Here is a 224,700-nt window from a genome sequence, read left to right on the forward strand (position 1 = left end):
GGGAACGACTGACCCATGACAAAAACCGTACGCCCCCTCGACGGCATCACCGTCGTCTCGCTGGAACACGCGGTGGCCGCGCCGTTCTGCACGCGCCAGCTGGCCGACCTGGGCGCGCGCGTCATCAAGGTGGAGCGCCCCGGCAGCGGCGACTTCGCGCGCGGCTACGACCAGCGCGTGAAGGGCCAGTCGTCGCACTTCACCTGGATCAACCGCAGCAAGGAGAGCCTGGCGCTCGATGTGAAGCAGCCCCAGGCCAAGGCCGCGCTGCTGCAGCTGCTCAAGACCGCCGACGTGCTGGTGCAGAACCTCGCGCCCGGCGCCGCCGCACGCATGGGCCTGTCGTATGAAGCGCTCAAGGCGCACAACCCCAAGCTCATCGTGTGCGACATCAGCGGCTACGGCGCGGATGGCCCGTACCGCGACAAGAAGGCCTACGACCTGCTGATCCAGAGCGAGGCGGGGTTCCTGTCCGTCACGGGCACGCCCGAGACGCCATCCAAGTCCGGCATCTCGGTGGCCGACATTGCCGCGGGCATGTATGCCTACACCAACATCCTGTCGGCCCTGCTGCTGCGCGGCAAGACAGGCGAGGGCAGCCACATCGACGTGTCCATGCTCGAAGCCATGGGCGAGTGGATGGGCTATCCGATGTACTACGCCTTTGGCGGCGCGCCGCCGCCGCCGCGCACCGGCGCATCGCACGCCAGCATCTACCCCTATGGCCCGTTCGTGGCGGGCGATGGCAAGACGGTGATGCTGGGCCTGCAGAACGAGCGCGAATGGAAGGCCTTTTGCGACACGGTGCTGCAGCGCCCCGAAGTGGCCACGGACGCGCGCTTCTGTTCCAACGCCCAGCGCAACGCCCACCGCGACGCGCTGCAGGCGCTGATCCTGCAAGAGTTCTCCACGCTCAGCGCCGCCCAGGTCGTCGAGCGGCTGGACCAGGCGGGCATCGCCAACGCCCGCGTGAACGACATGGCCGACCTGTGGGCGCACCCGCAGCTGGCCGCACGCCAGCGCTGGATCGAAGTGGATTCCCCCGTGGGCCGCATCCCGGCGCTGCTGCCGCCCGGCGTGAACAGCGCGTTCGATTACCGCATGGACGCCGTGCCCGCCGTGGGCCAGCACAACGCCGCCATCCTGGCCGAGCTGGGCTGGAGCGCCGAGCAGATCGACGCCCTGCAGGCCCCGCAACCTCTTTGACGCAAAAACCATAGCTGCTAGCGCTTGATACGCCTGCCCGGGAGCCCGAAATGAAGCAAGAAACCCAAGTCACCATCCATCCCCTGGCCCAGTTTGCCGCCACGCTGCAGTGGAGCGACGTGCCCGCCCCCGTGCAGCGCCGCACCGAAGACCTGTGGGTGGACTGGTTCGGCTCCGTGCTGGCCGGCTGCCGCGCGCGGCCCGTGGCCAGCATCACGCGCTTTGCCCTGTCGCAAGGCCCTGCCAGCGGCCCGGCCGAGGTGATCGGCCACGGCGCCACCAGCAGCCCCATGATGGCCGCGCTGGCCAATGCCGCGGCCAGCCATGTGGCCGAGCAGGACGATGTGCACAACGGCTCGGTGTTCCACCCGGCGGCCGTGGTCTTTCCGCCCGCGCTGGCCGTGGCGCAAAGCATCGGCGCCAGCGGCGCGCAGCTCATGGCGGCCTGCGTGGCGGGCTATGAGGTCGGCATCCGCGTGGGCGAATTCTTGGGCCGCAGCCATTACAAGGTGTTCCACACCACGGCCACGGCCGGCACGCTGGCGGCGGCCGCTGCCGTGGGGCGCCTGCTGGATCTCACGCCCGCGCAGATGCAGCACGCCTTTGGCTCGGCCGGCACGCAGTCGGCGGGGCTGTGGGAATTTTTGCGCACCGCGGCCGACAGCAAGCAGCTGCACACGGCCCACGCCGCCGCGGCCGGCCTGATGTCCGCCTACCTGGCCCAGGACGGCTTCACCGGCGCGCAGGACATCTTCACCGGGCCGCAGGGCCTGGCCGCGGGCATGTCCAGCGACGCCAATCCGGCCAAGCTCACCGAGGGCCTGGGCACCCGTTGGGCCACGGCCGAGACCAGCTTCAAATGGCATGCTTCGTGCCGCCACACGCACCCTGCCGCCGACGCACTGCAGCAGGTGATGCGCGAGCACGGCCTGGCGCCCGCCGACATCGCCCAGGTGACCTGCCATGTGCACCAGGGTGCCATCGACGTGCTGGGGCCTGTGGTCTCGCCCACCACGGTGCACCAGAGCAAGTTCTCCATGGGCACGGTGCTGGCGCTGGCCGCGCGCTTTGGCCATGCGGGTTTGACCGAATTCGACGAGCAGTTCCTGGCCCCGGACACTGTGACCTTGCGCGAGAAGGTGCGCATGGTGCTGGACCCCGAGGTGGACGCCGCTTACCCGCAGCGCTGGATCGGCAAAGTCACCGTGCAGACGACCGACGGCCGCACGCTGGCCGGGCGTGTGGAAGAGCCCAAGGGCGACCCCGGCAACACCCTCTCGCGCGAGGAACTCACGGCCAAGGCCCTGCGCCTGGCCGCCTACGGCGGCGCGGTGTCCGACGCGCAGGCCCAGGCGGCCGTGCAGCGCCTGTGGCAAGTGCAGGAGTGGCCGCGCACGCAGCATCTGCTGGGCTGACCGGCGGTCCCGCCTGCGCCGCGGCCCATGATCCCCCCAGGGGCGCAGAAGACGCCCTCTTCACCACCACCGACAAGGAGACATACGCATGACCGCACGCTTCATCCCGATTTCCAGGCGCACCACCTTCGGCGCCATCGCCGCGGCCTGCGCGGCGCTGGCCTTGGGCGGCCCTGCCGCCGCCAACACCTGGCCTGAAAAGAGCGTCACCCTGGTCGTACCCTACAGCGCCGGCGGCCCCACCGACGTGGTGGCGCGCCTGCTGGCCGTGCCCATGGGTCAGTCGCTGGGCCAGACGGTGGTGGTGGAGAACACCGTGGGCGCGGGCGGCACGCTGGCTCCCGCGCGCATCGTGCGCTCCAAGCCCGACGGCTACACCATCCTGATCCATCACATGGGCATGGCCACGGCCCCGGCGCTGTACAAGAAGCTGCCCTATGACCCCCTCAAGGACTTCGAGTACATCGGCCAGGTGCTGGACGTGCCCATGACGCTGCTGTCGCGCAAGGACTTCCCGGCCAACACCTTCCCCGAGCTGCTGGACTACGTGAAGAAGAACCAGGACAAGGTGTCGCTGGCCAACGCGGGCGTGGGTGCCGTGTCGCAGCTGTGCGGCATGCTGTTCATGCACCAGGTGGGCGTGAAGCTGACCACCGTGCCCTACAAGGGCGCCGGCCCGGCCATGAACGACCTGATGGGCGGCCAGGTGGACCTGCTGTGCGACCAGACCACGCAGACCGCCCCGGTGATCCAGGATGGCAAGCGCGCCAAGGTGTTCGGCGTGACCACGCCGCAGCGCCTGGCATCCATGCCCAACATTCCCACGCTGGACGAGCAGGGGCTCAAGGGCTTCGACGTGAAGGTGTGGCACGGCATGTACGCCCCCAAGGGCACGCCCAAGGACGTGATCGAGAAGCTCAACAAGGCGTTGAACGTGGCGATCAAGGACGAGAACGTGAAAAAGCGCATTGCCGAGCTGAGCTCTGACCTGGTCTCGCCCGACAAGGCCACGCCCGAAGGCCTGCGCAAGCACCTGGAAGCCGAGGTGGCGCGCTGGGACAAGGTCATCAAGGCCGCCGGCGTGAGCGCGGAGTAATCTCGCCCGTTTGCCCCGGCTGGCACGCTGCCGGCCGGGGCGCATGCACCACAAGGCACCCCATGATCGACCGGCTGGACCACCTCGTGCTCACCACCGCCCATGAAGCGCGGTGCGTGCACTTCTACTGCACCGTGCTGGGCATGGCGCTGCAGACCTTTGGTGAAGGCCGCAAGGCCTTTGTGTTCAACGGGCAGAAGATCAACCTGCACATCCAGGGCCGCGAGTTCGAGCCCAAGGCCCTGCACCCGATGCCGGGCGCGCTGGACTTGTGCTTCATTGCGTCCATCCCGCTGGCGCAGGTGCAGCAGCGCCTGGCCGAGCACGGCATTGCCATCGAATGCGGCCCGGTGCAGCGCACCGGCGCGCGTGGCCCCATCCGCTCGGTCTACGTGCGCGACCCGGACCACAACCTGATCGAAATCGCCGAATACGCCTGACCCGCGCTGTTCTCGCCTGCCTGCTTCCCATGACCGACTCCGTGCGCCACGCCTGCTCCTTCCTCTTCGTTCCCGCCACCCAGCCCGAGCGGCTGCCCAAGGCCCTGGCCAGCGGCGCCGACCTGGTGATTGCCGACTGGGAGGACGCCGTGGCCCCCGCCGACAAGGAACGCGCCCGCACCGCCCTGGCCGACGCGCTGGCCACCCTGCCGGCCCCGCAGCGCGCGCGGCTGCTGGTGCGCATCAACAGCGAGGCAACCCCCTGGTTTGCGGCCGATCTGCAGGCGTTGGCACAACTCACCGCCCAGGGCTTGGCCGGCGCCGTGGTGCCCAAGGCCGAGCGCGCGCAGACCCTGCAGGCCGTGGCCCAGGCCGCCGGGCCGCAGGCTGCGCTGGTGCCGCTGGTGGAAAGCGTGGCGGGCCTGGCCGCCGCCGACGCGCTGGCTGCCGCGCCGCAGGTGGCGCGGCTGGCCTTCGGGCACATCGACTTCCAGGTGGACGCGGGCATGGCCTGCGGCGAAACCGAAGAAGAACTGCTGCCCGTGCGCATGGCCCTGGTGCTCGCCTCGCGCCGCGCGGGGCTGGCCGCGCCCATCGACGGCGTGACGGTGGACACGCGCAATCCCGAGCGCATGGGCCGCGATGCCGAGCGCGCGCGGCGCATGGGCTTTGGCGGCAAGCTGTGCATCCACCCGGCGCAGGTGCCAGTGCTGCATGCCGCGTTCGACCCCGATGAGGCCGCCGTGACCCATGCGCAGCGCGTGCGGCAGGCGCTGGAGCAGGCGGGCGGCGGCGTGTGCGTGCTGGACGGCCGCATGGTCGATGCACCAGTGCTGGCGCAGGCCGAGCAGACCTTGCTGCGCCACGCACGGGCGCTGCAGCGCCTGGCGAGGGTCTGAAGGCGCGCTCCGGTTTCGTGACTGCAGCTCTGCCGCGCGCCGGCACAATCACCGGCGTGCCCCTACCGTCATTCTTCCCTCGATGAGACTCTTCCGTACACAACCGCTGTGGGTCATGCTGCTCACGCTGCTGTCGGGCTTTGCGCTGAGCCAGGCTTACCGCACCACCACCGCCATCGTGGCCCAGGGCCTGCAGGCAGATTTCGGCCTGCAGGCTTCCTCGTTGGGGGCTTTTGCCGGACTGTTTGGTTTGTCGTTCGGCATTGCGCAACTGCTGATGGGCATCGCACTGGACCGCTACGGCCTGCGCCGCACAGTGCTGGTGGCTGCGCCCCTGGGCATCGCTGGTGCGGCCCTGTCTGCGCTGGCGCCCAGCTATGGCTGGCTGATGGTCGGTCAGGTGCTGATCGGGGTGGGCTATTCACCCGCCTTCGTGGCCTGCACGCTGTTCATTGCGCGCTATTTCGCGGCCGACCGGTTTGCCTTTTTCTCGGGCCTGAGCATGGGCCTGGGCGGGCTGGGGTTGCTGTTCACCGGCACACCGCTGGCCTGGGTGGTGCAGCACTGGGGCTGGCGTGCCGGCTTTGGCCTGCTGGCAGGCCTGAGCCTGCTGTCATGGCTGTTGATTTATGCGCTGGTGCATGAACCGGTACGTGCCGATACCGCACACCGTCCAGCCAGCAGCTGGGGGGAGGCGCTGACGGGCATGGGACGGCTCTTTACCGTGCCACACACCTGGGGCATCGTGATCCTCGGCATGTCGTGCTACGCGGCCTTTTTGTCGCTGCGCGGCCTGTGGCTGGGGCCTCTGCTGATCGACCGCTACGGTTTTTCGCTGGTGGACAGTGGCAACGTGGCGCTGGTGTTGTCGCTGATTGCGCTGTTCACCCCCGCCGCTTTCGGCCGCATGGACCCGGGCCCCGCCCGGCGCCGCACCTGGGTGGGCCGCGCTTCGCTGTCGATGGCCGGCCTGTTCGCCATCATGGCCTGGGTCAACAACGCCCAGGCCACGGTGGCGCTGATGATCGCGATGGGGCTGCTGTCAGGCTACAGCATCTTGCAGTATGCCGACGTGCGCTCGTCCTACCCCAACGAACAGACGGGGCGCGCCCTGTCGCTCTACACCATGGCCATGTTTCTGGGGGTGGCGCTGATGCAATCGCTGACCGGCGCCGTGGCCGCCTGGGCCACCAGCGCCGGGCTGGAGCCCTACCGCGCGGTGTTGCTGTGCATCGCCGCCTGGCTGGCGCTGGCGTCACTGGCCTTCAGGCTGCTGCCAGCGTCCGCGCTGCTCCAGCAACGGTAACCAGGGCCGCGCGGGAGACTGCCCCGCGCAACGCGCTCAGCGCTGGCGCCACACGGCCCGCGCGCCGGACTGGCCCAGTCCTTCCATGACCGACTGCGTATGCGCGCCGGGCGCACAGGCCTCGCCCGGCTCGTAGGCGGCACCATCAAAGCGGGGCGCGGGTGCCGCCTGTAGCACCCCCTGGCGTTCGGCATACACACCCCGCGCACGCATGTGCGGGTGCTGCGCCGCCTCGACGGGGCTGAGCACGGCGCCAAAACAGGCGTCGGTGGGCTCCAGCAGCGCCTGCCAGTGCGCACGCGGCTGCGCCAGGAACAGCGCGGCCAGCCGCGCGCGGCGCACCGGCCAGGCGGCCTTGTCCCATTGCGACCCGGTGAAATCGGGGTCCTCGGCCAGCCCCAGCACCTGCAGCAGCAGGGTGTAGAACTGCGGCTCGATAGCGCCCACGGTGACGTAATGGCCATCGGCGCAGACATAGGTGTCGTAGAAGGGCGCGCTGTCGTGGATGCTCTGGCCGCGCACATCGGCCACCAGGCCGCTCTGGCGCGCACTCAGCATCAGGTTCAGCATATGGGCCGAGCCGTCCACGATGGCTGCGTCCACCACCGTGCCGCGGCCCGTGGCGCGCGCCTGCACGATGCCCGACAGCAGCCCCGTCATCAGGTACATGGCACCGCCGCCGATGTCGCCAAGCACGGCGAAAGGCGAGACGGGCCGCGCGTCCGCCGGACTGCAGCCCCACAGCGCGCCGCTGACGGCGGCATAGTTCGTGTCGTGCCCCGCACGCGGTGCCAACGGTCCGCTCTGGCCCCAGCCCGTCATGCGCCCGTACACCAGGCGCGGGTTGACCGCCAGGCACTCCTCGGGGCCCAGACCCAGGCGCTCCATCACGCCAGGGCGCATGCCCTCGATGAGCGCATCGGCCTCGGCCACCAGGGCCAGCACCAACTGGCGGCCCTCCTCGGTCTTGAGATCGGCAAACACCGAGCGCTTGCCGCGATTGAGCAAGGCGCCGGTGGTCTCGCGGCCCTTCGTCTCGCGCACCACGGAAATGACGTCCGCACCCAGGTCGGCCAGGTGCATCGCACAAAACGGCCCCGGCCCCAGGCCGCCAATCTCCAGTACGCGCACGCTGTCCAGAACCTTCACGATGTCTCCTTGGTAGATGTTGTATGGGTGGCGGGCGCGGGTATCAGGTGAGGCCGGAGGCCCCGAGCACGCTCTCCACCGAGCGCACCAGCGTGCGCAGGCGCGGGCCCAGGTCTGTCTCCAGCCGGGCGTACATGGGGCTGAACACCGGCACCGAGACGGCGAACACCCAGAGTTCCCCGTCCTGCGGCTGCGACATGGGCACGGCGATGGATTCGATCTCGCGGTGCAGGTCGCCGTGGCTGCGGCAGAAGCCGTGGCGCGCAAAGTCGTCGCGCGCGTCCGTCAGGCGCTGCTCCAGCCACGCGGCGCGCTGCGGGTCGTTGCGCTGCAGGTCCTGCAGGTAGGCCTTGCGCTCATCCTCGGCCATGCCCAGCAGATAGGCGCGGCCCGTGGCCGTGCGCGACAGCGAGATGGGCACGCCGATTTCCTGGCGGAACACGGTGTTGCCCATGCCGTTGGCCAGCTCCACCATGCACAACCGGCGCTTGTGGCCCACGGCCAGCTGCACCTGCCCCTCGGTCAGGTCGGCCAGCGCCTGCATGTGCGGCCGGGCGAACTGGCGCAGGGCCATGCGCGTGAGCACGGGCGAGGACAACTGCAGCAGGCCCAGGCCGGGCACGTACTTGGACAGCCGCTCCGAATAGCGCAGCAGGCCCAGCTCGCACAGCGTGTCCGTCAGGCGAAACAGCGTGGGCTTGGGCAGGCCGGTCAGGTCCATCAGCTCCTTGGCGCTGAGTTCCTGGCACTTGCTGGAGAAGCACCGCAATATGGAAACGCCACGCACCAGGGCGCTGACCAGTTTGCCGTCCGGATCTGCGTTCACGTTCACATTGACCTCAAAAAGCTTGAGATTTTCACCTGTTCAAAGTCAGGTCTGCGGCCACTGGAAGGGCATCGGCCTTTTCTCCAGGAAGCAGCGCACGGCCTCGCGGTGCTCGGGCGTGCCCATGGCCAGGGCCTGGGCGTTGGCCTCCTGCTCCAGCAACGACGGCAGGTCGCTCGCGGCCAGCGCGAGCGAGCGCTTGATCAGGCTCAGCGCCACGGGCGATGCGCCCACGAAGCTGCGCGCAATCGCCTGGGCGCGCGCCTGCAGCGCATCGGGCTCTACCAGCTCGGCGGCAATGCCCAGGCGCAGCGCCTCTTCGGCTTGCACCTCGCGGCCCGACAGCATGAGTTCGCGCGCACGCTGCACGCCTACCACGCGCGGCAGGGTGTAGAACGCCGCGCAGTCCGGCACCACGCCCACGCGGATGAACGACATGGCAAAGCGCGCGCGGGTGCTGGCGATGATGAAGTCCGCCGCCAGCGCCAGGCTGAAGCCCGCGCCATAGGCCGCGCCATCGACGGCAGCAATCACCGGCTTGTCCAGCAGCACCAGGTCCTTGAGCCAGTCGTGCAGGCTGGTCAGGCGCTGGCGCCAGCCGCCGTTGTCCAGCCCGCTGGCGGCGATGTTGGAGAGGTCGCCGCCCGAGCAGAAATGCGCGCCCGCGCCCGTCAGCACCAGCGCGCGGATGGCCGGGTCGGCCTGCACCTGGCGCACCACCGCGGCCATCTCCCCGCGCATGGCGGGGTCGAAGGCGTTGCGCTTGGCGGGGTTGCTCAGGGTCAGCGTGGCCACGCCGTCCTGCACCTCGAAAACGATGCGCTCGTAGACCTGGCTCATGCCGCGCTCCGCGGCACGTACGACGCGCGCATGTCGCGCCCGCCGCGTAGCGACGATCCGCCGTCCACCGGGATGACGGCGCCCGTCACGTAGCCCGCCTGCGGCGACGAGAGGAACAGCGCCATGTTCGCAATGTCATCGAGCGTGCCCATGCGCTGCAGCGGCACGGTGGCCACGGCATTCGCCAGCGCCTCGGGCGTGGGCGCCAGGCGCCGCATGCCCTCGGTGTCGCCGATCGGGCCGGGCGCGATGGCGTTCATGCGCACGCCCACCTCGCCCCATTCCATGGCCAGCACGCGCGTCATCATGTCGATGCCGGCCTTGGCGGCGCAGGCATGCACCTGGTACATGGTGGGGTTCACGCCCTGCGGCGCCGAGATGTTGATGACGCTGGCGCCCGGTTTCTTGAGCATCGGGTACGCCAGGCGCAGCACGTGGAAGCTGCCGTTCAGGTCGATGTCGATCACGGTCTTGAAGCCGTTGGGCGACAGGTCGGCCGCGGGCGCGATGAAGTTGCCCGCTGCGCCGGAGATCAGCACGTCGATGTCACCGAACTGCGCATGCGCCTGGCGCAGCGCGGCGTCCACCGCAGCGGGGTCGCGCACGTCGGCACTGATGCCCAGCGCCTGCGCCCCCAGCGCGCGCAGGCCTTCGGCCGCCTGCTGCACCTTGTCGGGCGAGCGGCTCATGACCACCACGTGGGCGCCCGCGCGGGCAAACGCCTGGGCGATGCCGAGGTTGATGCCGCTGGTGCCGCCGGCCACGAAGACGTGGTGGCCTGCGAAGGAGGAGGACTCAGCCATGGCGCCCTCCTTTCAGTCCAGCTGCAGCTTCTGGCTGCGGATCAGCGCGCCCCAGTCCTGCCGGTCGCGCTCCACCATCTGCGAGAACTGCTCGGGCGGCATGCCGCCGGGGCGGCCGCCCAGCTCGCGGTAGCGTTGGACCACGGCCGGGTCCTGCAGCACGGCGATGAGGTTGTCGGTGAGCTTCTTCACGACGGCCGGCGGCGTCTTGGCGGGCACGAAGAAGCCCATCCAGCCCACCTTGTCGAAGTCCTTCATGCCCAGCTCGGTCATGGTAGGCACGTCGGGCAGCTCGGGCTCGCGCGTGGCGCCGGTCACGGCCAGCGCACGCAGCTTGCCATTCTTCACATGGCCCAGCGACCCCGTGAGGTTGTCGAACATGAACTGGGTCTCGCCGGCCACGATGGCCATGGTGGCAGGCGCCGAGCCCTTGTAGGGCACATGCACCACGTCCACCCCCGCACTCTGGCGCAGCAGCTCGCCCATGAGGTGCGTGGTCTGGCCCACGCCCGCGGACGAGAAGGCCAGCTTGCCCGGCTCGCGCTTGGCCGTGGTGACAAGCTCCTTCAGGCTCTTGATGGGCGACTTCACCGGCACGACCAGCACGTTGGCGAACGAGATCATGTCGGTCAGCGCCACGAAGTCCTCGGCCTTGTAGGGGAGCTTCTGGTAGGCGGTGTAGTTGATGGCGTTGGAGCCGGTGTTGCCCACCAGCACGGTGTAGCCGTCCGGCTGCGCGCGCGCCACAAGGCTGCTGCCCAGCGAGCCGCCCGCGCCGGGCTTGTTGTCCACCACGATGGGCTGGCCCAGCCGCTCGCTGAGCTTTTGCGCCATGAAGCGCACGGGCGTGTCGGTGGTGCCGCCAGCCGCGCCGGGCACGACGAAGGTGATGGGGCGTGTGGGCCAGGCGGCGTCGGCCCGTGCGGGGTGCGACGCCGTCAGGGCGGCCAGGCCCAGCAGGGCGGTGGCGCCTGCGAGGCGCAGCGCGTGGCGGCGGTGAGGGAATGGCATGGTGGTGTCTCCTGGGGTCCTTGCGGCACTGCGGCCGCTTTTGCTATGAATTAAATAGCTATCAGCGCTTGATGGAAGGGCGTCAACGCCTCTTTTCCCTCAAGCGCCCTTCCAGACCGGCGCGCGCTTCTCGGCAAAGGCCGCAGCGCCCTCGCGTGCGTCCTGCGAGGCGAATACCGGCGCGGTGATGGCGGCCTGGCGCTCGAACATCTCGGCCTGCGACCAGTCGGCCGATTCCTGTGCCACGCGCTTGCTGGCGATCAGCGCCAGCGGCCCGTTGGCGGCCACGGCCTGGGCCAGCTCCAGGGCGGCGTCCAGCGCTTGGCCGGGCTCGACCAGGCGGTTGACCAGTCCATGGGCCTGCGCGCGCTCGGCGCTGAACATCTCGCCCGTGAGGATGGCTTCCATCGCCACGTGGTAAGGCAGGCGCCTGGGCAGGCGCAGCAGCCCGCCGGCCGCGGCGGCCAGGCCGCGCTTGACCTCGGGAAGGCCGAATTGGGCCGTCTTGGCGGCGACGATCAGGTCGCAGGCCAGCACGGTTTCAAAGCCGCCGGCCAGGGCATAGCCCTCCACGGCCGCAATCAGCGGCTTGCGCGGGGGCTGCTGCGTGAGTCCCAAAAACCCCCGCCCCGGCAGGCTGGGGCGCTTGCCCTGCAGAAAGCCCTTCAGGTCCATGCCGGCGCAGAACGTGCCGCCCGCGCCGGTGATGACGCCCACCTGCAGCGCGGGGTTGCGGTCCAGCTCGTCCAGCGCCGCCGCCATGGCCTCGGCCATCTCCAGCGTGGCGGCGTTGCGCGCCTCGGGGTTGCTCAGCGTCATGACCAGCACGTTGCCGCGCACTTCGACCCATACCGTGGATGCCATCACAAATTCCTTTCAGTTGTTCGCCGGGTTACATGGCCCGTGTCGCATGCAACCGGCACCTCGGTCAATTACTCCGAAGGCCGCGGAGCAGGCCACGCCAGCAGACGCCGCGGAGCCGGCTTTGCCGGGCCACTGGCGTCGTCCCCCTTCCCGGAGCGCGAAGCGCGCAGAGAGAAGGGGCTGAGGGGCGCGGCTCCAAGCCTGCCTGCGCAGGCTTGGACGTCCCCGAAGCGCTGTCGCCTCTGGCGGCTGCACGGAGGGGCGCTCCTCAGGGGGTTGTTATCTAGGCGCCATGCGGATGGCCCCATCCAGGCGGATGGTTTCGCCGTTGAGCATGGGGTTCTCGAGGATGTGCAGCGCCGTCATCGCGTACTCGCTGGGGTGGCCCAAGCGCGCGGGGTTGGGCACCGACGCGCCCAGCGACTGGCGCACGGCCTCGGGCAGCTTGGCCAGGATGGGCGTATCGAACAGGCCCGGTGCGATGGTGCACACGCGGATGAACTTGGACGCCAGGTCGCGCGCCGCCACGATGGTCATGCCGATCACGCCGGCCTTGGACGAGGCATAGGGAATCTGGCCGATCTGCCCCTCGTAACCCGCCACCGAGGCGGTGAGCACGCACACGCCGCGCTCGCCGTCGATGGGTTCGTTCTTGGCCATGGCAACGGCCGCCAGGCGCAGCGTGTTGAAGGTGCCGATCTGGTTCACGCGGATGATGTTGATGTACTTCTCCAGCGAGCCGGGGCTGCCGTCCTTTTCGATCAGGCGCACCGGGCCGCCGATGCCCGCGCAGTGCACCAGCGCGCGGAAGTTGCCGAAGGCCTCGGCCGCGGCGATGGCCTGCTGCATCTGGCCTTCGTCGGACACATCGGCCTTCACATAGCGCAGGCGGCCGGCGTATTGCTGTTCCATGGCCTGGCCGCGCTCGTCGTTCAGGTCCACGGCCACCACGTTCAAACCACGCTCCAGCAGCGCGATGGCCGAGGCCTCGCCCAGGCCCGAGACCCCGCCCGTGACGAGGGCGGTCATTCCTTGTTGCAGCTTCATGCTTCTTTCCTCATTTTGGCTTCCAGCACCCGTCCATCAAGCGCCGGCAGCTATCAACTCAATAGTTACAGACGTTCGATGATGGTGGCGTTGGCCATGCCGCCGGCCTCGCACATGGACTGCAGGCCGTAGCGCTGGCCGCTGTCTTCCAGCGCGTGCAGCATGGTGGTCATCAGGCGCAAGCCCGAGGCGCCCAGCGGGTGCCCCAGGGCGATGGCACCGCCGCGCGGGTTCAGGCGCTCGCCGTCGGCCTTCAGCTCCTTCTGCCACGCCAGGGGCACGGAGGCGAAGGCCTCGTTGATCTCGTAGTGGTGGATGTCGTCCAGCTTCATCTTGGCCTTGGCCAGCACGCGCTGCGTGGCCGGGATGGGCGCGGTGAGCATGTACAGCGGGTCGTCGCCCACCACGTCGAAGGCCACGAAACGCGCACGGGGACGCAGGCCCAGCTGCTGGGCACGCTGCTCGCTCATGATGAGCATGGCGCTGGCGCCGTCGGTCATCTGCGAGGCGTTGCCGGCCGTGGTGGCCCACTGGATCTGCGGGAACCGCGCGGACAGCTCCGCGTTCTCGAACACGGCCTTCAGGCCGGCGAGCTTGTCCACCGTGGTGCCGGCGCGGATGGTCTCGTCTGCCGTCACGCGGCCGGCAGGGGTGTCGATGCCCACGATCTCGCGCGCAAAGCCTCCGCTGGACTGCGCCGCGTGGGCACGCTGGTGCGAGCGCGCGGCATAGGTGTCCAGCGCGGTGCGGTCCAGGCCCCATTGGGCGGCCACCAGGTCGGCCGAGACACCCTGCCCCACCAGGCCGGGGGCGTAGCGGGCGTCAAAGCGCGTACCGGTGGTGTTCTTGCCCATGCGCGAGCTGCCCATGGGCACGCGGCTCATGGACTCCACGCCGCAGGCGATCACGATGTCCTGCGTGCCCGCCATGATGGCCTGCGCCGCGAAGTGCACGGCCTGCTGGCTGGAGCCGCACTTGCGGTCGATGGTGGTGGAGGGCACGTGCGCAGGCAGGCCCGCGGCCAGCCAGGCCAGGCGCCCGGGCGTGCCCGCCTGCTCGCCGGCTTGGCTCACGCAGCCGCAGATCACGTCGTCCACCGTGCCGGGATCCAACTGGTTACGGGCGACCAGTTGCTCCAGCACCTGCGAGAGCAGGTCCACAGGATGCACCTCGGCCAGTGCGCCATCGGGCTTGGCCCGGGCCATGGGGCTGCGGATGGCATCGACGATGACGGGAATATTCATGCTGACTCCATGTGTTTGTGAGACAAATGATCCATTAAAAATGATTTTCAGCCGGTTTGAATGTGCTGAAGACCGTGTTTACCCGATGTGTTTTGGTCTTTGCGCCTGAAAAAATCGTCTCACACAACATTTTTGTGAGACATGCATTTCGCATTTTTGGGTGACTCCAGTCCCCATGGCGGCGCACCGAGGAGCAACGGGTGACAGGTATGCAGGACTTCTTTGGCCGCGCGGCGGCAGCTCCCGACCGGGTGGTACTGGTCATGGCCGAGACAGGCGCGCGCTTCACCGCCGGCGAAGTGGCGCAACGTGCCCTGGCGATGGCGCAGTGGCTCCACACCCAGGGCCTGCAGGCGGGCGAGCGCTTCGCGGTGGTGCTGGAAAACCGCGTCGAGATCCTGGCGCTGGCGCTGGCGGCCCGGCAGGCCGGCCTGTATGCCGCCGTGCTCAGCACGCACCTGACACCGGCCGAGGTGGCCTACATCGTGCAGGACTGTGGCGCGCGGCTGGTGGTGGCGTCCGCCAAGACCCTGCCCCAGCTGGCCGAGTTGCAGGCCCACCATCCCCTGCCCTGCTGGACGGTGGACGAGGCCCCTGCGCAAGCCGCGTCAGTGCAGGCCCCATCGCTACAGGCCGCGCTCGACGCCCTGCAGGGGCCGCCTGCGGACTTCGCCGACCGCCCGCTGGGCCGCGACCTGCTGTATTCGTCGGGCACCACGGGCCGGCCCAAGGGCGTGCTCAAGCCCCTGTGGCCCGCCCACCTGCGCGGCCAGACCGACCCCGAGGCGCTGGGCACGGCGCGCATCATGGGCATGGGCGAAGACACCGTGTACCTCTCGCCCGCGCCGCTGTACCACGCCGCGCCGCTGCGCTACACGCTGCGCGTGCTGGAGCTGGGCGGGCAGGCCGTGATCATGGAGCGCTTCGACGCCGAGACCGCCCTGGCCCTCATCGAGCGCTACCGCGTCACCCACAGCCAGTGGGTGCCCACCATGTTCGGCCGCATGCTCAAGCTGCCCGAGGCCGTGCGCCAGCGCTACGACCTGTCCAGCCACCGCGTGGCCATCCATGCCGCCGCGCCCTGCCCGGTGGATGTGAAGCGCGCCATGCTGGACTGGTGGGGCGACATCCTGATGGAGTACTACGCGGGCTCCGAGGGCTGCGGCACGACGATGATCAACTCGGCCGAGTGGCGCCAGCGCCCCGGCTCGGTGGGCCGCCCCACCACGGGCCAGCTGCACATCGTGGGCGACGACGGGCAGGAGCTGCCCGCGGGCGAGATCGGCCAGGTGTACTTCTCGGGCGGCGGGCAGTTCAGCTACCTCAACGATCCCGAGAAAACCCGCCAGGCCATCGATGAGCGCGGCTGGATCACCTATGGCGACATCGGCCACGTGGATGCCGAGGGCTACCTTTACTTAAGCGACCGGCGCGCGGACCTGATCCTCTCGGGCGGCGTCAACCTCTACCCGCAGGAGATCGAGAACGCCCTGCTGCGCCACCCCGACGTGTACGAGGTGGCGGTGGTGGGCGTGCCCCACCCCGACTTCGGCGAACAGCCCCTGGCGGCCGTGGTGCTGCGCCACGGCGCGCAGGCCTCGCTGGACACGGCACGCGCCATTGCCGCCCAGGCGGCCGAGGTGCTGGCGCGCATGAAGCTGCCCCAGCGCGTGGTGTTCGTCGAGGCGCTGCCGCGCCTGGAGACCGGCAAGCTGCTGCGCCGCAAGCTCAAAGAACGCTTTCGCGAGGAGCCGCAGGCGGGCTTTGCCCTGCGCGACTCCTGAAACCATAGCTGACAGCGCCCTCCGAACAAGCGCTGCAGGCCCATTTGATCATTAATTTTGAGACACCCACCATGCAAGACCTGATCCAGCGCACCGTCTACCGCGAAGACCACGAACAGTTCCGTGACGCCGTGCGCCACTTCTTCGACAAGGAAATCGTGCCCCACCTGGCCGAATGGGAGCGCAACGGCATCGTGCCCAAGGAGGTGTGGCGCAAGGCCGGCCGCGAGGGGCTGCTCAACACCATGCTGCCCGAGCCCTACGGCAGCGGCGGCGACTTCGGCCACGCGGCCGTGCTGATCGAGGAAGTGGGCCGCACCAACGCCACGGCGCTGGGCTTTCCGCTGCACTCGGACATCGTGGCGCCCTACATCTACGCCTACGGCAACCAGGAGCAGCACGACCGCTGGCTGCCCAAGATGGCCGCTGGCGACATGATTGGCGCCATCGCCATGACCGAGCCCGGCGCGGGCAGCGACCTGAAGTCCGTGCGCACCACGGCCAAGCGCGAGGGCGACCACTACGTCATCAACGGTGCCAAGACCTTCATCACCAACGGCATCAATTCCGAGATCGTGATCGTGGTCTGCAAGACCGCGCCCGATCTGGGCGCCAAGGGCGTGTCGCTGATCGTGGTGGAAGACGGCACCCCGGGTTTCAGCAAGGGCCGCAAGCTGGAGAAGATCGGCCTGATGGGGCAGGACACCTCCGAACTGTTCTTCGACAACGTGAAGGTGCCCGTGGGCAACCTGCTGGGCGAAGAGAACATGGGCTTCAAGTACCTGATGCAGGAGCTGGCCCAGGAGCGCCTGGTGGTGGCGGTGCGCGCGGCCCGCAGCATCGAGTCCTTCCTGCAAAAGACCATCGACTACACGCGTGAGCGCAAGGCCTTCGGCCAGACCGTATTCGAGTTCCAGAACACGCGCTTCAAGCTGGCCGAGGCCAAGGCCCAAGCCACCATGCTGCGCACCTTCGTGGACGAATGCATGAAGCTGCACATGGAACGCAAGCTGACCCCCGAGCGCGCCGCCATGGTCAAGCTCAACGCCACGGCGCTGCAGAACAAGCTGCTCGACGAGTTCCTGCAACTGCACGGCGGCTACGGCTACATGACCGAATACCAGGTGGGCCGCGCCTGGACCGATGCCCGCATCGGCCGCATCTACGGCGGCAGCGACGAGATCATGAAGGAAATCATCGCCCGCACGCTGTAGCACGAGCCATTCCCTTTCTACATAAAACCCAAGGAGACAACACCATGGCATTCACCCGGCGCAAGACCCTGGGCCAATGGCTGCCCCTGATCGCCCTGGCCGCCACGTGCGGCGTGGGCGCCGCACAGGCGCAGGACCATTACCCGAGCAAACCCATCCGCGTCATCGTGCCCTATCCGGCCGGCGGCGGCACGGACATCATTGCCCGCCTGATCGGCACGCAGCTGTCCCAGCGCCTGGGCCAGGCCGTGGTGGTGGAAAACAAGCCCGGGGCCAGTGGCATCCTGGGCAACGACACCGTGGCCAAGGCGCCCGGCGACGGCTACACGGTGCTCATGGGCATCACCACCGTGGTGCAGATCCCGGCGCTGTACAAGAAGGTGCCCTACAAGCTCAGCGACCTGGCCCCGGTGTCGCAGGTGGCCAAGTCGGCCGACCTGCTGATGGTGCCGCGCAGCTCGGGCGTGACCACGCTGCAGCAGTTCGTGGACAAGGCCAAGGCAGCCCCCGGCACGCTCAACTTCGGCAGCTACGGCAACGCCACCTCGTCGCACATGAACGGCGAGCGCTTCAAGCAAAAGGCCGGCATCGACATCACGCACATTCCCTACCAGGGCTCGGGCCCCGAGATGGCGGCCATGCTGGGCGGGCAACTGTCGCTGGCCTTCGTGGACGCCACGGCCGCCTACCCGCACATCAAGTCGGACAAGATCAACATCCTGGCCATCACCGGCGCACAGCGCCACCCGGCCCTGCCCCAGGTGCCCACCATGACCGAAGCCGGCTACCCCGGCCTGGAGGCCAACGGCTGGTTCGGCATGTTCGTGCCCGCCACCACGCCCAAGGCCATCGTGGACAAGCTGGGCAGCGAGGTGAGTTCCATCGTCAAGTCGCCCGAGCTGAACAAGCGCCTGACCGAGATGGGCCTGATCCCCGTGGGGTCCCTGCCCGACGACTTCAAGGCCCAGATCGACAAGGACGCTGCCCACTGGAAGGCCGTGGCCGAGGCCGCCAAGATCTCGATGGACTGAGATGAAACGACGCCCCCGAGTCGCTTCGCGCCTGCCCCCTACCCGCTCTCGCATTGCTGCCATGCGGGCAGGGGGACGCAGCCCTCGCTACGGGGCGGCGCGGCCGGCCTAGGCCAGCATAGGCCGGCATAGGCCCTTGCTTGGTGGTGGCCTGGCTTGGGGTGCGCCGGTTGCATGGGCTGCGGCCGGTGCGTAGCGCTATGGATAACTGAGAGGCCATACAGGCAAAGGAGACGCGCGATGAATCACGAAGCCCACCCCCTTGGATGGAACCGGCGCCACCTGCTGGCCCTGGCCGCCGCAACCGCGGCGGCAGGCCCGCTGGGCGCACGGGCGCAGACCGCGCCCACCGGCTTCGCCACCCGTCCCGTGCGGGTGGTGGTGCCCTTTGCCGCTGGCGGCGCCACCGACGTGATCGCCCGCATACTGGGCGAGCGCATGGCGCAGCGCTTTGGCCAGTCGGTGGTGGTGGACAACAAGCCCGGCGCGGCCGGCCTGATCGCCGGAGAGATGGTCGCCAAGGCGCCGCCCGACGGCATGACGGCGCTGCTGGGCACCACCTCGTCGATGCTGACCAACAAGTACCTGTACAAGAAAACGCCCTACGACCCGCTGACCGAGCTGACCCCGCTGGTGCGCGTGTGCCTGGCGCCGATCGCCCTGGTGGTCACCGCCGACACGCCGGCGCAGAACCTGCAGGACTTCATGGCCTGGATCCGCTCCCAGAAGGGCAAGCTGACCTATGGCTCCTACGGCATCGGATCGCACGGCCAACTGGCCTGCACCACGCTCAGCGAGGTGGCCGGCGCCGACATGACGCATGTGGCCTACAAAGGTGAGGCGCCGATGGTGCAGGACCTGCTGGGCGGACAGATCAAGATCGGCATGGGCAGCCTGCTGTCGCTCAAGGCGCACGTCGACGCGGGCAAGCTGCGCGCGCTGGCCGTGACCGGCCCGCGTCGCGTGCCGCTGCTGCCCGAGGTGCCCACCTTCACCGAGGCCGGCTACCCACAGGATGCGCTGTCGATTGTGGGTTGGTTGGCGATTGCCGGCCCCAAAGCCATGCCGGCCGACGTGGCGCGGCAATGGGCCCAGGCCGCCAACCACGCCGTGGCCAGCCGCGAGGGCCTGGCGCGCATCATCGCCGCCGGCTTCGTACCGGTGGACGACGACACGCCCGAGAAGTTCGCCCGCCTGTGGGCCCAGGAAGCCCCCGTCTGGGGCCGTCTGCTGCAAGCTGCAGGCGTCCAACCCAGCTGAGCAGCCCCGCTGGCCCCCCGCTGGCGCCTAGGCGCTGGCGGATGCAGTGGAGCGGGCGATCAGCTTGAAGCTGCCCGTCGCCATGGCCACCAGCGTGCCGTCCTCGGCGCGCACTTCGCCGCGCACGAAGCTGATGGAGCGGCCGCGCCGCTCGCAGCGCGCGGTGGCAATCAGATCGCCCGTGCCCGCGGCGACGTAATGCAGCGTCAGGTCGATGGTGGCCACGCCATAGGCAGCCGGGTCGTGCGCGCGCGCCGCCGCAGCCAGCGTGCAGTCCAGCAGCGTAGCGATCGATCCGCCGTGGACCTCGCCACGGCTGTTGGCCTGGTCCGCCTGGAAGCCCATGCGCACCTGGGCCATGTCGTGGCCGATGCGCTCACCGCGCAGCGCCATGGCGCGGGCCATGGCCATGGGCAGGCCAAAGAACATGTCGGGGGCTTCGCCGGCGAAGGGGCTCAGGGGAATGTCGGCGGTGATGGAAGACGGTTGTTGCATGAAGGGGATTGTCAGTGGTTCATGGTGCACCCGCACGGCAGGGCCCAGGCACGGGCGGCCGCGCAAGGGCCTATGCCGGCCTATGCCGGCCGCGCCGCCGCGCTGGCTGCGTCCTGCCCGGCGCAGCCGCGAGGGGGGAAGCGGCGCAGCGGCTCAGGGGGTGTCAATCCACTCTTGCCCCCGTGGACTTGACCACGGCGGCCCAGCGCGTGATCTCGCGCTCGATGTGCGCCTGCAGCGCCTCGGGGGTGGAGCCCACGGGCTCGTAGCCGCCGGCGGCCAGTTGGGATTGCAGCTGGGGCTGGCGCAGCGCGGCGGCGATCTCGCGGCTCAGGCGCTGGGTGATCTCGGGTGGCGTGCCGGCTGGCGCGATCAGCGCATACCACCCGGTCACGTCAAAGCCGGCAATGCCCTGCTCCTGCACCGTCGGCACCTCGGGCGCCAGGGCCGAGCGCTGCGGGCTGGTGACGGCCAACGCATGCATGCGCCCGCCGCGGATGTGCGGCATGGAGGTGGAGATGCTGTCGAACGTGAGGTCGATGTCACCCGCCAGCATGGCGTTGACCACACCGGCGCTGCCTTTGTAGGGCACGTGCGTCATCTTGACCCCGGCGATACTGCTGAAGTATTCCGCCGCGAGGTGCCCGGTGTTGCCGTTGCCGGCCGAGCCAAAGGTGAGCTTGCCCGGCGCCGCCTTGGCGGCCTGGATCAGCTCATGGATGTTTTTTGCAGGCAGCTTGCCGCTGGCCGCCACCACCATGGGCAGGTTGGCCACCAGCGACACGGGGGCGAAGTCCTTGCGCGTGTCGTAGGGCAGCTTGGGATAAAGGCTGGCGTTGATGGCATGCGCTGCCAGCACCATGAACACGGTGTAGCCATCGGGATTGGCCCGCGCCACATACTGCGAGGCCAGTGTGCCGCCCGCCCCGGGTTTGTACTCCAGCACCACGGGCTGGCCCAACTGCTGCTGCAACTGCATCGCCAAGGGGCGCCCCAGCAGGTCGGCGCTGCCACCAGGCGGGTAGGGAATCACGAGCTGGATCGGCTTGGCGGGCCAGGCGTCCGCGGCGTAGGCAACGGGCGCCAGCAGGGCGCTGGCGGTCAGGGCCATGCTGGCGAGCAAGGCGCGGCGCAGCCGCGAGGGACGAGGCAGTGACATGGCAGTCTCCGGGTGGTGAGAGGAAAGTCAGCCGGCGATGGGCGCCGCTTGCAGGTACTGCTCGCGCAGCGTGCGCTTGAGCACCTTGCCGATCTCGCTGCGCGGCAGGCGCTCGACCAGCCGCAGGTCGGCCACGCGCTGTGTCTTGCCCACGCGGGTGTTGAGCCATTCGCGCAATTCTTCTGCGGTGGGCTGTGAACCCGAGCGCCCCACCACATAGGCCACGGGTGTCTCGCCCCACTGCTCGGAGGGCACGCCGACCACGGCGCACTCGGCCACCTGCGGGTGCTGGCACAGCACAGCCTCGATGTCGCTCGGGTAGACGTTGAAGCCGCCCGTGATGATCATGTCCTTCTTGCGGTCGCCCAGCACGATGAAGCCGTCCGCGTCCAGCCGGCCCACGTCGCCGCTGCGGATGTAGCGCCGGCCTTCCGCATCGAACCACTCGGCCTCGCGCGTCTTGTCCGGCAGGCGGTAGTAGCCGCTCATCATCCCGGCCGAGCGGCCGACGATCTCGCCCTGTTCGCCCGCAGGCAGTTCGCGCCCCTGCTCGTCGATGAACCGGATGTCGGCGCCCTCACCCGGGCGGCCCACGGTGTGCAGCTTGTGCGGAAAGTCATGGCAGTGCAGTTCGCAGCGCACGCCGCCTTCGGTCATGCCGTAGTACTCGATGAGCCGGCCCGGCCAGCGCCGCAGCACCTCGGCCTTGAGCGCGGCACTGAAGGGCGCGCTGGTACAGAACTTGTGTTGCAGCCGGCTCAAGTCCGTGCGGTCGAAATCCGGGCAGGCCATCAGTCGCTGGTACTGCACGGGCACCAGCATGGTGTGGGTGGCGCCGTGCTGCTGGGCCAGCGCCAGATAGCGCGTGGCATCGAACTTGCGCATCAGCACCAGCGTGCCGCCCAGCGCCAGCGTGGGCAGCGCCGCCACCAGCGTGGTGTTGGAATACAGCGGCGTGGCGCACAGCGAGACGGCATCGGGCCCGTAGCCGTTGGTGACTGCGCGCCGCACATGCGCCCAACGCATGGCCCAGGACTGCACGATGCCCTTGGGCACGCCCGTGGTGCCCGAGGAATAGATCACGTTGAACGGCCAGTCGGGCGCGGGCGTGATCGGTGCCGGTGCGCCGTCGCCCTGGACCAGCCATTGCGACCAGGGCTCGCCCGCTTCGGGCGCATCGTCCAGGGCCACGCAACGCAGCGCAGCGCCCGCATGCAGCGGCCATTGCGCGGCCACCTCGCGGTCGCGCAGCACCAGGCGCGCGCCGCAGTTGTCCAGCATGGCGCTCAGGTGCTCGGCCGTGGCCGAGGGCGCCAGCGGCGCCACGGCCACGCCGGCGCGCAGAGCGCCCAGGTAGGCCAGCACATATTCGACCGAGGTGCCTGCGCAGATGGCCACCACATCGCCGGGTTGCATGCCGTCACGCTGCAGGCTGCGCGCCACGCGGTCCATGCCGGCGTGCAGCGCGGCGTAGTCCAGCCGCTGGCCCTCCAGGACCAGGGCGGTGTGGCCAGGGCGGTGCGCGGCCTGGCGTTCAATCAGTTCGGGCAGCGAGCCGAAGGGCTGGGCCAGCAGGTGTTCGATGTCTGGATGCATGGAATCGGGAGAGCAGTGAAAAGAGGGGGCGCGCGCCCCGCCCAGGTTATTCGAGGGACAGGCCCGCCGCCTTGACGATCTGTGCCCAGCTCTTGCGTTCCTGGGCGATGAAGGCGTCGTACTCGGCCGGCGTCTCGCCACCGGGCACGCCGCCCAGTTCGGCAAAGCGCTGGCGCACCTCGGGCGTTTGCATGGCCTTGCGCGCCGATTGCTGCAGGCGCTCGACCACCGCATCGGGCGTGCCGGTCGGCGCCAGCAGGCCGAACCAGGCAGTGACCTGCATGGGCACGCCGGCCTCGGCCATGGTCGGCACATCAGGCAGTTGCGCCGAGCGCTCGGCGCTGGTGATGGCCAGCGCGCGGAACTTGCCGGCCTTGATGTGCGGCATGGAGCTGGGCAGGTTGTCGATCATGAAATCCACCTGCTGCCCCAGCAGCGCCGTGACGGCAGGCGCCGCGCCGGGATAAGGCACCAGGGTCACTTCGATGCCTGACTTCTGGCGGAACATCTCCGAGGACATATGGGGCGACTGCCCCACGCCCGATGTGGACACATTGAGGCGGCGCGTCTTCGCCAGGCTGACCAATTCCTGCGCACTGCGCACGGGGGAGTCGGTATGGACCACGAGGATGTTGGGTACGGAGATCACGTTGGTGATGCCGCGCAGGTCGCTTTCCTTGTAGCTGAGCTGCTTGTAGAGGCTGAAGTTGATCGCCACCGGGCCGATGTTGCCCATGAGCAGCGTGTAGCCGTCGGGCTTGGCGCGCGCCACCTGCGCGGTGCCGATGCTGCCGCCGCCGCCACCCTTGTTCTCCACGACGATGGAAGTGCCCAGGTCCTTGGCCATCTTCTCGGCCAGCACGCGCGCCGCGATGTCGGTGGTGCCGCCCGCAGCGGCTGGCACGACGATGGTGATGGGACGCTCGGGCCAGGCAGCCCAGGTGGCCAGCGGAAGGGCGGTCAGGCAGAGGGCAAGCAGATGGCGGCGCAGGGGCATGTCGTGTCCTTGTCGTGTGCGATGGGGTTCACCACACGATAAGGGCAGGCTGACGGCGACGGCTCAGGGTTTCATGGGAGACACGCTTCGTGATTCAGCAACCCATGCTTAGGCAGGTTGAAAGGACGGCGGGGACGCGTGTACACATGGTGACTGCGGCCGCCGGCCGCACACGCCTGTCAAGCCGTGGCACGCTGCACGAATCGCGCAAGACGCTCCACGCCCTCACGCAGTCTGGCCCCGTCGGACACCGCGTGGCACCAGCGCAGCCAGCCTTCACCCTCGGGGCCGAAGGCCGCGCCCGGCGCCAGGCCCAAGCCGACCTCGCTCACCAGATGTTTGGCAAGCGCCAGGGAGTCGTCAAAGCCCGCCAGGCGGAAGAACACGTACATCGCCCCGCCGGCATCGGGCACTTCCACACCCGGCACGGCACGCAGCGCTTGCACCAGCAGCCGGCGGCTTTCCACGAGGCCCGCGCGCAGCTGCGCCACATGCGCCTCGCCCTGCTGCAAAGCCACCGTTGCGGCGCGCTGCACGGGCTCGAAGATGCAGGAGAAGTTGTATTCAATGACCTTGCCCAGGTCGGCCTCCAGCGCCTCGGGCACCACCATCCAACCCGCGCGCCAACCCGTCATGCACCACGCCTTGGAACAACTGTTGACCGAGATGATGCGGTCGCCCGGTGCGTAGTGGCGCAGGAAAGAAGGTGCGCTGGCCAGTTGCGGGTCGTATACCAGACGCTCGTACACGTCGTCGCTCAGAATCCAAATGCCATGGCGGCGGCAGTGCGCGAGGATCGCCACCAGGCTTTCCTCATCGATGGTCCAGCCTGTGGGGTTGTTGGGTGAATTGAGGATGAGCATGCGCGTGCCCGGCGTGAGCGCATCCAGCAGCCGATCCAGCGCAAGCGTCCAGCGCCCGCCTCGCACCGCCAGCGGCACGCGTTCAACCTGCGCGCCCAGGATGCGCGGCATCTCCAGCAGGTTGGGCCACAGCGGCGTGACGGCCACCACGCGGTCGCCCGGCGACAGCAGCATCTGGCAGGTAAGCATCAGCCCGGCATCGCCCGAGGCCACAGCGCCGATGCGCTGGGCGGACACCTCGCGTCCGTGCAGGCCCGAGAGATATTGCGCGATGGCCTCGCGCAGGTAGGGCCGGCCCAGATTCTGCGAATAGAAGGTCTCGCCCGAACCGAGCGACTGCGCCGCCGCATCCCGGATGAACTGCGGCGTGGGCCGATCGGACTCGCCAAACCAGAAGGGCAGCACGTCCGCGCGGCCCATGCCGGTGTTGGCGACTTCGCGGATCAGCGATCCGCCCAGGCTCTGGATGGCGGGCCGCGCCAGGGCGGGCAGGAGGGTATCGGTGGGCGAAGCGGGGTTGTGCATGCGGGCCAGGGATGGAAAGCGAAAAGGTGTGGGAAACAGGGCGCTACGGGTCGTAGCGCGTCAGCACTCCACGATGTTCACCGCGAGGCCGCCGCGCGAAGTCTCCTTGTACTTGGTCATCATGTCCGCGCCGGTCTCGCGCATGGTCTTGATGACCTGGTCCAGGCTCACATGGTGCGTTCCGTCGCCATGCAGCGCCATGCGCGCGGCGTTGATGGCCTTCACCGAAGCCAGGGCGTTGCGCTCGATGCACGGGATCTGCACCAGCCCGCCCACCGGGTCGCAGGTCAGGCCCAGGTGGTGCTCCATGCCGATTTCGGCGGCGTTCTCCACCTGCGCGGGCGTGCCGCCCAGCACGGCGCACAGGCCCGCCGCGGCCATGGAGCAGGCCACGCCCACCTCGCCCTGGCAGCCCACCTCGGCGCCCGAGATGGAGGCGTTCTCCTTGTACAGGATGCCGATGGCGCCAGCCGTGAGCAGGAAGTCGACCACGCCAGCCTCGGTAGCGCCGGGAATGAAGCGCCAGTAGTAATGCAGCACCGCCGGCACGATGCCCGCCGCGCCATTGGTGGGGGCCGTGACCACGCGCCCGCCGGCGGCGTTCTCCTCGTTCACGGCCAGGGCGAACAGGTTGACCCAGTCGATCACCTGCAGCGGGTCCTGCTGGGTGTCGGGCGCGTTCTGCAGCGCCTGGTGCAGCGCGGGCGCACGCCGGCGCACCTGGAAGCCGCCGGGCAGCACCCCTCCCACGCTGCAGCCGCGCGCCACGCAGTCCTGCATGGCGCGCCAGATGGCGAGCAGGCCGGCGTCGATCTCGGCGTCGGTGCGCCAGTGGCGTTCGTTCAGGCGCATCACCTGCGCGATCGAGCCGCCCTGCGCCGCGGCCTGCGCCAGCAGCTGTTCGCCACTGTGAAAGGGCAGCGGCAGCACCTCGGTGTCGGGCGCGATAGCGGCCTGGCGCTGTGCGTCGGCGGCCGCCTCCTCGCTCACGATGAAGCCGCCGCCCACCGAGTAGTACACCTGTGCGGCCAGCGTGCCGCCCGCCGCATCGAAAGCCTCGAAACGCATGCCGTTGGCGTGCAGTGGCAGCGTGACGTCGGGCACCAGCAGCAGGTCCGCCGCCTCATCGAATGCCACTTCGGGGCCGTCGGCCAGCGGCAGGCGGCGCCGGCTGCGGATGCGGGCGATGAGCGGCTCGATGGCGTCCACCTCCACGGTGTCCGGCGCATGGCCGGCCAGGCCCAGCAGCACGGCGCGGTCGCTCGCGTGCCCGCGCCCCGTGGCGCCCAGCGAGCCGTAGAGCGTGCTGCGCACGCGCGCCACCTGCGCCAGCACCCCCTCGCGCGCCAGCCGCTGCGCGAACAGCCGCGCAGCGCGCATGGGCCCCACGGTGTGCGAACTGGACGGCCCGATGCCGATCTTGAACAAGTCGAAAACGCTGACGGCCATGGGCAAGACTCCAGAGGGCAAGGGTTACGGTCGTGCGCCATGCTGGCGCGGTCGCGATGGCAAGGGAATCGGGTGTTTCGCCCTAGCCAGGCCCCGTCGGTGCCGCAAGCGGCGCCGGCTGCACGCGCAGCGCCAGGCAGAAGGGCTGCACGCAGGGTGCGCGGCCTTCGTAGGGGCAGCCGGGCGCGCTGCAGGGGGGCTCGGCCGCACGGTCGTGTTCTTGCACACGCGACTGGCCGCTGGCCTGCAGCGCGGCCAGGGCCAGCCAGGGGTCGGTGCGCGCCTGCAGCGGGTCGCGCCCGTACACCACGGCGGCCGCACCGGGTGCCGGCGCCAGGTCCAGCGACAGCCACCCGCTGGTGCGCTGGCCCGCGGCGCCCGGGCCTTGCAGCACCAGCGCGAACAGTCCGGGCGCCAGCGCCTGTGGCGGTCCGGCAAAGCCCACCGACAGGGCCGCTGGCGCGGTGGGCGCAGACGGCAGCGCAGGCATTGCGGCAGCAGGCAGGCGCAGCGTGAGCGTGAAGCCGCGCGCACCGTCGGGCGTGTACACCATGCCTTGCGCCACGCGCGCAATCTGCAAAGCCGGCAGTCCGGTGCCGCCGGCCGCCGGGTCGGTGCCGGCGGGCCACGGCTGGGCCGCCAGCACACGCGGCGCCGCGCCGCCTGCCGGGCCGATTTGCTGCACCAGCGTATTCAACAGCCGCAGCAGCGGCGCCCCCACACCCTGGGCAGGCCACGGCGCAGGGATGGCCGCGGCGCGCGCAGAAGCGCCCTCGTCCGCCACGGCATCGGCGGAAAGAGCCGCCGGCCCGTGGGATGCGGCCGCTGCCCTGGACGGTGCAACCGCGCCGCCAGCCATCGCCTGCAGGCCCTGGCGTGCCTGATCGGAAAGGCTTACCCGCTCACGGCCTGCCGGCACGGCAGGCATGGGGGGCAGCGCCGTCGGCAGCAGGTTTGGCGAGAACGGCACAGGGGGAGCGTCGGTCGGCGCGGAGCCTGCTGGCGCGGCCCCCGCCGGGGTGGGCGCTGCCGGCGCGGCCAGCAGCCAGTTCTGCCGCTGCAGCGCAGCCTCGGCCAGCACGCGCACGGCGGGTGCCAGCGGCGGACGGGGCGGGTCGATGGAGGAGGCCATGGCGCCCCAGTGTCGCAGAGCGCCAGCCCCGCGCCAACGGTGGCGGCCTCCCGAGGGGAGGCTTTTTGCTACTCAATTAATAGCTTCTACCGCTTACTGGATAAGCGCTAGTGGCAATTTTGTTTCAAAACCCTGCGCGGAGCCTCATCCCTTGAGGCCCAGCCGCCGCGCGAGCTTGTGCAGGTTGCTGGGGTCCACGTCCAGCGTGCGCGCGGCCTGCGCCCAGTTGCCGCCGTGCGCCACCAGAGCGGCATTCAGGACCTGGCGCTGGCAGGCATCCACCGCGTCGCGCAGCGTGCCCGTGGGCGCGGCCAACGACAATGCGCCGCCTGCCGCGGGTGCCATGGGGGCATCGCTGCGGGGCGTGGCCACGGGTTCGTCCAGCGCGTCCAGGTCCAGCAGGCCGGCCTCCAGGGTGACGATCTCGTTGCGGTCCACGCCGCGGCTCAAGGCCTTGAGCGCGGCGCGGCTGATCACGTGTTCCAACTCGCGCACGTTGCCCGGCCAGCGGTAGCGGCGCAGCGCGGCCTGCGCGTCAGGCGACAGGCGCAGGCTGCGCAGCCCCAGGCGGGCGCGGTTGAGCTCCAAAAAGCGCCCGGCCAGCACCAGCACGTCGTTGCCCCGCTCGCGCAGCGGGGGAATGGGCACGGGGTAGACCGAGAGGCGGTGGTACAGGTCGGCGCGGAAGGCCCCGCTGGCCACCTGCTCGCGCAGGTTGCGGTTGGTCGCCGCAATCACGCGCACGTGCACGCTGCGCGGGCGGTCGGCGCCCAGGCGCTGGATCTCGCCGTTTTGCAGCGTGCGCAACAGCTTGGCCTGCACGGACAGGGGCAGCTCCCCCACCTCGTCCAGGAACAGCGTGCCGCCCTCGGCGGCCTCGAAGCGGCCCGCGCGGTCACTCACCGCACCCGAGAACGCGCCGCGCACGTGGCCGAACAGCTCGCTCTCGGCCAGCGACTCGGGCAGCGCCGCGCAGTTCACATGCACCAGCGGGCGGGCGCGCCGCGGCGACTGGTGGTGCAGCAGCCGCGCGAACAGCTCCTTGCCCACGCCGGTCTCGCCCAGCAGCAGCACGGGCAGCTCAGACGCGGCCACCACGCTCAGCTCATGCAGCAGCCGCTTGAGGGCCGGGCTCTCGCCCACGATCTCCAGCTCGCCGGCGCCGCCGCGCTCGGGCGTCGCCAGCGCCAGGTCGCCTTCGGCCGGGCCGGTCGCGGCCATGCGCAGGGTGCGCAGTTCCTGCTCCAACCGCGCCACGCGCACCACGGCCTCCACCAGCGGCACCCACTGGCCCAGCCGCTGGCGCGCGGCGGGTCCGAAAGTGCCGGTGGCCAGGGCATCCAGCGTGAGCACGCCCCAGGGCCGCCCCTCCACGTGCAGGGCCACGCCCATGCAGTCGTGCACGGGCAGCGGCTCGCCCACCAGGGTGTCGAGCAGGCCGTCGTAGGGGTCGGGCAACTGGCTGTCGTGCTCGAAGCAGGTCACCTCGCGCCGCGTGAGGATGGCCGCCAGCCGTGGGTGCTGGCCTACGGCAAAACGCCGGCCCAGGGCGTCGCTCACCAGCCCGGTGACGGCCACGGGGCGCAGGCGCTCCTCCTCCAGCCGCAGCAGGGCCACGGCCCCGCAGCCGAACTGCGTGCGCAGCAGGTCCACCAGGCGCTGCAGGCGCACGGCCTGGGGCAGTTCGGCGCCCAGGTCGGCGCACAGCAGCAGGGCGGAGGTGGCGGCCGCAGGCGATGCCTCAACAATGGTCATAAAAACCCTTTAAAGGTGTTTTTTACCCAAATTGACATGGGTCTATTTTACCCACGATGGTGTAAACCCTTGATTTTTCATGGCAGAGCCGCTGGCCCAGGGATTGCGAGAGGGGAGGCATCTCTTACCGCGACTGTTCGACCATGCATCGTTACTCCCCCTCCCCCACGGTGTGCCGGGCCCGGCCCGCGCACCCTTGCGAGGGCGCAAGGAAAGTCCCCCCACCCTTCGCCCCGCTGCACCGCTTGATAAACACAATGACGGAGGCCCAACATGGGTAAGTACGCCAAGTATTGGTACACGCTGATAGGCGTGTTGATTGTCACCTTCAGCCTGCTGGGCTTCTACGGCGCAGAGGTCTACCGCACCGCGCCGCCGATCCCGGGGCAGGTGCTGGTGCAGGGCAGCGACAAGCCGCTCTACACCAAGGACGGCATCCTCGACGGCCAGACCGCTTGGCAGTCGGTGGGCGGCATGCAGCTCGGCTCGATCCTGGGCCACGGTGCCTACCAGGCGCCCGACTGGACGGCCGACTGGCTGCACCGCGAGCTGACAGCCTGGCTCGAACTGGCCGCGCAGAAGGACCATGGCAAGGCGTTTGCCGATCTGGACGTGGGCCAGCAGGCAGTGCTGCGTGACCGGCTCAAGACCGAGTACCGCACCAACACCTACGACAAGGCCAAGGACACGATGGTGATCTCGCCGCTGCGCGCCGAGGCCATCGCCATGACCGCCCAGTACTACGACAAGCTGTTCAGCAACGACCCCTCGTTGCAGAAGACGCGCGAGAGCTACGCCATGAAGGAGAACACCCTGCCCAGCGCCGAGCGCCGCGCGCAGATGGCCGGCTTCTTCTTCTGGACCTCCTGGGCCGCCTCCACCGAGCGTCCCGCCGACAACGGCGGCACCGGCGCCACCTACACCAACAACTGGCCCCATGAGCCCCTGGTCGGCAACCAGCCCACCGGTGAGAACCTGGTCTGGTCGGTGATGAGCGTGGTGGTCATGATGGCCGGCGTGGGCTTCCTCGTGTGGGGCTGGGCCTTCCTGCGCAAGCACGACGAGCAGGACCCCACCCCTCCCCAGCACGACCCGCTGTCCCGCGTGGCCCTGACGCCTTCGCAGCGCGCCCTGGGCAAGTACCTGTTCCTGGTGGTGGCGCTGTTCACCGCACAGGTGCTGCTGGGTGGCTTCACCGCGCACTACACGGTGGAAGGCCAGACGTTCTACGGCGTGGAAATCTCCCAGTACCTGCCCTACTCGCTGGTGCGTACGTGGCACTTGCAGGCCGCACTGTTCTGGATCGCCACCGGCTTCCTCGCCGCAGGCCTGTTCCTTGCGCCCGTGATCAACGGCGGCAAGGATCCCAAGTACCAGAAGCTCGGCGTGGACGTACTGTTCTGGGCACTGGTCGTGGTCTGCGTGGGCTCGTTCATCGGCAACTACTTCGCCATCGCGCAGATCATGCCGGCCGAGTGGAACTTCTGGCTGGGCCACCAGGGCTATGAGTACGTGGACCTGGGCCGCCTCTGGCAGATCGGCAAGTTCGCCGGCATCGCCTTCTGGCTGGTGCTGATGGCCCGCGCCATCTTCCCCGCCCTGCTGGCTCCCAACGGCCAGGACAAGAACCTGCTGGCACTGCTGACCTCCTCGGTGGTGTGTATCGGCCTGTTCTACGGTACCGGCCTGTTCTACGGCGAGCGCACCCACATCTCGGTGATGGAGTACTGGCGCTGGTGGGTGGTGCACCTGTGGGTGGAAGGCTTCTTTGAAGTGTTCGCCACCACGGCACTGGCCTTCATCTTCTCGACCCTGGGCCTGGTGTCCTACCGCATGGCCACGGCTGCCAGCCTGGCATCTGCCTCGCTGTTCATGCTGGGCGGCGTGCCCGGTACCTTCCACCACCTGTACTTCTCGGGCACCACCACTCCGGTGATGGCCGTGGGTGCCTCCTTCAGCGCGCTGGAAGTGGTGCCGCTGGTGGTGCTGGGCCATGAAGCCTGGGAGCACTGGAGCCTGCAGCACAAGGCCACCTGGATGAAGAACCTGAAGTGGCCGCTGATGTGCTTCGTCGCCGTGGCCTTCTGGAACATGCTGGGCGCCGGTGTGTTCGGCTTCATGATCAACCCGCCGATCTCGCTGTACTACATCCAGGGTCTGAACACCACGCCGGTGCACGCCCACGCCGCACTGTTCGGGGTGTATGGCTTCCTGGCCCTGGGCTTCACGCTGCTGGTGCTGCGCTACGTGCGTCCCCAGATGGTGTTCAACGAGCGCCTGATGAAGACCGGCTTCTGGTGGCTCAACGCCGGCCTGGTGCTGATGATCGCGACCAGCCTGCTGCCGATCGGCCTGTTCCAGTTCCACGCCAGCGTGGCCCACGGTACGTGGTACGCCCGCAGCGAGGAGTTCCTGCAGCAGCCGTTCCTGGAGACCCTGCGCTGGGTGCGTACCTTCGGTGACCTGGTGTTCATCACCGGCGCCCTGTGCGTGACCTGGCAGGTGGTGAGCGGCGTGCTGTTCGCCCCCCGCGCCCCGGCCGCCCCGAGCACCGGAGCCCTGGCAGGCGCCAACCGCTGACGCACCGCGGATACCGGGTGCGCCGCCCCGCGCGGCGCGCCCGGTCCCGCCCTCGGACCTTTTGAAGAACCGCCATGAACATCGACCGCTTCAAGCACGAGCACCGGGACATCCTGGGCCAGATCGCCACCCTGCGCCAGCTGGCACACAGCGGCGTGGAGCACAACGCGACGGCGATTGCACAGGGCATCGTGGCCATGAGTTCCACCATCAAGCTGCACCTGGCCGTCGAGGACCGCCTGCTGTACCCCGCGCTGCGCCAAGGCGCCGACGCGGAACTGGCACGCCTGGGCGAACAGTTCCAGCGCGAGATGGGGGCGATTGCCGCGGCGTACATGGACTTCGCACGGCGCTGGAACACGCCGGAGCGCGTGCGCACCGACGCCGAGGGTTTCCGTGCAGATGCCAACACCGTGCTGCGCCATGTGTACGAACGCATGCAGCGCGAAAACCGCGACTTCTACCCGCGCATCGAGGCCGAGGAGGCCCTGGCGCATTAAGGTTCGCTCTATTTTTCATAGCTGTAAGCGCTTACCTGCAGAGCGCTGCAGCTCGAAAACGTTTCCATCGGCAAGGCCTTAGGGGCACCTTGCTTTTCAGCCGGCCTTGTGCCGGCTTTTTTTTCGCCGCGCGGGCCCCTCCGCGGCTGCCGGCGGGCTTGTCGTTTTTGTGAGGCGATCGCCCGCACAATCACTGCCGTGATGTAACGTCTGCCTACATTTGCAGGGGTCCGCGTCCACGCGCCCCTGGCATCGACCCACCACCACGCCGCACATGATGCACCCCGCCCACCGCCAGGAGTTCCGCCAGTCCCTCATCTGGTTCGCCGTGCTGCTGGTCAGCCTGTGGCTGTTGGAGACCTTGCCCGCGCCAGACGCCGCGCGCGGCATGGCGGGCTACCTGCCGCTGCACACCGCGATGGAGGTCGTGTCCATCGGCGTGGCGGCAATGGTGTTCAGCATCAGTTGGGCCACGCAAAAGTACCGGCCCAATGGGCGGGTGCTGGTCCTCGGCCTGGGGCTGCTGGGCGTGGCGGTGCTGGACCTGACCCACAGCCTGTCCTACGCCGGCATGCCGGACTTCGTGACCCCCAGCGACCCGGAAAAGGCCATCAACTTCTGGCTGGCCGCGCGCGCGCTGGCGGCGCTGGCCCTGCTGTGGGCCGCGTTATGGCCCCACCGCTGGAATGAATGGCTGGGCCGCCGCTCGCGCTACGCGGGGCTGTTGTGGGTGGCGCTGCTGGTGGGCGCGGTGCACTACGTGCTGCTGGGGCATCCGCAGTGGCTGCCCCGCACCTTCACGCCCGAGGCAGGGCTCACGCCCTTCAAGGTCCATTTCGAATACGCGCTGGCAACCGCGTACGTGCTGGCGGGCGTGGGCTTTCTCACGCAACTGCGCCATGCGCGCGAGTTCGGCCTGTCGCACCTGGCGCTGGCATCGTTCACCATGGCCATGAGCGAGATCTTCTTCACGCTCTACGCCAACGTGACCGATGTGTACAACGTCGCCGGCCACTTCTACAAAATCCTGGCCTATGGCTTCCTTTACCGCGGCCTGTTCGTGGAAACGGTGCAGATCCCGTACCTGGACCTGCGCGCCGCCGAGGCCCGGCAGCGGGCCACGCTGAACACGCTGCCCGACCTGCTGTTCGAGGTGGACCGCAAGGGGGCGTACCTCGCGGTGCACGCCAACGAGACCAGCAAGCTCCTGACCCCGCTGCCCCAGTTGCTGGGAAAAACGCTGGACGAGGCGCTGCCACCGGCGGCGGCCGCGCAGTGTTTCGAGGCACTGGCGGAGGCTGAACGCACGGGCATGAGCCGCGGCCAGCGCATCACGTTGCCGCTGCCCCTGGGCGAGCGGCATTTCGAGCTGTCCGTCTCCCGCAAATCCGCGGTCGCGGGCCAGCCCGACACCTTCCTGATGCTGTCGCGCGACATCACGCCCACCGTGGAGAACGAGGAGCGCATTCGCTCCGAGGCCGGCCTGAACGCCGCCCTGCTGGACCTGCAGCAGCACGACATCCACCAGCCCGAGGCAGACCTGCTGCGCCGCGGCCTGGCGCATGCCCAGACCCTGACCGGCAGCGCGCTGGCAGTGCTGTACTTCGTGCACGACGACGCACGCGGCACCTCGCTGGCCGCCTGCTCACACGAGAACGCCCCGCCCGACATGCCGCCGTGGGAAACCGCCCTGCGCGAACGCCGCGCCGTGGTGACGAACGCGCCGCACGATGCGGCGGCTGGGCGCGCACCGGGCGGCGCGACGGCCCGCTGGGCTTGCGTGCCCGTGGTGGAAGGCGGCAGGCCGCGCCTGCTGCTGGGCGTGGCCGGCAAGGCGCGGGACTATCACCCACGCGACGCACAGGCGCTGCAGACCGTGGCCGACGCCCTCTGGAAGCACGTGGCCCAGCGCCGCCAGGAGGCCGTCATCCACCGCCTGTCGGAGGCGCTGGACCAGAGCCCCAGTCCGGTGGTCATCACCGACATCGACGCCAGCATCGTCTACGTCAACAAGGCCTTCAGCGAAGTCAGCGGCTACGGCGCACAAGAGGTGCTGGGCCGCAACCCGCGCGTGCTGCAGTCGGGACTGACGCCGCGGACCACCTATGCCGATATGTGGACCAAGCTGCCGCGCGGCCTGCCCTGGCAGGGCGAACTCATCAACCGCCGCAAGAACGGACAGGTCTATACGGAAAACGCTTCGCTTTACCCCGTTCGCGACGTGTTCGGCGACGTGACGCATTACGTCGCGCACATGGAGGACATCACGCAGCGGCGCGAGGCGGAGGAGCGCATCCGCGCCCTCTCCAACTACGACACGCTGACCGGCCTGCTCAACAAGAAAGCCTTCGACGAACAGTTGACGCAAGCCATCGACCGCGCCGACGCAAGCCACGAACGGGTGTCGGTGCTGTGGTTCGACCTGGACAACTTCAAGCTGGTGAACGAAACCCTGGGCCACGCGGCCGGTGACGAACTGCTGTTGGAGATGGGCAACCGGCTGCGCGCCTGCCTCGCGCCGCACATTCCCGTGGCGCGCTATTCGGGCGACGCGTTCACGGCCATCGTGCCCCTGGCGGACCAGGCGGCTGTGGCGCTGCTGGCGCAGGATGCGCTGGCGCAGCTGCAGACCACACTGCAGATCCACGGCCATGCCGTGTCGGTCAGCGCGTCGGCCGGCATCGCCGTCTACCCCGACGACGCGCGCACCGCCAGCACCTTGGCGTCCGCCGCGGAAGTGGCGATGTACCGCGTCAAGCAGGACGGGCGCAACGGGCTGCGCTTCTTCGCACCCGAGATGCAGGCGCACACGCAGCGTTCGCTGGAGCTGGCCGCCGGCCTCAAGGACGCGGCGCACCGCGGCGAGCTGTTCCTGGTGTTCCAACCCCAGCGCACGCTGGGCAGCGGCGCGCTGGCGGGCGCCGAGGCGCTGCTGCGCTGGCGGCATCCGCGCTGGGGGCTGGTGTCTCCGGCCGAGTTCATCCCGATCGCCGAGCAAAGCGGCTCCATCGTGGCCATCGATTTCTGGGTGGTGGAGCAGGTGGCGCAGCAGTTGCGCGCCTGGGATGCCGCGGGCCTGCCGCCGCTGGTGGTGGCGGTGAACGTATCGGCTGCGCAGTTCGCGCGGCCGCACTTCGTCGAGGAGCTGGTGCGCATCCTGCAGCGCATGGACGTTTCACCCCAGCGCATCGAGGTGGAGCTGACCGAGGCCGTCGCGCTGAAAACCCGGAACAGGCCGAGACCACCATCCGCCGCCTGCATGAGGTGGGCTTTCGCGTGGCGCTGGACGACTTCGGCACAGGCTATTCCTCCATGAGCTACCTCAAGCGCTACGCCATCGACAAACTCAAGATCGACCAGTCCTTCGTGCGCGAACTCGCCCACCAGGCCAGCGACCAGGCCATCGTGACGGCCATCATCAAGATGGCCCACAGCCTGCGCATGGCCACCATTGCCGAAGGCGTGGAGACGGCCGAGCAGGCCGCGTTGCTGCAGGCCTGCGGGTGCGACGAAATGCAAGGCTACTGGTACAGCCGGCCGCTGGAGCCCGCCGCGTTCGAGGCCTTTGTGCGCAATGCGCAGGCTGGCGTCGAGTTGACCTGACACGCGTCGCGCCGCACGCAACCCGGTTGCTACTGTTTTAATAGCTTCCAGCGCTTACCCTTCAAGCGCCAGAAGGCCAAACGGCGTCAAACCCTCCACGGCGCCCCGATCCCCCGCCCAGCCTCTCGGGCGCGGGCCTGCTGCGGCTCCACCCCGTGGCGCGCGGGCCACAAGCCGCGCACCGCACCCCCCTCTGCACAGGCCCTTTTCTGCCCTGCGGTTTGTGCCTGATCAAACTACCTATAGTGTTTGATAGGTATGGTGAACACTATATGTAGTGTTTTAAGGGTTGCCATGACACCACCATCTCCGATCGTCGCCAGCCTGCCGCGCGACGTCATCCAACGCAACGGCGAGCGCACGCCTTTCGATGCTGTGCGCATCCAGTCGGCCATCGCACGGGCCGGCCAGGCTACGGGCGAGTTCGGCGAGGACGAGGCCCGTCTGCTCACGGCGCAGGCCACCAAGGTGCTGATCCACCGCTTCCATGGCGAGGCACCGACCATCGAGCAGATCCAGGACGTGGTGGAGCAGACGCTGATCGCCGCCAACCATCTGCAGACCGCGCGCGCCTACATGGCCTACCGCCAGCGCCACGCCACCCTGCGCGCCGACCGGCAGACGCTGGTGCATGTGGAAAGCTCCATCAACGAGTACCTCACGCGCGCCGATTGGCGTGTGAACGCCAACGCCAACCAGGGCTACTCGCTGGGCGGGCTGATCCTGAACGTGGCAGGCAAGGTGACGGCGAACTACTGGCTCTCGCACGTCTACGCACCCGAGATCGGCGAGGCGCACCGCAATGGCGACATCCACATCCACGACCTCGACATGCTCAGCGGCTACTGCGCGGGCTGGTCGCTGCGCACGCTGCTGCACGAGGGGCTGAACGGCGTGCCGGGCAAGGTGGAGGCGGGGCCCCCGAAGCACATGAGCTCCGCCGTGGGGCAGATCGTCAACTTCCTCGGCACGCTGCAGAACGAGTGGGCGGGTGCGCAGGCGTTTTCGTCGTTCGACACCTACATGGCGCCCTTCGTGCGCAAGGACGGCATGGACTATGCCGCCGTGCGCCAGTGCATCCAGGAGCTGGTCTACAACCTCAACGTGCCCTCGCGCTGGGGCACGCAGACGCCGTTCACCAACCTCACCTTCGACTGGACCTGCCCCGAGGATCTGCGCGAGCAGGTGCCGGTGATCGGCGGCGTGGAGATGCCGTTTTGCTACGGCGAGCTGCAGGCCGAGATGGACGTCATCAACCGCGCCTACATCGACGTGATGACCACGGGCGATGCCAAGGGCCGCGTGTTCACCTTCCCCATCCCCACCTACAACATCACGCCCGACTTCCCGTGGGAGAGCGAGAACGCCGTCGCCCTGTTCGACATGACGGCCAAGTACGGCCTGCCGTACTTCCAGAACTTCATCAACTCCGAGCTGTCGCCCAACATGGTGCGCTCCATGTGCTGCCGGCTGCAGCTGGACCTGCGCGAGCTGCTCAAGCGCGGCAACGGCCTGTTCGGCAGCGCCGAGCAGACCGGCAGCCTGGGCGTGGTCACCGTCAACTGCGCACGCCTGGGCTATCTGCACGCGGGCGACGAGGCGGCCCTGCTGGCGGCGCTGGACCGCCTGCTGGAACTGGGCAAGCAGAGCCTGGAGGTCAAGCGCAAGCTCATCCAGCGCCTGATGGACCAGGGCCTGTTCCCGTACACCAAGCGCTACCTGGGCACGCTGCGCAACCACTTCAGCACGCTGGGCGTGAACGGCATCAACGAGATGGTGCGCAACTTCACCGGCGGCGCGCACGACATCACCAGCGACTGGGGTCACCAGTTCGCCCTGCGCCTGCTGGACCATGTGCGAGCGCGCATCGTGCAGTTCCAGGAAGAGACCGGCCACCTCTACAACCTGGAGGCCACGCCCGCCGAAGGCACCACCTACCGCTTTGCCAAAGAAGACAAGAAGCGCTGGCCCGCCATACTGCAAGCCGGCACCGAGGCCCAGCCGTACTACACCAACTCGTCGCAGCTGCCCGTGGGCTTCACCGACGACCCGTTCGAGGCGCTGCAGCGGCAAGAGGCGCTGCAGGGCAAGTACACCGGCGGCACGGTGCTGCACCTGTACATGGGCGAGCGCATCTCCAGCGGCGCGGCCTGCCGCGAGCTGGTGAAACGGGCGCTCACCCACTTCCGTCTGCCCTACATCACCGTCACGCCCACCTTCTCCATCTGCCCCACGCACGGCTACCTCGCGGGCGAACACCCGTTCTGCCCGCGCTGCGACGAGGAGCGCCTGGCCGCCAAGCGCGCGCGGCTGGCGGCGTGATTTGAATGAAATTTGCCTCTAGCGCTTATGTAGCAAGCGTCAACAGCTATTGTTTTTGAAGTTCTTCCACCACCAACCCAGGAGTTTGTCATGACCCACTTTTCCGCCACCGAGAACACCGCCCTGGCCACCGCCGTGCAGCTGACCGACGCCGAGCGCCAGCCCTGCGAGGTCTGGACGCGCGTCATGGGCTACCACCGCCCCGTGGCCAGCTTCAACACCGGCAAGCAGGGCGAACACAACGAACGCCAGTTCTTCGCCGAGCCGGGCCGTGCCTGCTAGGACCAGCCACACCGCCGCCGAGGCGCTGCGCGTCGGCGGCATCACGCCGCTGACCACCATCGACTTTCCCGGCAGGCTGGCCGCCGTGGTGTTCTGCCAGGGCTGCCCCTGGCGCTGCGGCTATTGCCACAACGCCGGGCTGCTGGACGCGGCCGCGCCCGCGCCGCACCGCTGGAGCGAAGTGGAGCAACTGCTGCACACGCGCCGCGGCCTGCTGGACGGCGTGGTGTTCTCGGGCGGCGAGCCCACGCTGCAGGCCGCCCTGCCCGACGCCCTCGCGCGCGTACGCGCCCTGGGCTTTGCCACCGGCCTGCACACGGCCGGCATGTACCCCGAGCGGCTGCAGGCCCTGCTGCCGCTGCTGGACTGGGTGGGCCTGGACATCAAGGGGCCCTTGGCACATTACGACGCCATCACCCGCACGCCGGGCAGTGGCGACCGCGCCTGGGAGTCGCTGCGCTGCGTGCAGGCCAGCGGTGTGGATTACGAGTGCCGCACCACCTGGCACGCGGGACTGTTCGACACGGCGGCCCTGCAGGCGCTGGCCGAAGACCTCGCCGCACAAGGCGTGCGCCAATGGGTGCTGCAGGAATGCAGCACGCCCGCCAGCGTGCCCTGGGCCCGGACGGCGCCGCCCACGCAGTGGCCGCTGCCCACCAGCCTGCGGTGCGCCTGATCAGCCGGCCGCGGCCCCGGCGCCGCACACCCGCAGCACTTCGGCGCCGTACGCCTCCAGCTTTTTCGCACCCATGCCGCTGATGCCCTGCAGATCCTCCAGCGTGGCCGGGTTGCGCTCGGCAATGGCGGCCAGCGTGGCGTCGTGGAAGATCACGTAGGCCGGCAGGTTGTGCTCGCGCGCCACCTCGGCGCGCCAGGCCTTGAGGTTGATGAAGCGCACCTGGGCGTCCTGTCCCAGGTTGGCCGCTGCCACCGGCGGGGCGCTGGCGCGGCGCGGCTTCTTGGGGCCGGCCGCGGCCGTGGCCTCGCGCAGCAGCACGCTCTGCTCGCCGCGCAGCACGGGGCGCGATCCCTCGGTCAGCGCCAGCGTGTCAAAGCTGTGGCCGCCCTCGGTCGTGACCTTGTGCAGCCCCACGGCGCCGGCGGCCAGCAACTGGCGCAGCACGCCGCGCAGCTGCGCCTCGGAATACTGTGCGCCCAGGCCGAAGGTGGAGAGTTTTTCATGGCCGAACTGCTGGACCTTGTCCGTGGCCTTGCCGCGCAGGATGTCCATGATGTGGCCGGTGCCGAAGGTCAGTCCGCTGGCCTCGTGCACGCGGTAGATGGTGGACAGGAGCTTGCGCGCGGCATCCGTGCCGTCCCACACGGCCGGCGGATTCAGGCAGTTGTCGCAATTGCCGCAGGGTTCGGACGCCTCTCCGAAGTAGCCCAGCAGCCGCACGCGCCGGCAGTCCGTGGCCTCGGCCAGGGCCAGCAGCGCATCCAGCTTGCCGCGCATCACGGCCTTGAACTCCTCGCCCGCGGGGCTCTCGTCGATCATGCGGCGCTGGTTCACCACGTCCTGCAGGCCGTAGGCCATCCACGCGTCGGCGGGCAGACCGTCGCGGCCCGCGCGGCCCGTCTCCTGGTAGTAGCCCTCAATGTTCTTGGGCATGTCCACATGGGCCACAAAGCGCACGTCGGGCTTGTCGATGCCCATGCCGAAGGCGATGGTGGCCACCATCACGATGCCGTCCTCGCGCAGGAAGCGGTCCTGGTTCTGCTGGCGCACCTCGGCGGGCAGGCCCGCGTGGTAGGGCAGCGCCGTCAGGCCCGCATCGCACAGCGCCTGGGCGAGTTCCTCCACGCGCTTGCGGGACTGGCAATAGACCACGCCGGCCTCGCCCAGGTGCTCGCGGTCGATGAAACGCATGAGCTGCGTGAGCGGCTCCTTCTTTTCCTCGATGCGGTAGCGGATGTTGGGCCGGTCGAAGCTGCTGACGAACTGCCGCGCCTGCTGCAGCCGCAGGCCCTGCACGATGTCCTCGCGCGTGAGCGCGTCGGCCGTGGCCGTGAGGGCGATACGCGGCACGCCCGCATAGCGCTCGTGCAGCACCGCGAGCTGGCGGTATTCAGGCCGGAAGTCGTGGCCCCACTGGCTCACGCAATGCGCCTCGTCGATGGCGAACAGCCCCAGCTGCCCGCGCGCATGCAGACCGTCCAGCAGCGTGAGAAAGCGGTCGGTGGTCACGCGCTCGGGCGCGGCGTACAGCAGCGTGATCTCGCCGCGCGCCAGGCGCCGCTCCACGTCCTGCGTCTGCTGCCAGTCCAGCGTGGAGTTGAGGAAGGCCGCCTCCACCCCCGCCTCGTGCAGCGCGCCCACCTGGTCGTGCATCAGCGCGATCAGCGGCGAAACCACCACCGTCACGCCCAGCCCCGCATCGCGCCGCACGATGGCCGGCACCTGGTAGCACAGGCTCTTGCCGCCGCCCGTGGGCATCAGCACCAGCGCGTCGCCGCCGGCGATCACATGGTCAATGATGGCCTGCTGCGGGCCACGGAACTGCTCGTAGCCAAAGACGTCGTGCAGGACGAAATGCGCGGGGGACAAACCGGTGGACTCTCTTTTTGATAGCTGTCAGCGCTTATTGGATAAGCGCCAAAGGCGCTTTTGGCCTATAAAACGCGGCCATGCGGAGGGCCCCACCATGGCGCAAAGCCCGTTATTGTGCGCCCGCCACCGCGGGCGGCGCCGGCTTCCTACAATCGGCCCCATGACCCTGCCCCACTACACCCGCGCGCAAGCGCTGCCCGCCATCCTGGAACAACGCATCGCCATCCTCGACGGCGCCATGGGCACGATGATCCAGCGCTTCAAGCTGACCGAGGCGCAGTACCGGGGCGAGCGCTTCAAGGACTTTGCGCGCGACGTGAAGGGCAACAACGAGCTGCTGAGCCTCACGCGCCCCGACGTGATCCGCGACATCCATGAAGGGTATCTCGCGGCCGGCGCCGACCTGATCGAGACCAACACCTTCGGCGCGACCTCGATCGCGCAGGACGACTATGGGCTAGCCGAGCTGGCCTACGAGATGAACCTGGAGAGCGCCAAGCTCGCGCGCGCGGCCTGCGACAAATTCAGCACGCCCGACAAGCCGCGCTTCGTCGCCGGCGCCCTCGGCCCCACGCCCAAGACGGCCAGCATCAGCCCCGACGTGAACGACCCCGGCGCGCGCAACATCACCTTCGAGCAGTTGCGCGCAGCCTACCTGGAGCAGACCCTGGCGCTCATCGAGGGCGGTGCCGACGTGATCCTGGTCGAGACCATCTTCGACACCCTCAACGCCAAGGCCGCGCTGTTCGCCGTGGACGAGGCCTTCGAGCAGACCGGCCAGGTGCTGCCGATCATGATCAGCGGCACCGTCACCGACGCCTCGGGCCGCATCCTGAGCGGGCAGACCGTGACCGCCTTCTGGCACAGCGTGCGCCATGCGCACCCGCTGTCGGTGGGCCTGAACTGCGCACTGGGCGCCACGCTGATGCGCCCTTACATCCAGGAACTGGCCAAGGCCGCGCCGGACACCTTCATCAGCTGCTACCCCAACGCAGGCCTGCCCAACCCGATGAGCGACACGGGCTTCGACGAGACACCCGAGGTCACCAGCCGCCTGGTGCACGAATTCGCCGCCGAGGGCCTGGTCAACATCGTGGGCGGCTGCTGCGGCACCACACCGGACCACATCGGCGCCATTGCGCGCGCCGTGGCGCCGGTGGGCACGCGCCGGCTGTTCCAGACCGAAGCCGCCTAGAGCGCACGCCGCATGCGCCCAGCCACCGACTGAGAGGACCCGGCGACATGCAACGCACCCCTCGCACTTCTTTTCCCGCACGCCCCAGCCGGGCCACCGCCACGCTGGCCCTGTGCGTGGCCGCATGCCTTGCCGTCACCGGCTGCGCCACGCCACCCCCGCCCCCGGTGGCGCCCGACCCCGCCCTCGATGCGCGCGCCCGTTACGACGCCGACCTGCAGGACTGCCGCGACCGCGCGCAGCAGGTGGGCGTGCTCAGCGAGACGCTGGACGCCGTGGTCCAGGGCGCGCTGGTGGCGGCGTTTCTCGCCTGGGGACTCGGGCGCAGCGACACCGGCGTGCGCGACTGGGCTCTCACGGGCGGCGCACTTGCGGGCGGCTCGCAGGGACTGCAGGCGATGGAGCGGCGGCGCCAGCTGGTCGCGCACTGCATGGCCGTGCGGGGCCACCGCATCAGCCCGCTGGCAGTCGCCGGGCCGCAGCCGGGCGCCGCGCCGTCCGTGCCCGTGGCACCGGCGGCGCCGCCGCGCCCCTCGGGCGCCGATGCCTACAGCGCCGAGCGCCTGGCACGCGAGCAAGCCTGCCATGCCCAGCCCGTGGCCGCGCTCGCCGCCAAGGGGCCGGGCTTTGAGACCTATAGCGTGCCGTGCAGCAACGGCGACGCGCTGGCGATCCGCTGCGAGTTCGGCAACTGCCGCGTGCTGCGCTGAGAGAACTCCTGTTTTCATAGCTGTTCGCGCTTGCCAGTTGGGCGCTATGGGCCTATTTGGCTTTGAACGTCGCCCTCTTCCGCGCTCACCCTCTTACCCGGACGGCGCAAGGCTCCTAGACTGGTCCCACGACAACACGGAGGCCACGCACCATGGACTGGACCACCCACCAGGTCTTCAACCAATACCCCGAGCTGAACGACTACCACCCGCTGGCCACCGACGCGGCGCTGTGCGAGGCGCTGGAGCGTGCGGGCGCCGACTGGGCGCGCCCGGCGCTCGACGCCTACGCCGCACGGCTGGGCATGGCCGAGACCTACGCCCTGGCCGAGCAGGCCAACCGCCACACGCCGCAGTTGCAGCGCTTTGACACGCGCGGGCAGCGCATCGACGCGCTGGAGTTCCACCCCGCGTGGCACCAGCTCCTGGCGCTGTACCGCGGCGAGGGGCTGATCTCCCGGCCCTTCCAGGACGAGCGACCGGGCCGCTGGGCCGCATGGGCGGCGGGCTTTTACCTGCACGGCCAGGTGGAACAGGGCACGCTGTGCCCCGCCACGATGACGCAGGCCGCCATCCCGCTGCTGTGCAAGGAGCCCGCGCTGTGGCAGTCGCTGCAGTCCCGGCTCTACAGCACCGCCTACGACCCGCGCGACCTGCCCGTGGCGGACAAGGCCAGCATCTGGCTGGGCATGGGCATGACCGAGAAGCAGGGCGGATCGGACGTGCGCGCCAACACCACCGTGGCGACACCCATCGGCACGGGCGGGCGCGGCGGCGAATACCGGCTGCGCGGACACAAGTGGTTCTTCTCGGCGCCACAGTGCGATGCGCACCTGGTGGTGGCGCGCACCGGCGAGGGCGGCCCGTTCGCCTGCTTCTACGTGCCGCGCTGGCGCCCGGACGGCAGCCGCAACGCCGTGCGTGTGCAGCGCCTGAAGGACAAGGTGGGCAACCGCAGCAACGCCAGCAGCGAGGTGGAGTTCGAGGACGCCTGGGGCCTGCTCATGGGCGAGGAAGGCCGGGGCATTCCCACCATCATCGAGATGGCCAGCTACACGCGCCTGAACTGCGTGGTGGGCAGCGCCGCCATCCTGCGGCAGGCCACCGTGCAGGCCATCCATTACGCGCGCCGGCGCCACGCCTTCGGCAAGGCCCTGGCCGAGCAGCCGTTGATGCGCGCGGTGCTGGCCGACCTGGCGCTGGAGAGCGAGGCCGCGCTGCACCTGGCCATGCGACTGGCCCAGGCGTACGAGGACGACAGCACGCCCGCCCAGCGCGCCTGGAAGCGCGTGATGACGCCCGCCGCCAAGTTCTGGGTCTGCAAGCGCGCGGTGGAGCTGACCGGCGAGGCCATGGAGGTGCTGGGCGGTAATGGCTATGTGGAGGACGGCGTGATGGCGCGCCTGTTCCGCGAGGCGCCCGTCAACTCCATCTGGGAGGGCTCGGGCAACGTGATGTGCCTGGACGTGCTGCGCGCCCTGCAGCGCGAGCCCGAGGCCGCACACGCTTTGCTGACCGAGCTGCACGCCGCGGCGCAGGGCGAGCCGCGCATTGCCGCTGCCGCGCGCGAGCTGCAGGCCCTGTTGGCCGCACCGGTTGAGCAGTTGGAAGGCCTGGGCCGCGTGCTGACCCAGCGCCTGGTGCTGCTGGCCCAGGCCTGCCTGCTGCGCCAGCAGGCCCCCGCAGCCGTGGCCGATGCGTTCATCGCCACGCGGCTGGCGGACAGCGGGGCCGGCCGCGTGGCGGGCGCCATCGACACGCGCGGCCTGGATGTGGCGGCGGTTCTGGCGCGCGCGTTTCCGGGATAGTGGACGGGGCCTTCAGAGCAAAACGGCTTCTAGCGCTCGTCCACCAAGCGCAACCAGCTATTTTTACAATAGCAAAACTGCTTCACCTGGCGCGCTGCGCCACAATGCACCATGCTGACCTTCCAAGACATCCAGCACGCCGCTGAGCGCCTGCGCGGCCAGGTGCTGGAAACCCCCTGCGTCGAATCGCGCACGCTCTCGCAGATCGTGGGCGCGCAGGTATTCCTCAAGTTCGAGAACCTGCAGTTCACCGCCTCGTTCAAGGAACGCGGCGCCTGCAACAAGCTGAGCCAGCTCACTCCCCAAGAACGCGAGCGCGGCGTGGTGGCGATGAGTGCGGGCAACCATGCCCAGGGCGTGGCCTACCACGCGCAGCGCCTGGGCCTGCGCGCCGTGATCGTCATGCCGCGCTTCACCCCCGGTGTGAAAGTGGAGCGCACGCGCGGCTTTGGTGCCGAGGTGGTGCTGCACGGCGACACGCTGGAGGAAGCCCGCCAGCACGCCTACCAGTTGGCGGAGCAGCAGGGCCTGACCTTCGTGCACCCCTATGACGACGAGGCCGTGGCCGCCGGCCAGGGCACGCTGGTGCTGGAAATGCTGGCCGCCCAACCCGACCTGGATGCGCTGGTGGTTTCGGTGGGCGGCGGTGGGCTACTGGCCGGCATGGCAACGGCGGCGCGGGCCATCAAGCCGAACCTGGAGATCATCGGCGTGCAGACGGCGCGCTTCCCGGCCATGGTGAATGCCATCAAGGGCACGCACCACGCGCAGGGCGCGTCAACCATCGCCGAGGGCATCGCCGTGGGCCAGCCCGGAAAGATGACGCAGGAGGTCATTGGCCGGCTGGTGGATGACCTGCTGCTGGTGGACGAAGGCGACATCGAGCAGGCGGTGCTGATGCTGCTGGAGATCGAGAAGACGCTGGTGGAAGGCGCGGGGGCCGCCGGGCTGGCCGCGCTGGTGCGCCACCCCGAGCGCTTTCGCGGCAAGAAGGTGGGGCTGGTGCTCAGCGGCGGCAACATCGACCCGCTGCTGCTGGCGGCCATCATCGAGCGCGGCATGGTGCGCTCCGGCCGGTTGGCGCGCATCATGGTCAGCGCACGCGACGTGCCCGGCGTGCTCGCCCGCATCACCGCCCTCGTGGCCGAAGCGGGCGCTAACATCGAAGAGGTGCACCATCAGCGCGCCTTCACCGTGCTGGCCGCGCAGAACGTGGAGATCGAACTGGTGCTGCAAACGCGCGGCAAGGCCCACATCCAGCAGGTGCTGGACCTGCTGCGCGCCGCGCAGATGGAAGCCGAGTTGCGCTGAGAGCGCCATGCCGCACGCGCGTGCGGGTAAGGCCCGTGCACGCGCGGGGGCGTTGTGGCTACACTTGTCCCCCATCAAGGCACCAGACCCCACAGGAGACCGAACCCATGGCCCATGACCACCCCATCGCCCCCAACGCCGCCGACGTCGAGGCCGCCACGGCCTCCGATGCCGCCGAGTCCGTGGTGCATCTGATTCCCGTCGTGATCCCTGCGGTGGGTGCGGCCATGATCTTCCTGCTGGCCTTCATTGCGGTCTACATGGCCTGAACGCACCGCCCGCTCGCCACCCAGCCCCGCCTCTGCGGGGCTTTGTTTTTTGGTGATCGCGTTTTGCACCGACGCCATGACACGCATAACGTCATGTGTTTTTTGCATGATTTAACCCCCTGTCCGACAGACAAATCGGGGGCGTCTTCATAAAATCGTCACCCCAGCCGACCTGTGCAGGGGTGCCACCGCGGTACCCCCGTTTCGCCAGCCGACTGAGTCCCAGCGGTTTTTTCAAAGGCAGCGCGCAGATCGGTTCAGCGCGGGCCTGTGCGTCGTGACCCGGTTCGCTTCCTTTGAAAAGACTGTTTTTCAACTTCAAAGAAGCCTTCCCGATGAACGCACCCACCATGCCCGTCCTGGACATTCAGGCGCCCGCATACGTCAAGAACGCCAAGCTGATCGCCTGGGTGGCCGAAATGGCCGCGCTGTGCAAGCCCGCCCGCATCCACTGGTGCGACGGTTCGCAGCAGGAGTACGAGCAGTTGTGTCAGCAACTGGTGGATGCCGGCACGTTCAAGAAGCTGAACCCCGCCAAGCGCCCGGGCAGCTACCTCGCGTGGTCCGACCCGTCGGACGTCGCGCGCGTGGAAGACCGCACCTATATCTGCTCGGAGAAAAAGGAAGACGCCGGCCCGACCAACAACTGGATGGCCCCGGCCGAGATGCGCGCCACGCTGCAGCCGCTGTTTGACGGTTGCATGGCCGGCCGCACCATGTACGTGGTGCCCTTCTCCATGGGCCCTCTGGGCTCGCACATCGCCCACATTGGCATCGAACTGACCGACAGCGCCTATGTGGCCGTGAACCAGAAGCTGATGACCCGCATGGGCAAGGCCGTCTATGACGTGCTCGGCACCGACGGCGAGTTCGTGCCCTGCATGCACACCGTGGGCGCCCCGCTGGCCGCAGGCCAGAAGGACACCACGTCCTGGCCCTGCAACCCCCAGGTCAAGTACATCGTCCACTACCCCGAGACCCGCGAGATCTGGTCGTACGGCTCGGGCTACGGCGGCAACGCACTGCTGGGCAAGAAGTGCCTGGCGCTGCGCATTGCCTCGACCATGGGCCGCGACCAGGGCTGGCTGGCCGAGCACATGCTGATCCTGGGCGTGACCAACCCCGAGGGCAAGAAGTACCACGTGGCCGCCGCCTTCCCCAGCGCCTGCGGCAAGACCAACTTCTCCATGCTGGTGCCGCCGGAAGCCGGCTTCGCCGGCTGGAAAGTCACGACCATCGGTGACGACATTGCCTGGATCAAGCCCCATGCCGACGGCAAGATGTACGCCATCAACCCCGAGGCCGGTTACTTCGGCGTGGCCCCCGGCACCAACATGCACACCAACCCGAACTGCATGCGTTCGCTGGACAAGGACGTGATCTTCACCAATGTCGCCCTCACCGACGATGGCGATGTATGGTGGGAAGGCATGGAGAAGGACACCGGCAAGCTCCCGGACCACCTCATCGACTGGCAGGGCAAGGACTGGACACCGCAGATTGCCAAGGAAACCGGCGCCAAGGCCGCGCACCCCAATTCGCGCTTCACGGTGGCCGCCACCAACAACCCGGCCCTGGACCCCGAGTGGGACAACCCCGCCGGCGTGGCCATCGACGCCTTCATCTTCGGCGGCCGCCGCTCCACCACCGTGCCGCTGGTGACCGAGGCCCGCAGCTGGATGGAAGGCGTTTACATGGCCGCGACCATGGGCTCCGAAACCACCGCCGCCGCCTTTGGTGCGCAGGGCGTCGTGCGCCGCGACCCGTTCGCCATGCTGCCGTTCTGCGGCTACAACATGAGCGACTACTTCCAGCACTGGCTCGACATGGAACACAAGCTGGAGGAGTCCGGCCACCAGCTGCCCAAGATCTTCTGCGTCAACTGGTTCCGCAAGGGCGAGGACGGCAAGTTCGTCTGGCCCGGCTATGGCGACAACATGCGCGTGCTCAAGTGGATGCTGGACCGCATCGAGGGCACGGCGCAAGGCGAGCCAACCATATTCGGCATTGCTCCGCAGTACGCCGAGATCAACTGGACCGGCCTGGACTTCAGCACCGAGCAGTTCAAGACGGTGACCAGCATCGACAAGGCTGCCTGGGCCGAAGAACTGAAGCTGCACACCGAGCATTTCGACAAGCTGGCCTACCACCTGCCTCAGGAACTGCTGGCCACCAAGGCCGCGCTGGAGAAGCGTCTGGCGGCCTGACCGCCCTGCCTCGGCTCGGCATGAATTCAGCCGGGCCTACACACACAACCCCGCGACCACATCTGTGGCGCGGGGTTTTTTCATGAATGTGCCCCGGACGAAGCTGCCGCGCACATAGCAAAAAGGGCACCCGAAGGTGCCCTGTTGTCGGTTGGCGCGGGGTCGCCGCGCGGCCGTTCAGCGGTAACGGCGCAGGTCGTCCACCGCGATGCCGTTCATCGCACGGCTCAGGTCGGCCATGATGCGGGCGTCGCGCAGTGCGGCATTCCAGGTGCGCTCGTCCTCTGCCGCACGCCGGTGCGCATCCGACCAAGCCTTGGCAGCGGCACGCAGACCTAGCACCGCGCTACGCGCAGGTGCCGCCAGCAACGCCATTCCCGCGAAAGCGATCACCCACATCACCATCCAGCCGGCCAGCATGTGGCCATCGTTCCAGGTGTCCATGACCTGGTTGGCCACGACAAGCAGCGCGGCGACCAGCGCCGCCAGCAGCAGCGACGTTGCGCCACGGGTGCCGTCAAAGCGGGCAGCGGTTTGCTTCAGATGGCTTGCTGCCTCTTCAATGCGTGCAATGCCGTGGTGCTGGACAGGAACATCGATGTGTACAAACTTCGTCATGATGCGACTCGTACGCCACTGTTGGCGAAATTGCCGGGCGTTGCAGCAATACTAGGGTTTACCCTGGTTTGTGTCTAATTTATATGTTGAATCACCCATATTCATCCGTGTGATGATTGCGGCATGCAGCCATTGAACTTTCGCACGCTGGATCTCAATCTGCTGCGCGTCTTTGACGAGGTCATGGCCGAGCGCAACCTGACCCGCGCCGCCGAGAAACTGGCCATCACACAGCCCGCCGTGAGCAACGCACTGCGCCGGTTGCGCGAGGTGCTGGGCGACGAGCTGGTCACGCGGCGCGGCCACGGCGTGGAGCCCACGCCGCGGGCACTGGCCCTGTGGCCCGCCGTACGGCACGCATTGGCACAGTTGCAGGAGACACTTTCCCCCGGGCGCTTTGACCCGGCGTCCGCTCAGACGACCTTCGTTCTGGCGATGGCCGACGCCACGGGTGCCACGCTGATCCCGCCACTCATCGAGATCGTGGAACGCGAGGCCCCCGGCGTCTCGCTGCGCGTGGTGCCGCTGACCACGCGCGACCCGCGCCGCCTGCTGGACGACGAGAGCGCCGACATGGCCGTGGGCTACTTCCCCGCCGTGCTGGCCGACCTCACGGCGCGGGCGCAGTCGGACAACGTGGTGGCGCACGAAAGCACCCGCCTCTACGATGGCCAGTACGTGTGCGTGATGCGCGCGGACCACCCGCTGGCCGCCGTGCCGATGACGCTGGACCTGTACTGCGCCGCGCGCCACCTGCTGGTGAGCTTCTCGGGCAAGCCCTTCGGCTTCATCGACGGGGCATTGGCCGCGTTGGGACGTGAACGCCGAATCGTGCTTACCGTGAACCAGTTCTTCACCGCGGGACGGGTGGTGGCCACCACGGACCTGCTCACCGTGCTGCCGCGCCACTTCGTCGGCGTGGCCAGCGTGCGCGACGAACTGGTGTGGCGCCCGCTGCCCATGACGCTGCCGCCCGTGCACGTGGACGCACTGTGGCACCGCCGGCGCAACCACGACCCCGCCCACCGCTGGCTGCGCGAGGCGATTGCGCGCGCCGCGCGCAACACGCCCGCCCCCATCCACCGTCAGGATTGACCCCACCCACTCACCCATGAAGCTGCAACTGCTGTCCGACCTGCACCTGGAAGCCCACCCGCATTTCACCCCCAGCCCCGCCGTTGGCGCCGATGTCCTGGTGTTGGCCGGCGACATCGGCTCTTACCAGGCCGGCTCGCTGCTGTCGGACGACGACTTCGGCCTGGCGCGCTTCTCCCCTCTGCCGCAGTACGCCGGATGGCCCACGCCAGTGGTCTTCGTCCCTGGCAACCATGAATACGACATGCAGGACTTCGACGCCGCGCATGCGCGCCTGCGCCGCATCTGCGACCGGCTGGGGCTGATCTGGCTGGAGCGTGAGAGCATGGTGCTGCAGGGGGTCCGCTTCGTTGGAACGACGCTGTGGAGCGACTTCGACGCGCTAGCCGACCACGCGGGGATCACCGACCCGGGCCAGCGACTGCAGCGGCGCGAGAAGGCGTTCCGCGCGGCCAACTTCTATCTCTCCAAGACTGGCAGCACCCGCCAGGGTGGGCCCTTCCTGGCCGCCGAGGTGCGCGAACAGGCCCTGGTTTGCCAGTCTTGGTTACGCAACGCGCTCGCACAGCCCTTTGCGGGCACGACGGTGGCCGTCACGCACTTCGCGCCCAGCCTGCTCAGCGCCGACCCGCGCTACGGCCTGGTGCCGGGCACGGCGGGGTTTTGCAATGCGCTGGACGACTGCCTGCCCCACGCCCAGCTGTGGCTGCACGGCCATCTGCATGCGCCCAGCGACTACCTGGTGCGCGGGGCCCGCGCGGACGGCACGCCCTGGAGCTGCCGCGTAGTGGCCAACCCGCTGGGCTATGCCCGCAAGGGGGAGCAGGCAACCTTTCAGCCGCACTGCGTGCTCACCGTATGATGCGTGCGGGCCCTGCGCCCGCCACCGCGTACCGCATCAAAAATATGACTGAAGTCAAGACAATAGGCGCCGGCGCGGATTAGTCTGATTTCTCGTTTCCGGAGCACTTCGAATGAACATCCTGCTTGCTGTCGACGGCAGCACCTACACCAAGAAAATGCTGGCCTACCTGGCCGCTCACGACGAGATGCTGGGCAGCTCGCACACCTACACGGCCATCACCGTGCAGCCCCAGTTGCCTCCCCGCGCGCGCGCCGCGCTCGGCAAGGAAGTCGTGGACAAGTACCACGCTGAGGAAGGCGAAAAGGTGCTGTCGCCCGTCGTGAAGTTCATGGCGCGTCAGGGCGTGCAGCTCAAGACCATGACCAAGGTGGGCCCGGCGGGCGAGACCATCGCCAAGGTGGCCGAGTCCGGCAAGTACGACCTGGTCGTCATGGGCACGCACGGCCACGGCTCGCTGGGCAAGCTGGTGATGGGCTCGGTCAGCACGCAGGTGCTGGCCAACTGCCAGGTGCCGGTACTGCTGGTGCGCTGATCAGGCCACCCGCATGGCGGGGCCGCTCGCCAGGCCGCTCAGGCAGGTGTCCGCGGCCCAGTCGATGATGCACTCGTCCGCATAGCCGCGGTCGCGCAGCATGCCGAGCATGGGATCGGCATTGCGCGCCAGCAGCGCACACAAGATCACATCGGGCGGCAACTCGCGCCGCAGCTGTCCCTGGGCCTGCGCCTCGACGATCCAGCCGAGGATGCAGGCATGCACCTCCTGCATCGATGCCTGGTAGGCGTCGCAGGCGCGCAGCGCCTGGGCCAGCGCGGAGTTGCGGCTGGGCAGCAGCGGCACCTCGTCGGCCAGTTGCAACTGCAGCGTCCAGCACAGCAGCGCGTGCAGGCGCTGCATGGCGCCCAGTTCGGCCGGCAGCGCCGCCAGAAAGCGCTGCAGGCGCTCCACTACATGCACCATGGCGGCCGAGCACAGGTCGTCCTTGCCGGCAAAGTGTTTGTACAGGCTGGCCTTGGCAATGCCCACGGCCGCGGCGACCTCGTCCACGGTCATGGTCTCGAAGCCTTTTTCGCCCAGCAGGCGGCTCGCGGCCTCCACGATGGCATCCTCGCGCGCCCGGAGCATCTGCTCCTTGAAGGACGGACGGGGCGGCTGCAACGTGTTCATGCGAGCGATGTTAGCGAGCCTTCACCCCGCGCAGGCCGATAACCCTAAAGACCCCCATCCGCGTGTGCCGTCAGGCCGACAGGTACTGCGCCGCCGCGCTGGTGAGCGCATCGGCCAGCGCATCCAGCACTTCCGACTCCAGGTTCCATGAGTGCCAGTACAGCTGGATGGGCAGCGTATGGCCTGGCGCCAGGTCCACCAGCCGGCCCTGCTGCAGCCAGGGGCGCGCGAGCAGCTCGGGCACCACGCTCACGCCCCAGCCCGCGGCCACGGCGCGCACCTGGCCCTCCGAGCTGGGCACGAACACGCGGCTGAGCGACACGCGTTTCAGGCCAAAGGTGCGCGTGACGAACTCGGCCTGCATATCGTCCTTGCGGTTGAACGAGACGAAAGGCACGTCGCGGAAGTTGTGCGCCGTGAGCCCTTGCGGCAGTTGTCGGCGCGCCAGCTCTGGCGCGGCCACGGCGACGTACTGCATCGCGCCCAGGGGCACCATGCGGCAGCCGCGCAGCGCGCTCTTCAACGTCGTCACGCAGCCCATGACCTGGCCCGAGCGCAGCCACTCCTGCGTGAAGTCCTGGTCGTCGGCAATGATCTCCAGCGGCAGGCGCTGGCGCACCAGGTCGCCGAGCGCGTCCACCGCCCAGGTGGCGATGCTGTCAGCGTTGATGGCGATGGCGATGCGCTCTTCCTCGCGGCCGCCGCCGCGCCCGCTGGGCATGAGGTCCTGCAGATCGCGCTCCAGGTCGGCGCGCAGCAGGCGCAGCTGCTTGGTGTGCTTGAGCAGCAACTGCCCGGCCGAAGTGGGCTTGAGCGGCCGGCTGCGCACGATGAGCACCGAGCCCACCTGCGCCTCCAGCGCACGCAGGCGCTGCGACACGGCGGACTGGGTGATGTTCAGGCGGCGCGCGGCGCGCTCGAAACCGCCCTCTTCGACGATGGCGGCCAGGCATTCCAGGGCGGCGGGGTCAAATGTGCTCACGGTCGGTATCCATTAGTCATTCTGATGAATTCCGAAGAAGTTTAATCACGCTTTTGTTTTTCATTGGGCCGCAGCACACTGCGCGCCATGAAAACCATCGTCCTGGGCGCCGGCATCATCGGCATTAGCACCGCCTGGCATCTGCGCGAGCGCGGGCATGAAGTCACTGTGGTCGACCGCCAGCCCGACGCGGCGCTGGAGACCAGTTTTGCCAACGCGGCGCAGATCTCGGTGAGCTACTGCGAGCCCTGGGCCAACCGCGAGGCGCCATGGAAGGCCCTCAAGTGGATGTTCGACAAGGAAGCGCCGCTGCTGTTTCGCCCCCAGCTCGACTGGGAGCAATGGCGCTGGTGCCTGAAGTTCCTGGCGCAGTGCAACGACACGGCCTTCGCACGCAACGTGCAGCAGATCGTGGCGCTGGGCGCGTACAGCCATGCCGCACTCAAGGACATAGTGCGCGCCACGGGCATCGAGTACCACCGGCTGGAACGCGGCATAGCGCACTTCTACACCGACCAGAAGTCCTTTGACGACGCGGCCCACGCCGTGGAACTGATGCGCCGCTTCGGCGTGCAGCGGCGCGTGGTCAGCCGCGACGAGCTGCTCGCCATCGAGCCGGCCTTCCGCGCTTACGGCGACCGCATCACCGGCGGCACCTACACCAGCACCGACGAGAGCGGCGACGCGCGCGTATTCACCCAGGCACTGGCCCGCCGCTGCGCCGAGCGCGGCGTGCAGTTCCTCTACGGTCACGACGTGCTGCGCCTGAACCGCTCCGGCGGCGCTATTGAATCAATAGCTATTCGCGCTCGCCAGGAAAGCGCTACAGGCCAAAATGACCAAGTACTGAAAGCCGATGCCGTGGTCGTTGCATGCGGCAGCTACAGCGCACCGCTGCTGCGGGGCGTGGGTGTGCACCTGCCCATCTACCCCGGCAAGGGCTACAGCGCCACGTTCCCGCTGCTCAAACCGGAGGGCGCGCCCATGGTCTCCACCATCGACGATGGCAAGAAGATCGCCATGAGCCGCCTGGGCAACGTGCTGCGCGTGGCCGGCACCATCGAGCTGGGCGGCTACGACCTGTCGCTGGACAGCCCTGTGGCGCGCGCGCGCTGCCACATGCTGTCGCGCCGCATTGAGACCATCCTGCCCGGCGTGTGCGACACGCGCACGCCCGAGGAAGGCGGAGATCCGCAGTACTGGACCGGCCTGCGCCCCGCCACGCCCACCAACATCCCGTTCATCGGCCGCACGCCGCTGCACGGCCTGTGGGTGAACGCCGGCCACGGCACGCTGGGCTGGACGCATGGCGCCGGCTCGGGCAAGGCCATGGCCGAGCTGCTGAGCGGCGAGCGGCCAGCCATGGACTTCGCCTTTCTGGGCGACGACACGTCCGCTGCCGCCTACGGGGCGCCGCGCCTGGCCTGAGCGGCTCGCACCTCAGCGTTTGCGCTGCACCAGCAGGTTGCGCTTGGCATCCTCGGGGTAGGCGAAGGTCACCGCGCCGGCTTGCACCTTGCCCATCACCAGCATGTTGGGAGTGATGGCTTCTTTCTCCTCGGCCGAGAAGGGCCGCTCGTAGGTCGCCACCACGCCGTAATACACGCGCTGCAGGTTCTCCAGCGAATGCTTGAGGGCTGGACCGTTGACCTGCCCGTCGCGGATGCCCAGCAGCGCATACATCAGCAGGTAGGCCGCGTCGTACCCTTGCGCCGCCGCCATCGGCACGGCCGGGCGGCCTTTGAAGGCGCGCGCGTAGGTGCTCAGGAACGAGGCGCGGCGTTCGTTGCTGGGCTCGGCGATGAAGGTCTGCGCCGTCAGCGCCCCCTCTGCGGCGTCCTTGCCGCCCTGGATGAAGAACGGGAACGACAGCGTCCAGCCGCCGACCTGCGGCACCTTCCAGCCCAGCTCCTTGCGGCCTTGGGCAATGACAGCGTTCTCCGGCCCTACGGTGTAGCTGAAGATGACCTGTGCGCCCGCATCGCGCGCGGCCTGCAACTGGGGCGCCAGGCTCTTCACGCCCAGAGGGAAGTTGGTCGCGTACACGGGCGTGAGCTGGTGCGCGGCGAGCGCCGCTTCCACGTCCTTGCGCCCGGCCTGGCCGTAGCCCGTGTCGTCGGCAAAGAGGGCCACGCGCGTCCAGCCGCGGCGCAGGATGTCCTCCACCACGAAGGGCGCCTGGATGTTGTCGGGGGCCGAGGTGCGGAAGATGAAGCTCTGCGCCGCCGGATAGGTGCGTGTCACGGGGGTGCCCGTGGCGCACGGCACGATCAAGGGCAGCTTCGCCTGCTGAAACACGTCCAGCGATTTCATCGCCACGCCGGTGTTGCAAAAGCCCAGGGCAGCCACCACGCCTTCTCTGGCCAGTTCCTGCGAGCGTTGACGGCCGGTGTCGGGCGAGCCCTGGTCGTCCTTGACCACCAGCTCCACAGGCCGGCCCAGGTAGCCGCCCACGGCGTTGAACTGCTCCACCGCGAGCTGGATGCCCTGCAGCATGGGCGTGCCGAAGTCCGACGACGGCCCCGAAAAGGGGCCGATGACCCCCACCTTCACGGGCTGGGCGCCCGCCATGCCCGCCAACGCCCACAGCGCCAGCGCCCCTGCCCAGTGTCTGGGTCTCATGGCCATCATCGTGTCTCCGCAATGTTGTGAAAAACACTCCAGCCTAACCAAAAGCGCGGGCGCGCGATGTGGTTTATTGCGCAGCGGTGCGCGGCCGCGGTCAGGGGCGGGTAAGCGATTTGCGGTGAGGGACCGCGCACGCGTTCAGTGCAGCACTGGCGCCGGGCCGGCCAGGAAGTCCAGCAGCGCCGCCTCGAAACCCTCGGGGTCTTCAAGCTGCGGCCAGTGGCCCACGCCGGGCAGCAGCACGGCGCGCGCATCGGGCAGCACATGGGCCAGGGCGAGCAGTGCCTCGGGCGGAGTGCAGCGGTCGTGCTCACCCCCGATGAGCAGCGCGGGCACCTGCAGGCGCACAAGTTCCGGCGCACGCCGCGCGAAAGCCGTCAGGGCCTCCAACGCACGGCGGTAGGTGGCGGGCGGCACGCGGCCCATGGCGTGCCGTGCAAGCTGCAGCCCCTCGGGCAGCGCGCCGGGGCCGGCGTCGCGCGCCACGGTAGGGTCGGCCAGCCGGGCCATGTCCCGTCCATCGTCCAGGCCCGCAAGGCGCGGCGCCACCCACACGGCGGTGGCGGCCTCGTCCAGCGCCGGGCCGCCGGCACACAGTACCAGCCGCCGCACGCGCAGCGGTGCCCGCACGGCGATCTCCAGCGCCAGCATCGCCCCCAGGCCGTGGCCGACCAGCACCACCTGCTCGCACCGCAGGGCATCGAGCAACAGCAGCGCACGCTGGGCCAGGCCCTTGAAGTTGTAGGGCTCCACCGGCGCACTGCCGCCATAGCCCGGCATGTCCCATGCCACGGCGCGGTAGCCCGCGGCGGCCAGGGTTTCCAGCGTGGGGGCAAAACCCAGGTGATCGCCGTCGGCATCGTGCAGCAGCAACACGGTAGGGCCGGAGCCGAGCAGGGAAAAGCGTGGAAGAAGAGACATCGCAGGGTCCAGGGCCGCAGGGCACGCGCGCTGCAGGCGCGCTGGTGCAGACTGATAATAGCCCTCCCATTGCCCTACGCGGCGCGCCCAGGGCGCCGCCCCCTTCGTGAACAGCCGCCTGCCCCACCCGCCCTCCAGCCAACCTCCCGTCTTCACGCCACGCGAGTTCCGCGACGCGCTGGGCATGTTCGCCACGGGCGTGACCATCGTCACGGCGCGCGGGGAAGGCGGCGCGCTGATCGGCATGACGGCAAACTCGTTTAACTCGGTGTCGCTGGAGCCGCCGCTGGTGCTGTGGAGCCTGGGGCACAAGACGTCGTCGCTGCCCGCTTTTTCCCGTGCCACGCACTACGCCATCAATGTGCTGACGGTGGAACAGCGCGCCCTGGCCGAGCAGTTCGCCACGCGCGGCATCGACCGCTTCGCCGGCGTGGCCTACCGCCTGGGACGGAGCGGCGTGCCGGTGCTGGACGGCGCGGCGGCCGTGTTCGAGTGCTTCAACCGCAGCCAGTACGTGGAGGGCGACCACACGATCTTCGTCGGCCAGGTGGAGCGTTGCAGCCACCGGGAAGGCGCCTCGCCCCTGCTGTACCACGGGGGGGTGTTCTATACGGAGCATCCGCTGGGAAGCCTTTCGGCCACCGTAGCCCGCCCGATGGAGAAATAGCGCCCCGGCTTGCGCCGGAGCGCAGGCACGCCCGGCCGCTTCGGGGCTGGGCGGAACGGGCCGGATATCTGCCCGTTACTTGGCGGTCGCCTCGGGCAGTTCGATCTTCACCTCCAGCACTTCCAGGTCGTCCTGGCGCTCGAAGTGGACCTTCAGGTCGTCGGCGTTGATCTTCACGTACTTGGAGATCACCGCCACCAGCTCGCGCTGCAGCGCGGGCAGATAGTCGGGCTGGCCGGCGCTGCGGCCGCTGCGCTCGTGCGCCAGGATGATCTGCAGGCGCTCCTTGGCCACCGAGGCCGTCTTTTTCTTCTCGCCGAGCAGGAAGGACAGCAGGGACATCTCGCTTACCTCCCGCCGAAGATGCGCTTGAAGAAGCCGGGCTTGGCCGCCTCGATGAAACGCAGGGGCTTGTCCTCGCCCAGGAAGCGCGCAACCACGTCCTTGTAGGCCTCGGACACATCGGTGCCCGACAGGTGGATGGCGGGCAGGCCCTGGTTGGAGGCCTGCAGCACGCTCTCGGACTCGGGGATCACGCCGATGAGCTTGATGCGCAGGATGTCCTGGATGTCCTCCAGGCTCAGCATCTGGCCGTCTTCCACACGATGGGGGTTGTAGCGCGTGATCAGCAGGTGTTCCTTGACGGGCTCGCCGCCTTCGATGGCGCGCTTGGTCTTGCTGCTGAGCATGCCCAGGATGCGGTCGGAGTCGCGCACGCTGGAGACTTCGGGGTTGGTGACCAGCAGCGCCTCGTCGGCGAAGTGCATGGCCATCAGCGCGCCGCTTTCGATGCCGGCGGGCGAGTCGCAGACGATGTAGTCAAAGCCCATGTCGGCGAGGTCCTTGAGCACCTTGCCCACGCCGTCCTGCGTGAGCGCGTCCTTGTCGCGCGTCTGGCTGGCGGCCAGCACGAACAGGTTCTCGCACTGCTTGTCCTTGATGAGGGCCTGGTTCAGGTTGGCCTCGCCCTGGATCACGTTGATCAGGTCATACACCACGCGGCGCTCGCAGCCCATGATGAGGTCCAGGTTGCGCAGGCCGACGTCAAAGTCGATGACGGCGGTCTTGTGGCCGGCGAGCGCCAGGCCCGATGCGAAGGCGGCACTGGTGGTGGTCTTGCCCACGCCCCCCTTGCCGGAGGTCACGACGACGATTTTGGCCATGTTCTGAGAGGTCCTTGCGTTGCGGTCTGTGGAGTAAGAAAAGGGGGGGACGGTCACAGCGGCTCGATGAGCAGCTTCTCACCGTCCAGCCGCACCTGGGCCGGCTTGCCGCGCACGTTGTCGGGCAGCTCGGTCTCGGTGGTGCGGTAGATGCCTGCCACGGAGACCAGTTGCGGCTCCATGCAGGTGCTGAAAATCCGGGCGCTGGTGTCGCCGCGCGCGCCGGCGATGGCCCGCCCGCGCAGCGGTGCGTACACGTGGATGTTGCCGTCGGCGATCACCTCGGCGCCAAAGCTGACCACGGCCATCACCACCAGGTCCGAGCCGCGGGCATACACCTGCTGGCCCGAGCGCAGCGGCTTGTCCACCACCACGGTCCCCGGCGCCGGCGCGGGCACGGGGACCTCGCGCACGACCTCCACCTCGCGGATGACTTCGTGGACCACCTCGCGGGGAGTGTTCTCACGCGGAGCCTGCATGCGGGGGGGCGGCGCGTCGGGGGCGGCAATCAGGCCCGCGTCGTGCGCGTCCTGCCTCTGCGCGCTGCTGCCGCCGCGCACGGCCACGGGCTGCGTACGATGGCTGCGCAGCGTCTTGACCAGCGCGGCGAAGTCGATGGGCTGTGGCTCGTCCTGCACGGCCGAGAGGTCGATCAGCACCGGGTCGTTGTCGAAAAATTCGGGGTCGTCGGCCCTGCGGGCAGCCAGCTCGGCGGCGATGCTGGCCACGTCGGTGGTCTTGAGCACCATGGCCACCACGGGCAGCTGGGCACTCTTGAGGTCTAGGTGGGTGCGGGCCTGGCCCGCCGTATCAACGGCCATGAAGCGGTTCGGATGGGAAAAAAGACGCCGCGCACGGGCGCCGCCTCGAAGCCGCAAAGTGTACCTGCGCTGCGCCGCTGCCACCGTATCAGGACGTGCAGCGAACCCAGGCGCACCCCAGGCCTGGGCCGCCGCGGACCTGGCTTCGCCAGTCCACCGGCTGCGTCCCCCTTCCCGCCGCGCAGCGCGGCGAGAGAAGGGGAAAGGTGCGCCAGCGCCGCGGGGGGATGCTCAGAACTTCGGAATGCGGATGCGGCTGATCATCAGCGAGCCCGACAGTGCGAACAGCAGCACCAGCGGGTGCAGCGTGAAGCCGCCGATCGTCACCGACCCCAGCCACAGCTGGCCGCGCACCGCGCCCACGCTGGCGGCCACGGCCATCAGCCCCACGAGCACGATGGAGGTGGGGATCGGCGTGCCCTCGAAGTACTTGACCTTGCCCGACGGGCCCTCGGCCAGCGTTTCGGCCGTGATGTTGAAGCGCGCCAGGCGCGACACACCGCAGGCCACGAAAAAGGCCAGCACCACGCGGTCGTACAGCCCCTGCATGCCGCAGGCGTAGGCGATGATGGCGGGCGCCACGCCGAAGGAGATCACGTCGGCCAGCGAATCCAGCTCGCGCCCCATGGCCGAGCTTTTCTGCCGCCAGCGCGCGATGCGCCCGTCCAGCACGTCGAACACCAGCGCCGCCAGCACCAGCGCACAGGCGAAGTACACATGGCGCACGTCCGACGTTTCCAGATAGGTCATCGACGAGAACAGCGCCCCGACGCCGCACACCGCGTTGCCCAGCGTGAACCAGTCCGCGAGGTGGAACTCGCGGATCATCGAAAAGCGTTTGTGGGGAGAAGCCATGGCGGCATTATCGAACGGCCGCCGGGCCTTTCCTTGTCCGCCGATGGCTGATTCGGTCTACTGGAAACGCGGGGCGCGCTTCTCGATGAAGGCGGTGACCGCTTCGCGGTGGTCGGCCGTCTTGTGGGCGATGGCCTGGTAGCCGGCGGAGATCTCCAGCAGCGAGGCCAGCGAGGCGCCCTGCCCCTCGCGCAGCAGCCGCTTGGTCATGCGCATCACGGCACCGGGGTTGGCGGCGATCTTCTCGGCCAGCGCGCGCGCGGTGGGCAGGAGCTGGTCGGCCGGCACCACGCGGCTCACCAGGCCGCAGGCCAGGGCCTCCTGGGCGCTGATGGCCTCGCCGGTGAAAGCCATCTCGGACGCCTTGGCCATGCCCACGGCCCGCGGCAGCAGCCAGGCGCCGCCGTCGCCGGGCACGATGCCCACGCGCACGAAGCTCTCGGCGAAGGTGGCGTTCTCGGCCGCGATGCGGATGTCGCACATGCAGGTCAGGTCCAGCCCCGCGCCGATGGCCGGGCCGTTGACGGCGCAGATCACCGGCACGTCGAGCTGGTACAGCGCGTTGGGGATCTGCTGGATGCCCTGGCGGTATTCCTCGCGGATCAGGTCGGGCGTGAGCGCATCGTCGAAGAAGCGCTGCATGTCCTTGACGTTGCCGCCCGAGCTGAAGATGGGGCCTGCGCCGGTGAGGATCAGCACCTTCACGCTGGCGTCCTTGCGCACGGTGTCGCACAGCTGCACGAACTCCTGGACGGCCGTGTTGCCGGTGAGCGCATTGCGCGTCTCGGGCTGGTTCATGGTGGCGGTCAGGATGCCGCCGTCGCGTTCAATGGTCAGGAAGGCCATGGTGTCTCTCCGTAGTCAAAAGTAGGAGCTTCCAGCGCACATCACTGCTTGATTTCAACATGAAAACACATTGAATTCCTTGATTGATGTGCGCAAACAGCTATGGTTTTCAGAGCGCCATTTCCACATCGGTGATGCGGCGCACGAGGTCCAGCGTCAGCCCGCCGTGCGCCAGCAGCGCCTTGCCGGCCACGCCGTGCCAGTAAGACTCGCTGCCGGCCGTCTGGCGCCAGGCGTGCAGGCGGCGGGTGAACAGCTGCAGGTCGTATTCCGCGGTGAAGCCGATGGCGCCGTGGATGGCGTGGGCGAACTCGGCCACGGCCAATGCGGCCTCGCTGCAGCGCGCCTTGGCAGTGGCCACACGCAGCCGGTCGGGCAGCACACCGGCGCCGTTGCAGCCCAGCTGCGCAGCCATGCGCGCGGCGAACACATGCTCGCTCATCACCGCCAGCTGGTGCTGGATGGCCTGGAACTTGCCGATGGGGCGGCCGAACTGCTGGCGCTCGTTGGCGTACTGCAGGGTGCGGCGGAACACGTCGCCCAACGCGCCGGCCATCTGCGGGGCCACCACGGCGGCCTGCAGGGTGCGTGCGTCTTGCGCGGCATCCACCGGCACCCCGGGCGCGGCCTCCACCTGGGCAGCAGTCCAGGCCAGGGCGGCATCCAGCGCCAGCGCCTGGGGCGCAGCCTGCGCATCGGCCGTGGCCAGCAGGTGCCAGGCGCTGCCAGCCTGCACCAGTACGTGATCGGCCACCTGGCCGCCGCGCACCAGGGCGCAGCGCACGCCGCCATCCGGCAGCCGCTCGCCACGCGCCAGCGTGATGCTGCCGGCGGGGCGAGCCACGCCGGCCTGGGCCAGCAGCGCGCGCGCCACCATGGTCTCGCCCAGCGGCAGCGGCAGCGCATGCGCGCCGCATTGCTCCAGCACGCCGAACACCTGGGTCAGCCCCAGCCCGGCGCCGCCGTCGTCCTCGGGCAGCAGCGCATCGGCGAGGCCCGTGGCCTCCAGCTGCGCCCACAGCTGCTGCGTCGCAGGCGCAGCGCGCCCGCCGGATTCGATGGCGCGCACCACCGGGGGGGTGCACTGGTCGGCCAGCACCTGGCGGGCGGCGTCGGCAAACAGATCGTTGTCTTGGCTCATGTCGTGGCTCCGTTTCAGCGCAGGCCCAGGCCCCGGGCGATCATCCCGCGCAGGATGTCGCGCGTGCCGCCGCGCAAAGAGAACGAGGGCGAGGCCTCGGTCACGTATTTCAGGGTCATCAGCAGTTCCACCGGCACGTCTTCCGCCTCGCGGGCGAACAGGTCGTCGGCGATCGCCGCGGGGATCATCTGCTCCAGCGTGGTGCCCAGCTCCTTGACCAGCGCGGCCTCGACGATGGGGCTTTCACCGCGCACCAGCTTGTCCTGAATGGCCACCGACATGGCGCGCAGCGGCGCGAGCTGCGTGAGCACCTGGCCGGCCAGGCGCTGGGCCGACTCCGTGTGTCCTTGCGGCGTGCGCACGTAATCCAGCCACTGGTCGAACAGCACGATGCTGGAGAACAGCCGCTCGGGCCCGCTGCGCTCGAAGGCGAGTTCCGCCGTCACCTGCTCCCAGCCCTGGCCCTCGGCGCCGATGAGCGCATCGGGGCCCAACTGCACGTTGTCGAAGAACACCTCGCAGAAATGGCGGTCGCCCGACAGGTCCTCGATGGGGCGCACCGTGACGCCGGGCAGCGACAGGTCCACGATGACCTGCGACAGGCCCTTGTGGCGATCCTCGCTGCTGCCGGAGGTGCGCACCAGCGCAATCATGTACTGGCAGTGGTGCGCGTTGGTGGTCCAGATCTTCTGGCCGTTGAGCACAAAGCCCTGGTCATTGGGCGTGGCACGGGTGCGCACGCTGGCCAGGTCCGAGCCCGAACCCGGCTCGCTCATGCCGATGCAAAAGAACGCCTCGCCGCGGCACACCTGGGGGATGTAAAACTGCTTTTGCGCCTCGGTGCCGTACTTCAGGATCAGCGGCGCGCTCTGGCGGTCGGCAATCCAGTGCGAGCCCACGGGCGCGCCGCAGGCGAGGAACTCCTCCACCAGCACATAGCGCGTGAAGGCGCTGCGTCCACCGCCACCATATTCCTTGGGCAGCGTGACGCCGATCCAGCCGCGGGCGGCCAGCTTGCGGCTCAGCTCGCTGCTGTAGCCGCCCCACGAGCGGGCGCGGATATGCGCGGGCAGTTCGGCGATCGCCTCGGCCAGGAAGGCACGCACCTCGGCGCGCAGGGCCTCGTCCTCGGGAGGGATGCGCGTGAGCGCGAGTGAATCCAGGGTACTCATCCCAAAACTCCGTTGTCTCTGTAGGTTTGCAGTGCCTCGGGCGCAAGGCCGAGGTGGCGGGCCAGCACCGCATCGGTGTGCTGGCCCAGTTGCGGGGGCGTATGGCGGTAGCTCACGGGCGTGTCCGACAGGCGCAGGGGGCTGGCCACCAGCGGCACGCTGCCCGCCTGGGGGTGCGGCATGGCGATCTGCATGCCGCGCGCCTTGACCTGCGGGTCGTCGAACACCTCGCGCACGGTGTTGATGGGGCCGCAGGGCACGCCGTGCTGCTCCAGCAGGGCGATCCAGTCGCGCGTGGGCTTGCCCACCGTCACGCCGCGGATCAGCGCCACCAGTTCGTCGCGGTGCGCCACGCGCGCGGCGTTGGTGGCAAAGCGCGCATCCTGCGCCCAGCCGGGCTGGCCCGCGGCGTGGCACAAGCGCGCGAACTGGCCGTCGTTGCCCACGGCCAGGATCATGTGGCCGTCGGCCGTGGGGAAGTCCTGGTAGGGCACGGTGTTGGGGTGGGCGTTGCCCATGCGCTGCGGCACCTTGCCGCCGTACAGGTAGTTCATGCCCTGGTTGGCCAGGCACGCCACGCCCACGTCCAGCAGCGCCAGGTCGATGTGCTGGCCGCGGCCGGTGTGCTCGCGCGCCTGCAGCGCGGCCAGGATGGCGGTGCTGGCGTACAGGCCGGTGAGGATGTCGGTGAGCGCCACGCCCACCTTCATCGGGCCGCCGCCGTCCTCGCCGTCGGGGCGGCCGGTGACGCTCATCAGCCCGCCCATGCCCTGGATCAGGAAGTCGTAGCCGGCGCGGTGCGCATACGGCCCGCTCTGCCCGAAGCCGGTGATGGAGCAGTACACCAGGCGCGGGTTGAGTGCGCTCAGCGAGGCATAGTCCAGCCCGTACTGCGCCAGGCCGCCGGTCTTGAAGTTCTCCACCAGCACGTCGCACTGCTGCGCCAGGCGCCGCACCAGCTCCTGCCCCTCGGGGCGGGTGAAGTCTATGGTCACCGACTGCTTGTTGCGGTTGGTGCACATGTAGTAGGCCGACTCGCCCGTGGGCTGGCCGGCGGGGTCGGTCACGTAGGGCGGGCCCCAGGCGCGCGTGTCGTCGCCGCTGCCGGGGCGCTCCACCTTGATGACCTCGGCGCCCAGGTCACCCAGCGTCTGGGCGGCCCAGGGGCCGGCCAGCACGCGCGACAGGTCCAGCACCTTCACGTGCTGCAGCGCGCCAGGTTGCAGGGCGGCCGGTGAGGTCATTGCAGCGGCACCTTGGCCTGGGTGACGATGCGCTTCCACAGCGCGATCTCGTTCTTCTGGAACTCGTGCATCTGGGCGGGGCCGCCGGTCATGGGCGTGGCGCCCAAGCGCTCGTAAAAGGCGCGGGTCTCATCCATCTTGGAGATGGTGGTGAACAGCTCGGCCAGCTTGGCGGTCTCGGCCGGGGGTGTCTTGCTGCTGACCATCGCGCCCACCCAGGTGTAGGCCTCGAAGCCGGGCAGGCCGGCCTCGCTGGCGGTGGGCACGTCGGGCGAGGTGGCCACGCGCTTGTCCGCCGCCACGGCCAGCACCTTGACGCGCCCGCCCTTGGCCAGCTCCTGCACGGCCGTGACTTCGGCAAAGGCGTAGTCCACGGTGCCCGCCGCGAGGGCGGTCATGGTCTCGCCGGCGCCCTTGAACGGCACATGCACGGTCTGCACGCCGGCGCTGTCGTTGAGCAGCTCGCCCATGAGCTGGTAGCCGGCCGAGCCCGCGCCGAAGTTCACCTTGCCCGGGTGGGCCTTGGCATAGCTGACCAGCCCCTTGAGGTCGGCAAACGGTGCCTGCGGGGCCGTGGCCAGCATGGCGGGCGAACGCATCATCATGGTCAGCGGCGCAAAGTCCTTCACCGGGTCGTAGGGCAGCTCCTTGAACAGCGCCGCGTTCACCGCCAGGGTGGAGTTGCTGCCGATGAAGACGGTGTAGCCGTCGGCCGGGGCCGAGAGCACCTGCTTGACCGCGATGAAGCCGTTGGCGCCGGGCTTGTTCTCCACCACCACGGACTGGCCCGTGAGGTCCTGCAGCTTGCGCGCAAAGTAGCGCGCCGAGGTGTCGGTGCCGCTGCCGGGCCCGAAGGGCACGACGAACTTGAGGGTCTTGGACGGGAAGGCCTGCGCCTGCACGGCGGGCGCGAGGGTGGTGCCCAGGGCCACGAGGCTGGCGCCCGCCAGGGCGCGCAGGGTGGTTCTGCGGTGGAATGCCATGTGCAATGTCTCCTTGGAGTCTCTGCTCCGCTACGGTGCCCCGCAAAGGGGTCGGAGTTGGCACTCTAGGCAGCACCTAGCATGCTGTCTAATATTAAGAATTTAGATTTCAATACTTTTTGCATATCGCATGAACCTCCGGCAACTCAGCCAGTTCGTCGCATTGGCGGAAACCGGCAACTTCCACCGCGCGGCCGAGCGCCTGCACATGGCGCAACCGCCCCTGTCGGTGTCCATCCGCAAGCTGGAGGAGGAACTCGGCAGCCCCCTGTTCGAGCGCACCACCACGGGCGTGGTGCTCACCCCGGCCGGCGAAGCCATGCTGGGCGACGCCCGCCGCGCGCTGTTCCACGCCCAGCAGTGCCGCCAGGCGGTACAGGACGCGCGCGAGGGCGAGGGCGGGCTGCTGCGCCTGGGCATCATCGGCTCGGCCACCTATGCGCTGCTGCCGCAGCTCATCCCCTCGCTGCGCCAGCGCTATCCGCAGATCGAGCTGGAGCTGAGCGAAGCCACGTCGTCCGAGATCCTGGAGGGGCTGGTGTCGCGGCGCTTTGATGCCGGCCTGCTGCGCTACCCGGTGCTGGACCCGAGCGGCTTCGAGCTGCTGCCGCTGGACCGCGACGACTTCGTGCTGGCCGTGGCCGAGAGCAGCCCGCTGGCGCAGCGCGACGCCATCGCGCTGGCCGAGGCCGCGCACGAGCCCTTCATCATGTACCCGCAGCACAAGGTGCCCAGCCTCTCGGCCCTGGCCATGATGCGCTGCCAGTTCTCTGGCTTTGCGCCGCGCGTGGCGCAGGAGGCGATGCAGGTGCAGACCATCATGAGCCTGGTGGCCTCGGGCCTGGGCGTGGGCCTGGTGGCCAGCGTGGCGCGGCAGGTGGTGCCGCGCGGCGTGAAATGCCTGGCGCTCACCGACAACCCGCCGGGCTTTCACGTGGGCATTGCGCTGGCGCGCCTGGCCGGCGGCGCCAGCCGCGTGGTGGAGCGCTTCACGGAGCACGCGCTGCGCTTTGCCAGCGTGCCGCGCGTGGAAGGAGAGAACTGGGACAAACCGGGCTGAACCGCCCGTCCATCAAGCGTGATTAGCTATCTTTTATGAAGCACCACCGGCCGCACGCCGCGCGGCAAAGTCCACGTACCACGCCAGGCAGCCGGGATTGGCCATCGCGTCCGGGTTGACCACCTTGTCCATCGGCTGGCCCAGCAGCAGCTTCTTGACGGGCAGCTCCTGCTTCTTGCCGCTCAGCGTGCGCGGCACCTCGGCCACCTGCACGATTTCGTCGGGCAGGAAGCGCGGGCTCAGGCTGGCGCGGATGGCGTCGTTGATCCGCGCGCGCAGGCCGTCGTCCAGCACCAGGCCGCTGCGCAGCACCACGAACAGCGGCATGTAGCTGGCGCGGCCCAGGTATTCCAGGTCCACGACCAGGCTGTCGAGCACCTCGGGCAGGGCCTCCACGGCGCTGTAGATCTCGCTCGTGCCCATGCGCAGGCCGTGGCGGTTGATGGTGGCGTCGCTGCGGCCGTAGATCACGCAGCCGGGGCGGGCGCTGGAGCCGATCTCGATCCAGTCGCCGTGGCGCCAGACGGCCCCGGCCTCGGGCCCCAGATCCCCGCCGCCGGGCCTGCGGCCATGGCCGGGCGGGTACATGTCGAAGTAGCTGGCGCGGTAGCGCGCGCCATCGGCGTCGCCCCACAGGAACAAGGGCATGGACGGGATGGGCTGGGTGCACACCAGCTCGCCCACGGCGTCCAGCACCGGGCGGCCCTGCTCGTCCCAGGCCTCGACGGCCGCGCCCAGCATGCGGCACTGCATGCGCCCGGGCGTTTGCGGCAGCTCGCGATTGCCGCCGATGAAGGCGCCCGCGAAGTCGGTGCCGCCGGAGATGTTGCACCACCAGACCTGAGGCACGCCCGCGCTGGCCAGGAGTTGCGATCCCCACCGCTGCACTTCGGCAGGCAGCGGCGACCCCGTGGAGCCCAGCACGCGGATCGCCGACAGATCGCCGCAGGCCGCAGGGGTGATCCCGGCCTTCATGCAGTGGCCGTAGAACGCGGCGCCAGCGCCGAAGAAGGTCACGCGCTCCTCGGCTGCCATGCGCCACAGCACTGTCCAGTCGGGCCGCTCCTTGCTGCCGCCGGGGTTGCCGTCGTACAGCACGCAGGTGGTGCCGCCCAGCAGGCCGCCGACCTGGGCGTTCCACATGATCCAGCCGGTGGAGCTGTACCAGTGGTAGCGCTCGCCCAGGGAGTTGGGCGCGTAGCTGCAGCCGATGTCGTTGTGCAGCACCGCCAGCTGCAGCATCACCAGCAACATACCGCCATGACCGTGCACGATGGGCTTGGGCAGGCCGGTAGTGCCGCTGGAATAGACGATCCACAGCGGGTGGTCGAACGGCAGCCACGCCGGTTCAAAGGCCGCAGTCTCTGCATCATTTCGGGCGATGACGCTTGCGTAGCAAGCGGTATCAGCTACTATTTTTGAAGCATTCAGGTTGTTCACCAGCACCACGTGGCGCAGCGTGGGCAGTTGCGCGCGCAGTTCCGCCAGCACGTCGCAACGGTCGTGGTCGCGCCCCCCATAGGTGACGCCGTCCACGGCCAACAGCACCGTCGGTGCGATCTGGCGGAAGCGGTCCAGCACCGCGTGCGTGCCCATGTCGGGCGCGCACAGGCTCCACACCGCGCCGATGCTGGCGCAGGCCAGGAAGGCGACGATGGTCTCGGGGATGTTGGGCAGGTAGGCTGCCACGCGATCGCCGGGCTGTACGCCTTGAGCCCTCATGTGCAGCGCCAGCGCCGCCACCTGCCGGCGCAGCGCGGGCCAGGACAGCTCGCGGCGCTCGCCGCGTTCGTTGCGGCCGATGAGGGCCGGCTGGCCTGCGGCCTGTGCGGCGTCCACATGGCGCAGCACCTGGCGCGCGTAGTTCACCTGCGCGCCGGGGAACCACTGCGCGCCGGGCATCACGTTCTTTGCGAGTACCGCGCTGTGCGGCGTGGGTGACTGCAGGTCGAAGTAGTCCCAGATGCTCTGCCAGAAGGCGTCCAGATCGGTGGTGGACCAGCGCCAGAGCGCGTCGTAATCGTCAAAGCGCAGGCCGTGCTGCGCCTGCAGCCAATCCTGGTAGCGGCGTATCTGGGGCGCGTAAGGCGGGTGTGTTGGGGGGATGTTGTGGTGTGTCTCCATGCGCACAGCCTAGCGCGGTCGCTGCCTCCGTGCGCGCCACGCACGTGACAACTGGCCGGCGGCACCTCGCCGGTCGCACCTGGCCTCAGCGCCGCGGCTGCTCCGTCACGCTGGTGATGGCATAGCCCTTGTCGCGCAACTGCCGTCCGGGCTCGGGAATACCAAGGTCGTTCCAGTGCGCCTGGGTTTCGTCCCGTTCCACGGCGCGGTGCTCGCAGTTCCAATCGGTATTGATGGCCTCCTGCGGTATGGGCTTGCCCTCGGGCACGGCCAGATGGGAATAACGCCCCTCGGCTTCGGATCGGCGGTAGATGTCCACGCGCATGTCGGGTCCTTTGCTTGCTGGTTGCAGGGTTCTCCACTGTAGTGAGACCATCGCCCGCCCGGCGTAGGAAGCGGCCGCATGGCCGCCGTGCTTGACGCAAGGCAAGATCGCCGCTTTCCGCCCTGCCGACAATTGCCCGCTGTTGCCACTGCCGGCGGCCTGTTTCTGAATCATGACAACACAAGACGTTTCCTCTCAGCGCAGCGACGTGCTCATCGTGGGTGCGGGGCCTGCCGGGCTGTCGCTGGCGGCCTCGCTGGCCCAGGCCGGCATGCAGGTCACGGTGCTGGAGCAGCAACCCGTCTCCACGCTGGCCGCGCCACCGGCCGACGGGCGCGAGATCGCACTCACCCACCCCAGCGTGGCCACGCTGCAGCGCATCGGCAGCTGGCAGCGCCTGGCCGCGCACGAGGTCGGCCTGCTGCGCGAGGCGCAGGTGCACGACGGCCCCGTGGGCCAGCGCGGGGCCATGCAGCTGCACGCAGGCGGCAGTGGCGTCCAGCATCTGGGCTGGATCGTGCCCAACCACGCGCTGCGCCGCACGGCCTACGAGGTAGCCGCGCACACGCCCGGCGTACGACTGGTCACCGAGGCGCGCGTCACCCGCGTGGCCGTCACGCCCGCGCATGCCGAGCTGGAATACACCGACACCCGCAACCTCGACGCAGCGCCCCTGCGTCTGCAGGCCCCGCTGCTGGTGGCGGCCGACAGCCGCTTTTCCGCCACGCGGCGCCAGTTGAGCATCGGCGCAGCCATGCACGACTTCGGCCGCACGGTCATCGTCTGCCGCCTGCGCCATGAACTGCCGCACCACGAGGTCGCGCACGAGTGCTTCGGCTACGAGCAGACGCTGGCGATCCTGCCGCTGCCGGGCGACCTGGTCGATGGCGCGCCGATGTGCTCGGCCGTGGTCACCACCGGCGCGGCGCATGCGCAGGAGTTGCTGGCACTGCCCCCTGAGGCATTCGCCGCACGCGTGCAAGCCCAGTTCAAGGACCGCCTGGGCGCAATGCGGCTGGTGGGCGAGCGCCACGCCTACCCGCTGGTCGCCGTGTATGCGCACCGCTTCGCCGCCGCGCGCTGCGCGCTGCTGGGTGACGCGGCCGTCGGCATGCACCCGGTGACGGCGCACGGGTTCAACCTGGGGCTGGCGGGTGTGGACAGCCTCACGCGCACTCTCACCCAGGCACGCGAGCGCGGCGCGGACATCGGCGCCGCCAGCGTGCTGGAAGGCTACGCGCGCGGCCATCACCGCCACGCCTGGCCGCTGTACCAGGGCACGAATGCCATCGTGCGCCTGTACACCGACGACCGGCCGCTGCCCCGCCTGCTGCGCCAGGTGGTGCTGGCGGGCGCCAACCGGCTGCCGCCCCTCAAGGGCGCCATCGTGAGCCAGCTCACAGGCCGGCGCCCCGCCTGGCCCAGCGCCGCACCTTAGTGCGCACACCGCCATCCAACTGGAGGGGCAGGCACTCGCTGCCTGTCCCGGCCTACGTCCTGCGGCACACCCATCCATAATGGCCGCATGGACAACCTGTTGGACCATCTCTGCGAGACCGTCACCCGCGCACGCACCGTCGAAGAGCTCACCCGGCCGCTGCTGGAGCTGCTGGAAGACATCACCGGGTTCGAATCCACCTACCTCACGGTGGTGGACCTGGAGCGGGGTGTGCAGCGTGTGCTGTACGCGCGCAACACGCGCCAAATGCAGATCCCCGAGGGACTGAGCGTGCCCTGGCACGACACGTTGTGCAAACGCGCGCTGGACGAGGGCCGCCCCTTCACCGCCGACGTGGGGCAATGCTGGGGCGATTCGCAGGCCGCCGCGGCGCTGGGCATCCAGACCTACGCCAGCACACCGGTGCGCATGGCCGACGGCCAGCTCTACGGCACGCTCTGCGCCGCCAGCGACGAGCGCCAGGAGCTCACTTCCCAGGCGCGCAACGCGCTGACGCTGTTCGCGCGGCTCATTGGCCAGCAGGTCGAGCGCGAGCTGCTGCTGCAGCAATTGCTGCAGGCCAATGCCCGGCTGGCGGCCTATGCGGCGACCGATGCCCTCACCGGCCTACCCAACCGCCGCGCGCTGCGCGAGATGCTGCACCAGCAACTGGCGCAAGGCGCGCGCCAGGGCACGGCGGTGCTGATCGCCTTCATGGACCTGGACGGTTTCAAGGCGATCAACGACACCTATGGCCACGAGGTGGGCGACCTCTTCCTGGCCGACATGGCCGAGCGGCTGCGCGGCGCGGCGCGCGCGCAGGACTTCGTTGCACGCTACGGGGGCGATGAGTTCGTGGCCGTAGGCCCCGGCCCCGCGCCCGGCCCGGCGCTGGAGGCGGCCCGCCAGGGGTTCGGCCAGCGCCTGGCACAGGCCACGCGCGGGCGCTTTGGCGGGGCGGGCGCCCCCATCGACTACGCCGGCGCCAGCGTGGGTGTGATCGCCGTGCTCCCCAACGGCATGACGGCCGACGAGGCGCTGCGCGAGGCCGACCGCGCCATGTACGCCGCCAAGAAGGCGCGCCGCGCCGTGCGCTGAACAAGCCCCCGCACGGGCATGCGCGGCAGGGGGCCGGGATAATCCGCCGCTCTGCCAGCCCCCTCCACCCCTTTGCCCATGCCCGCAGCCCTGCCCCGCGTGCTGTCCGTCATCCCGCCGATGACGCAGCTCAACACGCCCTACCCCTCCACCGCCTACCTCACGGGCTTTCTGCGCTCGCGCGGCGTGCCGGCGTGGCAGGAGGACCTGGCGATCGCGCTGGTGTTGCGGCTGCTCTCGCGCGACGGTCTCGCGCAGGTCGCCGAAAGGGCACAGGCCCTGCCCGCAAACGCGCAGAGCCCGGCGGTGCAGTCCTTTCTTGCACAGCAAGAGCGGTACCTGGCCACCATCGGCCCAGCCATGGCCTTTTTGCAGGGGCGCGACAGCACCCTCGCGCACCGCATCGTGGGCCGCCACTACCTGCCGGAGGGGCCGCGCTTCGCGGCGCTGGACGTGTACGAGGACGACGGCAGCGGCGACCCGCTGGGCTGGGCCTTCGGCGCCCTGGGCCTGGCCGACAAGGCCAAGCATCTGGCCACGCTGTACCTCAACGACCTGGCGGACGTGCTGCAGGGCGCCGTGGACGCGCGTTTCGAGTTTGTGCGATACGCCGAACAGCTCGCCGGCAGCCAGCCCACGTTCGACCCGCTGGCCGACGCGCTGGCGCAGGCGCCGACCTTCGTGGACGAGGTGCTGCAGCAGCTCACCCATGAGGCCGTCGCGCGCCACCAGCCCGGCGTGGTGCTGCTCTCAGTGCCCTTCCCGGGCTCGGTGTACGGCGCGTTTCGCATTGCCCAGGCCATCAAGGCACAGCACCCGCACATCGTCACCGTACTGGGCGGCGGCTTCGTCAACACCGAGCTGCGCGAGCTGGCCGACCCACGGGTGTTCGATTTCTTCGACTACGTGACGCTGGACGCCGGCGAGCGCCCGCTGCTCGCGCTGCTGGAGCACCTGCAAGGCCAGCGCGGGCGCCAGCGGCTGGTGCGCACCTTTGTACGCAATGACGATGGCGCCGTGCAGTACGTCCACCTGGCGGAGCCCGACGTCGCCTTTGCCGAGATCGGCACGCCCACCTGGGACGGCCTGCCGCTTCAGCGCTATCTGTCGCTGCTGGACATGCTCAACCCCATGCACCGGCTGTGGAGCGACGGGCGCTGGAACAAGCTCACCGTGGCGCACGGCTGCTACTGGAAGAAGTGCAGCTTCTGCGACGTGAATCTGGACTACATCGGCCGCTACGAGGGCGCCAGCGCCCAGGTGCTGGCCGACCGCATCGCGGCCATCGTGGCCGAGACCGGGCAGACCGGTTTTCACTTCGTCGATGAAGCCGCGCCACCCAAGGCCCTCAAGGCGCTCGCGCAGGAGCTGATCGCACGCGGCACCGGCATCTCCTGGTGGGGCAACGTGCGCTTTGAAAAGACCTTCACGCCCGAGCTGGCCGAGCTGCTGGCCGACGCGGGCTGCATCGCCATCTCGGGCGGGCTGGAGGTCGCCTCCGATCGGCTGCTGGGCCTGATGAAGAAGGGTGTCAGCGTGGACCAGGTGGCACGCGTGACCCGTGCCTTCAGCGACGCCGGCATCCTGGTGCACGCCTACCTGATGTACGGCTTTCCCACGCAGACCGTGCAGGACACGGTGGACGCGCTGGAATACGTGCGCCAGCTGTTCGGCAACGGCTGCATTCAGAGCGGGTTCTTTCACCGCTTTGCCTGCACCGTGCATTCACCCGTGGGGCAGAACCCCGAGGAATACGGCGTGACCCTGGCCCCGTTGCCGCCGGGCGGCTTTGCCAAGAACGACGTGGCCTTTATCGACCCCACGGGCGTGGACCACGACGCGCTGGGCGCCGGGCTGAAAAAGGCCATCTACAACTACATGCACGGCATCGGGCTGGAGCAGGACGTGCGCATGTGGTTCCCCTTCCGCGTGCCCAAGACCACGGTGCGGCGCGACCGCATAGCACGTGCCCTGGCGGTGCGCTAGCTATTGTTTTAATAGCTCTTCGTGCTTTCCCCGCAAAGCTTTGCGCTCACCGCGCGTACACTACGCGCCCGGTATTTCTGAGCAACGAGGTGTCCTATGTGGTGGCAGCAGCAACGTTTTTCGGCACAAGGGCGCTGGCAGGCCATTGCAGAGCAGGCGGCCGTGGTCGAAGTGGATGTCCAAGGCGTGGTGCGCGAAGTGAACGCGCGGTTTTGTGACCTGCTGGGCTACCAGCGTGCCGAATTGATCGGCCAGCCCCAAACGATTTTCTATCCGCCGGAATACGTTGCCAGCCCTGCCTTTCAGGCCAATTGGCGGCGCCTGTGCGGCGGCGAATTCGTGCAAGGCACGGCGCAGCGCCGCTGCAAAAACGGCACCGTGGTCTGGGTGCAGGGCATGTTCTACCCCGTGCGCGATGCCCGCGGCCGGGTGGAGCGCATCGTGGGGCTGGTTTACGACGTGACCGCCACGCAGGAGCAGACGCAGCGCGCCCATGCCATCCTGGAGGCCATCGAACGCTCCATGGCAGTGATCGAATTCGACCTGCAAGGCCATGTGCTGCGCGCCAACGACCACTTTCTGCACACCATGGGCTACACCCGCCAGAACCTGGTGGGCCAGCACCACCGCATCTTGTGCCCGCCCGCATTCGCGCAAAGCAGCGACTACCCACGCTTTTGGGACGATTTGCGCGCGGGCGTGTATTCCAAGGGCAAGATCGAGCGCGTCGATGCGCGGGGGCGCACGGTGTGGCTGGAGGCGACGTACAACCCGGTGCTCGACCCTGACGGCGTGGTGAGCCACATCGTCAAGTTCGCCACCGACATCACCGCGCGTGTGCAGCAGGCGCAGGCGCGCGAGCAGGGCGTGAACACGGCGTTTGCCGTGGCGCAGGAGACGCAGCAGCTCTCCGAAGAAGGCACGCAAACCATCGTCGACGCCACGGCGCGCATCCAGTCGATCGCCCAGCTGTTCGAGGACACCGCGGCCCGCGTGCACGAACTCGGGCGCAAGACCGAGAGCATCGCCGCCAGCGTGCAGGGCATACGCCGCGTGGCCGACCAGACCAACCTGCTGGCCCTCAACGCGGCGGTGGAGGCCGCGCGTGCCGGCGTGGCCGGGCGCGGCTTTGCCGTGGTGGCCGAGGAGGTGCGCAAACTCGCCGGCGACAGCCGCACCGCCACCAACGACATCCACCAGACCATCCAGGCCGTGCTGCAGGAGATGCGGGCGATGATCGACCACATCCAGGGCGGTGTGGCGGCGGTGGAGCAGGGCGCCCAGCTGTCACGCCAGGCGCGCGACGCCATCGAGCGCATCCGCGAGGACGCACACAAGGTGGTTGACGTGGTGCAGGAGCTGCACGCGCTCGAGACCGGCAAGCCGGGGCGCTGAGGGCCTGGCAAACCTGGGCCCCGTGACGGCAGGAAACGGCCCCGCCACGCTCGGCAGGCCGGCGGCGATGGGCCCGTCTGGCACCCCTGGGTGATAGCGCACTCCTGCACACTCCTGATTTGATAGCTGTTTGCGCTTGCCACACAAGCGCCAGAGGCCCATCTAACCTCTAAAATCAGCGCTTTCACACAAGGAGAGCCCCATGGCCCTTTTGCAATGGAATGAGCGCCCGGCGCAGGTGCTGCAGGGTGGCGGCGTGATCGGACCGGATGAGCGCCTGCCCTGGCCGCAGACCGGGCTGATGGGCATACAGCACGTCATCGCCATGTTCGGCGCCACGGTGCTGGCGCCCATCCTGATGGGGTTCGACCCCAACGTGGCGGTGCTGATGAGCGGCATCGGCACGCTGATCTTCTTCCTCATCACCGGCGGCAAGGTCCCGAGCTACCTGGGCTCGTCGTTCGCCTTCATCGGCGTGGTGATCGCGGCCACGGCCTATGCAGGCAAAGGGCCCAACGCCAACATCGGCGTGGCGCTGGGCGGCATCATCGCCTGCGGCCTGGTGTACACGCTGGTGGGCGTGGTGGTGCACCTGGTGGGCACGGGCTGGATCGAGCGCTTCATGCCCCCGGTGGTCACCGGCGCGGTGGTGGCCGTGATCGGGCTGAACCTGGCCGGCATCCCCATCAAGAACATGGCGGCCAACAACTTCGAGGCCTGGATGCAGGCCCTGACCTTCGTGTGCGTGGCGCTGGTGGCGGTATTCACCAGCGGCATGCTGCAGCGCCTGCTGATCCTGGTGGGCCTGATCATCGCCAGCCTGCTGTACGCGCTGCTGACCAACGGCATGGGCCTGGGCAAGCCGATCGACGTGTCGGGCATCGCCAACGCCGCCTGGTTTGGCCTGCCGCAGTTCCATGCGCCGGTGTTCGAGGCCAACGCCCTGCTGCTCATCGTGCCCGTGGTCATCATCCTGGTGGCCGAGAACCTGGGCCACATCAAGGCCGTGACGGCCATGACCGGCAAGAACCTGGACCAATACATGGGCCGCGCCTTCATCGGCGACGGCGTGGCGACCATGGTGAGCGGCGCGGCCGGCGGCACGGGCGTGACGACGTACGCCGAGAACATCGGCGTGATGGCCGCCACGCGCATCTACTCCACGGCGGTGTTCCTGGTCGCGGCGCTGCTGGCGGTGCTGCTGGGCTTCTCACCCAAGTTCGGCGCGCTGATCCAGGCGATCCCGCTGCCGGTCATGGGCGGCGTGTCCATCGTGGTGTTCGGCCTGATTGCGATTGCCGGCGCCAAGATCTGGGTGGACAACCGGGTGGACTTCTCGCAGAACAAGAACCTCATCGTGGCGGCGATCACGCTGATCCTGGGCACCGGCGAATTCACGCTGAAGTTCGGCGACTTCGCGCTGGGCGGCATCGGCACCGCGACCTTCGGCGCCATCGTGCTGTACGCGGCCCTGAACCGCGGCAAGTAAGGCTGGGCGGGAGCGCCCAGGCGCGCTCCCGTATCCATAGCTGCTAGCGCTTATCCTGAAACGATTCAAGGCACTTTCCGCCTTGAAAATCAATCGTAACAAGCGCCAGCAGCTCTTTTTTTAGTAGCAGACAGATCAACGCCGCAGCAGCGACCACACCATCTCGATGCCCGCGGTGAGCAGGTCGAACTCGTCGCTGCGCGTGCCCTCCAGCCGTTCGCGCTGGCGCGCACGCTCCTCCCGCGCACGGTTGCGCTCCAGCGCCACCAGCGCATCGGCCAGAGCGTCGGGCGAGGCGGCGTCCGCCGGCGCGGCCTGACGGGCGGCGCTGCCGTGGCGCGCCAGGGCCTTGTCCACCGCCTGCGGGTCCAGCAGCGACAGGGCCGAGCGGCAGTAGGGGCAGGCGTGGTCGTGGCGGATGTCCACCGTGCCACCGCAGCTTGTGCAGTTGATGGTGCCCACACGCTCGGCCAGCGCCTCGATCTCCATCGTGGACAGGTGCCGCACGAAGCCCTTCTCGACCATGAACGAGCCAAAGGTCGAAAAGCGCCCGTGGCGCGCCGCGCAGCGGTAGGTGACGTAGCGCCCGCCCTGCGCCACGTCGTAGCCCTTGGCCAGCGCCTGGCTGCAGCGCGGGCAGCGCAGCCGGTCGGCCAGCGGGTGGTGTGCGTCGCCTCGGTGCTGGTGCAGCAGTTCGAACAGCTCCAGCACGGCCGCCGGCGCCAGGCGCGTGTTCTCCTGCGGGTCGAACCACATGCCCTGGCAGGCAAAGCACAGGTCCAGCTCCAGCGTGCCTCCGGTGCTGGCGGCAAAGCGCCGGATCTCGGTGGGCTGGCGGCACGAGGGGCAAAGCGGTGTGAACGGCATGGTGGACGCGATCGTACTGCCTGCACGGCCGGTGCCGCGACGCGGCCGTACCTGCGCGGGCGGCCTGCGTCAGCGCGGTGTAAGGCCAGGGTTATCCCTAGCCGCGCACGGAGCGGCTGCTAAGATTTACGCTCTTTTTTGCGCCCCGCGCCAGCTGCCCGCCAGGCCTGCACGGGGCGCTTGTCCGTCTGGAGTTAGCGTGTCCACCTCGTCGTCCCCCCGTATCCAGCACCCCGGTCTGGCCCAGAAAATCATGAGCGCGGCCGAAGCCGCGGCCCTGATCCCGGCCGGCGCCAATATCGGCATGAGCGGCTTCACCGGCGCGGGCTATCCCAAACAGGTGCCCCAGGCGCTGGCCGCGCGCATCGAGGCCGAGCATGCAGCAGGCCGGCCGTTCCAGGTCAACGTGTGGACGGGCGCCTCCACCGCGCCCGAGCTGGACGGCGCGCTGGCCAAGGTGAACGGCATCCACCAGCGCCTGCCCTTCCAGTCGGACCCGATCTGCCGCGACAAGATCAACGCGGGCGACGTGCACTACCTGGACATCCACCTCTCGCACGTGGCGCAGCATGCGTGGTTCGGCTTCCTGGGCCCCATGCAGGTGGCCGTGGTGGAGGTGCTGGGCATCCTACCCGACGGCCGGCTGATCCCCTCGGCCGCCGTGGGCAACAACAAGACCTGGCTGGAGATCGCCGACAAGGTGATCCTCGAGGTGAACTCGCTGCCCCCGATCGAGATGGAGGGCATGCACGACATCTACTACGGCACGGCCATCCCGCCGCGCCGCCAGCCCATTCACCTGACGCAGGCCACCGAGCGCATCGGCGAGCCCTACCTGCGCGTGGACCCGTCCAAGGTGATCGCGGTGGTCCAGACGCACCAGCGCGACCGCGACACGGCCTTCGCCAAACCCGACGCAGTCTCCAACCAGATCGCGGCGCACATCATTGACTTCCTGGCCCACGAGGTGAAGGTGGGCCGCCTGCCCAAGAACATGCTGCCGCTGCAGTCGGGCGTGGGCAACGTGGCCAACGCGGTGCTGACCGGGCTGCTGGACGGCCCGTTCGACGAACTGCTGGGCTTCACCGAGGTGCTGCAGGACGGCATGCTGGAGCTGATCAAGCGCGGCAAGATGACGGCGGCGTCGGCCACCGCGATCTCGCTGAGCAGCGAGGCGCTGAAGGACTTCAACGAGCACATTGCCTTCTACCGCGACCGCATCGTGCTGCGCCCGCAGGAGATCAGCAACCACCCCGAGCTGGTGCGGCGACTGGGCGTGATCGCCATGAACGCCATGATCGAGGCCGACATCTACGGCAACATCAATTCCACGCACGTGATGGGCTCGGCCATGATGAACGGCATCGGCGGCTCGGGCGACTATGCCCGCAACGGCTACCTGTCGTTCTTCGTCACGCCCTCGGTGGCCAAGGGCGGCAAGGTGAGCTGCATCGTGCCCATGGTCTCGCACGTGGACCACACCGAGCACGACACGCAGATCATCGTCACCGAGCAGGGCCTGGCCGACCTGCGCGGCCTGTCGCCGCGCCAGCGCGCGCAGGTCATCATCGACAAGTGTGCGCACCCGGACTTCCGCCCGCTGCTGCAGGACTATTTCGACCGCGCGCGCAGCAAGGGCGCGCAGCACACGCCCCACATCCTGGGCGAGGCCTTGTCCTGGCACGAGCGCTGCCTGGCCACGGGCAGCATGCTGCCCTGAGGGCCCAGCCGTCCCTGGCGCCCCGGGCGGCGCACTAGCTGCCTGCGCAGGCTTGGACGGTCCCGAAGGGCTGCTGCCTTGGGCAGCTGCACCGAGGCGCAAAGCGCCTCAGCGGTGCCGTGTTCAGGCGATGAAGCGGCCCGTGCTGCCCAGCACGCCCAGGTCGATGAAGCGCGAGCCCACGTAGGGCGCCTGGCCGCTGTAGTCCACCACGAAGCCGCCCAGGTCCAGGTTGCGGATGCCCGCCAGCGCCGCGCGCAGCTTGGGCTGGGTCACGTCCTTGCCGGCGCGGTCCAGGCCTTCGATGAGCACGCGCGCGTTCACGTAGGCCTCCAGGCTGCCTTGCGAGAACTCGCTCTTGCCCTGCGCGCGCATGGCGGACTGGTAGTCGCGCACCAGCTGCAGCTTGGCGCGGTTGGGGTCGGGCACGATCATGGACAGCGCGAGGCCGCTGCCGTCCTCGCCCAGCTGGCCCAGGCTGGCGCTGGGCAGCGTCACGCTCAGGCCGGCCATGAGCACGCCGGGCGATTCCTTCTTGATGCCGCGCACCAGGCCCACGGACACCGTGCCCGCGGTCGCTAGCAGCACGGCCGAAGGGCGCGCCGCGGCCACGGCCTGCAGCACCTGGGGGAGGTTCTTGCCGTCGGTGGCCACGGCCACCTGCACGGCGGGCTTCATGTTCAGCGCCGCCAGGGCGCGCTTGGCGTCCTCCAGCATTTCGCGGCCGTAGCCGTTGTCCAGGTACACCACGCCGATGCCCTTCAGGCCCATGCCCGCCAGGCGCTGGATGAGGCGCTGCACCTCGTCGGTGTAGCTGGCGCGCACATGGAACACGTTGCGCGTGCTCTTGCGCAGCGACGACGCGCCCGTGATCGGCGCCACGTAGGGAATACCGGCCTCTTCCACCAGCGGCACGATGGCCGCGTTGTTGGGCGTGCCCACGCACGACAGCAGCGCCAGTGCGCTGCCCTGGCCGATGATCTGCTTGACGTTGGCCAGCGTGCGCTCGGGGTCATAGGCGTCGTCCACCATCTGCAGCTGCAGCGTGCGCCCATGCACACCGCCGCGCGCGTTGGCCTGCGCGAAAGCAGCGCCCGCGCCCAGCTGGATGTCGGTGCCAAAGCCCAGCAGCGGGCCGCTCATGGCGGCCGAGCAGCCGATCGAGAGGGCCTTGGCGGACACGCCTGGCGCGTCCTGCGCACGGGCCGGGAGCACGAAGGCCGGCGCGGCCGCGAGGGCGGCGGCTCGGCCGGCTTGGAGGACAAACTGGCGGCGTTGCATGGTCAAAGGAATGTGTGGGTTGGATGGGAAGGCAGCCCCGCGGCGCCCCGGCCCGCTGATGGGCCGCGCAAAGCACTGCGCACGGGAAACGGATAAGCTCCAAACGAGCAAACCGGTCGATTCTGGGCGCGTGGAGGTTGCAACTTCCGCCACCGAGCCCACCAATCGTGCCAAAGCCCGGCGCCGCTGCCGGGCGCAGCCCTGATGTGAGACCCCTCAGCCCATGTCCCTCTGGAAAAAACCCACCACCCTCGCGCTGATCACCGCCTCCAGCGCCAACACCGCCGTGAGCCACCTAGGCATCGAGTTCACCGAAGTCGGCGACGACTTCCTGCGCGCGCGCGTGCCCGTGGACGAGCGCACGCGCCAACCCTTCGGCCTGCTGCACGGCGGCGTGAGCGTGGTGCTGGCCGAGACGCTGGGCTCGGTGGGCGCCTACCACGCCAGCCCCGAGGGCTGGCTGGCCGTGGGCCTGGACATCAACGCCAACCACCTGCGCGCCGCCAGGAGCGGATGGGTCACGGGCACGGCCCGGCCGGTGCACATCGGCAAGACCACACAGGTCTGGCAGATCGACATGGTGAACGACGCGGGCGAGCTGACCTGCGTGTCGCGCATCACCATGGCGATGCTGGCGCCGAAATAAAGGCATCCCCCTGAGGCGCTGCGCGGCGTCTGCTGGCGTGGCCTGCTCTGCGGCCTTCGGAAGGGCAGCGTGACGAGGGATCGCGCGCCGGCACCGTTCCTGGCCTCAGCGGGAACATGGGTCCAATCGGGGTGTAACGCTTGATGGGTAAACGACAGAAGCTACTTTTTTAATAGCAACACCACCCCACTCGCGCACAAAGACAGCGCCTGCGGCCCACAGCCCGCTCCGCGCGTTTGCCAGGGGGGCCTGCGCTGCGGCTTTCGGAAGGTTGGAGCGCGGTGATGGGTTGCGCGCCGGCGCACCTGCCGCGTTGCGGTGACTTATGCGCCCCATCGTGTTATGCGTCCAATCGTGCCGCAGCGCTTGACCAGTCTGCGCTGTCAGCTACTTATTCAGCAGCATCGTTCTGGCGTGCCAGGCGCTCGCTCTTCCAGTAGACCTCGCTGCCGCCGTCCATGCGGTTGAGCGCGCGCGAGAGCACGAACAGCAGGTCGGACAGACGGTTCAGGTACTGGCGCGGCGCGGGGCGCATGGTCTCGTGCTGCTGCAGCGCCACCACGGCGCGCTCGGCGCGGCGGGCCACCGTGCGGCACACATGGGCCTGGCAAGCGGCGCGCGTGCCCGCGGGCAGGATGAATTCCAGCAGCCGCGGCAGCTCGGCGTTGTAGCGCGCGAGCGCGTTGTCCAGCTGCAGCAGCGCATCGTCCTTGAGCAGCTCGTAGCCGGGCATGGACAGCTCGCCGCCCAGGTTGAACAGCTGGTGCTGCACGTCGATCAGCAGCTCGCGCATGTCCGCGGGCAGCGGCTCGCACAGCAGCAGGCCGATGTGGGAGTTGAGCTCGTCCACGTCGCCCATGGCGTGCGGGCGGCCGCTGGCCTTGGACACGCGGGTGTTGTCGCCCAGGCCCGTGGACCCATCGTCGCCGGTGCGCGTGGCGATTTGTGTCAGTCTGTTTCCCATGGCGCGTTTCCTCCTCATTCGGGGCCGGGGCGACGATTGTGCGTTACATCCGCCGGGCCATTGTGGAGACGGGCAACAGCGGGCAAAAGTGCTGGCTGCGGCATCCATGCTGCGGTGCAATGAAGGCCTGTTCAACTTCCACCGGAGCCGAATCGATGCCTCACACACCGCAACGACGCACCCTCCCCTCCTTCGATGCCCGCAGCGTGATGCTGTTTGCGGCGCTGACCGTGGGCGGTGCGGCGGCGCAGGCCCAGACGCCCAGCGCCCCCTCCGCACAACCGCAGTACCAGACGGGGCCGGGCCCAGCCACAACGCAGCCCAAAGCGACCTTTGGCGGCAGCAGCACGGCCACGCCCAGCGGCAGCAGCGCCAGCGCCTTTGAACGCGCCGATGCCAACCGCGACGGCCAGCTGAGCAGCGCCGAGGCGGGCCAGCTACCCGCCATCGCCAACCGCTTCCAGGCGCTGGACAAGGACAAGAACGGCAGCCTGTCCCGCACCGAATTCGAGGCCGGCAGCCGGTCTTGACGCTTAAAGGGACGGGCATGGTCAAGCATTGATTACGCACCCTTCGAGCGCAACGCCATACCCGTCCTGGGCGGCCCGTCTGGGCGACCCCGTCCTCTCGGGCCGCCACCACCCCCCGCCTGCACTGTCCTCCAGGGTGCGGGCGGGGTTTTTCCATGGATACACGCTAGATCGGCCTTCGCCACAGGCCGACCATGGTGGACTCTCAACACGCGGCCCGCAGGCCGCAGCCCGGACTTCTAGAATGGCCGCCACCCACGCGCCTTGAAGGAAGCCCGCCATGAACGCCCCCGCGACCACCGCCCATCTGCAACCCCAGACCACGCCGCGCCCCGTGCCGCAGGCGATGCTGGATGCGCTGGCCGCACGCTTTGGCGCGCAGTACTCGGCGGCGCAGGCGGTGTGCGAGCAGCATGGGCGCGACGAGGGCTCGCTACAGGCGCCCCCGCCGGCGGCCGTGGTCTTTGCCGAGAACACGCAGGACGTGCAGGACGCCGTGCGCCTGGCCGCGCAGTACGGCGTGCCAGTGATCCCCTACGGCGCGGGCTCGTCGCTCGAAGGGCACCTGCTAGCCGTCCAGGGCGGCATCAGCATCGACATGGGCCGCATGAACCGGGTGCTGTCCGTTGACGCCGACGACCTCACCGTGACCGTGCAGCCCGGCATCACGCGCAAGCAGCTCAATGAGGCGATCAAGGACACGGGCCTGTTCTTCCCCATCGACCCCGGCGCCGACGCCAGCATCGGCGGCATGGCCGCCACGCGCGCCAGCGGCACCAACGCCGTGCGCTACGGCACCATGCGCGAGAACGTGCTGGCGCTGGAGGTGGTCACCGCCCGTGGCGAGGTGATCCGCACCGGCACGCGCGCCAAGAAGAGCAGCGCCGGCTACGACCTCACGCGCCTGATGGTGGGCAGCGAGGGCACGCTGGGCCTGTTCACCGAGGTCACCGTGCGCCTGTACCCGCTGCCCGAGGCGGTGAGCGCGGCGATCTGCTCGTTCCCCACCATCGAGGCCGCCGTGCGCACGGTGATCCAGACCATCCAGCTCGGTGTGCCGATCGCGCGCGTGGAGCTGATCGACGCCAACAGCGTGCGCATGGTCAACGCCCACAGCAAGCTCCGTCTGCGCGAAGAGCCGCTGCTGCTGATGGAATTCCATGGCTCGCCCGCCGGCGTGCAGGAACAGGCCGAGGTGGTGCAGGACATTGCACGCGAATGGGACGGCAACGCGTTTGAATGGGCCACCACGCCCGAGGAGCGCACGCGCCTGTGGACCGCGCGGCACAACGCCTACTTTGCCGCCGTACAGAGCCGCCCGGGCTGCAAGGCCATCAGCACTGACACCTGCGTGCCCATCAGCCGCCTGGCCGACTGCCTGCTCGACTCCGTGGCCGAGGCCGACGCGAGCGGCATCCCCTACTTCCTGGTGGGCCACGTGGGCGACGGCAACTTCCACTTCGGCTACCTGCTGGACCCGGCCGTCCCCGCCGAGCGCGAGACAGCCGAGCGGCTCAACCACCAGCTCGTGGCGCGCGCGCTGCGCCTGGGCGGCACCTGCACCGGCGAGCACGGCGTGGGCGTGCACAAGATGGGCTTTCTGGTGGACGAGGCCGGCGAAGGCGCGGTGGAGATGATGCGCGCCATCAAGCGCGCGCTGGACCCGCAGAACATCCTCAATCCGGGCAAGATCTTCGCGCTGTAGCCTGCGCCGCGGCGGCCGCGCGGCCACTCCTGATTCAATAGCTGCAAGCGCTTGCTGCATAAGCGCCAGGGCCTTTTTTTACCCTTGTTTTCCGCACAACGGGCCCGAGCGCGCGGGCAATAAAAAGCCCAGCCGGTCCGCGGCTGGGCTGGGGGCAGGCGCTCCACCACCCTGCACCACGCGGGCCACGCCGCGCGGCACCGGCGCGGCTTTCAGGCGCCGAACAGCTTGTTGGCCGTCTCGGCCACCAGACGGCCCTGGAAGCGTGCGCCGTCCAGTTCGGTCGCGCTGGGCTGGCGCTGGCCCTGGCCGCCGGCGATGGTGGTCGCACCGTAGGGGGCGCCGCCCACCACTTCGTCTAGCGTCATCTGGCCCTGGAAGCTGTAGGGCAGCCCCACGATCACCATGCCGAAGTGCAGCAGGTTGGTGATGATGGAAAACAACGTCGTCTCCTGCCCGCCGTGCTGCGTGGCGGTGGAGGTGAACGCCGCGCCCACCTTGCCGTTGAGGGCGCCGCGCGCCCACAGGCCGCCCGCCTGGTCGAGGAAGCTGCCCATCTGCGAGGGCATGCGGCCAAAGCGCGTGGGCGCGCCGACGATGATCGCGTCGTAGTTCTCCAGCTCGGCCACGGTGGCGACGGGTGCGGACTGGTCCAGCTTGAAGTGCGCGGACCGGGCGATCTCCTGCGGCACCGTTTCGGGCACGCGCTTCACGTCCACCGTGGCACCGGCAGAGCGCGCGCCTTCGGCGACGGCCTGCGCCATGGTTTCAAGATGGCCGTAAGTCGAGTAGTAGAGAACGAGTACCTTGGACATGACTTTCCCTTTTCAAGAACGCTTGTGCAGCCACAAGCAGCATGGCAGGCAGCGCGCGCAGCACCCCGCCGCCTTCATGGGCCAGCACACGCAGGCACCCCGCTCCAGCAGGGCCCACTGGCGCTGGTTCGATCTCACTTAACCACCCCCGTCCTGCACCGCGCGGTGCGTGCGCACCCGGGCAGCCAGGCAGCGCACGTAGTCATCGCGGATGCCCAAGAGGTCGAGTTGGCACGCCAGCTGGTCCAGGTAGTCGCGGTTGCTGCCCACGCTGCCCTGCGCGCTGGCGATGATGGCGGCGGTGTCGTCCAGCGACAGCCCGCCGCGGTGCAGCGGGTGCGCGGTGTTGGCGGACAGCACCAGCGCGCGCACACCGCCCTGCGGCGTGTGCAGCGGTTGAAAGCCCGGGCAGTAGCTGCCGTGGATCATTTCGCGCCGCCACAGCATGCGCGACTCGCGCTCCAGCAGCGCGTGCGGAATGCGGAATGCCAACCCCTCGCAGTCACCCAGGCCGCGCTGCAGCGTGAGCACCAGGCCCGGGCTGTCGGGTGTACCGCGGCCGATCGTAGTGGCCAGAGCGAAGCGGCGCGCATGGTCCGCGAGCCGGGCGCGGCGCACCTCGTCAAAGTGGATGGCGGGGTTCCACATCAGCGAGCCGTAGGCAAACACCCAGAGGTCGCACCTCTCGCTCTGCGCCAGCACGGCCTGGCGTGAGCGCTCGACCACGTCATCGGGCAGCCGCCAGTCGGCGGACAGGCCCTGCTGGCGCGCCTGCGCATCCCAGGCGGCGAGCACCTCGTCGGTCAGGCGCAGCCCGCTGGCCTGGGGCGGCGTGAGCCGTCCTTGCAGTTCGGGGAGGTGCCTGAAGGCGTGGGGTTCCATGGGTGGGGTCGATGCAGAACCGGGGGGAAGGAGCGGGCGCGTACGCTGGAGAACGGCGCGGCGGCGCGCCGCTCTTCACTGCGGTTCACTGTATTTCGCATCCACCGCTTGATCAATGGGCCAGAGCGCATCACACCGTCCTGCATAACCGCCGAATGCAGGCTGCGGCGAACGCTTGCCGCCCCGCGCCCGGCGGCAGGGGAACCGCCAAGCCGGTATGCGCGGCGCAGGGCTTGCCCTGGAGGGCGCGCCAGCGCTCCTGTTTCAATAGCTGTTAGCGCTTGCTACGTATGCGCTGGAAGCCCCAACACCTATCACGCAGCCTGCGCCTGGCGCCGTGCCACGCCACCGCCCACCAGTGCCGCCGAGACCACACTCAGCACCAGCGCCAGGGCCGAACCGTAGAAGATGTCGGCGGTCTGCCCGCGGTCCAGCAGCACGCCAAACAACGGCGCCGCGACGGAAAAGCCCAGGTCCAGCCCCGAATACACCGTGCCGTACACGCGGCCCGTGGCGCCGGGGGGCGCGGCGCGCTTGATGAGCATGTCGCGCGACGGGCCGGCAATGCCCACGCCCATGCCCGCCAGCGCCGCCACGGCCAGCGCCACCGTGCCGGGCAGTGCGCCCAGCCCCACCAGCACCAGCAGCGCGGCGGAGGCCATCAGGCAGATGCTGATGGTCTTTTCCAGCCGCACCACGCGGCCCACGAGGAAGCCCCCGATCACCATGCCCACGGCGCTGCACAGCATGTAGCCCGTGACCACCATGGAGGTCAGCGACAGCGGCATGTCGTACATCCGCTGCAGCGCCGGGGCGGCAAAGCTCTGGATGGCGCTGAGCGAGCAGGTGCTCCAGAAGAAGAACGAGAAGCACAGCCACACGGCCGGGAGCTTGAGGAAGGCCATGGGGTGTTCCTGCGCGTGCGCGCTGCCCGTGGCGCCCTTGGCCGGCGCATGCGCCCAGGCGCCCTGGCGATCGTCCAGCGCGTCGCGGTTCCACACCATGACGGCCAGCACCACCAGGGCCAGCGCACCGCCGCTCAGGCAGGCCATGCGCCAGGATCCCGTGGCCGTGGCGATGCCCGCCATGAACAGCGGCGCGGTGGCCCAGCCCAGGTTGCCCGAGATGCCGTGCACCGAGAAGCCGTGGCCCAGCCGCGCGGGCGACACACGCTTGTTGAGGATGGTGAAGTCCACCGGGTGGAACGGCGCATTGCCCAAGCCTGCCAGCACCGACGCCACCACCAGGCCCAGGTAGCCGCTGGCGCTGCCCGCGGTGAGGCCCGCCAGCGCAAAGCTGGCCAGCGCGGCGAACAGCACCGGGCGTGCGCCCACGCGGTCCACCAGGAAGCCCGACAGCGCCTGACCCACTCCGGAGACCACGAAGAACACCGAGACCAGCAGCCCCAGTTCGGAATAGCTGTAGCCGAACTCCGCGATGAGGAACGGAAACAGCGGCGGCAGCAGCAGGTGAAAGAAGTGCGAGGAGCCGTGCGCAAGGCCGATCAGGCCAATGGTGCGCGCGTCCTGGCGCAGGGTGGGGGCAGCAGTCGACATGGGCATGATCTTAGGCAAGACAGCCGCGGCCGATATACGATAGTCGGCCAATTGCTGTCGTGATCATGCCAAGCCCGTCCCTTCCCCGCCCTGCCCCACCGCCTGCCGAGCCCGTCGCGGCCAGCACCGCCGGCCGCGCCGCGCGGCCGGCGCGCGTGCTGTCGTATGTGGAGTCGCTCACGCCGCACCTGTTCGTGCCCAGCCGGGAGCGCCCCGTGCGCGCCAAGCACCGCGAGCTGCGCGCCGACACGCAGGTGCGCCCGCACAGCCACCCCTGGGCGCAGGTGGCCATCTCCACCACGGGCGTGCTGCGCCTGACCGTGCCGCGCGGCACCTACATCGTGCCGCCCTCGCGCGCGCTGTGGATCCCGCCGGGCGTGGAGCACGCCGTGACCATGGTGGAGGACGCCGACCTGCGCACGCTGTACTTTTACCAGCCGCCCGGGCGCTGCGGCCCCGCCGTCGCGCGCGCGCAGGAAGAGCCCTGGCGCCAGTGCCGCGTGCTGGAGGTGTCCGAGCTGCTGCGCGCCGTGGTGCGCGAGATGCCCACCGACCCCGACGACGGCGCCCCGCCGCCGCCCGAGCTGCTGCACCGCGAGCGCCACCTGAGCGCGCTGATCCTGGACGAGTTGCGCCGTGCCAGCAGCGTGCGCCTGGGCGTGGACCTGCCGCGCGACAAGCGCCTGCGCCACCTGTGCGAGGCGGTGCTGGCCGATCCCACGCGCCACGACACGCTGGCCGACTGGGCGCGCGACACCGGCGCCAGCCCGCGCACGGTGGCGCGCCTCTTTCGCCAGGAGCTGGGCAGCACCTTCACGCAGTGGCGCCAGCAGGTGATCCTGGCGCGCGCCGTGGCGCTGGCCGCGGGGCGCAAGCCCATCAACCAGATCGCGGCGGAACTGGGCTACAACAGCCCCAGCGCCTTCAGCGCCATGGTGCGGCGGGCCGTGGGGCTGGCGCCGGGACGCTTCCTGGGGTCGCCATAGATCTCAAGGCAAATAGGGCTCCAGCGCTTACCCCATAAGCGCAAGCAGCTCTTTTTTCAGGAGCACTACACAGACAGCATGCCCGTGGCGGCAGCCAGGCGGGCCAGCGTCCAGCCCCGGCCCAGCAGCAGGCGGCGCGTGGCCAGGGCTTCCTGCACGCGCGCATCCACCTGGCGGCCCAGGTAGCGCGGGGTCTTGTGCTGCAGGCAGACATAGCCCTGCGGGTAATCACGCCCCAGGCGCTGCCACAGCGCATGGGCCCCTGCGGACTGGCGCGCGCCGGACACCAGGCACTGCCCGCCGTCCAGCGCCCAGCGGTACACGGCCGTGGCAAGGCCCAGCCGCTGGTAGGCGGGCGCGTAGCGCGAATGCGGCGCGCGCAGGTGGCGGTCGGCGCGGCGGTTCAGTTCGACGAGGCGGTTGAAGACCGTGGTGCCCGCCAGGCACTGGCGCAGCGGGTCTTCGATGTAGACGTACAGCTCGCCATCGGCCACGCGGCTGCGCACGCAAAGGCCGGGGTGCCCCGGCAGGGGCGTGGAGGGCAGGCCATGCAGGGCGTCACCGGGAGAGTGCAGCCGCTGGTGCAGGGCCGAGAGTTCCTGCTCGATCGTGGCGTCGGGCGGGTCCACGTCGATACGCAGCTCGGCGGGCTGCGCGAGGCGGCGCGCCTGGCGCCGGGAGACATCAAGAAAGGAGGAAAAAACGCCAGAAGCGTCGGGGGCGGGCGGCGGCTTGGGCCACGCCAGCCATGACGACCAGAACGGCGGCAGGGACAGGTACATGGAACTGCGGCAATAACAATGCGGCGCGCATGCTAGGCCACGGCGCGCCTGCAGGCCAGCCCCGCCGGCGATACCGCACCCCGCGGGTGCGATACCGTGCCGTTCATGGCGTTTTCGGGATATGGCCCTTGCAAGAAAAGCGCTGGCAGCTATGAAACGAAGCACTTTCCCCATAAAGCGCCCACGAAAAAGCGGCCCGAAGGCCGCTTGCTTGCCGGGGGGCGAAGCCCCTTGCGCCCCGCTCAGCGCGACAGCGCGCCGGCCGTGGCCGAGTCCAGGCGGCCGGTGACGGGCAGGCCCTGGGCCTGCTGGAACTCGCGCAGCGCACGCGCCGTCTTGGGACCGGCGGAGCCGTCGGGCGTGCCCACGTTGTAGCCCATGGCGTTCAGGCGTTCCTGCGCCTCGCGCACCGACATGGCCGCGCCCGCGCGGGTCTGCGAGGGAGCCGCGCCGCCATCCACGCCCAGTCGGCCGCCGCCGCCCAGGCCCTGGCCCTGCACCGACTGCGCCTTGTAGCTGCGCAGCGCCACAACCATCTGGTTGTAGGCATCCATGAACGCAGCGGTGATCACCTTGCCTTGCGCGGTGTTCTGGTAGCCCCCCAGGCCACCGCCGGCCGAGCCGCCGAACAGGCTGCCGAAGCCGGCAAAGTCGCTCTTGGAGGCGCTGCCTTCGGAGGCCGCCACCTGCACGCCCGAGCGGTTGTCCACCAGGGTCAGCATGGCGCTGGCCTCGCGCGTCTTCAGCCCGCCGCCGACGGCCGCCAGCGCACGGCCGCTGCCGCCGCCGATCAGGCCGCCCAGCACGCCGCCGATGGCGCCTGCGTCGTTGTTCGAGAAGATGATCTCGGGCGACATGCCGTAGTCGGACGCCACCATCTGGCCCCGGCCAAAGTTGCTGCCACCGCGCATCTCGCCGGAGCCCATGAGCTGGCGCTCGCGGTCCATGGCACGCATGCCGGCTGCGCCGCGCTCCACCACGATGAAGCAGTTGGACTGCTGGATCAGCAGGCGCAGCAGGTTGGCCGTGGGGGGCAGCTTGTACTCGTTGCGCAAGATGGTGTACCAGCCGGCGTCCTGGTTCTCGACCAGCGACACGGTGCCCAGGGGCGACTGGCAGCGCTCCAGCTGGCCGCTCTCGTTGGCGGCGCTGCCGCCGGCGGCAGCGCCGGTGGCCACGGTCTTGGACTCGGCGCTGCCCATCCGCATGTTGGTGGTTTCGCAGCCGGTCAGGGCCAGGGCGGCGCAGGCGGCCGCCAGCAGCGTCAGTGGTTTACGGGACATAGCTTTCCTTCCTCTCTCTCTCTTCTTGCATTCCGGGGTGTGTGGACACGTCTCAACCGAGGCGTTGCGGTCTGCGCACGCGGTACAGGACCGGCGTGGCCGACGTGAATGCAAAATCATACCGATTCGGCAGTTTTGCAACCGATGTTTGCAAGTTGTTTCGTTTTAGTGTGGCGCAGCACCGCCCGCCGGCAAAGGCAATTGGTAGATCCACACCGCATGGCCGGCGAAGGAATCCAGCCGCGCGCTGGGGCGCACGCCCGGCACGGCGAACGCCAGACTCACGAGCCAGCTGCCCGGCGCCATCTCCGCGCGGGCCTTCGCGGCCACGCGGGGCATGCTCTCGGGCCGCTGGAACACGTACACAAGGTCGTAAGCGCCCCAGTCTGCGGCCCAGAGGTCACCGCGCCGCACGCGCGCCCAGGGGCAGCGCAGCCGGCACAGCAGCGCCAAAGGTCCGCTCCACTCCAGGCCGTACAGCCGCGCCTGCGGATAGGCCGCGCGCAGGGCCTTGAGGCCATCGCCCAGGCCGCAGCCGGCGTCCAGCACGGCAGCACCCGCGGGCAGCGGCGCGGCGTCCTGCAGGCCGTGCAGCGCACCCGACGGGGTGGGAAACAGCGGCGCATCGCGCCAGGCATTGAGCGGATATACCAGCAGCAGCAGCGCCAGCGGCAGCAGCCAGCCCCAGGCCGGCAGCGCCACCGCGCCGCCCAGCGCCGCCGACAAGGGAAAGCCCAGCGCGATCAGGCCGCGGCGCCACCAGCCCTGCGCCAGCAGGCTGCCCGCCACACCCACGGCGCAGGCCAGCCCGAGCGCCGCCAGCGGGGCCACGCTGCCGCGCAGGCCCGCGAACAGCAGCCACGCCGCTGCCCACACCAGCACCGCCGGCAGCGGCCAGGGCAGGACGATGCGACGCGGCGGCGGCGCGTGCAGATGATGGAGTCGGCGGGGCCGGCGCGGCATGGGCACGGGCCGCAACGATGCGGCGTCAGCCGCCGCGCAGGCGCTCGATGAGGCCGTTGAGCGCCTCCAGCGAGCCAAACTGGATGGCCAGCTCGCCCATCTCCTCGACCCGGCTGCCGCGCTTGACGCGCTTCTTGACGCGCACCTCGACCTCGGCCATGAGCAGGTCGGACAACTCTTCCTCCACGCGCTTGAGGTCGCGCGACTTGTCCTTCTTAGGCTTTTGCGGCGTGAGGGCGAACTCCGCACCCAGCTTCTTGACGAGGCTCTCGGCCTCGCGCACCGACAGCTTCTTCGCCGCGATCTGGTTGCCCGCGGTGATCTGCGCCGCGCGCTCCAGCGACAGCAGCGCACGCGCATGGCCCATGTCGATGTCGCCGGCCATGAGCATGGTCTGCACCGGCTCGGCCAGGTTCAAAAGGCGCAGCAGGTTGCTCGCCGCGCTGCGCGAGCGGCCCACGGCCTGCGCCGCCTGTTCGTGGGTGAGGCCGAATTCGCGGATCAGGCGCTGCAGGCCCTGGGCCTCTTCCAACGGGTTGAGGTCTTCGCGCTGGATGTTCTCGATGAGCGCCATGGCCGCGGCCGCCTCGTTGGGCACGTCGCGCACCAGCACCGGCACCTCGGCCAGGCCCGCCAGGCGTGAGGCGCGAAAGCGCCGCTCGCCCGCGATGATTTCGTACAACGGCCCACTGGCGCTGAGGGCGCCCATCGCCGCCGAAGCCCCCTGCGATGCACGCTCCTGGCGGCGCTGTTGCGCCTGTTTGTCGTCGAGGCGACGCACAAGAATCGGCTGCATGATGCCCTGGGCCTTGATGGATTCGGCCAGTTCGTACAGCGCGCCCTCGTCCATGCGCGTGCGCGGCTGGTAGATGCCGGGCACGAGCCGGTCCAGCGCCAGCGTGCTCACCGGCCCGTCTGCCGCACCCGCTGCGTTGGCGCCGGCGGGCGCCTTGTCGGCCACCTTGGGGCCCAGCAGTGCTTCCAGGCCGCGTCCCAGGCCCTTGGGTTTCTTGGTGACCATGTGTCTTCAGTCCTTGTTCATCAATGCGCGCAGCAGTGCGTGCCCTTCGGGCCAGTCGCCCAGGTCGGAATCGGCGTTGATATGGCCGCGGGGCCCAGAATCCACGAAGCGTGCGCCCCATGCACCGGCCAGCGTCTGCGCACGCTCAAAGCTGCAGTAAGGATCGTCCTGGCTGCCCACCAGCACGGCCGGAAAGGGCAGCACCTGGCGCGCGATGGGCGCCCAACCGGGGATCTGCGCGGCCAAGTCGGGCCGCTCCACATCACCCGGCGCCACCAGCAGCGCGCCGCGCACCTTGTGCGCGTGGCGGGTGTGCGCCGCCCACCAAGCGGTGAGGATGCACCCCAGGCTGTGCGCGGCCAGCACCACCTCGCCCGGCGCATCAGCCACGACCTCTTCCAGCCGCGCAGACCAGTCGCCGCGCAACGGACGCATCCAATCGTGCTGCTGCACACGCTGGTAGCCATGCAGCCGCTCCCACTCGGTTTGCCAGTGGCCGGGGCCGGAGTTCTGCCAGCCGGGCAGGAGGAGGATCTGCGAGGGGTTCATGCGGCGTTACTATTATTTATATAGCTTATAGCGCTTATCCAATAAGCCTTGGAGGCTATTTTGACCTGTAAGACCTTGGCCAGGCATCACATGCGCTTCACGCGCTCCACCATCTCGCGCGCGAACTCCAGAAAAGCCTGGCTGCCCTTGGCCGCGGGATCGAACACCACGCCGGGCAAACCGTAGCTGGGCGCCTCGGCCAGGCGCACGTTGCGCGGGATCACGGTGTCGAACACCTTGTCGCCGAAGTGGTCCTTGAGCTGCTCGCTGACCTGGCTTTGCAGCGTGATGCGCGGGTCAAACATCACGCGCAGCAGGCCGATGATCTGCAGATCGGGATTCAGGTTGGCATGCACCTGCTTGATGGTGTTCACCAGATCGGTCAGGCCCTCCAGCGCGAAGTACTCGCACTGCATCGGCACGATGACGCCGTGGGCGCTGCACAAGCCGTTCAGCGTGAGCATGGACAGGGAGGGCGGGCAGTCGATGAGCACGAAATCGTAGTCGGAGTCCACCGCCGCCAGGGCGGCTTTCAGGCGGCGTTCGCGCTGCTCCAGCGGCACCAGTTCCACCTCTGCCCCGGCGAGTTCGCGGTTGGCGCCCAGCACGCGGTAGCCGCACTGCTCCGACAGCACGGCGGCCTCCGGCACCGAGGCCGACTCCAGCAGTACGTCGTACACCGACAGCTCCAGCGCGCGCTTGTCCACGCCCGAGCCCATGGTGGCATTGCCCTGCGGGTCCAGGTCCACGAGCAGCACGCGCTGGCCGATCTTGGCCAGGCCCGCGGCCAGATTGACGGAAGTGGTGGTCTTGCCGACCCCACCCTTTTGGTTGGCAATGCAGAAGATCTTGGCCATGCGGGGCAATTCGCTATTACTTGGAAATGGCCAGCTTGACGCCGAAGCCGATGAGGAACACGCCCGCCGTTTTCTCCAGCACGCGCGCCACCGTGGGGTTGGCGCGCATGCGCTCGGCCAGGAAGTGCGTGAGCAGCACCACGACCAGGCTGTACAGGAAGGTGAGCGTGGCGATGGTGGCGGCCATGGCGGCGAAGGTGACCAACCCGCGGTGCGTGGCCGGGTTCACGAACAGCGGGAAGAAGGCCATGTAGAACACGATGGCCTTGGGGTTGAGCAGCGTGATGACCGCCCCCTGGCGGAAGTAGTGGCGCGGCGCGATGTTCAGCACCGGCGCATCCCCCGGCTTGGCGGTGAGCATCTTGTAGCCCATCCAGCCCAGGTAGACGGCGCCCAGCCATTGCACGGCATGGAATGCCGCCGGATACGCGGCCAGCAGGCCCGCCACGCCGGCCACCGCCATCCACATGAGCACCTGGTCGGCGGCGATCACGCCCATGCAGGCGGCCATGCCGGCGCGCACACCACCCTTGCCGGTGGAGGTGATGAGCGCCAGATTGCCCGGCCCCGGGATGGCGAGGAACAACACGATGGCGGCGACGAATGCGCCGTAGTCTGCAATGCCGAACATGGGAGCGCCTTGCGAAGCGGGAGGGGCTTGAGTTTACGCGACGGGGCGCAGCCAGAGGATGCAGCGTTCGGCCTGCAGGCCCGGCACAGTGAGTTGTTCCACGTGAAACACGCTTACGTCCGCCGGTAGCGCGGCAATCTCGTCGTGCGGGTGCTTTCCCTTCATGGCCAACCACACGCCGTGCGGTGCCAGTGCCTGGCGCGACCAGGCGGTGAAGTCCGCCAGCGCGGCAAAGGCGCGGCAACTGACCACATCGAACGGACCGGCCAGCGTTTCCACGCGCGCATGGATGCCATGCAGGTTGGACAGACCGAGGGTGCCCGCCGCCTGCTGGATGAACGCTGCCTTCTTGGCCACGGTGTCCACGCAACTCACATCCACTTCCGGGCAACAAATGGCGAACACCACGCCAGGGAGTCCCCCGCCTGATCCCACATCCAGCAGCCGCGCGCCCGGGCGGGCCGCACTGTCCTGCCCCCTCTGCGCGACATGGCGGCGCAGCGGCGGGACGGCAGCCAGGCTGTCCAGCAGGTGGTGCGTGAGCATTTCCTGCGGATCGCGCACCGCCGTGAGGTTGTAGACCTTGTTCCACTTTTGCAGCAGCGCCAGGAAGTCCAATAGCTGCGTGATTTGCGCTTCCCACAGATCCAACCCCAAGGCGTTGGCGCCCTCACGCAGGGTGTACTCAAGGCTTGTGTTCGACACCACGCTCATGCGACCGTCTCCACCCCATCCGCCGGCTGCGGGGCAAACCCCTTGAAACCGCCCTTCTTCAAGTGGACCATCAGCAGCGAGATCGCCGCCGGTGTCACCCCGGAAATGCGCGACGCCTGGCCCAACGTCTCCGGCCGGTGCTTCTGCAATTTTTGCCGCACCTCGATCGACAAGGCCGCCACCTGCATGTAGTCCAGATCTTCAGGCAGACGCAGCTTTTCGAAGTGCGCGGCGCGCTGCACCTCGTCCCGTTGGCGGTCGATATAGCCCGCGTACTTGGCGGCAATCTCGACCTGCTCGATCACGGGCGCACTCAGCTCGCCCAACGTTTCACGTGAAACAGCCTCGCTTGCATACTTGCCGCCATCCATGGTCGTCAGTGCGTCATACCCCACGTCCGGACGGCGCAACAGGTCGAAGAGGTTGTATTCATGTTCGATGGCTTTACCCAGCACGCGCTCGGCCTCCACCGTGGGCAGGTTGCGCGGGTTCACCCATGTCGATTTCAAGCGCTCTGTTTCACGTGAAACCGCATCGCGCTTGCGGCTGAAAGCGTCCCAGCGCGCATCATCCACCAAACCCATGCGACGCCCCGCATCGGTCAGGCGCATGTCGGCGTTGTCTTCGCGCAGCTGCAGGCGGAACTCGGCGCGGCTGGTGAACATGCGGTAGGGCTCGGTCACGCCCTTGGTGATCAGATCGTCCACCAACACGCCCAGATAGGCCTCGTCGCGCGCGGGCACCCAGGCACCCTCCCCCCGGCATTGCAGCGCGGCGTTGATACCGGCGAACAGGCCCTGGGCCGCCGCCTCCTCGTACCCTGTGGTGCCATTGATCTGGCCGGCGAAGAACAGGCCCTGGATCTGCCGCGTCTCGAAACTGCTCTTGAGCGAACGCGGGTCGAAGTAGTCGTACTCGATGGCGTAGCCCGGCCGCAGGATGTGCGCGTTCTCCAGGCCGCGCATCGAGCGCACCAGGTCGTACTGGATATCGAACGGCAGGCTGGTGCTGATGCCGTTGGGGTAGAACTCGTGCGTGGTCAGCCCTTCCGGCTCCAGAAAGATCTGATGGCTTTCCTTGTCGGCAAAGCGGTTGATCTTGTCCTCCACGCTGGGGCAGTAGCGCGGGCCCACGCCTTCGATCTTGCCGGTGAACATGGGACTGCGGTCAAAGCCGCTGCGGATGATCTCGTGCGTGCGCGCGTTGGTGTGCGTGATCCAGCAGGGCACTTGGCGTGGGTGCATGGCCGCGCTGCCCATGAAGCTGAACACCGGCACAGCACCCTCGTTCACGCCGCCGGGCATGCCATCGCCGGGCTGCTCCTCACACTGGCTGAAGTCGATGCTGCGCCCGTCGATGCGCGGCGGCGTGCCGGTCTTCAAGCGTCCCTGGGGCAGCTGCAGCTCCTTCAGGCGTGCCGACAGGCTTACGGCCGGCGGATCCCCCGCGCGGCCGGCCGCGTAGTTGTTGAGGCCCACATGGATCTTGCCGTCCAAGAAGGTGCCCGCCGTCAGCACCACCGTGCGACTGCGAAAGCGGATACCCACCTGCGTGACGGCGCCCACCACGCGGTCGCCCTCCACCATCAGGTCGTCCACCGCCTGCTGGAACAGCCACAGGTTGGGCTGGTTCTCCAGCATGCGGCGGATGGCCGCCTTGTAGAGGATGCGGTCGGCCTGCGCGCGCGTGGCGCGCACGGCCGGGCCCTTGCTGCTGTTGAGGATGCGGAACTGGATGCCCGCCTCATCGGTCGCCAGCGCCATGGCGCCACCCAGCGCGTCCACTTCCTTCACCAAGTGGCCCTTGCCAATGCCGCCGATACTGGGGTTGCAGCTCATCTGCCCCAGCGTCTCGATGTTGTGCGTGAGCAGCAGCGTGCGGCTGCCCATGCGCGCGGCGGCCAGCGCGGCCTCGGTGCCGGCATGGCCTCCGCCAACGACGATGACATCGAAATCCTGGGGGTACAACATGGTGGGGTGCTCCGGGCCCGCTGCGGCCCTGTCAAACGGTGAACAAGCCCGGCTTTCACGGCGCCGGTACCGCCCCCACCCTCGCGCCTGCGCTGCCGGCCCGGCGGGGAACTCGTGATTTTCCCATCTTTGCCACCCGGATGCGCAGCGGGGTTTGTTTCACGTGAAACCGCGCAGGAAAAGTGTGCCCGGCCTGTGCTCCAATCCCGCGCATGAAGTTCCTCGTGTTCGCGGGCAGCACCCGCACCCATTCATTCAACCGCCGCCTGGCCGCCGTGGCCGCACACATGGCACGCGACGCCGGCGCCGACGTCACGCTGCTGGAGCTGGCCGACTTCGACATCCCCCTCTACAACGCCGACCTGGAGACCGCGGGCACCCCGGCCGATGTGATCCGGCTGAAGGAAGTGCTGGATGCCCACCCCGCCTGGGTGATCTGTTCGCCCGAGTACAACGGCAGCTACACCGGCCTGCTCAAGAACACCATCGACTGGGCCTCCAGCCCCGTGGCCGGACACGCGGAATGGAGTGATGGCACACGCCCGTTCGCGGGCAAGGTGGTGGGCATGCTCAGCGCGTCCAACGGCGCACTGGGCGGCCTGCGGTCGCAAAGCCACCTGGCGCCGCTGCTGCTCAACCTGGAATGCTGGCTGGCGCCGCGCCATTTCGCGCTGCCGCGCGCGGCCAGTGCCTTCGACGCCCAGGGCCAGCTGGTCGACGCAAGCCAAGCCGCCCACGTGCGCGGCGTGGTGGAGCAGGTCCTGTGGGCTGCCGGGCGGCTGCACGGCACCGCGTGACAGAAGCAAAAACCGGTATCAGCGCATATCCAACAAGCGCTGACAGCTATGAATTAAATAGCGCCATGGATTGCCGCCCCGGCTGCGGCGCCTGCTGCACGGCGCCGTCGATCTCCTCGCCCATTCCCGGCATGCCGCACGGCAAGCCGGCCGGCATGCGCTGCGTGCAACTGGACGACGACGCACGCTGCCGCATCTTCGGCCGGCCCGAGCGCCCCACGGTGTGCGCCTCGCTGCGGCCCAGCCCCGCCATGTGCGGCGACAGCCGCGCGCACGCGATGCGCTGGCTGGCGTTCATGGAACAGGCCACGCAGCCTTCCACGCCCCGCTGAGGCCGCCTTGCCCCCCAGGCGCAGCGCCGCGGGGAAACGCCCTACAAAGGCCTTGGCATGGCAGACCCGCGCAGGTCGGCATAGCATGCGCTGCGGAGATTTTCTTCATCACTCCCTTGAAAGGACAAGACCGCATGAAGCTCTACTACTCCCCTGGCGCCTGCTCGCTCTCCCCGCACATCGTGCTGCACGAAACCGGCCTGGCCCACACCTCGGTGCTGGCCAGCACCAAGAGCCACAAGCTGCAGGACGGCACCGACTACTACACCATCAACCCCCTGGGCTACGTGCCGGTACTGGAGCTGGACGACGGCACGCGCCTGCGCGAAGGCCCCGCCATCGTGCAGTACCTGGCCGACCAGGCGCCGCACAAGAACCTCGCCCCCGCCAACGGCACGCTGGCGCGCTACCGCCTGCAGGAGTGGCTGACCTTCATCGGCACCGAGATCCACAAGGGCTTCACCCCCCTGTTCAAGCCCACCACCCCCGCAGACTACAAGCCCCTGGTGCATGAGCAACTGCTCAGCCGCCTCAAGTGGGTGGACGGCGAATTGGCCCACAAGCCCTACCTCATGGGCGAGCACTTCAGCGTGGCCGACGCCTACTTGTTCACGGTGACCAACTGGGCCCCCGCCGTGAACCTGGACATCTCCGCACTGAAGAACCTGGCGGCCTACCGCGAACGCATCGCCGCCCGCCCCGCCGTGCAGGCCGCCATGAAGGCCGAGGGCCTGCTCAAGTAAGGCCCACATGGCCGCGCCCGGCATCTGCGGGCCGCGGCTTGTGCGCGCCGGCGCCTCACCGCAAAAAATCCCCCCGCACGCCGCACGCCCGGCGCCATCCAGGGCCGCCAGCCGGCCCCACCGCCGTACCCCCTCCCTGTTTGACGTAGCACAGAACCCGTGGTTCTGCAGCGCCTGGGTGTACTGCACGCCCTGAGCGATACCGGTAACCTTTGATGCGTGCCGCACCTCCCGCGGTCCGCTTTGCAAGAAGGTACTGAAGTCGCATGACCACTCTGTTCGATCCCATCCAGGCCGGTGACCTGCACCTGGCCAACCGTATCGCCATGGCGCCGCTGACGCGCAACCGCTCGCCCCGGGCCGTGCCGCGCGACATCACCGCCACCTACTACGCCCAGCGCGCCAGCGCCGGCCTGCTGATCACCGAGGGCACGGCCATCACCCACCAGGGCCAGGGCTATTCCGACGTGCCAGGGCTGTACGGCACCGAGCAACTGGACGGCTGGAAGCGCGTTACCCAGGCCGTGCATGCACGTGGCGGCAAGATCGTCACCCAGCTGTGGCACGTGGGGCGCGTGTCGCACACTGCCCTGCAGCCGGAGGGCGGCGCACCCGTGGCGCCGTCGGCCGTGCGCGCGCAATCGCAGACCTACCTGGTGGACGCGGCCAGCGGCCAGGGCCAGTTCGTGCCCACGTCCGAGCCCCGCGCGCTGGCGGCCGAGGAACTGCCGGACATCGTGCATGCCTTCGCCGCCGCCGCGCGCAACGCGGTGCAGACGGCGGGCTTTGACGGCGTGGAGATCCACGGCGCCAACGGCTACCTGCTGGACCAGTTCCTCAAGGACGGCGCCAACCAGCGCAAGGACGACTACGGCGGCGGCATCGCCAACCGCGTGCGCCTGATGGTGGAGGTGACGCGCGCCGTGGTGGACGCCATCGGCGGCGGCCGCGTGGGCATTCGGCTCTCGCCCGTCACCCCCGCCAACGACATCCGCGACAGCGACCCGCAGCCGCTGTTTGAACACCTGGCGCGCGAGCTGGCGCCGCTGGGCCTGGCCTTCATCCATGTGATCGAGGGCGCCACCGGCGGCCCGCGCGAGGTGGAGGGCCGCCCCTTCGACTACGCCGCGTTCAAGAACGCCTACCGCAGCGCGGGCGGGCGCGGCGCCTGGATGGTGAACAACGGCTACGACCGCGACATGGCCCAGGAGGCGCTGGCCAGCGGCCGCGCCGACATCGTGGCCTTTGGCCGCGCGTTCATCTCCAACCCCGACCTGGTGGAGCGCCTGCGGCGGGGCGCCCCGCTCAACGCCTGGGACAAGACCACGTTCTACGGCGGCGGCGAGCACGGCTACATCGACTACCCCGCGCTGGAGCAGGTCCCGGCCTGACGCAGGCGGCCCGCCAAGCATCACGCCCGGCGCCGGGCGTGATGCTTCATGGATGGATATAAAAAACGGCTCCAGCGCTGATGGACAAAGCGCTGGCAGCTATCAAAACAAAAGCGGGTACGCCCATGGGGACCCGCGGGCAGCAGGGAGAGATGCATGGAGACACTGGCCGTCCTCGTCCTGGGCGCCGTCGTGGCGGGCTTCGTGCAAGGCCTGTCGGGCTTTGCGTTCAGCATGGTGGCCATGTCGTTCTGGGTCTGGGTGCTGGAGCCACACCTGGCGGCGGCGCTGGCGGTGTTCGGCTCGCTCACCGGCCAGGTGCTGGCTGCGGTGACCATGCGCCGCGGCTTCAATGCCGCCCTGTTGTGGCCGTTCATTCTGGGCGGCCTGGTGGGCGTGCCCGTGGGCGCCAGCCTGCTGCCCCACCTGAACGCCCACTGGTTCAAAGCCCTGCTGGGCACGCTGCTGGTGTGCTGGTGCCCCGCCATGCTGATGGCGCGCAGCCTGCCGCGGGTGCGTTGGGGCGGGCGCACGGCCGACGCCGTGGTGGGCCTGTGCGGCGGAGTGATGGGCGGCATTGGCGGCTTCACGGGCGTGCTGCCCACGCTGTGGTGCACGCTGCGCGGCCTGCCCAAGGACACCCAGCGCGCCGTGGTGCAGAACTTCAACCTGGCGATGCTGGCCGTGGCCATGGCCACCTATCTGGCCAAGGGTCTGGTCACGCGCGACATGCTGCCCGCCTTCGGCATCGTGGCCACGGCCGTGCTGGTGCCGGTGCTCCTGGGTACGCGGCTGTATATCGGCATCAGCGAGGTCCGCTTTCGCCAGATCGTGCTGGGCCTGCTCACGGTGTCGGGCGGTGCGCTGCTGGTGGCATCCATGCCGCGCCTGCTGGCATCGGCATAAAAATCGGCTCCAACTCCCGCCCATTAAGCGCTAGCAGCTATTTATTAAATAGCAATCTGCTAACTTCCTTGCGCGCCATCACAGGCCGCACAACCAAGGGGCAAAAAAAACGCACCCGAAGGTGCGCAAGGAGGGTTTGTTGAAAACTGGCGGCGGCGCCCGGCCGCCGCGTGCGTCATGCAGCGCTCAAGCGGCGCTCAGGCGCGGCGTGTCGCCGCCCCGCAGCGCGGGGGCCGGCGCGCCGGTGCGCGTGAAGGCCGCGGGCGCGTGGCCGTCGTCGGCCAACTGGAACTGGCTCACCACCTGCGACAGGCGGGCGGCCTGCTCGCGCAGCGACTCGGCCGCCGCGGCGGACTCTTCCACCAGCGCGGCGTTCTGCTGCGTCATGCGGTCGATCTCGCCCACGGAGGCGTTGACCTCGCCGATGCCGCCCGCCTGCTCGGAGGCGGCGGAGTTGATCTCGCCAATGATGTCGGTCACGCGCTGCACGCTGGACACGATCTCCTGCATGGCCTTGCCGGCATCTTCCACGTGGCGCACGCCGCCGTCCACGGCCGTCACGCTGGAGCTGATCAGGCCCTTGATCTCGCTGGCTGCGGCCGCGCTGCGCTGCGCCAGGCTGCGCACCTCGCCCGCCACCACGGCAAAGCCGCGGCCCTGCTCGCCCGCGCGCGCCGCTTCCACGGCCGCGTTCAGCGCGAGGATGTTGGTCTGGAAGGCGATGGAGTCGATCAGGCCGATGATGTCGCCGATCTTGCGGCTGGAGGAGGAGATCTCGTGCATGCTGTTCACCGCCTGCTGCACCACCTTGCCACCGCGCGTGGCGATGCCCGAGGCCGAGGTGACGAGCTGGTTGGCCACCTGCGAGGACGACGCCGTCTGCTGCACCGTGGCGGTGAGCTGCGAGAGCGCTGCCACGGCTTCCTGTGCGTTGCTGGCGGTCTGCTCGGTGCGGGCGGACAGGTCCTGGTTGCCGGTGGCGATCTCCTGGCTGGCCGTGGCGATGTTGCTGCTCGCGTCGCGCACCTGCGCCACCATTGCGCCCAGGCCGTTTTGCATGTCCAGCAGCGCGCGCTGCAGGTCGGCCGCCTCGTCACGGCCTTCCACGTGGATGCGCTGAGACAGGTCGCCCCCGGCGATCGCCTGTGCCATCGCGCGGGCCACTTCCAGCGGGCGGCAGATGGACACCATGTTCAGCAGCGTGAGCGGCACCACCACCACCACAGTGATCAGCACCGCCAGGGCGAACAGCCACTTGGTCTGGTCGGTGACGCGGTCCTGGTGCGCAATGGCGCTGTCCACCTCGGCGGCCAGGCGCTTGTCCAGCGCGGCCACCTTGTCGGTGGCGATGTTGAACTGCTCCACCGCCTTGCCGCTCATGCGGTTGGCGATCGTGGCGGTGTCGTAGCCGCCGGCCTCCAGCTGGCGTGCCACGTGCGCGAACTGCTCGCGGTAGGCCACCAGGTGCTTGGCGACGTCCTTCGCCTCGGCCAGGTCCTCGCCCTGCCAGATCTGGCCCAGCGTGGCCGTGACCTTGCCCGCACGGTCCAGCGACGCCAGCCACCGGTCGTGCGCGGCGCGCACCGACTCGGGGCGCTCGTAGTGGATGATCATGTCCTTCTCGTGCTGGCGGATCTCACCCATCTCGCTGCGCAGCTGGCCCATCAGCTTCACCGCGGCATGCGGCTGGCTGACGAAGTCCTGGGCCAGCCCGTGGATGCGGAACATGCCCAGCATGCCGGCACCGCCCAGCAGGCCCAACAGGCCCAGTACCACGCCAATGGCGCCGATCATTCGCAGGCGGATCGTGAAGAGCCGCATGAGCGCGTAAATATTCATCACCGTTTCCTTGTCGTGTGCAGCCACCGGCGGGCCGCCCTCCCATGATGTGCGTCGCGCAATCCATCACCCTGTCAGGCAATGGCTTGCGCGTGACTTACGAACGAAGCCGCGCGCCAATATGCAACAAAACGTTGCATATTGCCAGAGAAATAAGAATCTTTCTGTCGCGTTTATCCACCGATCACCGGTGCCAGCGCTTGAGTAAAAGCGCGTTGGTCATCACGCTGACCGAACTCAGCGCCATCGCGGCCCCCGCAACCACCGGACTCAGGTAGCCCAGCGCCGCCAGCGGGATGCCCGCCACGTTGTACGCAAATGCCCAGAACAGGTTCTGGCGGATCTTGGTCACCGTGCGCCGCGAGATGTCCAGCGCCGCCGCCACCAACTGCGGGTCGCCGCGCATCAGCGTGATGCCCGCCGCGTGCATGGCCACGTCGGTGCCGTTGCCCATGGCCATGCCCACATCGGCCGCGGCCAGCGCGGGCGCGTCATTCACGCCGTCGCCCACCATGGCCACGACATGGCCCTGCGCCTTCAGCGCATTCACCGCCGCCGCCTTGTCGCCGGGCAGCACCTCGGCCATCACCTCGCCGGCCTCCGGCTGCAGGCCCACGCGGCGGGCCATGGCCTCGGCCGCACCGCGGTTGTCGCCAGAGATCATCACGCAGCGCACGCCCTGGTCGCGCAGTTGTGCCAGTGCCTCGCGCGCGTCGGGCTTGGGCTCATCGCCAAAGGCCAGCAGCGCGCGCAAGACATAGTGCGCCCCCGCGCTCGGCACTATCGTGTCCTCGCTGCCCCCCAAGGGAGTGCTCGCGGCTTCGGGCGGCCGTGCGCCGGTGGGGTCCTGCGCGACCCGCTCGGCCACCGCGGACACGGTGGCGCCTTCGGCCTGCAGCGTGGCCGCACGATCGGCCAGCGGGCCCAGGTCCACGCCCAGCTCCTGCATCCAGCGCAGGCTGCCAACCAGGTAACTCCGTGCTGCCACCTCGCCCTCGGTGCCACGGCCGGGCACGGCGCGCACTCCGTCGGGCGCAGGAACAGGCAGGCCACGCTCCTGGGCGGCGCTCACCACGGCGCGTGCGAGCGGGTGCTCACTGCCGCTCTGCACCGCGGCCACAGCCGACAGCAGTGCCGCCTCATCCACCCCTGGTTCCACGTGAAACGCCGTCAGCCGCGGCCGGCCCACGGTCAGCGTACCGGTCTTGTCAAAGGCCACGGTCTGCACGCGGTGGGCGGTTTCCAGCGCCTCGGCATCCTTGATGAGGATGCCATGCCTGGCCGCCACGCCGGTGCCCGCCATGATGGCCGCCGGCGTGGCCAGTCCCAGCGCACAGGGGCAAGCGATGACCAGCACCGCCACGGCATGGATCAGCGCGGCCTCCACGCCCGCGCCCGTCCACAGCCAGCCCAGCAGCGTGACGATGGCAATCGCCAGCACCACCGGCACGAAGACCGCCGACACCTTGTCCACCAGCCGCTGGATGGGCGCCTTGGCCGCCTGCGCATCCTCCACCAGGCGGATGATGCGCGCGAGCACCGTCTCCCCCCCCACAGCCGTCACCTGCATCACGATGCGCCCATCGCCATTGATCGAGCCGCCGGTGAGCGCCCCGCCCTCCGGGCCATCGGCGCTGCGCGCCACGGGCAGCGGCTCGCCGGTCAGCATGGATTCGTCCACCTGCGTGTGCCCTTCCACCACCGTGCCGTCCACGGGGATGCGCTCGCCCGGGCGCACCACCAGCCGGTCACCGGCCATCACCTCGGCAATCGGCACGTCCACCTCGCCGTCCCGGCCCAGCAGGTGGGCCACCTCGGGGCGCAGCGCGTGCAGCGCGCGGATGGCGGCCGTGGTCTGGCGCTTGGCGCGCGCTTCCAGCCACTTGCCCAGCAGCACCAGCGTGATCACCACGGCCGATGCCTCGAAGTACAGGTGCGGCGTGTGCCCTGCGCCATGGGTGGATTCGGCCGTGGCCCACAGCCACAGCGACAGGCCGTAGCCCGCGCTGGTGCCGATGGCCACCAGCAGGTCCATGTTGCCCGTGAGCGCCTTGGCGGCATGCCAACCCGCCTTGTAAAAGCGCGCGCCGAGGATGAACTGCACCGGCGTGGCCAGGATGAACTGCACCCACGCCGGCAGCATCCAGTGCAAGCCGAACAGATCGCCCAGCATGGGCAGCACCAGCGGCGCCGACAGCAGCAGCCCCACGGCCACCGGCGTGAAGCCTGCCCAGGGCGACTGCGCGCCCTCCTCACTCGCTTCCTGCTCCTCCACGCTGCGCGGCTCGTAGCCGGCATTGCGCACGGCGCGGCGTGCCAGCGCCTCCATGCCCCCGCCGCTGGCGGCGTCGAACACGATGTGCGCGCGCTCGGTCGCCAGGTTCACCGTGGCGTCCTGCACGCCCGGCACCTTGCGCAGCGCACGTTCCACCCGGCCCACGCAGCTCGCGCAGGTCATGCCGGCAATGCCCAGATCCAGCGTGCCCGCGGGGGCGTCGCCCGATGCGGCAGGGGAAAGGGAAGCAGAAGTCATGAAAGCCACCTTGGAATCGATACAGGGCGCACCTTAAACCTTGACATGCTGGCAAGGTCAAGCGGCAGGCCGCGCGGGTCCCCGCTTGACTTTGACACCATGTCAGGCTTCATGATGCAGCTGTCGGCCACCCGCTGGCCCGCAACCCATCCACCGCCCTTTGATCGAGAGGACCATCATGCAATACACATTTCAAGTCCAGGGAATGACCTGCGGCCACTGCGAACGCGCCGTGGTGCACGCGGTGCGCCAAGTCGACACCGACGCCCTCGTGAAGGTGGACCTGGCCACCGGCCAGGTCATCGTGGAGAGCGACAAGTCGCGCGAGGCGCTGGCCAACGCCATCCAGGAAGAAGGCTACAAGGTCGCCGCATGAGCACCGCGCCGCGGCGCCCTGCCCACCGCGTGCCCAGCGACGGCGCTGCGCGCGCGGCCGCGCTGGACTGGCCCGTCGCGATCGGCACGGCCGCCGAGCGCGCGGGCGTCTCGGCGCGCATGGTGCGCCACTATGAATCGCTGGGCCTACTGACCGGCGTGGCACGCACCGACAGCGGCTACCGCCAGTACACCGAGGCCGATGTGCACACCCTTCGCTTCATCCGCCGCGCGCGCGACCTGGGCTTCTCGATGGAGGAGATCGCCACCCTGCTCGGCCTGTGGCAGGACAAGCAGCGCGCCAGCAGCCAGGTCAAACGCATCGCCCAGGCGCACATCGACAATCTGAGCGAGCGCATCGCCGCCATGCAGGCCATGCAGCGCAGCCTGCAGGCGCTGGTGCACTGCTGCCACGGCGACGACCGGCCGGACTGCCCGATTCTGGACGATCTGGCCATGGCCGGCACCCCGAATAGCGGCGCCACCGAAGTCGCTATTTAATTCATAGCTGCCAGCGCTTGTGGACAGGGCGCTGGAGGCCTAAAACACCCCAAACCAACCTGCAGGCCGGGCCACAATGGCCGCCTTGACACACCCTGCAGGAGGCATGCCATGGCACACCCTTTCAAGGTGGGCGACCACGTCAGCTGGAACTCCGAGGCCGGCCGCGTCAGCGGGCGCATCACCGCCGTCCACACCCGCGCGCTGCAGTGGAAGGGCTACACCCACCACGCCAGCGCCGAAGAGCCGCAGTACGAGATCCAGAGCGACAAGACCGACCATGTCGCGCTGCACAAAGGCAGCGCGCTGCAACGCCTGGCCCGCTGAGCGGCACACGCAATGGCCGCGCCGCCGCTCTACACCATCGGGCACTCCACGCTGGCGGTGCTGGACTTCATCGCGCTGCTGCAGCGCGAAGGCGTGACACGGGTGATCGACGTGCGCGCCATCCCGCGCTCGCTGCGCCAGCCGCAATTCCACGAGGACCGGCTGCCCGGCGCGCTGGCCGCGCAGGGCATCGCCTACACCCACATGCCAGCGCTGGGCGGGCGCCGCCCCTTGCAGCGCGGCGTGCCGCCCACCACCAACGGCTACTGGGACAACCGCAGCTTTCACAACTACGCCGACTACGCGCTGCAGCCCGCCTTTCGCGCCGCGCTGGCCGCGCTGCGCACGGCCGCGGCACGCGAGCCCTGCGCCATCATGTGCGCCGAGGCCGTGTGGTGGCGCTGCCACCGCCGCATCATCACCGACCACGTGCTGGCCGCCGGCGGCGCGGTGCGCCACATCCTGGGCGCGCGCACCGAGAGTGCGACACTCACCCCGGCCGCGCAGGTCCACCCGGACGGTACGGTCACCTATCCACCTCCAACCACCGTATCTGCCCCATGACCCACCGCGAAGTCTTCGTCGTCAGCACCGCACGCACCGCCATCGGCACCTTCGGCGGCAGCCTGAAGGACGTGCCCAACACCCAGCTCGCCACCACCGCCGTGAAGGCCGCCATCGCGCGCGCCGGCATCGCGCCCGACGCCGTGGGCCATGTGGTCATGGGCAACGTGATCCCCACCGACACCAAAGACGCGTACCTGAGCCGCGTGGCGGCGATTGACGCCGGCTGCCCCATCGAGACGCCCGCCTTCAACGTCAACCGCCTGTGCGGCTCGGGCCTGCAGGCCATCATCAGCGCCGCCCAGGCCATCGGCTATGGCGACTGCGACGTGGCCGTGGGCGGTGGCTCGGAATCCATGAGCCGCGGCCCCTACTTCGACCAGGGCGCGCGCTGGGGCCAGCGCATGGGCGACAGCAAGAGCATCGACTACATGCTCGGCATCCTGCACGACCCCTGGCAGAAGATGCACATGGGCATCACCGCCGAGAACGTGGCCGAGCGCTACCAAATTTCGCGCGAGATGCAGGACCAGCTCGCCCTTGCCAGCCAGCAGCGCGCCGCCGCCGCCATCGCCGCCGGCTACTTCAAGGAACAGATCGTTCCGGTCGAAATCGCCACGCGCAAGGGCACCGTGCTGTTCCAGGAAGACGAACATGTGCGCGCCGCCACCACGCTGGACGTGCTGGCGGGCATGAAGCCCGCGTTCAAGAAGGAAGGCGGCACGGTCACGGCCGGCAACGCCTCGGGCATCAACGACGGTGCCTCCGCCGTGGTGCTGGTGGCGGGCGACCGCCTGCAGGCGCTGAACGTGAAGCCCCTGGCGCGCCTGGTGGGCTATGCGCACGCCGGCGTGGACCCGGCCTACATGGGCATCGGCCCCGTGCCCGCCACCCAGAAGGTGCTGCAACGCACCGGCCTGAAGGTGCAGGACATGGACGTGATCGAGGCCAACGAGGCTTTCGCCGCCCAGGCCTGCGCCGTGGTGCAGGAGCTGGGCCTGGACCCCGCCAAGGTCAACCCCAACGGCTCGGGCATCTCGCTGGGCCACCCCGTGGGTGCCACGGGCGCCATCATCACCACCAAGGCGATTGCCGAGCTGCACCGCACGGGCGGGCGCTACGCGCTGGTGACCATGTGCATCGGCGGCGGCCAGGGCATCGCGGCGATCTTCGAGCGGGTTTGAGTCGTTCAGGCCTTCAGCGCTTGTCCATCAAGCGCTGCTAGCTCCTGATTGAGTAGCAACCAAACGATCCCGCACCTTCCTCACGGCCGATCAGAACGCCGCCTGCAGCTCTTGGGCGGATCCGACCCTAGGGCTGCATACCCGATTCCCGCGCTTTTCTGAACCGACGCGCGCAGGCTGCGCATCCACGGCAGTACGTCGGACATCATGAGGGGAAAAGTTGCGCGGCCACTACCGTGCCGAGGAACCAGCGGGCATCCACCCACCAGCCACCCGATCCCGCCGGGTGGCTTTTTTTATGCCGCGGCTTCCGGCTTGTAGAACACCTCCACGCTGCCCTTGAGGGTGATGAGCAGCGGGCGGCCCTTGCGGTCCAGGGTCTTGCCGGCGGGCACCTTGATCCAGCCCTCGCTCACGCAGTACTCCTCCACGTCGACACGCTCCTTGCCGTTGAAGCGGATGCCGATGTCCGCCGCCTGCTGGAACACGGCCGCCACATGGTGCGGGCTGCGCGGGTCGATGGCCAGGCGGTCGGGCAAGGGGAGCAGGGCGGAGTCGGTCACAGGGAAAGATCTCGGAAAGCAGTAAAGGGCCTGCATTGTCCCGCAATCCCGGGGCGGCTGTGGTCTGTATCGCGGTGCCACGGCTCCATCGCTCCTGAATAAGGAGCTGCTAACGATGTGTCAGCCTTCGCTTGCGCCGTTTTTGTTCGGCAGTCTTCCCCGGAAGGCCGCCTTGTGGATAAGTCTGCGGAGCGTTCTGGCACAACTGGCCAGTTATGCACAGGTGCGGGGCGCATCTGGGGCTTGTCCCCATTTGCGGTACAGCAGGCGCCTGCGGCCGTCCCCATGCTTTGGCGCAGCGCAAGTGCTTGATCTTTCAAACAAAAATCGGCTTGCCCACAGGCCGGGCCGCCCTCTACTACTACGACTATTCTTTATAAGAACTACAAAGAACAACCCGTGGCAAACCGCAGCGCCGCACAAAACCCCTTTCTCGGCCCCGGATTGAGGAGGCTTCGGCGTAAAAAAAAGCGCCTGACAAGGCGCTTTTTGGGGAAAGAGGGAAGGTTGCGATCAGCGCAGCAGCGTGTAGCCCACACCGATCGCGGCCAGCAGCCCCACGGCATCGGCCACCAGCGCGCAGGCCAGTGCGTGGCGTGTGTGCTTCACGCCCACGCTGCCGAAGTACACGGCCAGCACGTAGAAGGTGGTCTCGGTGGAGCCCTGCACGATGGCGGCCAGGCGCCCCACGAAGGAATCCACACCGTGCGTCTGCAGCACGTCGATCATCAAACCCCGTGCGCCGGCGCCCGAGAGCACCTTCATCAGCCCCACGGGCAGGGCCGGCAGGAAGTCGGTGTTCCACCCCAGCGCCGCCACCCCTGCGCCGATGGCCGCCAGCAGCGCATCCATGCAGCCCGCGGCGCGGAACACGCCGATGGCCGCCAGGATGGCCACCAGGTACGGAATGATCTGCACCGCCACGCCAAAGCCCTCCTTGGCGCCGTCGATGAAGGCGTCGTACACGTTCACGCGGCGCCAGGCCCCGGCCAGCAGGAACAGCGCCACCACCCCCAGGATCACGCCCGCGCCGGTGGCTCCCGCAATCTGGGCGGCTTGCTCTGCGGGCAGTTGCGCCAGGCCCGCCACCGCCGCCGCCAGCACGCCGCCCACGGCCAGCAAAGGCAGCAGTAGGCGCGCGCGCCAGATCGGCAGGCGCTGAAAGAGCGCCACCGCCAGCACGCCCGCCAGCAGCGAGGCGAAGGTGACCAGCAGCGTCGGCAGGAAGATGTCGGCCGCATTGAATCCCGCGCCCAGACCCTGCTTCAGCGCCACGCTCTGGCGGATGGCGATGACGGACGTGGGGATCAGCGTCAGCCCCGCCGTGTTCATCACCACGAACATGATCTGCGCGTTGCTGGCCGTGCCCGCCGGTTCGCGGTTGAGCGTCTGCAACTCCTGCATAGCCTTGAGGCCCAGCGGCGTGGCCGCGTTGTCCAGCCCCAGCAGGTTGGCGCTGATGTTCATGGTCATCGCGCCCTGGGCCGGGTGGCCGGCGGGCACGCCGGGAAACAGCCGCGTGAGCAGCGGCCCGGCCAGGCGCGCCAGCAGCTCGACCATGCCGGCGCGCTCGCCCACGCGCATCAGGCCCAGCCACAGGGCCATGATGCCGGCCAGGCCCAGCGAGATCTCGAAGCCCGCGCGTGCGCCATCGAACAGCGCCGTCAGCAGGGCCTGGAAGATGCCCGCCTCGCCCAGCAGCCAGCGCACCACGGCGGTGGCGAACGCCACGATGAAAAACCCCGTCCAGACCCAGTTGAGTGCCATGGAACTCGATGGTAGCGGCTGGCCCCGTCCGTGCGCCGTGGCAGACTGCACCCCATGCCGCCCCCCACCCTGCTCGTTGCCGACGACCACCCGCTGTTCCGCGCGGCGCTGATCCAGGTGCTGCACGAGCGCTTTGCGCCGCTGCAGACGCTGGAGGCCGCCAGCGCCGCCACGCTGGGCCAGGCGCTGCAGGACCACCCCGAGGTGGAGTTGGTGCTGCTGGACCTGGCCATGCCCGGCGCGCGGGGTTTCTCGGCCCTGCTGCACGTGCGCGGCGAGTACCCGCAGGTGCCGGTGGTGGTGATCTCGTCCAACGACCACCCGCGCGTGATCCGCCGTGCGCAGCAGTTCGGTGCGGCGGGGTTCATCCCCAAGTCGGCCCCGGCCGAGGACATGGGCGCGGCCATCCGGGCCGTGCTGGACGGCGGCAGCTGGTTTCCGCCCATGGCGGCCGAGCGCTCCGAGGCCGACGCCGCGCTGGCCGCCAAGCTCGCGCAGCTCACGCCGCAGCAGTTCCGCGTGCTGCTGTGCCTGGCCGATGGCCTGCTCAACAAGCAGATCGCGCACGAGCTGGGCCTGGCCGAGAACACCGTCAAGGTGCATGTGACGGCCATCCTGAAAAAGCTGGAGTGCTACAGCCGCACCCAGGCCGCGGTGCTGGTGAAAGGCCTGGAGACGGAGCCGGAAGCCGCGCCCTGAGCGCAGTACCCTGCCTGCACAGTTTCAAGCCCAATCGGCCTCTACCGCTTGTCTGACAAGCGCTAGCAGCTACTGTTTGCGTAGCATCATCTGGCTGATGAGCGCGCGCAGTGCGGACGGGCGCACGGGCTTGAGCAGGTAGCCCCAGCCGCGCTCGGCCGCCTGGCGGCGCAGGGTGCTGCTGCGCTCGGCCGTCACCAGCACCACCGACGGTGCCTGGCCCCACACGGTGCACAGCCGGTCGTACAGGTCGGGGCCGTGGAAGGGCCCCATGCGCACGTCCAGCAGCACCAGCTGTGGCGCGTTGCCGGGCGCGGCCAAGTCCAGGGCCGTCTGCGGGCCGCCCGCCAAAGGCACCTCGCAGCCCCAGCGGCGCAGCAAAGCGCCGGTGGCCTCGCAACTGGGCGCGTCGTCGTCGATGTACCAGGCCGTGGTGCCCTGCAGGGGCTGGTCGCCCTCGGGCGGGGCGGCTGCGCCCGTGGCGGTGGGGCGGGGTGCGGCGGCGGCATCGGCCAGCGGCACGCATACCCAGAACACGCTGCCGCGCCCCAGTTCCGAGCGCAGGCCGATCTCGTGGCCCAGCAGCTTGCCCAGGCGCTCGACGATGGCCAGCCCCAGGCCCGCACCACGGTCGCCATCCTGGCTGTGGCCCTCGCCCAGGCGGCGGAACTCCTCGAAGATCTCGCGCTGCAGGCTCTCGGGGATGCCGGGGCCCTGGTCGTGCACCTCGATGCGCAGGTACCGGCCGCGGCGCCGGCAGCCGATCAGCACGCGCCCGCGGGGCGTGTAGCGGATGGCGTTGGACACCAGGTTCTGCAGGATGCGCCGCAGCAGCGCCTCGTCGCTGCGCACCGCGTAGCGCGTGCCCACGGTGTGCAGGCGCAGGCCCCGGCTGGCGGCGATGATGCCGAAGTTGTGCTGCATCACCTGCAGCAGCGGGCCGAGCGCGAAGTCGCGCACATGCACCTCCAACTGGCCCGATTCCATGCGCGAGATGTCCAGCAGGCTGTTGAGGATGCCGTCCTGCGCGGCCAGCGCGCCGTCGATGCTGTCGGCCACCTGGCGTCCGGCGGCGTCGTGCAGGTGGCCGCGCAGCAGCGAGGCGAACATGCGCGCGGCATTCAGCGGTTGCAGCAGGTCGTGCACCGCGGCGGCCACGAAGCGGGTCTTGTAGCGGTTGGCGGCCTCGGCCTCGCGCCGGGCGGCGTCCAGATCGCGCGTGCGTTCGGCAATGCGCAGCTCCAGCGCATCGGCCAGCGAACGCAGCTCGCGTGCGGCGTTCTTGTAGCTGGTGATGTCGGCGTAGCTGGTCACGAAGCCGCCGTCGGGCAGCGGGTTGCCGCGGATCTCCAGCACCGTGCCGTCGCTCTTGGCGCTCTCATGCAGGTGGGGCTTGCCGCTGCGCAGGTGCTGCAGGCGCCGCTGGATGGCGTCCTCGGTGGGCGTGGCGCCCAGCAGGCCGCGGCGCGCGTTGTGGCGGATCAGCGCCTCCACCGGCGTGCCCACGCGCATCAGCTCGGGCGGAAAGCGAAACAGTTCCACGTAGCGCGAGTTCCACGCCACCAGGTTCAGGTCGCGGTCGATCACCACCACGCCCTGGGGCAGGTGCTGCAGGCTGCGCGACAGGCCGGTGTCGGCCTCGCGCGCGGCCTGCACGATGCCGTCCTGTGCGGTGCGCAGCTCCTGCGCGTGCTGGCGCAGCACGGTCTCCAGCTCCTGGCGGCTGCGCTGGCGCAGCAGGGCCAGGCGCTGTCGCTGGCGCACGAACAGCACCAGCAGTGCCAGCGCCAGCCACAGGCCCGCGGCCGCACCGGCCGCCCAGCGGCGGGCCTCGTTGGCGCTGTCCGCGTGGTGCAGCAGGTGCAGTTGCCAGCCGGTACCTGCCAGCTCCTGCGTGTGCCACAGCAGCGGGCCGGGCAAGGGGGGCTCCTGCGCGCGTGCCAGCACCGTGCCTTCGTCCACCCGCCGCTCCACCTGCAGGCCCAGCGGCGTGAGGGGCTGGCCGGTGTACTGGCGCGTGGCCTCCAGCTCCTGGCGCGCCTGGGGCGTGAGGGGCGCCAGCAGCCGGTAGCGCCAGGCGTCGCGGCTGGCGAGGAAGACCACGCCGTGCGCGTCCGAGGCCAGCACCACGTCGGGGCTCTGGCGCCATTCGCGCTCCAGCTCGGTCAGCAGGATCTTGATGGCCACCAGGCCCAGCGTCTGCCCGTCATCACCGCGGATCGCCGTGGACAGGAAGTAGCCCGCCTCCCCCGTGGTCAGGCCGATGCCGTAGAACCGCCCGTGGCCCTGCGCCAGCGCCTGCTGCACGTAGGGGCGGAAGTGGTAGTCCTCTCCCACGTTGTTGGGGGTGTCGCGCCAGTTGCTGGCGGCGATGGCGCGGCCCTGCAGGTTGATGAGCGTGAGCGTGGACGAATGGCTGGCGCCGTTGGCCTGCTCCAGCTTGCGGTTGAGCGCGTCCACCTCGGCGGGCGTGAGCGGGTGGGTCAGCGCGTCCCTCAGCTGCGCGTCCAGCGCCAGCACCTCGGGCAAGGTGCGAAAGCGGTCGATGCGCTGCTCCAGCGCCTGGCCGTACAGCGTGAGCTGGCGCCGCACACCCTGGCTTTCATCGTGCAGCGCACGGCGCTGCGCGTACTGGCTGGCCAGCAGCATGCACACGGCCATGCCCGCCAGCACGAACAGTGCGACAAGCGCGGTGAGCAGCGGGCGGCGGCGGCGTAGCGGCATGGGCGGAGTGTCCCTGGGTTTGGTGTCCGCGGGCGGGGCGGGCGGGGCGACTAATACCAATAGGTTATCGGCGCGGCGGCGATGCAGGGGTACAACCGCGGACTTCCAAAGATGCGCGGCATTGCACGGCCCTGGCGCGTCTTTTTTTCGACCTCCGGAGACACGCCGCATGCATGCCATTTCCTCTGCCGCCCCCGCCCCGTCGGTGCGGCTTCCGTTCTATCGCCAACTGTATTTCCAGGTGGTGTTCGCCATCATCATCGGCGTACTGCTGGGCCACTTCCAGCCAGAGTACGGCGCGGCGATGAAGCCGTTCGGCGATGCCTTCATCAAGCTCATCAAGATGATCATCGCGCCGGTGATCTTCCTGACCATCGTCACCGGCATCGCCAGCATGAGCCACCTGAGCGCCGTGGGCCGCGTGTTCGGCAAGGCCATGGCGTACTTCCTGACCTTCTCCACGCTGGCGCTGGTGGTGGGCCTGGTGGTGGCCAACGTGATGCAGCCCGGCACCGGCATGCACATCAACGTGGCCGAGCTGGACCAGACCGCCGTCAAGGGCTACGTGAGCAAGTCGCACGAGATGACTCTCACCGGCTTCGCGCTGGACATCATTCCCAAGACGCTGATCAGCCCCTTCGTGGGCGACAACATCCTGCAGGTGCTGCTGGTGGCCGTGCTGTTCGGCGTGTCGCTGGCCATGGTGGGCGACGCCGGCAAGCCCATCCTGGACTTTCTGGACGGCCTGACCAAACCCGTGTTCAAGCTGGTGAACATCGTCATGAAGGCCGCGCCCATCGGCGCCTTCGGCGCCATGGCGTTCACCATCGGCAAGTTTGGCCTGGGCTCGCTGGTGAACCTGGCCGAGCTGGTGCTCACCTTCTACATCACCTCGGCCGTGTTCGTGCTGGTGGTGCTGGGCGCGGTGGCACGGGCCTGCGGCTTCTCGGTGCTCAAGCTGATCCGCTACCTGAAGGCCGAGCTGCTGCTGGTGCTGGGCACCTCCTCGTCCGAGTCCGCCCTGCCCTCGCTGATGGAAAAGATGGAAAAGGCCGGCTGCAGCAAGTCCGTGGTGGGCCTGGTGGTGCCCACGGGCTACTCGTTCAACCTGGACGGCACCAACATCTACATGACGCTGGCCGCGCTCTTCATCGCGCAGGCCACCGACACGCACCTCACGCTGGGCCACCAGATCGCGCTGCTGCTGGTGGCGATGCTGTCGTCCAAGGGCGCGGCCGGCGTGACCGGCGCGGGTTTCATCACCCTGGCCGCCACCCTGGCCGTGGTGCCCGAGGTGCCGGTGGCCGGCATGGCGCTGATCCTGGGCGTAGACCGCTTCATGAGCGAGTGCCGCTCGCTCACCAACTTCATCGGCAACGCCGTGGCCACGGTGGTGGTGTCGCGCTGGGAAAACGCGCTGGATGCCGACCGCCTGCACCGCGTGCTGGATGGTGAGGCCGAGTTCCTGCCCGAGCCCGAACGGGCGGTGGAACCCGTCGTGCTGGCCCGCCACCGGGCCTGATCCGGCAGCGGCCTTCAAGCCAGGCCCCAAGCCCATGCACCGGCAACGGCGCGTGGGCTTATTTTTCGTCAGAACGGCGCGTCGTCGTCGGGGCCGCTAGCCGCGGCATGCAAGGCCCCGGCGGTTGGTGCGGGAGTGGCAGTAGCGCCCCCCAGGCTCGTACGCCCCTCGCCGCCCAGCGCCGCGATCAGGTCGGGAATCAGCTGCGACAGCTCGCCCGTGGCGATCGCCACGTCGGCATCGAAGCCGCCATCGTCCTGCGCCTGGCCCTCGAACACCGTGTCCAGGAATGCCACCTTCTTGAGCTGCAGCCCCTCGGTCAGCACGAAGCTCACGCGGTCGTCCCAGCTCATGGCGAGCTTGGTGGGCAGCTTGCCCGCCTCGATGTGGCCCTGCACTTCCTCGATGTCCAGCGGGTGGCGGGCGTAGCGAACCACGGCCTTGGTCTCGTCGGGCGCCTTCAGCTCGCACTCGCGGTCGATGGAAAAGCCCGCCGGCGGCTCCTGCTCCTTGAGCCACAGCGCCATCGCCGCCTGAGGGCTGGTCTGCGTGTCCAGCAGCGCCAGCGACAGGCCGGGCAGGTGCTCCACCAGCAGGCTCACCACCTCGTCGGCACGGCCCTGGGCGCCGGTATCCAGCACCAGCAAGTGCGCCTGTGGGTCGATCCACACCCAGGTGCCGCCCTGCTTGGTGAAGGCCATGGGCAGCAGGTCCAGCTTGGCCTCTTCCTTGAGTTCCTTGGTTTCCTTCTTGCCGGGCTTGCGGCCGGTCTGCTGCTCGATCTGCGCGGCCTTTTCCTTCACCTTGCGCGCCAGCACGGTGGCCGGGAGCATCTTGGCTTCCCATTGGAAGCGCAGCATCCAGTGGCCGCCCACGCTCTCGGCCAGCAGCCCATGGGCCTCGCCGCGCGGGGGCACCCAGCCGCTGGACTTTTCCTGCGTGGCGCCGCACTCCTGGAAGGGCGCCTTGGCCAGCGCTTCCTCCAGCTGGGTCAGCTCCACCTGCCATTCGGGGGCAATGCGGTACACGATCATGTTCTTGAACACGGGGAGATTCCTTTTGAAATGCCGGCCCCGCGCCAGGGCTGCACGACGGGCGGGGCGGTGAATGGTCCTGATTTGATAGCTACCAGCGCTTATTGGATAAGCGCTGGAGGCACTTTTGGCATAAAACGACTGTAGCCGGCATGGTGGGGCATGCCGGGTGAATAGCAGAACTTTACACAGGCGCAGAATTCGCTCACGGGCGCGTTACACACGCGGCGCACACTGCTTTGCAAGCGCAGGGTGCAGTGTCCCCCATTCGGGTGGACCACCAGGCGCCCATCACTTCCTGTGTGAAGCAAGAAAGGAAACACCATGGCCCGTTTCAAGATCACCCAGCGCCTGGCCGCCACCGCCGTGGCGGCCGCTGTGCTCGCCGGCATGGCTGTGCCCACCCTGGCGCAACCCGGCCCCGGCCCAGCTGCCACCGAGCAAGGCGCATCCCAGGCGCAGCAGCGTCCGCGCCAGCGCGCCCTGACGCCCGAGCAGCGCGAGCAGTACATGGTCCAGCGCGCCGAGGCGTTCAAGCGCAAGCTGCAGCTCACGCCCGAGCAGGAGCCCGCATGGAACAGCTTCCTGCAGTCCATGAAACCCGACGCCGACGCACGCAAGGCGCGGCTGGATTGGCAGGGCATGGACCAGCTCACCACGCCCGAGCGCATCGACCGCATGCGCGCGCTGCGCTCCCAGCGTGCGGTCGAGATGGACCGCCGCGGCGACGCCGTCAAGGCCTTCTATGGCACGCTGACGCCGGCGCAGCAAAAGACCTTCGACGCCGAAGGCAAGCGCATGTACCGCCACTGGGGCGGCGACCACCCCATGGGCAAGCGCTGGGGCAAGGACGGTGCGCGGGGCGACTTCCGCGGTGACGGTCGCGGCATGCGCCACCAAGGCCCTGGCCCGGGCACAGGCGCAGCTCCCGGCGCGCCGCTGACGCCGCAGTAAGCCGGCCCAGGGCCGGGTGCGCATCCGCTGCGCCCGGCCGCGGGCTGCGGCTCTGGCCTACAGGGTGGCTGGGCAGTGGGGGGCTACAGTGGTTACATATTCAGGTAACAACAACACCTCGCAACCATGCCTACCATCGCCCGCCGCAGCGCCTTTTTCCGGCGCACCGCCCTTCTCTCCCCGGCGCCTTTTCTCGCAGCTGCCGCTGCGTGCCTCACGGCCACACCAGCCCTGGCGCAGCCGTCAGAGGACCGGGCCTACGCCCCTTCGGTCTACGTGCAGGGCGAATGGGCGCGGCGCCAGACGGATGCCATCACCATCGGTGCCACCCTGCCCTGGGGCACCTGGCGCCGCCCGCTGTGGGGCGGCGAGCTGCGCGGCCATTGGGATGTTTCACTGAGCCGCTGGTCCTTTGACGGCATCGGCGGGCACAACAGCGCCGTGGTGGTGGGCGTGGCGCCCACGCTGCGTCTGCGCCCCGACGAGGGCCGTTCCCCCTGGTTCTGGGAGGCCGGCATCGGTGCCACCGTGGCCAGCCACCGCTACCGCGTGCAGGACCATGAGTTCAGCACCCGCTTCAACTTTGCCTCGCACCTGGGCCTGGGGCGCAATTTCGGCGCACAGCGCCAGCATGAGCTGATGCTGAGCGTGCAGCACGTGTCCAACGCCGGCATCAAGAGCCCCAACCCCGGGGAGAACTTCCTGCAACTGCGCTACGCGTTGCACTTCTGAGCGGCCTGTGGACAAGCCTGGGGATGCGGCGCTGGTCATCTGCGCCTTGTCCACAGCACCCGTCCCACCGGCGCAGTTGTACCCATTTCAGGCCGGACTTGACCCGGTGCCGGGACACAGACTTTGCAGTAGCGCAAGTACGCGCCGCCATTCAGAAAAAGCGGCTTGTCCACAAAATGGCGCGGGCTCTACTACTACCACTATGAAGTAATAGACACATTCATGAATAACCGGAGCGATGGCCGCGTGGGTCAGGCCGTCGGCCGGTGTGCTTCATTATTGATAGCTGCCAGCGCTTGCCCATCAAGCGCCAGCAGCCATTTTTCCTGCAAGCCGGGTTATTTGGCCAAGCCAAGCTTCTCGATGATGACCTTCTCGGTCTTCATGGTGTCCAGCGCGTACTGCTTGTAGGTGGCGCTGTCCATGTAGTAGGTGTCCATGTCGAACTTCGCCAGGGACTCCTTGTAGTTGGGCATCTCCATGGCCTTCTTGAAGGCGTCGTGCAGCACCTGGGCGATCTTCGGGTCTGTGCCCTTGGGCACCACCAGGCCGAACGGCGAGGTCTGCACCAGGTTGATGCCCACTTCCTTGAGCGTGGGCACGTTGGGGAAGCGGGCCGAGCGCTTGTCCCCCCAGACCGACAGCACGCGCAGCTTGCCCTGCTCCACGTACGGCGCCCAGCCGGGCGTGTCGGCAATCGACATCACATGCCCGCCCAGCACGGCCTGCAGCGACTCGGAGTTGCCCTTGTAGGGGATGTGGTTCAGCGTCACGCCGGCCTGCAGGGCGATGTTCTCCATCGTCAGGTGCAACGTGGTCAGCGCACCGGGCGTGCCGTAGTTCAGCTTGCCGGGGTTGTTCTTGGCGTAGGCGATGTAGTCCTGCATGGACTTGATGGGCGAGTCCGCGGGCACCACCAGGCCGAAGGCGTAGCCCGCCAGGCCGATTACGTATTGCAGGTCGGTGGCCGGGTTCCAGTTGATCTTCTGCGTGTAGGGCAGGCGGAACACCGGCAGCGGCACCTGTGCGAGCGTATAGCCGTCGGCCGGGGTGCTCTGCATCATCTGCGCGGGCAGCACGCCGCCGGCGCCGGGCTTGTTCTCGATGATCACGGGCTGGCCCAGGATCTTGGAGGCGTTCTCCGCCAGCACGCGGAACGGCACATCGGTCGAGCCGCCGGCGGTGAAGCCGATCAGCACCTTGATCGGGCGGCTGGGAAAGCGCTCGGGTTGCGCCAGCGCGGGGCCGGCCACGCAGCCGGCGGCCAGCAGCAGGGACAGGGTGCGGCGGTTGAGCAAAGCATGGGTCATGGAGGGAGTCCTTGGGTCAATGGCCTCCGGCGCTGCGATCAACCCGCTGTGCAGGCCGTGTGCTGTGGAGGCCTTCAGGTAGCGTGGTTTCTCTGTGCGAAATTCATGGAGGCACGGGAGAAGTGGCGTGATTTCAGTATCCCCCTGATGAAAAACCCTTCTCGCTAGGGAAATCCATGAGTCGGTGCAGAAAAGTTGCGATGAAATAATTCCGCTAAGAGAAATTTACCTGGAGAGTGGGAATGGCGCGCACACGGAACATCGACTTCGACGAAGGCGCGGACAGCCGGCGCTTCGTGACCGCGCTGGCCCGGGGGCTGGACGTGCTGGCGTGCTTCCAGGTGGACGAAAAATGGCTCACCAATGCCGAGATCGCCGCGCGCACCGGCCTGCCCAAGCCAACGGTGGTGCGCCTGGCCTATACGCTGTGCGTGCTGGGCTACCTGCGCCATTCGCGCGACAGCGGCAAGTACGCGCTGGGTGACAGCCTGGCGGCACTGGGCATCACCATGGTGTCCAACCTGCGGCTGCGGCGCATTGCACGGCCCTACATGCAGGACTTCGCGGACCGCTACGACATCTCGGTGTCGCTGGGCATCCGCAACGGGCTGTCGGTGCTGTACGTGGAGAACTGCCGCTCGGGCACGCCGCTGTCGCTGGGGCTGGACCTGGGGGCGCGCCTTCCGGTGGCGGAGACGGCCATGGGCCACGCCTTGCTGGCCGTGATGGAGCCGCGCGAGCGCGAGCGGCTGCTGGCCGAGATCCGCCAGGCCGAGGGCGAGCGCTGGCCGCAGTTGCGCCAGGCCATCGAGACCGGGTGTGCCCACTGGCGGGCGCGTGGCTTCACGGTGGTGGTGCGCGACTGGCAGACGGACATCGCGGGCGTGGGCGCCGCCATCCGCCAGCCCGACGGCCGCGTGATCAGCTTCAACGCAGGCGGCTCGGCCAGCAAGTTTCCGCGCGCGCTGCTGGAGCAGGAGATCGGCCCGCAGTTCGCGCGCATGGTCAAGGGGCTGGAGCCGTTCGTGCGCAGCGAGGAAGCGTAAGCTATCGATTAAATAGCTGACAGCGCTTGCTGGACAAGCGCTAGAAGCCAATTTGGCTTAAAAAGGCGGCGTGCGGGCTGCGGCGATGTGGTCGTGCAGCAGTTGCTCCAGCAGGTCCAGCGGCAGCGGCCGGCTGAAGAAGTAACCCTGGTACACCGCGCAGCCGGCGTGCGCCAGCCAGTCGCGCTGCGCGCTGGTCTCCACGCCCTCGGCGATCACCTCCAGGCCCAGGCTGGCGGCCAGGCCGATGATGGTGCGCACGATGGCCGCGTCGTTGGGGTCCGTGAGCAGGTCGCGCACGAAGCTCTGGTCGATCTTGAGCTGCCCGAGCGGCATGCGCTTGAGGTAGGCCAGCGACGAGTAGCCGGTGCCGAAGTCGTCCAGCGAAAAGCCCACGCCCAGCGCGCGCAGCGCCGCCATGGTGGCAATGGTGGCGGCCAAGTCTTCCACCAGCAGGCTCTCGGTCAGTTCCAGCTTGAGCTGGGAGGCCGGTGCGCCGGTGGCGGCCAGCACGCCCGCCACGTCGTCCACGAAACCCGCATCGCGGAACTGGCGCGAGCTCACGTTCACTGCCATGGTCAGCGGCGCCAGCGCCGGCACCTGCTGCCAATCGGCCAGCACCGAGCACGCCGTGTGCAGCACCCAGTGCCCCAGCGGCAGCACCAGGCCGGTCTCCTCGGCCAGCGGAATGAACTGCCCGGGCGACACCATGCCGCGCCGCGGGTGCGCCCAGCGCAGCAACGCCTCCACGCCCACGATCGCGCCCCGCGCATTGATCTGCGGCTGGTAGTGCAGCAGAAACTCTTTCTGCGCCAGCGCGTTGCGCAGGTCCGCCTCGAGCGAGGCACGCTCGGCCACGGCATGCTGCATGCTCGGGTTGAAAAAGCGCAGCGTGTTGCGTCCCGCGGTCTTGGCCTGGTACATCGCCAGGTCGGCCTGCTTGAGCAGTTCGCCCACCGTGGTGGGCGCGTGGTTGAACAGCGCAATGCCGATGCTGGGCGTGCTGCGGTACTGGTACCCGGTGAGCGCATAAGGGGCGCTGAGCACGGCGAGGATCTTCTCGCCCACGGCGCCCGCCTGCTCCGCCAGCGTGTCGCTGTGCGCGCTGAGCTGCTCCACCAGCACCACGAATTCGTCGCCACCCAGGCGCGCCACCGTGTCTGCGCTGCGCACGCAGGTGTTCAGCCGCTGCGCCACGATCTGCAGCAGCTCGTCCCCCTGGTCATGGCCCAGCGTGTCGTTGAGGGTCTTGAAGTTGTCCAGGTCGATGAACAGCAGCGCCCCGCCCTGCTCCAGGCGCTGCGCCTTGGCCAGGGCCTGGTCCACGCGGTCCAGCAGCTGCACGCGGTTGGGCAGGTGGGTGAGCGGGTCGAAGAAGGCCAGGCGCTGGATCTCGCGCTCCTGGTGCTTGCGCGTGCCGATGTCGGCGTTGATCGCGAGGACCGACTCGGGCTCGCCACGGTCGTTGCGCACCAGCGTCCAGCGGCCCTCGGCTTCCAGGGTGCGGCCCGCGCGGTCGCACTGCAGGATCTCGCCGCTCCACACGCCATGCTGCATCACGTGCTGGGTGGCGCGCAGGAAGTCCTCCGGGTTCTGGTACAGCAGCGTGGCGATGGAGCGGCCGAGGACCTCCTCGCGCGACCAGCCGTACATGCGCTCTGCGCCCTCGTTCCAGAACGTGATGCGGTGCTCCAGGTCGCGCACGATGATGGCGTCGCGCGCCTTGTCCAGCAGCGATGCCTGCTGGCGGATGCGCTGGTCGTCCGTCTGGCGCTGCAGTTCCGCGGCCGCGCGCGCGGCGAAGATCTGCAGCGTGTTGCTGACGAAGCGGCTGCGCTCCAGCGCCTGGCGGAACACCACGAAGATCATGCCGATGGGCGTGCCGTCGCTGGCCGTGAGCTGCTGGCCCACGTAGCTGCGCGCGCCCGTGCGCGCGAGCACCGGCGCGCGCGGGAACCGCTCGCGCGCACGGTCGCGGATGACCAGCGAGCGCTGGGTCAGCAGCCGCTCGCTCGGCGTGCCTTCCAGTACGTATTCGGCATTGGGCTGGGTCACGCCATCGACCACGTGCGACAGCGCCACCGCCCGCCGCGCCTGCCCGGGGGCGGCCGGCAGGAAGCGGCCCACGCAGGCCACCTGGGCGCCCAGCGCCTCGGCCATGTGCTGCGCCAGATGGTCGAAGAACGCCGCGCCCACGCCGGCCGAGACGGCGGTGGCCACCTTGACCAACGTGGCCTGCAGGCGCTGCTGCTCCGCGCGGGCACGCAGGTTCTCGATGCCGAACGCGAGGTCGGCGGCCATGGCCTCCAGCAACTGCGTCTCCTGCACCCCCAGGTGCAGCACCTCGGGCGCATACAGGTACAGCAGGCCGAAGGTGCGCTCGGCGTTGCGCAGCGGCAGGCACACCACGGCGTGAAAGCCCAGCTGGGCCATGCGGTCCGCCAGGTGACTGAAAGCCGGGCTGTGGTGCACGTCGTGCACGATCACCGTGCGGCCGCTGCGCACGCACACGCCTGCCGGGCCGTTGCCGCCCGGCTCCTGCACCGACCAGCTCAGGTGCAGGTGTTCGGTGTAGTCATGGGCTTGGGCGACGCCCGCATGCGCCACGGGCTCGATGCGCCTGTGCGCATCGTCGCGCGCCATGCCCACCCAGCCCATGCGGTAGCCGCCGATCTCCACGGCCACGCTGCACACGGCGTGCAACAGATCGGACTCGCTGGTGGCACGCACCAGTGTCTCGCTGCAAGCGCCGCGCATGCGCTTGGCCCGGTTGACGCGCGCCAGCTCGTCCTCGATACGGCAGCGCTCGGTCACGTCGCTGGCCAGCATCTGCCACGCCGGGCGCCCGCCGAAGTCCGTGTCGCCCACGACGACTTCCACGTCCAGGGCGGCGCCGTCCTTGCGTGCGTGGCGCCACAGCCGTGGTGCGGACGCGGGAGACCCGGGTGCATGGGCCTCGCGGCGCAGCATGTCGAGTGCGCAGGTGGCCGCGTCCTGGTTCTCCGCGGACCAGAGCGCGCGCAACTCCATGCCCAGCAGCTCCTGCTCCGCATGGCCGTAGTGGCGGACCATGGCGTGGTTCACCGCCAGCAGACGCAGGCTGTCGCGGTCGCAGACCCACATGGGCTGCGGATGTTCGGCAAAGAGCGTGCGGTACTGCTGCTCGGACGCACGCAGCTGCGCGTCCACGCGCCGCAACTGCAGCATCGCTCCCAGCGATTCGGCCAGGATGCGCAGGTGCAGCAGATGCTGCGCCTCCAGCGCTGCGCCCTGGGGCACCCTCACCTGGAGCAGGCCCGCGAGCAGCGCGCCGCTGCCCAGCGGCATGCTGACCCGCCGGTGGGGGGGCTGCGCACTTCCCACATCCTGCGCGGGGGCGTCCGTGGCTGCCTGTAGGCCCGCGCGTGCGGCTTGCTCCATGCCCTGCCAGGATGCGCAGGCGTCCAGCGGCACGCGGGTGCCGATCTCTGGCAATGGCGGCGCGCCCACGCTGGCGCGCACGGCCAGCGCATCGTTTTCGCGCAACGCGATCATTGCCCCGACCGCGCCCGTGATCGCGCAGGCGGCCTGGGCGGCCTGCGCCAGGACGTGCTCCAGGGGCAGCTGCAGGTCCGTGATCAGCTGCTGGAGCTGCAGCAGGAGCGCATGCGCCGCCGCCTCGTCGTGCGCCTGCACCGCTGTGGCCAGGCCTCCTGCCTCGGCCGGGTGGGCTGACGGAGTTCCGGTGGAATCGCTGATAGGCATGGCGCGCTGCGTGTCATGCCCACGCGCGGCCGGGATGGCGCAGCGGGAAGGAGCGAGAGGCGACCCGGGCCATGGCGCGCGTCAGGAGCGGCCCAGGCTGGCGCCGGCCAAGGGGCTCGGCGGTGGCGCGGCGGGGTATTGGAAGAACATGGCGGACGCTTCTGGCCCAAAAGGCGGGCGGATGTGACTGATGGTACATGGGCGCCCTCCTTCTTTTCTGCCGCGACGGCGCCGGAGCGTGTCAGCCGCGCGTGCGGCGTTCGCGCACGGCCGCAGCCAGCTGCTGCAGTACCGGCACGGTCTGTGCGAAGCTGATGCAGGCATCGGTGACCGACACGCCGGGTGTGAGCGGCTGGCCGTCCACGATGTCCTGGCGGCCCTCCTGCAGGTGGCTCTCGATCATCACGCCGGTGATCCGCGCATCGCCGGCGGCGATCTGCTGGGCCACGTCCTGTGCCACGTCGATCTGGCGGCGGTGCTGCTTGCTGCTGTTGGCATGCGACAGGTCGATCATCACCTGCGGGCGCTGGCCGGCCTTCTCCAGCAGCGCGCAGGCGGCCTGCACGTCGGCCGCGCCGTAGTTCGGGGCCTTGCCGCCGCGCAGGATCACATGGCAGTCGTGGTTGCCGCGCGTCTCGAAGATCGCCGCCTGCCCCATCTTGGTCATACCCATGAAGGCATGCGGTGCCTGCGCGGCCTGGATGGCGTCGGCCGCCACCTTCACGCCGCCATCCGTGCCGTTCTTGAAGCCCACGGGGCAGGACAGGCCGCTGGCCAGTTGCCGGTGGCTCTGGCTTTCGGTGGTGCGCGCGCCGATGGCGCCCCAGCTCACCAGGTCGCTGATGAACTGCGGCGACAGCAGGTCCAGGAATTCCGTGCCCACGGGCAGGCCCAGCGCCAGCACGTCCAGCAGCAATGCGCGGGCGCGCTCCAGGCCTTCGTTGATGGCGAAACTGCCGTCCAGGTGCGGGTCGTTGATGTAGCCCTTCCATCCCACGGTGGTGCGCGGCTTCTCGAAGTACACGCGCATCACGATGAGCAGGTCCTGCGCCAGCGCATCCGCCTGCTCCTTCAACAGGCGCGCGTACTCCATGGCCTGGTCATGGTCATGGATAGAGCACGGCCCCACCACGACGATGAGGCGGTCGTCCTGCCCGTGCAGCACGCGCGAGATGGCCACGCGGCTGCTTTCCACCAGCGTCTGCGCCGCCTCGGGCGCGGGCTGCCATTCCTGCAGCAGCGCGGGCGTGATGAGCGGGCGCACGGCTTTGATGCGCAGGTCGTCGATGCGCGTGGTGTCGTGGGTGGTGAGCGGGGATGCGAGGCGTTCGGTCAGGGTCATGGTGCCCCGATTGTCGCGCTACCCGCGTAAGAGCCTGTCCGGGGAGTTCGGCGGCTTGCCCCGGCGGCGGGTGGCGGTGGTGAAGGAAGGTAACACCGCATGTGGCCGCCGCAAGCGGCGCCGTGGAACTTCAGGGGCGCCGGAAGCTCGCGAACTGTCGCGACCAGTAGCGCGACTTCAGGTGGTCCAGGCGCACCGTGCCGCCGCTGGACGGCGCATGTACGAAGCGCCCCTCCCCCACGTAAATGCCGGCATGCGTGGGCCGGCCGCGGCCGAACACCACCAGGTCGCCCGTGCGCAGCTCGTCCGCGTCGATGGACTGGCCGAAGCCGCTCAACTGGGCCACCGTGCGAGGCGGGGCCACGCCCGCGCGGCTGGTGTACACGTAGCCGATGAGGCCGCTGCAGTCAAAGCCGCTGTCGGGCGTATTGCCGCCGTAGCGGTAGGGCGTGCCCACCAGTCCCAGGGCATGGATGGCGATGTCGCTCGACTGTTCGGGCGACAGGCGGGAATAGGCGGCGTTGCGCGAGGCAGAGGTGGGCGGCGTGGTGCCGCAGCCCACCACCAGCAGGCTGGCCGCGAGCGTCAGGACGGGAAGGGCAAAGGCGCGCATGGGGGTCAAGCGTAGCAGCCGCGGCGCGATGGCGCAGCCAACACCCCGCGCCCAAACGCGCTTTCTCCTACTTTTGCAACGTTTTTTGGGGTCATTTTTTGCACTTTTCTCGCGGCGCCTCGCCGTGGTGCACGCGCGAAGGGTGTGGGGCGCGATTGCAGCGACTGAGCCGCGCAGTACAAAAAATTGTACTAGTACAAACAATACAATGTGTGCATGCCATCGTTGTCTGTAGAAGGAAGCAATGCCAAAGACATTGCGGCAAGCCTTGAATATGCCATGCGCCGCGGCGCTCTGCCAAGCGGCGCTGCCCTGCCCTCGGTGCGCCATCTGGCCGCAGAACTGGGGGTGAATCCCAACACCGTCGCCGCCGCTTATGCGCGGTTGCGCAGCGCGGGCCGCGTGGTCACTGCGGGGCGCCGCGGCACCCGCGTAGCGGGCGAGCCGCCCCGCCCTGCCCCGTCGTTCGCTCCGCCCGAGGGCCTGCGCGACCTGGCCAGCGGCCAGCCCGATCCTGCGCTGCTGCCGCGCCCCCGCGGCGCGGCCTGGGCCGCTGCGCTGGGGCAGCCGGCAGCGGTGCCGCATGCGCCGCAAGCGGTTGCGGAAGCGCTGCTGTCGCAAGCACGCCCCTGGCTGGAGAGCCAGGGCCTGCCTGGTGATGCCGTGGGGGTCTTCTCGGGCACGCTGGATGCGATCGAGCGCGCCCTGCGTCAGCATGCGCGCCCCGGCGACCGCGTGGCGGTGGAAGACCCGGGCTGGCCACCGCTGCTGGCGCTGCTGCACAGCCTGCGCCTGCAGCCCGTACCCCTGGCCGTGGACGCGCAAGGGCTGTGCGTGCCGGCAGCGGGCGTGTTGGCGCAGTGCTGCGCCGTGGTGGCCACGCCGCGCGCGCACAACCCCACGGGCGTGGCCCTGGATGCGGCCCGGTGGAAGGCGCTGCGCCGCCAATTGCGGGCCCATCCGCACACGCTGCTGATCCTGGATGACCACTGGGGCCTGCTGAGCCACGCGCCCCTGGCGATGGCCGGGGCCCTGCCGCCGCTGTGGCTGCATGTGCTGAGCGTGAGCAAGGCGTTGGGCGCAGACTGCCGCGTGGCCCTGGCCGCGGGCACGCCGGCGCTGGTGCAGGGCATGTGCGCACACCAGGCACTGGGGCCGCGCTGGGTCAGCCACTGGTTGCAAGGGCTGGTGGCGCAGTTGTGGCGGCAGGCGGCGCAGGGGCGTGCGCGGGGCTCATGGCGCCATGCCGCGGCCCAGTACGCGGCCCGCCGCGCGGCGCTGGCGGACGCGCTGCGCGGCCACGGGGTGGCGGCGCCCTGGCTGGAAGGCGAGGGCCTGCACGCCTGGATGCCGGTGTCCGACGAAGCCGCGGCGGTGCAGTCCCTCGCGGCCGCGGGCTGGGCGGTGCAGGCGGGCGCGCCGCTGCGGCTGCACAGCGGGCCGGGTGTGCGCATCAGCCTGGGCGCCGTGGGCGTGCGCGATATGGGCCGGCTGGCGCGCGACCTGGCGGTGGCGCTGCGGCCTGCGGTGCGGGCGGTGTTTTAACGAACGCGAGCGCGCCGCGAATGCGGCAGCGCTTCCGTGCTGCACGCCGCCCGTGGGGGGAATGTTGTCAAAGTCCGCTTCTTGAAATCTCGCTTCTTGCGGAGGGAGGCGGTCCTTGGAGCTGCCGCCACGTGGTCTGTGGTTGGCCTCTTTGCGGGCGACGAGCTAAGGGTTAAGGGCTACCTGTGTCGGGGCACGCCGCGGCTTGCGGCGCCCGCTCTCCGCTCCAGCAACGCGCGCTGGCAAGGCAGACGCTCCTCGCGCAAACTGCCTCCGCGCGGGCTGGGCGCGCCCGTCAATCTAGCGACAGCTCGCGGTGCTCGCCCAGCGGCTTGGGCTGCTCGCCGGTCAACGCGGCGGTGGCCAGTTGGTAGAGCTGGGAGAGCTTGCTGTCCTTCACGTCCCAGTATTCCGCATGCTCGATGCGGACGGCCAGCAGCACCAGATTGGGGTCTGTGGGACCGTCGGGGAACCAGGCCTTGGCCAGCGGCGTCCACAGTGCTTCCTTGCGCGCGGGGTCCTCGATGAAACCGGCCGTGCCCGACAGCGACACGTAGCAGTCTTCGCCCGGGTCGGCGTAGCTCAAATGCACCTGGCTGTCGGCCTGCAGGCGGCTGTGCAACTCGCTGCCGCGCGGGATGAAGAAGAACAGCTGGGACTGCGCATCGATGTCCTTGTTCAGCGTGGTCAGCGGGTGGGCATGCAGCCGGCCGTCGGCCGCGCGGTGGGCGAGCATGGCAAAGCGGATGTCCTTGATGCGGTTCCACAGCGTGGCGTGGGGGGAATCGTCGGGCATGGACATGGGAGAACCTCCGTGGGATGTAGGTAGGACGCCGCGGCGCGGTGCGTCACGCACGCGCCAGGACGGGCATGCAACGCACTGTAGGGTGCGCTCGGGGTGCGCGGCGTCGGCCCCGGTCACGCCTGGATGTGCGCGCAATCCGACGCGCGGTATGAATGGGAGAAGGATGAAAAAATGCCCTGTAGCGCCCGCAACAAGGGCGGGGGCAGCTACCCCATTTGCAACGCCGTTGGCGGCTGTTCGGCTGGCGCGGCCTGGCGGTGGCGCTGCAGCAGCTTGCCGATGGCAGGGCGTGCGCAGCGCTGCAACTGCATCAGCAGCGCGTGGTCCGGCCAGGCCAGGCCGAAGCGTTGGCACAGGTCACGCTGCATACAGGCCAGCAGCGCGGCGGCCATTTCCGCATCGGCCAGCGCGCGGTGGGCGCGCCCGGCGCGCGGCAGGCCGAGGTGGTCCGTGAGGCGGCCCAGGCTGTGGCTGGGCGCATCGGGGTATACGCGGCGCGACAGCAGCACGGTGCAGGCGAACGGATGGGGCGCGGCGAGCCCGGCGTACTGCAATTCGGCCTGCCAGAACTTGCGGTCGAATGCGGCGTTGTGGGCCACCATGGGCGCGTCGCCCACGAAGCGCGCGGCCTCGCGCATCACTGCGGCGGCATCGGGGGCGGCCTCCACCATGGCATTCGTGATGCCGGTGAGCTGCGTGATGAAGGGAGGGATCCGCACGCCCGTGCGCATCAGGCTCTGGTAGCGGTCCACCACGCGGCCGCCTTCCATGAGCACGATGGCCACCTCGGTGGCGCGTGCACCCTGGGCAGGCATCATGCCGGTGGTTTCGAAATCGATGACGGCGATGGGGGCGGACGGCATGCGGGACGGCAGGAAACCGGCCCCGCGCACCCCGTGCGATAGGCACGGGCCACCGGCACCGGTGCGTAATCGTAGCCGCCACGCACGAAGCGCCGCCGCCCCCAAAAGTGCGGATGCCGGGCCACGCGGGCCCTGCAGGCCGGGCTCAGCCCGCGCCGCCCTGGTTCTTGCTGCCGCGGCGCGACTGCGCCTGGTTGCCGCTGCCCACCTGGTCCGTGCGGTCGCTGCGGCTATCGGGCGTGCGACGCGCCTGGTTCAGGGCCGTGGGGGGCTGGTGCCCCTGCTGGTTGTGGTCGTTGGCCACCTTGTCGGTGGCGCCCGAGTTGTCGTTGGTGCGCTTCATGGCGGGCCTTTCAGAGGGATCGGTCCAGTCCACTCTAGGCAGCGCGGCAGAGCGCGGGCGTCGGCGATGGGCCTGCCCGCCTGTGGGACGTGGCCCGACAGGCGATGCGGGAAGGGGTTAATGGTCCAATCGGGCTCCAGCGCTTATCCAGCAAGCGCCACCAGCTATATCAATAGGAGCAATCGGTCACCCTGCGGCCCGGCGCGCCAGCGTGAACGGCGGCAAGCCCTGCAGCAGCCGCTGGCCGTAGCCGGTTCGCACCAGGCGCTTGTCGTAGCAATACACGTGCGCGCGGTCTTCCTCGGTGCGGATGGCGCGGCCCACCCACTGCGCCAGGCGGATGGCGGTGGCGGGCACCACCAGTTCGCTGAACGGGTCGCGACCGGCGCCGCGCAGCCATTCGGCGCGGGCCTCCCCCACGGGGTCGTCGGGCGGGGCAAAGGGCAGCTTGGTGATGAAGAGCGATTCGCACAGCCTGCCGGGCAGGTCCAGCCCCTCGCCGAAGGATTGCATGCCGAAGATGATGGAGGGCTGGCCCTCGGCCACGCGCTCGCGGTGGCGGGCCAGCAGCTGTGGGCGGGGCAGGGTGTTCTGCACCAGCACGGCGCTGCGCATGGCGGTGGGCAGCATGTCCACGGCCTGGCGCATCTGCTCGCGCGAGGTGAACAGCACCAGCGCGCCAGCCTCGACCAGGGCCAGGTCGGACAGCAGCGCGTCCACCATCTCGGCAGTGAAAGCCTGGGCATCGCGCGGTTCGGCGCGGGTCTCGGTGGCCACCAGCGTGCCCTGCAGCGCGTAGTCGAACGGGCTGGGCACGGCCAGCGTGGTCACGGCTTCGTCGCCGAACAGGCCCGATTCGCGCAGGAAGAAGTCGAACTGCCCGCAACTGGTGAGCGTGGCCGAGGTCAGCACCGCGCCGCGCACGGCGGACCACAGGTGGTTGCGCAACGTATTACCCGGCAGCACGGGGCTGGCATGCGCGCGCACGACGATGAAGTCGCCCTCGACCTCCAGCGTGAACCACTTGGCGGCCGGCACCGCGCCCTCGGGCGCGTCCTGCAGCAGCAACTGGGCGGCCGCGTGCACGGCCTCCAGCCGCGGCGCCAGCACGCCGATCTGCGCATACAGCTGCGACAGGCGCCGCGCCTCGTCGGGCTTGTCGCGCATTTCGCTGCGCAGGGCCTTGGAAATGGCGCGCAGGGCGTTCAGGAAGCCCTCGGCGTGGTGCGCGGCCTGGCTGAAGGGCTCCACCAACGCTTCGGGCAGCACACCGCCGGCCACGCGGGCGCGCGTGGGCAGGCTGGATGCGAACTGGCGGCGCCCCGGCGCGGGCGCACGCAGTTGCTCGCCATACACGTCCATCACCAGGCGCGCGGCATCCTGCAGCGCGGCGCGCAGGCGCGCGGCGTGATTGGGGATGTCGGCAATTTCCTCGACCTCCACCAGCTGGCCGATGCGCAGCGCGCGGCTGGCCAGGCGGTCGATCCAGGTCAGGCGCGAGAGGTCGGCCTCGCAGGCGAACTGGTCGAGCGCGGTGGCGGGCAGGTGGTGGGCCTCGTCGATCACCAGCAGGCAGTTGTCCAGCTCGGGCAGCAGACGCGCGCCCAGGGACGACAGCAGCAGGTCGTGGTTGGCCACGATGACCTGCGCGGCCACGAGCTGCTTGCGCCGCTCGTAGTAGGTGCACTGGTTGAACACCGGGCAGTGCTTGCCGGTGCAGGAACTGGCCTCGGCCGCCACGGGACTCCAGGCCTCGGGCTCGGGCGGCGTAGCGAGCGTGTCGCGGTCGCCGTCCCATTCGCTGGTCGCCAGCGCGTCGGCCATGCTGGCGTAGAACTTCATGCGCGCCTCGGACTCGTGGCGCGGGCGCTTGCCGCGCTGCTCGGCTTCCTCGTCGGCGAACAGGTCGTCGTCGGGCAGGTCGCCGTCACCGCCCGGGCCGGCCGCGCCGCCGCCGGCCAGGCGCTCCAGCTTGAGCTTGCACACGTAGCGCCCGCGCCCCTTGGCCAGCGCGAACTGGAAGGGTTGCTCCATGCGTGCGGCCAGGGCCGGCAGGTCCTTGTGCACCAGCTGCTCCTGCAGCGCCACGGTGGCGGTGGAGATCAGCACCCGCGTGCCGCGCGCCAGCGCCATCGCGATCGCGGGCACGCTGTAGGCCAGCGACTTGCCCACGCCCGTGCCGGCCTGCACCACGGCAATCGCGCGCTGGGGCAGGGCATCGTCGTCCTCCAGCTTGCCCAGCTGCGCCTGGCTGAAGGTCTGGGCCACCTGCTCGGCCATGCGCCGCTGGCCCTCGCGCACGCGAAAGCCGGCCGTGGATTGGACCACCGCCTCGAACGATTGCAGGGCCTGGGCGGCCCACTCTGTGGAAGACATGGAAGGGAGATCAGGCGCGGGGCCGGCTTTGCGGGGCGTGCCACTGTAAATGCATCCAGGCATGTTAGCCGAAGCGGGCTGGGCACTGCTCAGGGCCGGCTATACACCCCTGGCCGTGCCCCCCAGGTGATGCGTGGTCGCCCGTGCGCCCAACGCTGATGCCGTCGTCCGCCCCCGGCCTACGCGGAACCGGGCGGGGCCTGCCTAGCATGGGGCGATCTGCCTTGCAGGCAAACGAGAGGTTCCCCATGCCATCCCATCGCGATACCCCGTCCCCTTCCAATGCCCCGGGCGCCGCGCCGCCGTCGCCGGGCGAGCACACCGATGTCCACGAACAGGGCGTGGACCTGCAGACCCCGCCCCAGCAGGAACGCGCCGCCGGTACCCCCGCCGCGCCCAAGCTGCCGCACGAGCGGGACCAGTCCGTCACAATGACCGGCGGCGAGCGCCATCCCGAGGTCGAGCAGGCCCACCGCGACGTGGAACGCGGCCTGCAGGATACCGACCGTGGACCGCCCGCCGACCGCACCTATCGCAAGCTCAAGGACTCGGAATAGCTATTAAAAACGTAGCTGTCAGCGTTTGATGGTAAAGCGCTAGCACCTTTTTCTATTGTTCATTCGTGGGAGCGCTGCACAGCTCCACGCGCAGCCGCCGCACCTGCGCACCCGTGTACGCCTGCAACCGCGCGGTGGCCTGTGCGGCCAGCGCATCGGGCGCCGGCGCGGTGAGCAGCAGCAACTCGGGCGCTCCGCCCGGTGCGGCGGGCGCCGCCCACGTGCGGCGCCGCACCCTGACGCCCTCGCGGGCCAGCGCCCGTAGCACTGCCGTTTCGCACAGGGCCGCGCCGGGCAGCAGGCGCAGCAGGTGCGGCGTCTTCACTGGGGCCATCGGCAGTACGGCGGGGGCGTCGCCCGCGCGGCGGTGGGTGCCCAGTGTGGGCACGCCAGGGCCCGTGGGTGCCGGGGAAGAAACGGCCGGCAGGCGCGCCAGGTCGATCAGGTCCGCCAGCACGGCGCTCGCCGTGGGCTCGCCGCCGGCGCCCGCGCCGCTGAAGAAGGCGCTGCCGGCCGCGTCGCTATGCACCAGCAGCCCGTTGGTCGCGCCGTCCAGCAGCGCCAGCGGGTGCCGCGCGGGCACCAGGGCCGGGTGCACGCGTAGCTGGATGGCCACGCGACCCTCGCACTCCTGCTGCTCGGCCACGGCCAGCAGCTTGACGGCGTAGCCCAGTTGCGCGGCCGCGGCCACGTCGCCCCGCTGCAGGTCGCGGATGCCCTCGACATGCACGGCGTCCAGCCGCACCGGCATGCCGAACGCGTTGGCGGCCAGCAGCGCCAGCTTGTGCGCGGCGTCGGTGCCGTCCACGTCGAAGGCCGGATCGGCCTCGGCATAGCCCAGTGCCTGGGCTTCGGTGAGCGCGGCGGCAAAGCCGAGGCCCGCCGCCTGCATGCGCGTGAGGATGTAGTTGCTGGTGCCGTTGAGCACGCCTGCCAGCGCGGTGATGCGGTTGGCCGCCAGCCCTTCGCGCAGTGCCTTGATCACGGGTACGCTGCCGGCCACGGCCGCTTCGTAGGCCAGCACCCGGCCATGGCGCGCGGCGGCTTGCGCCAGCGCCTCGCCGTGCGTGGCCAGCAGGGCCTTGTTGGCGGTCACCACATGCTTGCCATGCACCAGCGCGGCCTGCACCCAGTCGCGTGCGGCGCCCGTGCCGCCGGCCAGTTCCAGCACCACGTCCACGCCGGGGTCGGCGGCCAGTTGCAGCGGGTCGGTCAGCAGGCGCACGCCGGGCGCGCCGTCCAGCGCCGCAGCGGCACGCGCGGTGTTGCGCGCGGCGACCGCGACGATCTCGATGGCGCGCCCGGCGCGTGCGTTGATGAGGTCCTGGTTGCGCCGCAGCACCCGCCACACGCCGCTGCCCACGGTGCCGGTGCCGATCATGCCCACGCGCAGGGCAGGGGGCGGGGCCGGGGCGCGGCGCGCACTGGCGTGCACCTCGGGCGAGGGGCTGAGCTGGGGTTCTACGAACATGTCTTTCTCCAAACACGGGCTGCAAAAGCCCACAAAAAAACCCAGCGGCCGGGGCTGGGTTTCGTTCGGAGGGGGAAGAAGACACCAGGGGGCCGCCGGTGCGGCCACCCTGCGCGTGCGCTAGGTCGCCGCGGTGGTCATGGTGGTAATCATTCGTGCGTTCACGCCCGATGCACAGGCCCGCGCCGCGCCGGTGGCGGGGGTGCGTGGGTCAGAGCAAAGCAGTGTGAACAGCATGCGTGCAGTGTAGCGCAGGTGACGGTGCAGCGTGCTTTACTCTTGTTTTGATAGCTGCCAGCGCTTGATGGACAAGCGCTAGAGGCGGTTTTGGTTTGAATGCCTCGGGATGGGAATCAGCAGCCCACGGCCTGGCCGTCGCGCCGGTGGTCGGAGCCCGCGGCGTAGGCGAAGCCGGTGCCGGGCGTGGCCTCCAGCCGGCGGATGATCTGTGCGCTGCCGAATTCCAGGCTGCCGGGCGCGGCCACCTGCGGGTCGTGCCCCAGCGCGCGCAGGCCGTCGACCACGGCGGCGGGCACGGTGTGTTCCAGCGTCAGCGCGCCCGCGTCGTTGATGCGCCAGCGTGGCGCGTCGGAGCAGGCCTGGGGGTTCAGGCCCTCCACGGCCTCGCGCAGCACCATCTGCACATGGCCCTGGGCCTGCATGTTGCCGCCCATCACGCCAAAGGCCATGTGGGGCTGTCCGCCGCGTGTGACGAAGGCCGGGATGATGCTGTGCATGGGCCGCTTGCCGCCCGCCACCTGGTTGGGGTGGCCCGGCGTGGTGACGAAGCCCATGCCGCGGTTGTGCAGCGCGATGCCCGTGCCCGGCACCACCACGCCCGAGCCGAAGCCCTTGAAATTGGACTGAATGAACGACACCATGCGCCCCTCGCTGTCGGCCGTGCACAGGTACACCGTGCCGCCGCTGCCGGGCTGGCCGGCGGGGTACTGGCCGGCGCGCTGCGGGTCGATGAGCGCGGCGCGCTGGCGCAGGTAGGCCGGGTCCAGCAGCTGCGCGGGTGTGAGGCGCATGTGGGCCGGGTCGGCCACGTGGGCGTACAGGTCGGCAAAGGCCACGCGCATGGCCTCGATCTCCAGGTGCATGCGCGCGGCCGAGCCCGCTGCAGTGCTGCGGTAGGGCAGATGCTCCAGCAGGCCCAGCGCCATCAGTGCGGCGATGCCCTGGCCGTTGGGCGGGATCTCATGCACCGTGCGGTCGCCAAAGGGCACGCTGATGGGCTGCACCCATTCCACGGCGTGCGCGGCCAGGTCCTCCAGCGCTAGGCCGGCGCCGTGCTGGTGCGCGAAGTCGGCCATGGCCTGCGCCAGCCGGCCGCGGTAGAACGACGCGCCGCGCGTGCGGGCGATGTCCGCCAGCGTGTCCGCCTGGTCGGCAAAGCGCCAGATCTCGCCCGCCTGCGGCGCGCGTCCGCCGGGCGTGAAGGCCTCGAAGCCTGGCTGGCCCTTGAGGTCGATGGCCGCTTGCGCCCACTGGCGCGCGATCACCGGGCTGACGGGAAAGCCGTCGCGCGCATGGCGGATGGCGTCGGTGAACAGGTCCTCGAAGGGCAGGGCGCCAAAGCGCTCGGACAGTGCCACCCAGCCCGCCACGCCGCCGGGCGTGGTCACCGTGTCCCAGCCGATGCGCGGCATTTGCGGCAGGTGGGCGAAGCGTTCGGCCGACCAGGCGCGCGGCGCGCGGCCCGAGGCGTTCAGGCCATGCAGCGCGGCGCCGTCCCACACCAGCGCGAAGGCGTCGCCGCCAATCCCGTTCATCACCGGCTCCACCACCGTGAGCGTGATGGCCGCGGCCAGGGCCGCGTCGATCGCATTGCCGCCGCGCGCAAACGCTGCCGCGCCGGCCTGCGCGGCCAGCGGCTGGGAGGTAGAGACCACGTTGCGCGCCAGCACGGGCTGGCGGCCGGAGGGGTAGGGGAGTTGCCAAGTCATGGAAGCCGATCTGGAAGGGGAAGGAATGCCTGTTCGATTGTGCCGTCGTGAAGGCGCCGCCCTACTGCGTGGAATTGCGCACCATGCGGATCGCATCGAACGGGCAGCGCAGCGCACACAGCGCGCAGCCGGTGCAGCCCGGCGCGTCATGCAGCACCGAGCGTTTGGGGCCGAAGCGCTCCGGTCCCTGCACCTGCAGCGACAGCACATGCGGCGGGCACACGCCCACGCACCAGCCGCAGCCGGTGCAGCGCTGCGGGTCGATCGCGGGCAGGGCCTTGCGCGGGGCGGTCATCGGCGCAGCATGCCACGGCGGGCGCTACAGTGCGGGGCTTATGGCTGAATCCGCTGCTTCCATCACCCGCCACCTGCGCATCCACGGCCTGGTGCAGGGCGTGTACTACCGCAAATCCATGACCGAAGCCGCGCGCCGCCTGGGCGTGCAGGGCTGGGTGCGCAACCGCCAGGACGGCACCGTGGAAGCGCTGGCCAGCGGCGCCGCGCCGGCCGTGCAGGCACTGATCGACTGGGCCCACGAGGGCCCGCCCGCCGCGCGGGTGGAGCGTGTGGAAGTGGCGCAGGCGCCCGCCTGCGACGCCCAAGGGTTTGAGCAGCGCGAGACGGTTTAAGCCAAATCGGCCTCTAGCGCTTATCCAGCAAGCGCTGGCAGCTATGGAAACAGGAGCTTGCCGGCAGCGGCCGTTCCGGCTGGGCGTCAGGCGAGCTGCCGCAGCAATTCCAGCGCGCCGGCCGGTGCCCGCTCCTTGGCGCCGTTGATGAAATACACGAATACGTCGCGCGGCCGCTCGCCGCCGGTCCAGGTGCGCACACCGGAGGCCCATTGCGCGATGGCCTCGGGCGTGTAGCCGGTGGGGATGTCGGCTTGGCTGCGCATCAGCCGCAGGTAGGCAAAGTCGGCCTCGGCGTCGGCCATCGCGGGGAATTTCTCGGAGTCCGTGCACACCGGCACGCAGCCGTAGCGGCGTGCCAGGGCGATGAAGGCCGGCGTGGCAAAGCTCTCGTGCCGCACGTCCAGCGCATGGCGCAGGCGGCGCCCATCCACTTCGCGCGGCAGCAGCGCCAGGAAGGCCTCGAAGTCCTCGGGCTCGAACCGCTTGCTGGGCATGAACTGCCAGACGATGGGGCCGAGCTTGCCCTGCAACTGCGTAATGCCGCTGTCCACGAAGCGCGCGATCGCATCACCCGCCGTGGCCAGCACCCGCCGGTGCGTCACCAGCCGGTGGGCCTTGAGCGAGAACATGAAGCCGTCGGGCGTTTCGTCGTGCCACTTGGCGAAGGTGGCGGGCTGGAAGGTGCTGTAGAACGTGCCGTTGACCTCGATGGCCGTGAGCTGGCGGCTGGCGTAATGCAGTTCCTTGGCCTGCGCCAGGCCCGGCGGGTAGAAACTGCCGCGCCAGGGCGCGAAGGTCCAGCCGCCGATGCCGACGCGGATGTGCGGGCGGCCGGTGGCGGTGTCCACGGCAGCGCCGCTCACTGCACCAGCGTGGCGCTGAGCGTGATCTCCGGCACCGCGGCCAGCGCCTTGGACAAGGGGCAGTTGGCCTTGGCGTCGGCGGCCAGCTTCTGGAAGGTGGCCTCGTCCATACCCGGCACCTTGGCCTTCAGCGTGAGCGCGATGCGGTCGATGAGGAAACCCTCGCCCTGCTGGGTCAGACGCACGCTGGCCGTGGTGTCGACGCGCTCGGTGGCGAAGCCGGCCTTGTCCGCCGCGAACGAGAAGGCCATCGTGAAGCAGGCGGCATGCGCAGCGCCCAGGATTTCCTCGGGATTGGTGCCCTTGCGGTCGTCGCCAAAGCGGCTGGCAAAGCCATAGGGGTACTTCTGCAGCGCTTCGGTCTCGGTGCTGATCTGGCCCTGGCCGGCCTTGCCGCCGCCTTCCCAGTGAACGCTGGCCTTCTTCTCGGACATGGGAACCTCCACAGTGTGCAAAGACGCCCATGACACCACGCCGCGCGCGCGGCGCAGGTGGGCGGCCGCTGGCTTGCGGCGTGGGCCGCGTCCTACAGCGTGGTGGTCAGCCGCGGCGCTGCCGCTCGCGCGCGCCGTAGGCGCAGTAGCCGGGCTTGGGGCTTTTCTTCTGCGGGTGCAGGCGGCAGGTCTCGGGCCGCTGCTCGTACACCGTGCACAGGCGCGTAGCGGCGTCCAGGAACTGGCAGTCGCCATTGGCGCGCCGCGCCAGGGTGAAGAGGGTGTTCTTGTGGTTGAAGTGGTCGATCAGCCGCGCCTTCTGCAGCCGTTTGGCGATGTGGCGGGGCTCTTCATGCTCGGCCTCGAAGGCGTCCACCAGGCCCAGGCGCACCAGGTCGGACAGCTGCACCTCCAGCGGCATGGTGCAGCAGTTGGCCGCGCAGCTCTCGCACAGGCCCGCGCGGTAGCGGGTCCAGGTGTCGACGCGGTCCACGTCGACGATGGCGATGGGGGATCTCATGGCGCGGGCGTGCAGGGCTGCGGGTCCAGCGGCCGGGCCTGCGCCGCCAGCGCATGCAGCTCGTCGCCCGTGAGGCGGTAGCGGATCCATTCGCTCTGCGGGCGCGCGCCCAGGCTGTCGTACAGCGCGATGGACGGTGTGTTCCAGTCCAGTACGCTCCACTCGAAGCGTCCGCAGTCGTGGTCCACGGCGATGCGGGCCAGTTGCCGCAGCAGCGCCATGCCTGCGCCCTTGCCGCGGTGCTCTGGCGAGACGTACAGGTCTTCCAGATACAGGCCGTGGCGGCCCTGCCAGGTGGAGTAGTTGAAGAAGTACACCGCGAAGCCCACGGCGGTGCCGCCGGCCTCGCAGATCAGGCCGTGCACCTTGGGGTTGGCGCAGAACAGCGTGCGGTGCACGTGCGCGGGCGTGGCCAGCGCCTCATGCTCCGCTTTTTCATAGATCGCCAGTTCCCGCACGAAGTGCAAGATCAGATCGGTGTCGTCAATGGTGGCGGGGCGGATGGTCAAGACGGTCATAACTGCCAACGGCTTTGGTGCAGCAGAAGTTCATTAAAAACGCAATGGTGTGGAGGGCTGCAACCGATGCATTGCTGCCGGTTGCTTTTTGATAGCCATGACCTGCCATGCAGCGGTGGTGTTCTTCACGGTAGACAATAACAACTCAAGCGCTGAAATTCCTCAAAAAATGATCGATTGGGTCCCTGTAGTCTTCATCACGTTCAAGGTGCTCGTCTTCGGCACGTGCATGTTCTTTGCCATCAAATGGCATTACGACCAGGGGAACAAGGGAACGGACAGGCGCGCGCTGCTGCGCACGAGCGGCAAGGTCGTTGCCGTTTTCATGCTGGCGCTGCTGGCGGTGTTGCTCTTCACCTTCGGCCTTTCCAGGATGCTCGGTATGGATTTGCGCCTTCCGTGAGGGCTGCGACGGGCCTGGTCGTCTGAACTCAATCGCGATCTGGCGCGCCCAGAGGAAATAAGTGCCGATAGGGCCTTGCCTCGCGCACTGCGCGGGCGAACGAGGGGCGATCGAGCAGACGAGCTCGGTAGGCGCGAACATGAGGCAGTGACAGCGAAATCGGATGCGTCCAATCAGCGTAGAACAGTGCAGGGCCGGCAGCGCAGTCCGCGAGGGAAAAGGTTGTGCCGGCGGCCCACTTCTTGTCCGCGAGGTGTGCTTCGAGCCACGCGTAGGCACGCTCGAGAAGTTCTTGAGCCCGGGTGTGAAAGTACTCGCGCTGCCCCGCATCGCCGGTGAGGGCGGCAATCACCGCGCCTTGCACCGGCGACATCACGTGCAGGTCGAAGAACCGGTCGAGAAAGCGCACCTCCAGGGCGGCCATGGGGTCCGTAGGGAGCAGGCTGATGGGCCCGGGATGCGTGAGTTGCAGATATTCGATGATGATGCTTGTTTCCCTGATCGCGCGATCGCCGTCCACTAGCAGCGGGAACTTCGCCATCGGCCAGCGCCGCAGCCACTCCTGCGCGTTGTGCGGGTGCTCCGCGTCGATGCATCGGAACTCGAAGGGAACATGGTTCTCGTACAGCGCGATCAGCGCCTTCTGTGTGTACGAAGAAAATGGATGGCCGTAGAGAGTGAGCGACATGGACACCGCCTTTGAGCGGTTGCATTGTGCAAGCAGTTTGACTTTCGAACATTCTTGCGGACAGGTTGAAGCGGCTCACGGCCACTGGGCTCTTGGATCGGCAGAACGACCCGAATCACCGGCAGAAGGGCATCTACAGTTTGACGGAATCATCCATCCAGCTCGTGCCGCTGCTTGCGCATATGGCTGCATGGGGCGGCGGCACACGCATCCGAGCAGGGAGTTATCCGTGCGCGCAGAAATCCTGGAAAAAGGTGGGCCTGCGCTGTGGGACGCGTTCATGGCCGAACTGCGTCACCTCCATCTTGGCGCGGCACCTCCGGCGCGCTCCGTGTTCGATGAACTTCAGGCCGCGTACCTGAAAGCGATCCAATCGCGTAAGAAGGCCTGAGGCCTCGAAACCCCACAAATCAGACGTCGATGTTGCCCGCGCGCAGCGCGTTGGTCTCGATGAAGTCGCGGCGCGGCTCAACCTCGTCGCCCATCAGCATGGTGAACACGCGATCGGCTTCGATGGCGTCGTCGATCTGCACGCGCAAGAGACGGCGCACCTCGGGGTCCATGGTGGTTTCCCACAGCTGCTCGGGGTTCATCTCGCCCAGGCCCTTGTAGCGCTGGCGGCTGGTGGTGCGCTCGGCTTCGCTGATCAGCCAGGCCATGGCCTGGCGGAAGTCGCCCACCTTTTCCTCCTTGGCCTTCTCGCCCTCGCCACGCGTGACCTTGGCGCCTTCCTGGATCAGCCCGCGGAAGCTCTCGGCGGCCTGGGCCAGGGCGGCGTAGTCGTCGCCGGCCACGAAGTCCTGCGTGATCAGGCTGCTCTTGATGTTGCCATGGTGGTGGCGGCTGATGCGCAGGATGGGCTTGTCGGTGCGCGGGTCGATCTCGCCCGCCACATCGGCGGGCACGCCGTTGGTGTTGAGCTCGCGCAGCTTGGCCTGCAGCTGCACGGCGCTGGCCTCGGCGTCCTGCAGGGTGTCCAGGTTGAAGACCACGCCGTCGGCCACGGCGCGCAGCGCCTCGGCATCCATGAAGGCGGACAGGCGCGCGATCACCTGCTCGGCATGCTGGTGCGTGCGCGCCAGCTGGGCCAGTTCGTCGCCGGCCAGCGTGCGGGGCTGGTTGCCGCCGGTGGTGATGCTGGCGTGGTTCAGCGCCACGCGCAGCAGGAAGGTGTCCAGCGCCGCGGCGTCTTTCAGGTACAGCTCTTCCTTGCCGTTCTTCACCTTGTACAGCGGCGGCTGGGCGATGTAGATGTGGCCGCGCTCCACCAGCTCGGGCATCTGGCGGTAGAAGAAGGTCAACAGCAGCGTGCGGATGTGGGCGCCGTCCACGTCCGCGTCGGTCATGATGATGATGCGGTGGTAACGCAGCTTGGCCACGTCGAAGTCGTCAGCGCCGCTCTTGCCCGATTCCACGGCGGCCTTGCCGATGCCGGTGCCCAGGGCGGTGATGAGGGTGACGATTTCGTTGCTGGACAGCAGCTTCTCGTAGCGCGCCTTCTCCACGTTCAGGATCTTGCCGCGCAGCGGCAGGATGGCCTGGAACTTGCGGTCGCGCCCCTGCTTGGCGGAGCCGCCGGCGGAGTCGCCCTCGACGATGTAGATCTCGCACAGCGCCGGGTCTTTTTCCTGGCAGTCGGCCAGCTTGCCGGGCAGGCCCATGCCGTCCAGCACGCCTTTGCGGCGTGTCATCTCGCGTGCCTTGCGCGCGGCCTCGCGGGCGCGGGCGGCCTCGACGATCTTGCCGCAGAGGATCTTCGCGTCGTTCGGTTTTTCTTCCAGATAGTCGGTGAGCGCCTTGGCGACGATGTCCTCGACCGGCGCGCGCACTTCGGAGCTGACCAGCTTGTCCTTGGTCTGGCTGCTGAACTTGGGCTCGGGCACCTTCACGCTCAGGACGCAGCACAGGCCTTCGCGCATGTCGTCGCCGCTGACCTCGACCTTGGCCTTCTTGGCCAGCTCGTTCTGCTCGATGTACTTGCCGATCACGCGCGTCATCGCCGCGCGCAGGCCGGTCAGGTGGGTGCCGCCGTCACGCTGCGGGATGTTGTTGGTGAAACAGAGGACCTGCTCGTTGTAGCCGTCGTTCCACTGCATGGCCACTTCGACGCCAATCTCGGTGCCGGGGATGCCGCCGTAGGTCTCGGCCGGGCGCGCGCCCGTGGCGTGGAAGGCCGTGGGGTGCAGCACCTTCTTGGTGCCGTTGATGAATTCCACAAAGCCCTTGACGCCGCCGGCGCCCGAGAAGTCGTCTTCCTTGCCGGTGCGCTCGTCGATCAGGCGGATGCGCACGCCGTTGTTCAGGAAGGACAGTTCGCGCAGGCGCTTGGCCAGGATCTCGTAGTGGAAGTCGCTGTTCTCCTTGAAGATCTCGGTGTCGGGCAGGAAGCGCACTTCGGTGCCGCGCTTTTCCGAGGGGCCGATGACCTTCATGGGCGAGACCTCGAAGCCATCCACGATCTCGATGAGACGGTTCTGCACCACGCCCTTGGAGAACTCCAGCTGGTGCGTCTGCCCGTCGCGGCGCACGGTGAGGCGCAGCTTCTTGGACAGCGCGTTCACGCAGGACACGCCCACGCCGTGCAGGCCGCCCGAGACCTTGTAGCTGTTCTGGTTGAACTTGCCGCCGGCGTGCAGCTCGGTCAGGGCGATCTCGGCGGCCGAGCGCTTGGGCTCGTGCTTGTCGTCCATTTTCACGCCGGTGGGAATGCCGCGGCCGTTGTCCACCACGCTGATGGAGTTGTCGGTGTGGATGGTGACGACGATGTCGTCGCAGTGGCCGGCCAGGGCCTCGTCGATGGAGTTGTCCACCACCTCGAAGACCAGGTGGTGCAGGCCTGTGCCGTCGGACGTGTCGCCGATGTACATGCCCGGACGCTTGCGCACGGCCTCCAGGCCCTCCAGGATCTGGATGGCGCCCTCGCCGTAGCCGTCGCTGCCGGCGACCGATGCGACGGGCTGCTCGGCCGGGGCGGAAATGGGCTGTTCGGGGGCGGGCTGCGATTGCTCTGCGGTCATGAAAGGGCTGCCTTCGGTCCAGGCGCACCGGCACGGCGTGCCGGCGGCCTTATAGGAATCAAATGTGCCGCTAGCGCCCATCCATCAAGCGCCAGCAGCTATCAAAATAATAGTATGTCAGATGCGCATGGGCATCACGACGTACTTGAAGTGCTCGTTGTCGGGGATGGTCATCAACGCGGAGCTGTTGCCATCGGCCAGGTCGACCTTCACCATGTCCTGGCCCATGTTGGCCAGGGCGTCGATGAGGTAGCTGACGTTGAAGCCGATCTCGATGGCGTCGCCGCCGTAGTCGATGTCCAGCTCGTCTACCGCCTCTTCCTGCTCGGCGTTGTTCGACGCCACACGCAGCAGGCCGGGTTCAATGTTCAGGCGCACGCCCTTGAACTTGTCGCTGGTCATGATGGCCGTGCGCTGCAGGCTGGCCAGCAGCGGGGCGCGGCCCAGGGTCACGCTGTTGTGGTGGTTCTTGGGAATCACGCGGTTGTAGTCGGGGAACTTGCCCTCCACCAGCTTGGTGACGAACTCCATACCGCCGAAGCTGAACTTGGCCTGGTTGTTGGCGAACTGCATCTCGATGGCGCCGTCGGCGTCCGACAGCAGACGCTGCAGCTCCAGCACGGTCTTGCGCGGCAGGATGACCTCCTGCTTGGGCACTTCCACATCCAGCTGCGCGCTGGCGAACGCCAGCCGGTGGCCGTCGGTGGCGACCAGCGAGAGCGTCGTGCCCTCGGCCACGAACAGGATGCCGTTCAGGTAATAGCGGATGTCCTGCACCGCCATGGCGAACGACACCTGCCCCAGCAGGCTCTTCAGGACCTTCTGCGGCACGCTGAAGGCGGGGCCGAAGCTGGCGGCTTCCTGCACCAGCGGGAAGTCCTCGGCCGGCAGCGTCTGCAGTGTGAAGCGGCTCTTGCCGCCCTTCAGGATCAGCTTGGACTGGTTGGACTCCAGGCTCACCGTCTGGTCGGAGGGCATGGTCTTCAGGATGTCGATGAGCTTGCGTGCACCCACCGTGGTGGTGAAGTCGCCCGTGTCGCCGCCCAGCTCGGCCGTGGTGCGGATCTGGATCTCCAGGTCGCTGGTGGTGAGCTGGATGGCATTGCCCGTCTTGCGCAGCAGCACATTGGCCAGGATGGGCAGCGTGTGGCGGCGCTCGACGATGCCGGCAACCGATTGCAGAACGGCGAGAACCTTGTCTTGTGTGGCCTTCAGGACAATCATGTCGTCAACCTTTGGTGGTTTTTGGGGATAGGTGCGCAGACGGCGGCATGGGCAGTGCCCCCTCCCGGGCCGTCCAACGCGCCATTTTGCCCGCGAACGGGCGTGCTTTTGCGGGGGGCGGTCCTTTTCGCTCCATGGGGTGCGTCAACCCTTCAGCGTCTGCTCGAGCACGTGCAGCTGCTGGTTGAGTTCGGTGAGCTGCTGGCGTTCGGCGCCAATCTTGCGCACCGCGTGGAGCACCGTGGTGTGGTCGCGCCCGCCGAACAGCTCGCCGATCTCGGGCAGGCTCTTTTGCGTGAGCTCCTTGGCCAGGTACATGGCGATCTGCCGCGGGCGGGCGATGCTGGCCGGGCGCTTCTTGCTGTACATGTCCGCGACCTTGATCTTGTAATAGTCGGCCACGGTCTTCTGGATGTTTTCCACCGAGATCTGCCGGTTTTGGATCGACAGCAGGTCGCGCAGCGCTTCGCGCGCGAGTTGGATGGAAACTTCCTTCTGGTTGAAGCGGCTGTAGGCCAGGATCTTGCGCAGCGCGCCTTCGAGTTCACGCACGTTGGAGCGCACATTCTTGGCCACGAAGAAGGCCACCTCTTCGGGCATCTCCGACCCTTCAGCGCGCGCCTTGTTGATCAGGATGGCCACGCGCATTTCCAGCTCGGGCGGCTCGATCGCCACCGTCAGCCCAGAGTCGAAGCGCGAGACCAGCCGTTCGTGGATGTTGGCCAGACCCTTGGGATAGGTGTCCGAAGTCATCACGATGTGGCTCTTCTTGGCCAGCAGCGCCTCGAAGGCGTTGAAAAATTCTTCCTGCGTGCGGTCCTTGTTGGCAAAGAATTGCACGTCGTCGATCAACAGCAGATCGAGCGAGTGGTAGCGCTCCTTGAAGTCGTCGAAGGTACGGCGCTGGTATGACTTGACCACATCCGAGACGAACTGCTCCGCATGGATGTAGAGAACCTTGGCGTCGGGACGGTCCTGCAGCAGCTTGTTGCCCACGGCATGCACCAGGTGGGTCTTGCCCAAGCCCACGCCGCCATAGATGAACAGCGGGTTGTACAGGTGGCCGGGCGAGCCGGCCACGTGCATCGCCGCCGAGCGCGCCATGCGGTTGGCCGTGCCCTCCACCAACGTCTCGAAGGTCAACGCCGGGTTCAGACGCGTGCGGAAGGCGCCGGCAGGCGCCTCGTCGGTGGAGGGTTGGGCGGACGGTGCATCGCCGGTGGCGGGGGTCTCTGGCGCCGTGGGACGGACGTAAGTCCTGACAACGGATTCCCGCTGAGCAAGCGCTAACTCCAGGGTGACCGGTTGGCCGTACAGACCTTCCAGCAAGGCCGAGATGCGGCCGGCATACTGCGCGCGGATCCAGTCGAGCTTGAAGCGGTTGGCCACCAGCAGGGTGACCTTGGAAAAATCGGGGGCGACCTGGGCCACCAGGGGCTTGATCCAGGTGTTGAACTGCTGTTCCGGGAGGTCCTGTGCCAGTTGCTCGGCACAGGCCTGCCACAGACCCTGGCCGGCGCTGGCGCCGTCGCTGTCGTGGCTGGAGGAGTGAAGTCCCTCGTTCATTTCAGGTGATTCTTGTTGTGGATAGGAGGAACGGTACAAGGCCCGCGATTCTAGCTTGTCAAGGAGTTATCCACAATCTGAGCGAGGCGGTAAGGGGGCATGCGCGGCCCTACATGCACCGGACCGCGAAGTAGGCCGAGACGCCCCAGGCATTGCCAGGATTCACCGAGCCTGCAATAATCCGCGGTTTCCCTGAATGGTGTTCAGGGTGATTAAGCCCGGGCGGCTGCTTTTCGCGCATTCCATGCAGGATGCAGCAGGCCCGGCGGGTGCTGCCGATCGAAGCCGCGCCCGTAACTGAACCTTCAAGGATCGAGAACATGAAACGTACTTACCAGCCCTCCAAGACGCGCCGTGCGCGCACCCATGGCTTCCTCGTGCGCATGAAGACGCGCGGCGGCCGTGCCGTCATCAACGCTCGCCGCGCCAAGGGCCGCAAGCGTCTGGCCGTCTGAGGCCGGGCCGCTCGGCTTTCGGCCGCTTACGGGTTTGCACTGCCAGTTCCCTGCCGGGGACGCTGCACCCATGCATCGGCTGAAAACGCGCCCCCAGTTCCAGGCAGCCATGGCGGGAGGCACCGTCTCCCGCACGGCGCACTTCGCACTGCACCGGCTGGGTCTGCCGCCGGTGGCAACCGATGGAGTTCCGCCAGCCACAGGGCCCGATTCCTCGCCGCAGGCGCAGGGATCGCAGGCCCTGTTTCTCGTGGGGGGGCAGGCGGGCGGCGTGTGGCTGGGCGCCATGGTGCCCAAGCGCTGGGCCCGCCGCGCAGTCACGCGCAACACCATCAAGCGCCAGATCTACGCCGTGGCCAGCGGGTTCGAGGCGCGCATGCCCAGCGGCGCGCACGTGGTGCGCCTGCGCATGGGCTTTGATCGCAAGCAGTTCGTGAGCGCCACCTCCGAGGCTTTGAAGCAGGCCGTGCGCGCCGAACTGGAACAGCTCTTTGCCGCGGCCGAACGCCGCAGTAGGGTGGCCGCGACAGGGGCGCGACCATGATGCGCGCGCTGCTCATGGGGCTGGTGCGCGGCTACCGGCTGCTGCTAAGTCCCTGGATCGGGTCGGCCTGTCGCTTCGAGCCCACCTGCTCGGTGTACTCTCTGCAGGCGCTGGAGCAACATGGTGCCGCGGCCGGCAGCTACCTGACCGTGCGCCGCCTGGCGCGCTGCCATCCCTGGTGCGAGGGCGGGCTGGACCCCGTGCCGCAGGAGCTGCCGCGCGGCATGCGCCTGTTTTCACGGCTCACGCCTTCCGACGACACTCCCTCTTCCTCACGTAAGAAGACTTCATGAACGACATCCGCCGCACCATCCTGTGGGTGATCTTTGGCTTTTCCATGGTTCTGCTGTGGGACAAGTGGCAGATCCACAACGGCAACAAGGCCACCTTCTTCCCCACGCCGCCGGCGCAGACGGCCAGCACGCCCGCGGTAGCGGCCTCCGGCGCTGGCGCTGCCGGCGTGCCGGTGGCCGCCGCCAGCGCCACGCCGGGCGCGGCGCCGCAGCCGCCCGCAGGCGCCAGCGTGCCGCCTGCTGCCATCCCGCGCGAGCGGGTGACGGTGAGCACCGACGTGCTGCGCCTGAGCTTTGACTCCGAAGGCGGTTCGCTGGTCCACGGAGAGCTGCTGCAGTATCCCGAGATGGAGGACAAGACCAAGCCCTTCCTGCTGCTGGACGAGAGCGCTTCGCGTGTTTATGTCGCGCAGACGGGCCTCATCGGCAACGGTGCCGGCGGCGCATTCCCCACGCACAAGACCCCCATGGCGGTCGTGCCCGGTCCGCGCGAACTGCAGGACGGCCAGAACGAGCTGACCGTGCGCTTCGAGTCGGCCGACATGGGCGGTGTGAAGCTGGTCAAGACCTGGACACTCAAGCGCGGCGCCTACGACGTGGCCGTGAAGCACGAGGTGGTCAACACGGGCACGGCCCCGGTATCGCCCCAGCTGTACCTGCAGCTGGCGCGCGATGGCAACAAGCCGGCGGGCGAGTCGTCGTTCTACTCCACGTTCACCGGTCCGGCCGTGTACACCGAGGCGAAGAAGTACCACAAGGTGGAGTTCAAGGACATCGAGAACGGCAAGGCCGAGATCGACAAGTCTTCCAGCAACGGCTACGTGGCCATGGTGCAGCACTACTTCGCCACCGCGTGGCTGCTGGGCGACGGCGTGCAGCGCGACAACTTCGTGCGCAAGGTGGACACCAACCTGTACTCGGTGGGCATGATCACACCGCTGGGCGAGATCGCCCCCGGCCAGTCGAAGGCCGTGGACGCGCGCCTGTTCGCCGGCCCGCAGATCGAGACGCTGCTGGAAAAGCTGGCCCCGGGCCTGGAGCTGGTCAAGGACTATGGCTGGCTCACCATCTTGGCCAAGCCGCTGTACTGGCTGCTGGACCAGTTGCACAAGGTGATCGCCAACTGGGGCTGGTCCATCGTGGCGCTGGTGTTCCTGTTGAAGATCGCGTTCTACTGGCTCAACGCCAAGGCCTACGCCAGCATGGCCAAGATGAAGGCCATCAACCCGCGCATCATGGAAATGCGCGAGCGCCTGAAGGACAAGCCCCAGCAGATGCAGCAGGAGATGATGCGCATCTACCGCGAGGAGAAGGTCAACCCCATGGGCGGCTGCCTGCCCATCATGATCCAGATCCCGGTGTTCATCGCGCTGTACTGGGTGCTGCTGTCCAGCGTGGAGATGCGCAATGCGCCGTGGATCGGCTGGATCAAGGATCTGTCCTCGCCCGACCCGTTCTTCATCCTGCCGCTCCTGATGACGCTCTCGTCGCTGCTGCAGACCGCGCTGAACCCCGCGCCGCCGGACCCGATGCAGGCCAAGATGATGTGGCTGATGCCGCTGATGTTCAGCGTGATGTTCTTCTTCTTCCCGGCCGGCCTGGTGCTGTACTGGCTGACGAACAACATCCTGTCGATCGCGCAGCAGTGGATCATCAACACCCGCATGGGCGTGCCGCCGCAGTTCAACCTGCCCAAGTTCCGCTGACGGAGCGCGGCCTTCCCGGCCGCAATCCCCTGCTCCCCGCAACGGCCGCTCAGCGGCCGTTGTTGTTTTCGGTACGATGATTGCTACTACGTGATCCGGTAGTAACCATCAACACACAGGAGCCAGACGGATGATTCAACGTACCACCTTCAAACTGGGCTTGCTGGGGGCCGCCGTGCTCGTGGCCATGGGCACCGCCCACGCCGCCACCATGCGCTGGGCCGGCGCCAACGACATCCTCACCGTGGACCCCCACGCGCAGAACCACCAGACCACGCACGCCTTCCTGCAGCAGGTGTACGAGAGCCTGGTGCGCTATGACGACAAGTACCAGATCGAGCCCGCGCTGGCCACCAAGTGGACGCAGGTCTCCCCCACACAGGTGCGTTTTGAACTGCGCAAGGGCGTGAAATTCCATGATGGTGCGCCATTCACGGCCGATGACGTGGTGTTCTCGCTCACGCGCGCCGGCACGGCGCCGTCCAACATGATGTCCGCGGTGCAGAGCGTCAAGGAAGTCAAGAAGGTGGACGAGCACACGGTGGACGTGTTCCTTAAGGGCCCCAATCCCATCCTGCTGCGCGAGCTGACCGAAGCGCGCATCATGAACAAGGCCTGGGCCGAGAAGCACAACTCGGTGAAGTCGCAAGACTACGCGGGCAAGGAAGAGAACTACGCCTCGCGCAACGCCAACGGCACGGGCCCCTTCGTCATGGTGGGCTGGCAGCCGGACGTGAAGGTCACGCTCAAGAAGAACCCCAACTGGTGGGACAAGCCCAAGGGCAACATCGACGAGGTGGTGTTCACCCCCATCAAGTCGGCCGCCACGCGCTCGGCCGCGCTGATCTCGGGGCAGGTGGACTTCGTGGTCGACCCGCCGCCGCAGGACCTGGCGCGCATGAAGGCCAACCCCGACATCAAGCTCATCGAAGGGGCCGAGAACCGCACCATCTACCTGGGCCTGGACCAGTTCCGCGACGAGCTGCCCGGCGCCGGCACGGCCGGCAAGAACCCGCTCAAGGACAAGCGCGTGCGCCAGGCGCTGTACCAGGCCATCGACTCTGCGGGACTGCACAGCCGCACCATGCGCAACCTGTCGGTGCCTGCAGGCACCATGATCGCTCCCATGGTGCATGGCTGGACCAAGCAACTGGACGAGCGTGCCGCCAAGTACGACGTGGAGGCCGCCAAGAAGCTGCTGGCCGACGCCGGCTACCCGAACGGCTTCTCGCTCAAGCTCGACTGCCCGAATGACCGCTACGTGAATGACGAGGCCATCTGCCAGGCCGTCACCGCCATGTGGACGCGCATCGGCGTCAAGACCAACCTGCAAACTGCGCCCATGGCACAGTTCGTCACCCGCGTGATGAACAACGACGTGAGCGCCTACCTGTTCGGCTGGGGCGTGGCCACGTTCGACGCGCTGTATTCGCTGGACTCGCTGATGTCCACCAAGGACGGCAAGACCTCGGCTGGCGTCTACAACGGCGGGCGCTTTTCCGACGCCAAGCTCGACGGCATGATCCAGCAGATCAAGGTCGAGATGGATGCCCCCAAGCGCGACGCGCTGATCAACGACGCGCTCAAGCTGGTCAAGGACGAGTACTACTACCTGCCGCTGCACCACCAGATCCGCCCCTGGGCGATGCGCAAGAACGTGGACACGCCGCATCGCGCGGACGATCGCCCCATGCCCGCGTGGACGACCATCAAGTGATCGCGGCAGGCCGAAGGCCTTAAAAACGATAGCTGCCAGCGCTTTGCTACAAAGGTTTTCAGATACAAAAACCCCTGAAACCGACGTTGGACAAGCGCAAGCAGCTATCAAATATGCGTGACCCACGCCCCAGGCCCGCCCCGCGCGGGCCTTCTTCATGGCGCCGGGCGGGGCGCGGCTATCATGCGCTGCCCCTCTCCACCGCACCTGTAAGCCCATGCTGCCGCGCCATTCCGACCCCATCGTTGCCATTGCCACCGCGCCGGGGCGCGGCGCGGTGGGCATCGTGCGGGTCTCGGGCAAGCAGATCGGCGCACTGGTGCAGGCGCTGTGCGGCCGCGCGCTCAAACCGCGCGAGGCAACCTACCTGCCGTTCCGGGATGCCGCGGGCCAGGCCATCGACCAGGGGCTGGCGCTGTACTTTCCCGCGCCGCACAGCTACACCGGCGAGGACGTGCTGGAGCTGCAGGCCCATGGCGGCCCCGTGGTGCTGCAGCTGCTGCTGGCGCGCTGCCTGGAGGCGGCCACGGGCGGCGTGTTGGACCGCCTGCGGCTGGCCGAGCCCGGCGAGTTCACCGAGCGCGCCTTCCTCAACAACAAGATCGACCTGGCCCAGGCCGAGGCGATCGCCGACCTGATCGACGCCAGCACCGAGGCGGCCGCGCGCGGCGCCAGCCGTTCGCTGTCGGGCGACTTCTCGCGCGAGATCCACACGCTGCGCGACGCGCTGGTGCACCTGCGCATGCTGGTGGAGGCGACGCTGGACTTTCCTGAAGAGGAAATCGACTTCCTGCGCAAGGCAGACGCGCGCGGGCAGCTATCGAATTTGCAGCAATCGCTGGCCCGCGTGATGCAGCGTGCCAGCCAGGGCGCGTTGCTGCGCGAGGGCATCAAGGTGGTGATCGCCGGGCAGCCCAACGCGGGCAAGAGCTCGCTGCTGAACGCGCTGGCAGGGGCGGAACTGGCCATCGTCACGCCGATCGCCGGCACCACGCGCGACAAGGTGCAGCAGACCATCCAGATCGAGGGCGTGCCACTGCACGTAATCGACACGGCGGGCCTGCGCGAAAGCGACGACGAGGTCGAGCGCATCGGCATCGCCCGCGCCTGGGACGAGATCGCGGGCGCCGACGCGGTGCTGTTCCTGCACGACCTCACGCGCTGGGGCAGTGCGCAGTACCAGGACGACGACATCGCCATTGCGCACACGCTCTCCACCCGGCTGCCCGCGGGCGTGCCGGTGGTCGACGTCTGGAACAAGGCCGACGCCGCCCCGCAGGCGGCGGCGCCTGCGCGCGAGGGTGAGAGCCAGGCGGTGCTGCTGTCCGCACGCACCGGCCAGGGGCTGGATACGCTGCGGCGGCAATTGCTGCAAATCGCGGGTTGGCAGTCGGCTGCGGAGGGCGTGTACATCGCCCGCGCGCGCCACATCGAAGCCTTGCGCGCCGTGGACGCCCACCTCATGGAGGCGGCCGCGCAGCTGGAAAGCGACGGGCCGGCGCTGGACCTGCTGGCCGAGGAGCTGCGCCTGGCGCAAAACGCCCTCAACACCATCACGGGCGAGTTCACGTCCGACGATCTGCTCGGTGTCATCTTCTCCAGCTTCTGCATCGGCAAATAGCCGACGCGGCGGGCGCGCAACGCCATGTGTAAGTAAGGGTAATGAGTGCTTGTGCAGATGACGGCGGCGCGTTACCTTTCGCGCCCGATGAATGCCATCACCGCTCCCTCCTCCAAAGTCGACCTGTCAGGTCTGATCCAGGCCATCACCCACGCGACGGCGGACGACAGCATGAACAACGTGCTCACCGCCGAGCAGTGGGATTGGCTGTCCGCCTACCTGTTGCCCATCAGCATCCCCTCGGGACAGGTGCTGTTTGCCAAGGGCACCAACGACCGCACCTTGTACCTGGTGGAAAGCGGCTCGCTCAGCGTGCACTTCGAGGACGAGAAGCAGCGGCTGCGCCTGGCCATCGTCGGCCCCGGCTCGATGGTGGGCGAGGGGGCGTTCTTTTCCCATCAGCCCCGCAGCGCCACGGTGCAGGCGGGCGCTCCGAGCAAGCTCTGGAGCCTGCCCGCTCTGCGCTTTACGGAACTTTGCAATCGCCAACCGGCGGTAGCGCTGCACTTGGCGATGGCGGCCGGCGCCGTGCTGGCCAAGCGCCTGGGCAACCGCCGCCGCCGCATCGCGGCGACCTGAGCACGGCGCGCGAGCGCCACGCTTTGTGACCACAGCGCCCATCGCGGCGCGGCCGACCCTGCAACTGTCACGCCTCGGCCGAGGCGCGCGCAGTACACTTGCCGACGTTTTTGAGCGCTTCTTCGCGAAGGCAAGCATGTCATTGTTCAGCTGGTTCACCCGCAAATCCAAGCCTCCGGTCGCGCGTGCGCGCCCGGCTCCCGCCGCTACCCAGGCCAATGGCGCGGCCCCGGCGCGTGCAGGCAAACCCCTGCTGGAGCCCCAACCCGCCGCGGCCCCCGAGCCCGCCACAGGCCGCAAGAACGAACGCATGGAGCGCCGCGAGCTGCTGTACACCGTGGTGCGTGACGCCATGGTGCGTGCCGGCGTGCTGTCGGCGGGGTACAAGTTCAAGGTGCTGTCGCTGGACCAGCGTGGGGCGCAGTTCCTGGTGATGATGGACTTGGCGCCGGAGTATGGGCGGGACATGGCGCGGCTGGGCGAGATCGAAACCCTGGTGACGCAGACCGCTCGTTCTCGTTTCGACATCCTGGTGACTGCCGTGTATTGGCGCACCAACGACCAGATCAGCACGGGCGTGCAGGTGCGCACCCCGGCCGCCCAGGCGCCCGCGCCGCAGGCTTCTGCCACCCCCGTATCGCCCATCATTTCCGGGACGCCCCGGCCCGCCGCTGCCGCGTCGCAAGGAGCGGCACTACCCTCGCGTCCAGCGCCGCTGGTGCCACCCGCGCCCGCGCGCGCGGCGCCGCGGTTCGAGCCCATCGAGGCCGACGAGGTGGCGGCGTTCAAACAGGCGCTCACCAGCGCTGTGGCGCGTGCGCCCGCGGCCGCGCCGGCTCTGGGTGTTACCACGCGCAGCGGCCCGCTGCTGCCGCCAAGCCCCGCGCCCACGGGGTTCGAGGACACTGTCATGCCGGGGCAGGACGGCCGGTCGTCCGACCTCAGCTCCACGCAATACGGCGACCTGCGCTGAAGAACCGGCTGCGGGGACTGCAGCAGCCCAGCGGTCTAGTGGCCGCTGAAGTCCACCAGCGTGTACAGCGGCAGTCCGCTGGCACGCAGGCGTTCCGAGCCGCCGAGTTCCGGCAAATCCACGATGGCGGCGCCTTCCATGACGGTCGCGCCCAGTTTTTCCAGCAGTTTCTTGCCGGCCATCATCGTGCCGCCGGTGGCGATCAGGTCGTCGATCAGCAGCACCCGGTCGCCGGGCTGGACCGCGTCCGCGTGCAGTTCCACGGTCGCGCTGCCGTACTCGAGTTCGTAGGTTTCCTCGACGGTGGTGAAAGGCAGCTTGCCCTTCTTGCGGATGGGAACGAAGCCCACATTCAACTCATAGGCCACCACCGCGCCCAGGATGAAGCCGCGGGCGTCCAGTCCGGCCACCACGTCGGGGCGCAGCGCGCGGTCCATGTAGCGGTGCACGAAGGCGTCGATCAGCACGCGGAACACTTTGGGGTTTTGCAGCAGGGGCGTGATGTCGCGGAACTGCACCCCCGGCGCCGGCCAGTCAGGGACGGTGCGGATGTGCTGGCGCAGGTAGTCGTTGACGCTAAGGGCTGTCATGGGTGGGGCAAAAGAGAGAACGATTCGGATGTGCAGACCCTGCCGGGCACCGCCAGGGCGCACAGTGTAATCAGCCGCGCAGCAGCTTCTCCTCTGCCAGGCCCAGGGCGGTGGGATGGCCGGACAGCACCAGCGTGTCGCCTTCGGCCAGGGGCGTGCGGTCGTCGGGCGGGGACATGGCGCCGCTGGCGCGACGCACGTTGACCAGACGCACGCCGATGCCATGCAGGGGCAGGTCGGCCAGCGGCTTCCCCACCACGGCGGCGCCCGCGGGCAGGGACAGGGAGTACAGCCGCTCCTGGTCGCGTTCGGACGGCGTGTCGTCGTCCGCCCCGTGGAAGTAGCCGCGCAGCAGGCCGTAACGTGCATCGCGCTGGTCTTGCACCAGGCGCAGCACGCGGCGCATGGGCACGCCCACCAACGCCAGTGCGTGGCTGGCCAGCATCAGCGAGCCCTCGATGGCCTCGGGCACCACCTCGGTGGCGCCGGCCTCCTGCAATTTCTCCAGTTGGGAGTCGTCCTGGGTGCGCACGACCACGGGGAGCTGTGGCGCGTGGGTGCGCGCATGGTGAATCACCTTGAGCGCGGCGGGAGTGTCCAGGTAGGTGACGACCAGGGCGGCCGCACGCGCCAGGCCCGCTGCCTTGAGCGCCTGCAGGCGCGTGGCGTCGCCGAACACGACCGAGTTGCCCGCGGCGGCGGCCTGCCGCACGCGGTCGGGGTCCAGGTCCAGCGCCATGTAGGCGATGCCTTCGCGCTCCAGCATGCGTGCCAGGTTCTGCCCCGAGCGGCCGTAGCCGCAGATCAGCACGTGCCCGCTGGTGTTGATGGCTTGGCGCGCGATGGTGGTCACCTGCAGCGACTGCTGCAGCCAGTCGCTGGCCACCAGCTTCATGACGATGCGGTTGCTGTACTGGATGAGGAATGGCGTAGCCAGCATGGACAGCACCATGGCCGCCAGCACCGGGTTCATCAGTGCGGGCTGCAGCAGGCCGTGGACCTGCATAAGCGACAGCAGCACGAAGCTGAACTCCCCTGCCTGCGCCACGTACAGCGCGGTGCGCAGCGACACGCCCGTTGTCGTTCCCAACCCGCGGGCCAGCGCGACGATGATGGCCGTCTTGATCAGCAGCGGCGCGGCCAGCAACACAAGCACCAGCGACCAACGCTCCACCAGCACGTGCCAGTCGAGCATCATGCCCACCGTGATGAAGAACAACCCCAGCAGTACGTCGTGGAAGGGGCGGATGTCGGTGCCCACCTGGTGCCGGTATTCGGTCTCGGACACCAGCACGCCGGCGATGAAGGCGCCCAGGGCCAGCGAGAGGCCTGCCAGTTCGGTCAGCCAGGCCAGCCCCAGCGTGACCAGCAGCAGGTTGAGCATGAACAGTTCGTCGCTCTTGCGCCGCGCCACCTGCGTGAGCCACCAGCGCATCACGCGCTGGCCGCCAACCAGCAGTACCGCCACGAGTACTGTGGCCTTCAGCAGGGCGACCGCCAGCGCCGTCAGCAGTTGCTCGGGCTCGGACCCCAGCGCAGGCACCAGCACCAGCATGGGAACCACGGCCAAATCCTGGAACAGCAGGATGCCCAGCACCCTGCGCCCATGCTCGCTCTCCAGCTCGCCGCGCTCGGACATCAGCTTCACGACGATCGCCGTACTGCTCATTGCCAGCGTTCCGCCCAGCGCCAGTGCGGTCTGCCAGCCCATGTCCCACACGCCGCCGGTCAGCCGCGCCAGCAGCAGCAACCATGCGGAGAAGGCCGCCATGCACGCCAGCACCTGCAGCAGGCCCAGGCCGAACACGTGGCGGCGCATGGCACGCAGCTTGGGCAGGTTGAATTCCAGGCCGATGGTGAACATGAGGAACACCACTCCGAATTCGCCCAGGTGGCGCACGCCTTCGGAGTTCTGCGTCAAGGCCAGGGCATGCGGGCCGATGAGGATGCCCGCCGCCAGATAGCCCATCATCGGCGGCAACCGCAGGCTGCGGCATGCCACCACGCCCAGCACGGCGGCCAGCAGGTAAAGCAGGGTCAGGGCGAGAGAGGACATGTTTCATCGTAGCCGAGCCGCAGGTGGGCCGACCGATAGAATTCATCCATGCCTGTCGCTCCTGCCGCTTCCTCGTCTTTCAATGCCGAACAGGCCCTGCGCTTGGGACGCGAGACCGTCCGCACGGAGGCCGAGGCGCTGCATGCCATGGGCGAACGCCTGGGCGGCGGCTTCGTGCAGGTGGTGCAGCGCGTGTTGGCAACCACGGGCCGCGTGGTGGTCATGGGCATGGGCAAGAGCGGCCACGTGGGGCGCAAGATCGCCGCTACCTTGGCCTCCACCGGCACGCCCGCGTTCTTCGTGCACCCTGCCGAGGCCAGCCATGGCGACCTGGGCATGGTGACCAACGGCGACCTGGTGCTGGCGCTCTCCAACAGCGGCGAAAGCAGCGAGATCACCGTGCTGCTACCGGTGCTCAAGCGCCTGGGCGTCCCGCTGATCGCGATGACGGGCGGGCTGCAGTCCACCCTGGCGCGCCACGCGGACCTGGTGCTGGACTGCAGCGTGCAGCGCGAGGCCTGCCCGCTGAACCTGGCGCCTACCACCAGCACCACGGCGCAGCTGGCCATGGGCGACGCGCTGGCGGTGGCGCTGCTCGACGCGCGCGGCTTTCGCCCCGAGGATTTCGCGCGGTCGCACCCCGGCGGTGCGCTGGGCCGCAAGCTGCTGACGCATGTGCGTGACGTCATGCGCGCGGGCGCAGACGTGCCGCATGTACCGCCCCATGCCAATTTCAGCACCCTGATGCGCGAGATGAGCGCCAAGGGCGTGGGCGCCACCGCGGTGGTAGACGATGCGGGCCGGCCCGTGGGTATCTTCACGGACGGCGACCTGCGCCGGCGCATCGAGGCCGGCGTGGACCTGCGCGAGACGCGCGCCCAGGACGTCATGCATGCCAGCCCGCGCACCATTGCAGCCGATGCCCTGGCGGCCGACGCGGCGCAGGCCATGGAGCACCACTCGATCACCAGCGTGCTGGTCACCGACGACGACGGCGTGCTGGTGGGCGTGGTGCACATCGGCGACCTGATGCGAGCCAAGGTGATCTGATGTCCCAGTCCAACGCCACGCCGCTGCCCCCCCTGCAACCGGCCCTGCAGTTCGATCCGCAACTCCTGCTGCTGGCGCAGCCGGTGCGCGTCGCCTTCTTCGACGTGGACGGTGTGTTGACCGACGGCGGCCTGTATTTCTCTGAAGTGGGCGAGACCCTCAAGCGTTTTCATACGCTTGACGGACACGGCATCAAGCTGCTGCAGCAGGCGGGCATCACGCCCGCGGTGGTCACAGGGCGTGATTCACCGGCGCTGCGGCTGCGCCTGAAGGCGCTGGGGGTGATGCATGCGCGTTTCGGCACCGAGGACAAGCGCCCGGCGGCCGAGTCCATCCTGGCCGAGCTGGGCCTGTCGTGGCCGCAGGCCGCCGCCATCGGAGACGACTGGCCCGACCTGCCGGTGATGCGCCGTGTGGCCTTCGCCTGCGCGCCCGCGCAGGCCCACATCGAGGCCCGCGCCGTCGCCCACCATGTCACCGCCGCGCCGAGTGGTGCGGGTGCGGCGCGGGAGTTCTGCGACCTGCTGCTGGTCGCCAGTGGCCGTTACGCCGGTCTGTTGGCCGCGCATGCCGCATGACCTCACGCCTACACCTGGCGTGGGAACGCCTTTCGCTCTACCTGCCCGTGCTGCTCATGGGGCTGCTGGCGCTGGGCTCCTGGTGGCTGGTGCGCAACGCGCCGCGGCCGCAGCAGCCGGCGCAGGAGCGCCCCGTGAGCCACGAGCCCGACTACTACATGCGCGACTTCGCGGTCAAAAGCTTTGATGCCACGGGCCGACTGCAGAGCGAGATCCGCGGCACCCTGGCGCGCCACTACGCGGACAACGACACGCTGGAGATCGACCAGGCGCGCATGCGCTCGGTGAACGAGGAGGGGCGCGTCGTCACCGCCCGTGCGAATCGTGCGCTGTCCAACGGGGACGGCAGCGAGGTTCAGCTCTACGGCAATGCCATCGTTACGCGCGAGGCGTCTGCCCCCGAAGGCCGCGCTCCAGTGCCGCGGCTGGAGTTCCAGGGGGAGTTCCTGCATGCATGGGTGAATGAAGAGCGCGTGCGCTCCGACCAGCCCGTGACACTCAAGCGCGGCGCCGACACGTTCACCGCCGACAGCATGGACTACGACAACCTGGAGCAGGTCATGCAACTGCGCGGCCGCGTGCGCGGCACGCTGATGCCCGCACCCGTGCGCCGTTGACCGAGATGTCACGTTCGGCTGCGCAAGACCGCCCGCTGGTGTTGATCACTGGAGCCTCCAGCGGCATCGGCCAGGCGCTGGCCGAGCGCTACCACCGGGCAGGGTGGCGGTTGGCCCTTGTGGCGCGGCGCGTCGATATGATCGAATCTTGGGCTAGGGCAGTAGGGATAAGCGCAAGTAGCTATGAAATATATAGCGCAGATGTAGCGCAGCCTGACAGCGTCATCGCGGCGTGCCACGCTTGTCTGGAGCGCCAAGGGCTGCCCGATGTGGTGGTGGCCAACGCGGGAATCAGCGTCGGGGTGGACACGGCGCAGCGCGGCGACCTCGATGTCATGGCGCAGACCTTTGCCACCAACACCCTGGGCATGGCGGCCACCTTTCATCCGTTCATCGATGCGATGGTCCGCCGCGGCAGCGGCCGGCTGGTGGGAATCGGCAGCGTGGCGGGTATCCGGGGCCTGCCTGGCCATGGAGCTTATTGCGCGAGCAAGGCGGCGGTGATCAGCTACTGCGAGAGCCTGCGGGGGGAGTTGCGCGGCACCGGCGTGCAGGTGGTGACGATCTGCCCGGGCTATGTGGATACGCCGCTGACGCGGGAGAACCGGTATGCCATGCCCTTCCTGTTGCCGCCGCAGGCTTTTGCGGACCGCGCGTTCCGTGCCATTGAGGCGGGGGCGACATACCGGGTGATTCCCTGGCAGATGGGCGTAGTGGCCAAACTGCTGCGCATATTGCCGGATGCGTGGTTCGACCGGCTGCTGGCGGGACGGCCACGCAAGCATCGCGCGGGCCAGGGCCGATCTTCCAATCCCTGAGGCTTGGAAGGACAAAAGGCTCCCGAGGGAGCCTTGTGATGGTGGAGCGCGCTTTTACCCGCGCCTGCCAAAATCAATATCCGTTGTTGCCGCCACCGCCGTAGCCGCCACGGCCACCACCGCCGCCGCCACGTGGACCGGAGCCGTAGGGGCTGCGAAAGCCGCCTTCGCTGCGGCCACCACCACCGCCGCCGTAGCCGCCACCACCGCCACTGCGGCCGCCGCCGTAGCCGCCACCCCCACCAAAGCCGCCGCCACCGCTGCGGGGGGGGCGCGCTTCCATGGGACGGGCTTCATTCACGACAATGCTGCGGCCGCCGAGGGACTGGCCGTTCATGCCATTGATGGCCTCTTGGGCCTCGGCATCGCTGCCCATTTCCACGAAGCCAAAGCCTTTGGAGCGGCCGGTGTCGCGCTCCATCATGACCTTGGCGCTGGTCACCGCACCGAACTGGCTGAAGGCTTGCTCCAGATCTTGGTCACGCACCGAGTACGGCAGATTGCCGACGTACAGTTTGTTGCCCATTAAGGGACTCCTCAAAAACAATGGAATGAGCGACGGAGTCCCGAACCCGCAGCCAGTTAATCACAATGACGCCCTATGCGCGAAAACTGACGGATCACCGCAACCTCTACGAGGCAATACCCTCGTCAAAACATTATGCGCCAGAACCTTTGTAAAGATGCAAGGGGTTTTCAACGCACGTGTCGTCAATCTGACGCAAAAAAAAGGAGCCCTAAGGCTCCTTTTTTTGACTCAGCGGAATATCAATAGCTGGAGCGGCCGCCACCGTAGCCGCCGCCATAACCACCGCCACCGCCGCTGCGGCCACCGCCGTAGCCACCACCGCCACCAAAGCCGCCGCCGCTGCGGGGCGGGCGGGGTTCCATCGGACGGGCTTCGTTGACCACGAGGTCGCGGCCGCCGTAGTTCTGGCCATGCGCGCCCTGGATGGCGGCCTGGGCTTCAGCGTCGCTGCCCATTTCGACAAAGCCGAAACCCTTGGAGCGGCCGGTGTCGCGCTCCATCATGACCTTGGCGCTTTGCACGGCGCCGAATTGGCTGAAGGTCTGCTCCAGATCCTGGTCGCGGAAGGTATAGGGCAGGTTGCCCACGTAGAGTTTGTTGCCCATGATCGGACTCCTAGAAAAAACATGAAATGCGATGGAGCCCGACGCAATCAACAAACCTGTGACGACTTCAAAGACGCGAAACTGACCAGACACCGCAGCGTGCACTTCCGCATGGCAGAACTGCACGGCCATTATCAAGCATTGCCATAACCCCAAAGATGTCGTAATTGCGCGCCTGCAACACTTTCCAGGGTAACTACTGTGTCTAGCTGGGCAAAAAGGTGCCTTCTTCGACCGGATACAATCCTCCGCTGTCTTTGGGGAGTAGCCTGCCCCGCGCGAGTCCGCTGCGACTGCGACGCGAGAGGATGCATGCATCAACAGACTTGGGGCCCTTGGGCGCCATGGTGCATGGGACCCGCTGCCACAGCGGGTCGGGCGAGACCATTGACCGCGTACCGATCCATCAGGCCGGAGTCGGAGCGTGGTCAATGCTGTCCGATGTACTTCCGGCCGGAAATCCTATTACGACCGCCCCATGGAAGCCTTCCTCGTCTCCACCGCCATCGTCACCCTTGCCGAGATGGGTGACAAGACCCAGCTGCTGTCGCTGGTGCTCGCCGCACGCTTTCGCAAGCCCTGGCCCATCGTGCTGGGCATTTTCGTGGCCACGCTGGCCAACCACGCGCTGGCAGGCGCGGTGGGGTCGTGGGTGACCACCGTGCTGGGGCCGCAGGTGCTGCGCTGGGTGCTGGGTCTTTCCTTCATTGCCATGGCGGTGTGGATGCTGATTCCCGACAAGCTGGACGACGACGGTGACGGTGCGGCGCCGCGCTTCGGCGTGTTCGGCACGACGCTGGTGGCGTTCTTCCTGGCCGAGATGGGCGACAAGACGCAGGTCGCCACCGTCATGCTGGCTGCGCAGTACAGCGCCTACTTCTGGGTCGTGGCGGGTACTACGCTGGGCATGATGCTGGCCAATGCGCCAGTGGTCTGGCTGGGGGATCGGCTGGTGAAGAAGGTGCCGATCCGCGTGGTGCATCTGGTGTCTGCGTTGATCTTCCTGGTCTTGGGCCTGCTGGCGCTGTTTGCGGGAGATGCGACGCCTTTGGCATAATGACCCGCAGACGCGCCGATTTGCACCGCTTGCGGGCGCTTTACAAATCCAGCTAAAGACGTGACCGATCGACACGCCTGCCACCCCAGCACGCACCCGGACCCGGCCTCGTTGTTTAGCGAAGCCGGGTTTTTTCATGTCGTTTATCGCCACACCGCAAACCATGCACTTCGCCGAGCCCCTGCCGCTGCAGTCGGGGGCCTCGATCCGCGACTACACCCTGGCCTACGAGACCTACGGCACGCTCAACGCCGACCGCTCCAACGCCGTACTGGTATGCCATGCGCTCAATGCCTCACACCACGTCGCAGGCAGCTACGCAGCCCAGCCCAGGAGCGAGGGCTGGTGGGACAACATGATTGGGCCGGGCAAGTCTGTCGACACCAACCAGTTCTTCGTCATCGGCGTCAACAACCTGGGCTCGTGCTTCGGGTCCACGGGGCCCATGCACCGCCACCCGGACACGGGCGAGGTCTACGGTGCGGACTTCCCTGTCGTCACGGTGGAGGACTGGGTCGATGCGCAGGCGCGCCTGCTGGACCGCCTGGGCATCGCGCAACTGGCAGCGGTAATGGGCGGCAGCCTGGGCGGCATGCAAGCGCTTTCCTGGACGCTGCAGTACCCCGAACGCATGCGCCACGCCGTGGTCGTGGCCAGCGCCCCCAACCTCACGGCCGAGAACATCGCCTTCAACGAAGTGGCGCGCCGGGCCATCGTCACTGACCCGGACTTTCACGGCGGGCACTTCTACCGCCACGGCGTGATCCCCAAGCGCGGGCTGCGCATCGCGCGCATGATCGGCCACATCACCTACCTGAGCGACGACGTGATGAACGAGAAGTTCGGGCGCCAGTTGCGCGAGGGCATGGACCTGAAATACAGCACGCAGGACATCGAGTTCCAGATCGAGAGCTACCTGCGCTACCAGGGGGACAAGTTCAGCGACTATTTCGACGCCAACACCTACCTGCTCATCACGCGCGCGCTCGACTACTTCGACCCCGCGCGCCAGCATGGCGGCAATCTGGCGCAGGCGCTGGCCGTGGCGCGTGCCAAGTTCCTGCTGGTGAGTTTCACCACCGACTGGCGCTTCTCGCCCCAGCGCAGCCGCGAGATCGTGCACGCGCTGCTGGAGAACCGCCGCGACGTGAGCTACGCCGAGATCGACGCCCCGCACGGGCATGATGCATTTTTGCTCGATGACCCGCGCTACATGGGCGTGGTGCGCTCTTATTTCGATAGTGTTGCCAAGGGGCTGCAGGGAGGACAACCATGAGCGACCACGCCACCATACAAGCCATTGCGCGCCTGGTGCCCGAAGGCGCGCGCGTGCTCGACCTGGGGTGCGGCGATGGCGCGATGCTGGACTACCTGCAGCGCGAACGCGGCTGCAGCGGCTATGGCATCGAGATCGCCGACGCCAACGTGCTCGCCTGCGTGCGCCGCGGCGTGAACGTGATCCAGCTCAACCTCGACGAGGGGCTGGCGATGTTCGGCGATAACAGCTTCGACGTGGTGCTGCAGATCGATACGCTGCAGCACCTGCGCAATGCCGAGGTGATGCTGCGCGAGACTGCGCGCGTGGGCAAGAGCGGCATCGTCGCCTTCCCCAATTTCGCACACTGGCCCAACCGCGTGTCGGTGCTGCGCGGGCGCATGCCCGTCACCCGGCGCCTGCCCTACCAGTGGTACGACACGCCCAACATCCGCGTGGGCACCTACAAGGACTTCGAGGTGCTGGCGCACAAGAACAAGCTGCGCATCCTGGACGCCTTCGGCCTGCAGGACGGGCGCGAGGTGCGCTGGCTGCCCAATGCGCGTGCGGGCACGGCAGTGTTCCGTTTCGAGCACGACTGAGCGCACCGTCCAGCCTGGCGCGCAGGGGACATTTCTCGCCGGTAGGGTTTGTTGCTATTGAAAATGTAGCTATCAGCGCTTGATGGGCAAGCGCTAGAGGCCAAAATTCCTCTGTTCCCGATGCCGGGCCTCTGGGCGGGATGCGTGGTACGTGAGACCGCGTAAGGGATATTGTGAATAGATGTAACGGCAGGCCTGCCGTAGATTTCCAGACAGACCGGGACGACCCGGCGCACCCTTTTTCTGGAGACATGCATGGCCGCCGTTTCGCTTGCCCACCATTCCGTTGCCCGCCGGGTCACGCTGACCGCCCTGGGGCTTGTGGCCCTGGTGCTGGTGGGCGTGGGGCTGGCCCTGGCGGTTCTGACCGAACGCAGCACGCGGGCGCAGTTGGTGCAGAGCATTGGCGGCACCACCCAGGCCGTCGCCCATTCGCTGGATGCGGCGGACAACACCAACCGTGAGCTGGTCCAGGCCACCATGCGCGGCTTTCGCCGCTACTTCGAGGCCACCATGCAGCTCGACGAGGGCGCGGGGGAGCTGCGCAGCTTCGGCGCGCTGGTCAACGAGGACTACAGCGCGGTGGACAAGTTCGCCAACGAGACCGGCGGCGTGGCCACGGTGTTTGCGCGCAAGGGCGACGACTTCGTGCGCATCACCACCTCGGTGAAAGATGCGCAAGGCCAGCGCCAGCAGGGCACGCCGCTGGACCGTGCCGATCCTGCCTACGCGGCAGTCGCCAAGGGCGAGCCCTACACCGGCATCACCGTGGTCGCAGGCAAGCCCTACATGGGCCACTACCTGCCGGTCAAGGACACGGCGGGCAAGGTGGTGGCGCTGCTGTTCATCGGCAATGACGTCAGCATCTTCCACGCCATGCTGCAAAAGCAGGTGGAGCAGACACGCTTTTTCGAGCACGGCGGCGTGTACGTGATCAACCCCGGCGCCGGGCTGGAGCAGGCCGGCTTCGTGTACCACCCCACGGCGCGGGGCCAGCGGGTGCTGGAGTCCTTCCCCCAGTCACGGGCCTTCTTCGAGGCGTTGGTGGCTGCGCCAGGGGGCTTCGTGCGCGACGCGGCGGCGGTGTATTCGCCCGGCGCGCAGGACCCTTGGGCGCTGCTGCGCAAGACACAGGGCGGATGGTGGGTGGTTGCCGAGGTGCCGGACGCCGAGGCCATGGCCGGCCAGCGCCACGTCACCTGGGCCGTGTGGGGATTGATGGCATTGGCCGTCGGCTTGCTGGGCGTGGGTCTGTTCGTGATGCTGCGCCGCGGCGTCAGCCAGCCGCTGACCGGGCTCACGCAGGCCATCACGCTCGTCGCGCAGGGCGACCTGACGCAGAGCTTCGAGACCACGCGGCGCGACGAGATCGGCACGCTGGTGCGGGAAGTGGAAGGCATGCGCCTGCGCTACGTGCAGATGCTGCAAGAGGTGCGCACGGCTGTGGACAGCATCGACACCGCCAGCGCCGAGATCGCCAGCGGCAACCAGGACCTGTCGGCACGCACGGAGGCCACTGCCGGCAGCCTGGCGCAGACGGCGCAGAGCATGGACCAGCTCACGGCCACCGTGCGCCAGTCCGCCGATGCGGCCCACCAGGCTAACCAGCTCGCGGCCTCCGCCGCGCAGGTGGCGGCCCGCGGCGGGCAGGTGGTGGGCGAGGTGGTGACCACCATGGACGACATCAACCAGAGCTCGCGCAAGATCGCCGACATCATCGGCGTGATCGACGGCATTGCCTTCCAGACCAACATCCTGGCGCTGAACGCCGCCGTGGAGGCTGCACGCGCCGGCGAACAGGGCCGCGGCTTTGCCGTGGTGGCGGGCGAGGTGCGCAGCCTGGCGGGCCGCAGCGCTGAGGCGGCGCGCGAGATCAAGCAGCTCATCCAGGCCTCGGTGGAGAAGGTGGAGACGGGCGCGCGCCTCGTGCAGGACGCCGGCAGCACCATGGGCGAGATCGTGGGCAGCGTGCAGCGCGTGGGCGACATCATTGGCGAGATCACGGCTGCAGCGTCCGAGCAGGCCGGCGGCATTGGCCAGGTCAACCAGGCCGTGGGCCAGCTGGACCAGATGACGCAGCAGAACGCCGCGCTGGTGGAGGAGTCCGCCGCCGCCGCGCACAGCTTGCGCGAGCAGGCGGCGCGCCTGGCCGCGGCCGTGCAGGTGTTCAGGCTGGGGCCGGCCCTGGGCGACGCGTCCCTGATTGGGGCACCTGCGCATGCACCCGCGCCAATGGCTGAGGTGGCCGACCTGCGCGTGGGGGCCCTCGCGCTTACCTGAGTGCGGGCCTCGCCGGGGCGGGGCGGTTATCCTCGCGCGCTGCGCGCCTGGCCCGGGGCGCGCCCACCCTTGCCGTTTCCATGCCGTTCCTCGATGTGCCCACCATGCTGCTGATGACCGCGGCGGCTTCCCTCACCATGGCGGCATCCCTGGGCGCGGTGCGGCCGGGGCGCCGCGAGGGCATCAGCCTGTGGGCGCTGGGGCTGATGATGCACACCTCCACGTACGTGCTGTACGCCCTGCGCGGCCTGGTGTCCGACTGGGCCAGCATCGTCCTGGCCAACACGCTGCTGTCGGGCACGTTCGCCATGGTGCTGGCGGCCGTGCACCAGTTCCAGGGGCGGGCGTTGCCGTGGCGCCGCATGGCGGTGCCGGTTGCGGCGGCAGCGCTGTTGTTTGCGTTCTTCATTGACGACTACCGCGCACGCATCGTCACGGCGGGCGTGGTGCCACCGCTGCAGCTGGGCATGGTGCTGTGGTCCCTGTGGCGCGAGCGGCCGGCTGCGTCCCTGCGCGGCGCGACGCTGCTCAGCGTGGGCCTGGTGATGGAGGTACTGCTGCTGGGGGTGCGCGGAATGCTCGCCGCCACGCGCGACATACCGGTCGAGGGGCTGATGCAGGGCAACGCCATGCAGTCCATCACCTTCATGGCGGCCTTCGTGGTGGTGATCCTGAGTTCGCTGGGCTTCATCCTCATGGGCAAGGACCGCTCCGATGCCCACAACCGCTATTTCGCCGCGCACGATGCGCTCACGGGGCTGGTCAACCGCCGTTCGCTCATCATGGCGCTGGAGCGCGATGTGGCCCGCGCCGTGCGCCTGCGCGAGCCTTACGCGGTAATGCTGGTGGACATTGATCACTTCAAGTCCGTCAACGACAGCCATGGCCACCTGGCGGGCGACAGCGTGCTGCGCCATGTGGCGGACCTGCTGCGCACGCGCCTGCGGGCGCAGGACCTGGTGGGTCGCTACGGGGGTGAAGAATTCATGGTCCTGTTGCCGCACACCCCGCTCGGCGGGGCCCTGGAGCTTGCCGAGACGCTGCGCCGCGCCGTGGAGCGCTTGCCCTGTGTGGGCGGCGGCAAGGAGATACCGGTGACCGTGAGCATCGGCGTGTGCGGCGGGCCCCTGCAGCCCGCGGACGGCTGGGACAGGCTCGTTCAGGGGGCCGACGAGGCGCTGTATGCGGCCAAGCTCGCCGGGCGTAACCGGGTGGAGTCCACGGCGCTGGCGGCACCGCGCCCCGCGCCCGCACCGGCGGTGGACTGATAGGGCGCCGTGCAGATCGCCGTCGCCGGGCGGCGGGTGTTGGCGTATCCTGCGCCTTTTGCGCACCGACAGAGGTTCCGCCATGAACGACCGCCTGCCCGCCGCCGCCCTGGATGCCGCACTCGCGCTGGAACGCGTGGGGCGGGTGTGGGACGAAGACATCCTGCGGCAGCTCACCGACTACATCCGCATCCCCGCCAAGTCGCCGGGCTTTGCGCCCGACTGGCGCGAACAGGGCCACCTGGAGACCGTGCTGCGCAACGCCGCACAGTGGGTCGAGGCCCAAAAGGTGGCGGACCTGCAGTTGGAGATCGTGCGCCTGCCGGGGCGCACGCCGGTACTGTTCTTCGAGGTGGCGGCCACTCAGCCGCGGTCCACGCAGACCGTGCTGATGTACGGCCACCTGGACAAGCAGCCCGAATTCGAGGGCTGGCGCAGCGACCTGGGCCCGTGGACACCCAAGTACGAGGACGGCAAGCTCTACGGCCGGGGCGGCGCCGACGACGGCTACGCGGTCTACGCCAGCGTGGCCGCGGTGCAGGAGCTCAAGCGCCAGAACGTGCCGCACCCGCGCATCGTGGGCCTGATCGAGACCTGCGAGGAGAGCGGCTCCGCCGACCTGCTGCCTTACATCGACGCGCTGAAGACCCGCCTGGGCGACGTGGCGCTGGTGATCTGCCTGGACTCGGGCGCGGGCAACTACGACCAGCTGTGGCTCACCACCAGCCTGCGCGGCATGGCCAGCGGCACGCTCAAGGTCCAGATCCTCACCGAGGGGGTGCACTCGGGCGACTCATCGGGTCTGGTGCCGTCGTCGTTTCGCATCATGCGCCAGGTGCTCGACCGGCTGGAGGACTCGGCCACGGGCCGCCTGTTGCCTGCGCACTTCCACTGCGAGGTGCCACCCGACCGCCTGGCGCAGGCGCGGGCCACCGCCGCCATCCTGGGCGAGGAGGTCTACAGGCGTTTCCCCTGGGCGCATGCCGATTGCGGTGGCAGCACGGTGTTTGCCCTGCCCACCACCACCGACCCGGTACAGGCGCTGCTCAAGCGCACCTGGGAGCCCACGCTCAGCGTGACGGGGGCCGAGGGCTTCCCCGCCCTCCAGGATGCGGGCAACGTGCTGCGCCCCTACACGGCCTTCAAGCTGTCGTTGCGCCTGCCGCCGCTGGTGGACGCCGCTGCCTGCCTGCAGGAGATGAAGGCCGTGCTGGAGGACAACGCACCCTACCAGGCCAAGGTCACCTTCGCCCCCGATGGCGCGGCCAGCGGCTGGAACGCCCCGGCCATCACGCCGTGGTTCGAGCAGGCGCTCAACGCCGCGAGCCAGGCGCACTTCGGCGCGCCTTGCGGCTACATCGGCCAGGGCGGCACGATTCCGCTCATGAACATGCTGAGCCGCGGTTTCCCGACGGCGCAGATGATGGTCTGCGGCGTGCTCGGCCCCAAGAGCAACGCCCACGGCCCCAACGAGTTCCTGCACGTGCCCTACGCCAAGAAGCTCACCGCGGCCGTGGCGCAGGTGATCGCCAGCATGCCGGCCTGAAAACGCGCACGGCCATGCAGGAACTGAGCGAACCCACGCTGCGCCCCTTCACCGCCAGCGACGGCGAGAACCTCGCCGTACAGGACTGGCCGCTGCCCGCGCAGGAGCGCCGCGGCGCCGTGCTGCTGGTGCACGGCCTGGGCGAGCACGCGGGGCGCTACGAGGCCCTGGCCCAGCGCCTGAACGGCTGGGGCTTCAGCGTGCGCGGCTACGACCATTACGGCCACGGCGACTCCGGCGGGCCGCGAGGCGGCCTCACCAGCGACCTGCGCCTGCTGGCCGACCTGGCGGACCTGGTGGACGCCACACGCACGCGGCTGCGGCCCGGCGAGCCGCTGGTGCTGCTGGGCCACAGCATGGGCGGGCTGGTGGCGGCGAGCTTCGTGGCGCGGGGCGTGCGCCCCGTGGATGCGCTGGTGCTCTCGTCGCCCGCGCTGGCCACTTTCATGAACCCGCTGCAAAAGCTGCTGCTGGCCACGCTGCCCCGGCTGGTGCCCAACCTGCGCGTGGGCAACGGCCTGAACCCTGAACACCTGTCGCACGACCCGGCCGTGGTGGCCGCCTACCGGGCCGACCGGCGTTGCCACGACCGCATCAGCGCGCGGTTGGCGCGCTTCATTGCCGATGCCGGCCCCGCCACGCTGGCGCGCGCCGCGCGCTGGACGGTTCCTACGCTGCTGCTGTGGGGCGAGGACGACCGCATCGTCAATCCCGCGGGCAGCCGTGCCTTCGCGGCAGCGGCGCCCCCGGCCGTGGTGCATGCCCAGGGTTTTGCAGGGCTGTACCACGAGATCTTCAACGAGCGCGACGCGGCGCCCGTGTTCGCGCAATTGGAATCGTGGCTGGAGCAGCGCTGCCCGGTGCGCCAGGCGCAGCCCGTAGCGGCTTGAGCCAAATCGGCCTGCAGCGCTTGTGTGGAAAGCGCTGACAGCTCTTTTTTCAGGAGCAATCCACCGTCAGTGCGCCAGCAGCACGCGGTTGCGCCCCAGGCGCTTGGCGCCGTAGAGCGCCGTGTCCGCGCGCTGCAGCAGCGCGGCGGTGCCCCCGCCGGGCGCCAGTTCCGCCAGCCCGACCGACACCGTCAAAGACAGCTGCGTGCCGCCTGGCAGGGCCACCGGCGTGGCGGCCACGGTGGCGCGCACGCGCTCCAGTAGACGCATGCCGTCCGCCGGGTGGGTATTGGCCATGAGCAGCAGGAACTCCTCGCCGCCCCAGCGCGCCAGAAGGTCGCTGCCCCGCACGCAGCCGTGCACCGTCTGCGCGAACGACTGCAGCGCCACGTCGCCGGCCGCATGGCCGTGCGTGTCGTTCACCACCTTGAAATGGTCCAGGTCCAGCTGTGCCAGCAGCAGGGGCTGCCGGCTGCGCTGGGCGCGCGCATGCTCCAGCCGCATCATCTCCAACATGCAGCGGCGGTTCGGTTGGGCAGGCCTGTGAGCTCGTCGCGGATGGCCAGTTCGCGGATCTGCTCCACGGCGGCGGCCAGCTCGCGCTTTTGGCTGCGCAGGCGGGCCCGTGCGCTGTGCACGCGCGTGGTGAGAAAGGTGCTGCTGGCCAGCACCACCGCAATCATGACCAGGTAAGCCGCCGACAGCGCCGGCGGCTGGCTGTCAGGCGGCAGCCAACGCGGATGCCACCACTGCACCACGGCGCCCGCTGCACCAAAGGCCGCCAGCCCGTAGAGCGCCACGCCCACCATCTGGCGGGGGGTGAGCCCGAAGACGCCGAACATCATGATGACCGCGAGAATGGGTGGCGCAATGCCGCGCGCGGGGCCGGCGATCACATAGGCCGCCGCGTTGCAGGCGATCGCATAGACGATCTGGAACAGCGTGAGCGACGGGTCGGCAAAGCGCCGACTGGCGCCGCTGCGGATGAGCACGAACACCGTGGTGATGCCCGCGCCGCACGCCAGGGTCCACCAGTACACCGGCACGGGATCGGTCAGGCCTGCGGCGGCCACCAGGTGCATCGCCCCGATGCAGCCCAGCATCAGCAGCGCCGACAACCCCGCCATGGCCAGGCGGATGCGCTGATGGGGATCGGTCGTGATGAGTGCATCCAGCGTCCGCTGGGCAAGGCCGCGGCGGCCCGTGGCCTCCTGGTTCACGCAAGCTCCTTTTCTCAGGGGCGGGGGGCTGCGGACCGCGCACGCTGTGTGCACTGTAGGCGGCCCGCGCGCGATCTGAGAATAGGTAGTTGCCGTGAGCTGTAGGTCTGGCCTGCCAGGGGGGGGTGATGAGTTGTCCCGATGCCCTGTCGTGGGACGATGTTGCAGCCACTGCATCGCCTCCCGCCAGCTCTGCGGCGGTTGGCCGGGCAGCCACACCACGCAAGGGCCGGGCGCGGCCGCCAGTGCCTGGCGCTCGAAGCTTGCACGGTTCTCGATCAGCCAGTAGCGGCGGGGCGCCCGCACCTGCGCCGGCGCGCCAAACAGGCGCGTGGGTAGGCTGCACAGGCCGGCAGCCGCTACGTCGATGCAGCCCCCGGTGTCTTCAAAGGAAGCGAGCCGCCCAGCCACAACAGCGGCGCGAAGCGGGCGATGCCCAGCGCTTCCAGCCGCTGCGCACCCGCAATGTCCACTAGGGACTGCCATTGGCGTTCTGCCGCGTCGGCGCGCAGCCAGTCGCACAAAAGGGCCTGTTGGGCGGGCCGCAACGTTGGCAGGCTCGTCCACGGTGCGCCGTGCCGCGTACGGCGACTGTGCCCGTTGGGTTGCGTGCGCAGGGCGGTCATGCGCTGAGGGGTTTGAGCTCCGGCACGCCGCGCCGCTTGGCCACGGCGATGGGCGGCGCCCAGCGGCTGCCGGCGGGCTTCTTGCTGGTCACGAGGGTGATCTCGGCGGGCTCGAACACCTCCAGGTTGTGCGTGATCGGCGTGGTCAGCACGTACTGCGCGCGCGTGCTGCGCAGGAAGTGGCCCACGAGTTGGATGTTGCGCACGTCTAGGTGGGCGAAGGGTTCGTCGATGAAGACGAAGCCGCCCGAGCCGCTTTCCTCGTCTTTCAGCAGGCCCACCAGCAGGATGAGCGACTTGATGACCTGCTGCCCGCCCGAGGCCTCGCCGTCGTTCAGGCCGATGCTGCCCTTGCCGTCGAAGGCGAAATGCACCTTCAGGCCCGCCTGGGCGAGCACGGTGTCGTCGTTCTCCAGCAGGGGGAGGTCGGCCGCCACTTCCACACCGGCCAGCTGGCCCAGCTCCTGGATGTTCTTACGGTAGCGGCGCACCGTGCTGCGCAGCACCTCGATGTAGCTCTCGCGCGCGTTCAGCACCGCCGTGGCGGCCTGGGCGTTCTTGACCTGGTGGTCCGACAGGCTGGCCGCCTGCTCGCGCACCGTCACGTCCATGCGGCGGTGGCGTTCTTCCACGGTGGCGTCCTGCTCCCAGGTGCCTTGCTCCAGCTCCTGCTCCACGGCATGCAGGCGCAGCTTGGCCTGGGTGTCGTTCACGTATTCGTCGACCAGCGCGCCCATGGCGGCGGGCGTGATCCAGCGCGCCGGGAACTGCGCGCGCTGGGCCTGGCTGCGGGCCACGGCCCCCTGTTGCTGGCGGCGGCGCGCGCTCCACTCCTGCGCGGCGCGCTCGCTGTCGCCGCGCGCGCGCTGCAGCTGCGCCTCCAGGCGCTTGTGCTCGTCGTTGAAGGCGCGGTGGCGGTCGTGCGCGCGGGTGGATTCCTGCTCCAGGCGCTGCCACAGCTGGGCCGCGGCCACGCGCGCCTGCTTGGCGGCGGGCAACTGCTCGCGCGCCTGGGCAAACTCGTCGCTGCGGCGCGCCAGCTCCTCGGCAGCGCTGTGGCCTTCCAGGGCGCGGCGGGTGTCGGTGATCTGGCGCTTGAGGGCCATGAGCTGGTCCAGCACGGGTGCCAGCTGCGCATCGATGCGGGCCAGGTCGCGCTCGGCCGCGCTGCGGCGTGCCTGCACGGCACTGGCGCCGAACTGGTGCTCATGCGCTTCGACCCACATGGAGCGCGCGCCGCGCCCGTCGTGCATGTAGGCCTGGGGTGTGATCCAGGTGCCGCCCAGCTTCTTGCCTTCGCGCGGGTCGGCCACGCAGCGCAGGTTCTGCAGCTGCTGCACCAGCCAGCGCGGCACGGGCGCGGTGAAGCGCACATGCTCCAGCAGCGTGCCGCTCTCGCCCTTCAGCGCCACGCTGCCCGGCTCGACGATGTAGTGGCGGAAGCGCTCGCGCTCTCCCAGCTCCCAGGCCTCGGCCAGGTCGTTGGCCTGGTCCAGCAGCACCACCCAGCGGTGGCCGCGCAGCACGCCCTCGATGGCGGCGCGCCAGCGCTCGTCCTGCACCTCCACGGTTTCGGCGACGAAGCGGTGGCCGATGCCCGCGTTGGCCAGTTGTTTGCGAAAGCGCAGCACCTCGGGCGGCAGCGGCGGCAGGCTCTGGCCTTCGAGCGCGGCGAGCTGCGCGGCGGCCAGCTTGCGCCGCTGGGTGAGTTGGCTGCGCTCGTCCTGCAGGGTCGATTCCTTGTCCTGCAACTGGGCCAGGTGGGCCTGCAATTCGTCGGCATTGCTGCCCTTGTCCACCAGCGCCAGCAGCTCCTGCTCGCGCTGGGCCAGCTTTTCCAGCGGGGCCTCGTGGCGTGTGGCCTCGTCCAGCTGCGTGCGCGCCTGGTCGCGCTCTGCGCGCAGCTGCTCGGCTTGCTGTTGCGCGCGCGTGCCTTCCTCCAGCAGGTGCAGCAGGCGCTTGTTCTGCACCGCCTGCTCCGCCAGGGCCGCGCGGTGCTGGGCCTTCTGGCGGCGCAGCTCGCGCGACTGTTTGGTGAGCTGTTCGCGCTCGCCCCACCAGCCGAGCACGGGCAGCACCTCGGTGGCCAGGCGCTCGCGCTCGGCCAGGCGCATCTGCCAGGTCTTGTAGCTGGTCACGCGGTTGTGCAGTTCGGAGAGCTGCGCGCGGCTGTGGTCCAGCTCGCGCTCGGCCTGCGCCATCTCGCGCGCCAGCTGCTGCTGGTGCTCGCGCGCCTGGTCGTAGGCGTCCAGCACCTGCTGGTCGCCGAACACGTCGAACACCAGGCGCAGCAGCTCGCGCGGGCTGAATTCGCACAGCCGGTCGGTCTGGCCCTGCTCCAGCGAGAGCACGCGCGCAATCGCCGGCGACAGGCCGGCGGCGGCCAGCACGCGGCCCCAGGCCTCCACGCCCATGAAGCCCAGGTCCTTCTCGGGCATGTCCAGCAGCTGCTCGATGGAGACATCGCCCTCCACCAGGCAGTAGCGGCGCTGCCAGTCGCCCCCGTTCTTGTCGATGCGGCAGGCCAGCGTGACCTGGTCGCTGTAGAGCAGGCGGCGCGCAAACGGGCGGCTGGAGCTTTGCCGGCCCTGCGGCCGGTTGTCCACCACGGCGCGCAGCCAGGCGGTCTGCGCGCCGGCGTGGCGCGCGTAGGTGCGGTAGTCGCGCGGGGCCGAGCAGCGCAGGCCCAGCAGGGTGCGCATGGCGTCCAGCAGCGTGGTCTTGCCCGAGCCGTTAGGGCCGGCAATCGTGATGATGGAGCCGTCCAGCGGCAGCGACACGCGCTGGCAGTAGTCCCAGTGAACGAGTTCCAGGGTTTGCAGGTGGAACATGGCGGTCAGTTCTCCTGCACCGTGGATGCTTCGTTATTCATAGCTTCTGGCGCTTGCTGTTCGCGCGTTAGAGGCTGATTTGGCTCGGATTCCGGCGCGGCCGCGCGCTCGCGCAGCAGTACGTCGGCCAGCGCGCCGTCCAGGATGCGCGGGGCGAGCACGTCGTAGTCCAGCAGCACGTCCAGCAGCGGCCCCTCGGCGATCTCGTCCTGGCGGCGCAGGATGAAGCCGTGGCGCTCCAGCAGCTTGAGGTTGGCGTCCAGGCGCAGCTTCTTGCCCAGCTGCGGGCCGTAGTCTTCCAGCAGCGCCTTGTACGACAGCACGGGGCTGGCCACGCTGGCCTGGGGCAGGGGCTTGGCGCCGGGGAAGAAGTCGTTCTGCCCCGCGTCGGCCTCCTGCACGCGGCTGGTCTGGCGCTCGCGCTTCGGTAAAACGATGAGCGCCCACAGCACGATGAGCAGCGCCTGCGCATCGCGCGGCAGCTCCAGGTTGTTGTTGGCGTTCAGGCCAGACTCGCCCATCACCCCGTTCTGCGCGGCGCTCAAGAGGGCCACGCTCACGTGGTCCGCGTAGATGCTGTCCATCCAGCGCAGGCCGGATTGGGCCAGGCGTTGCTCCACCTGGGCAAAGAGTTCGGCATCGACCAGCGCGCGCTTCACACGTGGGTGGCTGCGGGGCAGCCAGCGGCGCGTGAGCAGCTCGGCGATCAGCAGGGCGGCGTCATCCATTCTTCACTTCCTCGGTGCCCTGGGGGCTGTCGGGTTCGGCCGGCACCAGCCGGCCACGGCTGAGCAGCTCCACCTGGTGGTGGTCCAGCGGCTCGGCCTGCGGCTGCCATTCGATGCGCCACGGCTGGCGCGCCAGCTCGCCCGTCAGGCCCGGCAGCACGGCGGCCTGCGGATCGCCCAGCAGGGGCATGAGCTGGGCCTTGTAGGCCAGCTGCGCGTAGCGCGTGGCGCCGGGGCGCGGGCCCAGCAGGGCCTCGGCCGCGGTGCGGGCGGCATCGGCATGGCCGCCGTCGCGGGCCCATTCGGCGAGCAGCGCATTCAGGTCGCCCAGCTCGCGCGGCAGGGCCACGGCGGTCAGCGTGCCGGCCGGGGCGCTCTGCGCGCTGGGCAGGGCCTCGGCCAGCGCGGGCTGGGGGCGGTCGCGTTCGAACTCGGCTTCCACCACGTCCAGCAGCTCGTGCGGGGCCAGCGTGGCCAGTTGCGTGGGCTGGGCCACGGCGCCGTCCAGCAGGCGGTGCAGCTGCGGCGCGGCCTGCAGCCAGCGCTTCACGTCGGTGCTGGTGATGCCGGTGGTGCCCAGCGTCACGCGCTGGCGGTCCACCTGCTGCAGCGCACGGTTGAACTGGCTGGCCATGGCCAGCAGGCGCGACTGCGCCTGGCCCAGGCCGCGCGCCGCGCGCTCCAGCAGCAGGTGGCCGTGGCTGTTGCCGATGATGGCGGTGATGGCATCGGAGGCGCGGTCGATGAGCTGGGCTGCGCGGTCGTAGCGCTTGCGCGCCTCGCGCAGGCGGAACTCTGAGCCGCTGGCGATGGCGTCGGCAAACTCGCCGTGCAGGCGCGCCAGCTGCGCCTGCAGCAGCTGCACCTGGCCGGCATCCACGCTGCCCAGCTGGTTGGCGCCCACCACCTGGCCCAGCAGGGCGGCCAGTTCGCCGCCGTCGGCGTGGTCGTCCTCGGGCGCGGGGCTGGTCAGCGGCGCCAGCAGGCCGGCCACGCGCTGGGCCAGCGCGGGCAGGTGGTAGCTGCGCTGGGTCTCGTCCCAGGCGAGCAGGCCCACGTCGCGCAGGCGCTTGAGCACCGTCTCCAGCGCTTCGGGGCGCAGCGCGTGAAACAGTTCGTCGATGCGTTCGCGCGGCAGTTGCGCGTCGCCCTGCGCCGCCAGTTGAAGGAACACCCACACGCGCAGCTGCACCAGTGCCGCCGGGCCGTGGAACAGGCCGCTCAGCGCCTGCGTGAGCGGCTGCTGGCGCGACAGGTGCCACAGCAGCGGGGAGTCCTGCGCGGTATCGTCAAAACTGTAGGCGTCGCGAAAGAAGTCCGCGATGGCGCCCATGCCTACGCCCATGCCTGCGCCCACGCCGTTGTCCAGCGCGTCATCGCCGACCTGTGGCGCCAGGTCGTCCGGGGCCAGTGCGCGCATCAGGCCAGCCCCAGCAGCGCCAGTGCCGCCACCGAGGCAGTTTCCGCCCGCAGCACGCGCGCGCCCAGGCTGGCCGGCGCAAAGCCCTGGGCCAGCGCGGCGTCTTCCTCCTGCGCGGTCAGGCCGCCCTCGGGGCCGTGCAGCACCCAGACGGCACCCGCCTCGGCCGCGGCTTCCCGCAGCGGGCGGCTGCCGCTGCGCAGCGACAGCAGCAGGCGCGCCGCGTCGGGGGCGAGTGCGTCGGCAGGGGGCTGGCGCAGCCAGTCGGCCAGGGACAGCGGCGCGTGCACGGAGGGCACGCGGTTGCGCCCGCATTGCTCGCAGGCCGCCACGGCAATCGCCTGCCAGTGCTGCTGGCGCTTGGCGGCGCGCTCGCCGGACAGCTTGAGCACGCTGCGTGCTGCGGCAATCGGCTGGATGCTCGCGGCACCCAGCTCGGTGGCCTTTTCCACCAGCCAGTCCATGCGCTCGTTGGCGGGCATGCCCACCACCAGGTGCACGGCGCGCGCGGCCTCGCGCTCCACGGCGCTGTGGCTGCCGACCTGCACCTGCACGTCGCTGCGGCCCATGTGGGTGACGGTGGCGCTCCACTCGCCGCCCTCGCCGTTGAACAGCGTGACCGCGTCGCCCGGCTGCAGGCGCAGCACCTGCACATGGCGCGCGGCCGTCGGCGGCAGCGTGAGCTGCGCATCAGCGGCCAGTGGCAGGGGGCAATGAAAACGGGGCATATCTTTCAAAAATAGTAGCTGCCAGCGCTTGGTGGACAAGCGCTGGAGGCCGATTTGGCCTGTAAACCTAGACGCGCCCGAAGGCGTAGCCCATGGCGGCCTGGGTGCCTTCCAGTTCGTCCACCAGCCGCAGCAGCGGCGACAGCTCGCGGTAGCGGCCGGCCGTCTGGCGGATGTAGGCGATGAAGCGCGGTGCGTCGGCCAGGTACTTGGGCTTGCCGTCGCGCAGCGTCAGGCGCGCGAAGATGCCGGCCACCTTCAGGTGGCGCTGCAAGGCCATGAAGTCCACCGCGCGGTAGAAGTCGCCGAAGTCCGCACCCCAGCCGCTGCCGCTCGCGGCGCCGAGAATGCCCGCACGGCGGGCCTTCTCCCAGTAACGCACGGTAATGTCGATGACGAAGTCTTCTTCCCAGCTGATGAAGGCGTCGCGCATCAGGCTGGCGATGTCATAGGTCACGGGGCCGTAGACCGCGTCCTGGAAGTCCAGCACGCCCAGGCGCTCGTCCGCACCCACCATCAGGTTGCGCATCATGAAGTCGCGGTGCACGTACACGCTGGGGGCCGCCAGGTTCTGCGCCACGATGGCGTCGAAGGCGCGGGCCAGCGTGGTTTGCTGGGCGTCGGTCAGCGTGGCCTGGCGGTGGCGGGCGATGTACCAGTCGGGAAAGAGCTGCAGCTCGCGGCGCAGCAGCGGCTCGTCGTAGGCCGGCAGCACGCCGGGGCGCGAGGCGCGCTGCCAGTCGATGAGCAGGTCCACGGCCTGCAGGTACCAGGCGTGCGCGGCGGCCGGGTAGGCAGGGTCCAGGCGCTCGATGGCGGTCTGCGCGCCCAGGTCGGACAGCAGCATGAAGCCGTGCGCCTCGTCCCAGGCCAGGATCTGCGGCACGCGCAGGCCGGCCGCCTGCAGCAGCGCCTGCACCTGCACGAACGGGCGGCAGTCTTCCTTGTCGGGCGGCGCGTCCATGACGATGCGGCTGGTGCCATCAACAGCGTCCAGGCGCAGGTAGCGGCGAAAGCTCGCGTCCGCGGACGCCGGGCGCAGGGACTCGGGCCGCAACTGGAGCGAGGCGGCCAGCGGGGCCAGCCAGGCGTTGAAGGCTGCCTGGCGGGCCGGGTCGGTCCAATGCACGGCGCTCGCATGCACGGCGCCCGTATGCACGGCGCCCGTGTGCACGGCGCCCGTGGCCGGCTCGGATGTGCCCGCCGGAGTGGGGGAAGAGGGGTGGCTCATGGATAATCGGATTCTACAAACCCGGCCTTCCCCGGCGGGGTGGCCCGCGGTGCCCGTGCCTAGCGGCCCGCCGTCCGTCGCAATCCATGGATCGTCTCCCCTTGCCCCACGCCCTGCACGTCCCGACGCACCGCCCATTCGCCGCGCCCCTGCCTCCGCGCCGCTTGCTGGCGCGGCTGGCGGCCCTGATGCTGTGCGGCGTGCCACTGGCCGTGCTGGCCCAGGCACAGCCCGCGGCGGACGCTGTCCCGACCGAGCCTGCGCCGGCGCTGCGCTCCAGCCCGCGCCTGCAGGAGGTGCTGCCCTACGGCATCCGCCAGCAACTGCCGGTGTTCGTGCGCGGAGACCGCGTGACGGGCCAACCGGACATCCAGGCCACGATCGAGGGCAACGCCGAGCTGCGCCGCGGCGACACGGTGGTGCATGCCGACCGCATGCAGTACGACGTGGCCGATGACCGCGCGCGCGCCAGCGGCAACGTGCTCATCAACCGCGCGGGCAACCGGTATGAAGGCTCGCAGCTGGACCTGCGCGTGGAGGCCTTCACCGGCTTCTTCAGCGACGCGCGCTATCGCTTCCTGGAGACCGCGGCGCATGGCGAGGCCTCGCGCGTGGATTTCCTCGACCGCGACCGTTCCGTGGTGCACAACGCCACCTACACCACCTGCGAGCGCACCGACGAGGCCAGTTGGCAGCCCGACTGGATCCTGCGCGCCGAGCGCATCCACCTGGACCGCGTGGAGGACGTGGGCACGGCCGAGAATGGCGTGCTGGAGTTCAAGGGCGTGCCGGTGCTGCCGATTCCGCGCATCACCTTCCCGCTGTCGGACCGGCGCAAGTCCGGCCTGCTGCCGCCCACGCTCGGGCTGGACAGCGTCAGCGGCTTCGAGTACGCGCAGCCATACTACTGGAACATTGCGCCCAACCGCGACGCCACCATCACGCCTACGGTCATGACGCGGCGCGGCGTGGCCCTGGGCACGGAGTTCCGTTACCTGGAGCCGCGCTACAGCGGCGAGCTGACGGCCGACTACATGCCCAACGACCGGCTGCGCGACCGCGACCGCTGGGCCTACGGCATCAAGCACCGCGCTACCTTTGACACGCCCGTAGGCGGCGTGGGACTGGGCATCGACATCAAGCGCGTGAGCGACGACAACTACTGGCGCGATTTTTCCCAGCGCAACAGTGGCCGCAGCGGCGTGAACGACCAGCTCACCCAGCGCCTGCTGCCGGGCGACGCGACGCTGAACTGGGCGCGCGGCGAGCATTCGCTGCTGCTGCGCACCCTCAAGTGGCAAACGCTGCAGGACGTGAACGCGCCCATCATTCCGCCCTACGACCGCATGCCGCAGCTGCGCTGGGAATACCGGCCGCTGCAGCTGGCCGGCGGGCTGGATGCGAGTGTCGAGGCCGACTACACCAGCTTTCACGCCGATCGCGCCTACACCGGCCAGCCCAACGCCAAGCGCAGCTACACCATGGCGCAGGTCAGCCGGCCGTTCCTGGCGCCGGCGGGTTTCATCACACCGCGCGTGCAACTGCACAGCACGCACTACGAGTTCGATGCGCCGCTGGCCAACGGCCAGCGCACCGCCAGCCGCACGCTGCCCACGTTCAGCCTGGACAGCGGCCTGGTGTTCGAGCGCGACGCTCGCTATTTCGGCCGCGACTTCCTGCAGACCCTGGAGCCGCGCGCCTTCTACACCTACACCCCGTACCGCGACCAGCGCCTGCTGCCGATCTACGACACCGCGGTGAACGACTTCAACTTCGCGTCGATCTACACCGAGAACGCCTTTGGCGGACAGGACCGGCTGGCCGACAACAACCTGCTCACGCTGGGCGTGACCACGCGCCTGCTCGACCCCGACACCGGCGCCGAGGCCGCGCGCTTCGGCGTGGCACAGCGCGTGCGCTTTTCCGACCAGGAAGTCACCATGCCCGGCGGCTCGCCGGTGAACGAGCGGCTGTCGGACGTGCTGCTGGGCGCGGGCATCAACTGGACGCCGCAGTGGGGCTTCGACTCCACGGTGCAATACAACCCCAAGACCGGCCGGTCCCTGCGCACCACGGTGGGGGCGCGCTATTCGCCCGGCAACTACCGCACGGTGAGCGCGGCCTACCGCATGCAGAAGGTCACCGGCCTGATCACCGAGCCCAGCGAGCAGATCGACGTGGGCTGGCAGTGGCCGCTCAACGACCTGTGGGGCGACCGCGGCGACAAGCCTTCCTCAGCCGGGGGGCGCTGGTACAGCGTGGGGCGGCTGAACTACAGCCTGCAGGACCGCAAACTGGTGGACACCGTGGTGGGCCTGGAGTACGAGAGCTGCTGCTGGATCGGTCGAGTGGTGCTGGAGCGCCTGCAGCGCAGCGTCACGTCGTCCAACACCCGGCTCATGTTCCAGATCGAATTCATCGGCTTCTCGCGCCTGTCGCTGGGCTCCAACCCGCTGTCCAGCCTCAAGCAGAATGTGCCGCGCTACCAGTTCCTGCGCGAAAGCGTGTCCACCCCCAGCCGCTTCACCCAGTACGATTGATCGCCTTGCGCGCCGCCCCGCTTGGGGGACGCGCCGCCTTGCACCATGAATTTGCACCACGCCATGAAACACCGTGCCTTGACCCTGGGCCTGGTCTGCCTGACCGCCGTCGCACCGCTGGTGCCCATGAGCGCCCATGCGCAGGGGCTGCGCCCATCGGCCTCCGGCCAGCCGCGCCTGCCTTCCGCAGCGACGCTGCTGCCGCCGGCCGGGGCGACGGCCTCCAATGCGCCGCGGCAGGCGGATTACATCGTCGCCGTGGTCAATTCCGAGCCCATCACCAACAACGAGGTGCGCCAGCGCACCGAGCGCGTGGTGCAGCAGATCGCCAGCCAGGGCGGCAAGGTTCCGCCGCAGGAGCTGCTGGCCAAGGAGGTGCTGGAGCGCCTGATCCTGGAGAAGATCCAGGTGCAGCAGGCCAAGGAGACCGGCATCAAGGTGGACGACTATGCCGTCAACCAGGCCGAGCAGTCGGTGGCGCGGCAGAACAGCATCAGCGTGGACGAAATGCACCGGCGCCTGGCCGCCGATGGCATCAGCAAGGAGCGCTTTCGCGAAGAACTGCGCAACCAACTGCTGGCGCTGCGCCTGCGCGAGCGCGACGTGGAATCGCGCGTGCGTGTGAGCGACCTGGAGGTGGACCAGTACCTGCGCGAGCAGCGGCAGGCCGCCGGCCCGGGCAAGCTGGAACTCAACCTGGGTCACATCCTGGTGAAAGTGCCTGAGAACGCCGGCCCGGACGAGGTGGCCCAGCGCTCGGCGCGCGCGCAGGAGGCGCTGGCCAAGGTGCAGGCGGGTGGCGACTTTGGCGCCGTGGCGCGCGAGTATTCCGATGCGCCCGAAGGCGCCAACGGCGGACTGCTGGGCCTGCGCCCGGCCGACCGCTATCCCGAGTTGTTCGTGAACGTCACGCAGCAAGCCAGCGTGGGCAGCGTGGTCGGCCCGGTGCGCTCGCCCGCGGGCTTTCACATCCTGAAGGTGGTGGACAAGACCCAGAGCGGCGTGCCCACCACGGCCGTGCAGAGCCACGCGCGCCACATTCTGCTGCGCACCAATGCCAACCTGTCGGAACGCCAGGCGGCCGAGCGGCTGGAGGATCTGCGCGATCGCGTCGCGCGCGGCGGCGCCGACTTCGCGGCGCTGGCACGCGAGTATTCGCAGGACGGCAGCGCCAAGGACGGCGGCGACCTGGGTTGGGCATCGCCCGGGCGCTACGTGCCCGAATTCGAAGAGGCGCTCAATGCCCTGCGCCCTGGCGAGATCAGCCGCCCCGTGGTGTCGCGCTTTGGGGTGCACCTGATCCAGCTGCTGGAGCGCCGCGAGGCCAAGCTCACCCAGCGCGAGCAGCGTGACATGGTGCGCGACACCGTGCGCGAAAAGAAGCTCGACGAGGCCTTCGCCACCTGGATCCAGGAAGCCCGGGGTCGGGCCTACGTGGAATACCGCGACGCTCCGCAATGAAGCACATCCCGCGCAAGCGCTTCGGTCAGCACTTCCTGAGCGACCAGGGCATCATCGATGCGATCGTGCGCGCCATCGCGCCCGAGCCCGGGCAGCCCATGGTGGAGATCGGCCCGGGGCTGGCGGCGCTGACCCAGCCGCTGGTCGAACGCCTGGGCCGGCTCACAGTGGTCGAACTGGACCGCGACCTGGCCGCTCGGCTGCGCCAGCACGGGCAGCTCGATGTCATCGAGTCCGATGTGCTGAAAGTGGACTTTGCGCAGGTAGCGCAAGCGCTGAATGCTCCCAAAATAAGAGTGGTCGGTAACCTGCCCTACAACATCTCCACGCCCATCCTGTTCCATCTGCTGGCGCACGTGCGGGTCATTGCGGACCAGCATTTCATGCTGCAAAAGGAAGTCATCGACCGCATGGTGGCCGCGCCGGCGACCAGCGCCTATGGCCGGCTGTCGGTGATGCTGCAATGGCGCTACGCCATGGAGAACGTGCTGTTCGTGCCGCCCGAGAGCTTCGATCCGCCGCCGCGCGTGGACAGTGCGGTGGTGCGCATGGTGCCGCACGAAGCGCCCGAGGCGCTGTCGATGCCCGTGCTGGAGGAATTGGTGCAGGTGGCCTTCAGCCAGCGCCGCAAGCTGTTGCGCCACACGCTGGGCCGCTGGCTCGAAGCGCGGCAGTTTGCCGGCACGTTCGACACCCAGCGCCGGGCCGAGGAGGTGCCAGTGAGCGAGTACGTCGCATTGGCGCAGGAATGCTCCTGAAATAGGAGCTGCTCGTGCTTATTGGTAGGGCGCTAGCGCCCGATTTGATTCAAAGCGCAAAACCGTGACCGGCCGGAGCAGGGCTGCGGCCGGTCATGCTTCATCACGCGGCCGTGAGCCAGTAGCCAGCGTTGAAGGGGCTGCTCATGCGCAGCGCCATGGGGGAGACGTCCACCAGCTTGTCGGTGGGCATCTTCTCGCCCACGGGATCGATCGCGATCTCTATGGCCTGGGAGGCGGCACTGCCGTGCTCCTCCTGCGCCCGTTCCGCCTGGCCGGCGGTTGCAGAACGGGCTACAGAAAAGAATAGAAGCAGCGGAACGGGATCTTGCGGTCGCCCCAGTAGTCGGCGGCATCGCGGAAGATGTCCAGCAATTGCTCGCGGGCTTCCTTGTCGAACTTGGCCGTGATCGGGATCTGCTCCAGTACCACGATGAAGCCCGGCTGCGGGCCCGACTTGTGCAGCGGATCGGTCATGCAGTCGTACAGCGCGTCGAAGTTCTTGCCGAAGTGCGCCGGGAAGGTGAACTGCGTGGCGATGAGGTCCAGGATGTCCTGCTTGGACTGCGCATGTGCCAGGTTGGCATACAGGAAATGGTGGCCCATGGCGCGCGCCGTGTCCTGCAGGTCGTGCACCCGGAAGGCACGGATCGACTGCACGATATTGGGGCGCACACCGCGCAGAAGCGTTTCCTGGTCTTTACGAAGTGGCGTTTCCATCTCCGTTGCTCTTTCTTTTAGAGGTCCACGAATAGAAGTATCCGACAGCCTGGCGAAGGCGGCTAGCGGAAGAAAAACCGTTGGTGCGATGCATCAGGGGCCTTGCCAGGGGATTTGCCGCAAGGGGCATTCCTGGCGTTCATTCCCTGATTTCTCGAAAGCTCGCGTAATGGTCGCTGGTGAAATAGCAGGCGTCCGGTGTGCGGGGAGCGCCCCCGCACACGATGCGCCGCGCTCCCCGGTGGCGCACGCCCGGCGTGCGCACCGTGTATTCGCGGTAATAGCCGCGTTTCTTCAGGGGGAGCAGACGCTCGCGGTTGCCGAATACCGAACCATCCTTGTCGTACGGGAACGGCCCACCCTCATGGATCAGCGCATAGGTGGCCCGCCCCTGCGGGGGGAGCTCAGCCAGCGAGATGGGAGGATTGGCGGCAGTGTCAGGGAGCTGCCGCGCGGACACCACCACGGGCGCAAGCGTGACCGCAGCACCCAGAACGCACGCCCCCATTGCCTTGTACGCCCGGATGGCGACAGCCTGCAACATCCACTACACCTTTCAGAAACTACGGGTTAACCCGAAATTTCGACCCGCTAGTGTGACAAAAAGGCGCACATAAGGCAAGCGCCTGCCCAAAAAATGGGCAGGAACGAGGGGCAATTGTCAGCGCCCACTCGTAGAGCGGCGCTTGTCATGGCCGTTATCGGGCCGCGTTGGCATCCGCCACGGTGAGGGCGGTCATGTTGACGATGCGGCGCACCGTGGCGCTGGCGGTGAGAATGTGCACCGGCTCGGCCGCGCCCAGCAGCACCGGGCCGATGGCGATATTGCCGCCAGCAGCGGTCTTGAGCAGGTTGTAGGAGATGTTGGCCGCGTCGATGTTGGGCATGACCAGCAGGTTGGCGTCGCCCGCCAGCGTGCCATGGGGCATGAGGGCCGAGCGGGCCTTGCCGTCCAGCGCCACGTCGCCGTGCATTTCGCCGTCCACCTCCAGCCAGGGCGCCTGCACGCGCAGCAGGTCCAGCGTCTGGCGCATCTTCACCGCGCTGGGTTGGTTGCTGGACCCGAAGTTGGAGTGCGATAGCAACGCTGCCTTGGGCTTGATGCCGAAGCGCATCATCTCCTCGGCCGCCATGATGGTGATCTCGGCGAGCTGCTCGGCCGTGGGGTCGTAGTTCACATGGGTGTCCACCACGAACACCTGGCGATCGGGCAGCAGCAGGCCGTTCATGCAGGCGTAGGTGTTCACGCCGGCGCGCTTGCCGATCACCTGGTCGATGTACTGCAGATGGTGCGATGTGTGGCCCCAGGTGCCGCAGATCAGGCCGTCCACCTCGCCCTTGTGCAATAGCATCGAGCCGATCAGCGTCAGGCGCCGGCGCATCTCGATCTTGGCGATGGGCACCGTCACGCCCTTGCGCTCGGTCATGCGGTGGTAGGTTTGCCAGAAGTCGCGGTAGCGGTGGTCCTGCTCCACGTTGACCACGTCGTAGTCCTGGCCCTCTTTCAGGCGCAAGCCGAATTTCTCGATGCGCTGGGCGATGATGGCCGGGCGGCCGATGAGCGTGGGGCGCGCGATCTTCTCGTCCACCACGATCTGCGCGGCGCGCAGCACGCGCTCTTCCTCGCCCTCGGAGAAGGCCACGCGCTTCTTGGGAGCCACCTTGGCCGCCGTGAAGATCGGCTTCATCGTCGTGCCGGACGCGTAGACGAAGGTCTGCAGATGGTCGCGGTAGGCGTCCATGTCGGCCACGGGGCGCTGCGCCACGCCGCTGTCGGCCGCGGCCTGCGCCACCGCCGGTGCGATCTTCATCATCAGGCGCGGGTCGAACGGCTTGGGAATCAGGTAGTCCGGGCCGAAGGCCAGCGGCTCGCCGACATAGGCGGCAGCCACCACTTCGCTCTGCTCGGCCTGGGCCAGCTCGGCGATGGCATGAACGGCGGCGATCTCCATCTCGGTGGTGATCGTCGTGGCGCCGCAGTCCAGCGCGCCGCGGAAGATGTACGGGAAGCACAGGACGTTGTTGACCTGGTTCGGATAGTCGGTGCGGCCGGTGGCGATGATGGCGTCGTCGCGGACCGCCTTCACGTCTTCGGGCGAGATCTCGGGGTTGGGGTTGGCCAGCGCGAAGATCAGCGGGCGCGCGTTCATTTTGCGGACCATGTCTTGCTTGAGCACGCCGCCGGCCGACAGGCCGAGGAACACGTCGGCACCTTCGATCACCTCCGCCAGCGTGCGGGCGGACGTCTTCTGGGCGTATTGCACCTTGTCTTCGTCCATGAGCTCGGTGCGTCCTTCGTAGACCACGCCGGCCAGGTCGGTCACCCAGATGTTTTCCCGTGGAATGCCCAGCTTGACCAGCAGGCCCAGGCAGGCCAGCGCGGCCGCGCCGGCGCCCGAGGTCACGAGCTTGATCTTCTTTGGGTCCTTGCCGGCCACCTTCAGGCCGTTGAGGATGGCGGCGCCCACGACGATGGCCGTGCCGTGCTGATCGTCATGGAACACCGGAATGCTCATGCGCTCGCGCAGCTTGCGCTCGATGTAGAAGCAGTCTGGGGCCTTGATGTCTTCCAGGTTGATGCCGCCGAACGTGGGTTCCAGCGAGGCAATGATCTCGATGAGCTTGTCCGGGTCCTTCTCGTTGATCTCGATGTCGAACACATCGATGCCCGAGAACTTCTTGAACAGGACGCCCTTGCCTTCCATCACCGGCTTGCCGGCCAGCGGGCCGATATCGCCCAGGCCCAGCACGGCCGTGCCGTTGGTCACCACGCCGACCAGGTTGCCGCGGGCGGTGTAGCGGAAGGCAGCGGCGGGGTCCTTGACGATTTCTTCACAGGGCGCGGCCACGCCGGGGGAATAGGCCAGTGCCAGGTCATGCTGATTGACCATCTGCTTGGTCGCAGCAATCGTGATCTTGCCGGGCTGGGGAAACTCGTGATATTCGAGTGCGGCACGACGCAGCAGGGCGCGCTTGTCGGTAGGGTTGTGGGCCGTGTTGTCGGACATCAAGCGTCTCCAATCGTCAGCGAAGGCATGGCCGACGTGGCGGCATGCGAGCACTGCGCCCCGTCGGCGGTATGTAAGGGGAGCCGATTGTAGGACGCGAGGCTGTCAGTCTGCCGTCAAGTGAAACACTTGTGATCGCAGTGCAGGCAGTTCCATGTGCCGGTGTTCACGCCGGATCGAGCGGGTATACCGGCCGGCGCACCCGCTTGAAAGGGAACCGCGCATAGTCCGATGTGGTTACGCCCGGGCTGTCGCACTCGACGAGGCCCTCGGAAAGGGGCGTGAACACGGGCCGGCAGTACATCCGTGACTTGAGCAGCAGGAACCGGAAGCGCGTGGGATCCAGCCCCACGCAGTGGAACACACCGAGGTCCCACGGCTCATGGGTCTGCTCGGACACCACGATCTGCGCGCTACCGGTATCGAACAACACCGTGCGCCCCATGTGGCAGCGCTGGCCCGTGTAGATCGGGCCCGTGACGGTGTAGCTGCCTTCGCTCACGGCGCGCACCGTGCCGTGCAGGCGCAGTGGCTTCTTGTGCAGGCCGATGCGGTCGAGTGGCACCTTGTTGCCAAGGTCGACGTCCACCTCGCCACCCTCGCCGGCTGCGATGAGCCGGGCCACGGCCTCCGGGTCGCACAAAGGCCCCGTGGCGATGCCGGTGAGGCCCCGCTCCAGCGCGGCCTGCAGCACGTCCATGGTGTCGCAGGTGCCGCCCGACATGCAGTTGTCGCCGTGGTCGAGCAGCAGCACGGGGCGGGTGGCGCCTTGTGCCATGTCCTGCGCGCGGCGCAGAGAGTCTTCCAATGGGTCGCTGCGGTAGACATATTCCGTCCGCCGCTGCCATATCTGCCGCGCCAGGCCGTCTACGGCATCCTGGGTGGCGGCCGTATCCTCCGCGCGGCAGGTGGCGACGACGCTCACGCAGGGTGCCTCGATGTCAGCCAGCGAGAAGCCGCCGAACACGGAGACGGCGGGCAGCCCGCTACGTTCGAGGCCGCGCGCGGCCTCCACGGCATCGCGCATCGGGCCCTCAAGCGTGGTGCTGCGCAGCGTGTGGCTCATGAGCGGCAGGCGGTGCCAGCACACGCGAAAGTGCGCCTCGCCGCGCAGCATCTGCAGCAGCAGGCGACCTGCGTGCTCTCCGGTTTCGTACATGTCGATGTGCGGGTAGGTCTTGAAGCCCACCATCACGTCGGCGCTCTGCACCATCTGCTCGGTGATGTTGCCATGCAGGTCCAATGCCACGCCTATGGGCACGCCGGGCGCTGCAGCGCGCACGCGCGCGAGCAGATCGCCCTCCCCATCGTCTGTGTGCTCAGCCACCATCGCGCCGTGCAGGTCGAGCAGGATGGCATCGCAACCGGGAGCTGCCTCGACGATGCGGCGCGTGAGCTCGTCGTAGGCCTTCGCGTGCACGGGACCGCTGGGGTTGGCCGTGGCGGACACGGGCGTGACCAGCGTGGCCCCTATACCCTCGGCCAGGTCGATGAAGGCCGCCATGGCCGTGCGCATGCCCTTGTTGGCGCGCAAGGCCGCCTCGCCAAAAGCCGGCGAGAACGCCTCCAGCGGTGTGGGCACGGGCGAGAAGGTGTTGGTCTCGTGGTTGAGCCGCGCAATCAGGATCTTCATGCCACCACCCCGGCACTGGCGAGCATGGCGCGCAGCAGCACATTGCAGCCGGCCTCCAGATGGGCGGGATCTGCGTCTTCGATCTCGTTGTGGCTGATGCCGTCTGCGCAGGGCACGAAGATCATCGCCGCGGGCGCCACACGCGCTACATAGACTGCGTCATGGCCCGCTCCGCTCACCACATCCATGCAGCTGTAGCCCAGGTCCGCGGCGTTGGCGCGCACGGCCTCCACCAGGTGCGGCGTGAACGGCTGCGGTGGGAAGTACACCACCTGCTCCACGTCGATGGCCAGGCCCCGCTCGGCGGCGATGCGCGCGCAGGCGGCGCGCAGCGCGGCGTCCATGTCCAGTAGCTGGGCGTCGTCGGGCGCGCGCAGGTCCACGCTGAGTTTCACGCGGCCCGGGATCACGTTGCGCGAGTTGGGGTGCACCTCCAGCGAGCCCACGGTGCCGCGTGCATGCGGCAGGCGGTCCAGGGCGATGCGGTTGACCTCGGCCACCAGCGCACTCGCGGCCAGCAGCGCATCCTGGCGCAATTCCATGGGCGTGGGACCGGCATGCGCCTCCATGCCCTGCACGGTGACGTCGTACCAGCGCTGGCCCAGCGCGGCCTGCACCACGCCGATCACGCGCCCGTGGTTCTCCAGCACCGGGCCCTGCTCGATGTGCGCCTCGAAGTAGGCGCCCACGGCGGGTGCTGCGCCGGCCTGGCCCGCGTAGCCGATCGCGGCGAGGGCTTCGGCCACGCTCACGCCCTGGGCGTCTCGCTGTGCAAGGGCATGCTCCAGCGTGAAGGCGCCCGCGAACACGCCCGAGCCCATCATCACGGGCACGAAGCGTGAGCCTTCTTCGTTGGTCCACACGGCGACCTCGATGGGGGCGCGGGTGCGCACGCCAGCGGCATTGAGCGTGCGCACCACTTCCAGGCCGGCCATCACGCCGTAGTTGCCGTCGAACTTGCCGCCGGTGGGCTGGGTGTCGATGTGGCTGCCCGTCATCACCGGCGCCAGGCTGTCGTCCGCGCCTGCACGGCGCGCGAAGATGTTGCCAATGGCGTCCACGCGGATGCTGCAGCCGGCCTCGCGCGCCCACTGCACGAAGAGGTCGCGGCCCTGCCGGTCTAGGTCGGTGAGGGCGATGCGGCACACGCCACCTTTGGGGGTGCCGCCGATGCGCGCGAGGTCCATCAGCGATTGCCACAGGCGTGCGCCGTCGATGCGCAGCGCGGTGGCGGGGGAGGTTTGCATGTCCATGAGAGAGTCCTTCACAGCTGTTCGCAGCGCGATGCGGCCTCCGCGTTTGCTGGGCGGGCCGCAGGGGCTGCCGTTGGATGTCAGGCCATGCCCACGCCGAGGTAGCGGTCCTTCACGGCGTCGTCCGCCAGGAAGTCCGCGTTGCTGGCCTCATGCACGATGGCACCCTGTTCGATGACGTAGTGGCGGTCGGCGAGCTGGGTGCAGACCTCGAGGTTCTGCTCTACCAGCAGGATGGAAACGCCCGCGGCCTTGATGGTCTGGAGTTGGGCCACGATCTCCTCGACGATCACGGGCGCCAGTCCCTCCACGGGCTCGTCCAGCATCAGCAGGCGCGGCGCGTTCATGAGCGCGCGGCCGATGGCCAGCATCTGCTGCTCGCCGCCCGAGAGCTGGCCACCGCCATTGGCGCGGCGCTCCTTGAGGCGCGGAAAGATGCGATAGACGTCGGGCAGCTGCCAGGGCGAATGCTTGCGCTGGCCCAGTAACAGGTTCTCTTCCACCGTGAGCAGCTTGAAGATGCCCCGATGCTCCGGCACCAGGCAGATGCCGCGTTGTGCCACCAGATGGGTGGCCAGCTGGTGCATGGGCTCGCCGCTGAAGCGGACTTGCCCCTGCGTGGGCGCCATCACGCCCGCAATGGTCTTGAGCGTGGTGGTCTTGCCCGCCCCATTGCGGCCCAGCAGCGTGACGAGCTCGCCGTCGCCGACATGCAGCGACACGCCCTGCAGCACATGGCTTTTGCCGTAATGCGCGTGAACGGACTCCACGGACAGCAATGTCTTCATGCCTTGCCTCCGGTGATCATGTTGCCCAGGTAGGCGCTGCGCACACGCTCGTCGTTGCGGATTTCGTGCGGCAGGCCCTCGGCGAGCACGCGGCCCTGCTGCATCACGGTGATGGTGTCGGAGATGTCCATGACGATGCCCATGTTGTGTTCGATGAGCACCACGGTGTGCTCGTCCTTGAGGCCCTGGATCAGCCGCTTCATCTCCTCGAGGTCGTCGATGCCCATGCCCGAGGTCGGCTCGTCGAGGAAGATCGCCTTCGGGCGCGCGGCCAGCGCCATGCCCACCTCCAGGCGCCGCTGCTGGCCGTGCGAGAGATTGCCGGCGGGGGTGTCGGCGTAGCGCGCGAGGCCCAGGCGCTCAAGCACGCTGGCCACCGTGTCGGCGCAGGAGCGCCGGCCCTCGGGGGCGTTCCAGCAGTCCAGCGCCTTCTTGGGGGCCACGCCCTGGGCGGCCAGGCGCAGGTTCTCGCGCACTGGCAGGGTGAGGAACAGGCTCGTGACCTGGAACGAGCGCGCCATGCCCCGGCGCACGCGCCGGTGGTCGGGCTCGCGCGTCACGTCGTGGCCATCGAACAGGATGCGCCCGCCGCTCACCTGCTTGGTCCCCGTGAGCATGTGGAACAGCGTGGTCTTGCCCGCCCCGTTGGGGCCGATCACCGAATGCACGGTGTTGGCACGCACCTTGAGGTTCACGCCGCCCAGGGCGACGAACTTGTCGTAGCGTTTCTCGACGCCCTGGGCTTCGAGCAGGATGGGGGATGCGGTGGCGCTCATGCCTGGCCTCCCTGGGTGTTGGCCTGGGACGCCGCCCCGTTGCGTCGTGCGTCGGCCCCGCCGCCCTTGCGGCGCAGCAGGCTCCACAAAGACTCGCCCAGGCCCCACAGGCCGCGCTGCAGCCCCAGGCTGACGACCATCAGCACCACGCCCAACAGCAGCAGCCAGCGCGGCCACAGCGTGGAGAGCCAGTCGCCCAGCAGCACATAGAACGCCGCGCCCAGCACCGAGGCCAGCAGGTTGCCCGTGCCACCGATCACGGTCATCACGAGGATCATCTCGCTCGTGTGGTATTCGGCATTGGACAGCGGCGCGATGCCGGTCATCATGGCGTGCAGCGCGCCGGCCAGGCCGGTGACGGCGCCCGAGATCACGAAGGCCTGCAGCTTGAGCAGGCGCAGGTCGTAGCCCACGGCCGCGGCGCGCTCCTCGTTGTCGCGCACGGCCAGCAGCGTTCGGCCGAACACCGAGTCGCACACGCGGCGCAGCAGCCAGAACGCCGCAAGAAACAGCACCGCGACAAAGCCGTAGTACTGCCAGGGCGAGTCCAGAGGCCACAGCGTCTGGCCGGCCACGGCCAGCGAGGGACGCGGAATGTCGAGCAGGCCGTTGTCGCCGCCCGTGAGGCCCGTGGCGGTGTAGGCCAGAAAATAGAACATCTGCGCGAACGCGAGCGTGAGCATCACGAAGTAGGTGCCGCGCTGGCGGATGGCCACCCAGCCCACGATGGCTGCACCCGCGGCGCCCATGGCCACGGCGGCCAGCAGCGCCAGCGGCATGGGCAAGGTCCAGCGCGTGAGCAGCAGCGCGATGGTGTAGCTGCCCAGCCCGAAGAAGATGCCCTGCCCGAACGACAGCAGGCCGGTGTAGCCCAGCAGCAGGTTGCAGCCCATGGCGGCGAGCCCGAAGATCAGCACTTCGCTCGCGAGCGAGCCCGACTGCATGCACAGCGGCATGGCGACCACGATCGCCAGCGCGAGAAGGAAATGGGAATGTCTGGACATGTTCATCGTGTTCATCCTTTGCGGCCCAGCAGGCCGTGGGGGCGCAGCAGCAGCACGGCAGCCATGGCCACGTAGATCATGAGACGAGCACCCTCGGGCCACAGCGTGCTCATCACGCTCTGCACGATGCCGATGAGCAGGCCGCCCACGAGCGCACCGCCGAAGCTGCCCAACCCGCCCACGACCACGATCACGAAGGCCACGCCCAGGGCCTCGATGCCCATGAACGGCTCGGCGCCGCGGATCGGCGCCGCGAGCACGCCCGCCAGGGCCGCCGTGGCCGCGCCCAGCGCGAACACCAGGCTGAAGATGCGCAGCACGTTCAGGCCGAGCAGCGAAACCATCTCGGTCGACTCGCTGCCGGCGCGCACCGCGCTGCCCAGGCGCGTGCCTTCGAGCACCCACCACAGCAGTACCGCGAGCACGGCGGTGAAGCCGATCACGAACAACCGGTACTTCGGATAGACGAAGCTGCCCCACATCACCACGCCCTGCAGCAGGTCGGGGACGGCCACGCTGTCGCCCAGCGGCCCCCATTGCAGGATCACGAGTTCCTGCACCACGAGCGCGAGGCCCACGGTGATGATGATGTGGAACTCATGGGCCTTGGCGTACACATGGCGCAGCATGAGCTTCTCGGTGAACCAGCCGATCGCGCCCACGGCCAGCGGCACCACGACCAGGGCGAGCCAGAAGCTCAGGCCCCAGCGTGTCATCTGGTAGCAGAAATACGCGCCCAGCAGGTAGAAGGCTCCGTGCGCGAAGTTCACGAAGCGCAGCAGGCCGAACACGATCGACAGGCCCACGGCCAACAGGAAATACAGCATGCCGATGCCGATCCCGTTGATGGTCTGTAGCAGGTAGATGCTCATACTCGACTATCAAAAAAATAGCTGCTAGCGCTTGCTGGTCAAGCGCTAGGCGGTCTTTTGGCTTGAGGCCCGGGAGCGGGCGGTCAGGCCAGCTTGCAGCCGGTCCGGTCGATGGGCAGGAAGGACTTGCCGGAACTGACCACGTCCACGTAGTCGTCCTTGTTCTTCATCTTGGCCTTGGCCTTGCCCTTGAGCAGGTAGTAGTTCTTGAGCACCTGGTGGTCGGCCTTGCGCACTTCCTCCTCGCCCGTGAGGCCCTGGTACTTCATGCCCTCCAGGGCTGCCACCACGGCCTTCTGGTCCACCGTGCCGGCCTTGAGGATGGCGTCGAGGAGCAGCTTGGTGCAGATGTACGAACCCGCCAGGCTGTAGTTGGGGTTGGACTTGAACGCGGCCTGGGTGCGCTTGACCAGGTCCTGGTTGAGCGGCGTGTCCACCGTGTGCCAGTACTGCGCGCCGAAGTACACGCCATCGCACAGATCGGCGCCCAGCGATTCGAACTGCTCCAGGCCCGAGGCCCAGGCGATCAGGATGGTCATGTTCTTGTGCATGCCAAAGCTGATGGCCTGGCGCAGCGCGTCGGACGACTGGGCGCCGAAGTTCAGCAGCAGCAGCACGTCGGGCTTGGCGGCCATGGCGTTGGTGAGGTAGCCGCTGAACTCCTTCTCGGTCAGCGAGTGGTAGCTGTTGCCCACGTGCTCGATGCCTTTTTCCTTGAAGATGTTCTTGGCAGCGGTCAGCAGGCCGTCGCCGAACACGTACTGCGGCGTGATGGTGTACCAGCGCTTGGCTTTCGGGTGCGCGTCGAGCAAGGGGCGCACGGTCTGCTCGATGGCGCCGAAGGTCGGTACAGACCAGCGGAACGTGGCGCCATTGCAGTCGGAGCCGGTGAGCTCGTCGGCCCCTGCGGTCGTGATGAAGATGCCGCCGGCCTTCTCGGCTTCCTTGCCCATGGCCAGCGCTTCTGACGACAGGATGCCGCCTGCGAAGAAGCGCGCGCCCTTCTGCTGAGCCGCCTCCTGCACCTTGCGCACCGCGGTGGCGGGCTTGCCTTCGGTATCGAGCAGCGTGTAGGCCAGCGGCCGGTCCAGGGCCTTGCCGTACTGCTCGATGGCGAGCTTCATTCCCAGGTCTGCGAACTTGCCGTTCGCGGCGAATGCGCCCGACATGGGCACGGGGCAGCCGAACTGGATCGCGTCCTTGGACTGTGCCCAGGCGCTGGCGCCCAAGCCCAGGGAGGCGGGCAGCGCGCCGAATGCGGAAAGTTGCAGGAGGTGACGTCGTTGCATAGGGGACTCCGTGGTGAGGCTGAAGAACAGTGGGTGGTACGGGTCTCAGAGCACGATGCATGCCAATTTGTCGGAATGCGTGCACGCTCCTTAATTCATATTTATAGTGACAAATAGAATGAATATGACGCGTACAAACCCTAGACGCTTCCGGCATGCCCCTGGGCGGTGCATACTGCACCACGACAGCGAACACCGGGGTGGCGGTGGTGGTACCGGACTATCCCGAGGAAAGACAACAAGCCATGGCAACACAGAAGCCCGCTCCCCTGGCGATCAAGCAGCTCAAGCGCTCCGATCTCGTGGCCCAGGAGATCAAGCGGCTGATTACCGAGAAGAACCTGAGTCCCGGTGACCGCCTGCCGCGCGAGATCGAGCTGCAGGCGCAGTTCCAGGTCAGCAAGGGCACCATCCGCGAGGCGCTCAAGTCGCTGGAGGTGCAGGGCCTCGTCACCATCTCCACAGGGCCGTCGGGCGGCGGCACCATCGTCGAAGTGCCTCTGGACCGCACCTTGCAGTTCATGCAGAACTACCTGTTCTTCCAGGAAGTGACCATCGACGACATCTATGCCGTGCGCCAGCAGCTCGAGCCCATGCTGGCGGCGGGTGCCGTGCCGCACCTGACGGAGGCCGACTTCGAGGCGCTGGAGCACAGCATCGCCTGCTGCGACCCCACCCAGAGCCAGGAGGACCTGGTGAGCCAGCGGCGCGAAGACGTGAACTTCCACGACATCCTCGCGGCGGCCAACCCCAATCCGTTCCTGCGCTTCACCTGCGAGCTGATCAACGAGATGATTCGCCAGCTCATCGTGTTCGGCAATCGCACGCCGCAAGCCGAGCACCGGCGTTTTGGCGAGGCCAACGCGCAGTTCCACCGCGCCATCGTGCAGGCCGCACGCGCGCGCGACGCGGAGAAGGTGCGCACGCTCATGCAGAGCCACATGCAGGATGCGGCGAGCAGCGTCAAGCGCATGAAGGGCCGCATTCAGGGGCGCCTGATCCTCGACGCAGACACGCTGCGGCGTCCGCGTGCGGCGCCTGCCGTGTCCACGGCAGCCACGGCCGCCGCAGGGGCCAAGCGTCCGCGCAGGCGCGCCGCCGGCGTGGGAGCGGAATAGACAGGCCAGGCCGCCTCCCTCACAAAAGACAAAGCCCCTGCGGCCGCCAGGCCCAGGGGCTTTTCGCAAACGGCGCGGGGCAGGGCCGCCCCGGCCGCCCGGATCAGCGGCTGCTCGGGAAGCTGAACACCGCCCCCTCGCGCACGCCGGCCGAGGGCCAGCGCTGGGTGATCGTCTTGCGCTTGGTGTAGAAGCGCACGGCGTCCGGCCCGTAGGCGTGCAGGTCGCCGAACAGGCTGCGCTTCCAGCCGCCGAACGAGTGGTAGGCCACCGGCACGGGCAGCGGCACGTTCACGCCCACCATGCCGACCTGGATGTGGTCGGTGAAGTAGCGGGCGGCTTCGCCATCGCGCGTGAAGATGCAGGTGCCGTTGCCGTATTCGTGGTCGTTGATGAGCTGCATGGCTTCCTGCAGCGTCTTCACGCGCACCACGCCGAGCACGGGGCCGAAGATTTCTTCCTGGTAGATCTTCATGCCGGGCTTGACGTTGTCAAACAGGCAGGCGCCCAGGAAGTAGCCTTCCTCGTGGCCCGCCACCTGCACGCCACGGCCGTCCACCACCAGCGTGGCGCCTTCGGCCACGCCGCTGTCCACATAGGCCTTCACCTTCTCGAAGTGCGGTTTGGTCACCAGCGGGCCCATGTCGTTGCTGTTGTCGGTGCCGGGGCCGACCTTCATCTTGGCGATCTCGGCCTTCAGGCCCGCAATCACGGCGTCGCCCACTTCGTCGCCCACGGCCACCAGCAGCGGGATCGCCATGCAGCGTTCGCCGCACGATCCATAAGCGGCACCCATCAGCGCGCTCACGGCGTTGTCCACGTCCGCGTCGGGCATGAGCACCGCATGGTTCTTGGCGCCGCCCAGGGCCTGCACGCGCTTGCCGTGCTTGCAGCCTTCGGCGTAGATGTACTCGGCGATGGGGGTGGAGCCGACGAAACTCACAGCCTTGACGCGCGGGTCCTGCAGCAGCGTGTCCACGGCCAGCTTGTCGCCGTTGACCACGTTGAGCACGCCGGGCGGCAGGCCCGCTTCCAGCGCCAGCTGGGCGATGAACAGCGTGGAGGAGGGGTCGCGCTCGGACGGCTTGAGCACGAAGGTGTTGCCGCAGGCCACGGCCATGGGCCACATCCACAGCGGCACCATGGCCGGGAAGTTGAAGGGCGTGATGCCCGCCGTGACGCCCAGTGCCTGGAACTCGCTCCATGAGTCGATGCCGGGGCCCACGTTGCGGCTGTGCTCGCCCTTGAGCAGCTCGGGCGCGTAGCTCGCGTACTCCACGTTCTCGATGCCGCGCTGCAGCTCGCCGTGCGCATCGGCCAGCACCTTGCCGTGTTCGGCGGTGATCAGCGCAGCGATCTTGTCGGCGTTTTCTTCGAGCAGGACCTTGAGCTTGCTCATCACGCGCGCGCGCTTGAGCGGCGGCGTGTTGCGCCAGGCGGGGAAGGCGGCCTCGGCGGAAGCAATGGCGGCTTCCACCGTGGCCTGGCTCGCCAGCGCCACGCTGGTGGTCGATTGGCCGGTGGCGGGATTGAACACGGGCTGCGTGCGCTCGGTGTCGGCAACGAGCTTGCCATCGATCAGGTGGCCGACGGTGGTGGTGACGTTCTTGTCGTGGTGCATGATGTTCTAAGCTAAAACGGGCTCTAGCGCTTATCCATCAAGCGCTAACAGCTATCAAAACAGGAGTTCAAACGGTTTCGTGCAGGGCATCGCCCAGGGCGCTGACCAGGCGGTCGATCTCGGCCTGGGTGCTGATGAACGGGGGCGCGAGCTGGATGGTGTCGCCACCGTAGCGCACGTAGAAGCCCTTCTCCCAGCACTTCATGGCGATCTCGTAGGGGCGCTTGGCGGGTTCGCCGGGCAGGGCGCTGATGGTGATGCCGGCGGCCAGGCCGTAGTTGCGGATGTCGGCCACGTGCTTGGCGCCTTTCAGGCCGTGTACGGCGTTCTCGAAGTAGGGCGCCAGCGCCTTCACGCGGCCGGGCATGTCTTCCTTCTGCAGGATGTCGAGCACCGCGTTGCCCGCCGCGCAGGCCACGGGATGGGCCGAGTAGGTGTAGCCGTGCGGGAACTCCAGCATGTACTCGGGGCCGCCCTGCGCCATGAAGGTGTCGTAGATCTCCTTGGTGGCGATCACGCCGCCCAGGGGCTGGGCGCCATTGGTCACCTGCTTGGCGAAGTTCAGGATGTCGGGCGTCACGCCGAAGGCCTCGGCCCCGGTCCAGGTGCCGCAGCGGCCAAAGCCGGTGATGACCTCGTCGAAAATCAGCAGGATGTTGTTCTGCGTGCAGATCTCGCGGATGCGCTCCAGGTAGCCCTTCGGCGGGATCACCACGCCGGCCGAGCCCGAGAAGGGCTCGACGATCACCGCAGCGATGTTGCTCGCGTCGTGCAGCGCGATCACGTCGAGCAGCTTGTCAGCCAACGCGCGGCCGCCGTCCTCGGCCATGCCCTTCTGGAAGGTGCCGGCCGGCGGCTGGGTGTGGGGAATGTGGTCCGCCTCCACGCCCTGGCCGAACAGCTTGCGGTTGCCCACGATGCCGCCGACCGAGATGCCACCGTAGTTCACGCCGTGGTAGCCCTTCTCGCGGCCGATCAGGCGCGTCTTGGTGCCCTGGCCCTTGGCGCGCCAGTAGGCCCGCGCCATCTTGAGCGAGGTGTCGGCCGACTCGGAGCCGGAGCCGGTAAAAAACACATAGTCCAGCCCGGCGGGCGTCAGTTCCTTGAGCTTGTTGGCCAGCGCGAATGACGCGGGGTGGCCGAACTGGAAGGCCGGCGCGTAGTCCAGCGTGGCGGCGGCGCGGCCGATGGCCTGGGCCACCTCCGTGCGGCCGTGGCCCAGGCCCGAGCACCACAGGCCCGAGAGGCCGTCAAAAATCTTGCGCCCTTCGGCGTCGGTGTAGTAGGCGCCCTGGCCGCTCACGATCATGCGCGGCTGGGCCTTGAAGTTGCGGTTGCCGGTGAAGGGCATCCAGTGGGCTTCCAGCCAGGCGGCGTCGGTGCGTACGGCGGCTGCGGGGTTGGGGTCGATGACGGCGAAGCTCATGGCGATCTCCTGAAGGGAATGCGCGCATTGTTGGTCACGGTAATAATCCGTTGAAGCAACAAATATCCACATTCACTTAGCAATCCATGCAAGTAAAAAACGCCCGCCGTCCGCGCGCCGTGCTGGGGCAGCTGTCCGACATGGACCTGCGCCTGCTGCAGGTGTTCAAGGCCGTGGTCGAGTGCGGCGGCATGGCCGCGGCCGAGCTGGAGCTGAACATCGGCACCAGCACCGTGAGCCGTCACGTGAAGGACCTGGAGACGCGCCTGGGCCTGACGCTGTGCCGGCGCGGGCGCGCGGGCTTTGCGCTCACGCCCGAGGGGCAGCGGGTCTACGAGGAGACGCTGCGCCTGCTGGCCTCGGTGCGCGGCTTTCTGGGCAGCATCGACGACATCCACGACCGCATGGGCGGACAACTCGCCGTGGCGGTGTTCGACAAGACGGCGAGCAACCCGGCCGCGCGCATCGGCGACGCCATCGCCACTTTTACGGCGGAAGCGCCCGACGTGCAGCTGCAGCTGCATGTGGGGTCGATCAACGCCATCGAGCGCGGCGTGATCGACGGCAGCTTCCAGGTGGGCATCATTCCCGCCCACCGCAGCTCGCAGAGCCTGGTCTATTCCGACCTGTTCGGCGAGACCATGCTGCTGTATTGCGGCGCGGGCCACCCGCTGTTCGGCGCACCCCACGACGATCTGGACTGGGACGCCGTGCGCCGCTACCCGTTCGCGGGGCTGGGCTACCACTCGCCCAACATGGAGCTGAGCCACGAGGCGCGCCTGACGCGCGCGGCCACGGGGTTTGACCAGGAGTCCATCGCCACGCTGGTGCTGTCGGGGCGCTTTCTGGGCTTTCTGCCCGACCACTATGCCGAGAGCTTCGAGCGCCAGGGCCGCATGCAGCCCGTGCGGCCCGCGCTGTTCCGCTACGACTGCCGCTTCGTCAGCCTGGTGCGCCGCTCACCCGCGCCCAGCCGGGCCGCGCAGCTGCTGCAGCGCTGCCTGCTGCAGGCGCATGGGGCCTGAGGGCCCGCCCGGGTCGCTCAAGCGCCGGGCCGCGCTGCCGATAATGCAAGGCATATGACCACCCTTGCCGCCATCGCCCAATCTGGTCTGCGGGCCGCGCAGCTGCGCCTGGACAGCAGTGCCCACAACGTGGCCAACCTGAACACCCCGGGCTTTCGGCGCCAGACGGTGGACCAGCAGGCCGCACCGGCGCCGGGCGGCGTGCAGGCGCGCGTGGCAGCGCCTGCGGCCGCGCCCGGCGTGGCGCTGGAAGCGGAGGCCGTGGAGCAGATCAGTGCCACCTATGCCTTCCAGGCCAACCTGCTGGTGTTGCGCCGTGCCGACGAGATGGCGGGCGCGTTGCTGGACGTGCGGGCCTGACGCTGTCGGTTTAGACGAAAAGTGCCTCTGGCGCTTATCTGGCAAGCGGTAATAGCTACGTAAATAAGAGCAATCGCAACCCGCTAGCCCATCATGCGGCCCGGGCGAGGTGCGCGAGTGGCTGCGCCAGCCAGTCGGTAAACGACTCCGACCCCAGGTGGGCCGGGGTCTCAGGCGGCATGCGCATGGGCGGCCTCCGCAGGGGCGTGTGCCTGTGCCTCGCGGCGCTGGCGGGCGCGCTCCCAGGCCTTTTCATGGAAGAAGAAGGCCACGGCCTGCACCGTGGGCTCCAGCAGGCTAAGGGTGAGCGACGCAATCAGATTGCCCGTGACGGCATACGCCACCAGGGCGGCCACGCAGATGTGGATCACGTAATAGCTGCCGGTCTTGGCCAGCGTGGGCAGGTTGTGGCGGGCGGCGATGCGGATGCGGGACATGGTGCTCTCCTGTAGCGGTATGTGGAGAATGCTAGTCATTCGCATTTGGTTTGGCCAATTGTTCGTGGCTAATTTGCAGATAGAAACTGTCGAATCGCCGCGGATATGATGGCCGCTCTCTTTTTTCAACCTCTCAACCGACCCGAACGGGAGCACCGCATGGCCCTCATGGACTTCATCAAGAAGCAGTTCATCGACATCCTCCAGTGGACCGAGGACGGCGACGGAACGCTGGCCTGGCGCTTCCCGATGGAGGGGATGGAAATCCAGAACGGCGGCACGCTGGTGGTGCGCGAGTCGCAGATGGCGGTGTTCGTCAACGAAGGCCAGGTGGCCGACGTGTTCGGCCCCGGCACCTACAAGCTGACCACGCAGACGCTGCCGGTGCTGACCTACCTGAAGAACTGGGACAAGCTGTTCCAGTCGCCGTTCAAGAGCGACGTGTACTTTTTCAGCACGCGCCAGCAGGTGGACCAGAAGTGGGGCACGCCCCAGCCCATCACCATCCGCGACAAGGATTTCGGCGCCGTGCGCCTGCGCGCCTTCGGCAACTATGCGTACCGCATCGCGGACCCGAAGCTGTTCCACACCGAGATCTCGGGCACGCGCGAGTCCTACCCCTCGGCGGACCTGGAGGGCCAGCTGCGCGGCCTGGTGCTGCAGAACATCAGCAACGCCATCGCGGGCAGCGGCCTGCCGTTCCTCGACCTCGCGGCGAACCAGGTGATGTTTGCCGACGCGCTGGCGCACGAACTGCAGCCCGCGTTCGCCAAGATCGGCCTGAAGCTCGAATCGATGACAGTGCAGAACGTCTCGCTGCCCGAAGAGCTGCAGAAGATCCTCGACCAGAAGATCGGCATGGGCATGGTCGGCAACGACATGGGCAAGTTCATGCAGTACCAGACGGCGCAGGCGATCCCCAAGTTCGCCGAAGGCGCGGCGGGTGGTGGAAACGGTGGCGGCAGCGTGGCGGGCGATGCCATGGGCCTGGGCGCCGGCGTGGCGCTGGGCCAGGTGCTGGCGCAGAACCTGCAACAGGGCCTGCAGGGCGGCGCTGCGCCATCGGCCCCGCAGGCCGCGCCTGCCGCCGCGCCGGTGGGCGTGCGGCCCGAGGAAGTGATGGCCACGCTGGAGAAGCTGGGCGAGCTCAAGTCCAAGGGCATCCTCACGCAGGAGGAGTTCGACGCGAAGAAGGCGGAGCTGCTGAAGAAGCTCATCTGACGCGCGTACACTCTCTTTTTAGTAGCTGCCAGCGATTGCCACACAAGCGCTGGAGGCCAAAAACACCTTAGATCCACGACGCATGGCCGACAGCGGCACCCAGCGGACCTACCGCGCGCCCTGCCCGGGCTGCGGCGCGCCGGTCGAATTCAAGAGCGCGCAATCCACCCATGCCATCTGCGCCTACTGCCACAGCACCGTGGTGCGCAGCGGCGAGGTGCTGCAGCGCCTGGGCCGCATGGCCGAGGTCTTCGACGACCACAGCCCGCTGCAGCTCATGGCCAGCGGACGCATCGCGCTGGACGGCCAGACGCTGCCTTTCACGCTGATCGGCCGCCTGCAATACCAGGGCGAGGAAGGCCGCTGGACCGAGTGGGTTGCCTTCCTGCAGGACGGCAGCACCGCCACGCTCAGCGAGGACAACGGTGCCTATGTCTTCACCCGCCCGGCCACGCTGGGGCGGGAATTGCCCGAAGCCGAGCGCTTTCGCGTCGGCATGACCACGGCCGTGGCCGGCCAGCCGTTCAGCGTGGCGGCCAATGTGCGCGCACAGCTCGTCGCGGCCGAGGGCGAGGTGCCGAAGCTGCCGCCGCTGGGCACGCCGTTCCAGGTGGTGGAGCTGCGCTCGGCCGACGGCGAGGTGCTCTCCATCGACTACGGCACCCAGCCCCCCCAGGTGCAGCGCGGCCGGGCGGTGCGGCTGGAGGATCTGCAGTTCCAGGGCCTGAAGGACGAGTCCGCCAAGGAGGAAAAGGGCCGCCAGTTCAGCTGCCCCCATTGCGGCGCGCCTGTGCAGGTGCAGCTGTCCAGCACCAAGAGCTGCACCTGCCCGTCGTGCCACAGCCTGATCGACCTGAGCGCGGGTTTGGGGGGCGAGCTGCGCCACGCCGCACAGTACGAACCGGTGCAGCCGCTGATCCCGCTGGGCAGCGTGGGCCAGTTCGAGGGCGCGCCATGGCAGGTGGTGGGCTTTCAGCACCGCACGGGCGTGGAGCCCGGGGATGATGAGCACTTCGGCTGGGAGGAGTACCTGCTGTACCACCGCCAGCGGGGCTTCCTGTTCCTGGTGGACGCCAGCGATGGCTGGAGCCTGGTGCGCCCCGCCACGGGCGCGCCGCAGCACAAGCCGGGCGCGTCCACCGCCACCTACCTGGGCACGCAGTACCGCCTGACCTCCACCTACCAGGCCGAGACCAACTATGTGGCGGGCGAGTTCTACTGGCCCGTGGAGCGCGGCCAAAAGACCAGCAACAGCGACTTTGCCGCCGTGAACGGCAAGGGCCTGCTGTCGCGCGAGCAGTCGCGCAGCGAGGTCACCTGGTCGCACGGCCAGCGCATGGACTCCAGCGCCGTCGCCCAGGCCTTCAAGCTGGGCGACAAGGCGGCGCTGTTCCGCCGCCAGGACGCGGGGCCGGTGGCCGCGGGCTCTGGCATCGGCTGCGGCACGGTGATCGTGATCCTCATCGTGCTGATCATCCTGCTGGTGCTCATGAGCAACTGCTCGGGCTCTTCAGGCGGGTACTACCGCAGCTCGGGTGGCTCGTTCGGTGGCTACAGCACGGGCGGCGGCCACAAGTGACGACTTTTGTGACACCTTCTTCTCTCAACCCTTCCAAGGAGCAAACGCCATGATGGGAATCGAATGGCTTCGGCCCGCGGCCTTCCTCGGGTCCATCCTCTACGCGCTGATCGGCGTGGTCATCTTCTGGCTGTGCTTCTGGCTGATCGACAAGGTCACCCCGGCCGACCTGTGGGCCGAGATCGTGGAAAAGCAGAACCGCGCCCTGGCGATGGTGGTGGCCGCCATGTGCTTAGGCATCAGCATCATCGTGGCGGCGGCGATCCATTGAAACACCCCCTTGAGCGGCTGCGCCGCTTCCCCCCGCTCTCGCATCGCTGCGCGATACGGGCAGGGGGACGACGCCAGCGCGGCCCGGCGGCGCAGCCGGCCCAGGCCCTCGCGCGGCGTCTGCTGGCGTCGGTCACGCCCACGGCACGCGCACTCCCATGAAGGACACCCGCACTTCCGCCCCGCGCCCCATCGACGTCGCCCTGCTGGCCAGCGTCTTCGTGATCGCCGCTTGCGGGCTGCTGTACGAGCTGGCGGCCGGGGCGCTGGCGTCGTATGTGCTGGGCGACTCGGTGCTGCAGTTCTCCACCGTCATCGGCACCTATTTGTTCGCCATGGGCGTGGGCTCGTGGCTGTCGCGTTACTTCGAGCGGCAGTTGCCCGCGCATTTCCTGCGCATCGAGCTGCTGGTGGCGCTCATCGGCGGGGCGCTGCCTGCCGTGCTGTTCCTGGCCAATGCCTATGTGCCCAGTGCGTTCCGCGTGCTGCTGTACGGCATGGTGCTGCTGGTGGGCACGCTGGTGGGCTTGGAGATCCCGCTGGTCATGCGCATCTTGAAGCGCAACGTGCAGCTCAAGGACCTGGTCTCGCAGGTGCTCACCTTCGACTACCTGGGCGCGCTGGCCGTGTCGATGGCGTTTCCGCTGCTGCTGGTGCCGCAACTGGGGCTGGTACGCACGGGGCTGCTGTTCGGCTTCATGAACGCGGCCGTGGCCGTGTGGGCGCTGTGGCTGTTCCGGCATGAGCTGCGGCGCTTTGGCGCGCACGCGCTGGCCTGTGCGCTGGTGCTGGCGGCCCTGCTGGCGGGGCTGCTGGGGGCCGAGCACATCACCCGCTTCGCCGAGGACAAGTTCTACCAGGACCGCATCGTGCTCAGCAGCGCCTCGCCCTACCAGCGCATCGTGGTCACGCACGGGCGCGCGGGACATCGCCTGTACCTGAACGGCAACCTGCAGTTCGCCGAGCGCGACGAATACCGCTACCACGAGGCCCTGGTGCACCCCGTGATGGCCGCGCACGGTCATCCGAAGCGCGTGGCGGTGCTGGGCGGCGGCGACGGCATGGCCGTGCGCGAGGTGCTCAAGTACCCCTCGGTGGAGTCGGTCACGCTGGTCGAGCTGGACCCGGCGATGACGCAGCTCTTCGGCAGCCACCCCACGCTGCGGCAGCTGAACGGCGATGCGCTGGCGTCACGCAAGCTCACCATCGTCAACACCGATGCCTTCCAGTGGCTGCAACAGGGAGATGACACCTATGACGTGATCGTGGTGGACTTTCCCGACCCCACCAACTTCGCCATCGGCAAGCTCTACACCAACAGCTTCTACGCCCTGCTGGACCAACGCCTGGCCGCCAGCGGCTATGCGGTGGTGCAGACGACCTCGCCGCTGGTGGCGCGCAGGAGCTTCTGGACGGTGGTCACGACCATCGAGTCCGTGGGCCTGCAGGCGCGGCCCTACCATGCACATGTGCCGAGCTTTGGCGAGTGGGGCTTCGTCATCGCCAGCCGCCGCCCCTGGCGCGTGCCGGCCGAGCTGCCCGCGGGGCTGCGCTTCCTGGACGCGGCCGCGCTGCCCCTGCTGTTCGACTTCCCGCGGGACATGGCGCGCGTGCCCGCCGAGGTCAACCGCCTGTCCAACCAGGTGCTGGTGCACACCTACGAACAGGAGTGGGGCCAGGTCGCCCACTGATCCCTGGGCCGATGCTGCGGGACGACCCCGCCCCTGCCCCTGCCCCTGCCGGCGGTGTCTGACGAACCCGGCCGGGGCCGATGCCGTACAGTGGGCGGCCCATGTCCCACCCCGCCCACACTCCTTTCTCTCCCCGCCGGCGCCAGTTGCTGCAGGCCGGCGCCGCACTGGCCGCGGGGCTCGGCCTGTCCGGCTGCGACAAGCCCGCGCCGGCCGACGTGCTGGGCGGTTACACCGGCATCGACATGGCGCGCGGCCATGCGCTGCGCGACCGGCTGGCCGAGGGCGCGCCCTACACGCCCGACATCGTGCGCCGCACCCAGGTGGTGATCGCCGGTGGCGGGGTGGCCGGGCTGGCGGCCGCGCGTGCGCTGCGCCTGGCGGGTGTGGATGATTTCCAGTGCCTGGAGATGGAGGACCAGCCCGGCGGCAACAGCCGCGCCGGCAGCGTGAACGGCATTGCCTGCCCGCTGGGCGCGCATTACCTGCCCGTGCCCGGAGAGCATGCGCGCGAGGTGCAGGACCTGCTGGAGGAGCTGGGCCTGCGCCAGCGCGTGGCTGGCCGCTGGCGGTATGACGAGCGCCACCTGAGCCACAGCCCGCAGGAGCGCCTCTACTTCCAGGGCCACTGGCAGGAGGGCCTGCTGCCCGTCGCCGGGGTGGGGGAGTCCACGCTGGCGCAGTACCGGCGCTTTGCCGAGCAGGTGGCCGCGCTTTCGCGCGGCGTGCGCTTCACCATGCCGGTGCTCAAGAGTTGGGCGCCCAATAAGCCGTTGGCGCCCGCCCATCAAGCGCTGGATGCTATGACTTTCGATGCGTGGCTGGCGCAGCAGGGCCTGGATGACGCCCACCTGCGTTGGTACCTGGACTACTGCTGCCGTGACGATTACGGCGCCGGCACGGCGCGCGTCTCGGCCTGGGCCGGCATCCACTATTTCGCCAGCCGCCACGGCTTTCATGCCCCGGGCCTGGAGGCCGATGCCGGCGATGAGCGCGAGGGCGTGCTCACCTGGCCCGAGGGCAACGGCTGGCTCACCCAGCGCCTGGCCGCGCCGCTGGTGCAGGGCGGTCAGTTGCGCACCGGCGCCAGCGTGCTGCGCATCGCCGAGACGCGCCGCGGCGTGGAGGTGGATGTGTACCTGCATGCCACCGACAGCATCGAGCGCTGGCAGGCGCGCCGCTGCATCGTGGCGCTGCCGGTGTACGTCGCCGCGCGCGTGGTGCAGCCCGCGCCGGACTTCCTCACCCAGGCCGCAAGCCGCCTGCAATGGGCGCCCTGGCTGGTGGCCAATATCCATGTGAGCGCGCCGCTGGCCGACCGCGAGGGCGCCGCGCCCGCGTGGGACAACGTGCTCTATGCCGATCCCGTGCCCGGCGGGCTGGGTTACGTGCATGCCGGCCACCAGCGCCTGGACCCGCGCGCCGCCGCCAGCGGCCCCACGGTGCTCACCTACTATCAGGCGCTGGGCGACGTGCCGGGCGCGCGCCAGCAGCTGGCAGAGCAACCCTGGACGCACTGGCGCAGCGCCATTCTGGCGGCCCTGGCCGTACCCCACCCGGACCTGCCCGAGCGCGCCACGCGCATGGAGATCACACGCTACGGCCATGCCATGTCCATCCCCGTACCGGGCACGCAGGCGTTTTTAAGCCAAATCGGCCTCTCGCGCTTGTCTGGCAAGCGCTACCAGCTATTAAATGGAGAGCGTGTTCCCGTGCCGCCCACGCCGGGCACGCAGCGCCTGCTGTTCGCGCACGCCGACTGGTCGGGCTACTCGGTGTTCGAAGAAGCCTTCACGCGCGGCCACGCGGCGGGGCTGGCGGTGCGCTGGTGAATGCTCTGGTAAGCGCGGCGCGCCGCTGCCCCTAGCGCAGCTTGTAGGCCACGCCGTCGCGGCCGGGGTCGGCGCCCCCGTGCAGGCCGTCGGCGCACACCTGCACGCCATGCACCCAGGCGATGGTGTAGTTGTAGGGGTTGCGGCCGATGCGGTAGCCGGCGGACTCCAGCTCACGCGTGACATGGCGCGGAATGCGGTTGCACACGTCAATGGCGTTGCTGGTGGAGGAAAAGCGCGGCGCCGAGACGGCGGCCTGCATCTCCATGCCGTGGTCGATCACGTTGAGCAGCACCTGCAGCACGCCCATGGCGATCTGCGTGCCGCCGGGTGCTCCCAGCACGATGTCCAGCCGCCCGTCCTTGAAGGTCATGGTGGGGCAGGATGAGGTGAAGCGGCTCTTGCCGGGCTGCAGGCTGCCCGCGCGGCCCGGGCGCGGGTCGAAGACGCCCATGCAGCCGTTGTAGAGAAAGCCCATGCCTGGCGTGATGACGCCCGAGGGCATGGCCAGCGAGTGCGTCATGGACACGGCGTTGCCGTCGGCATCCACCACGCTCAGGTGCGTGGTGTCGCGCGGCACGGGCGCGCCGGGGTTCAGGCGTTCCACGGTGAAGCGCCGGCCCGCGCGGATCTGCTCGGCCACCTCGCGCGCCCTGTCCTTGGACAGCAGCAGTTCCAGCGGCACCTCGAAGAACCGCGGGTCGCCGATGTAGCGGTCCTTGTCCGACGTGGCCTGCTTCATGGCCTCGCACACGCGCTGGATGTAGGCCGGGCTGTTGTGCTCCATCGCCCCCAGGTCGAAATGCTCCAGGATGTTGAGCATCTCCAGCAGCATGGCGCCGCCGCCCGGCGGCTGGTTGGTGGTGACGGTGCGGTCGCGGTAGCTGCCCACCAGCGGTGCGTGGCGCTGCACTTGGTACCGGGCCAGGTCTTCCAGGGTGATGAGCGCGCCCTGCGACTGCAGGTGGGCCACCATCTCTTGGGCCAGGTCGCCGTGGTAGAACGGGTGCGACCCCTCGTCGGCAATCCGCTGCAGCACGCGCGCCATGCCCTCGTTGCGTAGCGGCGCGCCGATGGGCTTGGGCCGGCCGTCGGGGCGGCAGTAGAGTTGGCGGCTCTCCGGGCTGTACTGCAGCCGCTCCAGGTTGCCCACGCGGCCCATGGTGGGTTCGTCGATCCAGAAGGCGTGCATGCCGGGGCGCACGAAGAAGCCCTCGCTGGCCCAGCGGATGGCGGGCTCGACCACCGCTTTCCAGGGCAGGCGCCCGTGGGCCTGGTGCATGGCCTCCAGGCCCTTGAGCGTGGCGGGCGTGCCGATGGACTGCGGTCCGATGTCGTTGACCCGGCCCCGCAGGATGAACCCGAAGCCGTCCGGCGTCTCGCCCTCGAGCAGGTGCTCCCACATGTCCTCGCGCGCGGCTAGCGGCGCGGGGGAGTGGAAGTCGAAGTACTCGTGCACCTGGGAGCCGGGCAGGTACACGGCCGCGGTGCCAAAGCCGGCAATGCCGCACATCAGCGGATCGACCACGGTCTGGGCCAGCGCCGTGGCCACCGCGGCGTCCACCGCGTTGCCGCCGGCGCGCAGGATGTCGATACCCGATTCGGCGGCCTCGGGCTGGGGGCAGACGACCATTGCTTCTCGTGTCATGGCGTAGGAGGGCGGTTGACGGAAGGGGGAGGTTCGCGGCGTGCTTACTTGGCGCTGAGGTTCAACGCATCCAGCGTGGGGCCCCAGGCCTTGGTGTCGCGGGCGGTGGTCTCCATGACCAGCGAGGCCGGCCCGGAGACCGGAATCACGCCCATGGACTTGAGCTTGGCCTGGACCTGTTCGTTCTGGTGGAACGCCTGCGTGGCTTGGTTGAGCTTGTCCACGATGTCGGCCGGCGTGCCGGCGCGCGCCACGATGCCGCTCCAGCCCATGTTGTCGAAGCCCTTCACGCCCAGCTCGCTGGCGGTGGGCACGTCCGGCAGGTCCGGGGCGCGCTGGGGCGCGAGCACCACCAGGGGATTCAGCTTCCTGTTCTTGATGTGGGGCAGCGCGGTGCCGTACACCGGGGCCATGACCTCCGTCTGCCCGCCCATGGTGGCCAGGATGCCGTCCGCCTCGCCCTTGTAGGGAATGTGGGTCATCGAGATGTCCAGCGCCTTGGACAGCAGCTCCACCGCCAGGTGCGTGGAGTTGCCCAGGCCCGCCGAGGCGAAGTTCAGCTTGCCGGGCGCGGCCTTCGCCTTATCGGTCAGCTCCTTGAGCGACTTGATGCCCGTGGCCGGGTTGGCCGAGAGCACGAAGGGCACCGTGGTGAGCATGGCGACGCCCGCGAAGTCTTTCTCGGGGGCGTACGGCAGCGGCTTGTAGGTGAACTGGTTGAGCACCATCAGCGACACGCTGCCGTACAGCAGCGTGTAGCCGTCGGCCGGCTGGCCCAGCACGTTCTGCGCCGCGATGATGCCGCCCGCCCCCGGCTTGTTCTCCACCACGATGGTGCCGCCCAACGCCTTGCCGGCATGCTCGGCCCACAGGCGCGCGATGGTGTCGGAGCTGCCGCCCGCCGCTTGCGAGACCACCAGGCGCACCGGGCGGTTAGGGTAGGCGCCCTGCGCGTACGCGGACACCGCAGAGGCCACGAGGGCGGCCCCCACCAGGAACTTGGAAACATGGCTCAGAGCGTGCGACACGGCGATCCCTTCGTTGACGGCGGTAAAAGATGAACACATTGTCATGACGCCTGGAGGCATCCGCCAGTGAAAAGGCACAATACAACCATGAAGGTTTACTCATGAATGAACGGCCGACCGGCACCTCCTGGGCGCGTCGCCTGAAGGTGCGGCACCTGGAGTCCTTCCTCGTGCTGGAGGAGGCGGGCACGCTCACCGAGGCGGCGGCGCGGCTGCACATGACCCAGTCGGCCATGTCGCACTGGCTGGCGGAACTGGAGAGCGTGGTGGGCACGCCGCTCGTGGTGCGCGGGCGCAGGGTGCAGCTCACGCCCGCGGGGCACCTGCTCAAGCGCCTGGCGATCAATGTGCTGGGGGACATCGTGCGCACCGGCAGCGAGATGCATGCCGTCGCCGAGGGGCGCGTGCCGCGGCTGAACGTCGGCAGCGTCTGGGCGGGGATCGCCGGAGGCCTGCCCGAAGCCGTGAATGCCTTCCAGCAGGACCATGCGGACGTGGCCGTGTTCATCCACGACGGCCCGTTCGACAACCTGCTGAAGGGGCTGGAAACGCGCGCGCTGGACGCGGTGATCGGCGTGCTGGATGCGCGTGCCCACCGTCCGGGGCTGGAGCACCGTGTCCTGTTCGATGACCAGGTGGCCATCGTCATCGGCCGCGGCAGCCAGTACTGGGACCGCTGGGAAGGGCTGAGCTTTGCCGACCTGCTGGCCGAGAAATGGGTCATGCCGCCCGGCGGCACCCTGACCCGCATCCAGATGGACGCCTTCCTCATCGCCCAGGAGGCCTCGTGGCTCACCCCGAAGGTGGAGACGGCCTCGCTGGCGATGATGCAGGCCCTGCTGCACAAGGGCGACTATGTGGGCGTGTGCTCCGAATCCATGGCCGACCACCTGGGCGCGCTGGGGCTGTTCCGCAAGATCGCCATCGACTCGCGCATCCGTTTCGGGCCCATCACCGTGGTCTGGAACCGCGACCATGCCTCGACGACGCTGATGGACTTCATCGGCTGCCTGCTGACCCATGCGCGTGGCGCGGAGGCCCGGCCCGCGACGCCCGTGCCGGCATGAGGTTTTTCCGGTTAAAAACGCCGCAAACGCTTGTCCATAAAGCGTCATAAGCTCCTGAAAAAAGAGCGAACGGCGGCTCAGCGGGCCGGGCCCGAAGAGGTGCCCGGTCGGGCGCCTGCCCCGCAGCGGGCGATCCGCCGCAGCCCTTCCAGCCAGACCACGCTCAAGACCAGCACCCCTGCGCCGGCGCCCCAGGCTGCAAGGCCTGCGGGGGCCAGACCCATCAGGTCGCGCAGCGCCGGAATGCCCAGGATCGCCGCCAGCAGCAGCCCCACGGCCGCCGCCATGGGTGCCAGCCAGCGGTTGGCGCGCGCCTGAAGCACCAGCAGCGGGCGCGTCGGGTCACGCTGCGCCTGGATGAGCAGCAGCACGCACACCAGCAGCGTCCCCAGCACCACGGCGCGGCCCTGGGCGGCCTCCCAGCCCTGGGCATGCAGCCAGGCTTGCGCCGCCAGCAGCAGCGCGGCCACGCCCAGGCCTTGTGCCAGGGGCCACAGCAGCGCACGCAGGGCAAAGGGCGAGTCCTGCACCGGGCGGGCAGGGCGTTGCATGGTGTCGGCCTGCTCGGGCTCGGCCTCGAAGACGACGGAGCAGGCCGGGTCGATGAGCAGCTCCAGCAGCACGATGTGCACCGGCAGCAGCAGCGCGGGCCAGTGCAGCAGGGTAGGCACCAGCGCCAGCGCGACGATGGGCACGTGCACGGCGAAGACGAAGCGTGTGGCCTTGCGCACGTTGTCGTCGATGCGCCGCCCCTGGCGGATCGCGGCGACGATGTGTGCAAAGCTGTCTTGCAGCAGCACCAGGGCCGCGGCCTCACGCGCCACATCGGTGCCGCGCTCGCCCATGGCGATGCCCACGTCGGCGGCCTTGAGCGCGGGGGCGTCGTTCACGCCGTCGCCGGTCATGGCCACCACGGCACCATCAGCGCGCAGGGCCTGCACCAGGCGCAGCTTGTGCGCGGGCTTGAGGCGCGCACACAGGTCGGTGTGGCGCAGGCGCTCGCGTAGCGTGGCGTCGTCCAGCGCTTGCAGCTCATCGCCGGTGAGCACCTGCGGCCGTTCGGACAGGCCCACCTGCCGCGCGATGGCGCGGGCGGTGGCCGGGTGGTCGCCCGTCATCATCACCACGCGCACGCCCGCGCTGCGGCATTGGGCGATGGCCTCGGGCACCTCGGGCCGGGGCGGATCGGCCAGCGCCACGAGGCCGAGAAACTCGAAGTCGAAGTCGTGCTGGCTGCCGGGCCATGCCGGTGGCTCGCCCGGCGAGGCGCCCTCCCCCGTCCACTGCCCGCGAGCCACGCCGAGCACGCGCAGGCCGCGCCCGGCCAGGTCTTCCACCTGCCGGCGCAGCGCCGCGCGCCGGTCCGCGTCCAGGTGGCACAGGTCGGCCACGGCCTCGGGCGCCCCCTTGGTTGCCAGCAGGTGCTGTTGGGGCGCGCCGGTGGCGTACACGCGGGTCATGGCCAGGATCTCGCCCGACAGGTCGTAGGCGAACTCGGGCTCACGCCCGTCGTGCACATGCTCGGTCCCCTGCAGCCAGGTATGGCCGAAGTGCTGGATGGCCTTCTCCATCGGGTCGAACGGATCGCCCGGCGTGGCCAGCATGGCCCATTCGACCAGCGGGTGCAGCGCCTCGGGCAGCGTTTGGGCGCCCTCGGCGCGCCAGCGCAGCGTGGGCGTGGCCAGCTCGGCCACGGCCATGCGGTTCATGGTCAAGGTGCCGGTCTTGTCCACGGCCAGCACGGTGACCGCGCCCAGGGTCTCCACGGCCGTGATGCGCCGCGTCAACACCTGCCGCTGGGCGATGCGCCATGCCCCCAGCGCCAGGAACACGGTGAGGATCACCGGGATTTCCTCGGGCAGCAGCGCCATGGCCAGGGCAATGCCCGACAGCAGGCTGTCCAGCAGCGGGCGGCCCGCCCAGCCCCAGCCCAGCAGCACCTGGGCGCCGGCCAGCGCGAGGGCCAGCAGCCCCAGGCTGCGCACCAGCCGGCGCGAGCGCTGCTGCAGCGGCGAGGACGGCGTCTGCGTGGTCGCCAGGTCTGTGCCGATGCGTCCCACGGCGGTATGCCCCGCCGTGGCATGCACCCGCGCGAGGCCCGTTCCGCGGGTGACCACGGTGCTGGCGAACACGCGGTCGCTATCGGTGTCAGCCTGCAGGGTGGACGCGCTTTCGCTGGCGCGGGGGTGCTTGGCGGCGGGTACGGATTCCCCTGTGAGCAGGGATTCATCCACCTCCAGCTGGCCGCTGAGCAACAGGGCATCGGCGGCGACCCGGTCGCCTTCGCGCAGCACCAGCAGGTCGCCACACACCACATCCCGCCCCGCAATGCGCAGCTGCACTCCATCGCGCAGCACAAGGGCGCGGGGTGCGGAGAGGTCGCGCAGCGACTCCAGCGCGCGCTGGGTGCGGCGCTCCTGCACCAGCGTGATGCCGATGACCACGAAGACGAAGCTGAGCAGGAACAGCGCTTCGCCCTTGTCCCCCAGCGCCAGATAGACGCCACCCGCGGCCAGCAGCATGAGGAACATGGGCTCGGTGAGCACCTCGCGCACGATGGCGAACGTCGACTTGGGTGCGTTGCCGGGTAACTGGTTCGGTCCGTCGCGTGCCAGGCGTTCGGCGGCTTCGACACTGCTCAGGCCCTGCAGGCCGTGGCGATGTGAGGAGGACTGTTCTGCCATGCAAGAGCGCGCCAGAAGTACAAGGGATGGCGGCAGTGTAGGTGCTTGCGCCGGGGGAGTGGGGGTGAACTTTGGATCGCCGGACTCTGTGTGGCACGGGGCAAAGAGCCCGCCGTGATCACTGGCGCGCCCACGCACCCATCAATCGATCGGGGGGTACGGCGATCTTTTCGCCTCGTGATCCGGTGTTGCAATGGGCCGAGGCGGGGGAATGGCCCATGGGCCCATTCCTTGGCAAAAATCAGGATTCGGATTCCATGCATGCGGCCAGGCCGGAGCGTGCGAGGCCGCGGTGTATAACCCCAGCGCCGGTCTTTGCGCCATTCCTGATCTATGCAAGTGAGCAGTTCCCCTCCGTTTTTTGAACATCAGCATGAGCGCCTGGAGGCGCAGCTGCACGCCCATCTGCTGGATGTCGTGGGTGCGGATTTCGATAGCGCGCTGCAACGCTTGCAGCGCTGGCGCGCCGACCTGGCCCAGCACATCGAGATCGAAAATACGCGGCTACTGCCCCATGTGCCGCCGGGTGCCCGCTGGGCCGCGCGGGTGTACCTGGTGGAGCACGACCGTATCGCGCTGCTGGCCGACGAGTACCTGCTGAAGGTGCGGGCAATGGCGCAGCAGCCGCCGCAGGGCGAGCAGGCCCGCCGCGCTGCGGTGCTGGGGCTGCTGGATGCGGCACACGCGCTGCGGCATGTGCTGGAGCATCACCATGAGCGCGAGCACCAGGCGCTGGCGCATGAATTGCCCGAAAGCCTGCAGGCTGCGGCGTGGAAAGGCGTGGAGCCCGGCGGCGCATAAGCGGCCTCGTGGGTTCCAGCTCCTTGCCTCGTCCCGTCAGACCTCCGTCTGCGCCGCGGCCACCCAGCGCAGGCCCCTGCCGCGGCTGAAGTAGTAGTCGCCCTGGGGGCTGATGACGACGGCGCGGCAGGCGGCAGGGTCCGAAAAATACTGCCACCCGTGGGCGCGCTCCTGGGCGCTTGCATTGTTGGGGATGGTCTGCATGCCCTGGCCTGCGTTGTCGTTGCAGCGCGTGACCATGGCGCGCTCACGCGGGTGGCGGCGGTCCTGGTGGTCGCGGTCCCCGGCAAATGCGGTGGCGCCGAGGGCGGCCACCAGCATTCCGATCGCGGCGAGAGAGAAGGTGGTGCGCATGATGAACTCCTTTGTGCCCGGTGATTGCAGCCGAAGGTGACTGTGCCTGCAGTCTGCGCGGGAGGCGGTGAATCAGTGCTGAACGCTGGATTCACCTGCCGTTCATGCCCCGCTCGCCGGTGCGCCCGAGCCGAACCGGCCCAGCCCCAGCGTGACCAGTCCGTTGCCGCGCCTCAGCATCCACAGCGCCTCCAGCCCCATGCGCTGGGCCAGCGCCAGCCCTTCGCCAGGGCCGGCCACCAGCAGCGCGGTGGCCCAGGCGTCGGCGTGCACGCACTGGCGTGCCAACACGGTGACAGAGGCGACTTCGTTGCGCACGGGGGCGCCACGGCGCGTGTCCATGGTGTGCGCCAGCCGTGCGTCGCCTACCTGGAGATAGTGCCGGTAGTCACCCGAGGTCGCCACAGCCAGGTCCTGCAGTTCGACCACGCTGTGCACGGCGCGGCGGCCGGTCTCGGGGCTTTCCACCGCGACGGCCCAGGGTTGGCCATCGGCCTGGCCGCCCACGGCGCGCAGCTCGCCGTCCAGCGCCACCAGGGCGTGCGGTACGCCGTTCTGCCGCAGTACGTCGGCCATGCGGTCCACGGCGTAGCCCTTGGCGATCCCGCACAGGTCCAGGTGCATGGGTGCGTGCTTGCGGGCGCGCAGCATGCCGCTGTCCAGTTCTAGCGCCTCGTAGGTGGGGGTGCGCGCGACAGGTGCCGCGCTGGTGGCTGTGCGGATCGCCTCGGCGTCGGGAGCGTCGCGCACCGCTCCAAAGCCCCAGGCATCGACCAGCGCACCCGCAGCCGGGTCGAAGGCGCCCGCACTCAGGCGGCAGACGTCCAGCGCGCAAACCAATACCTCCAGGATTTCAGCGGGCAGCGTGACCCAGGCCCCCACGGGGGCGTGGTTCAAGCGGTTGAGATCGCTGCCCGGCAGCCAGGGCGACATCTGCGCATCCACCCGTTGCACGGCGGCGGCCAGCGCGGTTTGCAGCGCCTGCACATCGGTGTCCGGCGCCGCATCGCAGGTAACCGACCAGCGCGTGCCCATGGTGGGGCCATGCAGCGCCAGCCGCCGCGGGTCAGAACAGGTCTTCGGCATAGCGTCCTTGCTCTTTCAGTTGCGCCAGGCTCTGGCCCTGCGGGCCCAGCAGCGCATCCAGCACCTGTGCCACGCCCTGGGCCATGGCGCGGCTGCCGCACACACGCACGAGGGCGCCCTGCGCGATCAGTGCAAGCACCTGCGTGGCATCGCGGCGCAGGATTTCCTGCACATAGCCACCGCCCGGTGTACGGGAGAACGTGGTGTGCAGCCCGGCCAGGCGGCCGTCGGCCTGCCAGGACGGGAGCTCGGTGCCGAAGTAGAAGTCCCGTTCGGGATGGCGCGCGCCGTAGTACAGGTGCATGGGGCGGTGGCGCGTGTTGTCGCGTATGAAACCTGCCAGTGGCGCCACGCCCGTCCCCGCGCCGATCAGCAGTACCGGCGCGCGGCCCGCGGGCAGCACGAAGCCCGGGTTGGGGCGGATGAACGCCTGCACGCTGTCACCCGCCTGCAGCGCATGCAGGTGGCTGGAACACACGCCGCCGGGCATGCGGCGCACGCAGATTTCCACGAAGCCGTCGCGCGTGCCGCTGGCCAGCGAGTAGTAGCGCGGCACGGTCTGGCCGGGGGCGACGATGCCGATCAGGTCGCCCGCGGCGAAGCGGGGCAGGCCGCGGGCGGGCAGGGCAAAGCGCAGGATGGCCGCGGGTTCGCCCGCGCCGCCCGGAAAGTCCTGCCGCGCGGCGAGCGTCAGTGCCACCGTGCGCGGCAGGCGCGGCTGGTAGTCGATCTGCAGGGGCAGACCCAGTGCTTGCGACAAGGCCCGTCCCCAGCGGGCGAACTCCTGCGCGGACTGCTGATGGATGCGCTCCAGCGGCAGCAGCGTGGGCCAGCCCTGCGCGCGCAGCGCCTGCTCCAGTGCCTCGGCATACGCGCAGAAGGCGGGGAACTGCCGGTCGCCAAAGCCCAGTACCGTGACTTGCGCTCCCGTGACGGGCTGGCGCGTGATGGCGTCCAGCGCGCGCGCCGCATGGGCCGGCGGCTGGCCGTCGCCATAGGTGGCCGCCAGCACATAGACCTGGCGTGCGGTCGGTGGCACGCGCCAGTGCTCCAGGGCCGTGGTGTGCACGCGCTGGCCTGTGGCGACCAGTGCGGCATGCAGGGCCTGGGCAAAGCCCCAGGTGGTGCCGCCTTCGCTGGCCACGAAGACCAGGCTGTCGGCTTGCGCGAGCGGGCTGTTGTTGGCCATGCGGGGGCGGCTGCGACGGGCCTGCCACCACAACACCACGCCCGTGATCCAGAACAGCGGGATGCTGGCTCCCATGACGCCCAGCACCAGCGCCCAGACCCACGCGCCTTCGCCGGCGTGCAGCAGCAACGCCCAGTCGTGTACGCGCTGCGCCGCCGTGGCGTCCTGCCAGGCCAGGGTCTGGCCACTGTAGCGATCTACCCAGCCCTGGCCCTGCGCGGTGGTCACGCGCCAGGTGTCTTGCGGATCGTCGGCCGCCGGCAGATTCAGCTTGCGCAGGTCCTGAACGCGCAGCTCCTGCAGCAGGGGCAATTGGTCGGCGCGCAGGGCGGCCTGGCTGCCCTGTACGGAGGCCACGTCGGGCTCTGCCACGGCATCCAGCGGCAGCAGGCCGAAGGTGGCGGCGCTCATGACCAGGGCAGCAGCGGCGGACACCGCCAACACCAACAGGATGACCCGTCCCGCCAGCACGTGCAGGCGCTGCGCCAGCGTGCCGCGCACCGGGCCGGCCAGTTGCCGCCATCCGCCCATGCGGCGCAGCAGCAGCACCAGCCCCGAGACCGAGAGCACCAGCATGGCGAGCGCCACCACGGCCGCGGTCATGCGCCCGGCGTCGCCCAGCAGCAGGGATCGGTGCAGGTTCTTCACCCAGCGTGGCAGCAGCGAGGGCTCGTAGCCACCCAGCACGCGGCCGTCCGCGGGGTCCACACGCAGGGCCTGGGCCTGGCCGTTGTCGAAGGCATGCACCACGATGCCGCCCGAGGGCAGGTGGCGGATTTCCTCCGCGCCGGGCACGCTGGCCTGTACGCGCTGCACGAGGGTGGCCACGGGCAGGTCCTGCGCCGGGGAAGCCGCCTGCCACGCGTTGCGCAGCGGGTCGAGGGCCAACAGCGTGCCCGTAATGCCCAGCACCAGCGCGAGCGCGCCGGCCACCAGGCCCAACCAGCGGTGGATCTGCCGCCAAACCATGGATGCCCCCTCGCTTATTTCAGTTGGTAGGTGAACGACTGGATGTACTGCTTGCCCGCCTGCGGCTTGCCTGCCTGGGCGGTGGACAGGGGCACGCGGATCTCCGACGGGCTGTCGCGCATGTCCTCGGCGGCGGCGTCGATGCGGATCTCGTAGCCCGCGTCGAGCAGCGCGTCGGCCAGGTCGGCCGTCACCTTGAGCGTGCGGCCCGCGCCCACGCTGGCGCCGGTCACGCCTTGCAGGCGCTTGCCGTCCTTGGCGGACAGGCGGTTCCAGTCGGCCAAGTGCTTGTAGTACTTGGCCTTGCCGCCGGCCACCCACAGCGTGCCCGCGTAGGCGCCCTTGGCGTCGGTGAGGTAGACGGCGAGGTAGGCGCCGTCGCCTCCGTAGTTCTTGAGGGTGGTCGAGAGCGTGACCTCGCGGCTGTGTGCCAATGCGGGCAGGGTCAGCGCGCAGGCGGCGGCCACGGTGGTCAGCAGGGGTTTGGTGCTGGACATGGAGGTTCTCCGGTAAGAGCGTGTGGATGATTCAAAGGGTCATTCGATCTGGCCGCGTGGCGTGGTGCCGGGCGTCAGTACGGGGCTTTGGGGGGCTGTGACGGGTGCCGCGGCGTCCTGGGCGGGAGCCGCATCGCGGGCCGGGGTGCGATCGCGCTCGCGCCGGCGTTCGCGCTCAGGTTCATGGTTGCCATCGCGCAGTTTCATCTTCACCACGCGCAGCGTCTGGGGGTCCAGCTTGGCCTTGAAGGCACGGCCCTGGGCGTCGCGGCCGCGCACTTCGTAGCAGCCGTCATCGATCTTGAGGCGCTGCACCTGCCAGCCCTGGGCGGCCGCGTGCCGCATCACGGCGTCGCGTGACTGCCAGTGCTGCACGGGGGCCTCGCAGTCATCGTCCGCCAGCGCAGGGGCAGCTGCCAGGGCCAGGCACAGGGCCAGCAACGGGGTCGGGTGTTTCATGGAAAGCTCCTTTCGGTGGATCAACGCATGGCAAAGGACTCGCGGTGCACGCGCCACGGGCGGGGGCCGCTGGCGTGCGCGTGCAGCGCATCGCCCAGACCCTGCGGACCGCAGAACCAGATGTCCAGCGGGCCGGGGGTGGCTTCCAGGTCCTGGGGCCTGAGGCGCTGGCCCTGGGCGTCGCCGTGCACCGTGAGCGTGACCGGTGGTTGGGCCTGCGCGCACAGCGTGCGCAGGCGCGGCAGCAGCGGATCGGTGGCGGCGTCGCGGGTGCAGTAGTGCATCTGCACGGGCTGCAGTTTGGAGGGCGCTGGCGTGGCGCCCGGCTGCCGGGCTTCCAGCAGCGCCAGGAAAGGCGTGATGCCCACGCCACCCGCCACCCACACCTGTTGGCGGCGGTGGCGGCCCCGGCCGTCGAAGCGGCCGTAGGGGCCTTCGATGTCCACGCGCTGCCCGGCCTGCAGGCGCCGGCCCAGGGTGCGGGTGTAGTCGCCCAGTGGCTTGATGACCAGACGCAGCAATGGCTCGCCTTGCGCACTGGCGCCCAGGCTGCCCGGTGCGCTGGCGATGGTGAAGGGGTGCGCGCCTTCCGACGCATCAAAGCGCACGAAGGCGAACTGCCCCGCGCGGTGGCCCGGCCAGCTTGCCGGCAGGGCGCAGATCACCTCAATGGGCGCCGCCGCGCCGCCATCGCCCAGCGTGCGCACCGCATGGATGTGGCCGGCGTGGCTGCGTGCGCGGCCGATCCAGCCGGCCAGCGACCACACGGCGGCCAGGCTGCCCAGCGCCAGCAACGTGCCCATCAGCAGGCCCAGCGGGAGCGTCCAGAAGGTCAGCGGCATCAGCGCCACGGTATGCAGCGTGAGCGCCAGAAACACCAGTGGCATGGCGCGGTGCAGGAAGCGCCACGGCTTGTAGGCCAGCAGCCGGGTCAGCAGCGTGATGGCCACCATGGCCAGCAGCAGGTAAAAAGCCATCTCGCCCAGGTCCTTGGCAAAGCCTCGGGCGTCGGTGAGCCAGGGCAGAACGGCGTCGCGTGCCGGCCGGCCGGCGCGGCCCCACAGGCCCTTGATCCAGTCGCTGGATTCATCGGCGCCCCAGTGCAGGATGGCCGTCAGCGCCGCACTGATGCCGGCCCACTTGTGCAGGCGGTAGACCTGGTCCATGCCGCCCAGCGGGCGCTCCAGCCAGGGCAGGCGCAGCGCCAGCACCATGGCCAGTGCCACCAGGCCGATGCTCCACAGGCCCGAGAGATACAGCGCCTGTTGGCGCAGCTGCCACCAGCCAGTGGCTGCCCCCTGTGCATCCACAAGGGGAGAGACGCCCAGCTCGGGCGGCAGTACCGCGAGCCAGGCCAGGGTGATGGCCAGCAGCCAGCCTCCCAGGACGATCTTGATGCGCATGGCGTTTCCTTCTTGTGCGTTGAGCAAGTGGCCCGCCACGGGTGTGTGGCGAGCGGCTTGGCAACGATTCTGGAAAAGCCACGATGAACTCGTGCTGAAGGCCGCGTTCATGCGACATTCATCGCCGTGCACGTATAAAAAACGCCTATGAACGCATTGCGCCGCCCCTTCGTCCTGATGGCCCTTGCGGTGGCCGCCGCCACCGCGGGCACTGCCGCGCAGGCCGCCGAGCGCGGCCATGGCGACCATGACCTGGCGCGCCAGGCGCTGGAGCGCGGCCAGGTGCTGCCGCTGCGTACCGTGCTCGAGAAGGTCGAGCGCGAGTACCAGGGCCAGGTGCTCAAGGTGGAGTTCGAGCATGATGACGGTCGCTTCATCTACGAGATCCGCCTGCTGCAGCAGGACGGCCGCATGGCCAAGCTTAAGATCGACGCGGTCGATGGACGTGTGCTGCAGATCAAACGCAAGGAACATTGATGCGCATCCTCGTCGTGGAAGATGAACCTACGCTGCGGGACCAACTGGTGCAGGCGATCGCCGCGGCGGGCCACACGGTGGAAGCCGCCAGCGACGGCGCGCAGGCCCACTACCTGGGCGAGGTGGAGGACTTTGACGCCGTGGTGCTGGACCTGGGCCTGCCCGTGCTGGACGGCCTGTCGGTGCTGCGCCGCTGGCGCGCCGCGGGGCGCAACATGCCGGTGCTGATCCTTACCGCGCGCGCCGCCTGGCATGAGAAAGTGGCGGGCATGGACGCGGGCGCAGACGATTACCTCGCCAAGCCCTTTCACATGGAGGAGCTGCTCGCGCGCCTGCGTGCGCTGCTGCGCCGTCTGGGGGAGCACGCCAGCGCGCAGTGGCAGTGCGGCCCGATCTGGCTGGACACGCGCCAGGCGCGCGTGCTGGTGGACGGCCAGCCGCTCACGCTCACCAGCCATGAGTTCAAACTGCTCTCGCTCCTGATGCAGCGCAAGGGGCAGGTGCTGTCGCGCACCGAGTTGTCCGAGCACATCTACCCGCACGACAGTGATCGTGACTCCAACACCATCGAGGTCTTCGTGGGCCGCCTGCGCAAGAAGCTGCCGCCGGGCAGCATCGAGACCGTGCGCGGCCTGGGCTACCGCCTGGCCGAGGCCGGCGCCACGGCATGAGGGTTGGCGGTTCTCTGCGCCTGCGCCTGCTGGCGGGCACGCTGGCATGGATGCTGATCAGCGTTGCGCTCGCGGGCTGGGCGCTGCGCACCTTGTTCCAGGACCACATCACCCAGCAGCTACAGGCGCAACTGGTGGTGCAGCTCGACCAGCTCAGCGCCTCGGTGGAATGGACCCCGCAGGGCGGCACGGCCGTGGCGCCGCTGGCCGGTGATGCGCGGCTGGCGCAGCCGCTGTCGGGCCTGTATTGGCAGGTGGACCAGGTGGGCGCGGCGCCGCAGGCCGCCGTGGCGCGCTCGCGCTCGCTGTGGGACCAGGTGCTGGCGCTGCCGCCCGTGCCGGGCGACTACCCCGCGCGCGGCTACCGCGTGCTGCAGCTGCACGATGCGCAGGGCCATGCGCTGCTGTCCGTGGCGCGCACTCTGCAACTGCCCGAGGACGACGCCCCGCCGCTGCGCCTGGTCGTGGCGGGCGACACCGCCCTGCTGGCCGAGCCGCTGCAGCGTTTCACCCACCTGCTGCTGATCGCGCTGGGCCTGCTGGCGCTGGGCCTGGCCGTCGCCGTGGCGGTGCAGTTGCAGCTGGCCCTGCGCCCGCTGCAACTGCTGCGCGAGCAACTGGCCACCGTGCGCGGCGGGCGCGCCGCGCGGCTGGAGGGGTGCTTCCCGCAGGAGCTGCAGCCGCTGGTCAATGAGTTCAACCATGTGCTGGCCGAGAACGCCGACATGGTGCAGCGCGCGCGCACCCAGGCGGGCAACCTGGCGCACGCCGTGCACACGCCGCTGTCCATCCTGGCGAATGCCGCGGCACAAGAGAGCACGCCGCTGGCGCAGCTGGTGACCGAGCAGGTGGCCAGCGCGCGCCGCCAGGTGGACTACCACCTCGCCCGCGCCCGTGCCGCCGCCGCCGTGCGCGCCACCGGGCTGCGCACGCCGGTGCTGGCGCCGCTGCAGGCCCTGCTGCGCACCATGCAGCGCCTGCATGCCGACCGGCAGTTGGCGTTCGAGCTGGCGCCGCAGGCGCAGGACGGCGCCTTTCGCGGCGAGGAGCAGGATCTGTACGAACTGCTGGGCAACCTGATCGACAACGCCGGCAAATGGGCGCGCACGCGCGTGGTGGTGGATGTGCGGCGCGAGGGCGATCTGCTGTGCTTCACCGTGGACGACGACGGCCCCGGTATTCCGGAGGCGCTGCGCGACCGCATGTTCGAGCGCGGCGTGCAGTTGGACGAGCAGCGCCCCGGCTCGGGCCTGGGGCTGGACATCGTGCGCGCGCTGGCGCAGACCTATGGCGGCAGCGTGCAGGCGCAGGCCTCGCCGCTGGGCGGGGCGCGGCTGCGCCTGTGCCTGCCGGCGGCGGAGTGCGGCGGCGCTGCGTGAGTGCGGCTGGCACAATCCCGGAGTCTTCCGCTATCTGAATCCGCGCCATGTTCACAGGCATCGTCCAGGCCACCGCGCGCATCGCCGCCATCGACGACCGCGCCGGCCTGCGCACCTTCACCCTCGAATTCCCCGCTGGCTTCTGCCAGGACCTCGCCATCGGCGCCAGCGTGGCGACGGACGGCGTGTGCCTCACGGTGACCGAGATCCTCTCGCCCACGCGCGCCACGTTCGACGTGATGCTGCAAAGCCTGAACATCACCACGCTGGGCAGCTACGCCGTGGGCGACCGCGTGAACGTGGAGCGCGCCGCCAAGGAGGGCGCCGAGATCGGCGGCCACCCCCTGTCGGGCCACATCGACTTCACCGGGCAGCTGGTGCAGCGGCGCGAACTGGACAACAACCTGGTGTGGCGCGTGGCCGTGCCCGAGGCGTTTCGGCGCTACGTGTTTGCCAAGGGCTACATCGCCCTCCACGGCGCCAGCCTCACCGTGGCCGAGGTGGACCGCGCCGAGGGCTGGTTCGAGGTCTGGCTGATCCCCGAGACGCGCCGCGCCACCGTGTTCGAGGACGTGCAGGTGGGCGATCGCCTGAACATCGAGATCGAGCGCAGCACCCAGGTGGTGGTGGACACCGTGCGCGAAGCGGTGCAGGAAAGCCTGGGCCGCCTGGCGCCGGTGCTGGAGGGGCTGCTGAAAGAGAAGGGCCTGTCGCTGGACGACTACCTTCCGCACCCGTCCAGGGCCCTGCCGCCGCAGCGATGACCGGCGCGCCGCGCGCCCTCACGCCGGCCGACCTGCCCGCGTTGCTGGCGGTGCAGCGCGCCTGCTACGGCAACGCCTACGTCGAAAGCGCCGAGGTGTTTGCCCGCCGCCTGGCCAGCCCCGTGAACTGCTCGCTGGTGCTGGAGCATGAGGGGCGCGTGGCCGCCTACCTGGCGGCCTACCACTCGCTGCTGGGCAAGGTCACGCCGCTGCACGGCGACTTCGATGCCGTGCCGGCGCCCGACACGCTGTACCTGCACGACATG

Annotated in this window: 201 protein-coding genes and 1 pseudogene (1 of these 202 running past the window's edge); 95 read left to right on the plus strand and 107 right to left on the minus strand. The window is 68.9% G+C overall.

What is annotated here, in order from left to right; all coding sequences use genetic code 11:
* The first annotated feature begins 15 nt into the window (after window positions 1–15).
* From BA022_RS14590 to BA022_RS14615, 6 genes are all read left to right on the plus strand, one after another.
* Window positions 16–1,206, plus strand: coding sequence for a CaiB/BaiF CoA transferase family protein (locus BA022_RS14590; RefSeq protein ID WP_088887932.1), 1,191 nt, complete (start codon window positions 16–18; stop codon window positions 1,204–1,206).
* A gap of 50 nt (window positions 1,207–1,256) precedes the next feature.
* Entirely contained in the window at window positions 1,257–2,621 is a 1,365-nt protein-coding gene (locus tag BA022_RS14595) for an MmgE/PrpD family protein (protein ID WP_088887933.1), read from the plus strand.
* Window positions 2,622–2,709: 88 nt separating this feature from the next.
* Entirely contained in the window at window positions 2,710–3,717 is a 1,008-nt protein-coding gene (locus tag BA022_RS14600) for a tripartite tricarboxylate transporter substrate binding protein BugD (protein WP_088887934.1), read from the plus strand.
* A 62-nt stretch (window positions 3,718–3,779) separates the two neighbouring features.
* On the plus strand, window positions 3,780–4,157 hold the full coding sequence (locus tag BA022_RS14605) for a VOC family protein (protein WP_088887935.1): 378 nt from the start codon (window positions 3,780–3,782) through the stop codon (window positions 4,155–4,157).
* 29 nt (window positions 4,158–4,186) lie between these two features.
* Entirely contained in the window at window positions 4,187–5,056 is an 870-nt protein-coding gene (locus tag BA022_RS14610; RefSeq protein ID WP_088887936.1) for an HpcH/HpaI aldolase/citrate lyase family protein, read from the plus strand.
* An 82-nt stretch (window positions 5,057–5,138) separates the two neighbouring features.
* Window positions 5,139–6,362 (plus strand): MFS transporter, encoded by a 1,224-nt coding sequence (locus tag BA022_RS14615; protein WP_012655235.1) that lies wholly within the window; start codon window positions 5,139–5,141, stop codon window positions 6,360–6,362.
* Window positions 6,363–6,398: 36 nt separating this feature from the next.
* Here the strand turns inward: BA022_RS14615 and BA022_RS14620 are convergent, their stop codons facing one another.
* The 8 genes from BA022_RS14620 to BA022_RS14655 form a co-directional block, all read right to left on the minus strand.
* Window positions 6,399–7,511 carry a CaiB/BaiF CoA transferase family protein gene (locus tag BA022_RS14620; protein WP_088887937.1) on the minus strand — a complete coding sequence of 371 codons (1,113 nt, stop codon included), beginning with the start codon at window positions 7,509–7,511 and terminating at the stop codon, window positions 6,399–6,401.
* A 43-nt stretch (window positions 7,512–7,554) separates the two neighbouring features.
* Window positions 7,555–8,343, minus strand: coding sequence for an IclR family transcriptional regulator (locus tag BA022_RS14625; RefSeq protein WP_088887938.1), 789 nt, complete (start codon window positions 8,341–8,343; stop codon window positions 7,555–7,557).
* Between the two features lie 39 nt (window positions 8,344–8,382).
* Window positions 8,383–9,177, minus strand: a complete 795-nt coding sequence (locus BA022_RS14630; RefSeq protein ID WP_088887939.1) for an enoyl-CoA hydratase/isomerase family protein — start codon at window positions 9,175–9,177, stop codon at window positions 8,383–8,385.
* Window positions 9,174–9,980 carry an SDR family oxidoreductase gene (locus BA022_RS14635; protein WP_088887940.1) on the minus strand — a complete coding sequence of 269 codons (807 nt, stop codon included), beginning with the start codon at window positions 9,978–9,980 and terminating at the stop codon, window positions 9,174–9,176. Before BA022_RS14635 ends, BA022_RS14630 begins: the two co-directional genes overlap by 4 nt.
* A gap of 12 nt (window positions 9,981–9,992) precedes the next feature.
* The gene (locus BA022_RS14640; protein WP_088887941.1) at window positions 9,993–10,991 is read right to left on the minus strand and encodes a Bug family tripartite tricarboxylate transporter substrate binding protein; all 999 of its coding nucleotides are present in this window, start codon (window positions 10,989–10,991) and stop codon (window positions 9,993–9,995) included.
* A 99-nt stretch (window positions 10,992–11,090) separates the two neighbouring features.
* Complete coding sequence (locus BA022_RS14645; RefSeq protein WP_088887942.1) at window positions 11,091–11,855, minus strand: crotonase/enoyl-CoA hydratase family protein; 765 nt, start codon at window positions 11,853–11,855, stop codon at window positions 11,091–11,093.
* Between the two features lie 279 nt (window positions 11,856–12,134).
* Window positions 12,135–12,902, minus strand: coding sequence for an SDR family NAD(P)-dependent oxidoreductase (locus BA022_RS14650; RefSeq protein ID WP_088887943.1), 768 nt, complete (start codon window positions 12,900–12,902; stop codon window positions 12,135–12,137).
* 65 nt (window positions 12,903–12,967) lie between these two features.
* Window positions 12,968–14,146, minus strand: a complete 1,179-nt coding sequence (locus BA022_RS14655; protein ID WP_088887944.1) for a thiolase family protein — start codon at window positions 14,144–14,146, stop codon at window positions 12,968–12,970.
* A gap of 209 nt (window positions 14,147–14,355) precedes the next feature.
* Between BA022_RS14655 and BA022_RS14660 the strand changes: the two genes are divergently transcribed.
* The 4 genes from BA022_RS14660 to BA022_RS14675 all read left to right on the plus strand — a co-directional run bounded on the left by BA022_RS14660 (window position 14,356) and on the right by BA022_RS14675 (window position 19,435).
* A complete protein-coding gene (locus tag BA022_RS14660; protein ID WP_088887945.1) occupies window positions 14,356–15,930 on the plus strand; it encodes an AMP-binding protein in 1,575 nt (524 codons plus the stop codon).
* Window positions 15,931–16,001: 71 nt separating this feature from the next.
* Complete coding sequence (locus BA022_RS14665) at window positions 16,002–17,144, plus strand: acyl-CoA dehydrogenase family protein (protein ID WP_088887946.1); 1,143 nt, start codon at window positions 16,002–16,004, stop codon at window positions 17,142–17,144.
* Window positions 17,145–17,188: 44 nt separating this feature from the next.
* Window positions 17,189–18,175, plus strand: a complete 987-nt coding sequence (locus BA022_RS14670) for a Bug family tripartite tricarboxylate transporter substrate binding protein (protein WP_012655225.1) — start codon at window positions 17,189–17,191, stop codon at window positions 18,173–18,175.
* Between the two features lie 240 nt (window positions 18,176–18,415).
* Entirely contained in the window at window positions 18,416–19,435 is a 1,020-nt protein-coding gene (locus tag BA022_RS14675; protein WP_088887947.1) for a Bug family tripartite tricarboxylate transporter substrate binding protein, read from the plus strand.
* 27 nt (window positions 19,436–19,462) lie between these two features.
* On the opposite strand, the gene BA022_RS14680 is transcribed toward BA022_RS14675, so the two are convergent.
* The 8 genes from BA022_RS14680 to norR form a co-directional block, all read right to left on the minus strand.
* Window positions 19,463–19,930: a PaaI family thioesterase gene (locus tag BA022_RS14680; RefSeq protein ID WP_088887948.1), complete on the minus strand. Its 468-nt coding sequence runs from the start codon at window positions 19,928–19,930 to the stop codon at window positions 19,463–19,465.
* Window positions 19,931–20,093: 163 nt separating this feature from the next.
* Window positions 20,094–21,089, minus strand: a complete 996-nt coding sequence (locus tag BA022_RS14685) for a Bug family tripartite tricarboxylate transporter substrate binding protein (RefSeq protein WP_088887949.1) — start codon at window positions 21,087–21,089, stop codon at window positions 20,094–20,096.
* Window positions 21,090–21,116: 27 nt separating this feature from the next.
* Complete coding sequence (locus tag BA022_RS14690; protein ID WP_088887950.1) at window positions 21,117–22,685, minus strand: class I adenylate-forming enzyme family protein; 1,569 nt, start codon at window positions 22,683–22,685, stop codon at window positions 21,117–21,119.
* Window positions 22,686–22,731: 46 nt separating this feature from the next.
* Entirely contained in the window at window positions 22,732–23,682 is a 951-nt protein-coding gene (locus tag BA022_RS14695) for a Bug family tripartite tricarboxylate transporter substrate binding protein (protein WP_088887951.1), read from the minus strand.
* 179 nt (window positions 23,683–23,861) lie between these two features.
* On the minus strand, window positions 23,862–25,070 hold the full coding sequence (locus BA022_RS14700) for a pyridoxal phosphate-dependent aminotransferase (protein ID WP_088887952.1): 1,209 nt from the start codon (window positions 25,068–25,070) through the stop codon (window positions 23,862–23,864).
* A 60-nt stretch (window positions 25,071–25,130) separates the two neighbouring features.
* Window positions 25,131–26,519, minus strand: coding sequence for an L-serine ammonia-lyase (locus BA022_RS14705; RefSeq protein ID WP_088887953.1), 1,389 nt, complete (start codon window positions 26,517–26,519; stop codon window positions 25,131–25,133).
* A gap of 82 nt (window positions 26,520–26,601) precedes the next feature.
* Window positions 26,602–27,651 (minus strand): hypothetical protein, encoded by a 1,050-nt coding sequence (locus BA022_RS14710; protein ID WP_088887954.1) that lies wholly within the window; start codon window positions 27,649–27,651, stop codon window positions 26,602–26,604.
* Between the two features lie 144 nt (window positions 27,652–27,795).
* On the minus strand, window positions 27,796–29,406 hold the full coding sequence (norR, locus tag BA022_RS14715; protein ID WP_012655216.1) for a nitric oxide reductase transcriptional regulator NorR: 1,611 nt from the start codon (window positions 29,404–29,406) through the stop codon (window positions 27,796–27,798).
* 273 nt (window positions 29,407–29,679) lie between these two features.
* Between norR and BA022_RS14720 the strand changes: the two genes are divergently transcribed.
* The 6 genes and pseudogenes from BA022_RS14720 to BA022_RS14745 all read left to right on the plus strand — a co-directional run bounded on the left by BA022_RS14720 (window position 29,680) and on the right by BA022_RS14745 (window position 39,369).
* Window positions 29,680–31,986: a nitric-oxide reductase large subunit gene (locus tag BA022_RS14720; protein WP_012655215.1), complete on the plus strand. Its 2,307-nt coding sequence runs from the start codon at window positions 29,680–29,682 to the stop codon at window positions 31,984–31,986.
* 74 nt (window positions 31,987–32,060) lie between these two features.
* Entirely contained in the window at window positions 32,061–32,486 is a 426-nt protein-coding gene (locus BA022_RS14725; RefSeq protein WP_047350136.1) for a hemerythrin domain-containing protein, read from the plus strand.
* Window positions 32,487–32,934: 448 nt separating this feature from the next.
* A pseudogene (locus BA022_RS14730) lies at window positions 32,935–36,089 on the plus strand (bifunctional diguanylate cyclase/phosphodiesterase).
* Between the two features lie 294 nt (window positions 36,090–36,383).
* Entirely contained in the window at window positions 36,384–38,411 is a 2,028-nt protein-coding gene (locus BA022_RS14735) for a ribonucleoside triphosphate reductase (protein WP_088887955.1), read from the plus strand.
* Window positions 38,412–38,501: 90 nt separating this feature from the next.
* The gene (gene nrdD / locus BA022_RS14740) at window positions 38,502–38,693 is read left to right on the plus strand and encodes an anaerobic ribonucleoside-triphosphate reductase (protein ID WP_011803556.1); all 192 of its coding nucleotides are present in this window, start codon (window positions 38,502–38,504) and stop codon (window positions 38,691–38,693) included.
* Complete coding sequence (locus tag BA022_RS14745) at window positions 38,683–39,369, plus strand: anaerobic ribonucleoside-triphosphate reductase activating protein (protein WP_088887956.1); 687 nt, start codon at window positions 38,683–38,685, stop codon at window positions 39,367–39,369. Before nrdD ends, BA022_RS14745 begins: the two co-directional genes overlap by 11 nt.
* Here BA022_RS14745 and recQ read toward each other — a convergent pair whose 3' ends face one another.
* Window positions 39,370–41,241: a DNA helicase RecQ gene (gene recQ / locus BA022_RS14750; RefSeq protein ID WP_012655211.1), complete on the minus strand. Its 1,872-nt coding sequence runs from the start codon at window positions 41,239–41,241 to the stop codon at window positions 39,370–39,372.
* A gap of 163 nt (window positions 41,242–41,404) precedes the next feature.
* On the opposite strand from recQ, the gene BA022_RS14755 reads away from it, so the two are divergent.
* The 6 genes from BA022_RS14755 to BA022_RS14775 all read left to right on the plus strand — a co-directional run bounded on the left by BA022_RS14755 (window position 41,405) and on the right by BA022_RS14775 (window position 48,744).
* Entirely contained in the window at window positions 41,405–42,439 is a 1,035-nt protein-coding gene (locus BA022_RS14755; RefSeq protein WP_047350130.1) for a homocysteine S-methyltransferase family protein, read from the plus strand.
* Between the two features lie 47 nt (window positions 42,440–42,486).
* Window positions 42,487–43,149, plus strand: coding sequence for a glycine zipper family protein (locus BA022_RS14760; protein WP_088887957.1), 663 nt, complete (start codon window positions 42,487–42,489; stop codon window positions 43,147–43,149).
* Between the two features lie 152 nt (window positions 43,150–43,301).
* Window positions 43,302–44,957 carry an isovaleryl-CoA dehydrogenase gene (locus BA022_RS14765; protein ID WP_088887958.1) on the plus strand — a complete coding sequence of 552 codons (1,656 nt, stop codon included), beginning with the start codon at window positions 43,302–43,304 and terminating at the stop codon, window positions 44,955–44,957.
* 111 nt (window positions 44,958–45,068) lie between these two features.
* Window positions 45,069–46,268 carry a threonine ammonia-lyase gene (locus BA022_RS14770; protein ID WP_011803550.1) on the plus strand — a complete coding sequence of 400 codons (1,200 nt, stop codon included), beginning with the start codon at window positions 45,069–45,071 and terminating at the stop codon, window positions 46,266–46,268.
* 107 nt (window positions 46,269–46,375) lie between these two features.
* Window positions 46,376–46,537, plus strand: a complete 162-nt coding sequence (locus BA022_RS19340; protein WP_187305972.1) for a hypothetical protein — start codon at window positions 46,376–46,378, stop codon at window positions 46,535–46,537.
* A 335-nt stretch (window positions 46,538–46,872) separates the two neighbouring features.
* A complete protein-coding gene (locus tag BA022_RS14775) occupies window positions 46,873–48,744 on the plus strand; it encodes a phosphoenolpyruvate carboxykinase (GTP) (RefSeq protein ID WP_088887959.1) in 1,872 nt (623 codons plus the stop codon).
* Between the two features lie 177 nt (window positions 48,745–48,921).
* On the opposite strand, the gene BA022_RS14780 is transcribed toward BA022_RS14775, so the two are convergent.
* Window positions 48,922–49,362: a hypothetical protein gene (locus BA022_RS14780; RefSeq protein WP_088887960.1), complete on the minus strand. Its 441-nt coding sequence runs from the start codon at window positions 49,360–49,362 to the stop codon at window positions 48,922–48,924.
* A 123-nt stretch (window positions 49,363–49,485) separates the two neighbouring features.
* Here BA022_RS14780 and BA022_RS14785 point away from each other — a divergent pair, with 123 nt between their 5' ends.
* The 3 genes from BA022_RS14785 (at window position 49,486) to BA022_RS14795 (ending at window position 51,854) form a co-directional block, all read left to right on the plus strand.
* Window positions 49,486–50,457, plus strand: coding sequence for a LysR family transcriptional regulator (locus BA022_RS14785; protein WP_047350125.1), 972 nt, complete (start codon window positions 49,486–49,488; stop codon window positions 50,455–50,457).
* Between the two features lie 16 nt (window positions 50,458–50,473).
* A complete protein-coding gene (locus tag BA022_RS14790; protein WP_088887961.1) occupies window positions 50,474–51,319 on the plus strand; it encodes a metallophosphoesterase in 846 nt (281 codons plus the stop codon).
* Between the two features lie 112 nt (window positions 51,320–51,431).
* Window positions 51,432–51,854, plus strand: a complete 423-nt coding sequence (locus BA022_RS14795) for a universal stress protein (protein WP_012655202.1) — start codon at window positions 51,432–51,434, stop codon at window positions 51,852–51,854.
* Here BA022_RS14795 and BA022_RS14800 read toward each other — a convergent pair whose 3' ends face one another.
* Together BA022_RS14800 and BA022_RS14805 are read right to left on the minus strand one after the other, a co-directional pair.
* Entirely contained in the window at window positions 51,855–52,487 is a 633-nt protein-coding gene (locus tag BA022_RS14800; protein ID WP_123675385.1) for a TetR/AcrR family transcriptional regulator, read from the minus strand.
* A 70-nt stretch (window positions 52,488–52,557) separates the two neighbouring features.
* A complete protein-coding gene (locus BA022_RS14805; RefSeq protein WP_011803542.1) occupies window positions 52,558–53,469 on the minus strand; it encodes a LysR family transcriptional regulator ArgP in 912 nt (303 codons plus the stop codon).
* An 87-nt stretch (window positions 53,470–53,556) separates the two neighbouring features.
* On the opposite strand from BA022_RS14805, the gene BA022_RS14810 reads away from it, so the two are divergent.
* Window positions 53,557–54,897 carry a D-amino acid dehydrogenase gene (locus BA022_RS14810; protein ID WP_088888634.1) on the plus strand — a complete coding sequence of 447 codons (1,341 nt, stop codon included), beginning with the start codon at window positions 53,557–53,559 and terminating at the stop codon, window positions 54,895–54,897.
* A gap of 12 nt (window positions 54,898–54,909) precedes the next feature.
* On the opposite strand, the gene BA022_RS14815 is transcribed toward BA022_RS14810, so the two are convergent.
* Window positions 54,910–56,100: an ABC transporter substrate-binding protein gene (locus BA022_RS14815; RefSeq protein ID WP_088887962.1), complete on the minus strand. Its 1,191-nt coding sequence runs from the start codon at window positions 56,098–56,100 to the stop codon at window positions 54,910–54,912.
* Between the two features lie 135 nt (window positions 56,101–56,235).
* On the minus strand, window positions 56,236–57,018 hold the full coding sequence (locus BA022_RS14820; RefSeq protein ID WP_047350122.1) for an alpha/beta fold hydrolase: 783 nt from the start codon (window positions 57,016–57,018) through the stop codon (window positions 56,236–56,238).
* Between the two features lie 106 nt (window positions 57,019–57,124).
* Here BA022_RS14820 and BA022_RS14825 point away from each other — a divergent pair, with 106 nt between their 5' ends.
* Window positions 57,125–57,685, plus strand: coding sequence for a flavin reductase family protein (locus BA022_RS14825; RefSeq protein ID WP_012655197.1), 561 nt, complete (start codon window positions 57,125–57,127; stop codon window positions 57,683–57,685).
* Window positions 57,686–57,760: 75 nt separating this feature from the next.
* On the opposite strand, the gene minE is transcribed toward BA022_RS14825, so the two are convergent.
* The 9 genes from minE to BA022_RS14870 all read right to left on the minus strand — a co-directional run bounded on the left by minE (window position 57,761) and on the right by BA022_RS14870 (window position 65,910).
* Entirely contained in the window at window positions 57,761–58,027 is a 267-nt protein-coding gene (gene minE / locus BA022_RS14830) for a cell division topological specificity factor MinE (RefSeq protein ID WP_011803537.1), read from the minus strand.
* 5 nt (window positions 58,028–58,032) lie between these two features.
* Window positions 58,033–58,848, minus strand: coding sequence for a septum site-determining protein MinD (minD, locus tag BA022_RS14835; protein WP_011803536.1), 816 nt, complete (start codon window positions 58,846–58,848; stop codon window positions 58,033–58,035).
* Window positions 58,849–58,901: 53 nt separating this feature from the next.
* A complete protein-coding gene (minC, locus tag BA022_RS14840) occupies window positions 58,902–59,669 on the minus strand; it encodes a septum site-determining protein MinC (RefSeq protein ID WP_011803535.1) in 768 nt (255 codons plus the stop codon).
* 231 nt (window positions 59,670–59,900) lie between these two features.
* The gene (pssA, locus tag BA022_RS14845; protein WP_011803534.1) at window positions 59,901–60,524 is read right to left on the minus strand and encodes a CDP-diacylglycerol--serine O-phosphatidyltransferase; all 624 of its coding nucleotides are present in this window, start codon (window positions 60,522–60,524) and stop codon (window positions 59,901–59,903) included.
* A 57-nt stretch (window positions 60,525–60,581) separates the two neighbouring features.
* Entirely contained in the window at window positions 60,582–61,370 is a 789-nt protein-coding gene (locus BA022_RS14850; protein ID WP_088887963.1) for a crotonase/enoyl-CoA hydratase family protein, read from the minus strand.
* Between the two features lie 109 nt (window positions 61,371–61,479).
* Complete coding sequence (locus BA022_RS14855; protein WP_088887964.1) at window positions 61,480–62,511, minus strand: acyl-CoA dehydrogenase family protein; 1,032 nt, start codon at window positions 62,509–62,511, stop codon at window positions 61,480–61,482.
* 14 nt (window positions 62,512–62,525) lie between these two features.
* Entirely contained in the window at window positions 62,526–63,683 is a 1,158-nt protein-coding gene (locus tag BA022_RS14860; RefSeq protein WP_088887965.1) for an acyl-CoA dehydrogenase family protein, read from the minus strand.
* Window positions 63,680–64,927 (minus strand): CaiB/BaiF CoA transferase family protein, encoded by a 1,248-nt coding sequence (locus BA022_RS14865; RefSeq protein ID WP_088887966.1) that lies wholly within the window; start codon window positions 64,925–64,927, stop codon window positions 63,680–63,682. The genes BA022_RS14860 and BA022_RS14865 overlap by 4 nt, the downstream gene beginning before the upstream one ends.
* Entirely contained in the window at window positions 64,924–65,910 is a 987-nt protein-coding gene (locus BA022_RS14870; RefSeq protein ID WP_011803526.1) for a Bug family tripartite tricarboxylate transporter substrate binding protein, read from the minus strand. The genes BA022_RS14865 and BA022_RS14870 overlap by 4 nt, the downstream gene beginning before the upstream one ends.
* A gap of 130 nt (window positions 65,911–66,040) precedes the next feature.
* On the opposite strand from BA022_RS14870, the gene BA022_RS14875 reads away from it, so the two are divergent.
* A complete protein-coding gene (locus tag BA022_RS14875) occupies window positions 66,041–66,970 on the plus strand; it encodes a LysR family transcriptional regulator (protein WP_088887967.1) in 930 nt (309 codons plus the stop codon).
* A 33-nt stretch (window positions 66,971–67,003) separates the two neighbouring features.
* Here the strand turns inward: BA022_RS14875 and BA022_RS14880 are convergent, their stop codons facing one another.
* Window positions 67,004–69,094: an acetoacetate--CoA ligase gene (locus BA022_RS14880; RefSeq protein ID WP_088887968.1), complete on the minus strand. Its 2,091-nt coding sequence runs from the start codon at window positions 69,092–69,094 to the stop codon at window positions 67,004–67,006.
* Window positions 69,095–69,179: 85 nt separating this feature from the next.
* Window positions 69,180–69,419: a DUF6139 family protein gene (locus BA022_RS14885; RefSeq protein ID WP_012655189.1), complete on the minus strand. Its 240-nt coding sequence runs from the start codon at window positions 69,417–69,419 to the stop codon at window positions 69,180–69,182.
* 172 nt (window positions 69,420–69,591) lie between these two features.
* Between BA022_RS14885 and ubiM the strand changes: the two genes are divergently transcribed.
* From ubiM to BA022_RS14910, 5 genes are all read left to right on the plus strand, one after another.
* Complete coding sequence (gene ubiM, locus BA022_RS14890; protein WP_088887969.1) at window positions 69,592–70,857, plus strand: 5-demethoxyubiquinol-8 5-hydroxylase UbiM; 1,266 nt, start codon at window positions 69,592–69,594, stop codon at window positions 70,855–70,857.
* A gap of 87 nt (window positions 70,858–70,944) precedes the next feature.
* Window positions 70,945–71,955: a sensor domain-containing diguanylate cyclase gene (locus BA022_RS14895; protein ID WP_088887970.1), complete on the plus strand. Its 1,011-nt coding sequence runs from the start codon at window positions 70,945–70,947 to the stop codon at window positions 71,953–71,955.
* 78 nt (window positions 71,956–72,033) lie between these two features.
* Entirely contained in the window at window positions 72,034–73,941 is a 1,908-nt protein-coding gene (locus tag BA022_RS14900; protein WP_187305973.1) for a B12-binding domain-containing radical SAM protein, read from the plus strand.
* A 96-nt stretch (window positions 73,942–74,037) separates the two neighbouring features.
* Window positions 74,038–75,336 (plus strand): methyl-accepting chemotaxis protein, encoded by a 1,299-nt coding sequence (locus tag BA022_RS14905; protein WP_012655185.1) that lies wholly within the window; start codon window positions 74,038–74,040, stop codon window positions 75,334–75,336.
* Window positions 75,337–75,538: 202 nt separating this feature from the next.
* On the plus strand, window positions 75,539–76,825 hold the full coding sequence (locus BA022_RS14910) for a solute carrier family 23 protein (protein ID WP_088887971.1): 1,287 nt from the start codon (window positions 75,539–75,541) through the stop codon (window positions 76,823–76,825).
* A gap of 135 nt (window positions 76,826–76,960) precedes the next feature.
* Here the strand turns inward: BA022_RS14910 and BA022_RS14915 are convergent, their stop codons facing one another.
* Window positions 76,961–77,692 carry a TFIIB-type zinc ribbon-containing protein gene (locus BA022_RS14915; protein ID WP_088887972.1) on the minus strand — a complete coding sequence of 244 codons (732 nt, stop codon included), beginning with the start codon at window positions 77,690–77,692 and terminating at the stop codon, window positions 76,961–76,963.
* A gap of 253 nt (window positions 77,693–77,945) precedes the next feature.
* Between BA022_RS14915 and BA022_RS14920 the strand changes: the two genes are divergently transcribed.
* Window positions 77,946–79,412, plus strand: coding sequence for an acetyl-CoA hydrolase/transferase family protein (locus BA022_RS14920; RefSeq protein WP_088887973.1), 1,467 nt, complete (start codon window positions 77,946–77,948; stop codon window positions 79,410–79,412).
* Window positions 79,413–79,535: 123 nt separating this feature from the next.
* On the opposite strand, the gene BA022_RS14925 is transcribed toward BA022_RS14920, so the two are convergent.
* Window positions 79,536–80,693, minus strand: a complete 1,158-nt coding sequence (locus tag BA022_RS14925) for an ABC transporter substrate-binding protein (RefSeq protein WP_088887974.1) — start codon at window positions 80,691–80,693, stop codon at window positions 79,536–79,538.
* Window positions 80,694–80,916: 223 nt separating this feature from the next.
* Between BA022_RS14925 and BA022_RS14930 the strand changes: the two genes are divergently transcribed.
* The gene (locus BA022_RS14930; RefSeq protein ID WP_011803515.1) at window positions 80,917–81,339 is read left to right on the plus strand and encodes a hotdog fold thioesterase; all 423 of its coding nucleotides are present in this window, start codon (window positions 80,917–80,919) and stop codon (window positions 81,337–81,339) included.
* A gap of 391 nt (window positions 81,340–81,730) precedes the next feature.
* On the opposite strand, the gene BA022_RS14935 is transcribed toward BA022_RS14930, so the two are convergent.
* A complete protein-coding gene (locus BA022_RS14935) occupies window positions 81,731–82,303 on the minus strand; it encodes a cob(I)yrinic acid a,c-diamide adenosyltransferase (RefSeq protein WP_088887975.1) in 573 nt (190 codons plus the stop codon).
* A 155-nt stretch (window positions 82,304–82,458) separates the two neighbouring features.
* Between BA022_RS14935 and BA022_RS14940 the strand changes: the two genes are divergently transcribed.
* Window positions 82,459–82,833, plus strand: a complete 375-nt coding sequence (locus tag BA022_RS14940; protein ID WP_047350916.1) for an EF-hand domain-containing protein — start codon at window positions 82,459–82,461, stop codon at window positions 82,831–82,833.
* Window positions 82,834–83,113: 280 nt separating this feature from the next.
* Window positions 83,114–84,538 carry an FAD-binding oxidoreductase gene (locus BA022_RS14945; RefSeq protein WP_088887976.1) on the plus strand — a complete coding sequence of 475 codons (1,425 nt, stop codon included), beginning with the start codon at window positions 83,114–83,116 and terminating at the stop codon, window positions 84,536–84,538.
* A gap of 212 nt (window positions 84,539–84,750) precedes the next feature.
* Here BA022_RS14945 and wrbA read toward each other — a convergent pair whose 3' ends face one another.
* The 3 genes from wrbA to BA022_RS14960 form a co-directional block, all read right to left on the minus strand.
* Complete coding sequence (gene wrbA / locus BA022_RS14950; RefSeq protein ID WP_019373987.1) at window positions 84,751–85,353, minus strand: NAD(P)H:quinone oxidoreductase; 603 nt, start codon at window positions 85,351–85,353, stop codon at window positions 84,751–84,753.
* A 138-nt stretch (window positions 85,354–85,491) separates the two neighbouring features.
* Entirely contained in the window at window positions 85,492–86,235 is a 744-nt protein-coding gene (locus BA022_RS14955) for a gamma-glutamylcyclotransferase (RefSeq protein ID WP_088887977.1), read from the minus strand.
* Between the two features lie 314 nt (window positions 86,236–86,549).
* Complete coding sequence (locus BA022_RS14960) at window positions 86,550–87,797, minus strand: MFS transporter (RefSeq protein WP_047350928.1); 1,248 nt, start codon at window positions 87,795–87,797, stop codon at window positions 86,550–86,552.
* Between the two features lie 59 nt (window positions 87,798–87,856).
* Between BA022_RS14960 and BA022_RS14965 the strand changes: the two genes are divergently transcribed.
* Complete coding sequence (locus BA022_RS14965) at window positions 87,857–88,777, plus strand: AraC family transcriptional regulator (RefSeq protein WP_047350929.1); 921 nt, start codon at window positions 87,857–87,859, stop codon at window positions 88,775–88,777.
* 65 nt (window positions 88,778–88,842) lie between these two features.
* On the opposite strand, the gene BA022_RS14970 is transcribed toward BA022_RS14965, so the two are convergent.
* The 9 genes from BA022_RS14970 to mnmG form a co-directional block, all read right to left on the minus strand.
* Window positions 88,843–89,559, minus strand: a complete 717-nt coding sequence (locus BA022_RS14970) for an N-acetyltransferase (protein WP_088887978.1) — start codon at window positions 89,557–89,559, stop codon at window positions 88,843–88,845.
* 242 nt (window positions 89,560–89,801) lie between these two features.
* On the minus strand, window positions 89,802–90,842 hold the full coding sequence (locus BA022_RS14975; RefSeq protein WP_012655168.1) for a peptidoglycan-binding domain-containing protein: 1,041 nt from the start codon (window positions 90,840–90,842) through the stop codon (window positions 89,802–89,804).
* Between the two features lie 165 nt (window positions 90,843–91,007).
* Window positions 91,008–91,805: a class I SAM-dependent methyltransferase gene (locus BA022_RS14980; protein ID WP_088887979.1), complete on the minus strand. Its 798-nt coding sequence runs from the start codon at window positions 91,803–91,805 to the stop codon at window positions 91,008–91,010.
* Window positions 91,806–91,830: 25 nt separating this feature from the next.
* Complete coding sequence (locus tag BA022_RS14985; RefSeq protein WP_088887980.1) at window positions 91,831–92,826, minus strand: ParB/RepB/Spo0J family partition protein; 996 nt, start codon at window positions 92,824–92,826, stop codon at window positions 91,831–91,833.
* A 6-nt stretch (window positions 92,827–92,832) separates the two neighbouring features.
* Window positions 92,833–93,375, minus strand: coding sequence for an RBBP9/YdeN family alpha/beta hydrolase (locus BA022_RS14990; protein ID WP_088887981.1), 543 nt, complete (start codon window positions 93,373–93,375; stop codon window positions 92,833–92,835).
* Between the two features lie 86 nt (window positions 93,376–93,461).
* Window positions 93,462–94,232 (minus strand): ParA family protein, encoded by a 771-nt coding sequence (locus BA022_RS14995; protein ID WP_011803501.1) that lies wholly within the window; start codon window positions 94,230–94,232, stop codon window positions 93,462–93,464.
* A 16-nt stretch (window positions 94,233–94,248) separates the two neighbouring features.
* A complete protein-coding gene (locus BA022_RS15000) occupies window positions 94,249–94,863 on the minus strand; it encodes a LysE family transporter (protein ID WP_011803500.1) in 615 nt (204 codons plus the stop codon).
* Between the two features lie 33 nt (window positions 94,864–94,896).
* Window positions 94,897–95,577 (minus strand): 16S rRNA (guanine(527)-N(7))-methyltransferase RsmG, encoded by a 681-nt coding sequence (rsmG, locus tag BA022_RS15005; protein ID WP_088887982.1) that lies wholly within the window; start codon window positions 95,575–95,577, stop codon window positions 94,897–94,899.
* Window positions 95,574–97,547 (minus strand): tRNA uridine-5-carboxymethylaminomethyl(34) synthesis enzyme MnmG, encoded by a 1,974-nt coding sequence (mnmG, locus tag BA022_RS15010; RefSeq protein WP_088887983.1) that lies wholly within the window; start codon window positions 97,545–97,547, stop codon window positions 95,574–95,576. The genes rsmG and mnmG overlap by 4 nt, the downstream gene beginning before the upstream one ends.
* Window positions 97,548–97,759: 212 nt before the next feature.
* Here mnmG and BA022_RS15015 point away from each other — a divergent pair, with 212 nt between their 5' ends.
* The 5 genes from BA022_RS15015 to BA022_RS15035 all read left to right on the plus strand — a co-directional run bounded on the left by BA022_RS15015 (window position 97,760) and on the right by BA022_RS15035 (window position 101,716).
* Complete coding sequence (locus BA022_RS15015; RefSeq protein ID WP_088887984.1) at window positions 97,760–98,344, plus strand: NADPH-dependent FMN reductase; 585 nt, start codon at window positions 97,760–97,762, stop codon at window positions 98,342–98,344.
* Window positions 98,345–98,409: 65 nt separating this feature from the next.
* Window positions 98,410–98,676, plus strand: a complete 267-nt coding sequence (locus BA022_RS15020) for a YkgJ family cysteine cluster protein (RefSeq protein ID WP_041835834.1) — start codon at window positions 98,410–98,412, stop codon at window positions 98,674–98,676.
* A 134-nt stretch (window positions 98,677–98,810) separates the two neighbouring features.
* Complete coding sequence (gstA, locus tag BA022_RS15025; protein ID WP_012655159.1) at window positions 98,811–99,419, plus strand: glutathione transferase GstA; 609 nt, start codon at window positions 98,811–98,813, stop codon at window positions 99,417–99,419.
* A gap of 266 nt (window positions 99,420–99,685) precedes the next feature.
* A complete protein-coding gene (locus tag BA022_RS15030) occupies window positions 99,686–100,810 on the plus strand; it encodes an alkene reductase (protein WP_088887985.1) in 1,125 nt (374 codons plus the stop codon).
* Window positions 100,811–100,966: 156 nt separating this feature from the next.
* Window positions 100,967–101,716 (plus strand): sulfite exporter TauE/SafE family protein, encoded by a 750-nt coding sequence (locus tag BA022_RS15035; protein ID WP_088887986.1) that lies wholly within the window; start codon window positions 100,967–100,969, stop codon window positions 101,714–101,716.
* Between the two features lie 186 nt (window positions 101,717–101,902).
* On the opposite strand, the gene BA022_RS15040 is transcribed toward BA022_RS15035, so the two are convergent.
* Both BA022_RS15040 and BA022_RS15045 read right to left on the minus strand, forming a co-directional pair.
* Window positions 101,903–103,555, minus strand: coding sequence for a methyl-accepting chemotaxis protein (locus BA022_RS15040; RefSeq protein ID WP_088888636.1), 1,653 nt, complete (start codon window positions 103,553–103,555; stop codon window positions 101,903–101,905).
* A 184-nt stretch (window positions 103,556–103,739) separates the two neighbouring features.
* Window positions 103,740–106,088 carry a heavy metal translocating P-type ATPase gene (locus tag BA022_RS15045; RefSeq protein ID WP_088887987.1) on the minus strand — a complete coding sequence of 783 codons (2,349 nt, stop codon included), beginning with the start codon at window positions 106,086–106,088 and terminating at the stop codon, window positions 103,740–103,742.
* 178 nt (window positions 106,089–106,266) lie between these two features.
* On the opposite strand from BA022_RS15045, the gene BA022_RS15050 reads away from it, so the two are divergent.
* From BA022_RS15050 to BA022_RS15070, 5 genes are all read left to right on the plus strand, one after another.
* Window positions 106,267–106,464 carry a heavy-metal-associated domain-containing protein gene (locus tag BA022_RS15050; RefSeq protein ID WP_012655153.1) on the plus strand — a complete coding sequence of 66 codons (198 nt, stop codon included), beginning with the start codon at window positions 106,267–106,269 and terminating at the stop codon, window positions 106,462–106,464.
* Window positions 106,461–106,964 (plus strand): Cu(I)-responsive transcriptional regulator, encoded by a 504-nt coding sequence (cueR, locus tag BA022_RS15055; protein WP_088887988.1) that lies wholly within the window; start codon window positions 106,461–106,463, stop codon window positions 106,962–106,964. The genes BA022_RS15050 and cueR overlap by 4 nt, the downstream gene beginning before the upstream one ends.
* A gap of 111 nt (window positions 106,965–107,075) precedes the next feature.
* The gene (locus tag BA022_RS15060; RefSeq protein ID WP_088887989.1) at window positions 107,076–107,291 is read left to right on the plus strand and encodes a hypervirulence associated TUDOR domain-containing protein; all 216 of its coding nucleotides are present in this window, start codon (window positions 107,076–107,078) and stop codon (window positions 107,289–107,291) included.
* 12 nt (window positions 107,292–107,303) lie between these two features.
* Window positions 107,304–107,855 carry a DUF488 domain-containing protein gene (locus BA022_RS15065; RefSeq protein ID WP_088887990.1) on the plus strand — a complete coding sequence of 184 codons (552 nt, stop codon included), beginning with the start codon at window positions 107,304–107,306 and terminating at the stop codon, window positions 107,853–107,855.
* Window positions 107,852–109,039, plus strand: coding sequence for an acetyl-CoA C-acyltransferase family protein (locus BA022_RS15070; protein ID WP_088887991.1), 1,188 nt, complete (start codon window positions 107,852–107,854; stop codon window positions 109,037–109,039). The genes BA022_RS15065 and BA022_RS15070 overlap by 4 nt, the downstream gene beginning before the upstream one ends.
* A gap of 296 nt (window positions 109,040–109,335) precedes the next feature.
* Here BA022_RS15070 and BA022_RS15075 read toward each other — a convergent pair whose 3' ends face one another.
* On the minus strand, window positions 109,336–109,638 hold the full coding sequence (locus BA022_RS15075; RefSeq protein WP_418236095.1) for a DUF3297 family protein: 303 nt from the start codon (window positions 109,636–109,638) through the stop codon (window positions 109,336–109,338).
* A gap of 477 nt (window positions 109,639–110,115) precedes the next feature.
* Entirely contained in the window at window positions 110,116–111,369 is a 1,254-nt protein-coding gene (locus BA022_RS15080) for a nucleoside recognition domain-containing protein (RefSeq protein WP_088887992.1), read from the minus strand.
* Window positions 111,370–111,423: 54 nt separating this feature from the next.
* On the opposite strand from BA022_RS15080, the gene BA022_RS15085 reads away from it, so the two are divergent.
* Entirely contained in the window at window positions 111,424–112,068 is a 645-nt protein-coding gene (locus BA022_RS15085) for a LuxR C-terminal-related transcriptional regulator (protein ID WP_088887993.1), read from the plus strand.
* Window positions 112,069–112,137: 69 nt separating this feature from the next.
* On the opposite strand, the gene BA022_RS15090 is transcribed toward BA022_RS15085, so the two are convergent.
* The gene (locus BA022_RS15090; protein WP_088887994.1) at window positions 112,138–114,792 is read right to left on the minus strand and encodes a hybrid sensor histidine kinase/response regulator; all 2,655 of its coding nucleotides are present in this window, start codon (window positions 114,790–114,792) and stop codon (window positions 112,138–112,140) included.
* A 169-nt stretch (window positions 114,793–114,961) separates the two neighbouring features.
* Here BA022_RS15090 and BA022_RS15095 point away from each other — a divergent pair, with 169 nt between their 5' ends.
* Window positions 114,962–116,314, plus strand: coding sequence for a dicarboxylate/amino acid:cation symporter (locus tag BA022_RS15095; protein WP_012655145.1), 1,353 nt, complete (start codon window positions 114,962–114,964; stop codon window positions 116,312–116,314).
* A gap of 68 nt (window positions 116,315–116,382) precedes the next feature.
* Here the strand turns inward: BA022_RS15095 and BA022_RS15100 are convergent, their stop codons facing one another.
* Window positions 116,383–117,360 carry a recombination-associated protein RdgC gene (locus BA022_RS15100; protein ID WP_088887995.1) on the minus strand — a complete coding sequence of 326 codons (978 nt, stop codon included), beginning with the start codon at window positions 117,358–117,360 and terminating at the stop codon, window positions 116,383–116,385.
* Between the two features lie 312 nt (window positions 117,361–117,672).
* Between BA022_RS15100 and BA022_RS15105 the strand changes: the two genes are divergently transcribed.
* Together BA022_RS15105 and BA022_RS15110 are read left to right on the plus strand one after the other, a co-directional pair.
* A complete protein-coding gene (locus BA022_RS15105; RefSeq protein WP_088887996.1) occupies window positions 117,673–118,302 on the plus strand; it encodes a Spy/CpxP family protein refolding chaperone in 630 nt (209 codons plus the stop codon).
* A 126-nt stretch (window positions 118,303–118,428) separates the two neighbouring features.
* A complete protein-coding gene (locus BA022_RS15110) occupies window positions 118,429–119,034 on the plus strand; it encodes an acyloxyacyl hydrolase (protein WP_088887997.1) in 606 nt (201 codons plus the stop codon).
* Window positions 119,035–119,372: 338 nt separating this feature from the next.
* Here the strand turns inward: BA022_RS15110 and BA022_RS15115 are convergent, their stop codons facing one another.
* On the minus strand, window positions 119,373–120,344 hold the full coding sequence (locus tag BA022_RS15115) for a tripartite tricarboxylate transporter substrate-binding protein (protein ID WP_088887998.1): 972 nt from the start codon (window positions 120,342–120,344) through the stop codon (window positions 119,373–119,375).
* Between the two features lie 242 nt (window positions 120,345–120,586).
* Here BA022_RS15115 and BA022_RS15120 point away from each other — a divergent pair, with 242 nt between their 5' ends.
* Window positions 120,587–121,390, plus strand: a complete 804-nt coding sequence (locus BA022_RS15120; protein WP_012655140.1) for an IclR family transcriptional regulator — start codon at window positions 120,587–120,589, stop codon at window positions 121,388–121,390.
* 57 nt (window positions 121,391–121,447) lie between these two features.
* Here BA022_RS15120 and BA022_RS15125 read toward each other — a convergent pair whose 3' ends face one another.
* The 3 genes from BA022_RS15125 to BA022_RS15135 all read right to left on the minus strand — a co-directional run bounded on the left by BA022_RS15125 (window position 121,448) and on the right by BA022_RS15135 (window position 127,089).
* The gene (locus BA022_RS15125; RefSeq protein WP_187305974.1) at window positions 121,448–125,134 is read right to left on the minus strand and encodes a bifunctional diguanylate cyclase/phosphodiesterase; all 3,687 of its coding nucleotides are present in this window, start codon (window positions 125,132–125,134) and stop codon (window positions 121,448–121,450) included.
* Window positions 125,135–125,375: 241 nt separating this feature from the next.
* Window positions 125,376–126,476: a 3-deoxy-7-phosphoheptulonate synthase gene (locus tag BA022_RS15130; protein ID WP_088887999.1), complete on the minus strand. Its 1,101-nt coding sequence runs from the start codon at window positions 126,474–126,476 to the stop codon at window positions 125,376–125,378.
* Window positions 126,477–126,606: 130 nt separating this feature from the next.
* Window positions 126,607–127,089: a C40 family peptidase gene (locus BA022_RS15135; protein ID WP_088888000.1), complete on the minus strand. Its 483-nt coding sequence runs from the start codon at window positions 127,087–127,089 to the stop codon at window positions 126,607–126,609.
* A 216-nt stretch (window positions 127,090–127,305) separates the two neighbouring features.
* Between BA022_RS15135 and BA022_RS15140 the strand changes: the two genes are divergently transcribed.
* On the plus strand, window positions 127,306–128,634 hold the full coding sequence (locus tag BA022_RS15140) for an aminotransferase class I/II-fold pyridoxal phosphate-dependent enzyme (RefSeq protein ID WP_088888001.1): 1,329 nt from the start codon (window positions 127,306–127,308) through the stop codon (window positions 128,632–128,634).
* Window positions 128,635–128,929: 295 nt separating this feature from the next.
* Here BA022_RS15140 and BA022_RS15145 read toward each other — a convergent pair whose 3' ends face one another.
* The 4 genes from BA022_RS15145 to dinG all read right to left on the minus strand — a co-directional run bounded on the left by BA022_RS15145 (window position 128,930) and on the right by dinG (window position 133,021).
* Window positions 128,930–129,436, minus strand: coding sequence for a pyridoxamine 5'-phosphate oxidase family protein (locus BA022_RS15145; protein ID WP_011807235.1), 507 nt, complete (start codon window positions 129,434–129,436; stop codon window positions 128,930–128,932).
* Window positions 129,437–129,645: 209 nt separating this feature from the next.
* Window positions 129,646–130,302: a 3'-5' exonuclease gene (locus BA022_RS15150; RefSeq protein ID WP_088888002.1), complete on the minus strand. Its 657-nt coding sequence runs from the start codon at window positions 130,300–130,302 to the stop codon at window positions 129,646–129,648.
* 145 nt (window positions 130,303–130,447) lie between these two features.
* Entirely contained in the window at window positions 130,448–130,645 is a 198-nt protein-coding gene (locus BA022_RS15155) for a hypothetical protein (protein ID WP_011807233.1), read from the minus strand.
* Between the two features lie 186 nt (window positions 130,646–130,831).
* The gene (dinG, locus tag BA022_RS15160; RefSeq protein WP_088888003.1) at window positions 130,832–133,021 is read right to left on the minus strand and encodes an ATP-dependent DNA helicase DinG; all 2,190 of its coding nucleotides are present in this window, start codon (window positions 133,019–133,021) and stop codon (window positions 130,832–130,834) included.
* A 248-nt stretch (window positions 133,022–133,269) separates the two neighbouring features.
* Between dinG and BA022_RS15165 the strand changes: the two genes are divergently transcribed.
* Entirely contained in the window at window positions 133,270–133,578 is a 309-nt protein-coding gene (locus BA022_RS15165) for a hypothetical protein (protein WP_011807231.1), read from the plus strand.
* Between the two features lie 52 nt (window positions 133,579–133,630).
* Here the strand turns inward: BA022_RS15165 and BA022_RS15170 are convergent, their stop codons facing one another.
* The 3 genes from BA022_RS15170 to BA022_RS15180 all read right to left on the minus strand — a co-directional run bounded on the left by BA022_RS15170 (window position 133,631) and on the right by BA022_RS15180 (window position 137,293).
* Window positions 133,631–135,049 (minus strand): homoserine dehydrogenase, encoded by a 1,419-nt coding sequence (locus tag BA022_RS15170; RefSeq protein WP_088888004.1) that lies wholly within the window; start codon window positions 135,047–135,049, stop codon window positions 133,631–133,633.
* 353 nt (window positions 135,050–135,402) lie between these two features.
* Complete coding sequence (locus BA022_RS15175) at window positions 135,403–136,998, minus strand: gamma-glutamyltransferase family protein (RefSeq protein WP_088888005.1); 1,596 nt, start codon at window positions 136,996–136,998, stop codon at window positions 135,403–135,405.
* Between the two features lie 61 nt (window positions 136,999–137,059).
* Window positions 137,060–137,293, minus strand: coding sequence for an ATP-binding protein (locus BA022_RS15180; RefSeq protein ID WP_011807228.1), 234 nt, complete (start codon window positions 137,291–137,293; stop codon window positions 137,060–137,062).
* 40 nt (window positions 137,294–137,333) lie between these two features.
* On the opposite strand from BA022_RS15180, the gene BA022_RS15185 reads away from it, so the two are divergent.
* Complete coding sequence (locus BA022_RS15185) at window positions 137,334–137,627, plus strand: acylphosphatase (RefSeq protein ID WP_012655129.1); 294 nt, start codon at window positions 137,334–137,336, stop codon at window positions 137,625–137,627.
* A gap of 86 nt (window positions 137,628–137,713) precedes the next feature.
* Here BA022_RS15185 and BA022_RS15190 read toward each other — a convergent pair whose 3' ends face one another.
* From BA022_RS15190 to BA022_RS15205, 4 genes are all read right to left on the minus strand, one after another.
* On the minus strand, window positions 137,714–138,478 hold the full coding sequence (locus tag BA022_RS15190) for a DUF72 domain-containing protein (protein ID WP_088888638.1): 765 nt from the start codon (window positions 138,476–138,478) through the stop codon (window positions 137,714–137,716).
* 11 nt (window positions 138,479–138,489) lie between these two features.
* Window positions 138,490–138,927 carry an OsmC family protein gene (locus BA022_RS15195; RefSeq protein ID WP_011807225.1) on the minus strand — a complete coding sequence of 146 codons (438 nt, stop codon included), beginning with the start codon at window positions 138,925–138,927 and terminating at the stop codon, window positions 138,490–138,492.
* A 106-nt stretch (window positions 138,928–139,033) separates the two neighbouring features.
* Window positions 139,034–139,447, minus strand: coding sequence for a YkgJ family cysteine cluster protein (locus BA022_RS15200; protein ID WP_012655127.1), 414 nt, complete (start codon window positions 139,445–139,447; stop codon window positions 139,034–139,036).
* Window positions 139,444–139,965, minus strand: coding sequence for a GNAT family N-acetyltransferase (locus tag BA022_RS15205; RefSeq protein WP_088888006.1), 522 nt, complete (start codon window positions 139,963–139,965; stop codon window positions 139,444–139,446). Before BA022_RS15205 ends, BA022_RS15200 begins: the two co-directional genes overlap by 4 nt.
* Before the next feature lie 169 nt (window positions 139,966–140,134).
* Here BA022_RS15205 and BA022_RS15210 point away from each other — a divergent pair, with 169 nt between their 5' ends.
* A complete protein-coding gene (locus BA022_RS15210; RefSeq protein ID WP_047349214.1) occupies window positions 140,135–140,368 on the plus strand; it encodes a hypothetical protein in 234 nt (77 codons plus the stop codon).
* Between the two features lie 28 nt (window positions 140,369–140,396).
* Here BA022_RS15210 and BA022_RS15215 read toward each other — a convergent pair whose 3' ends face one another.
* Window positions 140,397–141,056 (minus strand): glutathione S-transferase family protein, encoded by a 660-nt coding sequence (locus BA022_RS15215; RefSeq protein WP_088888007.1) that lies wholly within the window; start codon window positions 141,054–141,056, stop codon window positions 140,397–140,399.
* On the opposite strand from BA022_RS15215, the gene BA022_RS15220 reads away from it, so the two are divergent.
* A complete protein-coding gene (locus tag BA022_RS15220) occupies window positions 141,055–141,447 on the plus strand; it encodes a hypothetical protein (protein WP_424294737.1) in 393 nt (130 codons plus the stop codon). The two genes, BA022_RS15215 and BA022_RS15220, sit on opposite strands and share 2 nt — an antisense overlap.
* A 19-nt stretch (window positions 141,448–141,466) precedes the next feature.
* Here BA022_RS15220 and gyrB read toward each other — a convergent pair whose 3' ends face one another.
* The 3 genes from gyrB to dnaA form a co-directional block, all read right to left on the minus strand.
* The gene (gene gyrB / locus BA022_RS15225) at window positions 141,467–144,073 is read right to left on the minus strand and encodes a DNA topoisomerase (ATP-hydrolyzing) subunit B (RefSeq protein WP_088888639.1); all 2,607 of its coding nucleotides are present in this window, start codon (window positions 144,071–144,073) and stop codon (window positions 141,467–141,469) included.
* A gap of 117 nt (window positions 144,074–144,190) precedes the next feature.
* Complete coding sequence (dnaN, locus tag BA022_RS15230) at window positions 144,191–145,297, minus strand: DNA polymerase III subunit beta (RefSeq protein WP_011807220.1); 1,107 nt, start codon at window positions 145,295–145,297, stop codon at window positions 144,191–144,193.
* Window positions 145,298–145,441: 144 nt separating this feature from the next.
* Complete coding sequence (dnaA, locus tag BA022_RS15235) at window positions 145,442–146,863, minus strand: chromosomal replication initiator protein DnaA (protein WP_088888008.1); 1,422 nt, start codon at window positions 146,861–146,863, stop codon at window positions 145,442–145,444.
* 320 nt (window positions 146,864–147,183) lie between these two features.
* On the opposite strand from dnaA, the gene rpmH reads away from it, so the two are divergent.
* The 8 genes from rpmH (at window position 147,184) to BA022_RS15275 (ending at window position 154,751) form a co-directional block, all read left to right on the plus strand.
* Window positions 147,184–147,318 carry a 50S ribosomal protein L34 gene (gene rpmH / locus BA022_RS15240; protein ID WP_005798102.1) on the plus strand — a complete coding sequence of 45 codons (135 nt, stop codon included), beginning with the start codon at window positions 147,184–147,186 and terminating at the stop codon, window positions 147,316–147,318.
* Window positions 147,319–147,388: 70 nt separating this feature from the next.
* A complete protein-coding gene (locus BA022_RS15245; protein ID WP_011807218.1) occupies window positions 147,389–147,862 on the plus strand; it encodes a ribonuclease P protein component in 474 nt (157 codons plus the stop codon).
* Entirely contained in the window at window positions 147,859–148,155 is a 297-nt protein-coding gene (gene yidD, locus BA022_RS15250; RefSeq protein WP_011807217.1) for a membrane protein insertion efficiency factor YidD, read from the plus strand. Before BA022_RS15245 ends, yidD begins: the two co-directional genes overlap by 4 nt.
* Complete coding sequence (yidC, locus tag BA022_RS15255) at window positions 148,152–149,861, plus strand: membrane protein insertase YidC (protein ID WP_088888009.1); 1,710 nt, start codon at window positions 148,152–148,154, stop codon at window positions 149,859–149,861. The genes yidD and yidC overlap by 4 nt, the downstream gene beginning before the upstream one ends.
* A 130-nt stretch (window positions 149,862–149,991) precedes the next feature.
* Complete coding sequence (locus BA022_RS15260; protein ID WP_011807215.1) at window positions 149,992–151,578, plus strand: ABC transporter substrate-binding protein; 1,587 nt, start codon at window positions 149,992–149,994, stop codon at window positions 151,576–151,578.
* Between the two features lie 217 nt (window positions 151,579–151,795).
* Complete coding sequence (gene mnmE, locus BA022_RS15265; protein ID WP_088888010.1) at window positions 151,796–153,199, plus strand: tRNA uridine-5-carboxymethylaminomethyl(34) synthesis GTPase MnmE; 1,404 nt, start codon at window positions 151,796–151,798, stop codon at window positions 153,197–153,199.
* A gap of 87 nt (window positions 153,200–153,286) precedes the next feature.
* Window positions 153,287–153,778 (plus strand): Crp/Fnr family transcriptional regulator, encoded by a 492-nt coding sequence (locus BA022_RS15270; protein WP_041839105.1) that lies wholly within the window; start codon window positions 153,287–153,289, stop codon window positions 153,776–153,778.
* A 136-nt stretch (window positions 153,779–153,914) separates the two neighbouring features.
* Complete coding sequence (locus BA022_RS15275; protein WP_088888011.1) at window positions 153,915–154,751, plus strand: hypothetical protein; 837 nt, start codon at window positions 153,915–153,917, stop codon at window positions 154,749–154,751.
* Window positions 154,752–154,786: 35 nt separating this feature from the next.
* Here the strand turns inward: BA022_RS15275 and BA022_RS15280 are convergent, their stop codons facing one another.
* Window positions 154,787–155,341: an adenine phosphoribosyltransferase gene (locus tag BA022_RS15280; RefSeq protein ID WP_011807211.1), complete on the minus strand. Its 555-nt coding sequence runs from the start codon at window positions 155,339–155,341 to the stop codon at window positions 154,787–154,789.
* 70 nt (window positions 155,342–155,411) lie between these two features.
* Window positions 155,412–157,397, minus strand: coding sequence for a monovalent cation:proton antiporter family protein (locus BA022_RS15285; protein ID WP_011807210.1), 1,986 nt, complete (start codon window positions 157,395–157,397; stop codon window positions 155,412–155,414).
* A gap of 48 nt (window positions 157,398–157,445) precedes the next feature.
* On the opposite strand from BA022_RS15285, the gene BA022_RS15290 reads away from it, so the two are divergent.
* The 4 genes from BA022_RS15290 to BA022_RS15305 are packed head-to-tail and all read left to right on the plus strand — an operon-like array spanning window position 157,446 to window position 160,460.
* Window positions 157,446–158,447: a KpsF/GutQ family sugar-phosphate isomerase gene (locus BA022_RS15290; RefSeq protein WP_088888012.1), complete on the plus strand. Its 1,002-nt coding sequence runs from the start codon at window positions 157,446–157,448 to the stop codon at window positions 158,445–158,447.
* Window positions 158,447–159,025: a KdsC family phosphatase gene (locus BA022_RS15295; protein WP_088888013.1), complete on the plus strand. Its 579-nt coding sequence runs from the start codon at window positions 158,447–158,449 to the stop codon at window positions 159,023–159,025. Before BA022_RS15290 ends, BA022_RS15295 begins: the two co-directional genes overlap by 1 nt.
* Window positions 159,022–159,642, plus strand: coding sequence for an LPS export ABC transporter periplasmic protein LptC (gene lptC / locus BA022_RS15300; RefSeq protein ID WP_088888014.1), 621 nt, complete (start codon window positions 159,022–159,024; stop codon window positions 159,640–159,642). The genes BA022_RS15295 and lptC overlap by 4 nt, the downstream gene beginning before the upstream one ends.
* Window positions 159,643–159,647: 5 nt before the next feature.
* Window positions 159,648–160,460: an SDR family oxidoreductase gene (locus BA022_RS15305; protein WP_088888640.1), complete on the plus strand. Its 813-nt coding sequence runs from the start codon at window positions 159,648–159,650 to the stop codon at window positions 160,458–160,460.
* Between the two features lie 73 nt (window positions 160,461–160,533).
* Here BA022_RS15305 and BA022_RS15310 read toward each other — a convergent pair whose 3' ends face one another.
* Both BA022_RS15310 and BA022_RS15315 read right to left on the minus strand, forming a co-directional pair.
* The gene (locus BA022_RS15310) at window positions 160,534–160,986 is read right to left on the minus strand and encodes an RNA recognition motif domain-containing protein (RefSeq protein ID WP_088888015.1); all 453 of its coding nucleotides are present in this window, start codon (window positions 160,984–160,986) and stop codon (window positions 160,534–160,536) included.
* A gap of 242 nt (window positions 160,987–161,228) precedes the next feature.
* Window positions 161,229–161,594: an RNA recognition motif domain-containing protein gene (locus tag BA022_RS15315; RefSeq protein WP_015914690.1), complete on the minus strand. Its 366-nt coding sequence runs from the start codon at window positions 161,592–161,594 to the stop codon at window positions 161,229–161,231.
* 478 nt (window positions 161,595–162,072) lie between these two features.
* Here BA022_RS15315 and BA022_RS15320 point away from each other — a divergent pair, with 478 nt between their 5' ends.
* The 7 genes from BA022_RS15320 (at window position 162,073) to BA022_RS15350 (ending at window position 170,492) form a co-directional block, all read left to right on the plus strand.
* On the plus strand, window positions 162,073–162,651 hold the full coding sequence (locus BA022_RS15320; RefSeq protein WP_015914689.1) for a TMEM165/GDT1 family protein: 579 nt from the start codon (window positions 162,073–162,075) through the stop codon (window positions 162,649–162,651).
* A 136-nt stretch (window positions 162,652–162,787) separates the two neighbouring features.
* Entirely contained in the window at window positions 162,788–163,927 is a 1,140-nt protein-coding gene (gene metX / locus BA022_RS15325; RefSeq protein WP_088888016.1) for a homoserine O-succinyltransferase MetX, read from the plus strand.
* Complete coding sequence (metW, locus tag BA022_RS15330) at window positions 163,924–164,508, plus strand: methionine biosynthesis protein MetW (RefSeq protein WP_088888017.1); 585 nt, start codon at window positions 163,924–163,926, stop codon at window positions 164,506–164,508. Before metX ends, metW begins: the two co-directional genes overlap by 4 nt.
* 255 nt (window positions 164,509–164,763) lie before the next feature.
* The gene (locus BA022_RS15335; protein WP_088888018.1) at window positions 164,764–166,788 is read left to right on the plus strand and encodes a methyl-accepting chemotaxis protein; all 2,025 of its coding nucleotides are present in this window, start codon (window positions 164,764–164,766) and stop codon (window positions 166,786–166,788) included.
* 80 nt (window positions 166,789–166,868) lie between these two features.
* Window positions 166,869–168,056, plus strand: coding sequence for a GGDEF domain-containing protein (locus BA022_RS15340; protein ID WP_088888019.1), 1,188 nt, complete (start codon window positions 166,869–166,871; stop codon window positions 168,054–168,056).
* Window positions 168,057–168,138: 82 nt separating this feature from the next.
* The gene (locus BA022_RS15345) at window positions 168,139–169,602 is read left to right on the plus strand and encodes a M20 family metallopeptidase (RefSeq protein ID WP_088888020.1); all 1,464 of its coding nucleotides are present in this window, start codon (window positions 168,139–168,141) and stop codon (window positions 169,600–169,602) included.
* Window positions 169,603–169,616: 14 nt separating this feature from the next.
* Window positions 169,617–170,492 (plus strand): alpha/beta hydrolase, encoded by an 876-nt coding sequence (locus tag BA022_RS15350; protein ID WP_088888021.1) that lies wholly within the window; start codon window positions 169,617–169,619, stop codon window positions 170,490–170,492.
* Between the two features lie 66 nt (window positions 170,493–170,558).
* Here the strand turns inward: BA022_RS15350 and BA022_RS19505 are convergent, their stop codons facing one another.
* The 8 genes from BA022_RS19505 to BA022_RS15380 all read right to left on the minus strand — a co-directional run bounded on the left by BA022_RS19505 (window position 170,559) and on the right by BA022_RS15380 (window position 179,276).
* A complete protein-coding gene (locus BA022_RS19505) occupies window positions 170,559–171,008 on the minus strand; it encodes a GGDEF domain-containing protein (RefSeq protein WP_228403620.1) in 450 nt (149 codons plus the stop codon).
* Window positions 170,996–171,712: a hypothetical protein gene (locus tag BA022_RS19510; RefSeq protein WP_228403622.1), complete on the minus strand. Its 717-nt coding sequence runs from the start codon at window positions 171,710–171,712 to the stop codon at window positions 170,996–170,998. Before BA022_RS19510 ends, BA022_RS19505 begins: the two co-directional genes overlap by 13 nt.
* A gap of 359 nt (window positions 171,713–172,071) precedes the next feature.
* Entirely contained in the window at window positions 172,072–172,338 is a 267-nt protein-coding gene (locus BA022_RS19210; protein ID WP_148665185.1) for a hypothetical protein, read from the minus strand.
* Complete coding sequence (locus tag BA022_RS15360) at window positions 172,335–175,169, minus strand: ATP-binding protein (RefSeq protein WP_088888022.1); 2,835 nt, start codon at window positions 175,167–175,169, stop codon at window positions 172,335–172,337. The genes BA022_RS19210 and BA022_RS15360 overlap by 4 nt, the downstream gene beginning before the upstream one ends.
* A 5-nt stretch (window positions 175,170–175,174) precedes the next feature.
* Window positions 175,175–175,897: a hypothetical protein gene (locus BA022_RS15365; RefSeq protein WP_088888023.1), complete on the minus strand. Its 723-nt coding sequence runs from the start codon at window positions 175,895–175,897 to the stop codon at window positions 175,175–175,177.
* On the minus strand, window positions 175,890–177,317 hold the full coding sequence (locus tag BA022_RS15370; protein WP_088888024.1) for an efflux RND transporter periplasmic adaptor subunit: 1,428 nt from the start codon (window positions 177,315–177,317) through the stop codon (window positions 175,890–175,892). Before BA022_RS15370 ends, BA022_RS15365 begins: the two co-directional genes overlap by 8 nt.
* Entirely contained in the window at window positions 177,317–178,045 is a 729-nt protein-coding gene (locus BA022_RS15375) for a 16S rRNA (uracil(1498)-N(3))-methyltransferase (protein WP_015914679.1), read from the minus strand. Before BA022_RS15375 ends, BA022_RS15370 begins: the two co-directional genes overlap by 1 nt.
* A 67-nt stretch (window positions 178,046–178,112) precedes the next feature.
* Window positions 178,113–179,276, minus strand: coding sequence for an aminoglycoside phosphotransferase family protein (locus BA022_RS15380; RefSeq protein ID WP_088888025.1), 1,164 nt, complete (start codon window positions 179,274–179,276; stop codon window positions 178,113–178,115).
* Window positions 179,277–179,362: 86 nt separating this feature from the next.
* On the opposite strand from BA022_RS15380, the gene BA022_RS15385 reads away from it, so the two are divergent.
* The 3 genes from BA022_RS15385 (at window position 179,363) to rsmA (ending at window position 184,035) form a co-directional block, all read left to right on the plus strand.
* Window positions 179,363–181,816: an LPS-assembly protein LptD gene (locus tag BA022_RS15385; RefSeq protein WP_088888026.1), complete on the plus strand. Its 2,454-nt coding sequence runs from the start codon at window positions 179,363–179,365 to the stop codon at window positions 181,814–181,816.
* A 63-nt stretch (window positions 181,817–181,879) separates the two neighbouring features.
* Complete coding sequence (locus tag BA022_RS15390; protein WP_418236096.1) at window positions 181,880–183,277, plus strand: peptidylprolyl isomerase; 1,398 nt, start codon at window positions 181,880–181,882, stop codon at window positions 183,275–183,277.
* A complete protein-coding gene (rsmA, locus tag BA022_RS15395) occupies window positions 183,274–184,035 on the plus strand; it encodes a 16S rRNA (adenine(1518)-N(6)/adenine(1519)-N(6))-dimethyltransferase RsmA (protein WP_047349233.1) in 762 nt (253 codons plus the stop codon). The genes BA022_RS15390 and rsmA overlap by 4 nt, the downstream gene beginning before the upstream one ends.
* Before the next feature lie 294 nt (window positions 184,036–184,329).
* Here rsmA and BA022_RS15400 read toward each other — a convergent pair whose 3' ends face one another.
* The 10 genes from BA022_RS15400 to BA022_RS15445 all read right to left on the minus strand — a co-directional run bounded on the left by BA022_RS15400 (window position 184,330) and on the right by BA022_RS15445 (window position 195,378).
* Window positions 184,330–184,755: a barstar family protein gene (locus BA022_RS15400; RefSeq protein WP_011807186.1), complete on the minus strand. Its 426-nt coding sequence runs from the start codon at window positions 184,753–184,755 to the stop codon at window positions 184,330–184,332.
* A gap of 139 nt (window positions 184,756–184,894) precedes the next feature.
* Window positions 184,895–185,299, minus strand: a complete 405-nt coding sequence (locus BA022_RS15405) for a guanyl-specific ribonuclease (RefSeq protein WP_011807185.1) — start codon at window positions 185,297–185,299, stop codon at window positions 184,895–184,897.
* A 154-nt stretch (window positions 185,300–185,453) separates the two neighbouring features.
* Window positions 185,454–187,763, minus strand: a complete 2,310-nt coding sequence (locus BA022_RS15410) for an NADP-dependent malic enzyme (protein ID WP_015914674.1) — start codon at window positions 187,761–187,763, stop codon at window positions 185,454–185,456.
* Between the two features lie 166 nt (window positions 187,764–187,929).
* On the minus strand, window positions 187,930–189,396 hold the full coding sequence (locus BA022_RS15415; RefSeq protein ID WP_088888028.1) for a M81 family metallopeptidase: 1,467 nt from the start codon (window positions 189,394–189,396) through the stop codon (window positions 187,930–187,932).
* Window positions 189,393–190,649, minus strand: coding sequence for a Zn-dependent hydrolase (locus BA022_RS15420; protein WP_088888029.1), 1,257 nt, complete (start codon window positions 190,647–190,649; stop codon window positions 189,393–189,395). Before BA022_RS15420 ends, BA022_RS15415 begins: the two co-directional genes overlap by 4 nt.
* Window positions 190,650–190,729: 80 nt before the next feature.
* Window positions 190,730–191,437: an ABC transporter ATP-binding protein gene (locus BA022_RS15425; protein WP_088888030.1), complete on the minus strand. Its 708-nt coding sequence runs from the start codon at window positions 191,435–191,437 to the stop codon at window positions 190,730–190,732.
* Window positions 191,434–192,213 carry an ABC transporter ATP-binding protein gene (locus tag BA022_RS15430; protein WP_088888031.1) on the minus strand — a complete coding sequence of 260 codons (780 nt, stop codon included), beginning with the start codon at window positions 192,211–192,213 and terminating at the stop codon, window positions 191,434–191,436. The genes BA022_RS15425 and BA022_RS15430 overlap by 4 nt, the downstream gene beginning before the upstream one ends.
* Window positions 192,210–193,217, minus strand: a complete 1,008-nt coding sequence (locus tag BA022_RS15435; protein ID WP_088888641.1) for a branched-chain amino acid ABC transporter permease — start codon at window positions 193,215–193,217, stop codon at window positions 192,210–192,212. Before BA022_RS15435 ends, BA022_RS15430 begins: the two co-directional genes overlap by 4 nt.
* A gap of 11 nt (window positions 193,218–193,228) precedes the next feature.
* Complete coding sequence (locus tag BA022_RS15440) at window positions 193,229–194,089, minus strand: branched-chain amino acid ABC transporter permease (protein WP_088888032.1); 861 nt, start codon at window positions 194,087–194,089, stop codon at window positions 193,229–193,231.
* 83 nt (window positions 194,090–194,172) lie between these two features.
* The gene (locus BA022_RS15445; protein WP_015914667.1) at window positions 194,173–195,378 is read right to left on the minus strand and encodes an ABC transporter substrate-binding protein; all 1,206 of its coding nucleotides are present in this window, start codon (window positions 195,376–195,378) and stop codon (window positions 194,173–194,175) included.
* Window positions 195,379–195,623: 245 nt separating this feature from the next.
* Here BA022_RS15445 and BA022_RS15450 point away from each other — a divergent pair, with 245 nt between their 5' ends.
* Window positions 195,624–196,496 (plus strand): FadR/GntR family transcriptional regulator, encoded by an 873-nt coding sequence (locus tag BA022_RS15450; protein ID WP_228403624.1) that lies wholly within the window; start codon window positions 195,624–195,626, stop codon window positions 196,494–196,496.
* A 103-nt stretch (window positions 196,497–196,599) separates the two neighbouring features.
* On the opposite strand, the gene BA022_RS15455 is transcribed toward BA022_RS15450, so the two are convergent.
* Entirely contained in the window at window positions 196,600–198,117 is a 1,518-nt protein-coding gene (locus BA022_RS15455; RefSeq protein WP_088888034.1) for a CoA-acylating methylmalonate-semialdehyde dehydrogenase, read from the minus strand.
* Window positions 198,118–198,184: 67 nt separating this feature from the next.
* Window positions 198,185–199,543, minus strand: a complete 1,359-nt coding sequence (gene aptA, locus BA022_RS15460; protein ID WP_088888035.1) for an omega-aminotransferase AptA — start codon at window positions 199,541–199,543, stop codon at window positions 198,185–198,187.
* An 86-nt stretch (window positions 199,544–199,629) separates the two neighbouring features.
* Here aptA and BA022_RS15465 point away from each other — a divergent pair, with 86 nt between their 5' ends.
* A complete protein-coding gene (locus BA022_RS15465) occupies window positions 199,630–200,568 on the plus strand; it encodes a LysR family transcriptional regulator (protein ID WP_011807181.1) in 939 nt (312 codons plus the stop codon).
* A 54-nt stretch (window positions 200,569–200,622) separates the two neighbouring features.
* Window positions 200,623–200,928 (plus strand): flagellar basal body protein, encoded by a 306-nt coding sequence (locus BA022_RS15470; protein ID WP_088888036.1) that lies wholly within the window; start codon window positions 200,623–200,625, stop codon window positions 200,926–200,928.
* 170 nt (window positions 200,929–201,098) lie between these two features.
* Here the strand turns inward: BA022_RS15470 and BA022_RS15475 are convergent, their stop codons facing one another.
* Window positions 201,099–201,365 carry a DUF2061 domain-containing protein gene (locus BA022_RS15475; RefSeq protein WP_011807179.1) on the minus strand — a complete coding sequence of 89 codons (267 nt, stop codon included), beginning with the start codon at window positions 201,363–201,365 and terminating at the stop codon, window positions 201,099–201,101.
* Window positions 201,366–201,524: 159 nt separating this feature from the next.
* Here BA022_RS15475 and BA022_RS15480 point away from each other — a divergent pair, with 159 nt between their 5' ends.
* The 5 genes from BA022_RS15480 to BA022_RS15500 all read left to right on the plus strand — a co-directional run bounded on the left by BA022_RS15480 (window position 201,525) and on the right by BA022_RS15500 (window position 207,958).
* Window positions 201,525–202,586, plus strand: a complete 1,062-nt coding sequence (locus BA022_RS15480; RefSeq protein ID WP_088888037.1) for an SPFH domain-containing protein — start codon at window positions 201,525–201,527, stop codon at window positions 202,584–202,586.
* Window positions 202,587–202,668: 82 nt separating this feature from the next.
* Window positions 202,669–204,165: a DUF4178 domain-containing protein gene (locus BA022_RS15485; protein WP_088888038.1), complete on the plus strand. Its 1,497-nt coding sequence runs from the start codon at window positions 202,669–202,671 to the stop codon at window positions 204,163–204,165.
* A 49-nt stretch (window positions 204,166–204,214) separates the two neighbouring features.
* Window positions 204,215–204,436, plus strand: a complete 222-nt coding sequence (locus tag BA022_RS15490) for a DUF350 domain-containing protein (RefSeq protein ID WP_011807176.1) — start codon at window positions 204,215–204,217, stop codon at window positions 204,434–204,436.
* 157 nt (window positions 204,437–204,593) lie between these two features.
* Window positions 204,594–206,126 carry a polyamine aminopropyltransferase gene (locus BA022_RS15495; RefSeq protein ID WP_088888039.1) on the plus strand — a complete coding sequence of 511 codons (1,533 nt, stop codon included), beginning with the start codon at window positions 204,594–204,596 and terminating at the stop codon, window positions 206,124–206,126.
* Window positions 206,127–206,227: 101 nt separating this feature from the next.
* Window positions 206,228–207,958, plus strand: coding sequence for an FAD-dependent oxidoreductase (locus BA022_RS15500; RefSeq protein ID WP_228403626.1), 1,731 nt, complete (start codon window positions 206,228–206,230; stop codon window positions 207,956–207,958).
* 31 nt (window positions 207,959–207,989) lie between these two features.
* Here BA022_RS15500 and ggt read toward each other — a convergent pair whose 3' ends face one another.
* Together ggt and BA022_RS15510 are read right to left on the minus strand one after the other, a co-directional pair.
* On the minus strand, window positions 207,990–209,606 hold the full coding sequence (gene ggt, locus BA022_RS15505) for a gamma-glutamyltransferase (RefSeq protein WP_088888040.1): 1,617 nt from the start codon (window positions 209,604–209,606) through the stop codon (window positions 207,990–207,992).
* A 44-nt stretch (window positions 209,607–209,650) separates the two neighbouring features.
* On the minus strand, window positions 209,651–210,634 hold the full coding sequence (locus BA022_RS15510; protein WP_187305976.1) for a Bug family tripartite tricarboxylate transporter substrate binding protein: 984 nt from the start codon (window positions 210,632–210,634) through the stop codon (window positions 209,651–209,653).
* Between the two features lie 101 nt (window positions 210,635–210,735).
* On the opposite strand from BA022_RS15510, the gene BA022_RS15515 reads away from it, so the two are divergent.
* A complete protein-coding gene (locus BA022_RS15515; protein ID WP_088888042.1) occupies window positions 210,736–211,701 on the plus strand; it encodes a LysR family transcriptional regulator in 966 nt (321 codons plus the stop codon).
* Window positions 211,702–211,778: 77 nt separating this feature from the next.
* Here BA022_RS15515 and BA022_RS15520 read toward each other — a convergent pair whose 3' ends face one another.
* Complete coding sequence (locus BA022_RS15520; RefSeq protein WP_088888043.1) at window positions 211,779–214,385, minus strand: cation-translocating P-type ATPase; 2,607 nt, start codon at window positions 214,383–214,385, stop codon at window positions 211,779–211,781.
* Between the two features lie 333 nt (window positions 214,386–214,718).
* Between BA022_RS15520 and BA022_RS15525 the strand changes: the two genes are divergently transcribed.
* Window positions 214,719–215,186, plus strand: a complete 468-nt coding sequence (locus BA022_RS15525; protein WP_088888044.1) for a hypothetical protein — start codon at window positions 214,719–214,721, stop codon at window positions 215,184–215,186.
* A gap of 36 nt (window positions 215,187–215,222) precedes the next feature.
* Here the strand turns inward: BA022_RS15525 and BA022_RS15530 are convergent, their stop codons facing one another.
* The 6 genes from BA022_RS15530 to BA022_RS15555 all read right to left on the minus strand — a co-directional run bounded on the left by BA022_RS15530 (window position 215,223) and on the right by BA022_RS15555 (window position 221,143).
* Window positions 215,223–215,540: a hypothetical protein gene (locus BA022_RS15530; protein WP_015914648.1), complete on the minus strand. Its 318-nt coding sequence runs from the start codon at window positions 215,538–215,540 to the stop codon at window positions 215,223–215,225.
* Between the two features lie 102 nt (window positions 215,541–215,642).
* Window positions 215,643–216,626 (minus strand): FAD:protein FMN transferase, encoded by a 984-nt coding sequence (locus BA022_RS15535; protein ID WP_088888045.1) that lies wholly within the window; start codon window positions 216,624–216,626, stop codon window positions 215,643–215,645.
* Complete coding sequence (locus BA022_RS15540) at window positions 216,607–218,784, minus strand: PepSY domain-containing protein (RefSeq protein WP_088888046.1); 2,178 nt, start codon at window positions 218,782–218,784, stop codon at window positions 216,607–216,609. Before BA022_RS15540 ends, BA022_RS15535 begins: the two co-directional genes overlap by 20 nt.
* Before the next feature lie 14 nt (window positions 218,785–218,798).
* Window positions 218,799–219,281 carry a DUF2271 domain-containing protein gene (locus tag BA022_RS15545; protein ID WP_047349248.1) on the minus strand — a complete coding sequence of 161 codons (483 nt, stop codon included), beginning with the start codon at window positions 219,279–219,281 and terminating at the stop codon, window positions 218,799–218,801.
* 39 nt (window positions 219,282–219,320) lie between these two features.
* A complete protein-coding gene (locus BA022_RS15550; RefSeq protein WP_088888047.1) occupies window positions 219,321–219,740 on the minus strand; it encodes a PepSY domain-containing protein in 420 nt (139 codons plus the stop codon).
* A 20-nt stretch (window positions 219,741–219,760) separates the two neighbouring features.
* A complete protein-coding gene (locus BA022_RS15555) occupies window positions 219,761–221,143 on the minus strand; it encodes a ferredoxin reductase family protein (RefSeq protein ID WP_088888643.1) in 1,383 nt (460 codons plus the stop codon).
* A gap of 147 nt (window positions 221,144–221,290) precedes the next feature.
* On the opposite strand from BA022_RS15555, the gene BA022_RS15560 reads away from it, so the two are divergent.
* The 5 genes in view from BA022_RS15560 to BA022_RS15580 are tightly spaced (at most 47 nt apart) and all read left to right on the plus strand, a layout consistent with a single transcriptional unit that may run on beyond the window.
* On the plus strand, window positions 221,291–221,620 hold the full coding sequence (locus BA022_RS15560; RefSeq protein ID WP_011807164.1) for a PepSY domain-containing protein: 330 nt from the start codon (window positions 221,291–221,293) through the stop codon (window positions 221,618–221,620).
* Complete coding sequence (locus tag BA022_RS15565) at window positions 221,620–222,291, plus strand: response regulator transcription factor (RefSeq protein WP_011807163.1); 672 nt, start codon at window positions 221,620–221,622, stop codon at window positions 222,289–222,291. The genes BA022_RS15560 and BA022_RS15565 overlap by 1 nt, the downstream gene beginning before the upstream one ends.
* The gene (locus tag BA022_RS15570; protein ID WP_088888048.1) at window positions 222,288–223,670 is read left to right on the plus strand and encodes a sensor histidine kinase; all 1,383 of its coding nucleotides are present in this window, start codon (window positions 222,288–222,290) and stop codon (window positions 223,668–223,670) included. The genes BA022_RS15565 and BA022_RS15570 overlap by 4 nt, the downstream gene beginning before the upstream one ends.
* Before the next feature lie 47 nt (window positions 223,671–223,717).
* Window positions 223,718–224,434 (plus strand): riboflavin synthase, encoded by a 717-nt coding sequence (locus BA022_RS15575; RefSeq protein WP_015914639.1) that lies wholly within the window; start codon window positions 223,718–223,720, stop codon window positions 224,432–224,434.
* Window positions 224,431–224,700: the 5' portion of a GNAT family N-acetyltransferase gene (locus BA022_RS15580; protein WP_088888049.1), read on the plus strand. The gene runs 231 nt beyond the window's last position; only the first 270 of its 501 coding nucleotides appear in the window; it begins with the start codon at window positions 224,431–224,433; its stop codon lies beyond the right edge, outside the window. The genes BA022_RS15575 and BA022_RS15580 overlap by 4 nt, the downstream gene beginning before the upstream one ends.

It is taken from the genome of Diaphorobacter nitroreducens (genome assembly GCF_002214645.1).
Classification (GTDB): Bacteria; Pseudomonadota; Gammaproteobacteria; order Burkholderiales; family Burkholderiaceae_C; genus Diaphorobacter; species Diaphorobacter nitroreducens.

What these genes read in the sequence shown, in the direction of transcription:
- BA022_RS14590 (WP_088887932.1), top strand. Translation starts at nt 16, where the DNA reads ATGACAAAAACCGTACGCCCCCTCGACGGCATCACCGTCGTCTCGCTG.
- BA022_RS14595 (WP_088887933.1), top strand. Translation starts at nt 1,257, where the DNA reads ATGAAGCAAGAAACCCAAGTCACCATCCATCCCCTGGCCCAGTTTGCC.
- BA022_RS14600 (WP_088887934.1), top strand. Translation starts at nt 2,710, where the DNA reads ATGACCGCACGCTTCATCCCGATTTCCAGGCGCACCACCTTCGGCGCC.
- BA022_RS14605 (WP_088887935.1), top strand. Translation starts at nt 3,780, where the DNA reads ATGATCGACCGGCTGGACCACCTCGTGCTCACCACCGCCCATGAAGCG.
- BA022_RS14610 (WP_088887936.1), top strand. Translation starts at nt 4,187, where the DNA reads ATGACCGACTCCGTGCGCCACGCCTGCTCCTTCCTCTTCGTTCCCGCC.
- BA022_RS14615 (WP_012655235.1), top strand. Translation starts at nt 5,139, where the DNA reads ATGAGACTCTTCCGTACACAACCGCTGTGGGTCATGCTGCTCACGCTG.
- BA022_RS14630 (WP_088887939.1), bottom strand. Translation starts at nt 9,177, where the DNA reads ATGAGCCAGGTCTACGAGCGCATCGTTTTCGAGGTGCAGGACGGCGTG.
- BA022_RS14635 (WP_088887940.1), bottom strand. Translation starts at nt 9,980, where the DNA reads ATGGCTGAGTCCTCCTCCTTCGCAGGCCACCACGTCTTCGTGGCCGGC.
- BA022_RS14640 (WP_088887941.1), bottom strand. Translation starts at nt 10,991, where the DNA reads ATGCCATTCCCTCACCGCCGCCACGCGCTGCGCCTCGCAGGCGCCACC.
- BA022_RS14645 (WP_088887942.1), bottom strand. Translation starts at nt 11,855, where the DNA reads ATGGCATCCACGGTATGGGTCGAAGTGCGCGGCAACGTGCTGGTCATG.
- BA022_RS14650 (WP_088887943.1), bottom strand. Translation starts at nt 12,902, where the DNA reads ATGAAGCTGCAACAAGGAATGACCGCCCTCGTCACGGGCGGGGTCTCG.
- BA022_RS14655 (WP_088887944.1), bottom strand. Translation starts at nt 14,146, where the DNA reads ATGAATATTCCCGTCATCGTCGATGCCATCCGCAGCCCCATGGCCCGG.
- BA022_RS14660 (WP_088887945.1), top strand. Translation starts at nt 14,356, where the DNA reads ATGCAGGACTTCTTTGGCCGCGCGGCGGCAGCTCCCGACCGGGTGGTA.
- BA022_RS14665 (WP_088887946.1), top strand. Translation starts at nt 16,002, where the DNA reads ATGCAAGACCTGATCCAGCGCACCGTCTACCGCGAAGACCACGAACAG.
- BA022_RS14670 (WP_012655225.1), top strand. Translation starts at nt 17,189, where the DNA reads ATGGCATTCACCCGGCGCAAGACCCTGGGCCAATGGCTGCCCCTGATC.
- BA022_RS14675 (WP_088887947.1), top strand. Translation starts at nt 18,416, where the DNA reads ATGAATCACGAAGCCCACCCCCTTGGATGGAACCGGCGCCACCTGCTG.
- BA022_RS14680 (WP_088887948.1), bottom strand. Translation starts at nt 19,930, where the DNA reads ATGCAACAACCGTCTTCCATCACCGCCGACATTCCCCTGAGCCCCTTC.
- BA022_RS14685 (WP_088887949.1), bottom strand. Translation starts at nt 21,089, where the DNA reads ATGTCACTGCCTCGTCCCTCGCGGCTGCGCCGCGCCTTGCTCGCCAGC.
- BA022_RS14690 (WP_088887950.1), bottom strand. Translation starts at nt 22,685, where the DNA reads ATGCATCCAGACATCGAACACCTGCTGGCCCAGCCCTTCGGCTCGCTG.
- BA022_RS14695 (WP_088887951.1), bottom strand. Translation starts at nt 23,682, where the DNA reads ATGCCCCTGCGCCGCCATCTGCTTGCCCTCTGCCTGACCGCCCTTCCG.
- BA022_RS14700 (WP_088887952.1), bottom strand. Translation starts at nt 25,070, where the DNA reads ATGCACAACCCCGCTTCGCCCACCGATACCCTCCTGCCCGCCCTGGCG.
- BA022_RS14705 (WP_088887953.1), bottom strand. Translation starts at nt 26,519, where the DNA reads ATGGCCGTCAGCGTTTTCGACTTGTTCAAGATCGGCATCGGGCCGTCC.
- BA022_RS14710 (WP_088887954.1), bottom strand. Translation starts at nt 27,651, where the DNA reads ATGGCCTCCTCCATCGACCCGCCCCGTCCGCCGCTGGCACCCGCCGTG.
- norR (WP_012655216.1), bottom strand. Translation starts at nt 29,406, where the DNA reads ATGACCATTGTTGAGGCATCGCCTGCGGCCGCCACCTCCGCCCTGCTG.
- BA022_RS14720 (WP_012655215.1), top strand. Translation starts at nt 29,680, where the DNA reads ATGGGTAAGTACGCCAAGTATTGGTACACGCTGATAGGCGTGTTGATT.
- BA022_RS14725 (WP_047350136.1), top strand. Translation starts at nt 32,061, where the DNA reads ATGAACATCGACCGCTTCAAGCACGAGCACCGGGACATCCTGGGCCAG.
- BA022_RS14735 (WP_088887955.1), top strand. Translation starts at nt 36,384, where the DNA reads ATGACACCACCATCTCCGATCGTCGCCAGCCTGCCGCGCGACGTCATC.
- nrdD (WP_011803556.1), top strand. Translation starts at nt 38,502, where the DNA reads ATGACCCACTTTTCCGCCACCGAGAACACCGCCCTGGCCACCGCCGTG.
- BA022_RS14755 (WP_047350130.1), top strand. Translation starts at nt 41,405, where the DNA reads ATGACCCTGCCCCACTACACCCGCGCGCAAGCGCTGCCCGCCATCCTG.
- BA022_RS14760 (WP_088887957.1), top strand. Translation starts at nt 42,487, where the DNA reads ATGCAACGCACCCCTCGCACTTCTTTTCCCGCACGCCCCAGCCGGGCC.
- BA022_RS14765 (WP_088887958.1), top strand. Translation starts at nt 43,302, where the DNA reads ATGGACTGGACCACCCACCAGGTCTTCAACCAATACCCCGAGCTGAAC.
- BA022_RS14770 (WP_011803550.1), top strand. Translation starts at nt 45,069, where the DNA reads ATGCTGACCTTCCAAGACATCCAGCACGCCGCTGAGCGCCTGCGCGGC.
- BA022_RS19340 (WP_187305972.1), top strand. Translation starts at nt 46,376, where the DNA reads ATGGCCCATGACCACCCCATCGCCCCCAACGCCGCCGACGTCGAGGCC.
- BA022_RS14775 (WP_088887959.1), top strand. Translation starts at nt 46,873, where the DNA reads ATGAACGCACCCACCATGCCCGTCCTGGACATTCAGGCGCCCGCATAC.
- BA022_RS14780 (WP_088887960.1), bottom strand. Translation starts at nt 49,362, where the DNA reads ATGACGAAGTTTGTACACATCGATGTTCCTGTCCAGCACCACGGCATT.
- BA022_RS14785 (WP_047350125.1), top strand. Translation starts at nt 49,486, where the DNA reads ATGCAGCCATTGAACTTTCGCACGCTGGATCTCAATCTGCTGCGCGTC.
- BA022_RS14790 (WP_088887961.1), top strand. Translation starts at nt 50,474, where the DNA reads ATGAAGCTGCAACTGCTGTCCGACCTGCACCTGGAAGCCCACCCGCAT.
- BA022_RS14795 (WP_012655202.1), top strand. Translation starts at nt 51,432, where the DNA reads ATGAACATCCTGCTTGCTGTCGACGGCAGCACCTACACCAAGAAAATG.
- BA022_RS14800 (WP_123675385.1), bottom strand. Translation starts at nt 52,487, where the DNA reads ATGAACACGTTGCAGCCGCCCCGTCCGTCCTTCAAGGAGCAGATGCTC.
- BA022_RS14810 (WP_088888634.1), top strand. Translation starts at nt 53,557, where the DNA reads ATGAAAACCATCGTCCTGGGCGCCGGCATCATCGGCATTAGCACCGCC.
- BA022_RS14815 (WP_088887962.1), bottom strand. Translation starts at nt 56,100, where the DNA reads ATGATGGCCATGAGACCCAGACACTGGGCAGGGGCGCTGGCGCTGTGG.
- BA022_RS14820 (WP_047350122.1), bottom strand. Translation starts at nt 57,018, where the DNA reads ATGTCTCTTCTTCCACGCTTTTCCCTGCTCGGCTCCGGCCCTACCGTG.
- minE (WP_011803537.1), bottom strand. Translation starts at nt 58,027, where the DNA reads ATGTCCCTGCTGTCCTTCCTGCTCGGCGAGAAGAAAAAGACGGCCTCG.
- minD (WP_011803536.1), bottom strand. Translation starts at nt 58,848, where the DNA reads ATGGCCAAAATCGTCGTCGTGACCTCCGGCAAGGGGGGCGTGGGCAAG.
- minC (WP_011803535.1), bottom strand. Translation starts at nt 59,669, where the DNA reads ATGGCCGTTGATACGGCGGGCCAGGCCCGCACCCACCTAGACCTCAAG.
- pssA (WP_011803534.1), bottom strand. Translation starts at nt 60,524, where the DNA reads ATGGCTTCTCCCCACAAACGCTTTTCGATGATCCGCGAGTTCCACCTC.
- BA022_RS14850 (WP_088887963.1), bottom strand. Translation starts at nt 61,370, where the DNA reads ATGGCCTTCCTGACCATTGAACGCGACGGCGGCATCCTGACCGCCACC.
- BA022_RS14855 (WP_088887964.1), bottom strand. Translation starts at nt 62,511, where the DNA reads ATGAGCCAAGACAACGATCTGTTTGCCGACGCCGCCCGCCAGGTGCTG.
- BA022_RS14860 (WP_088887965.1), bottom strand. Translation starts at nt 63,683, where the DNA reads ATGAGTACCCTGGATTCACTCGCGCTCACGCGCATCCCTCCCGAGGAC.
- BA022_RS14865 (WP_088887966.1), bottom strand. Translation starts at nt 64,927, where the DNA reads ATGACCTCACCGGCCGCCCTGCAACCTGGCGCGCTGCAGCACGTGAAG.
- BA022_RS14870 (WP_011803526.1), bottom strand. Translation starts at nt 65,910, where the DNA reads ATGGCATTCCACCGCAGAACCACCCTGCGCGCCCTGGCGGGCGCCAGC.
- BA022_RS14875 (WP_088887967.1), top strand. Translation starts at nt 66,041, where the DNA reads ATGAACCTCCGGCAACTCAGCCAGTTCGTCGCATTGGCGGAAACCGGC.
- BA022_RS14880 (WP_088887968.1), bottom strand. Translation starts at nt 69,094, where the DNA reads ATGGAGACACACCACAACATCCCCCCAACACACCCGCCTTACGCGCCC.
- BA022_RS14885 (WP_012655189.1), bottom strand. Translation starts at nt 69,419, where the DNA reads ATGCGCGTGGACATCTACCGCCGATCCGAAGCCGAGGGGCGTTATTCC.
- ubiM (WP_088887969.1), top strand. Translation starts at nt 69,592, where the DNA reads ATGACAACACAAGACGTTTCCTCTCAGCGCAGCGACGTGCTCATCGTG.
- BA022_RS14895 (WP_088887970.1), top strand. Translation starts at nt 70,945, where the DNA reads ATGGACAACCTGTTGGACCATCTCTGCGAGACCGTCACCCGCGCACGC.
- BA022_RS14900 (WP_187305973.1), top strand. Translation starts at nt 72,034, where the DNA reads ATGCCCGCAGCCCTGCCCCGCGTGCTGTCCGTCATCCCGCCGATGACG.
- BA022_RS14905 (WP_012655185.1), top strand. Translation starts at nt 74,038, where the DNA reads ATGTGGTGGCAGCAGCAACGTTTTTCGGCACAAGGGCGCTGGCAGGCC.
- BA022_RS14910 (WP_088887971.1), top strand. Translation starts at nt 75,539, where the DNA reads ATGGCCCTTTTGCAATGGAATGAGCGCCCGGCGCAGGTGCTGCAGGGT.
- BA022_RS14915 (WP_088887972.1), bottom strand. Translation starts at nt 77,692, where the DNA reads ATGCCGTTCACACCGCTTTGCCCCTCGTGCCGCCAGCCCACCGAGATC.
- BA022_RS14920 (WP_088887973.1), top strand. Translation starts at nt 77,946, where the DNA reads ATGAGCGCGGCCGAAGCCGCGGCCCTGATCCCGGCCGGCGCCAATATC.
- BA022_RS14925 (WP_088887974.1), bottom strand. Translation starts at nt 80,693, where the DNA reads ATGCAACGCCGCCAGTTTGTCCTCCAAGCCGGCCGAGCCGCCGCCCTC.
- BA022_RS14930 (WP_011803515.1), top strand. Translation starts at nt 80,917, where the DNA reads ATGTCCCTCTGGAAAAAACCCACCACCCTCGCGCTGATCACCGCCTCC.
- BA022_RS14935 (WP_088887975.1), bottom strand. Translation starts at nt 82,303, where the DNA reads ATGGGAAACAGACTGACACAAATCGCCACGCGCACCGGCGACGATGGG.
- BA022_RS14940 (WP_047350916.1), top strand. Translation starts at nt 82,459, where the DNA reads ATGCCTCACACACCGCAACGACGCACCCTCCCCTCCTTCGATGCCCGC.
- BA022_RS14945 (WP_088887976.1), top strand. Translation starts at nt 83,114, where the DNA reads ATGAACGCCCCCGCGACCACCGCCCATCTGCAACCCCAGACCACGCCG.
- wrbA (WP_019373987.1), bottom strand. Translation starts at nt 85,353, where the DNA reads ATGTCCAAGGTACTCGTTCTCTACTACTCGACTTACGGCCATCTTGAA.
- BA022_RS14955 (WP_088887977.1), bottom strand. Translation starts at nt 86,235, where the DNA reads ATGGAACCCCACGCCTTCAGGCACCTCCCCGAACTGCAAGGACGGCTC.
- BA022_RS14960 (WP_047350928.1), bottom strand. Translation starts at nt 87,797, where the DNA reads ATGCCCATGTCGACTGCTGCCCCCACCCTGCGCCAGGACGCGCGCACC.
- BA022_RS14965 (WP_047350929.1), top strand. Translation starts at nt 87,857, where the DNA reads ATGCCAAGCCCGTCCCTTCCCCGCCCTGCCCCACCGCCTGCCGAGCCC.
- BA022_RS14970 (WP_088887978.1), bottom strand. Translation starts at nt 89,559, where the DNA reads ATGTACCTGTCCCTGCCGCCGTTCTGGTCGTCATGGCTGGCGTGGCCC.
- BA022_RS14975 (WP_012655168.1), bottom strand. Translation starts at nt 90,842, where the DNA reads ATGTCCCGTAAACCACTGACGCTGCTGGCGGCCGCCTGCGCCGCCCTG.
- BA022_RS14980 (WP_088887979.1), bottom strand. Translation starts at nt 91,805, where the DNA reads ATGCCGCGCCGGCCCCGCCGACTCCATCATCTGCACGCGCCGCCGCCG.
- BA022_RS14985 (WP_088887980.1), bottom strand. Translation starts at nt 92,826, where the DNA reads ATGGTCACCAAGAAACCCAAGGGCCTGGGACGCGGCCTGGAAGCACTG.
- BA022_RS14990 (WP_088887981.1), bottom strand. Translation starts at nt 93,375, where the DNA reads ATGAACCCCTCGCAGATCCTCCTCCTGCCCGGCTGGCAGAACTCCGGC.
- BA022_RS14995 (WP_011803501.1), bottom strand. Translation starts at nt 94,232, where the DNA reads ATGGCCAAGATCTTCTGCATTGCCAACCAAAAGGGTGGGGTCGGCAAG.
- BA022_RS15000 (WP_011803500.1), bottom strand. Translation starts at nt 94,863, where the DNA reads ATGTTCGGCATTGCAGACTACGGCGCATTCGTCGCCGCCATCGTGTTG.
- rsmG (WP_088887982.1), bottom strand. Translation starts at nt 95,577, where the DNA reads ATGAGCGTGGTGTCGAACACAAGCCTTGAGTACACCCTGCGTGAGGGC.
- mnmG (WP_088887983.1), bottom strand. Translation starts at nt 97,547, where the DNA reads ATGTTGTACCCCCAGGATTTCGATGTCATCGTCGTTGGCGGAGGCCAT.
- BA022_RS15015 (WP_088887984.1), top strand. Translation starts at nt 97,760, where the DNA reads ATGAAGTTCCTCGTGTTCGCGGGCAGCACCCGCACCCATTCATTCAAC.
- BA022_RS15020 (WP_041835834.1), top strand. Translation starts at nt 98,410, where the DNA reads ATGGATTGCCGCCCCGGCTGCGGCGCCTGCTGCACGGCGCCGTCGATC.
- gstA (WP_012655159.1), top strand. Translation starts at nt 98,811, where the DNA reads ATGAAGCTCTACTACTCCCCTGGCGCCTGCTCGCTCTCCCCGCACATC.
- BA022_RS15030 (WP_088887985.1), top strand. Translation starts at nt 99,686, where the DNA reads ATGACCACTCTGTTCGATCCCATCCAGGCCGGTGACCTGCACCTGGCC.
- BA022_RS15035 (WP_088887986.1), top strand. Translation starts at nt 100,967, where the DNA reads ATGGAGACACTGGCCGTCCTCGTCCTGGGCGCCGTCGTGGCGGGCTTC.
- BA022_RS15040 (WP_088888636.1), bottom strand. Translation starts at nt 103,555, where the DNA reads ATGAATATTTACGCGCTCATGCGGCTCTTCACGATCCGCCTGCGAATG.
- BA022_RS15045 (WP_088887987.1), bottom strand. Translation starts at nt 106,088, where the DNA reads ATGACTTCTGCTTCCCTTTCCCCTGCCGCATCGGGCGACGCCCCCGCG.
- BA022_RS15050 (WP_012655153.1), top strand. Translation starts at nt 106,267, where the DNA reads ATGCAATACACATTTCAAGTCCAGGGAATGACCTGCGGCCACTGCGAA.
- cueR (WP_088887988.1), top strand. Translation starts at nt 106,461, where the DNA reads ATGAGCACCGCGCCGCGGCGCCCTGCCCACCGCGTGCCCAGCGACGGC.
- BA022_RS15060 (WP_088887989.1), top strand. Translation starts at nt 107,076, where the DNA reads ATGGCACACCCTTTCAAGGTGGGCGACCACGTCAGCTGGAACTCCGAG.
- BA022_RS15065 (WP_088887990.1), top strand. Translation starts at nt 107,304, where the DNA reads ATGGCCGCGCCGCCGCTCTACACCATCGGGCACTCCACGCTGGCGGTG.
- BA022_RS15070 (WP_088887991.1), top strand. Translation starts at nt 107,852, where the DNA reads ATGACCCACCGCGAAGTCTTCGTCGTCAGCACCGCACGCACCGCCATC.
- BA022_RS15075 (WP_418236095.1), bottom strand. Translation starts at nt 109,638, where the DNA reads ATGCAGGCCCTTTACTGCTTTCCGAGATCTTTCCCTGTGACCGACTCC.
- BA022_RS15080 (WP_088887992.1), bottom strand. Translation starts at nt 111,369, where the DNA reads ATGGCACTCAACTGGGTCTGGACGGGGTTTTTCATCGTGGCGTTCGCC.
- BA022_RS15085 (WP_088887993.1), top strand. Translation starts at nt 111,424, where the DNA reads ATGCCGCCCCCCACCCTGCTCGTTGCCGACGACCACCCGCTGTTCCGC.
- BA022_RS15090 (WP_088887994.1), bottom strand. Translation starts at nt 114,792, where the DNA reads ATGCCGCTACGCCGCCGCCGCCCGCTGCTCACCGCGCTTGTCGCACTG.
- BA022_RS15095 (WP_012655145.1), top strand. Translation starts at nt 114,962, where the DNA reads ATGCATGCCATTTCCTCTGCCGCCCCCGCCCCGTCGGTGCGGCTTCCG.
- BA022_RS15105 (WP_088887996.1), top strand. Translation starts at nt 117,673, where the DNA reads ATGGCCCGTTTCAAGATCACCCAGCGCCTGGCCGCCACCGCCGTGGCG.
- BA022_RS15110 (WP_088887997.1), top strand. Translation starts at nt 118,429, where the DNA reads ATGCCTACCATCGCCCGCCGCAGCGCCTTTTTCCGGCGCACCGCCCTT.
- BA022_RS15115 (WP_088887998.1), bottom strand. Translation starts at nt 120,344, where the DNA reads ATGACCCATGCTTTGCTCAACCGCCGCACCCTGTCCCTGCTGCTGGCC.
- BA022_RS15120 (WP_012655140.1), top strand. Translation starts at nt 120,587, where the DNA reads ATGGCGCGCACACGGAACATCGACTTCGACGAAGGCGCGGACAGCCGG.
- BA022_RS15125 (WP_187305974.1), bottom strand. Translation starts at nt 125,134, where the DNA reads ATGCCTATCAGCGATTCCACCGGAACTCCGTCAGCCCACCCGGCCGAG.
- BA022_RS15130 (WP_088887999.1), bottom strand. Translation starts at nt 126,476, where the DNA reads ATGACCCTGACCGAACGCCTCGCATCCCCGCTCACCACCCACGACACC.
- BA022_RS15135 (WP_088888000.1), bottom strand. Translation starts at nt 127,089, where the DNA reads ATGCGCGCCTTTGCCCTTCCCGTCCTGACGCTCGCGGCCAGCCTGCTG.
- BA022_RS15140 (WP_088888001.1), top strand. Translation starts at nt 127,306, where the DNA reads ATGCCATCGTTGTCTGTAGAAGGAAGCAATGCCAAAGACATTGCGGCA.
- BA022_RS15145 (WP_011807235.1), bottom strand. Translation starts at nt 129,436, where the DNA reads ATGTCCATGCCCGACGATTCCCCCCACGCCACGCTGTGGAACCGCATC.
- BA022_RS15150 (WP_088888002.1), bottom strand. Translation starts at nt 130,302, where the DNA reads ATGCCGTCCGCCCCCATCGCCGTCATCGATTTCGAAACCACCGGCATG.
- BA022_RS15155 (WP_011807233.1), bottom strand. Translation starts at nt 130,645, where the DNA reads ATGAAGCGCACCAACGACAACTCGGGCGCCACCGACAAGGTGGCCAAC.
- dinG (WP_088888003.1), bottom strand. Translation starts at nt 133,021, where the DNA reads ATGTCTTCCACAGAGTGGGCCGCCCAGGCCCTGCAATCGTTCGAGGCG.
- BA022_RS15165 (WP_011807231.1), top strand. Translation starts at nt 133,270, where the DNA reads ATGCCATCCCATCGCGATACCCCGTCCCCTTCCAATGCCCCGGGCGCC.
- BA022_RS15170 (WP_088888004.1), bottom strand. Translation starts at nt 135,049, where the DNA reads ATGTTCGTAGAACCCCAGCTCAGCCCCTCGCCCGAGGTGCACGCCAGT.
- BA022_RS15175 (WP_088888005.1), bottom strand. Translation starts at nt 136,998, where the DNA reads ATGACTTGGCAACTCCCCTACCCCTCCGGCCGCCAGCCCGTGCTGGCG.
- BA022_RS15180 (WP_011807228.1), bottom strand. Translation starts at nt 137,293, where the DNA reads ATGACCGCCCCGCGCAAGGCCCTGCCCGCGATCGACCCGCAGCGCTGC.
- BA022_RS15185 (WP_012655129.1), top strand. Translation starts at nt 137,334, where the DNA reads ATGGCTGAATCCGCTGCTTCCATCACCCGCCACCTGCGCATCCACGGC.
- BA022_RS15195 (WP_011807225.1), bottom strand. Translation starts at nt 138,927, where the DNA reads ATGTCCGAGAAGAAGGCCAGCGTTCACTGGGAAGGCGGCGGCAAGGCC.
- BA022_RS15200 (WP_012655127.1), bottom strand. Translation starts at nt 139,447, where the DNA reads ATGAGATCCCCCATCGCCATCGTCGACGTGGACCGCGTCGACACCTGG.
- BA022_RS15205 (WP_088888006.1), bottom strand. Translation starts at nt 139,965, where the DNA reads ATGACCGTCTTGACCATCCGCCCCGCCACCATTGACGACACCGATCTG.
- BA022_RS15210 (WP_047349214.1), top strand. Translation starts at nt 140,135, where the DNA reads ATGATCGATTGGGTCCCTGTAGTCTTCATCACGTTCAAGGTGCTCGTC.
- BA022_RS15220 (WP_424294737.1), top strand. Translation starts at nt 141,055, where the DNA reads ATGGACACCGCCTTTGAGCGGTTGCATTGTGCAAGCAGTTTGACTTTC.
- BA022_RS15215 (WP_088888007.1), bottom strand. Translation starts at nt 141,056, where the DNA reads ATGTCGCTCACTCTCTACGGCCATCCATTTTCTTCGTACACACAGAAG.
- gyrB (WP_088888639.1), bottom strand. Translation starts at nt 144,073, where the DNA reads ATGACCGCAGAGCAATCGCAGCCCGCCCCCGAACAGCCCATTTCCGCC.
- dnaN (WP_011807220.1), bottom strand. Translation starts at nt 145,297, where the DNA reads ATGATTGTCCTGAAGGCCACACAAGACAAGGTTCTCGCCGTTCTGCAA.
- dnaA (WP_088888008.1), bottom strand. Translation starts at nt 146,863, where the DNA reads ATGAACGAGGGACTTCACTCCTCCAGCCACGACAGCGACGGCGCCAGC.
- rpmH (WP_005798102.1), top strand. Translation starts at nt 147,184, where the DNA reads ATGAAACGTACTTACCAGCCCTCCAAGACGCGCCGTGCGCGCACCCAT.
- BA022_RS15245 (WP_011807218.1), top strand. Translation starts at nt 147,389, where the DNA reads ATGCATCGGCTGAAAACGCGCCCCCAGTTCCAGGCAGCCATGGCGGGA.
- yidD (WP_011807217.1), top strand. Translation starts at nt 147,859, where the DNA reads ATGATGCGCGCGCTGCTCATGGGGCTGGTGCGCGGCTACCGGCTGCTG.
- yidC (WP_088888009.1), top strand. Translation starts at nt 148,152, where the DNA reads ATGAACGACATCCGCCGCACCATCCTGTGGGTGATCTTTGGCTTTTCC.
- BA022_RS15260 (WP_011807215.1), top strand. Translation starts at nt 149,992, where the DNA reads ATGATTCAACGTACCACCTTCAAACTGGGCTTGCTGGGGGCCGCCGTG.
- mnmE (WP_088888010.1), top strand. Translation starts at nt 151,796, where the DNA reads ATGCTGCCGCGCCATTCCGACCCCATCGTTGCCATTGCCACCGCGCCG.
- BA022_RS15270 (WP_041839105.1), top strand. Translation starts at nt 153,287, where the DNA reads ATGAATGCCATCACCGCTCCCTCCTCCAAAGTCGACCTGTCAGGTCTG.
- BA022_RS15275 (WP_088888011.1), top strand. Translation starts at nt 153,915, where the DNA reads ATGTCATTGTTCAGCTGGTTCACCCGCAAATCCAAGCCTCCGGTCGCG.
- BA022_RS15280 (WP_011807211.1), bottom strand. Translation starts at nt 155,341, where the DNA reads ATGACAGCCCTTAGCGTCAACGACTACCTGCGCCAGCACATCCGCACC.
- BA022_RS15285 (WP_011807210.1), bottom strand. Translation starts at nt 157,397, where the DNA reads ATGTCCTCTCTCGCCCTGACCCTGCTTTACCTGCTGGCCGCCGTGCTG.
- BA022_RS15290 (WP_088888012.1), top strand. Translation starts at nt 157,446, where the DNA reads ATGCCTGTCGCTCCTGCCGCTTCCTCGTCTTTCAATGCCGAACAGGCC.
- BA022_RS15295 (WP_088888013.1), top strand. Translation starts at nt 158,447, where the DNA reads ATGTCCCAGTCCAACGCCACGCCGCTGCCCCCCCTGCAACCGGCCCTG.
- lptC (WP_088888014.1), top strand. Translation starts at nt 159,022, where the DNA reads ATGACCTCACGCCTACACCTGGCGTGGGAACGCCTTTCGCTCTACCTG.
- BA022_RS15305 (WP_088888640.1), top strand. Translation starts at nt 159,648, where the DNA reads ATGTCACGTTCGGCTGCGCAAGACCGCCCGCTGGTGTTGATCACTGGA.
- BA022_RS15310 (WP_088888015.1), bottom strand. Translation starts at nt 160,986, where the DNA reads ATGGGCAACAAACTGTACGTCGGCAATCTGCCGTACTCGGTGCGTGAC.
- BA022_RS15315 (WP_015914690.1), bottom strand. Translation starts at nt 161,594, where the DNA reads ATGGGCAACAAACTCTACGTGGGCAACCTGCCCTATACCTTCCGCGAC.
- BA022_RS15320 (WP_015914689.1), top strand. Translation starts at nt 162,073, where the DNA reads ATGGAAGCCTTCCTCGTCTCCACCGCCATCGTCACCCTTGCCGAGATG.
- metX (WP_088888016.1), top strand. Translation starts at nt 162,788, where the DNA reads ATGTCGTTTATCGCCACACCGCAAACCATGCACTTCGCCGAGCCCCTG.
- metW (WP_088888017.1), top strand. Translation starts at nt 163,924, where the DNA reads ATGAGCGACCACGCCACCATACAAGCCATTGCGCGCCTGGTGCCCGAA.
- BA022_RS15335 (WP_088888018.1), top strand. Translation starts at nt 164,764, where the DNA reads ATGGCCGCCGTTTCGCTTGCCCACCATTCCGTTGCCCGCCGGGTCACG.
- BA022_RS15340 (WP_088888019.1), top strand. Translation starts at nt 166,869, where the DNA reads ATGCCGTTCCTCGATGTGCCCACCATGCTGCTGATGACCGCGGCGGCT.
- BA022_RS15345 (WP_088888020.1), top strand. Translation starts at nt 168,139, where the DNA reads ATGAACGACCGCCTGCCCGCCGCCGCCCTGGATGCCGCACTCGCGCTG.
- BA022_RS15350 (WP_088888021.1), top strand. Translation starts at nt 169,617, where the DNA reads ATGCAGGAACTGAGCGAACCCACGCTGCGCCCCTTCACCGCCAGCGAC.
- BA022_RS19505 (WP_228403620.1), bottom strand. Translation starts at nt 171,008, where the DNA reads ATGTTGGAGATGATGCGGCTGGAGCATGCGCGCGCCCAGCGCAGCCGG.
- BA022_RS19210 (WP_148665185.1), bottom strand. Translation starts at nt 172,338, where the DNA reads ATGACCGCCCTGCGCACGCAACCCAACGGGCACAGTCGCCGTACGCGG.
- BA022_RS15360 (WP_088888022.1), bottom strand. Translation starts at nt 175,169, where the DNA reads ATGTTCCACCTGCAAACCCTGGAACTCGTTCACTGGGACTACTGCCAG.
- BA022_RS15365 (WP_088888023.1), bottom strand. Translation starts at nt 175,897, where the DNA reads ATGGATGACGCCGCCCTGCTGATCGCCGAGCTGCTCACGCGCCGCTGG.
- BA022_RS15370 (WP_088888024.1), bottom strand. Translation starts at nt 177,317, where the DNA reads ATGCGCGCACTGGCCCCGGACGACCTGGCGCCACAGGTCGGCGATGAC.
- BA022_RS15375 (WP_015914679.1), bottom strand. Translation starts at nt 178,045, where the DNA reads ATGCCCCGTTTTCATTGCCCCCTGCCACTGGCCGCTGATGCGCAGCTC.
- BA022_RS15380 (WP_088888025.1), bottom strand. Translation starts at nt 179,276, where the DNA reads ATGAGCCACCCCTCTTCCCCCACTCCGGCGGGCACATCCGAGCCGGCC.
- BA022_RS15385 (WP_088888026.1), top strand. Translation starts at nt 179,363, where the DNA reads ATGGATCGTCTCCCCTTGCCCCACGCCCTGCACGTCCCGACGCACCGC.
- BA022_RS15390 (WP_418236096.1), top strand. Translation starts at nt 181,880, where the DNA reads ATGAAACACCGTGCCTTGACCCTGGGCCTGGTCTGCCTGACCGCCGTC.
- rsmA (WP_047349233.1), top strand. Translation starts at nt 183,274, where the DNA reads ATGAAGCACATCCCGCGCAAGCGCTTCGGTCAGCACTTCCTGAGCGAC.
- BA022_RS15400 (WP_011807186.1), bottom strand. Translation starts at nt 184,755, where the DNA reads ATGGAAACGCCACTTCGTAAAGACCAGGAAACGCTTCTGCGCGGTGTG.
- BA022_RS15405 (WP_011807185.1), bottom strand. Translation starts at nt 185,299, where the DNA reads ATGTTGCAGGCTGTCGCCATCCGGGCGTACAAGGCAATGGGGGCGTGC.
- BA022_RS15410 (WP_015914674.1), bottom strand. Translation starts at nt 187,763, where the DNA reads ATGTCCGACAACACGGCCCACAACCCTACCGACAAGCGCGCCCTGCTG.
- BA022_RS15415 (WP_088888028.1), bottom strand. Translation starts at nt 189,396, where the DNA reads ATGAAGATCCTGATTGCGCGGCTCAACCACGAGACCAACACCTTCTCG.
- BA022_RS15420 (WP_088888029.1), bottom strand. Translation starts at nt 190,649, where the DNA reads ATGGACATGCAAACCTCCCCCGCCACCGCGCTGCGCATCGACGGCGCA.
- BA022_RS15425 (WP_088888030.1), bottom strand. Translation starts at nt 191,437, where the DNA reads ATGAAGACATTGCTGTCCGTGGAGTCCGTTCACGCGCATTACGGCAAA.
- BA022_RS15430 (WP_088888031.1), bottom strand. Translation starts at nt 192,213, where the DNA reads ATGAGCGCCACCGCATCCCCCATCCTGCTCGAAGCCCAGGGCGTCGAG.
- BA022_RS15435 (WP_088888641.1), bottom strand. Translation starts at nt 193,217, where the DNA reads ATGTCCAGACATTCCCATTTCCTTCTCGCGCTGGCGATCGTGGTCGCC.
- BA022_RS15440 (WP_088888032.1), bottom strand. Translation starts at nt 194,089, where the DNA reads ATGAGCATCTACCTGCTACAGACCATCAACGGGATCGGCATCGGCATG.
- BA022_RS15445 (WP_015914667.1), bottom strand. Translation starts at nt 195,378, where the DNA reads ATGCAACGACGTCACCTCCTGCAACTTTCCGCATTCGGCGCGCTGCCC.
- BA022_RS15450 (WP_228403624.1), top strand. Translation starts at nt 195,624, where the DNA reads ATGGCAACACAGAAGCCCGCTCCCCTGGCGATCAAGCAGCTCAAGCGC.
- BA022_RS15455 (WP_088888034.1), bottom strand. Translation starts at nt 198,117, where the DNA reads ATGCACCACGACAAGAACGTCACCACCACCGTCGGCCACCTGATCGAT.
- aptA (WP_088888035.1), bottom strand. Translation starts at nt 199,543, where the DNA reads ATGAGCTTCGCCGTCATCGACCCCAACCCCGCAGCCGCCGTACGCACC.
- BA022_RS15465 (WP_011807181.1), top strand. Translation starts at nt 199,630, where the DNA reads ATGCAAGTAAAAAACGCCCGCCGTCCGCGCGCCGTGCTGGGGCAGCTG.
- BA022_RS15470 (WP_088888036.1), top strand. Translation starts at nt 200,623, where the DNA reads ATGACCACCCTTGCCGCCATCGCCCAATCTGGTCTGCGGGCCGCGCAG.
- BA022_RS15475 (WP_011807179.1), bottom strand. Translation starts at nt 201,365, where the DNA reads ATGTCCCGCATCCGCATCGCCGCCCGCCACAACCTGCCCACGCTGGCC.
- BA022_RS15480 (WP_088888037.1), top strand. Translation starts at nt 201,525, where the DNA reads ATGGCCCTCATGGACTTCATCAAGAAGCAGTTCATCGACATCCTCCAG.
- BA022_RS15485 (WP_088888038.1), top strand. Translation starts at nt 202,669, where the DNA reads ATGGCCGACAGCGGCACCCAGCGGACCTACCGCGCGCCCTGCCCGGGC.
- BA022_RS15490 (WP_011807176.1), top strand. Translation starts at nt 204,215, where the DNA reads ATGATGGGAATCGAATGGCTTCGGCCCGCGGCCTTCCTCGGGTCCATC.
- BA022_RS15495 (WP_088888039.1), top strand. Translation starts at nt 204,594, where the DNA reads ATGAAGGACACCCGCACTTCCGCCCCGCGCCCCATCGACGTCGCCCTG.
- BA022_RS15500 (WP_228403626.1), top strand. Translation starts at nt 206,228, where the DNA reads ATGTCCCACCCCGCCCACACTCCTTTCTCTCCCCGCCGGCGCCAGTTG.
- ggt (WP_088888040.1), bottom strand. Translation starts at nt 209,606, where the DNA reads ATGACACGAGAAGCAATGGTCGTCTGCCCCCAGCCCGAGGCCGCCGAA.
- BA022_RS15515 (WP_088888042.1), top strand. Translation starts at nt 210,736, where the DNA reads ATGAATGAACGGCCGACCGGCACCTCCTGGGCGCGTCGCCTGAAGGTG.
- BA022_RS15520 (WP_088888043.1), bottom strand. Translation starts at nt 214,385, where the DNA reads ATGGCAGAACAGTCCTCCTCACATCGCCACGGCCTGCAGGGCCTGAGC.
- BA022_RS15525 (WP_088888044.1), top strand. Translation starts at nt 214,719, where the DNA reads ATGCAAGTGAGCAGTTCCCCTCCGTTTTTTGAACATCAGCATGAGCGC.
- BA022_RS15530 (WP_015914648.1), bottom strand. Translation starts at nt 215,540, where the DNA reads ATGCGCACCACCTTCTCTCTCGCCGCGATCGGAATGCTGGTGGCCGCC.
- BA022_RS15535 (WP_088888045.1), bottom strand. Translation starts at nt 216,626, where the DNA reads ATGCCGAAGACCTGTTCTGACCCGCGGCGGCTGGCGCTGCATGGCCCC.
- BA022_RS15540 (WP_088888046.1), bottom strand. Translation starts at nt 218,784, where the DNA reads ATGGTTTGGCGGCAGATCCACCGCTGGTTGGGCCTGGTGGCCGGCGCG.
- BA022_RS15545 (WP_047349248.1), bottom strand. Translation starts at nt 219,281, where the DNA reads ATGTCCAGCACCAAACCCCTGCTGACCACCGTGGCCGCCGCCTGCGCG.
- BA022_RS15550 (WP_088888047.1), bottom strand. Translation starts at nt 219,740, where the DNA reads ATGAAACACCCGACCCCGTTGCTGGCCCTGTGCCTGGCCCTGGCAGCT.
- BA022_RS15555 (WP_088888643.1), bottom strand. Translation starts at nt 221,143, where the DNA reads ATGCGCATCAAGATCGTCCTGGGAGGCTGGCTGCTGGCCATCACCCTG.
- BA022_RS15560 (WP_011807164.1), top strand. Translation starts at nt 221,291, where the DNA reads ATGAACGCATTGCGCCGCCCCTTCGTCCTGATGGCCCTTGCGGTGGCC.
- BA022_RS15565 (WP_011807163.1), top strand. Translation starts at nt 221,620, where the DNA reads ATGCGCATCCTCGTCGTGGAAGATGAACCTACGCTGCGGGACCAACTG.
- BA022_RS15570 (WP_088888048.1), top strand. Translation starts at nt 222,288, where the DNA reads ATGAGGGTTGGCGGTTCTCTGCGCCTGCGCCTGCTGGCGGGCACGCTG.
- BA022_RS15575 (WP_015914639.1), top strand. Translation starts at nt 223,718, where the DNA reads ATGTTCACAGGCATCGTCCAGGCCACCGCGCGCATCGCCGCCATCGAC.